199 protein-coding genes, 5 tRNA genes, 13 pseudogenes and 1 riboswitch (2 of these 218 running past the window's edge) are annotated in these 227,136 nt (G+C 71.5%); of the genes and pseudogenes, 111 read left to right on the top strand and 106 right to left on the bottom strand.

The features are described 5' to 3' along the window. The 4 genes in view from LRS07_RS15460 to LRS07_RS15445 are tightly spaced (at most 21 nt apart) and all read right to left on the bottom strand, a layout consistent with a single transcriptional unit that may run on beyond the window. Positions 1-8, bottom strand: the beginning of a protein-coding gene (locus tag LRS07_RS15460) for a UDP-2,3-diacylglucosamine diphosphatase (protein ID WP_260498879.1). Its footprint begins 814 nt before the window's first position; 8 of the gene's 822 nt are visible here — the first part of the coding sequence; it begins with the start codon at positions 6-8; its stop codon lies beyond the left edge, outside the window. Between the two features lie 21 nt (positions 9-29). Continuing rightward, positions 30-530: a peptidylprolyl isomerase gene (locus tag LRS07_RS15455; RefSeq protein ID WP_260498878.1), complete on the bottom strand. Its 501-nt coding sequence runs from the start codon at positions 528-530 to the stop codon at positions 30-32. Between the two features lies 1 nt (position 531). After that, positions 532-1,113 (bottom strand): peptidylprolyl isomerase, encoded by a 582-nt coding sequence (locus LRS07_RS15450; RefSeq protein WP_260498877.1) that lies wholly within the window; start codon positions 1,111-1,113, stop codon positions 532-534. Next, on the bottom strand, positions 1,110-1,700 hold the full coding sequence (locus LRS07_RS15445; RefSeq protein ID WP_260498876.1) for a tetratricopeptide repeat protein: 591 nt from the start codon (positions 1,698-1,700) through the stop codon (positions 1,110-1,112). Before LRS07_RS15445 ends, LRS07_RS15450 begins: the two co-directional genes overlap by 4 nt. Positions 1,701-1,905: 205 nt before the next feature. On the opposite strand from LRS07_RS15445, the gene cysS reads away from it, so the two are divergent. From cysS to LRS07_RS15390, 11 genes are all read left to right on the top strand, one after another. Further along, positions 1,906-3,297 carry a cysteine--tRNA ligase gene (cysS, locus tag LRS07_RS15440; RefSeq protein ID WP_260498875.1) on the top strand — a complete coding sequence of 464 codons (1,392 nt, stop codon included), beginning with the start codon at positions 1,906-1,908 and terminating at the stop codon, positions 3,295-3,297. A 5-nt stretch (positions 3,298-3,302) separates the two neighbouring features. After that, positions 3,303-3,971 (top strand): DNA-3-methyladenine glycosylase family protein, encoded by a 669-nt coding sequence (locus tag LRS07_RS15435; RefSeq protein WP_260498874.1) that lies wholly within the window; start codon positions 3,303-3,305, stop codon positions 3,969-3,971. A 133-nt stretch (positions 3,972-4,104) separates the two neighbouring features. Further along, the gene (locus tag LRS07_RS15430) at positions 4,105-5,076 is read left to right on the top strand and encodes an acetyl-CoA carboxylase carboxyltransferase subunit alpha (protein WP_260498873.1); all 972 of its coding nucleotides are present in this window, start codon (positions 4,105-4,107) and stop codon (positions 5,074-5,076) included. Between the two features lie 7 nt (positions 5,077-5,083). Continuing rightward, the gene (tilS, locus tag LRS07_RS15425) at positions 5,084-6,028 is read left to right on the top strand and encodes a tRNA lysidine(34) synthetase TilS (protein WP_260498872.1); all 945 of its coding nucleotides are present in this window, start codon (positions 5,084-5,086) and stop codon (positions 6,026-6,028) included. Between the two features lie 47 nt (positions 6,029-6,075). Next, complete coding sequence (locus LRS07_RS15420; protein WP_260498871.1) at positions 6,076-7,341, top strand: aspartate kinase; 1,266 nt, start codon at positions 6,076-6,078, stop codon at positions 7,339-7,341. A 40-nt stretch (positions 7,342-7,381) separates the two neighbouring features. Then, positions 7,382-7,474, top strand: a tRNA-Ser gene (locus LRS07_RS15415). 100 nt (positions 7,475-7,574) lie between these two features. Beyond that, positions 7,575-8,228 carry a YbhB/YbcL family Raf kinase inhibitor-like protein gene (locus LRS07_RS15410; protein ID WP_260498870.1) on the top strand — a complete coding sequence of 218 codons (654 nt, stop codon included), beginning with the start codon at positions 7,575-7,577 and terminating at the stop codon, positions 8,226-8,228. A gap of 196 nt (positions 8,229-8,424) precedes the next feature. Then, positions 8,425-10,812 (top strand): choice-of-anchor Q domain-containing protein, encoded by a 2,388-nt coding sequence (locus LRS07_RS15405; protein WP_260498869.1) that lies wholly within the window; start codon positions 8,425-8,427, stop codon positions 10,810-10,812. A gap of 91 nt (positions 10,813-10,903) precedes the next feature. Further along, positions 10,904-12,421 carry an MFS transporter gene (locus LRS07_RS15400; RefSeq protein ID WP_260498868.1) on the top strand — a complete coding sequence of 506 codons (1,518 nt, stop codon included), beginning with the start codon at positions 10,904-10,906 and terminating at the stop codon, positions 12,419-12,421. 65 nt (positions 12,422-12,486) lie between these two features. Then, on the top strand, positions 12,487-12,987 hold the full coding sequence (locus LRS07_RS15395; protein ID WP_260498867.1) for a hypothetical protein: 501 nt from the start codon (positions 12,487-12,489) through the stop codon (positions 12,985-12,987). A gap of 18 nt (positions 12,988-13,005) precedes the next feature. Next, complete coding sequence (locus LRS07_RS15390) at positions 13,006-13,359, top strand: ArsC family reductase (RefSeq protein WP_260498866.1); 354 nt, start codon at positions 13,006-13,008, stop codon at positions 13,357-13,359. Between the two features lie 12 nt (positions 13,360-13,371). Here LRS07_RS15390 and LRS07_RS15385 read toward each other — a convergent pair whose 3' ends face one another. Both LRS07_RS15385 and acnA read right to left on the bottom strand, forming a co-directional pair. Beyond that, positions 13,372-14,502: a DNA alkylation repair protein gene (locus tag LRS07_RS15385; protein WP_260498865.1), complete on the bottom strand. Its 1,131-nt coding sequence runs from the start codon at positions 14,500-14,502 to the stop codon at positions 13,372-13,374. A gap of 111 nt (positions 14,503-14,613) precedes the next feature. Next, the gene (acnA, locus tag LRS07_RS15380; RefSeq protein WP_260498864.1) at positions 14,614-17,373 is read right to left on the bottom strand and encodes an aconitate hydratase AcnA; all 2,760 of its coding nucleotides are present in this window, start codon (positions 17,371-17,373) and stop codon (positions 14,614-14,616) included. Between the two features lie 242 nt (positions 17,374-17,615). Between acnA and LRS07_RS15375 the strand changes: the two genes are divergently transcribed. Further along, positions 17,616-18,356: a DUF6781 family protein gene (locus LRS07_RS15375; protein WP_260498863.1), complete on the top strand. Its 741-nt coding sequence runs from the start codon at positions 17,616-17,618 to the stop codon at positions 18,354-18,356. A 1,346-nt stretch (positions 18,357-19,702) separates the two neighbouring features. On the opposite strand, the pseudogene LRS07_RS15370 reads toward LRS07_RS15375, so the two are convergent. After that, positions 19,703-21,295: pseudogene (locus LRS07_RS15370) on the bottom strand (glycoside hydrolase family 19 protein); the annotation flags it as partial. Between the two features lie 142 nt (positions 21,296-21,437). On the opposite strand from LRS07_RS15370, the gene sbcB reads away from it, so the two are divergent. Then, the gene (sbcB, locus tag LRS07_RS15365; protein ID WP_260498862.1) at positions 21,438-22,889 is read left to right on the top strand and encodes an exodeoxyribonuclease I; all 1,452 of its coding nucleotides are present in this window, start codon (positions 21,438-21,440) and stop codon (positions 22,887-22,889) included. 9 nt (positions 22,890-22,898) lie between these two features. Here the strand turns inward: sbcB and LRS07_RS15360 are convergent, their stop codons facing one another. From LRS07_RS15360 to LRS07_RS15340, 5 genes are all read right to left on the bottom strand, one after another. Next, positions 22,899-24,074 carry an MFS transporter gene (locus LRS07_RS15360; RefSeq protein ID WP_260498861.1) on the bottom strand — a complete coding sequence of 392 codons (1,176 nt, stop codon included), beginning with the start codon at positions 24,072-24,074 and terminating at the stop codon, positions 22,899-22,901. Positions 24,075-24,186: 112 nt separating this feature from the next. Beyond that, positions 24,187-26,778 carry a bifunctional aconitate hydratase 2/2-methylisocitrate dehydratase gene (gene acnB, locus LRS07_RS15355; protein ID WP_260498860.1) on the bottom strand — a complete coding sequence of 864 codons (2,592 nt, stop codon included), beginning with the start codon at positions 26,776-26,778 and terminating at the stop codon, positions 24,187-24,189. Positions 26,779-26,960: 182 nt separating this feature from the next. Then, positions 26,961-27,512, bottom strand: a complete 552-nt coding sequence (locus LRS07_RS15350) for a hypothetical protein (RefSeq protein WP_260498859.1) — start codon at positions 27,510-27,512, stop codon at positions 26,961-26,963. 103 nt (positions 27,513-27,615) lie between these two features. Continuing rightward, a complete protein-coding gene (locus LRS07_RS15345; RefSeq protein ID WP_260498858.1) occupies positions 27,616-28,632 on the bottom strand; it encodes an HpcH/HpaI aldolase/citrate lyase family protein in 1,017 nt (338 codons plus the stop codon). Next, complete coding sequence (locus tag LRS07_RS15340; RefSeq protein WP_260498857.1) at positions 28,633-29,619, bottom strand: malate dehydrogenase; 987 nt, start codon at positions 29,617-29,619, stop codon at positions 28,633-28,635. Positions 29,620-29,828: 209 nt separating this feature from the next. Here LRS07_RS15340 and LRS07_RS15335 point away from each other — a divergent pair, with 209 nt between their 5' ends. The 29 genes from LRS07_RS15335 to LRS07_RS15195 all read left to right on the top strand — a co-directional run bounded on the left by LRS07_RS15335 (position 29,829) and on the right by LRS07_RS15195 (position 56,308). Continuing rightward, positions 29,829-30,599: a GntR family transcriptional regulator gene (locus LRS07_RS15335; RefSeq protein WP_260498856.1), complete on the top strand. Its 771-nt coding sequence runs from the start codon at positions 29,829-29,831 to the stop codon at positions 30,597-30,599. 103 nt (positions 30,600-30,702) lie between these two features. Continuing rightward, complete coding sequence (sdhC, locus tag LRS07_RS15330; protein WP_260498855.1) at positions 30,703-31,143, top strand: succinate dehydrogenase, cytochrome b556 subunit; 441 nt, start codon at positions 30,703-30,705, stop codon at positions 31,141-31,143. Positions 31,144-31,154: 11 nt separating this feature from the next. Then, complete coding sequence (gene sdhD / locus LRS07_RS15325; RefSeq protein WP_260498854.1) at positions 31,155-31,523, top strand: succinate dehydrogenase, hydrophobic membrane anchor protein; 369 nt, start codon at positions 31,155-31,157, stop codon at positions 31,521-31,523. 5 nt (positions 31,524-31,528) lie between these two features. Beyond that, a complete protein-coding gene (sdhA, locus tag LRS07_RS15320; protein ID WP_260498853.1) occupies positions 31,529-33,319 on the top strand; it encodes a succinate dehydrogenase flavoprotein subunit in 1,791 nt (596 codons plus the stop codon). Positions 33,320-33,336: 17 nt separating this feature from the next. Then, the gene (locus LRS07_RS15315; protein ID WP_260498852.1) at positions 33,337-34,041 is read left to right on the top strand and encodes a succinate dehydrogenase iron-sulfur subunit; all 705 of its coding nucleotides are present in this window, start codon (positions 33,337-33,339) and stop codon (positions 34,039-34,041) included. Between the two features lie 47 nt (positions 34,042-34,088). After that, positions 34,089-34,364 (top strand): FAD assembly factor SdhE, encoded by a 276-nt coding sequence (locus LRS07_RS15310; protein ID WP_260498851.1) that lies wholly within the window; start codon positions 34,089-34,091, stop codon positions 34,362-34,364. Positions 34,365-34,391: 27 nt separating this feature from the next. Then, entirely contained in the window at positions 34,392-35,702 is a 1,311-nt protein-coding gene (locus LRS07_RS15305; protein ID WP_260498850.1) for a citrate synthase, read from the top strand. A 183-nt stretch (positions 35,703-35,885) separates the two neighbouring features. Next, on the top strand, positions 35,886-36,809 hold the full coding sequence (locus LRS07_RS15300) for a LysR family transcriptional regulator (RefSeq protein WP_260498849.1): 924 nt from the start codon (positions 35,886-35,888) through the stop codon (positions 36,807-36,809). A gap of 10 nt (positions 36,810-36,819) precedes the next feature. Next, entirely contained in the window at positions 36,820-38,244 is a 1,425-nt protein-coding gene (gene leuC / locus LRS07_RS15295; protein WP_260498848.1) for a 3-isopropylmalate dehydratase large subunit, read from the top strand. Positions 38,245-38,273: 29 nt separating this feature from the next. Continuing rightward, positions 38,274-38,402 carry an entericidin A/B family lipoprotein gene (locus LRS07_RS15290; RefSeq protein ID WP_260498847.1) on the top strand — a complete coding sequence of 43 codons (129 nt, stop codon included), beginning with the start codon at positions 38,274-38,276 and terminating at the stop codon, positions 38,400-38,402. 34 nt (positions 38,403-38,436) lie between these two features. Continuing rightward, positions 38,437-39,087 carry a 3-isopropylmalate dehydratase small subunit gene (gene leuD, locus LRS07_RS15285; RefSeq protein ID WP_260498846.1) on the top strand — a complete coding sequence of 217 codons (651 nt, stop codon included), beginning with the start codon at positions 38,437-38,439 and terminating at the stop codon, positions 39,085-39,087. 25 nt (positions 39,088-39,112) lie between these two features. Continuing rightward, on the top strand, positions 39,113-40,204 hold the full coding sequence (gene leuB / locus LRS07_RS15280) for a 3-isopropylmalate dehydrogenase (protein ID WP_260498845.1): 1,092 nt from the start codon (positions 39,113-39,115) through the stop codon (positions 40,202-40,204). An 88-nt stretch (positions 40,205-40,292) separates the two neighbouring features. Continuing rightward, positions 40,293-41,420, top strand: coding sequence for an aspartate-semialdehyde dehydrogenase (gene asd / locus LRS07_RS15275; RefSeq protein ID WP_260502131.1), 1,128 nt, complete (start codon positions 40,293-40,295; stop codon positions 41,418-41,420). A 255-nt stretch (positions 41,421-41,675) separates the two neighbouring features. After that, positions 41,676-43,268 carry a type IV pilus assembly protein FimV gene (locus tag LRS07_RS15270; protein ID WP_260498844.1) on the top strand — a complete coding sequence of 531 codons (1,593 nt, stop codon included), beginning with the start codon at positions 41,676-41,678 and terminating at the stop codon, positions 43,266-43,268. Beyond that, a complete protein-coding gene (locus LRS07_RS15265; protein ID WP_260498843.1) occupies positions 43,153-44,316 on the top strand; it encodes a FimV/HubP family polar landmark protein in 1,164 nt (387 codons plus the stop codon). The genes LRS07_RS15270 and LRS07_RS15265 overlap by 116 nt, the downstream gene beginning before the upstream one ends. 73 nt (positions 44,317-44,389) lie before the next feature. Next, positions 44,390-45,160, top strand: coding sequence for a tRNA pseudouridine(38-40) synthase TruA (truA, locus tag LRS07_RS15260; RefSeq protein ID WP_260498842.1), 771 nt, complete (start codon positions 44,390-44,392; stop codon positions 45,158-45,160). Positions 45,161-45,179: 19 nt separating this feature from the next. Beyond that, the gene (locus LRS07_RS15255) at positions 45,180-45,830 is read left to right on the top strand and encodes a phosphoribosylanthranilate isomerase (RefSeq protein ID WP_260498841.1); all 651 of its coding nucleotides are present in this window, start codon (positions 45,180-45,182) and stop codon (positions 45,828-45,830) included. An 85-nt stretch (positions 45,831-45,915) separates the two neighbouring features. After that, positions 45,916-47,187 carry a tryptophan synthase subunit beta gene (gene trpB, locus LRS07_RS15250; protein WP_260498840.1) on the top strand — a complete coding sequence of 424 codons (1,272 nt, stop codon included), beginning with the start codon at positions 45,916-45,918 and terminating at the stop codon, positions 47,185-47,187. After that, positions 47,184-48,032, top strand: a complete 849-nt coding sequence (gene trpA, locus LRS07_RS15245; RefSeq protein ID WP_260498839.1) for a tryptophan synthase subunit alpha — start codon at positions 47,184-47,186, stop codon at positions 48,030-48,032. The genes trpB and trpA overlap by 4 nt, the downstream gene beginning before the upstream one ends. Continuing rightward, positions 48,029-48,901: an acetyl-CoA carboxylase, carboxyltransferase subunit beta gene (gene accD, locus LRS07_RS15240; RefSeq protein ID WP_260498838.1), complete on the top strand. Its 873-nt coding sequence runs from the start codon at positions 48,029-48,031 to the stop codon at positions 48,899-48,901. Before trpA ends, accD begins: the two co-directional genes overlap by 4 nt. Beyond that, entirely contained in the window at positions 48,898-50,217 is a 1,320-nt protein-coding gene (gene folC / locus LRS07_RS15235; protein WP_260498837.1) for a bifunctional tetrahydrofolate synthase/dihydrofolate synthase, read from the top strand. The genes accD and folC overlap by 4 nt, the downstream gene beginning before the upstream one ends. Positions 50,218-50,295: 78 nt before the next feature. Further along, entirely contained in the window at positions 50,296-51,069 is a 774-nt protein-coding gene (locus LRS07_RS15230) for an SPOR domain-containing protein (protein WP_260498836.1), read from the top strand. 18 nt (positions 51,070-51,087) lie between these two features. After that, positions 51,088-51,597 carry a CvpA family protein gene (locus LRS07_RS15225; RefSeq protein ID WP_260498835.1) on the top strand — a complete coding sequence of 170 codons (510 nt, stop codon included), beginning with the start codon at positions 51,088-51,090 and terminating at the stop codon, positions 51,595-51,597. 12 nt (positions 51,598-51,609) lie between these two features. Then, the gene (gene purF, locus LRS07_RS15220; protein WP_260498834.1) at positions 51,610-53,133 is read left to right on the top strand and encodes an amidophosphoribosyltransferase; all 1,524 of its coding nucleotides are present in this window, start codon (positions 51,610-51,612) and stop codon (positions 53,131-53,133) included. Positions 53,134-53,202: 69 nt separating this feature from the next. Beyond that, positions 53,203-54,618 (top strand): glutamate--tRNA ligase, encoded by a 1,416-nt coding sequence (gene gltX / locus LRS07_RS15215; protein ID WP_260498833.1) that lies wholly within the window; start codon positions 53,203-53,205, stop codon positions 54,616-54,618. An 80-nt stretch (positions 54,619-54,698) separates the two neighbouring features. Continuing rightward, positions 54,699-54,774, top strand: a tRNA-Ala gene (locus LRS07_RS15210). Positions 54,775-54,849: 75 nt separating this feature from the next. Then, positions 54,850-54,925, top strand: a tRNA-Glu gene (locus tag LRS07_RS15205). Between the two features lie 48 nt (positions 54,926-54,973). Continuing rightward, positions 54,974-55,050, top strand: a tRNA-Asp gene (locus LRS07_RS15200). Positions 55,051-55,411: 361 nt separating this feature from the next. Next, positions 55,412-56,308 (top strand): LysR family transcriptional regulator, encoded by an 897-nt coding sequence (locus LRS07_RS15195; protein WP_260498832.1) that lies wholly within the window; start codon positions 55,412-55,414, stop codon positions 56,306-56,308. Positions 56,309-56,331: 23 nt separating this feature from the next. Here LRS07_RS15195 and LRS07_RS15190 read toward each other — a convergent pair whose 3' ends face one another. The 4 genes from LRS07_RS15190 to LRS07_RS15175 form a co-directional block, all read right to left on the bottom strand. After that, a complete protein-coding gene (locus tag LRS07_RS15190) occupies positions 56,332-57,306 on the bottom strand; it encodes a quinone oxidoreductase family protein (RefSeq protein WP_409450550.1) in 975 nt (324 codons plus the stop codon). Positions 57,307-57,446: 140 nt separating this feature from the next. Next, on the bottom strand, positions 57,447-58,277 hold the full coding sequence (locus LRS07_RS15185; RefSeq protein ID WP_260498831.1) for a tripartite tricarboxylate transporter substrate binding protein: 831 nt from the start codon (positions 58,275-58,277) through the stop codon (positions 57,447-57,449). 200 nt (positions 58,278-58,477) lie between these two features. Further along, on the bottom strand, positions 58,478-59,434 hold the full coding sequence (locus LRS07_RS15180; RefSeq protein ID WP_260498830.1) for a dihydrodipicolinate synthase family protein: 957 nt from the start codon (positions 59,432-59,434) through the stop codon (positions 58,478-58,480). Positions 59,435-59,558: 124 nt separating this feature from the next. Next, positions 59,559-60,515, bottom strand: coding sequence for a LysR family transcriptional regulator (locus LRS07_RS15175; protein WP_260498829.1), 957 nt, complete (start codon positions 60,513-60,515; stop codon positions 59,559-59,561). Between the two features lie 133 nt (positions 60,516-60,648). Here LRS07_RS15175 and LRS07_RS15170 point away from each other — a divergent pair. From LRS07_RS15170 to LRS07_RS15160, 3 genes and pseudogenes are all read left to right on the top strand, one after another. After that, positions 60,649-62,768 (top strand): annotated as a pseudogene (locus LRS07_RS15170) (3-hydroxyacyl-CoA dehydrogenase NAD-binding domain-containing protein). Between the two features lie 45 nt (positions 62,769-62,813). Beyond that, entirely contained in the window at positions 62,814-64,004 is a 1,191-nt protein-coding gene (locus LRS07_RS15165; RefSeq protein WP_260498828.1) for an acetyl-CoA C-acyltransferase, read from the top strand. Positions 64,005-64,020: 16 nt separating this feature from the next. Next, a pseudogene (locus tag LRS07_RS15160) lies at positions 64,021-64,858 on the top strand (oxepin-CoA hydrolase, alternative type). 33 nt (positions 64,859-64,891) lie between these two features. On the opposite strand, the gene LRS07_RS15155 reads toward LRS07_RS15160, so the two are convergent. The 24 genes from LRS07_RS15155 to LRS07_RS15040 form a co-directional block, all read right to left on the bottom strand. Beyond that, positions 64,892-65,242, bottom strand: coding sequence for a hypothetical protein (locus tag LRS07_RS15155; protein ID WP_260498827.1), 351 nt, complete (start codon positions 65,240-65,242; stop codon positions 64,892-64,894). A 109-nt stretch (positions 65,243-65,351) separates the two neighbouring features. Further along, positions 65,352-65,939, bottom strand: coding sequence for an acyloxyacyl hydrolase (locus tag LRS07_RS15150; RefSeq protein ID WP_260498826.1), 588 nt, complete (start codon positions 65,937-65,939; stop codon positions 65,352-65,354). 76 nt (positions 65,940-66,015) lie between these two features. After that, the gene (locus LRS07_RS15145; RefSeq protein ID WP_409450549.1) at positions 66,016-68,535 is read right to left on the bottom strand and encodes a GspE/PulE family protein; all 2,520 of its coding nucleotides are present in this window, start codon (positions 68,533-68,535) and stop codon (positions 66,016-66,018) included. Positions 68,536-68,660: 125 nt separating this feature from the next. Beyond that, positions 68,661-69,293 (bottom strand): cell envelope integrity protein TolA, encoded by a 633-nt coding sequence (gene tolA, locus LRS07_RS15140; protein WP_260498825.1) that lies wholly within the window; start codon positions 69,291-69,293, stop codon positions 68,661-68,663. A gap of 293 nt (positions 69,294-69,586) precedes the next feature. Further along, the gene (locus LRS07_RS15135; RefSeq protein WP_260498824.1) at positions 69,587-70,015 is read right to left on the bottom strand and encodes an ExbD/TolR family protein; all 429 of its coding nucleotides are present in this window, start codon (positions 70,013-70,015) and stop codon (positions 69,587-69,589) included. A 12-nt stretch (positions 70,016-70,027) separates the two neighbouring features. After that, complete coding sequence (gene tolQ, locus LRS07_RS15130; RefSeq protein ID WP_260498823.1) at positions 70,028-70,729, bottom strand: protein TolQ; 702 nt, start codon at positions 70,727-70,729, stop codon at positions 70,028-70,030. Beyond that, a complete protein-coding gene (gene ybgC / locus LRS07_RS15125) occupies positions 70,726-71,142 on the bottom strand; it encodes a tol-pal system-associated acyl-CoA thioesterase (protein ID WP_409450649.1) in 417 nt (138 codons plus the stop codon). Before ybgC ends, tolQ begins: the two co-directional genes overlap by 4 nt. A gap of 140 nt (positions 71,143-71,282) precedes the next feature. Then, entirely contained in the window at positions 71,283-71,681 is a 399-nt protein-coding gene (locus LRS07_RS15120) for a TssQ family T6SS-associated lipoprotein (RefSeq protein WP_260498821.1), read from the bottom strand. A gap of 5 nt (positions 71,682-71,686) precedes the next feature. Beyond that, entirely contained in the window at positions 71,687-73,183 is a 1,497-nt protein-coding gene (locus tag LRS07_RS15115) for a serine/threonine-protein kinase (protein WP_260498820.1), read from the bottom strand. A gap of 106 nt (positions 73,184-73,289) precedes the next feature. Further along, the gene (nusB, locus tag LRS07_RS15110; protein WP_260498819.1) at positions 73,290-73,802 is read right to left on the bottom strand and encodes a transcription antitermination factor NusB; all 513 of its coding nucleotides are present in this window, start codon (positions 73,800-73,802) and stop codon (positions 73,290-73,292) included. Further along, complete coding sequence (gene ribH, locus LRS07_RS15105; RefSeq protein WP_260498818.1) at positions 73,802-74,290, bottom strand: 6,7-dimethyl-8-ribityllumazine synthase; 489 nt, start codon at positions 74,288-74,290, stop codon at positions 73,802-73,804. Before ribH ends, nusB begins: the two co-directional genes overlap by 1 nt. Then, positions 74,277-75,404: a bifunctional 3,4-dihydroxy-2-butanone-4-phosphate synthase/GTP cyclohydrolase II gene (ribBA, locus tag LRS07_RS15100; RefSeq protein ID WP_260498817.1), complete on the bottom strand. Its 1,128-nt coding sequence runs from the start codon at positions 75,402-75,404 to the stop codon at positions 74,277-74,279. Before ribBA ends, ribH begins: the two co-directional genes overlap by 14 nt. 61 nt (positions 75,405-75,465) lie before the next feature. Beyond that, positions 75,466-76,095 carry a riboflavin synthase gene (locus tag LRS07_RS15095; RefSeq protein ID WP_260498816.1) on the bottom strand — a complete coding sequence of 210 codons (630 nt, stop codon included), beginning with the start codon at positions 76,093-76,095 and terminating at the stop codon, positions 75,466-75,468. Between the two features lie 25 nt (positions 76,096-76,120). Then, entirely contained in the window at positions 76,121-77,236 is a 1,116-nt protein-coding gene (gene ribD / locus LRS07_RS15090) for a bifunctional diaminohydroxyphosphoribosylaminopyrimidine deaminase/5-amino-6-(5-phosphoribosylamino)uracil reductase RibD (protein WP_260498815.1), read from the bottom strand. 31 nt (positions 77,237-77,267) lie between these two features. Further along, entirely contained in the window at positions 77,268-78,449 is a 1,182-nt protein-coding gene (locus tag LRS07_RS15085) for a type IV pilus modification PilV family protein (protein WP_260498814.1), read from the bottom strand. Continuing rightward, on the bottom strand, positions 78,446-78,865 hold the full coding sequence (locus LRS07_RS15080) for a hypothetical protein (RefSeq protein ID WP_260498813.1): 420 nt from the start codon (positions 78,863-78,865) through the stop codon (positions 78,446-78,448). Before LRS07_RS15080 ends, LRS07_RS15085 begins: the two co-directional genes overlap by 4 nt. Before the next feature lie 65 nt (positions 78,866-78,930). Next, positions 78,931-79,779, bottom strand: a complete 849-nt coding sequence (locus tag LRS07_RS15075) for a pilus assembly PilX family protein (protein ID WP_260498812.1) — start codon at positions 79,777-79,779, stop codon at positions 78,931-78,933. Beyond that, positions 79,776-80,462 (bottom strand): PilW family protein, encoded by a 687-nt coding sequence (locus LRS07_RS15070; RefSeq protein ID WP_260498811.1) that lies wholly within the window; start codon positions 80,460-80,462, stop codon positions 79,776-79,778. The genes LRS07_RS15075 and LRS07_RS15070 overlap by 4 nt, the downstream gene beginning before the upstream one ends. Then, the gene (locus LRS07_RS15065) at positions 80,456-80,977 is read right to left on the bottom strand and encodes a GspH/FimT family pseudopilin (protein WP_260498810.1); all 522 of its coding nucleotides are present in this window, start codon (positions 80,975-80,977) and stop codon (positions 80,456-80,458) included. The genes LRS07_RS15070 and LRS07_RS15065 overlap by 7 nt, the downstream gene beginning before the upstream one ends. After that, positions 80,977-81,456: a type IV pilin protein gene (locus LRS07_RS15060; RefSeq protein WP_260498809.1), complete on the bottom strand. Its 480-nt coding sequence runs from the start codon at positions 81,454-81,456 to the stop codon at positions 80,977-80,979. Before LRS07_RS15060 ends, LRS07_RS15065 begins: the two co-directional genes overlap by 1 nt. Before the next feature lie 100 nt (positions 81,457-81,556). Then, positions 81,557-82,126 carry a pilus assembly FimT family protein gene (locus LRS07_RS15055; RefSeq protein ID WP_260498808.1) on the bottom strand — a complete coding sequence of 190 codons (570 nt, stop codon included), beginning with the start codon at positions 82,124-82,126 and terminating at the stop codon, positions 81,557-81,559. A gap of 134 nt (positions 82,127-82,260) precedes the next feature. After that, a complete protein-coding gene (gene nrdR, locus LRS07_RS15050; protein WP_260498807.1) occupies positions 82,261-82,704 on the bottom strand; it encodes a transcriptional regulator NrdR in 444 nt (147 codons plus the stop codon). 33 nt (positions 82,705-82,737) lie between these two features. Beyond that, positions 82,738-83,988, bottom strand: a complete 1,251-nt coding sequence (gene glyA, locus LRS07_RS15045; protein ID WP_260498806.1) for a serine hydroxymethyltransferase — start codon at positions 83,986-83,988, stop codon at positions 82,738-82,740. A 75-nt stretch (positions 83,989-84,063) separates the two neighbouring features. Further along, positions 84,064-84,202, bottom strand: a riboswitch (ZMP/ZTP riboswitch). A 40-nt stretch (positions 84,203-84,242) separates the two neighbouring features. After that, positions 84,243-85,115 (bottom strand): lytic transglycosylase domain-containing protein, encoded by an 873-nt coding sequence (locus LRS07_RS15040; RefSeq protein ID WP_260498805.1) that lies wholly within the window; start codon positions 85,113-85,115, stop codon positions 84,243-84,245. A gap of 253 nt (positions 85,116-85,368) precedes the next feature. Between LRS07_RS15040 and LRS07_RS15035 the strand changes: the two genes are divergently transcribed. Next, a complete protein-coding gene (locus LRS07_RS15035; protein ID WP_260498804.1) occupies positions 85,369-86,925 on the top strand; it encodes a UbiD family decarboxylase domain-containing protein in 1,557 nt (518 codons plus the stop codon). Positions 86,926-87,167: 242 nt separating this feature from the next. Here the strand turns inward: LRS07_RS15035 and LRS07_RS15030 are convergent, their stop codons facing one another. Next, a complete protein-coding gene (locus LRS07_RS15030) occupies positions 87,168-87,986 on the bottom strand; it encodes a YdcF family protein (protein ID WP_260498803.1) in 819 nt (272 codons plus the stop codon). A gap of 110 nt (positions 87,987-88,096) precedes the next feature. Between LRS07_RS15030 and msrA the strand changes: the two are divergent. From msrA to LRS07_RS15015, 3 genes and pseudogenes are all read left to right on the top strand, one after another. Continuing rightward, positions 88,097-88,655 (top strand): annotated as a pseudogene (gene msrA / locus LRS07_RS15025) (peptide-methionine (S)-S-oxide reductase MsrA). Between the two features lie 99 nt (positions 88,656-88,754). Then, complete coding sequence (locus LRS07_RS15020) at positions 88,755-89,144, top strand: hypothetical protein (RefSeq protein WP_260498802.1); 390 nt, start codon at positions 88,755-88,757, stop codon at positions 89,142-89,144. 153 nt (positions 89,145-89,297) lie between these two features. Further along, on the top strand, positions 89,298-91,367 hold the full coding sequence (locus LRS07_RS15015) for a TonB-dependent receptor (RefSeq protein ID WP_260498801.1): 2,070 nt from the start codon (positions 89,298-89,300) through the stop codon (positions 91,365-91,367). 48 nt (positions 91,368-91,415) lie between these two features. On the opposite strand, the gene pdxH is transcribed toward LRS07_RS15015, so the two are convergent. Continuing rightward, entirely contained in the window at positions 91,416-92,060 is a 645-nt protein-coding gene (gene pdxH, locus LRS07_RS15010) for a pyridoxamine 5'-phosphate oxidase (protein WP_260498800.1), read from the bottom strand. A 496-nt stretch (positions 92,061-92,556) separates the two neighbouring features. Between pdxH and LRS07_RS15005 the strand changes: the two genes are divergently transcribed. From LRS07_RS15005 to LRS07_RS14990, 4 genes and pseudogenes are all read left to right on the top strand, one after another. Continuing rightward, entirely contained in the window at positions 92,557-92,874 is a 318-nt protein-coding gene (locus LRS07_RS15005) for an NTP transferase domain-containing protein (RefSeq protein ID WP_260498799.1), read from the top strand. A 94-nt stretch (positions 92,875-92,968) separates the two neighbouring features. Beyond that, positions 92,969-94,803 (top strand): annotated as a pseudogene (gene edd, locus LRS07_RS15000) (phosphogluconate dehydratase). A 16-nt stretch (positions 94,804-94,819) separates the two neighbouring features. After that, positions 94,820-95,446 (top strand): bifunctional 4-hydroxy-2-oxoglutarate aldolase/2-dehydro-3-deoxy-phosphogluconate aldolase, encoded by a 627-nt coding sequence (gene eda, locus LRS07_RS14995; protein WP_260498798.1) that lies wholly within the window; start codon positions 94,820-94,822, stop codon positions 95,444-95,446. Positions 95,447-95,457: 11 nt separating this feature from the next. Next, the gene (locus LRS07_RS14990) at positions 95,458-97,044 is read left to right on the top strand and encodes a cryptochrome/photolyase family protein (RefSeq protein WP_260498797.1); all 1,587 of its coding nucleotides are present in this window, start codon (positions 95,458-95,460) and stop codon (positions 97,042-97,044) included. A gap of 3 nt (positions 97,045-97,047) precedes the next feature. Here LRS07_RS14990 and gloA read toward each other — a convergent pair whose 3' ends face one another. Next, positions 97,048-97,458 (bottom strand): lactoylglutathione lyase, encoded by a 411-nt coding sequence (gene gloA / locus LRS07_RS14985; RefSeq protein ID WP_260498796.1) that lies wholly within the window; start codon positions 97,456-97,458, stop codon positions 97,048-97,050. A gap of 30 nt (positions 97,459-97,488) precedes the next feature. Beyond that, positions 97,489-98,031, bottom strand: coding sequence for a PaaI family thioesterase (locus tag LRS07_RS14980; RefSeq protein ID WP_260498795.1), 543 nt, complete (start codon positions 98,029-98,031; stop codon positions 97,489-97,491). A 53-nt stretch (positions 98,032-98,084) separates the two neighbouring features. Between LRS07_RS14980 and LRS07_RS14975 the strand changes: the two genes are divergently transcribed. Next, the gene (locus LRS07_RS14975) at positions 98,085-98,585 is read left to right on the top strand and encodes a MarR family winged helix-turn-helix transcriptional regulator (RefSeq protein WP_260498794.1); all 501 of its coding nucleotides are present in this window, start codon (positions 98,085-98,087) and stop codon (positions 98,583-98,585) included. Between the two features lie 45 nt (positions 98,586-98,630). Continuing rightward, a pseudogene (locus tag LRS07_RS14970) lies at positions 98,631-99,871 on the top strand (MFS transporter). Positions 99,872-99,893: 22 nt separating this feature from the next. Here the strand turns inward: LRS07_RS14970 and LRS07_RS14965 are convergent. Next, entirely contained in the window at positions 99,894-100,880 is a 987-nt protein-coding gene (locus LRS07_RS14965) for a Gfo/Idh/MocA family protein (protein ID WP_260498793.1), read from the bottom strand. 131 nt (positions 100,881-101,011) lie between these two features. On the opposite strand from LRS07_RS14965, the gene LRS07_RS14960 reads away from it, so the two are divergent. Next, positions 101,012-101,482 (top strand): ester cyclase, encoded by a 471-nt coding sequence (locus LRS07_RS14960; RefSeq protein ID WP_260498792.1) that lies wholly within the window; start codon positions 101,012-101,014, stop codon positions 101,480-101,482. A 35-nt stretch (positions 101,483-101,517) separates the two neighbouring features. Here the strand turns inward: LRS07_RS14960 and LRS07_RS14955 are convergent, their stop codons facing one another. Beyond that, positions 101,518-102,501, bottom strand: a complete 984-nt coding sequence (locus tag LRS07_RS14955) for a tripartite tricarboxylate transporter substrate binding protein (protein WP_260498791.1) — start codon at positions 102,499-102,501, stop codon at positions 101,518-101,520. 374 nt (positions 102,502-102,875) lie between these two features. Between LRS07_RS14955 and LRS07_RS14950 the strand changes: the two genes are divergently transcribed. Beyond that, positions 102,876-103,442, top strand: a complete 567-nt coding sequence (locus tag LRS07_RS14950) for a TMEM165/GDT1 family protein (protein WP_260502128.1) — start codon at positions 102,876-102,878, stop codon at positions 103,440-103,442. Here the strand turns inward: LRS07_RS14950 and LRS07_RS14945 are convergent. From LRS07_RS14945 to LRS07_RS14930, 4 genes are read right to left on the bottom strand one after another with little or no spacing between them, the layout of a single operon-like run. Next, positions 103,439-103,864 (bottom strand): ExbD/TolR family protein, encoded by a 426-nt coding sequence (locus LRS07_RS14945; protein ID WP_260498790.1) that lies wholly within the window; start codon positions 103,862-103,864, stop codon positions 103,439-103,441. The two genes, LRS07_RS14950 and LRS07_RS14945, sit on opposite strands and share 4 nt — an antisense overlap. An 11-nt stretch (positions 103,865-103,875) precedes the next feature. After that, on the bottom strand, positions 103,876-104,304 hold the full coding sequence (locus LRS07_RS14940) for an ExbD/TolR family protein (protein WP_260498789.1): 429 nt from the start codon (positions 104,302-104,304) through the stop codon (positions 103,876-103,878). A 17-nt stretch (positions 104,305-104,321) separates the two neighbouring features. Continuing rightward, positions 104,322-105,083: a MotA/TolQ/ExbB proton channel family protein gene (locus LRS07_RS14935; RefSeq protein WP_260498788.1), complete on the bottom strand. Its 762-nt coding sequence runs from the start codon at positions 105,081-105,083 to the stop codon at positions 104,322-104,324. 19 nt (positions 105,084-105,102) lie between these two features. Then, entirely contained in the window at positions 105,103-105,522 is a 420-nt protein-coding gene (locus tag LRS07_RS14930) for an energy transducer TonB (RefSeq protein WP_260498787.1), read from the bottom strand. Between the two features lie 488 nt (positions 105,523-106,010). On the opposite strand from LRS07_RS14930, the gene LRS07_RS14925 reads away from it, so the two are divergent. The 5 genes from LRS07_RS14925 (at position 106,011) to LRS07_RS14905 (ending at position 110,785) form a co-directional block, all read left to right on the top strand. Further along, complete coding sequence (locus tag LRS07_RS14925) at positions 106,011-106,997, top strand: 2-dehydropantoate 2-reductase (protein ID WP_260498786.1); 987 nt, start codon at positions 106,011-106,013, stop codon at positions 106,995-106,997. Positions 106,998-107,008: 11 nt separating this feature from the next. After that, entirely contained in the window at positions 107,009-107,950 is a 942-nt protein-coding gene (locus LRS07_RS22460) for a helix-turn-helix domain-containing protein (protein ID WP_260498785.1), read from the top strand. An 85-nt stretch (positions 107,951-108,035) separates the two neighbouring features. Beyond that, entirely contained in the window at positions 108,036-109,010 is a 975-nt protein-coding gene (locus LRS07_RS14915; RefSeq protein ID WP_260498784.1) for a PDR/VanB family oxidoreductase, read from the top strand. A gap of 34 nt (positions 109,011-109,044) precedes the next feature. Further along, positions 109,045-109,120 (top strand) — tRNA-Ala (locus tag LRS07_RS14910). A 102-nt stretch (positions 109,121-109,222) separates the two neighbouring features. Further along, complete coding sequence (locus LRS07_RS14905; protein WP_260498783.1) at positions 109,223-110,785, top strand: site-specific integrase; 1,563 nt, start codon at positions 109,223-109,225, stop codon at positions 110,783-110,785. 352 nt (positions 110,786-111,137) lie between these two features. On the opposite strand, the gene LRS07_RS14900 is transcribed toward LRS07_RS14905, so the two are convergent. Then, complete coding sequence (locus LRS07_RS14900; protein ID WP_260498782.1) at positions 111,138-111,713, bottom strand: TetR/AcrR family transcriptional regulator; 576 nt, start codon at positions 111,711-111,713, stop codon at positions 111,138-111,140. A 99-nt stretch (positions 111,714-111,812) separates the two neighbouring features. On the opposite strand from LRS07_RS14900, the gene LRS07_RS14895 reads away from it, so the two are divergent. Then, positions 111,813-113,222, top strand: coding sequence for an amidase (locus tag LRS07_RS14895; protein WP_260498781.1), 1,410 nt, complete (start codon positions 111,813-111,815; stop codon positions 113,220-113,222). Between the two features lie 465 nt (positions 113,223-113,687). Here LRS07_RS14895 and leuD (LRS07_RS14890) read toward each other — a convergent pair. From leuD (LRS07_RS14890) to LRS07_RS14875, 4 genes and pseudogenes are all read right to left on the bottom strand, one after another. Beyond that, a pseudogene (gene leuD / locus LRS07_RS14890) lies at positions 113,688-114,333 on the bottom strand (3-isopropylmalate dehydratase small subunit). Continuing rightward, the gene (gene leuC / locus LRS07_RS14885) at positions 114,330-115,745 is read right to left on the bottom strand and encodes a 3-isopropylmalate dehydratase large subunit (protein WP_260498780.1); all 1,416 of its coding nucleotides are present in this window, start codon (positions 115,743-115,745) and stop codon (positions 114,330-114,332) included. Before leuC (LRS07_RS14885) ends, leuD (LRS07_RS14890) begins: the two are co-directional and overlap by 4 nt. Further along, on the bottom strand, positions 115,742-116,659 hold the full coding sequence (locus tag LRS07_RS14880) for an alpha/beta fold hydrolase (protein ID WP_260502127.1): 918 nt from the start codon (positions 116,657-116,659) through the stop codon (positions 115,742-115,744). Before LRS07_RS14880 ends, leuC (LRS07_RS14885) begins: the two co-directional genes overlap by 4 nt. Positions 116,660-116,661: 2 nt before the next feature. Beyond that, positions 116,662-117,624 (bottom strand): tripartite tricarboxylate transporter substrate binding protein, encoded by a 963-nt coding sequence (locus LRS07_RS14875; protein ID WP_260502126.1) that lies wholly within the window; start codon positions 117,622-117,624, stop codon positions 116,662-116,664. Between the two features lie 101 nt (positions 117,625-117,725). Here LRS07_RS14875 and LRS07_RS14870 point away from each other — a divergent pair. Next, positions 117,726-118,640: pseudogene (locus LRS07_RS14870) on the top strand (LysR family transcriptional regulator). 302 nt (positions 118,641-118,942) lie between these two features. Here the strand turns inward: LRS07_RS14870 and LRS07_RS14865 are convergent. Next, complete coding sequence (locus tag LRS07_RS14865; RefSeq protein ID WP_260498779.1) at positions 118,943-119,869, bottom strand: LysR family transcriptional regulator; 927 nt, start codon at positions 119,867-119,869, stop codon at positions 118,943-118,945. Positions 119,870-119,995: 126 nt separating this feature from the next. Here LRS07_RS14865 and LRS07_RS14860 point away from each other — a divergent pair, with 126 nt between their 5' ends. From LRS07_RS14860 to LRS07_RS14845, 4 genes are all read left to right on the top strand, one after another. After that, positions 119,996-120,760, top strand: coding sequence for an SDR family NAD(P)-dependent oxidoreductase (locus tag LRS07_RS14860; protein WP_260498778.1), 765 nt, complete (start codon positions 119,996-119,998; stop codon positions 120,758-120,760). A gap of 28 nt (positions 120,761-120,788) precedes the next feature. Next, positions 120,789-121,769, top strand: coding sequence for a zinc-binding dehydrogenase (locus LRS07_RS14855; RefSeq protein ID WP_260498777.1), 981 nt, complete (start codon positions 120,789-120,791; stop codon positions 121,767-121,769). Between the two features lie 31 nt (positions 121,770-121,800). Next, complete coding sequence (locus LRS07_RS14850) at positions 121,801-122,160, top strand: nuclear transport factor 2 family protein (protein ID WP_260498776.1); 360 nt, start codon at positions 121,801-121,803, stop codon at positions 122,158-122,160. Positions 122,161-122,530: 370 nt separating this feature from the next. Next, positions 122,531-123,799 carry a hypothetical protein gene (locus LRS07_RS14845; protein ID WP_260498775.1) on the top strand — a complete coding sequence of 423 codons (1,269 nt, stop codon included), beginning with the start codon at positions 122,531-122,533 and terminating at the stop codon, positions 123,797-123,799. Here LRS07_RS14845 and LRS07_RS14840 read toward each other — a convergent pair. The 5 genes from LRS07_RS14840 to LRS07_RS14820 all read right to left on the bottom strand — a co-directional run bounded on the left by LRS07_RS14840 (position 123,753) and on the right by LRS07_RS14820 (position 129,295). Next, complete coding sequence (locus tag LRS07_RS14840; RefSeq protein WP_260498774.1) at positions 123,753-124,349, bottom strand: hypothetical protein; 597 nt, start codon at positions 124,347-124,349, stop codon at positions 123,753-123,755. The genes LRS07_RS14845 and LRS07_RS14840 overlap by 47 nt on opposite strands. A 101-nt stretch (positions 124,350-124,450) precedes the next feature. Further along, positions 124,451-124,981, bottom strand: a complete 531-nt coding sequence (locus LRS07_RS14835; protein WP_260498773.1) for a hypothetical protein — start codon at positions 124,979-124,981, stop codon at positions 124,451-124,453. 926 nt (positions 124,982-125,907) lie between these two features. Continuing rightward, positions 125,908-126,399, bottom strand: coding sequence for a hypothetical protein (locus LRS07_RS14830; protein ID WP_260498772.1), 492 nt, complete (start codon positions 126,397-126,399; stop codon positions 125,908-125,910). 532 nt (positions 126,400-126,931) lie between these two features. Beyond that, positions 126,932-128,587: a recombinase family protein gene (locus LRS07_RS14825; protein WP_260498771.1), complete on the bottom strand. Its 1,656-nt coding sequence runs from the start codon at positions 128,585-128,587 to the stop codon at positions 126,932-126,934. 231 nt (positions 128,588-128,818) lie between these two features. Continuing rightward, positions 128,819-129,295 (bottom strand): hypothetical protein, encoded by a 477-nt coding sequence (locus LRS07_RS14820; RefSeq protein WP_260498770.1) that lies wholly within the window; start codon positions 129,293-129,295, stop codon positions 128,819-128,821. A 623-nt stretch (positions 129,296-129,918) separates the two neighbouring features. Here LRS07_RS14820 and LRS07_RS14815 point away from each other — a divergent pair. Continuing rightward, positions 129,919-130,125 (top strand): hypothetical protein, encoded by a 207-nt coding sequence (locus LRS07_RS14815; protein ID WP_260498769.1) that lies wholly within the window; start codon positions 129,919-129,921, stop codon positions 130,123-130,125. On the opposite strand, the gene LRS07_RS14810 is transcribed toward LRS07_RS14815, so the two are convergent. The 4 genes from LRS07_RS14810 to LRS07_RS14795 are packed head-to-tail and all read right to left on the bottom strand — an operon-like array spanning position 130,122 to position 137,820. Further along, a complete protein-coding gene (locus tag LRS07_RS14810; RefSeq protein WP_260498768.1) occupies positions 130,122-130,847 on the bottom strand; it encodes an Hpt domain-containing protein in 726 nt (241 codons plus the stop codon). The genes LRS07_RS14815 and LRS07_RS14810 overlap by 4 nt on opposite strands. Beyond that, entirely contained in the window at positions 130,819-134,889 is a 4,071-nt protein-coding gene (locus tag LRS07_RS14805; RefSeq protein WP_260502125.1) for a PAS domain S-box protein, read from the bottom strand. Before LRS07_RS14805 ends, LRS07_RS14810 begins: the two co-directional genes overlap by 29 nt. 46 nt (positions 134,890-134,935) lie before the next feature. Then, on the bottom strand, positions 134,936-135,937 hold the full coding sequence (locus tag LRS07_RS14800; protein ID WP_260498767.1) for a diguanylate cyclase domain-containing protein: 1,002 nt from the start codon (positions 135,935-135,937) through the stop codon (positions 134,936-134,938). Next, positions 135,934-137,820: a response regulator gene (locus LRS07_RS14795; protein ID WP_260498766.1), complete on the bottom strand. Its 1,887-nt coding sequence runs from the start codon at positions 137,818-137,820 to the stop codon at positions 135,934-135,936. Before LRS07_RS14795 ends, LRS07_RS14800 begins: the two co-directional genes overlap by 4 nt. Positions 137,821-138,184: 364 nt before the next feature. On the opposite strand from LRS07_RS14795, the gene LRS07_RS14790 reads away from it, so the two are divergent. After that, positions 138,185-140,350, top strand: a complete 2,166-nt coding sequence (locus tag LRS07_RS14790; RefSeq protein WP_260498765.1) for a PAS domain-containing hybrid sensor histidine kinase/response regulator — start codon at positions 138,185-138,187, stop codon at positions 140,348-140,350. A gap of 723 nt (positions 140,351-141,073) precedes the next feature. On the opposite strand, the gene LRS07_RS14785 is transcribed toward LRS07_RS14790, so the two are convergent. From LRS07_RS14785 to LRS07_RS14775, 3 genes are read right to left on the bottom strand one after another with little or no spacing between them, the layout of a single operon-like run. Beyond that, on the bottom strand, positions 141,074-141,508 hold the full coding sequence (locus LRS07_RS14785) for a DUF6691 family protein (RefSeq protein ID WP_260498764.1): 435 nt from the start codon (positions 141,506-141,508) through the stop codon (positions 141,074-141,076). A gap of 9 nt (positions 141,509-141,517) precedes the next feature. Further along, complete coding sequence (locus LRS07_RS14780; protein ID WP_260498763.1) at positions 141,518-141,952, bottom strand: YeeE/YedE family protein; 435 nt, start codon at positions 141,950-141,952, stop codon at positions 141,518-141,520. After that, positions 141,949-142,275 carry an ArsR/SmtB family transcription factor gene (locus tag LRS07_RS14775; RefSeq protein ID WP_260498762.1) on the bottom strand — a complete coding sequence of 109 codons (327 nt, stop codon included), beginning with the start codon at positions 142,273-142,275 and terminating at the stop codon, positions 141,949-141,951. Before LRS07_RS14775 ends, LRS07_RS14780 begins: the two co-directional genes overlap by 4 nt. A 78-nt stretch (positions 142,276-142,353) precedes the next feature. On the opposite strand from LRS07_RS14775, the pseudogene LRS07_RS14770 reads away from it, so the two are divergent. Beyond that, positions 142,354-143,224, top strand: a pseudogene (locus LRS07_RS14770) (MBL fold metallo-hydrolase). Between the two features lie 524 nt (positions 143,225-143,748). Here the strand turns inward: LRS07_RS14770 and LRS07_RS14765 are convergent. The 3 genes from LRS07_RS14765 to LRS07_RS14755 all read right to left on the bottom strand — a co-directional run bounded on the left by LRS07_RS14765 (position 143,749) and on the right by LRS07_RS14755 (position 147,221). After that, positions 143,749-145,236, bottom strand: coding sequence for a putative bifunctional diguanylate cyclase/phosphodiesterase (locus LRS07_RS14765; protein ID WP_260498761.1), 1,488 nt, complete (start codon positions 145,234-145,236; stop codon positions 143,749-143,751). A 285-nt stretch (positions 145,237-145,521) separates the two neighbouring features. Beyond that, the gene (locus LRS07_RS14760; protein WP_260498760.1) at positions 145,522-145,989 is read right to left on the bottom strand and encodes a GGDEF domain-containing protein; all 468 of its coding nucleotides are present in this window, start codon (positions 145,987-145,989) and stop codon (positions 145,522-145,524) included. A gap of 845 nt (positions 145,990-146,834) precedes the next feature. Beyond that, a complete protein-coding gene (locus LRS07_RS14755; RefSeq protein WP_260498759.1) occupies positions 146,835-147,221 on the bottom strand; it encodes a PAS domain-containing protein in 387 nt (128 codons plus the stop codon). Between the two features lie 228 nt (positions 147,222-147,449). Between LRS07_RS14755 and LRS07_RS14750 the strand changes: the two genes are divergently transcribed. The 4 genes from LRS07_RS14750 to ilvD are packed head-to-tail and all read left to right on the top strand — an operon-like array spanning position 147,450 to position 152,147. Then, on the top strand, positions 147,450-148,340 hold the full coding sequence (locus tag LRS07_RS14750) for a TauD/TfdA dioxygenase family protein (RefSeq protein WP_260498758.1): 891 nt from the start codon (positions 147,450-147,452) through the stop codon (positions 148,338-148,340). Positions 148,341-148,344: 4 nt separating this feature from the next. Further along, a complete protein-coding gene (maiA, locus tag LRS07_RS14745) occupies positions 148,345-148,974 on the top strand; it encodes a maleylacetoacetate isomerase (protein ID WP_260498757.1) in 630 nt (209 codons plus the stop codon). Between the two features lie 33 nt (positions 148,975-149,007). Continuing rightward, complete coding sequence (locus LRS07_RS14740) at positions 149,008-150,441, top strand: FAD-dependent oxidoreductase (RefSeq protein ID WP_260498756.1); 1,434 nt, start codon at positions 149,008-149,010, stop codon at positions 150,439-150,441. Beyond that, complete coding sequence (gene ilvD, locus LRS07_RS14735) at positions 150,438-152,147, top strand: dihydroxy-acid dehydratase (protein ID WP_260498755.1); 1,710 nt, start codon at positions 150,438-150,440, stop codon at positions 152,145-152,147. Before LRS07_RS14740 ends, ilvD begins: the two co-directional genes overlap by 4 nt. Positions 152,148-152,154: 7 nt before the next feature. Here the strand turns inward: ilvD and LRS07_RS14730 are convergent, their stop codons facing one another. The 12 genes from LRS07_RS14730 to LRS07_RS14670 all read right to left on the bottom strand — a co-directional run bounded on the left by LRS07_RS14730 (position 152,155) and on the right by LRS07_RS14670 (position 165,492). Then, entirely contained in the window at positions 152,155-152,805 is a 651-nt protein-coding gene (locus LRS07_RS14730; RefSeq protein ID WP_260498754.1) for a response regulator transcription factor, read from the bottom strand. Between the two features lie 5 nt (positions 152,806-152,810). Then, positions 152,811-153,875 (bottom strand): hybrid sensor histidine kinase/response regulator, encoded by a 1,065-nt coding sequence (locus LRS07_RS14725; protein WP_260498753.1) that lies wholly within the window; start codon positions 153,873-153,875, stop codon positions 152,811-152,813. Positions 153,876-153,877: 2 nt separating this feature from the next. After that, positions 153,878-156,349 (bottom strand): PAS domain-containing sensor histidine kinase, encoded by a 2,472-nt coding sequence (locus LRS07_RS14715; RefSeq protein ID WP_312028305.1) that lies wholly within the window; start codon positions 156,347-156,349, stop codon positions 153,878-153,880. Between the two features lie 127 nt (positions 156,350-156,476). Next, complete coding sequence (locus tag LRS07_RS14710) at positions 156,477-157,538, bottom strand: protein-glutamate methylesterase/protein-glutamine glutaminase (RefSeq protein WP_260502123.1); 1,062 nt, start codon at positions 157,536-157,538, stop codon at positions 156,477-156,479. A gap of 8 nt (positions 157,539-157,546) precedes the next feature. Next, on the bottom strand, positions 157,547-158,347 hold the full coding sequence (locus LRS07_RS14705) for a CheR family methyltransferase (protein ID WP_260498752.1): 801 nt from the start codon (positions 158,345-158,347) through the stop codon (positions 157,547-157,549). A 19-nt stretch (positions 158,348-158,366) separates the two neighbouring features. Next, entirely contained in the window at positions 158,367-158,900 is a 534-nt protein-coding gene (locus LRS07_RS14700; RefSeq protein WP_260498751.1) for a chemotaxis protein CheW, read from the bottom strand. A 12-nt stretch (positions 158,901-158,912) separates the two neighbouring features. Next, a complete protein-coding gene (locus tag LRS07_RS14695) occupies positions 158,913-160,571 on the bottom strand; it encodes a methyl-accepting chemotaxis protein (protein ID WP_260498750.1) in 1,659 nt (552 codons plus the stop codon). Between the two features lie 17 nt (positions 160,572-160,588). Further along, positions 160,589-162,640: a chemotaxis protein CheA gene (locus tag LRS07_RS14690; RefSeq protein WP_260498749.1), complete on the bottom strand. Its 2,052-nt coding sequence runs from the start codon at positions 162,638-162,640 to the stop codon at positions 160,589-160,591. A gap of 1 nt (position 162,641) precedes the next feature. Further along, positions 162,642-162,953, bottom strand: a complete 312-nt coding sequence (locus LRS07_RS14685) for an STAS domain-containing protein (protein WP_260498748.1) — start codon at positions 162,951-162,953, stop codon at positions 162,642-162,644. Beyond that, the gene (locus tag LRS07_RS14680) at positions 162,950-163,318 is read right to left on the bottom strand and encodes a response regulator (protein ID WP_260498747.1); all 369 of its coding nucleotides are present in this window, start codon (positions 163,316-163,318) and stop codon (positions 162,950-162,952) included. The genes LRS07_RS14685 and LRS07_RS14680 overlap by 4 nt, the downstream gene beginning before the upstream one ends. A 17-nt stretch (positions 163,319-163,335) precedes the next feature. Then, entirely contained in the window at positions 163,336-164,469 is a 1,134-nt protein-coding gene (locus LRS07_RS14675; protein ID WP_260498746.1) for a methyl-accepting chemotaxis protein, read from the bottom strand. A 114-nt stretch (positions 164,470-164,583) separates the two neighbouring features. Beyond that, positions 164,584-165,492 carry a LysR family transcriptional regulator gene (locus LRS07_RS14670; RefSeq protein ID WP_260498745.1) on the bottom strand — a complete coding sequence of 303 codons (909 nt, stop codon included), beginning with the start codon at positions 165,490-165,492 and terminating at the stop codon, positions 164,584-164,586. A gap of 94 nt (positions 165,493-165,586) precedes the next feature. Between LRS07_RS14670 and LRS07_RS14665 the strand changes: the two genes are divergently transcribed. The 4 genes and pseudogenes from LRS07_RS14665 (at position 165,587) to LRS07_RS14650 (ending at position 170,006) form a co-directional block, all read left to right on the top strand. Then, a complete protein-coding gene (locus LRS07_RS14665) occupies positions 165,587-166,573 on the top strand; it encodes a tripartite tricarboxylate transporter substrate binding protein (RefSeq protein WP_260498744.1) in 987 nt (328 codons plus the stop codon). Continuing rightward, positions 166,570-168,234, top strand: a complete 1,665-nt coding sequence (locus LRS07_RS14660) for an FAD-dependent oxidoreductase (RefSeq protein WP_260498743.1) — start codon at positions 166,570-166,572, stop codon at positions 168,232-168,234. The genes LRS07_RS14665 and LRS07_RS14660 overlap by 4 nt, the downstream gene beginning before the upstream one ends. Before the next feature lie 45 nt (positions 168,235-168,279). Beyond that, a pseudogene (locus tag LRS07_RS14655) lies at positions 168,280-169,797 on the top strand (tannase/feruloyl esterase family alpha/beta hydrolase); the annotation flags it as partial. A gap of 11 nt (positions 169,798-169,808) precedes the next feature. Then, positions 169,809-170,006, top strand: a complete 198-nt coding sequence (locus LRS07_RS14650) for a tannase/feruloyl esterase family alpha/beta hydrolase (RefSeq protein ID WP_260498742.1) — start codon at positions 169,809-169,811, stop codon at positions 170,004-170,006. 49 nt (positions 170,007-170,055) lie between these two features. On the opposite strand, the gene LRS07_RS14645 is transcribed toward LRS07_RS14650, so the two are convergent. The 3 genes from LRS07_RS14645 to LRS07_RS14635 are packed head-to-tail and all read right to left on the bottom strand — an operon-like array spanning position 170,056 to position 174,023. Next, positions 170,056-171,030 (bottom strand): Bug family tripartite tricarboxylate transporter substrate binding protein, encoded by a 975-nt coding sequence (locus LRS07_RS14645; protein ID WP_260498741.1) that lies wholly within the window; start codon positions 171,028-171,030, stop codon positions 170,056-170,058. 24 nt (positions 171,031-171,054) lie between these two features. Beyond that, on the bottom strand, positions 171,055-173,166 hold the full coding sequence (locus LRS07_RS14640) for an acetate--CoA ligase family protein (RefSeq protein ID WP_260498740.1): 2,112 nt from the start codon (positions 173,164-173,166) through the stop codon (positions 171,055-171,057). A gap of 11 nt (positions 173,167-173,177) precedes the next feature. Further along, the gene (locus tag LRS07_RS14635) at positions 173,178-174,023 is read right to left on the bottom strand and encodes a p-hydroxycinnamoyl CoA hydratase/lyase (RefSeq protein WP_409450548.1); all 846 of its coding nucleotides are present in this window, start codon (positions 174,021-174,023) and stop codon (positions 173,178-173,180) included. A 105-nt stretch (positions 174,024-174,128) separates the two neighbouring features. Between LRS07_RS14635 and LRS07_RS14630 the strand changes: the two genes are divergently transcribed. From LRS07_RS14630 to LRS07_RS14615, 4 genes are all read left to right on the top strand, one after another. After that, entirely contained in the window at positions 174,129-174,995 is an 867-nt protein-coding gene (locus LRS07_RS14630; RefSeq protein WP_260498739.1) for an alpha/beta fold hydrolase, read from the top strand. Between the two features lie 47 nt (positions 174,996-175,042). Further along, entirely contained in the window at positions 175,043-175,513 is a 471-nt protein-coding gene (locus LRS07_RS14625; protein WP_260498738.1) for a MarR family winged helix-turn-helix transcriptional regulator, read from the top strand. Between the two features lie 106 nt (positions 175,514-175,619). After that, positions 175,620-176,396 carry a class II aldolase/adducin family protein gene (locus tag LRS07_RS14620; protein ID WP_260498737.1) on the top strand — a complete coding sequence of 259 codons (777 nt, stop codon included), beginning with the start codon at positions 175,620-175,622 and terminating at the stop codon, positions 176,394-176,396. Between the two features lie 30 nt (positions 176,397-176,426). After that, positions 176,427-177,401, top strand: coding sequence for a Bug family tripartite tricarboxylate transporter substrate binding protein (locus LRS07_RS14615; RefSeq protein ID WP_260498736.1), 975 nt, complete (start codon positions 176,427-176,429; stop codon positions 177,399-177,401). A gap of 15 nt (positions 177,402-177,416) precedes the next feature. On the opposite strand, the gene LRS07_RS14610 is transcribed toward LRS07_RS14615, so the two are convergent. From LRS07_RS14610 to LRS07_RS14595, 5 genes and pseudogenes are all read right to left on the bottom strand, one after another. Beyond that, the gene (locus LRS07_RS14610) at positions 177,417-178,388 is read right to left on the bottom strand and encodes a tripartite tricarboxylate transporter substrate binding protein (RefSeq protein WP_260498735.1); all 972 of its coding nucleotides are present in this window, start codon (positions 178,386-178,388) and stop codon (positions 177,417-177,419) included. Between the two features lie 24 nt (positions 178,389-178,412). Beyond that, complete coding sequence (locus LRS07_RS14605; protein WP_260498734.1) at positions 178,413-179,573, bottom strand: NAD(P)-dependent alcohol dehydrogenase; 1,161 nt, start codon at positions 179,571-179,573, stop codon at positions 178,413-178,415. 42 nt (positions 179,574-179,615) lie between these two features. Then, entirely contained in the window at positions 179,616-179,942 is a 327-nt protein-coding gene (locus LRS07_RS22455) for an aromatic-ring hydroxylase C-terminal domain-containing protein (protein ID WP_509909123.1), read from the bottom strand. Between the two features lie 61 nt (positions 179,943-180,003). Continuing rightward, positions 180,004-181,197 (bottom strand): annotated as a pseudogene (locus tag LRS07_RS14600) (FAD-dependent monooxygenase); the annotation flags it as partial. Between the two features lie 81 nt (positions 181,198-181,278). Beyond that, positions 181,279-182,292 (bottom strand): Bug family tripartite tricarboxylate transporter substrate binding protein, encoded by a 1,014-nt coding sequence (locus LRS07_RS14595; protein WP_260498732.1) that lies wholly within the window; start codon positions 182,290-182,292, stop codon positions 181,279-181,281. Positions 182,293-182,403: 111 nt separating this feature from the next. On the opposite strand from LRS07_RS14595, the gene LRS07_RS14590 reads away from it, so the two are divergent. The 3 genes from LRS07_RS14590 to LRS07_RS14580 all read left to right on the top strand — a co-directional run bounded on the left by LRS07_RS14590 (position 182,404) and on the right by LRS07_RS14580 (position 186,266). Then, complete coding sequence (locus LRS07_RS14590) at positions 182,404-183,189, top strand: helix-turn-helix transcriptional regulator (RefSeq protein WP_260498731.1); 786 nt, start codon at positions 182,404-182,406, stop codon at positions 183,187-183,189. Positions 183,190-183,394: 205 nt separating this feature from the next. Next, entirely contained in the window at positions 183,395-185,068 is a 1,674-nt protein-coding gene (locus tag LRS07_RS14585; protein WP_260498730.1) for a tannase/feruloyl esterase family alpha/beta hydrolase, read from the top strand. Between the two features lie 88 nt (positions 185,069-185,156). After that, positions 185,157-186,266: an S-(hydroxymethyl)glutathione dehydrogenase/class III alcohol dehydrogenase gene (locus tag LRS07_RS14580; protein WP_260498729.1), complete on the top strand. Its 1,110-nt coding sequence runs from the start codon at positions 185,157-185,159 to the stop codon at positions 186,264-186,266. A 108-nt stretch (positions 186,267-186,374) separates the two neighbouring features. On the opposite strand, the gene LRS07_RS14575 is transcribed toward LRS07_RS14580, so the two are convergent. Beyond that, positions 186,375-187,373, bottom strand: a complete 999-nt coding sequence (locus tag LRS07_RS14575; protein WP_260498728.1) for a Bug family tripartite tricarboxylate transporter substrate binding protein — start codon at positions 187,371-187,373, stop codon at positions 186,375-186,377. After that, positions 187,370-188,431 carry an NAD(P)-dependent oxidoreductase gene (locus LRS07_RS14570; RefSeq protein ID WP_260498727.1) on the bottom strand — a complete coding sequence of 354 codons (1,062 nt, stop codon included), beginning with the start codon at positions 188,429-188,431 and terminating at the stop codon, positions 187,370-187,372. Before LRS07_RS14570 ends, LRS07_RS14575 begins: the two co-directional genes overlap by 4 nt. A 118-nt stretch (positions 188,432-188,549) precedes the next feature. Between LRS07_RS14570 and LRS07_RS14565 the strand changes: the two genes are divergently transcribed. The 14 genes and pseudogenes from LRS07_RS14565 (at position 188,550) to LRS07_RS14500 (ending at position 201,316) form a co-directional block, all read left to right on the top strand. Continuing rightward, the gene (locus tag LRS07_RS14565; RefSeq protein ID WP_260498726.1) at positions 188,550-189,803 is read left to right on the top strand and encodes a LysR family transcriptional regulator; all 1,254 of its coding nucleotides are present in this window, start codon (positions 188,550-188,552) and stop codon (positions 189,801-189,803) included. Positions 189,804-189,891: 88 nt separating this feature from the next. After that, a complete protein-coding gene (locus LRS07_RS14560) occupies positions 189,892-190,641 on the top strand; it encodes an alpha/beta fold hydrolase (RefSeq protein WP_260502121.1) in 750 nt (249 codons plus the stop codon). Beyond that, a complete protein-coding gene (locus LRS07_RS14555) occupies positions 190,638-191,099 on the top strand; it encodes a nuclear transport factor 2 family protein (protein WP_260498725.1) in 462 nt (153 codons plus the stop codon). The genes LRS07_RS14560 and LRS07_RS14555 overlap by 4 nt, the downstream gene beginning before the upstream one ends. Positions 191,100-191,103: 4 nt before the next feature. Beyond that, positions 191,104-191,980 (top strand): annotated as a pseudogene (locus LRS07_RS14550) (gallate dioxygenase). After that, a complete protein-coding gene (locus tag LRS07_RS14545) occupies positions 191,977-192,336 on the top strand; it encodes a protocatechuate 3,4-dioxygenase (protein ID WP_260498724.1) in 360 nt (119 codons plus the stop codon). The pseudogene LRS07_RS14550 and the gene LRS07_RS14545 overlap by 4 nt, the downstream one beginning before the upstream one ends. 16 nt (positions 192,337-192,352) lie before the next feature. Next, the gene (locus LRS07_RS14540) at positions 192,353-193,726 is read left to right on the top strand and encodes a LysR family transcriptional regulator (RefSeq protein ID WP_260498723.1); all 1,374 of its coding nucleotides are present in this window, start codon (positions 192,353-192,355) and stop codon (positions 193,724-193,726) included. 67 nt (positions 193,727-193,793) lie between these two features. Next, entirely contained in the window at positions 193,794-194,999 is a 1,206-nt protein-coding gene (locus LRS07_RS14535; protein ID WP_260498722.1) for an ABC transporter substrate-binding protein, read from the top strand. Positions 195,000-195,007: 8 nt separating this feature from the next. Then, positions 195,008-195,754, top strand: coding sequence for a branched-chain amino acid ABC transporter permease (locus tag LRS07_RS14530; protein WP_260498721.1), 747 nt, complete (start codon positions 195,008-195,010; stop codon positions 195,752-195,754). Further along, positions 195,673-195,873 carry an ABC transporter permease gene (locus tag LRS07_RS14525; RefSeq protein ID WP_260498720.1) on the top strand — a complete coding sequence of 67 codons (201 nt, stop codon included), beginning with the start codon at positions 195,673-195,675 and terminating at the stop codon, positions 195,871-195,873. Before LRS07_RS14530 ends, LRS07_RS14525 begins: the two co-directional genes overlap by 82 nt. After that, on the top strand, positions 195,873-196,895 hold the full coding sequence (locus tag LRS07_RS14520) for a branched-chain amino acid ABC transporter permease (RefSeq protein WP_260498719.1): 1,023 nt from the start codon (positions 195,873-195,875) through the stop codon (positions 196,893-196,895). The genes LRS07_RS14525 and LRS07_RS14520 overlap by 1 nt, the downstream gene beginning before the upstream one ends. Beyond that, entirely contained in the window at positions 196,892-197,647 is a 756-nt protein-coding gene (locus LRS07_RS14515) for an ABC transporter ATP-binding protein (RefSeq protein WP_260498718.1), read from the top strand. The genes LRS07_RS14520 and LRS07_RS14515 overlap by 4 nt, the downstream gene beginning before the upstream one ends. Beyond that, a complete protein-coding gene (locus LRS07_RS14510) occupies positions 197,644-198,372 on the top strand; it encodes an ABC transporter ATP-binding protein (protein ID WP_260498717.1) in 729 nt (242 codons plus the stop codon). The genes LRS07_RS14515 and LRS07_RS14510 overlap by 4 nt, the downstream gene beginning before the upstream one ends. 43 nt (positions 198,373-198,415) lie before the next feature. Beyond that, a complete protein-coding gene (locus LRS07_RS14505) occupies positions 198,416-200,107 on the top strand; it encodes a GMC family oxidoreductase (protein ID WP_260498716.1) in 1,692 nt (563 codons plus the stop codon). Positions 200,108-200,131: 24 nt separating this feature from the next. Further along, positions 200,132-201,316: an ABC transporter substrate-binding protein gene (locus LRS07_RS14500; protein ID WP_260498715.1), complete on the top strand. Its 1,185-nt coding sequence runs from the start codon at positions 200,132-200,134 to the stop codon at positions 201,314-201,316. 82 nt (positions 201,317-201,398) lie between these two features. Here LRS07_RS14500 and LRS07_RS14495 read toward each other — a convergent pair whose 3' ends face one another. Both LRS07_RS14495 and LRS07_RS14490 read right to left on the bottom strand, forming a co-directional pair. Continuing rightward, the gene (locus tag LRS07_RS14495; RefSeq protein WP_260498714.1) at positions 201,399-202,352 is read right to left on the bottom strand and encodes an amidohydrolase family protein; all 954 of its coding nucleotides are present in this window, start codon (positions 202,350-202,352) and stop codon (positions 201,399-201,401) included. After that, positions 202,349-202,879 (bottom strand): MarR family winged helix-turn-helix transcriptional regulator, encoded by a 531-nt coding sequence (locus LRS07_RS14490; protein WP_260498713.1) that lies wholly within the window; start codon positions 202,877-202,879, stop codon positions 202,349-202,351. Before LRS07_RS14490 ends, LRS07_RS14495 begins: the two co-directional genes overlap by 4 nt. A gap of 262 nt (positions 202,880-203,141) precedes the next feature. Here LRS07_RS14490 and LRS07_RS14485 point away from each other — a divergent pair. The 8 genes and pseudogenes from LRS07_RS14485 to LRS07_RS14450 all read left to right on the top strand — a co-directional run. After that, positions 203,142-204,080 (top strand): annotated as a pseudogene (locus LRS07_RS14485) (ABC transporter substrate-binding protein); the annotation flags it as partial. 229 nt (positions 204,081-204,309) lie between these two features. After that, on the top strand, positions 204,310-205,350 hold the full coding sequence (locus LRS07_RS14480; RefSeq protein WP_260498712.1) for a branched-chain amino acid ABC transporter permease: 1,041 nt from the start codon (positions 204,310-204,312) through the stop codon (positions 205,348-205,350). A 79-nt stretch (positions 205,351-205,429) separates the two neighbouring features. Continuing rightward, positions 205,430-207,199 carry a branched-chain amino acid ABC transporter ATP-binding protein/permease gene (locus LRS07_RS14475; protein WP_260498711.1) on the top strand — a complete coding sequence of 590 codons (1,770 nt, stop codon included), beginning with the start codon at positions 205,430-205,432 and terminating at the stop codon, positions 207,197-207,199. 76 nt (positions 207,200-207,275) lie between these two features. After that, on the top strand, positions 207,276-208,061 hold the full coding sequence (locus LRS07_RS14470) for an ABC transporter ATP-binding protein (protein WP_260498710.1): 786 nt from the start codon (positions 207,276-207,278) through the stop codon (positions 208,059-208,061). Then, positions 208,061-208,846 carry a crotonase/enoyl-CoA hydratase family protein gene (locus tag LRS07_RS14465; protein WP_260498709.1) on the top strand — a complete coding sequence of 262 codons (786 nt, stop codon included), beginning with the start codon at positions 208,061-208,063 and terminating at the stop codon, positions 208,844-208,846. Before LRS07_RS14470 ends, LRS07_RS14465 begins: the two co-directional genes overlap by 1 nt. 7 nt (positions 208,847-208,853) lie before the next feature. Further along, a complete protein-coding gene (locus LRS07_RS14460) occupies positions 208,854-210,701 on the top strand; it encodes a feruloyl-CoA synthase (protein ID WP_260498708.1) in 1,848 nt (615 codons plus the stop codon). Between the two features lie 10 nt (positions 210,702-210,711). Then, positions 210,712-212,475, top strand: coding sequence for an acyl-CoA dehydrogenase family protein (locus LRS07_RS14455; RefSeq protein ID WP_260498707.1), 1,764 nt, complete (start codon positions 210,712-210,714; stop codon positions 212,473-212,475). 20 nt (positions 212,476-212,495) lie between these two features. After that, on the top strand, positions 212,496-213,509 hold the full coding sequence (locus LRS07_RS14450) for a Bug family tripartite tricarboxylate transporter substrate binding protein (RefSeq protein WP_260498706.1): 1,014 nt from the start codon (positions 212,496-212,498) through the stop codon (positions 213,507-213,509). Positions 213,510-213,518: 9 nt separating this feature from the next. On the opposite strand, the gene LRS07_RS14445 is transcribed toward LRS07_RS14450, so the two are convergent. The 7 genes from LRS07_RS14445 to LRS07_RS14415 form a co-directional block, all read right to left on the bottom strand. Continuing rightward, positions 213,519-214,385 (bottom strand): TauD/TfdA dioxygenase family protein, encoded by an 867-nt coding sequence (locus tag LRS07_RS14445; RefSeq protein ID WP_260498705.1) that lies wholly within the window; start codon positions 214,383-214,385, stop codon positions 213,519-213,521. A 90-nt stretch (positions 214,386-214,475) separates the two neighbouring features. Beyond that, the gene (locus tag LRS07_RS14440; RefSeq protein ID WP_260498704.1) at positions 214,476-215,612 is read right to left on the bottom strand and encodes a porin; all 1,137 of its coding nucleotides are present in this window, start codon (positions 215,610-215,612) and stop codon (positions 214,476-214,478) included. A gap of 321 nt (positions 215,613-215,933) precedes the next feature. Further along, entirely contained in the window at positions 215,934-217,385 is a 1,452-nt protein-coding gene (locus LRS07_RS14435; RefSeq protein ID WP_260498703.1) for an MFS transporter, read from the bottom strand. Positions 217,386-217,412: 27 nt separating this feature from the next. Next, positions 217,413-218,477 carry a 2Fe-2S iron-sulfur cluster-binding protein gene (locus tag LRS07_RS14430; protein WP_260498702.1) on the bottom strand — a complete coding sequence of 355 codons (1,065 nt, stop codon included), beginning with the start codon at positions 218,475-218,477 and terminating at the stop codon, positions 217,413-217,415. Continuing rightward, positions 218,474-218,950 (bottom strand): aromatic-ring-hydroxylating dioxygenase subunit beta, encoded by a 477-nt coding sequence (locus tag LRS07_RS14425; protein ID WP_260498701.1) that lies wholly within the window; start codon positions 218,948-218,950, stop codon positions 218,474-218,476. The genes LRS07_RS14430 and LRS07_RS14425 overlap by 4 nt, the downstream gene beginning before the upstream one ends. An 11-nt stretch (positions 218,951-218,961) precedes the next feature. Further along, positions 218,962-220,215 carry an aromatic ring-hydroxylating dioxygenase subunit alpha gene (locus tag LRS07_RS14420; protein WP_260498700.1) on the bottom strand — a complete coding sequence of 418 codons (1,254 nt, stop codon included), beginning with the start codon at positions 220,213-220,215 and terminating at the stop codon, positions 218,962-218,964. Positions 220,216-220,263: 48 nt separating this feature from the next. Continuing rightward, positions 220,264-221,241 carry a Bug family tripartite tricarboxylate transporter substrate binding protein gene (locus tag LRS07_RS14415; RefSeq protein ID WP_260498699.1) on the bottom strand — a complete coding sequence of 326 codons (978 nt, stop codon included), beginning with the start codon at positions 221,239-221,241 and terminating at the stop codon, positions 220,264-220,266. Between the two features lie 171 nt (positions 221,242-221,412). Here LRS07_RS14415 and LRS07_RS14410 point away from each other — a divergent pair, with 171 nt between their 5' ends. Together LRS07_RS14410 and LRS07_RS14405 are read left to right on the top strand one after the other, a co-directional pair. Further along, positions 221,413-222,171, top strand: a complete 759-nt coding sequence (locus tag LRS07_RS14410) for an IclR family transcriptional regulator domain-containing protein (RefSeq protein ID WP_260498698.1) — start codon at positions 221,413-221,415, stop codon at positions 222,169-222,171. A 10-nt stretch (positions 222,172-222,181) separates the two neighbouring features. After that, positions 222,182-223,138 (top strand): PdxA family dehydrogenase, encoded by a 957-nt coding sequence (locus tag LRS07_RS14405; protein ID WP_260498697.1) that lies wholly within the window; start codon positions 222,182-222,184, stop codon positions 223,136-223,138. Between the two features lie 31 nt (positions 223,139-223,169). On the opposite strand, the gene LRS07_RS14400 is transcribed toward LRS07_RS14405, so the two are convergent. From LRS07_RS14400 to LRS07_RS14385, 4 genes are read right to left on the bottom strand one after another with little or no spacing between them, the layout of a single operon-like run. Continuing rightward, entirely contained in the window at positions 223,170-224,084 is a 915-nt protein-coding gene (locus LRS07_RS14400) for a hydroxymethylglutaryl-CoA lyase (protein WP_260498696.1), read from the bottom strand. A gap of 20 nt (positions 224,085-224,104) precedes the next feature. Beyond that, positions 224,105-225,301, bottom strand: a complete 1,197-nt coding sequence (locus tag LRS07_RS14395; RefSeq protein ID WP_260498695.1) for a CaiB/BaiF CoA transferase family protein — start codon at positions 225,299-225,301, stop codon at positions 224,105-224,107. Between the two features lie 17 nt (positions 225,302-225,318). After that, positions 225,319-225,957: an isochorismatase family protein gene (locus tag LRS07_RS14390; RefSeq protein WP_260498694.1), complete on the bottom strand. Its 639-nt coding sequence runs from the start codon at positions 225,955-225,957 to the stop codon at positions 225,319-225,321. Then, complete coding sequence (locus tag LRS07_RS14385) at positions 225,947-226,624, bottom strand: GntR family transcriptional regulator (RefSeq protein ID WP_260498693.1); 678 nt, start codon at positions 226,622-226,624, stop codon at positions 225,947-225,949. Before LRS07_RS14385 ends, LRS07_RS14390 begins: the two co-directional genes overlap by 11 nt. 95 nt (positions 226,625-226,719) lie before the next feature. On the opposite strand from LRS07_RS14385, the gene LRS07_RS14380 reads away from it, so the two are divergent. After that, positions 226,720-227,136, top strand: the 5' portion of a protein-coding gene (locus tag LRS07_RS14380; RefSeq protein WP_260498692.1) for a LysR family transcriptional regulator. The gene runs 510 nt beyond the window's last position; only the first 417 of its 927 coding nucleotides appear in the window; the start codon lies at positions 226,720-226,722; its stop codon lies beyond the right edge, outside the window.

The raw sequence follows: 227,136 nt of genomic DNA, 5'->3' as shown, positions 1-227,136 counted from the left end.
TCGAACACCGGAACGTGGTCAGTCGGCAATCAGACCTCGGTGGCCTTTTCGATCACCACGTCGTCCAGCGGCACGTCGTCGTGGAAGCCACGGCGGCCGGTGCGCACCTTCTCGATGGCGTCGACCACCGCCTGGCCCTCGACCACCTCGCCGAACACCGCGTAGCCCCAGCCCTGGCTGGACTCGGAAGTGAAATCGAGGAAGCCGTTGTCCTTGGCGTTGATGAAGAACTGCGCGGTGGCCGAATGCGGGTCGGACGTGCGGGCCATGGCCAGCGTGTACTTCTTGTTCTTCAGGCCGTTGTTGGCCTCGTTGGCGATCGGCGCTTCGGTGGGCTTCTGCTTCATGCCGGGCTCGAAGCCGCCGCCCTGGATCATGAAGCCGGGGATGACGCGGTGGAACACCGTGCCGTCGTAGTGGCCCCGCTGCACGTAGCCGAGGAAGTTGGCCACGGTGGCAGGCGCCTTGGCATCGTCCAGCGCGATGCGGATCACGCCATGGTTGGTCGTCATCTCGACGGTCTTGGTCATCTCATTTCTCCACGGTGGCTTGACGAAGGACCACCGGCTGCAGCGGCACGTTCTGGTGCATGCCGCGGTTGCCGGTGGCGACCTTGCGGATGCGGTCGATCACGTCCAGCCCCTCGACCACCCGTCCGAACACGGCATAACCATGCCCGTCCGGACGCGGCGCGTCGAGGTTGGGGTTGTCGACCACGTTGATGAAGAACTGCGCGGTCGCGGAGTTCGGGTCGGAGGTGCGGGCCATCGCGACGGTGCCGCGCAGGTTCTTCAGCCCGTTGCCCGCCTCCAGCGGGATGGGGTCGCGCGTCGGCTTCTGACGCATCTCGGCGTCGAAGCCGCCGCCCTGGATCATGAAGCCGTCGATCACGCGGTGGAACACGGTGCCGTCGTAGTGGCCGGCCTGCACGTACTGCAGGAAGTTGGCGCTGCTCTTCGGCGCCTTGGCGGGATCAAGCTGCAGGACGATGTCGCCCTGGCTGGTGGCCAGCTTCACCTTCTGCGCGGCGGCAGGAAGCGCCGTGGTGCAGATCAGGGCGGCCAGCGCCAGCCCGGGGACGACGTTCAGGCAGCGGCGCAAGGTGAGGGTCATGGGCGTGATGGACAGCAATGGAGGGACCGACGATCGCCGCTCTTCAGCGTGACGCGCCGGCGGAGACGGTGGGGGGAGAGCAGCAGTTCGCGCGCCAGCCGCAGCTTCTGTTGCAACCCCTGGGGGGCCATGCCCTGCGGTGGCAGCGCACGCTGGTAGGACTGCTGAGCCATCCGGACGTACAGGTCGCCCAGGTTCTCGTGCGCCACGGTGTAGGCCGGGTCGTTGCGCAGCGCCGACTCCAGCGCCTGGCGCGCCATCTCCAACCGGCCCTGTCCGGCGTAGAGCACCGCCAGGTTGTTGTACGGCTCGGCGAGCTGGGGGTGGTCACGCAGCAGGGTGGTCAGCGCCTCGATGGCGTCGTCGCGGCGACCGCTGTCGGCCAGGATCACCGCGCGGAAGAAGCGCAGGTCGGCGTCGTCGGGCTTCGCCGTCAGCGCGCGCTCGACGCGCTGCAGCGCGGTGCCCAGGTCGCCGCTGCGGTGCAGGCGCTGGATGGCCAGCAGTTCCTCGGTGACCGCCGCCTGGCCCCAGCCCGCCGCCAGGCACAGGCCAGCGATGACGAGCAGGCGGGCAACGAAGGACATCATGATGGGCAGGTGCTGGCGAGGGCGGCGTGCGGTGCACTGGCTACGAGGCCCCCCGCTATACTGAATTCGATTGTAGCGACGGCCCCTGTGACGGCCGGCCGCACGGTGGCGACGGCACCGCCCGGTCGTTGTCCTCTCCGCCCTTGACCGCACCCAGCCCGGCGCCAACCGCAGCGCCTGCGCCAGCACCGCCCTCCGGCCGATGACCCTGCGCATCCACAACACGCTGACCCGCGCGGTCGAGCCCTTCGAGCCCATCGAGCCCGGCCATGTGCGCATGTACGTCTGCGGCATGACCATCTACGACCTGTGCCACATCGGCCATGCCCGCATGATGATGGCCTTCGACGTGGTGCAGCGCTGGCTGCGTGCGGCGGGGTACCGCGTGACCTACGTGCGCAACATCACCGACATCGACGACAAGATCATCCGGCGTGCGCTGGAACGGGGCATCCCCATCCGCCAGCTGACCGCCGAGATGACCGAGGCCATGCACGAGGACGTGGCGGCGCTGGGCATCGAGCCGCCGACGCACGAGCCGCGCGCCACCGAGCACGTGCCGCGCATGCTGGAAATGATCGGCGCGCTGGAGGGCAAGGGCCTGGCCTATCGCGCACCGAACGGCGATGTGAACTTCGCGGTGCGGCGCTTCCCCGGCTACGGCAAGCTGTCGGGCAAATCGCTGGACGAGCTGCGCGCCGGCGAGCGGGTGGCGGTCAACGAAGGCAAGGAAGACCCGCTGGACTTCGTGCTGTGGAAGGCCGCCAAGCCGAGCGAGCCGGCCGACGCGCAGTGGCCTAGCCCGTTCGGCGCCGGCCGCCCCGGCTGGCACATCGAGTGCTCGGCGATGAGCTGCGCGCTGCTCGGCGAGCACTTCGACATCCACGGCGGCGGCATGGACCTGCAGTTCCCGCACCACGAGAACGAGATCGCGCAGAGCGAGGGCGCCAGCGGCCGGCCCTTCGTCAACGTGTGGATGCACAACGGCTTCGTCAACGTCGACAACGAGAAGATGTCCAAGTCGTTGGGCAACTTCTTCACCATCCGCGACGTGCTCAAGCGCTACGACGGCGAGACCCTGCGCTTCTTCATGCTGCGCACCCACTACCGCAGCCCCTTCAACTTCAGCGACGCCCACCTGGACGACGCCCGCAATGCCCTGCGCCGGCTCTACACCGCGCTCGACAAGGTGCCGGCCGACGCGGCCGAGGTGGACTGGTCGCTGCCGCAGGCCGCGGCCTTCCGCGCGGCGATGAACGAGGACTTCAACACCCCGGGCGCCGTGGCCGCCTTGTTCGACCTCGCCGGCGAGGTCAACCGCGGCGGCTCGTCGCGGGTGGCCGGCCAGCTGAAGGCGCTCGGCAAGGTGCTGGGCCTGCTGCAGCAGCCGCCGCTGGACTATCTGCAAGGCGGCAAGAGCGAGCTGCAGGCGGCGGTCATCGAGGACATGGTCTCAGCGCGCGCCGAGGCGAAGAAGGCCAGAAACTTCGCCGAGGCGGACCGCATCCGCGCCGAGCTTGCCAGTTACGGCATCGAGCTCAAGGACTCGGCCCAGGGCACCACCTGGGTCGCGGTCGGCGGTTCCAAAGGCTGACGCCGGTGGTCCGGGGCAGCGCCAGGGCGGTGGCGACCGTCGTCACGCCAGACTACTGGGACGAGGCCTGTCGTCACCTGTCGCGTCGCGACCGGGTGATGAAGAAGCTGATCCCCCAGTTCGGCGAGGCTCGCCTGCAAAGCCGCGGCGATGCCTTCACCACGCTGGCGCGCTCCATCGTCGGCCAGCAGATCTCGGTCAAGGCGGCGCAGTCGGTGTGGGAGCGTTTCGTCGCCGCGGTCGGCGCCGGGTCCAGCACCCGGGTGCAGCCGCAGGCGGTGCTGGCGCTGGACGGCACCGCGCTGCGCGCGGCCGGGCTGTCGGCGCGCAAGGCCGAGTACCTGCTCGACCTGGCGCAGCACTTCGAAGGCGGCCAGGTGCACGTGCGCCAGTGGCAGCAGATGGACGACGAGGCCATCATCGAGGAACTGGTCGCCATCCGCGGCATCGGCCGCTGGACCGCCGAGATGTTCCTCATCTTCCACCTCATGCGGCCCGACGTGCTGCCGCTGGACGACGTCGGCCTGCTCAAGGGCATCTCGACCAACTACTTCAGCGGCGAGCCGGTGTCCCGCGCCGAGGCCCGCGAGTTGGGCGACGGCTGGTCGCCGTACCGCTCGGTGGCCACTTGGTACATTTGGCGCAGCCTCGATCCGCTGCCGGTCGCCTACTGACCTGACCAGAAGACACATGAGACACGGGTGTTCAACGCTCCCCCTGCGGGCCGAGCGCCGGGCCGCTCCCAAGCCGGCCCGCCATCCCCTCGGGGGATCGGCCGGCGTACTCGACGGACGAGGGGCAGACATCATGAGCAAAAGACACTTCCTCGAGTTCGAGCAGCCCATCGCGGAGCTGGAATCGAAGATCGAAGAGCTGCGCTACGTTCAGAGCGAGTCCGCGGTCGACATCTCCGAAGAGATCGACCGGCTGGACAAGAAGAGCCAGCAGCTCACCAAGGACATCTACGCCAAGCTGACACCCTGGCAGGTGACGCTGATCGCCCGCCACCCGCAGCGGCCCTACACGCTGGACTACGTGAACGAGGTGTTCACCGATTTCCAGGAACTGCACGGCGACCGCCACTTCGCCGACGACCTGTCCATCGTCGGCGGCCTGGCCCGCTTCAACGGCCAGGCCTGCATGGTGGTCGGCCACCAGAAGGGCCGCGACACCAAGGAGCGCGGGCTGCGCAACTTCGGCATGTCGCGGCCGGAGGGCTACCGCAAGGCGCTGCGGCTGATGAAGCTGGCCGAGAAGTTCGGCCTGCCGGTGTTCACCTTCGTCGACACGCCGGGCGCCTACCCCGGCATCGGCGCCGAGGAACGCGGCCAGTCGGAGGCCATCGGCCGCAACATCTTCGAGATGGCGCAGCTCGAGGTGCCCATCATCACCACCATCATCGGCGAGGGCGGCTCCGGTGGCGCGCTGGCCATCAGCGTGGCCGACCAGGTGCTGATGCTGCAGTACTCGGTGTACTCGGTGATCTCGCCCGAGGGCTGCGCCTCCATCCTGTGGAAGACCGCCGACCGCGCCGCCGACGCGGCCGAGGCGCTGGGCATCACCGCCCACCGCCTCAAGGCGCTGGGGCTGATCGACAAGATCGTCGCCGAGCCGGTGGGCGGCGCCCATCGCGACACCAAGCTGATGGCCTCGCAGCTCAAGCGCGCGCTCAACGACTCGCTGCGGCTGCTGCTCGACCTGAAGCCGAAGGAGCTGCTGCAGCGCCGCTACGAGCGGCTGCAGTCGTACGGCCGCTTCGGCGACACCAAGGACCACTGAGGCACCGATGAAGACCGTCGCGGTCGCCCACAGCGGCGGCCGCGATTCGACCGCGCTGCTGCACGCCGTGTGTGCGCAGGCGCGGGCGCTGCGCCTGCGGGTGGCGGCGCTGCACGTGCACCACGGCTTGCAGCCGGACGCCGACCGGTGGGTGCGCCATGTGCAGCGCCAGTGCGCCCGCTGGGCCGCGGCCGGGGCGCCGCTCGAGTGCCATGTCACCCGGCTGGCCGGCGCGCCGGCGCCGGGCGACAGCGTCGAGGCCTGGGCCCGGCGCGAGCGCTATGCCGCGCTGGCCCGCATGGCGCGGGAGGCGCATGCCGGCCTGCTCCTACTCGGCCACCACCGCACCGACCAGGCCGAGACCGTGCTGCTGCAGGCGTTGCGCGGCGGCGGCCTCACCGCGGCCGCGGCGATGCGCGGGCAATGGCGCCAGGACGGGCTGACCTGGGCCCGGCCCTGGCTGGACCATCCGCGTTCGGCCATCGAGGCGTACGTGCGCCGGCACCGCCTGCGCTACGTCGACGACCCCAGCAACCAGGGCGACGCATACGGCCGCAGTCGGCTGCGGCAGCGGGTCTGGCCGGCGCTGGTGCAGGCCTTCCCCGAGGCCGAGGCCCAGCTCCACGCCAGCGCCCGCCATGCCGCGCTGCAGGCCCAGGCGCTGCGGGACTGGACCGCCGCCAGCCTGCTCGACCTGCTGGACGGGCGGCCCGACGGCGAGGCGCTGCCCATCGAGCGCCTGCAGCGCTTCAGCCCGGCGCAGCAGGCGCTGCTGCTGCGCGACTGGCTGGCGCCGCGGCTGCCGCTGGGCGTGCCCTTCTCGCTGCTGCAGCGGTTGCCGGCCGAACTGGCGAAGGCGCGTTCGGGGGCGACCTGGCCGGTGCCGCAGGGCCGGCTGGTGCGTCAGGGCGGCTGGTTGCGCTGGACCGCGGGAGGGCAGGGCGCGAACTAGAATCGCGGGTTTGCGAGCCGCGAGGCCGCCTCATCCTTTCCACGTCCATGGCCCTGATCGTTCACAAGTACGGCGGCACCTCGATGGGGTCCACCGAGCGCATCCGCAACGTCGCCAAGCGGGTCGCCAAATGGGTGCGCGCCGGCCACCAGCTGGTGGTGGTGCCGTCGGCCATGAGCGGCGAGACCAACCGCCTGCTCGGCCTGGCCAAGGAAGTGCAGCCGCAGAAGGTGGACGAGGCCGTCATGCGCGAGCTGGACATGATCGCCTGCACCGGCGAGCAGGTCTCCGTGGGCCTGCTGTCGCTGGCGCTGCAGGCCGAGGGCCTGCAGGCAGTGAGCTACAACGGCTGGCAGGTGCCGATCAAGACCGACTCGGCCTACACCAAGGCGCGCATCGAGAGCATCGACGACAGCCGCGTGCGCGCCGACCTGGCCGCCGGCAAGGTGGTCGTCATCACCGGCTTCCAGGGGGTCGACGGGCAGGGCCACATCACCACGCTGGGCCGCGGCGGCTCCGACACCTCCGCGGTGGCGGTGGCGGCGGCGATGAAGGCCGACGAGTGCCTCATCTACACCGACGTCGACGGCGTCTACACCACCGACCCGCGCATCGTGCCGGAGGCGCGCCGGCTGCAGACCATCAGCTTCGAGGAGATGCTGGAGATGGCCAGCCTCGGCTCCAAGGTGCTGCAGATCCGCTCGGTCGAGTTCGCCGGCAAGTACCGGGTGCCGCTGCGCGTGCTGTCCAGCTTCACGCCCTGGGACATCGACCTGGCCGAGGAGGCCAAGTCCGGCACCCTGATCACCTTCGAGGAAGACGAAAAGATGGAACAAGCCGTTGTCTCGGGCATCGCCTTCAACCGCGACGAAGCCAAGATCACCGTGATGGGCGTGCCCGACAAGCCGGGCATCGCCTACCAGATCCTGGGTGCGGTGGCCGCGGCCAACATCGACGTGGACGTCATCATCCAGAACGTGTCGCACGACGGGAAGACCGACTTCTCCTTCACCGTGCACCGCAACGACTACCAGCGCGCGATGGACCTGCTGAAGACGCAGGTGGCCGGCGCCACCGGCGCGCGCGAGATCACCGGCGACACCAAGATCTGCAAGGTGTCCATCGTCGGCATCGGCATGCGCAGCCACGCCGGCGTGGCGAGCACCATGTTCCGCACCTTGAGCGAGGAGGGGATCAATATCCAGATGATCACCACCAGCGAGATCAAGACCAGCGTCGTCATCGACGAGAAGTACATGGAGCTGGCCGTGCGGGCGCTGCACAAGGCGTTCGACCTGGAGCAGGCCGCCTGATGTGAATGCCGCGCGGCTGGTTAGAATGCCGGCCTGCGCTGGAGTCGTGACCGAGTGGCCGAAGGTGCTCCCCTGCTAAGGGAGTATGTGGGCAAAACCTGCATCGAGGGTTCGAATCCCTCCGACTCCGCCAACACCCGAGCCCCGTCGATCGATTGATCGGCGGGGCTTTCTGCTTTCTGTGCCATCGCCCGGAGCCGCCGCGTCGGTACACCGCTTGCCGTGATGGACGCATGCTCGAGAAGCTGCCCGACGCCCTCGGCCATGCGCTGCGCGACCGCCGCGCCGGCCTCGACGAACTGGCCTTCTGGCGCCTGCCGCTGAGGCAGGGCCAGGGCGCCCTGCAGGTCAGCAGCCTGGCCTTCGTCGACCATGGGCCGATCCCTGCGCTCTACACCGCCGACGGCGAGGGCCGCTCCCCGCCCCTGGCCTGGACCGGCGTGCCGCCGGCGGCCACGTCGGTGCTGCTGCTGGTGGAGGACGCCGACTCGCCGACGCCCCATCCGCTGGTGCACGCCATCGCCGCTGACCTGCCCACCGGCGACGGGTCGCTGCCGGAATCTGCCCTGAACCGTCACGCCGGCCCTGACCCATCGGGGCGTCTTGGTCGCAACTCGTATCTCCGCGCGGGCTGGCTGCCACCCGACCCGCCGCCGGGCCACGGCGTGCACCGCTACGCCTTCCAGGTCTTCGCGCTGGCCGGCCCGACGGCCTGGTCCGCCACGCCGGGCCGCGACGAGGTGCTGCGGGTGCTGGCCGAGCAGGCCATCGCCAGCGGCTGCCTGATCGGCACCTACGAACGGCACGACACCTCGGTGCGCGACGGCGCGGCCGAGACGGCCGCGGTGCCGCTGGCCGGCGGTCCGCAGGGCGGCGCCGTGGCCTGACGTGCACGGCGGCGCCCGGGCCTGGGCCGCACGGCGGCGCCGTGGCCCGACCTGCACGGCCGCCCCCGCCTGCCTTCCGTTACGCCCCGGGTAACCCAGGGTGTCGTGACACGTTTGAAACCTGCCGCGTTAAAGGTCCCGCGGAAGCGGCCACGACACTGCGCGCCCCTATCGGCCCCGCAGACCGCGTCGCGAGATGACCCGCAGTACCTTCCATCCGCTTGTCCCTGTCCAGGCGCTTTTCGCCTCTTCCCCCGTCCTCCTCGGCGCCCCCCTGCGCCGTCCCCTCGCGCCCCTGGCGCTCGCACTGGCCGCGGCCGCCGGCCTGATCGGCTGCGGGGGTGGCGGTGACGACGGCACCGCGGTCGGCACGTCGGCCGCGGCGGTCTCGTCCAGCGACGAAGCGTCCGGCACGCCGGAGCAGCAGACCACCCGCACGGTGCTCGCCGCGGTCACCACCAGCCCGCTGGCCGCCGAAGGCGGCAGCTTCTCCTTCGGCGGCGTGCAGACGGTGCGCTACGGTCTGGACAACCGCTGGGTGGTGAAGACGCTCTACAACGGCGGCCAGTGCACCAACGCCTTCTTCGGCAACGACCCGGCCTACGGCTACGCCAAGCGCTGCGAACTGGTGCCGGTCGGCGCCGAGAACCTGCTGGCCAACGAATGGCAGGGCTTCAGCACCAACGGCGCGCAGAGCGTGCGCTTCGGCACCGAGGGCCGCTGGGTGACGAAGACGGTCAACGGCAGCGGCGAATGCACCTACGCCTTCTTCGGCAGCGACCCGGCCGCCGGCCTGGCCAAGCGCTGCGAGCTGGTGCCGGGCAGCACCGATGCCACCTTCCTGGCCAACGAGTACCAGTCCTTCAGCGTCAGCGGCACGCAGACCGTGCGCTATGGCGCCGACACGCGCTGGCTCAGCCGCGCCGTCACCGGCAGTGGCCAGTGCAGCAACGCGTTCTTCGGCGGCGACCCGGCCTACGGCGTGACCAAGCGCTGCGAGCTGGTGGCCGGCAGCACGCCGGCCCCCACGCCGGCCCCCACACCGTCGCCCGTGGCCGCGACGCCGCAGGTCTGCACGCCGCCCATCGGCCTGGCGAGCACCGCCGGCGCCGCGGTGGTCGGCAACGGCAGCCCGGCCAGCTGCACCGAGGACGCGCTGCGCAACGCCGTGGCCAACAACGCCGCGGTCACCTTCAACTGCGGCGCGGCGCCCGCCACCATCCGCCTGACCCGCACGCTGGACATCCCGACCAACCGCAACTCGGTGATCGACGGCGGTGGCCTGGTCACGCTGGACGGCGGCAACAGCGTGCGGCTGCTGCGGCTGTGGCAGAGCAACTACCGCACGAACAACCTCGGCCTGACGCTGCAGCGCATCACCCTGGCCAACGGCAAGGCGCCGGGCACCGGCTACGTGGCGCCCAACCCGGGCAACCCGCAGTGCGCCTACGGCTTCGCCGGCGGCGCCGGCGCGGCCATCGAGGTGCGCGACGCGCGGCTGCACGTCATCGACGTGGTGTTCCGCGACAACGCGGCGGCCTCGCCCGGCCCCGACGTCGGCGGCGGCGGCATCTACGCGCTGGGCTCGCTGGACGTCACCGTGGTCGGCTCCCGCTTCGTCGGCAACTCGGGTTCGAACTCGGGCGCCATCGGCCTGCTGCAGAGCAACGGCCGCATCGTCAACAGCGTGTTCGACGGCAACAGCGCCACCGGCACCGGGCAGAACTACGCCAGCGGCGCGGTGGCCAGCTGCCCCGGCGTGGGCCATGCCGGGCAGGGCGGGGCGGGCGGCAACGCGGGTGCCATCGGCATCGACGGCAGCGACGACACCGACCAGGTGGTCTGCGGCTCGCGCTTCATCAACAACCGGGCCAACGAGCTGGCCGGCGCGCTGGGCCGCACGGCCAACTTCAGCGCCCGCCGCACCACGCTCGACCGCAGCCTGTTCGAAGGCAACCAGGCCCGACAGGGCGGCGCGCTGTTCATCCTGAACTCGCAGCCGCTGGACATCACCGCCTCGACCTTCGCCAACAACAGCGCGAGGACCTATGGCGCGGCGCAGCTGGACCGCAGCCGGTTGAACATCGTCAACAGCACCTTCGCTGGCAACACCGCCACCACCGGGCTCGGTGGCGCGCTGGGGCTGAACGGCAACACCGGCGACAGCGTCGTCCGCAACGTCACCTTCGCCTTCAACCGGTCCACCGGCGGCGCGGGCTACTTCAGCGGCGCGGTGGCCGGCAACTTCGACGGCGGCGTGCACAACACGCTGTTCGTCCACAACACCACGCTGGACCCGTGGAACCCGATGCAGTGCTTCTTCACGCCGGGCAACGGCAGCGGCAACCAGCAGTGGCCGCGCAACCGCTCGACCGGCGGCGCGGCGGACACCCCCTGCGTCAACGGCATCCACTTCACCGACCCGCTGCTGCTGACCGCGCTGCAGGACAACGGCGGGCCGACGCCGACCCTGGCGCCGGCGGCCAACAGCCCGGCGCGCGGCGCCGGCAGCAACTGCCCCGCCACCGACCAGCGCGGCCGGGCGCGCAACACCGGCTCCTGCACGGCGGGCGCGGTGGAGTGACGGACGGGCCGGGCCGCGCCACCCGGCGTGGGCTCGCCGCCTGCTGGAAAGGGCCGGTCTCGTACCGGCCCTTTTTCGTTCCCCGAGCCCCATGCCGCTGCTGTCGCCCCCGCTGGCCACCGTCACCCCCGATCGCCTGGCGCGCGGCCAGCAGGACCTGGTGCGCGACCTGGCCTGGGCCAGCGTCGCCGGGGCCTTCTCCGGCGGGGTGATCCTGGTGGCCTTCGCGCTGTCGCTCGGCGCGGGGCCGCTGGCGGTCGGCCTGCTCGCCGCCATCCCGGTGCTGGCGCAGGCGGCCCAGCTGCCCGCCACGCTGCTGATCGAGCGGGTGCGGCGACGCCAGCGCATCGCGGTGCTGGCCCTCACCGCCGCGCGCGGGCTCATCCTGGCCACCGCGCTGCTGCCGCTGCTGGCTTCGCCGGCGCAGGCGCTGCGCTGGCTGCTGGCGCTGCAGGTGGCCATCGCCCTGCTGCACGCGGTGGGCGCCTGTGCGGTGAACGCCTGGCTGCACCAGCTGATCCCCGGGACGGCGCTCGGCGGGTTCTTCGCCCGGCGCCTGCTGTGGGGCACCGTGCTGTCCTGCGTCGGCACGCTGGCCGCGGGAGCGCTGGTCGACGGCCTCGGGTCCGACCTCGGCCTGCACCCGTACAGCCTGTGCTTCCTGCTGGCCGGCCTCAGCGGCTTCGTCAGCTCCTTCTACCTGGCCCGCGCGCCGGAGCCGTGCATGGCCGACGCCGGGCCGCTGGGGTCGCTGCGCCGGCGGCTGGCGGCGCCGTTCCGGGAGCGCAACTTCCGCCGGCTGCTGGTCTTCCTCGGGGCCTGGAACCTGGCGTCCAACCTCACAGCTCCCTTCCTCACCGTCTTCCTGCTGCAGCAGCTGCGCCTGCCGCTCAGCACGGTGACCGGGCTGTGGGTGCTCAGCCAGGGCGCCAACGCGTTGACGCTGTACCTGTGGGGCCGGCTGTCCGACCGGCTGACCAACAAGGCCGTGCTGTCGGTGGCGCTGCCGGGGTACTTCGCCTGCCTGCTGGCGCTGGTGTTCGTCGACGTCTTCGCCGGTGCGGCGACCCGGCTGGCGGTGCTGGCCGGCCTGCACCTGGTGATGGGCGTGGCCACCGGCGGCATCGCCCTGGCCACCGGCAACCTCGGCCTGAAGCTGGCGCCGCAGGGCGAGGGCACCGCCTTCCTGGCCGCGATCGGCCTGGTGTCGGCCGCCGCCGGCGGTCTGGCGCCGATCGCCGCCGGCGCCATGGCCGAGGCGCTGCAGGCCAGCGAGCTGTCGGCGGTGGTCCGCTGGGCCTCGCCCGGGGCCCAGGGCGAGTGGGCGGTGGTCAGCTTCGCCCACTGGGAGTTCCTGTTCGCTCTGTCCGTCCTGCTGGGGCTGTACGTGATGCACGCGCTGTCGCGGGTGACCGAGGGGCGCGAGGTCAGCGAGCGGGTGGTCATGCAGGAGTTCGCGCTGGAGGCCGTCCGCACCGTGGGCAGCCTGTCGTCGGTGGCCGGCTCGCTGGGCAGCCTGTTCCCGTTCGAGCGGCTCACCGAGCGCCGCCGACGGCTGCGCGAGCGCGCCGTGGTGCCAGAGCCCGGATGGCAGGGTCGGGCATCCTGAGCCGGTGGCGCACGCCGGTCCGCCCGTTGCCACGATCGGGGTCTCGAATGGCGAGGAGCCCAGCCATGACGTCGTGCCGATCGCGTTCCCTTCCCGTGCTGCTGGCCGCGGCGGCGGTGCTCGCCGGCTGCGCCGGCTACCCCGACCGCAGCATCCAGCCCGGCATCAGCGCCGAGCAGGTGATCGCCCGGATGGGCCCGCCGGCCGCGCGCCACCCCGCGCCCGACGGCGGCACCCGGCTGGAGTATTCGCACCCGCCCTTCGGCAAGCAGTCGTTCATGGTCGACCTCGACGCGCAGGGCCGTGTCACCCGGGTCGAGCAGGTGCTGGACGAGCGGCAGTTCATGCGCATCGAGCCCGGCATGACGGTGCAGCAGGTGCAGGCCCTGATCGGGCGGCCGTCGGAGCGCCGCCGCGGCGGCTGGCAGCCGGACGAGGTCTGGTCCTGGCGCCACGTGTCGCCCTTCTGCACCTGGTTCCAGGCGTCGGTGGACACGCAGGGCACCGTCACCAGCACCGGCATGGGCCCCGACCCGATGTGCGGCCGGCGTCGCAGCATGTTCTAGCGGGCTATGCTCGCCGGCATGGCCGACGTCACCCTCTACGGCATCCCGAACTGCGACACCGTCAAGCGGGCCCGCGCCTGGCTGGACGAGCACCGCATCACCCACCGCTTCCACGACTTCAAGAAGGCCGGCGTGCCGGCGGACGGCCTCGACGCCTGGCTGGCGCAACTGGGCTGGGAGCGGCTGCTCAACCGCCAGGGCACCACCTGGCGCAAGCTCGACGACGCGGCCAAGGTCGCCGCCGGCGATGCGGCCGGCGCCCGCGCGCTGATGCTGGCGCAGCCCAGCGTCATCAAGCGGCCGGTGGTGGCCTGGGGCGACGGCAGGCTGACGGTGGGCTTCGACCCCGCGGACTGGTCGGCGCGACGCTGACCGGAGCGGCGCCTACAGCGCCAGCTCGAACGCTGCCTCGGCCTCGACCCGGCCGTTGACCAGCAGCTCGATGCGGTGCCGCCCGGCGTGGTAGCGACGGGTGGTGATCGGCTTGAACGAATGCGGCCGCGACAGCGTGACCGACTGCCCCGGCGCCAGGGTGCAGCGCCAGCCCTTGAACACCTTGGCCGAAGTGCCGCCACGGGCCTTGACGTGGTGCACCGCGTAGTCGATGACCAGCGCCTGGTCGCCGCGTCGGCGGGTCGACTGCAGCCGCACCTCCAGGCGCAGCGAGCCGCCCACCACCACCCGGTCGGCGGACAGCGTGAGCCGTGCCTCGCCGCGCAGCGGCGTGCCCAGGCCCCAGGCCTGCAGCACCTGAGGGTGCCCCTGCTTGACCAGCGTCCGGCAGGCATGGCGCAGCAGCGCCTGGCGCGGCGCGGGCGCCCCGGGCAGGTGGTCGTGCAGCCACTGCACCACCAACGCCGGGTGGTCCTTGGCGATGTCGTTCAGGTGGTTGGCGACGCTGCGCCGGACGTAGGCGCTCTCGTCGTCCTGCAGCGCACGCAACAGCGGCAGCGTCGGCGAGGGGTCGACGATCAGCGCCTTCAGCTGCAGCCCCCAGGGCAGGCGGGGCCGGCTGCCTTCGCTCACCAGCCGCCGCACATGGGCGCTCGGGTCGGTGGTCCAGCGCTGCAGGGTGGCGAAGGTGGTGTCGGGGTGGCGCTGGATGAACGGCCGGATGGCCCATTCGGCCGAGAACCGCTGCGTCATCGCGTGCAGCGTCTGCAGCGCCAGCGGCACGTCGGCATGGCCATGGCGGGCGACGTACTCGCTCATCGGCCACACCGCCCAGCCGCCCAGGCCGGCGTCGCCCGTCCGCAGGGTGGAGAGGTCGTCGCCCTCGCCGGCAGGCCCGAGCGCGGCGGTCAGCGCCCCGGCGGCGGTCGCGAAGTCGTTGGGCAGCGCGGCTTCCAGCGCGTCGCACACGTGCAGCGCCCGGGCCTTGAGTTCCAGCGCTTCCAGGCCCGCCAGCGCCCCCGCCTCGAACCGCGGCCGGTCGAAGGCCCGAGACACCCGGGCCAGGTGCGTGGCCATGGCCCGCACCAGGCCGGGGTTGATGAGGTTCTTGAACGGCTCCACGCGCCGATGATGGCGCAGCGGAGGGTCGTTTCCGTCAACGAGCGGCTGCGGCAGAGGCCCCGCGGGCCGGCCGGCCCGCGGCCCCGAAGGCCCAGGCCCTGCCTGGAGTCCTCAGGCGGCCAGCAGCTGCCTGAGGACAAAGGGCAGGATGCCGCCGTGCTGGTAGTAGTCGACCTCGATCGGCGTGTCGATGCGCACCGTCAGCGGCAACTCGGTGGTGCTGCCGTCGGCACGGTGCACCACCAGCCGGGCCTCGCCCTGCGGCCGGATGTCGCCGTCGATGACGATGTCGATCGACTCGTCGCCCCACAGCTTCAGCGTGTTCCAGCTGTCGGTGCCGCGGAACTGCAGCGGCAGCACGCCCATGCCGACCAGGTTGGAACGGTGGATGCGCTCGAAGCTGCGCGCCACCACCGCCTTGATGCCCAGCAGCTGCGTGCCCTTGGCCGCCCAGTCGCGGGACGAGCCGGTGCCGTACTCCTCGCCGGCGAAGACCACCGTCGGCACGCCGGCCTTCATGTAGGCCATGGCGGCGTCGTAGATGAAGACCTGCTCGCCCTTCCTCGGAGCTGCGGTTGCGCCTCCGGTCGGACCGTCGCCCGCGCCCTCGTGCTGGTAGATCGTCAGCCCGCCCTCGACCCGGCTGCCGTCCTCGCGCGGCAGGATCATGAGGTTCTTGATGCGCACGTTGGCGAAGGTGCCGCGCACCATCACCTCGTGGTTGCCGCGGCGCGAGCCGTAGCTGTTGAAGTCGGCCTTCATCACGCCGTGCGACTTCAGGTACTGCCCGGCGGGCGAGGCCTCCTTGATCGAGCCCGCCGGCGAGATGTGGTCGGTGGTGATCGAGTCGCCAAACAGCGCCATGATGCGCGCGCCCTTGACGCCCTTCTCCTGCGCCTGGGGCTGCATGGTGAAGCCGTCGAAGAAGGGCGGGCGGGCGATGTAGGTGCTGGTCGGCCAGTCGTAGACCTGGCCGGCCACGCCCTTGATGCGCGACCACAGCTCGCCCGGGTCCTTCGTCACCCGGTCGTAGTTGCTGCGGTAGCCCTCGGGGTCGAGGGCGTACTTCAGCAGGTCGTGCACCTCCTGGCTGGTCGGCCAGATGTCCTTGAGGAACACCGGCTGTCCGTTCTTGCCAGTGCCCAGGGGCTCGGTCATCAGGTCGCGGCGCACGCTGCCCGCGATCGCGTAGGCCACCACCAGCGGCGGGCTGGCCAGGAAGTTGGCCTTGATGTTGGGGTGGATGCGCGCCTCGAAGTTGCGGTTGCCCGACAGCACCGCCGCGCACACCAGTTCGTGCTGGGCGATGGTCTCGTTGAACTCGGGCACCAGGTCGCCGGCGTTGCCGATGCAGGTGGTGCAGCCGTAGGCCGCCACCGCGAAGCCCAGCTGCTCCAGGTAGGGCAGCAGGCCGGTCTTGGTGTAGTAGTCGGTGACCACGCGCGAGCCCGGCGCCAGCGAGGTCTTGATGTGCGGCGAGACGGTGAGCCCTGCCTCCACCGCCTTCTTCGCGAGCAGGCCGGCGGCCAGCAGCACGCTCGGGTTCGAGGTGTTGGTGCAGGAGGTGATGGCCGCGATGAGCACGTCGCCGTGGTGCAGCTGGACGCCGTTGGCCGCCGGGTACTCGTCCTTCAGCTTGGCGGGCGGCTGGCCGAAGCCGTTGCTGTCCACCGGCAGGCTGAACAGCTTGTCGAAGCTGGCGCTGAGCTGGTCGAGCGGGATGCGGTCCTGCGGGCGCTTGGGACCGGCCACCGACGGCACCACCGTGGACAGGTCCAGCGTCACCACCTGGCTGTAGTCGATGTCGCCCGACTTCGGCACGCCGAACAGGCCCTGTGCCTTGAAGTAGGCCTCGAAGGCCTCGATCTCCGCGTCGGTGCGGCCGGTGCCGCGGAAGTAGGCGATGGTCTTCTCGTCGACCGGGAAGAAGCCCATGGTGGCGCCGTACTCCGGCGCCATGTTGCCGATGGTGGCGCGGTCGGGCACGCCGATGGAGGCGGTGCCCTCGCCGAAGAACTCGACGAACTTGCCGACCACCTTCTCCTTGCGCAGGATCTCGGTGACGGTGAGCACCAGGTCGGTGGCGGTGACGCCTTCGCGCAGGGCGCCGGTGAGCTCGAAGCCCACCACGTCCGGCGTCAGGAAGTAGACCGGCTGGCCCAGCATGCCGGCCTCGGCCTCGATGCCGCCGACGCCCCAGCCGACGACGCCGATGCCGTTGATCATCGTCGTGTGGCTGTCCGTGCCGACCAGGGTGTCGGGGTAGTGGACCCCGTCGGCCGTCTTGTGCACGCCGCGCGCCAGGTACTCGAGGTTGACCTGGTGCACGATGCCGAAGCCCGGCGGCACCACGCGGAAGGTGTCGAAGGCCTGCATGCCCCACTTCATGAACTGGTAGCGCTCCAGGTTGCGCGAGAACTCCAGCTTCATGTTCAGGTCCAGGGAATCCTTGCCCCGGTAGTGGTCGATCATCACCGAGTGGTCGACCACCAGATCCACCGGCACCAGCGGCTCGATGGTCTTCGGGTTGCGCTGCATGTCCGCCGCCACGTTGCGCATGGCGGCCAGGTCGGCCAGCAGCGGCACGCCGGTGAAGTCCTGCAGCACCACGCGGGCGACGATGAAGGGGATCTCCTCGGTGCGCGGCGACTTCGGCTGCCAGTTGGCCAGCGCCTTGACGTGCTCGGCGGTCACCTTCTTGCCGTCGCAGTTGCGCAGCACCGATTCGAGCACCAGCCGCAGCGACACCGGCAGCCGCCGGACCCCGGGCAGCGACTGCGCCAGCGCCGGCAGCGAGTAGAACTGCCCCCCGGCGCCCGAGGCGGTGGTGAAGCGCTGCAGGGTGTCGGCGAAGGCGTGGGGTGCGGGCATGGCGGGCTCCAAGGGGGCGGTCGCGAAGGCGGGCGCGGGGGCGGCGGCCCCGGCACAACACCGCACGGTAGCAAATACCGTGTCCGGCGCCGATGACGAAGACCGCGCGCCCACGTCGGCCGCGCCAGGGTGGGTGCCGTTCCCCGGCGCGGCGGGCCGCGGTATGGTGCTGGCGTCGTTCCTTCGGCGCCCGTGTCCTCCGTCCTGCGGTCGACCGGCTGCCACCCACCAGGAGATCCGCCATGGCCAAGTCCCTGATCGACCAGCAAGCGCTGGTCGACCTGTTTTCCACCGCCAGCGCGCAGCAGACCGAACAGCTGCGCAAGGCCGTCACCCAGGCCACGCTCACCGCGCTGCAGAGCCGGGAGATGACGCTGAAGAACGTGCGCAACGTGCTGCAGTCGGTGGCCAAGGCGGCCGGTGCCGGCGTGGCGCAGAGCGGCATGGGCCAGACCGATGCCACCCAGCTGCTGGACACCGCCGTGTCCGGCATGGACCAGGCGCTGCTGCAGGCGGTGGAAGCGCACCGGGTCGCGATGCAGCGGTTGATCCAGCAGGGCGCGGACGTGCAGGGCAAGCCGCTGAAGAAGGCCCTCGACGAGCTGGAGCGCATGGAGGACGGCTTCCTCGAAGCCATCGAGAAGGCGGGCCAGTCCGCCAGCGACCAGGTGGCGGCGCAATGGGGTGCCGTGCTGGAGCGGCTGCAGGCCGGCGGCAGCCAGTCGGGCCAGCAGGCCAGCCAGATCGTCGAGCAGGTGACCAGCCAGCTGCGCGGCATGCAGGACGCCTTCCGCGAGACGCGGGCGGCCAGCGTCAAGGCCACGCAGGCGCTGATGGACAGCTACGCCACGCTGGTCAGCGGCGTGCTGATGGGCATGAGCGACGCACTCGACCAGCGCGGCGGCGCCGCGGCGGCCGAGCCGGTGCCGGTGTCGCCGATGCCGGTGCCGCCGGCACGCAAGCGGCCGACCGCGGGGGGCTGACTGGTGCCGTCGGCGCCCGGGGGACCGGGCGCCACCCCCGCGCGGGTGCCTCCTAGAACCCCCCGCAGGTCCGTCACCGGCAGCGGCAGCGCGGCCGGGTCGTCGCGGCCCGTGACCCGGGCCAGCGTGCGGCCGATGACGCCGATGTCGTTGTCGAAGCTGCCGTGGCTGACGGGCTGCTCCACCGGCCGGCCGTCGGCCTGCGCCACGGTGATGCGCCCGCCGGGCAGCACCGTGGTGCGGCTGGCCAGCTCGGCCGCCGCGGCGCTCTGGCGCCAGCCGGCCAGCACCTCGCCGGTGTTGGAGCTGCCGTCCCAGCCGCGGTCGGCTGCGTCGCCCACCCGGGCCATGCCGAGGATGGGTGTGCGCAGGTCGGGCTCCAGGGCATTGGCCACCAGGTACAGCAGCGACTTGCGGTAGATGCCGGCCACGCTGTCGTCGCGCTCGGCCTCGTCGGACAGCACGTCCAGGTGCAGCCGCTGCATCAGGTCGGCGTCCTGGCCGTAGTGGGCCTGGGCGAAGGCCACTGAGCACGCCGGCGCGTACAGGTGCACCGAGCGCAGCGCGGCGCGCAGCCCGTGGTCCTCGCCCGCGGCCTGACGGTGGTTGAGCTGCGCCAGCAGGTGGCCGAGGGCGATCGAGCCGGCGGAGTGGCCGGCCAGGTGCAGCTCGAAGCGGTCGCCCCAGGCCGCCGCCAGCGACTGCAGCGCGTCGACCAGCAGCGTGCCGCCGCGCCGGGCCTCGAAGGCCAGCTGCGCGTTCTCCTTCATCTCGCTCCACAGCGGCCGGGCGAACACCCGGCCGATCGACTTCTCGACCAGCAGGTCGGTCTGCTCGCTGATCCAGCCGCCGGCGCGGGCGTCCTCGCGCCGGAAGCGGTCGGCCAGCAGGTCGCCGATGGATTCGAGCAGCCCCGTCTTCCAGACCAGGAACAGCGGGTAGCAGCCGTTGCCGAGGAAGTAGCGGCCCATGGCGCGGGCGCGCTGCACGGCGGCGGCCTCGCTGTTCAGGCCGCCGTGGGCGTAGATGAGCAGCCGCTTGGGCGCGTCGGCCGGCTGCTCGCGGAACCAGCGGTCGGGCAGCACGCCCACCTGGTGCTGCAGCTTGCGCGGCGCCTCGTCCTCGGTCAGGTAGCGGGCCACCCGGCCGTCGTTGCCCAGCACCACGCTGTGGCGGTAGGCCCGGGCCTCGTCCCACCAGGCGGAGGTGTCCACCGTCGCCTGGCTGCGGCCGCCGCGCAGCACGCCCTCGGCCAGCCTGCCGGCCACCACCCCCGGCACGCCCAGCGCCACCACCCAGGCGTCCATCGCATTGGCCAGCCAGTCGGCGTAGGTGATGACGCCGAAGCCGCCGGCGCCCCAGCCGGTGCCCCAGGAGTTCTGGATGACGAAGCCGTCGCCGTTGTAGCCCACCAGCGCGAAGGCATGGCCGTTGGTCTGCGACGGCCGGCCGTCGAAGGGGATGACCGGCAGGTCGGCATGGCCCTTGGGCGGCTTGCTCTGGTGCTGGGACAGGCGGTCCCAGCCGTCGTGGGTGAAGGCGGAGGCGAACACCGCGCGGTGCTGGGCGATGGCGGCCTGCAGGTCGGTGATGGAGCCCAGCTCCACCCGGTAGTACACGCCCAGGCTGAGCTGTGCCGCGCGGCGGGCGTAGCCGTAGCGCGGCGGGCTGGTGCGCTCGGGCTCGTAGGGCCAGTCGTCGGCCAGGCACACGCCGTGGTGGAACCAGCCCTTGATGGCACCGCGGCAACTGGAGCCTTCGTAGTTCTCGCCCTCGTACTCGTCGTAGCGACGCGCCAGGGTGTAGAGCATGCGCGGGCTGACCGAGGGCAGGGCGCCCGGGTGCCCGCCCTTGACCCAGCGCAGGTAGTTGACGACGCAGGCCAGGCCGAAGCCGGTGCACGCGCCCTCCTGCCCCTGGTCGAGGATCAGGCCGGCGCCGGTGTAGGCCGGCAGGAAGCGCTTGACCTCCTCGTCGGACGGGCAGACGTCGGGCAGCGACAGCGCCGGCGGCAGGTAGCTGCGGTCGCGCAGGTCGACGCTGTCCTTGCGCACCTTGGAACTGGTGCGCGACGGCGCGGCGGCGATGGCCCGGCTGCGGCCGGCGCGGCCGTTCCCCGCCACGGCCACCGGCCACAGCGTCTCGGCGCGTTCGAAGACGTCGGAGAAGCGATCCAGCCCGTGGCTGCCGCCGTTGACCAGCTTGCGCGCCGCGGCGAGGTCACCTTCGGCCACCGCCGCGCGCAGCTTGGTCGAGCGGTGCGCCAGGAACAGGCACAGCACCACCGCGGCCACCTCCGGCGCATTGGCCAGGTCCGGCTGTCCGACCAGGTCCACGCCCAGTTCGTCGCCGTAGCGCTGGTAGTTGACCTTCCACGTCAATTGCACGAAGCCGCGGCCGCGGTAGCGCTCGCCGTCGCCGGGGGTGGAATGGCCGTACTTGGGCCGGTCGTCGTAGGCGCTGAAGGGCGGCCGGCCGGGCGGGGTGTTGAAGCGCGAGGGCAGCTCGGCGATGGGCACGAAGCCCTCGGTCTCGGCGCGGATGGTGCCCAGCGCGGCGAGCACGCCGGCGCGGTCGGTCAGCCCGGTGGCGCTGAGCGCGGCCTCGACGTAGGGCAGGTAGCGGGCGATGTTGGCCGGCTTGGTCGCCGGGAACAGCCGCCCCACCGACGCCAGGTTGAGCTTGAGCGCCAGGTCCACCGGCGGGCGCAGGCCCAGCAGCAGCTGGCAGCGCGGCCCGACGATGCCGTCGGCCAGCAGCCCGACGCCCGACTGCCACAGCCGCACCGCGGCGACGAAGTCCTCGCCGATCGGCGTGCCGTCGGCCTGCAGCGAGGGGAAGCCCTCGCCGTCGGTGCCCAGCACCTCGCGCAGGCGCTGCCGCAGCGCCTCCACTTCGTCGCCCGCATCCCCGCGGACCAGCAACAGCTTCTGCGTCATGGCGCACTCCCTTTTGCGGTCGAAAAGGGGTGCATCTTTGGCCGTGCGCTGAGTCCCGCCCATCGTTCGACATAGGGGGTGGGTTTGCGCCAGGGTTCGTCGGCGAGGCGCGGTGCGGAGGCCTTGCAGTATGGTGACGCGCATGAACGCCAACAGCGCCTGCGGCCCGGACTTCAGCTTCTTCTGGCACGACTACGAAACCTTCGGCGCGAACCCCCGCTGCGATGCGCCGGCGCAGTTCGCCGGGCTGCGCACCGATGCCGAACTGAACGAGGTCGGCGAGCCGGTGATGCTGTACTGCCGGCCGCCGCTGGACCGCCTGCCCGACCCGGAGAGCTGCCTGCTGACCGGCATCCTGCCGCAGCACTGCGCCGAACACGGCCTGCCCGAGCACGCCTTCGCCGCCGCCATCGAGCGCGAGCTGGCCCGGCCGTCCACCGTCGGCGTGGGCTACAACACGCTGCGCTTCGACGACGAGGTGACGCGCCACCTGTTCTGGCGCAACCTGATCGACCCCTACGGCCGGGAATGGCAGCAGGACTGCGGGCGCTGGGACCTGCTCGACGTCGTGCGTTGCACGTACGCGTTGCGGCCCGACGGCATCGAATGGCCGAAGCACGACGACGGCCGGCCGTCGTTCAAGCTGGAACACCTGAGCGCCGCCAACGGCTTGGCGCACGAGGCCGCGCACGACGCGCTGTCCGACGTGCGCGCCACCATCGCGCTGGCGCGCAGGATCCGGTCGCTGCAGCCGCGGCTGTGGGACTTCTGCCTGCGCCTGCGCAAGCGCGCCGCGGTGCTCGACGAGATCGGCGTCGACCGGCCCTTCCTGCACATCAGCGGCATGTACGGCACCGAACGCGGCGGGCTGGCGCTGGTGTGGCCGCTGGCACCGCACCCGACCAACCGCAACGAACTCATCGTCTGGGACCTGGCCCAGGACCCGGCCGAACTCGAGGGGCTGGACGCGCAGTCCATCCGGGAACGGCTGTTCGTCAAGGCGCAGGACCTGCCCGAGGGCGTGACGCGGCTGCCGATCAAGACCATCCACCTCAACAAGTCGCCGGTGGTGATCTCCAACCTGCGCACGCTGTCGCCGCCGATGGCCGAGCGCTGGGGGCTGGACCTGACCGCAGGGCTGCGCCGTGCGCAGACGGCGCGGGCGCTGTCGCCCCGGTTGGCCGACCGCTGGCGCGACGTGTTCAGCCGCCCGGCGCGCGACGGTGCGACCGACGTCGACGAGGACCTGTACGGCGGCCTGGTCGGTGACGCCGACCGCCAGCGGCTGGCGCGGTTGCGGGCGTTGTCGCCCCAGCGGCTGGCCGAGGCGCGGCTCGGCTTCGACGATCCGCGGCTGGAGGAACTGGTCTTCCGCTACCGGGCCCGCAATTTTCCCGAGACGCTGGACGACACCGGCACCGAACGCTGGCAGCGGCACCGCGCCGCCCGGCTGCTGGAAGGCGCCGGCGGGGCGGTCACGCTGCAGGCCTTCTTCGAGCGCATCGATGCGCTGAGCGAGGACGCCGACGATCGTGGCCAGGCCATCCTCGGCGCGTTGTACGACTGGGCCGAGCAGATCGCGCCGGAGGTCTGAGCCGGGGCCTCACCGGGCGGCGGCACGCACCGGCGGCAGCAGGAACAGCGCGCCGAGCGCCAACAGGCCCAGCCCGGCCGACAGCGCCAGCGCGCCCAGGCCCCAGTGCTGCAGGGCGATGCCGAACAGCCAGGGCGCCAGCGCCTGCGCCAGGCGGCCCGGCACCACCAGCAGCCCCTGCCGCTGGCCGTAACCCTGGGCGCCGAAGAACACCAGCGGCAGCGTGCCCTTGGCGATGGTCAGCATGCCGGCGCCGGCGCCGTGCAGCACGCCGAAGAACGGCGCGGCCGTCGGCCCCATCGCCGCCAGCAGCGCGGCGCCCAGCGGGTGCGCCGCCGCCGCCAGGCGCGCCGACAGCAGCGGGTGCAGCCGGCGCAGCAGGCTGAAGTCCAGCAGCCGGGCGGCCACCTGGGCGGGCCCGATGAGCGCGCCCACCAGCACCGCCTGGGCCGGCGTCGAGCCGGCCGCCTGCAGCAGCTGCGGCAGGTGGGTGGCCATCGCGGTGGTGGTGAACCAGGCGGCCGCGAAGACGAACGACAGCACGATCGTCGGCCACAGCGAAGGCGGCGGCGTCGTCGGCACCGCCGGCGGCACCTCGGGCACCGCGGTCGGCGCGGCCGGCGCGGCGACGCGGGGCAGCGAGGCGTTCAGCGGCAGCGCCAGCAGCAGGTGGATGGCGGCCCAGGCCAGGCAGGCGCCGCGCCAGCCGACCGCGCCCTCCAGCCCGGCCGTCAGCGGCCAGCTCAGCGTGCTGGCGAAGCCGGCGATCAGGGTGATGCCGGTGATGCCGTTGCGCGCCTCGTGCCCGTACAGCCGCACCAGCGTGGCGAAGGCGGCTTCGTACAGGCCGGCGCCCATGGGCAGGCCGAGCAGCAGCCAGGCGGCGAACAGGCTCACCGGGCCCTGGGCCGCGGCCAGCGCCGCCAGGCCGACCACGAAGCACAGGTTGGTCGCCATCAGCACCGGCCGGCCGCCCCAGCGGTCGATGGCGGCGCCGGCCCTGGGGCCGAGCAGGGCGGAGACCGCCAGCGCCGCGCTGAAGGCGGCGAACACCGTGGGCTGCGAGACGCCGAGGTCGCGCGCCATCGGCGCCGCCAGCATCGCCGGCAGGTAGTAGCAGGAGGCCCAGGCCAGCAGCTGGGCGGTGCCCAGCGTGGCGACGGTCCTGCCGTAGCCCGCCGTCATCCCGGTCGTCCCCGGGCGGCGGCGGCCGGGCGTGGTGCGAGGGTCATGCGGAGGTCGTGCAGACGCAAACGGCCCGCCGAAGCGGGCCGTCCGGGTCAACGCCGTGGCAGGGTCAGACCGTCACCGCCTTGGCCGTGTCCGCGTACTCCTCGATCTGGTCGAAGTTCATGTAGCGGTACACGCTGGCGGCGTCCTTGTTGATGATGCCCATGGCCTGGTGGTACTCGGCCACAGTCGGGATCTTGCCCAGCTTGGAGGCGATGGCGGCCAGCTCGGCCGAGGCGAGGAACACGTTGGTGTTCTTGCCCAGGCGGTTCGGGAAGTTGCGGGTGGAGGTGCTGACCACCGTCGCGCCTTCGCGCACCTGCGCCTGGTTGCCCATGCACAGGCTGCAGCCGGGCATCTCGGTGCGCGCGCCGGCGGCGCCGAAGTTGGCGTAGTGGCCTTCCTTGATGAGCTCGCTCTCGTCCATCTTGGTCGGCGGCGCGACCCACAGCTTGACCGGGATGTCGCGCTCACCGCCGAGCAGCTTGGCCGCCGCGCGGAAGTGGCCGATGTTGGTCATGCAGGAGCCGATGAAGGCCTCGTCGATCTTGGTGCCGGCCACGTCGGACAGGAACTTGGCGTCGTCCGGGTCGTTGGGGCAGCAGAGGATGGGCTCCTTGATGTCCGCCAGGTCGATCTCGATGACGGCGGCGTACTCGGCGTCCTGGTCGGCCTCCAGCAGCTGCGGGTCGGCCAGCCAGGCCTCCACCTTCTGGATGCGGCGCTCCAGCGTGCGCTTGTCCTGGTAGCCGTCGGCGATCATGTTCTTCATCAGCACGATGTTCGAGGTCAGGTACTCGATCACCGGCGCCTTGTTGAGCTTGATCGTGCAGCCGGCGGCCGAGCGCTCCGCGCTGGCGTCGGACAGCTCGAAGGCCTGTTCCACCTTCAGGTCGGGCAGGCCCTCGATCTCCAGGATGCGGCCGGAGAAGATGTTCTTCTTGCCGGCCTTGGCGACCGTCAGCAGCCCGGCCTTGATGGCGTACAGCGGGATGGCGTGCACCAGGTCGCGCAGCGTGACGCCGGGCTGCATCTGGCCCTTGAAGCGCACCAGCACCGACTCGGGCATGTCCAGCGGCATGACGCCGGTGGCCGCGCCGAAGGCCACCAGGCCGGAGCCGGCCGGGAAGCTGATGCCGATGGGGAAGCGGGTGTGGCTGTCGCCGCCGGTGCCCACGGTGTCGGGCAGCAGCAGGCGGTTGAGCCAGCTGTGGATCACGCCGTCGCCCGGGCGCAGCGAGACGCCGCCGCGGTTGCTGATGAAGGCCGGCAGCTCGCGGTGGGTCTTCACGTCCACCGGCTTCGGGTAGGCCGCGGTGTGGCAGAAGCTCTGCATCACCAGGTCGGCCGAGAAGCCCAGGCAGGCCAGGTCCTTCAGCTCGTCGCGGGTCATCGGGCCGGTGGTGTCCTGGCTGCCGACGGTGGTCATCTTCGGCTCGCAGTAGGTGCCGGGGCGCACGCCCTGGCCTTCCGGCAGGCCGACCGCGCGGCCGACCATCTTCTGCGCCAGGGTGAAGCCCTTGCCGCTGTCCTTCGGCGCCACCGGCAGTCGGAAGGCGGTGGAGGCGGGCAGGCCGAGGAACTCGCGCGCCTTGGCGGTGAGCGAGCGGCCGATGATGAGGTTGATGCGGCCGCCGGCGCGCACCTCGTCGAACAGCACGTCGCTCTTCAGCTTGAACTCGGCCACGGTCTGGCCGTTCTTCACGACCTTGCCGTCGTAGGGCAGCACGTCGATGACGTCGCCCATCTCCAGCTTGGAGACGTCGACCTCGATCGGCAGCGAGCCCGAGTCCTCCTGCGTGTTGAAGAAGATCGGGGCGATCTTGCCGCCCAGCGTGACGCCGCCGAAGCGCTTGTTCGGCACGTAGGGGATGTCCTGGCCGGTGGCCCAGATCACGCTGTTGGTGGCCGACTTGCGGCTGGAGCCGGTGCCGACCACGTCGCCGACGTAGGCCACCAGGTGGCCCTTCTTCTTCAGGTCCTCGATGAACTGCATCGGGCCGCGCTTGCCGTCCTCCTCGGGCTTGAACGCCGCGTCGGGACGGGTGTTCTTCAGCATCGCCAGGTAGTGCAGCGGGATGTCGGGCCGGCTCCAGGCGTCGGGCGCCGGCGACAGGTCGTCGGTGTTGGTCTCGCCGGGCACCTTGAAGACGGTGACGGTAATCTTCTTGTCGACCTCGGGCCGCGAGGTGAACCATTCGGCGTCGGCCCAGCTCCGGATCACGTCCTTGGCGACGGCGTTGCCGGCCTTGGCCTTCTCCGCCACGTCGTGGAAGAAGTCGAACATCAGCAGCGTCTTCTTCAGGCCGGCGGCGGCCACGGGCGCCACCTCGGCGTCGTCCAGCAGGTCGATCAGCGGCTTGACGTTGTAGCCGCCGACCATGGTGCCGAGCAGTTCGGTGGCCTTGGCCTTCGACACCAGGCCGACGGCGATGTCGCCATGCGCCACCGCGGCCAGGAAGCTGGCCTTGACCTTGGCCGCGTCGTCCACGCCCGGGGGCACGCGGTGGGTCAGCAGGTCGAGCAGGAACTGCTCCTCGCCGGCCGGCGGGTTCTTCAGCAGTTCGATGACCTCGGCGGTCTGCTGCGCGCTCAGCGGCAGCGGCGGGATGCCGAGCGCGGCGCGTTCGGCGGCATGTTGGCGATAGGCTTGCAGCATGGGAACTCCGAGGTCGGGACGGTCGGGAAGGGGAGGCGCAGATTCTAAGTCTTATATAAGACTTAGGCGATACCGGCGGTCACGCTGACACGCAAAAAGTCGGCCATGGGCCCCAAACGGGCACAAAAAAGCCGCCCGGCGGGCGGCTCGCGGCGGGGGGACCCCCGCGGGGCGCCACGGGCCTACTTCTGCGGCGCGTCGGGCGCCACCAGCAGCGCGGTGGTGGCGCCGGGGTTGGCGCGCGCGGCCTCGATCGCCTCGCGCTGCTTGGGGTGGATGCAGTCGTCGACCAGCCGCTGGCCGGCCTTGACGTTCATCAGCATGGACTTGTTGCCGATCTGGATCAGCAGCGTCTGGCCGTGCACGTCCTCCAGCCGCATGGCGCCGGTGGTGGAGAGCACCGGCTTCATCGTGTAGGTGGCCTTCTCCCAGCGCAGGACCATGTAGCCGGGGAACTTCTCGCTTTCGTCGATGCGGATGTTCTGCTTGAACTCGCAGTCGCTGACGCCGGTGTAGACCAGCTTGGCGGCTTCCAGCTGCTCGGCGGTGGCGGGGGCCGGGTCGGGCAGCGCCACCGGCTTGGCGGCGGCCTTGGCGACCGGCTTGGACGGCTGGGCCTTGGCGGCGGCCGGCTTCGGCGCGGCGGGCTTGGCCGGTTCGGCGGCGCCGGCGGCACCGGCGGTCAGGGCGAGGGCCAGCCAGAGGGCGGTGTGCAGGGGCGTGTGGACGGTCATGACTTCTCCGTGAGGACGCCGCATTGTCCGGTCGCCTGCCGCCGCGACGTGTGAGGGAAGACCAACAGCGGGCGCGGGGCTGGCAACCAAATGCAAGGCCGGGTTAGGCCGCCTGGACGAACCACGCGCGGCGAACCTCGGCCGGCAGCTGCGCCCCGCCGGCCAGCGAGGTGCGCTCCGCCCGCTCCAGCACCTGCCAGAAGTAGCGGTAGCTGGCACGGTCGTGCAGCTGTTCGCGGCCATGGTGGTGGTGGCGGATCGGCGCGAAGCCCACCGCCTGGGCGGCCTGCAGGATCTCGACCGCCTGGTCGACCTCGGCGGCGCTGGGCGCGAAGGCCTCGACGATGGTCCGCACCTGGTCGGGGTGGATGCTCCACATGCGCAGGAAGCCGAGCTGGGCCGCGGCCCGGTGGGCGGCGACCTCCAGCGCCTTGCGGTCGCGGAACTCGGTCACCACGCCATGCGACGGCACCTTGCGTGCCGCGTGGCAGGCGGCGGCGATCTCCAGCTTGGCGCGCAGCACCAGCGGGTGCTCGAACTGGCCCTGCGCGGTCATCGCCGCCTGGCCGATGGCCCCGCGGTGCGACGAGACGAAGTCCATCAGGCCGAAGGACAACGACTCGATGCGCGGGTGCGCGGCCAGCGCCGGCGCCTGCTGCACCGCCAGGGCGGATTCGACCAGCGCGTGCAGGGGGATGCGCCGGGCCAGGCCGTGGCGATCGCACAGCCCGTCGAGGGCGGCGGCCGCGGCCTGCAGGTCGTCCAGGCGGTCGACCTTGGGCAGCATCAGGTAGGCCAGCCGGCCGCCGGCCCGCTGCAGCAGCCGGTCGGCCACCGCCTCGAACCGCGGGTGGCCCCACGGCAGCAGCCGGGCGCCGACACGGCCGAAACGGTTGCCCGGCGACGTCGCCAGCTCGGCGATGAGGTCGGCGTGCTCCAGTTCGCCGCCGACGGGTGCGCCGTCCTCCAGGTCCAGCGTGACGTCGAACACCGGCCCCAGCTCGGCCTGCAGCGCCAGGCTCTTGCGCATGCGCGGCTCGACACCGGCGTAGTGGTCGCACACCGGCAGCGCCGGCCAGGCCGGGCCGTCGTCGAACAGCGCGTCGCGCGGGTGCAGCACTCAGAGGAGGTGGTTCACACCGTCTTGTTCAGCCTTCAGCTCGGCCAGCGTCTTGTCGATGCACTCCTGGCTGAAGGCGTCGATCGGCAGGCCTTCGACGATCTTGTACTTGCCGCCCTCGGTGGTGACGGGGAAGCCGAACATCACGTCCTTCGGGATGCCGTACTCGCCGTTGGACGGCACGCCCATGGTCACCCACTCGCCCTGGCTGCCCAGCGCCCAGTCGCGCATGTGGTCGATGGCGGCGTTGGCGGCGGAGGCGGCCGACGACAGGCCACGCGCCTCGATGATGGCCGCGCCGCGCTTGCCGACGGTGGGCAGGAACACGTCCTTGTTCCACACCTGGTCGTTGATCATGTCCTTCACCGGCTGCCCGTCGATGGTGGCGAAGCGGTAGTCGGCGTACATGGTCGGCGAGTGGTTGCCCCAGACGCACAGCTTCTTGATCGACGCCACCGGCTTGCCGGTCTTGGCGGCGATCTGGCTCAGCGCCCGGTTGTGGTCCAGGCGCAGCATGGCGGTGAAGTTCTCGCGCGGCAGGTCGGGCGCCGACTTCATCGCGATGTAGGCGTTGGTGTTGGCGGGGTTGCCCACCACCAGCACCTTGACGCCGCGCGAGGCGACGGCGTTGAGCGCCTTGCCCTGGCCGATGAAGATCTGGCCGTTGATCGACAGCAGCTCGGCGCGCTCCATGCCGGCCTTGCGCGGCATGCTGCCCACCAGCAGGGCGTAGTCGGTGTCCTTGAACGCCGTCATCGGGTCGCTGTGCGCTTCCATGCCGTGCAGCAGGGGGAAGGCGCAGTCCTCCAGCTCCATCATCACGCCCTTGAGCGCCTTCTGCGGGCCTTCGGCCGGCACTTCCAGCAGCTGCAGGATGACGGGCTGGTCCTTGCCCAGCATCTCGCCGGAGGCGATGCGAAACAGCAGGGCATAACCGATCTGGCCGGCGGCACCGGTGACGGCGACGCGGACGGGCTTCTTGCTCATGGAGGACTCCAGCGGTCTTGGGAAGTGGGGGCGGGGCGCGCCGCGGGACGGCAGCGGTGCGGGCCGGGCCGACGAGTGTAGGCGAGGGCAGGTCCGGCGGACCGTCGGGCAGTCTATCGGGCGCCCTCCCGCGGCGTCAAACGCTCCTTTGTCTTATATAAGACATCAGTCGGTGGACGTGGCGGTGTCCAATGTGGTGCAATCGCGGCATGCCGTCACCGACGTCCGCCTCCGTTCGCCGCGACGACGACGCCGGTCCGGGGCCCGCCTTCAGCCCGCTCTACCAGCAGATCAAGGGGTTGCTCACCCGCAGCCTGCAGGCGGGGGAGTGGCGCCCCGGCGAGGCCATCCCCAGCGAGATGGAGCTGGCCGCGCGCTACCGCGTCAGCCAGGGCACGGTGCGCAAGGCCATCGACGAGCTGGCGGCCGAGAACCTGCTGGTGCGCCGACAGGGCAAGGGCACCTTCGTCGCCACCCATGCCGAAGAGACGATCCAGTTCCGCTTCCTGCGGCTGATGCCGCACGAGCCCGGCGTCGGCAATCCCACCGAGCGCCGCGTGCTCGATTGCCGGCGGCTGCGCGCGCCGGCCGACGTGGCCCGGGTGCTGCAGCTCAAGGCGGGCGACGCGGCGGTGCAGGTCAAGCGGCTGCTGCTGGTGACGGGCAAGCCGGTGGTGCTGGACGACATCTGGCTGCCCGGCGCCGCCTTCAAGGGGCTGAGCGCCGAGCGGCTGGCCGAATACCGCGGGCCCCTGTACGGCCTCTTCGAGAGCGAGTTCGGCGTGCGCATGATCCGCGCCGAGGAGAAGCTGCGTGCGGTCAACGCCGACGAGGGCACCGCCGCGCTGCTGCAGGTGGCCCCCGGCAGCGCGCTGCTCAGCGTCGAGCGGCTGTCCTTCACCTACGACGACCGGCCGGTGGAGTGGCGTCGCGGCCTGTACGACACCAGCCGGCACCATTACCGCAATGAACTGAGTTGAGCCCCGGGGCGTACACGGCCGGCAGAGCCCCAATGCTCCGTGATCACCCTGAGCCTTGCCCTAAAATCCCCAGGTTTGCCGATACACAACAGGACAGAAGCCAATGGCTGACACGATCGCCCCGACGGTCAAGGACCGGCGCGTCTACACCAACATCCACATCTCGCAGATCGTGCACTACCGGCTTCCGCCGGCCGGCTGGGTGTCCATCCTGCACCGCATCAGCGGCGCCGTCCTGTTCCTGCTGCTGCCGCTGGTGATCTGGCTGTTCGACACCAGCGTCAGCACCGAGGTGTCGTACGAGCGCTTCCGCGCCGTCTTCGTCACCGGCATCGGCATCCTGCCGGGCTGGCTGCTCAAGCTGATGGTGCTGGGCCTGATCTGGGGCTACCTGATGCACTTCGTCGCCGGCGTGCGCCACCTGTGGATGGACGTGACCCACGGCCTGTCGAAGGAAAAGGGGCGCGTCACGGCCATCGCCACGCTGCTGGTGGCGCACATCGTGACACTGCTGCTGGCGGCCAAGCTCTTCGGCCTCTACTGATCGGCGAGACCATGTCCTCTTCCAACACCTTCGGTTCCAAGCGCCTCGTCGTCGGCGCCCACTACGGCATGCGCGACTGGCTCAGCCAGCGCGTCACCGCGGTCGTCATGGCCCTGTTCACGGTGGCCCTGCTGGTGCAGGTGCTGCTGCCCGGCGAACTCGGCTACGACAAGTGGGCCGGCATCTTCTCCACCCAGTGGATGAAGGTGCTGACCTTCATCACCATCGTCGCGCTGGCCTGGCACGCCTGGGTCGGCGTGCGGGACATCTGGATGGACTACGTCAAGCCCGTCGGCCTGCGCCTGGCCCTGCAGGTGTTCACCATCGCCTGGCTGGTCGGCTGTGCCGGCTGGGCGGTGCAGGTTCTCTGGAGACTGTGAAGACCATGGTTGCATCGATTTCCAAGCGCAAGTTCGACGTCGTCATCGTCGGGGCCGGCGGCTCCGGCATGCGCGCCTCGCTGCAGCTGGCACGCGCCGGCCTGAACGTGGCGGTGCTGTCCAAGGTGTTCCCCACCCGCTCGCACACCGTGGCGGCGCAGGGCGGCATCGGCGCCTCGCTGGGCAACATGAGCGAGGACAACTGGCACTACCACTTCTTCGACACCGTCAAGGGCTCGGACTGGCTGGGCGACCAGGACGCCATCGAGTTCATGTGCCGCGAGGCGCCGAAGGTGGTCTACGAGCTCGAGCACTTCGGCATGCCGTTCGACCGCAACCCGGACGGCACCATCTACCAGCGCCCCTTCGGCGGCCACACCGCCAACTACGGCGAGAAGCCGGTGCAGCGCGCCTGCGCGGCGGCCGACCGCACCGGCCACGCCATGCTGCACACGCTGTACCAGCAGAACGTGAAGGCGCGCACCCAGTTCTTCGTCGAGTGGATGGCGCTGGACCTGATCCGCGACGCCGAGGGCGACGTGGTCGGCGTCACCGCGCTGGAGATGGAGACCGGTGAGATCCACATCCTGGAGGCCAAGACCACGCTGCTGGCCACCGGCGGGGCCGGGCGCATCTACGCGGCCAGCACCAACGCGTTCATCAACACCGGCGACGGCCTGGGCATGGCGGCGCGTGCCAGCATCCCGCTGCAGGACATGGAGTTCTGGCAGTTCCACCCCACCGGCGTGGCCGGCGCGGGCGTGCTGCTCACCGAGGGCTGCCGCGGCGAGGGCGCCATCCTGCGCAACAGCAACGGTGAGCGCTTCATGGAGCGCTACGCCCCGACGCTGAAGGACCTGGCGCCGCGCGACTTCGTCTCGCGCTGCATGGACCAGGAGATCAAGGAAGGGCGCGGCTGCGGTCCGAACAAGGACTACGTGGTGCTCGACATGACCCACCTGGGCGCCGAGACCATCATGAAGCGGCTGCCCTCGGTCTACGAGATCGGCCACAACTTCGCCAACGTCGACATCACCAAGGAGCCGATCCCGGTGGTGCCGACCATCCACTACCAGATGGGCGGCATCCCGACCAACATCCACGGCCAGGTGGTGACGCCGACGGCGGCAGGCCCCAACACGGTGGTCAACGGCCTGTACGCGGTGGGCGAGTGCGCCTGCGTCAGCGTCCACGGCGCCAACCGGCTGGGCACCAACTCGCTGCTCGACCTGCTGGTGTTCGGCCGTGCGGCCGGCAACCACATCGTCGACTACAACCTGAAGAACAAGACCCACAAGTCGCTGCCCGCGGACGCGGCGGACCGCTCGCTGGCGCGCGTGGCGCGGCTGGACGCGGCCAGCGGCGGCGAGTACGCGCAGGACGTGGCCAACGACATCCGCAAGAGCATGCAGGCCCATGCCGGCGTGTTCCGCACCCAGGCGATGATGGACGAAGGCGTGCGCCAGATCGCCGCCCTGCGCGAGCGCACCAAGGCGATCGGCCTGGCCGACAAGTCCAAGGTGTTCAACACAGCCCGCATCGAGGCGCTGGAGGTGGAGAACCTGATCGAAGCGGCACAGGCCACGATCGTCTCCGCCGCCGCCCGGCGCGAGAGCCGCGGCGCCCACACCGTCAACGACTACGCCGACTCGCCGCAGTACCCCAACGGCCGCAACGACGCCGAGTGGATGAAGCACACGCTGTGGTTCAGCGAGGGCAACCGGCTCGACTACAAGCCGGTGAACCTGAAGCCGCTGACCGTCGAGTCGATCCCGCCCAAGGTGCGGTCGTTCTAAATCCGAGAGAACCGAACATGACCACCCGCACGTTCCAGATCTACCGCTACGACCCGGACAAGGACAACAAGCCCTACATGCAGACGGTGCAGATCGAGCTCGACGGCTCGGAGCGCATGCTGCTGGACGCGCTGATGAAGCTGAAGGCGCAGGACCCGACGCTGTCGTTCCGGCGCTCCTGCCGCGAGGGCGTCTGCGGTTCGGACGCGATGAACATCAACGGCAAGAACGGCCTGGCCTGCCTGACCAACATGCGCAGCCTGCCGGGCACCGTGGTGCTCAAGCCGCTGCCCGGCCTGCCGGTGGTGCGCGACCTCATCGTTGACATGACGCACTTCTTCGCGCAGTACCACTCGATCAAGCCGTACCTGGTCAACGACACGCCGCCGCCCGACAAGGAGCGCCTGCAGAGCCCCGAGCAGCGCGACGAGCTGAACGGCCTGTACGAGTGCATCCTGTGCGCCAGCTGTTCCACCGCCTGCCCCAGCTTCTGGTGGAACCCGGACAAGTTCGTCGGCCCGGCCGGGCTGCTGCAGGCCTACCGCTTCATCGCCGACAGCCGCGACCAGGCCACCGGCGAGCGGCTGGACAACCTGGAAGACCCGTACCGGCTGTTCCGCTGCCACACCATCATGAACTGCGTGGACGTCTGCCCCAAGGGTCTGAGCCCGGCCACCGCCATCGGCAAGATCAAGGAGCTGATGGTCCGCCGGGCCGTCTGACCCGCCGACCGGCCGCTGTCCACCCACCCGCCTAGCAAGGTTCTTGCATGCTCGATGAACGCCGTCTCAGCCGCCTGCGCTGGCGCTGCCGCCGCGGGCTGCTGGAGAACGACCTGTTCATCGAGCGCTTCTTCGACCGCCATGCCGCCAGCATGGACGAGGCGGAGGCCGATGCGCTGGAGTCGCTGATGGCGCTGTCCGACAACGACCTGCTCGACCTGCTGCTGCGCCGCCGGGAGCCCGACGGCGAACTCGACCAGCCTGCCGTGCGGGGCCTGCTCGGCAAGCTCCGGCAGCCGGCGCCCGCCCACGGTGGCGCCTGAAAGTTTCGATTGACAAAGGAAATCGCGATGACCCCGTCTGACGTGAAAGCCACCCTCTCGTTCTCGGACGGCAGCCCCAGCATGGAGCTGCCGATCTACAAGGGCACGATCGGTCCGGACGTCATCGACATCCGCAAGCTGTACGCGCAGACCGGCAAGTTCACCTACGACCCGGGTTTCCTGTCGACGGCGTCGTGCAACTCGACCATCACCTACATCGACGGCGACAAGGGCGAGCTGCTGTACCGCGGCTACCCGATCGAGCAGCTGGCGGAGAACTGCGATTTCCTCGAGACCTGCTACCTGCTGCTGAAGGGCGAACTGCCCAACGTGCAGCAGAAGAAGGAGTTCGTGCACCTGGTGACCAACCACACCATGGTCAACGAGCAGATGCAGTTCTTCCTGCGCGGCTTCCGCCGCGACGCCCACCCGATGGCGGTGATGACCGGGCTGGTGGGCGGGCTGTCGGCCTTCTACCACGACAGCACCGACATCAACAACGCGCAGCACCGCGAGATCGCCGCCATCCGGCTGATCGCCAAGATGCCGACGCTGGTGGCGATGGCCTACAAGTACGGCATCGGCCAGCCCTTCATCTACCCGAAGAACTCGCTGAGCTACACCGCCAACTTCACCCGGATGATGTTCGGCAACCCCTGCGAGGAGTTCGAGCCGAACGACGTGGTGGTGCGGGCGCTGGACCGCATCTTCATCCTGCACGCCGACCACGAGCAGAACGCCTCCACCTCCACGGTGCGGCTGTGCGGCTCGTCGGGCACCAACCCGTTCGCCGCCATCGCGGCCGGCGTGGCCTGCCTGTGGGGCCCGGCGCACGGCGGCGCCAACGAGGCGGCGCTGAACATGCTGGAGGACATCCAGCGCCAGGGCGGCGTCGACAAGATCGGCGAGTTCATCAAGCAGGTCAAGGACAAGAACTCCGGCATCAAGCTCATGGGCTTCGGCCACCGGGTCTACAAGAACTACGACCCGCGCGCCAAGCTGATGCGCGAGACCTGCCACGAGGTGCTGACCGCACTCGGCCTGGAGAACGACCCGCTGTTCAAGCTGGCCATGGCGCTGGAGAAGATCGCGCTGGAGGACGAGTACTTCGTCGCCCGCAAGCTGTACCCGAACGTCGACTTCTACTCGGGCATCGTGCAGCGCGCCATCGGCATCCCGGTCAGCCTGTTCACCGCCATCTTCGCGCTGGCCCGCACGGTGGGCTGGATCGCCCAGCTCAACGAGATGATTGCCGACCCCGAGTACAAGATCGGCCGGCCGCGCCAGCTGTACGTCGGTGCCGTCAAGCGCGAGGTCAAGCCGATCACGCAGCGCTGAGCGGCGACGGCTCCATCCGCCCCGTCACCGAGCAGCCCCGCCCCGGCGGGGCTTTTTCATGGGCGACCGCGACGCGCAGGAGCAGGGCGGTGTGACCCAGCTTTCGCGCTCCGCGAAGCATCGATTGGATAATCGCCAATTCCCGCTGCGGCGGCGAACCTTAAGCTGCGATCCCTGCCCCCGGTGCGCTTCGACCTCGTGACCCTCAACCTCGTGCTCGCCATCGCCGAGACCCGCAGCATCACGCGCGGGGCGGAGCGTGAGCACCTCGCCCTGGCGGCCGCCAGCAAGCGGCTGTCGGACCTCGAGGCCCGGCTGGGCGTGCCGCTGTTCGAGCGCCGCGCCCGCGGGGTCGAGCCCACCGAGGCCGGCCGCGCCATGGTGCGCCACATCCGCTCGCTCAACGCCTCGCTGCACGCGCTGGAAAGCGAGGTGGTCGAGTTCGCCGGCGGCGTGAAGGGCCACCTGCGCATCGTCGCCAACCTGTCGGCGATCGCCGAATGCCTGCCGCCGGACCTGGCGGCCTTCTCCCGCGCCCACCCGCTGATCCGCATCAGCCTGGAGGACCAGAGCAGCGGCGAGGTGCAGGCCGCGGTGGCCGAAGGTCGGGCGGACGTCGGCATCTTCGTGCCGCCGCTGCTGGACAACCGGTTGAGCGTGCACCGCTGGCGCGAAGGCCGCCTGTGCGTGATCGTGCCGCAGGGCCATGCGCTGGCCGCCCGTGCCGCGCTGGTGCTGGACGACCTGCTCGACGACGACATGGTCGGCCTGCACAGCGGCGCCGCCGTGCAGGAACAGCTGCAGCAGCTGGCCGCCGCCCGCGGCCGCACGCTGAGGGCCCGGCTGCAGGTGCGCGGCTTCGACGCCATCGCCCAACTCGTCGAGGCCGGCCTGGGCATCGCGGTGCTGCCCACCGCGGTGGCCGAGCGGCTGGCCCGGCTCTTCGCCATCGCCGCCGTGCCGCTGGACGAACCCTGGGCGAGGCGCGACTACCTGATCGGCGTGCGCACGCAGGAGGTGCTGCCGACCGTGGTGCGCCGCTTCGTCGACGTCCTGCTGGCCTCGAGCGGCCACGCCGAGGCCGACCCCGTTACCCTCCCGCACTGAGGACCCTGCCATGACCGGACGCACCCTCTACGACAAGCTCTGGGACGAGCACGTCGTCCACACGGAGGCCGACGGCACCACCGTGCTGTACATCGACCGCCACCTGGTGCACGAGGTGACCAGCCCGCAGGCCTTCGAGGGCCTGCGGCTGGCCGGCCGCGCGCCCTGGCGCGTCAGCTCCATCGTCGCCACCGCCGACCACAACACGCCCACCGACCACTGGGAGCGTGGGCTGGACGGCATCGCCGACCCGATCTCGCGCCAGCAGATCGTCACCCTGGACAAGAACATCCGGGCCGTCGGCTCGGCCGCCTACTTCCCGTTCATGGACGGCCGGCAGGGCATCGTGCACGTCATCGGGCCGGAGCAGGGCGCCACCCTGCCCGGCATGACGGTGGTCTGCGGCGACTCGCACACCTCCACCCACGGCGCCTTCGGCGCGCTGGCGCACGGCATCGGCACCAGCGAGGTGGAGCATGTGCTGGCCACGCAGACGCTGCTGGCCAAGAAGGCCAAGAACATGCTGGTCAAGGTCGAGGGCCAGGTCGCCCCCGGCATCACCGCCAAGGACATCGTGCTGGCCATCATCGGCCGCATCGGCACCGCCGGCGGCACCGGCTACACCATCGAGTTCGGCGGCAGCGCCATCCGGGCGTTGAGCATGGAAGGCCGCATGACGGTGTGCAACATGGCCATCGAGGCCGGAGCCCGCGCCGGCCTGGTCGCGGTGGACGACACGACCCTGAACTACGTCCAGGGCCGGCCGTTCGCGCCCCAGGGGGCGGAGTGGCAGCAGGCGGTGGGCTACTGGCGCACGCTGCACTCCGACGCCGACGCGGTGTTCGACGCGGTGGTCGAGCTGGACGCGACGCAGATCCGGCCGCAGGTGACCTGGGGCACCTCGCCGGAGATGGTGCTCGCCATCGACGACCGTGTGCCCGACCCCGAGAAGGAAAAGGACGGCAACCGCCGCAGCGCCATGGAAAGGGCGCTGCAGTACATGGGCCTGGCGCCCAACACGCCGCTGGCCGACATCCACCTCGACCGGGTGTTCATCGGCTCCTGCACCAACAGCCGCATCGAGGACCTGCGCGAGGCCGCCGCGGTGGTCCGGCGCCTGGGCCGGCGGGTGGCGGGCAACGTCAAGCAGGCGCTGGTGGTGCCGGGCTCCGGCCTGGTCAAGGCGCAGGCCGAGCGCGAAGGGCTGGACCGGGTGTTCACCGACGCCGGCTTCGAGTGGCGGCAGCCCGGCTGCTCGATGTGCCTGGCGATGAACGCCGACCGCCTGCAGCCCGGGGAGCGCTGCGCCTCGACCAGCAACCGCAACTTCGAAGGCCGCCAGGGCGCCGGTGGGCGCACGCACCTGGTCAGTCCGGCGATGGCGGCCGCCGCGGCCATCGAAGGGCATTTCGTCGACATCCGCCGCATCGCCTGATCCGTCACGTCACCCCGAGGAGGAGCCCCATGAAGACGCTGCTGTGCCTGGTCACCCTTGCCGCGCTGCTGGCCGGCTGCAACACCGTGAGCGGCATGGGCCGCGACATCCAGAAGGCCGGCGAAACCATCGAGGGCGCCGCCAGCAAGAAGCGCTGAGCCGCCCCAGCACTCGACACCCGAAGGACACCCGATGCAGAAGTTCACCGTGCACCAGGGGCTGGTCGCGCCCATGGACCGCGAGAACGTCGACACCGACGCCATCATCCCCAAGCAGTTCCTGAAGTCGATCGCGCGGTCGGGCTTCGGCCCCAACCTGTTCGACGAGTGGCGCTACCTCGACCCGGGCGAGCCCGGCCAGGACCCGGCGTCGCGCCGGCCGAACCCCGACTTCGTGCTCAACCAGCCGCGCTACCAGGGGGCGTCCATCCTGCTGGCGCGTCGGAACTTCGGCTGCGGTTCCAGCCGCGAGCACGCGCCCTGGGCCATCGAGCAGTACGGCTTCCGGGCGTTGATCGCCCCCAGCTTCGCCGACATCTTCTTCAACAACTGCTTCAAGAACGGCCTGCTGCCCATCGTGCTGCCGGAAAGCGTGGTCGCTCGGCTGTTCGACGAGGTGGCCGCCTTCGTCGGCTACCGGCTGACCGTCGACCTGCCGCGGCAGGTCATCGTCAAGCCGGATGGCGAGGAGATCCCGTTCGACGTGCAGCCCTTCCGCAAGCACTGCCTGGTCGAAGGCCTGGACGACATCGGCCTGACGCTGCGCCACGCCGACAAGATCCGCAGCTTCGAAGCGCAACGCCTGGCCGCCAAGCCGTGGCTGGACCACCGGCTCGCCGGCTGACCCCGTTCAACCCACCCCCCCTGCCATGAAGATCGCCATCCTGCCCGGTGACGGCATCGGTCCCGAGATCGTCGCCGAGGCCGTCAAGGTCCTGGAGGTGCTGGACCTGCCCTTCGAGATGGAGTCGGCCCCGGTCGGCGGCGCGGCCTACGAGGCGCACGGCCACCCGCTGCCCGAGTCGACGCTGAAGCTGGCCCAGGCGGCCGACGCGGTGCTGTTCGGTGCGGTCGGCGACTGGAAGTATGACAAGCTGGACCGGCCGCTGCGTCCGGAGCAGGCCATCCTGGGCCTGCGCAAGCACCTGGGCCTGTTCGCCAACTTCCGCCCGGCCATCTGCTACGAGCAGTTGACGCACGCCTCCAGCCTGAAGCCCGAACTGGTGGCCGGACTGGACATCCTCATCATCCGCGAGCTGACCGGCGACATCTACTTCGGCCAGCCGCGCGGCCGGCGCACCGCCGTCGACGGCCACTTCCCCGGCGCGGAAGAGGCCTTCGACACCATGCGCTACAGCCGCCCGGAGATCGAGCGCATCGCGCACGTCGCCTTCCAGGCCGCGCGCCGGCGCGGCAAGCGGGTGACCAGCGTCGACAAGGCCAACGTGCTGGAGACCTTCCAGTTCTGGAAGGACGTGGTCACCGAGGTGCACGCCGACTACCCGGACGTGCAGCTGGACCACCTGTACGTCGACAACGCCGCCATGCAGCTGGTCAAGGCGCCGAAGTCCTTCGACGTCATCGTCACCGGCAACATGTTCGGCGACATCCTGTCCGACGAGGCGGCCATGCTCACCGGCTCCATCGGCATGCTGCCGTCGGCGTCGCTGAACGCCAAGAACCAGGGCCTGTACGAGCCCAGCCACGGCAGTGCGCCCGACATCGCGGGCAAGGGAGTGGCCAACCCGCTGGCTACAATCCTGTCCGCTGCCATGATGCTTCGTTACTCACTCCAACAGCCTGAGGCGGCCGACCGGATCGAGTCGGCGGTCCAGTCGGTGCTGGCCGCCGGCCTGCGCACGGCCGACATCTGGAGCGACGGCACGACGAAGGTCGGCACCCGGGACATGGGCCAGGCCGTGGTGGCCGCGCTCACCGGCAAAACGATCACCAAGGGCTGACAAGCTCCGGATCGCTTCGCCCTGTCCTGGACCCCGGCGAACCGAGCCGGAGGCGACAGGGGTCCAGGGCACTGGAAAGGCGATGGAAATGGCACTCGTAGGATTGGTCGGCTGGCGCGGCATGGTCGGCTCCGTGCTCATGGAGCGCATGCAGGCCGAGGGCGACTTCGCGCTCATCGAGCCGGTCTTCTTCAGCACCAGCAACGCCGGCGGCGCGGCCCCGGCCCAGGCGAAGAACGAGACCAAGCTGCAGGACGCGCACGACATCGAGGCGCTCAAGCGCTGCGACATCGTGCTCACCGCCCAGGGCGGCGACTACACCAGCGAGGTGTTCCCCAAGCTGCGCGCCGCCGGCTGGAAGGGCCACTGGATCGACGCCGCCTCCACGCTTCGCATGAAGGACGACGCCGTCATCGTGCTCGACCCGGTGAACCTGCCGGTGATCCAGGACGCCCTGGCCAAGGGCGGGCGCAACTGGATCGGCGGCAACTGCACGGTCAGCTGCATGCTGATGGGCGTGGGCGCGCTCTACAAGGCCGGCCTGGTCGAGTGGATGAGCACGCAGACCTACCAGGCGGCCTCCGGGGGCGGCGCGCAGCACATGCGCGAACTGCTGACCCAGTACGGCACGCTCAACGCCGAGGTCCGTTCGCTGCTCGACGACCCGAAGAGCGCCATCCTGGAGATCGACCGCCGCATCGTCGAGAAGCAGCGCGCGCTGACCCCCGCGGAGACGGCCAACTTCGGTGTGCCGCTGGGCGGCTCGCTCATCCCCTGGATCGACAAGGACCTGGGCAACGGGATGAGCAAGGAAGAGTGGAAGGGCATGGCCGAGACCAACAAGATCCTCGGCCAGGGCGAGGGCTTCGGCAGCCCGGCGGTGCCGGTGGACGGCTTCTGCGTGCGCATCGGCGCCATGCGCTGCCACAGCCAGGCCCTGACCTTCAAGCTGAAGAAGGACGTGCCGCTGGCGGACCTCGAATCGATGATCGCGGCCGACAACGCCTGGGTGAAGGTGGTGCCCAACACCCGCGAGGCGACCGTCCGCGACCTGACCCCGGTGGCGGTCACCGGCACGCTGACGATCCCCGTCGGCCGGCTGCGCAAGATGGCGATGGGGCCGGAGTACCTCGGCGCCTTCACCATCGGCGATCAGTTGCTGTGGGGCGCGGCGGAGCCGCTGCGCAGGATGTTAAGAATCGTGTTGGAAGCCTGAAGCGGGCGGGCTGGGCGCCGATAACGCGGGGAGGTGACGGTGCTCGTTGCCTCCCCGCAACGCTTCCGGCTGCCCGGCGAACCCCTGGGGATGCCGGGTGGCGAACATCAGAGATCGGATGAGCTTGGCAGCCTATATCCTTGCGGCTAATGTGAATTCCGCCACAGTGGGCCGTCCGTGGAGCGGCCCGCAGACCAACGAAGCCGGCCGCGATCCCCTCTGGGCGACGGCCGCCGAAGACCTCTGGGAGTCGCCTTGAACACCAACTCCAAACCGGCTGGCCGGTTCGCCCTGTCCGCCGTCGCGGCCGCCGCCCTGTGGCTCGGTGCTTCCGGCGCCTGGGCCCTGGGGCTCGGCCGGCTGGCGGTGCAGTCGTCGCTGGGCGAGACGCTCAAGGCCGAGATCGACGTCACCAGCATCACCGCGGAAGAAGCGGGCAGCCTGCGCGTTCGCGTGGCCCCGCCGGACGCCTACCGCGCCGCCGGCGTGGACTACAACGCCGTGCTCGGCAGCACCCAGGTCAGCCTGGTGCGGCGGCCCGACGGCCGCCAGGTGCTGCGCCTGTCCAGCGACCGGGCGGTGCAGGAGCCCTTCGTCGACGTCATCCTCGAGGCCACCTGGTCCTCCGGCCGGCTGGTGCGCGAGTACACGCTGCTGTTCGACCCGCCCAGCGCGGCGCGCGCACCCGTGCCGGCCCCGCTGCCGCCCGTGGCCGGGCCGGCGCCCCAGGCCGCGCCGGCGCCGCTGCCGGCACCCGCCCCTGCTCCTGTTCCTGCGCCTGCACCGCGCGTGGCCGCCGCCCCCAGCGCGCCGCCCGCCCCGGTGGCTGAGCGTCGCCCCTCGCCGCCGCCTGCGTCCGCGCCGGCGCCCGCTGCGGCGCCGGCCCCTGCACCGACGGCGGCCGCACCCGCCGTGCGCCCGCCCGAAGCCGGGGCCGACGAATACCGGGTGCGCCAGGGCGACACCCTGTTCCGCATCGCCGGCCGGCTGCAGCGACCGGGCGTGTCGCTGGACCAGATGCTGGTCTCGCTCTACCGCAGCAACCCGCAGGCATTCGCCGGCAACAACATGAACCGGCTGCGCGCCGGCGTCGTGCTGTCGGTGCCCGGCAGCGAGGCGGCGGAGGCGGTGTCGCCTGCCGAAGCCCGCAGCCTCATCCAGGCCCAGAGCGCCGACTTCAACGCCTACCGCCAGCGCCTGGCGGGCCTGGCCGGCAGCGCGCCGGCGGCCGAGCCGGGCCGCCAGGCCGGTGGCCGCGTCGAGGCGCAGGTCGAGGACCGCAAGCAGCCCGCCCAGACCCCGCCCGACAAGCTGACGCTGTCGCAGGGCGCGCTCAAGGGAGGCGCCGCCGGCATCGGAGGCCCAGGTCTCCAAGGAGACCGAACGCAAGGCCGCCGAGACCCGGGTCGCCGAACTGTCGCGCAACGTCGAGGAACTGCGCCGCCTGTCGGGCGAGACCGGCCGGGCGAGTGCACCCGCCGGCGCGCCGCCGGCGCCTGCGGCCACGGCGACCTCGCCGGCGCCGGCACCTGCGGTGGTGGCGCAGGCGCCGACCCCCGCCCCGACGCCGACCCCCGCGCCCGCCGCCGCATCGGCCGCGCCGCCTGCGTCCGCGCCGGTGGTGGCCGCCGCACCGCCCGCCGCGTCGGCCGCGCCGGCCGCTCAAGTCCCCGCGTCGGCGCCTGCCGTCGCCGCGGCATCGGCGCCCGCGCGTCCGGCACCTCAGCCCGTGGTGGAGGAGGAGAGCCTGCTCGACAACCCGCTGCTGCTGCCCGCGGCCGTGGCGGCGGTGGCGCTGCTCGGCGGCCTGGCGCTGTACCGCCGCCGCAAGAGCGCCGGCGCCGGTAGCGAGACCTCCTTCCTGGAAAGCCGCCTGCAGCCGGACTCTTTCTTCGGCGCCAGCGGCGGCCAGCGGGTCGACACCCGCGACGCCTCGGGCGCGTCGTCGTCGATGAGCTACTCGCTGAGCCAGCTCGACGCCATCGGCGACGTCGATCCGGTGGCCGAGGCCGACGTCTACCTCGCCTATGGCCGCGACCTGCAGGCCGAGGAGATCCTCAAGGAGGCGATGCGCAGCAACCCCGACCGGCTGGCCATCCGCTCCAAGCTGCTCGAGGTCTACGCCAAGCGCCGCGACACCAAGGGCTTCGAGCTGCTGGCCACCCAGTTCTACGCGCTGACCCACGGCAGCGGCGAGGACTGGGACAAGGCGCAGGAGATGGGCCGCCAGATCGATCCCGAGAACCCGCTGTACCAGCCGGGTGGTCACCCGTCGGGTACCGCGAGCGCCGAGGAGCCGCCGGTGGAGGTGCTCTCCGCCAGCACGCTGCCACAGTCGGTGCTGCCCGCGGCCTCGCTGCTGCAGCCGTCGCGGCATGACGAGGCGCCCGACGACCGCGACCCCGGCCCGTCGGTGACCGACGTGGACCTCAGCCTGGACCTCGACATGGACGGGGCGGCCGACTCGGTGGCGCCGCCCGCGTCGGCCCCGTCGAGTCGCTTCGACCTCGACGCCGGGCTCGACTTCGAGGTGCCCCCGGCACCCGCGCCCTTCGAGGCGCCGGCGGCGGCGCCCGCAGCCGCGTCGGCGCCCGCGCCGATGGACTTCGACCTCGACTCGCTGTCGCTCGACCTCGACGAGCCGGCGGAGGGGTCCACCGTCCAGGTGCAGACCGACGCGCCCTCGGTAGCCGACCTCGACCTGCCGCTCGACGACGGTGCCGCCGCGCCCGCGGGCGAGGACGGCGACCCGCTGCAGCGCAAACTGGAGCTGGCCGAGGAGTTCCGCCAGATCGGCGACGTCGAAGGTGCCCGCGACCTGCTGCAGGAAGTGGTCGCCAAGGCCGACGGCAGCCTGAAGGCCCGTGCCGAGGCGCTGCTCCACGACCTTGCCTGAACAGGCGCCGACCGTCGGCACGTCATCGGTTGCGCCCGACACGGCCCGAGAGGGCGGTGTCGGGCGCATCGCCTTGGGCGTCGGCTACCGCGGCGAGCGCTACCACGGCTGGCAGAGCCAGCCCGACGGCCGCACGGTGCAGGACCGCCTGGAGGCGGCGCTGGCCGCCTTCGCCGACGCACCGGTGACCACGGTCTGTGCCGGCCGCACCGACGCCGGTGTGCACGGCCTGAACCAGGTGGTGCACTTCGACGCGCCGGTGGCCCGCGATCCCTTCTCCTGGGTGCGCGGCACCAACCGCTACCTGCCGCCGGACATCGCGGTGCAGTGGTGCCGGACGGTGGACCGCCGCTTTCACGCCCGCAACAGCGCACGCGGCCGGCGCTACCGCTTCCTGGTGCTGGAGTCGCCGGTGCGGCCGGCGCTCGAGGCCGGCGCCTGCGGCTGGGTCTTCCGGCCGCTGGACGGCGAGGCGATGCGGCAGGCGGCCGCGCTGCTCATCGGCGAACACGACTTCACCAGCTTCCGAGCCGCCGCCTGCCAGGCCTCGACGCCGGTCAAGCACCTGCGGGCCATCGACATCCAGCGCCGCGGCGCCTACTGGCGCTTCGACTTCGACGCCAGCGCCTTCCTGCACCACATGGTGCGCAACATCCTCGGCTGCCTGGTCGCGGTGGGCAGCGGCCACCGGCCGCCGGGCTGGATGGGCGAGGTGCTGGCCGCCCGCGACCGCGCCGCCGCCGCGCCCACCTTCGGCCCCGACGGGCTGTACTTCGTCGGCCCGTACTACGATGCCGTCCACGGCCTGCCGGAACACGTGCCGGCGCTGGACTGGCTGCCTTGACGACCCGACCCCCACCTCCATGATCCCGGCCCGCACCCGCATCAAGATCTGCGGCCTGACCCGCGAGCAGGACGTGGCCGCCGCCGCCGAGGCCGGCGCCGACGCGGTCGGCTTCGTGCTCTACGCGAAAAGCCCGCGGGCGGTGACGCTCGAACGCGCCGCGGCCCTGGCCCGCGGCCTGCCGCCCTACGTCACGCCGGTGTGCCTGCTCGTCAACGCCACGGAGGAAGCGGCGAGGGCGGTGGGCGAGGCGCTGCCGCAAGCGGTCCTGCAGTTCCATGGCGACGAGACGCCCGAGCAGTGCCGCGCCGCCGGCCGGCCCTACCTGCGGGCGGTGCGCATGGCCGAAGGGGTCGATTTGTTAGACTTCGCGGCCCGCTTCACCGATGCCCAGGGCCTGTTGCTCGACGCCTTCGTCGACGGCTACGGCGGTGGCGGAAAGGTCTTCGATTGGTCGCTCATCCCGCCCCACGTGCCCCTTCCGGTCGTTTTGTCTGGTGGGTTGAGTCCTGCAAACGTGACCGATGGGGTGCTGCGCCTGCGCCCGTCGGCGGTTGACGTCAGTTCCGGCGTCGAAGCCGGCAAGGGCGTCAAGGACGCCGGGCTGATCCGCCGCTTCTGCGAGGCGGTGCGCGAGGCCGACGCCCGCATCAACGACGCCGGCGCCTGAGGCCGGCGGGCCCGGCGTCCTGGGCCGCCTCCCCATCACGACCTTCGCCTTGCGCCACGGTGCAAGGCGTTCACCGGACACCTCCATGCTGAACTACCAGCAACCCGACGCCCGCGGCCATTTCGGCCCCTACGGCGGCAGCTTCGTCGCCGAGACCCTAGTCCATGCGCTCGACGAACTGAAGGCCGCCTACGAGCACTGCCGCACCGACGCCGCCTTCCAGGCCGAGTTCCGCCACGAGCTGGCGCACTTCGTCGGCCGACCCAGCCCGGTCTACCACGCGGCGCGCCTGAGCCGCGAGATCGGCGGCGCGCAGATCCACCTCAAGCGCGAGGACCTGAACCACACCGGCGCGCACAAGGTGAACAACACCATCGGCCAGGCGCTGCTGGCCCGACGCATGGGCAAGCCGCGCGTCATCGCCGAGACCGGCGCCGGCCAGCACGGCGTGGCCACCGCCACCATCTGCGCCCGCTACGGCATGGAGTGCGTGGTCTACATGGGCAGCGAGGACGTCAAGCGTCAGAGCCCCAACGTCTACCGCATGCACCTGCTGGGCGCGACCGTGGTGCCGGTGGACTCGGGCAGCCGCACGCTCAAGGACGCGCTCAACGAGGCCCTGCGCGACTGGGTGACCAACGTCGAGAACACCTTCTACATCATCGGCACGGTGGCCGGCCCGGCGCCTTACCCGGCGATGGTGCGCGACTTCCAGAGCGTCATCGGCGAGGAGTGCCTGACGCAGATGCCTGCGCAGATCGGCCGCCAGCCCGATGCGGTGATCGCCTGCGTCGGCGGCGGCAGCAACGCCATGGGCATCTTCTACCCGTACATCGGGCACGAGACGGTGCGCCTGATCGGCGTGGAGGCGGCCGGCGAGGGGCTGGACAGCGGCAAGCACGCCGCCTCGCTGTCGGCCGGCTCGCCCGGCGTGCTGCACGGCAACCGCACCTACCTGCTGCAGGACGACAACGGCCAGATCACCGAGACCCACTCGATCTCCGCCGGCCTGGACTACCCCGGCGTCGGGCCCGAGCACGCCTACCTGAAGGACATCGGCCGCGCCGAGTACGTCGGCATCACCGACGCCGAGGCGCTGTCGGCCTTCCACCGGCTGTGCCGCACCGAGGGCATCATCCCGGCGCTCGAGTCCAGCCATGCGGTGGCCTACGCCATGAAGCTGGCGGCCACGATGAAGGCCGACCAGCACCTGCTGGTCAACCTGTCCGGGCGGGGCGACAAGGACATCGGCACCGTCGCCGACCTCTCCGGCGCCGAGTTCTTCTGCCGGCCGTCGTGCCGGGGGCAGGGGGTCAAGGGCGGCCCGACCATCGCGCTGCCGGGAGGCGCACGATGAGCCGCATCGCCACGCGTTTCGCCGCCCTCAAGGCCGAAGGCCGCACGGCGCTCATCCCCTACATCACCGCCGGCGACCCGCACGCCGACTCGACCACCGACATCATGCTGGCGCTGGCACGCGCCGGCGCCGATGTGATCGAACTCGGCGTTCCCTTCTCCGACCCCATGGCCGACGGCCCGGTCATCCAGAAGGCCAGCGAGCGCGCGCTGGCGCGCGGCATCGGCCTGCCGCAGGTGCTGGCCGCCGTGCGCGCCTTCCGCGAGCGGGACGCGCAGACGCCCGTGGTGCTGATGGGCTACGCCAACCCGGTCGAGCGCTACGACCAGCGCCGGGGCGAAGGCCGCTTCATCGCCGACGCCAAGGCGGCGGGCGTCGACGGCGTGCTGGTCGTCGACTACCCGCCGGAGGAATGCGAGGCGTTCGCCGCCGCGGCCCGGGCGGCCGACCTCGACCCGATCTTCCTGCTCGCGCCGACCTCGACCGAGCAGCGCATGAAGGACGTCGGCCGCATCGCCAGCGGTTACGTCTACTACGTCTCTCTCAAGGGCGTGACCGGTGCCGGGCACCTCGACACCGCGGCGGTGGCGTCCGCGGTGCCGCGCATCCGGGCGCACGTCGGCGTGCCGGTCGGCGTGGGGTTCGGCATCCGCGACGCCGCGACCGCCTGCGCCGTCGCCCGGTCGGCCGACGCGGTGGTCATCGGCTCGGCCCTGGTGCAGAAGCTGGAAAGCCAGACGCGCGACAATGTCGCGTCCGCCGCCGGCCGTTTCCTCGCCGAGATCCGCGCCGCGCTGGACGCGCAGACCGCCTCGATTCGATCGACAGGAGCAACCCCCGCATGAGCTGGCTCGAGAAACTGCTGCCGCCCAAGATCCAGCCCACCGACCCGGCCGAGCGCCGGTCGGTGCCGGAAGGCCTGTGGGTCAAGTGCCCGGCGTGCGAGACGGTGCTCTACCGCAACGACCTGGAGCAGAACCTCAACGTCTGCCCCAAGTGCTCGCACCACCACCGCATCGGCGCGCGGGCGCGGCTCAACGCCTTCCTCGACGCCGAGGGCCGCTACGAGATCGGCCAGGAGGTGCTGCCGGTCGACGCGCTGAAGTTCAAGGACAGCAAGCGCTACCCCGACCGGCTGAAGGACGCCCTGGAATCCACCGGCGAGACCGACGCGCTGGTGGTGCTCGGCGGCGCGGTGATGAGCATCCCGCTGGTGGCCGCCTGCTTCGAGTTCGACTTCATGGGCGGCTCGATGGGCTCGGTGGTCGGCGAGCGCTTCGTGCGCGGCGTCGAGACCGCGGTCGAGCAGAAGGTGCCCTTCATCTCCTTCACCGCCACCGGCGGCGCCCGCATGCAGGAGGGCCTGCTCAGCCTGCTGCAGATGGCCAAGTGCAACGCCGCGCTGACGCGGCTGGCCAAGGCGAAGCTGCCCTACATCAGCGTGTTGACCGACCCGACGATGGGCGGCGTGTCGGCCAGCTTCGCCTTCGTCGGCGACGTGGTCATCGCCGAGCCCAAGGCGCTGATCGGCTTCGCCGGCCCGCGGGTGATCGAGAACACCGTGCGCGAGAAGCTGCCGGAGGGCTTCCAGCGCGCCGAGTTCCTCATGCAGAAGGGCGCGCTCGACATGATCGTCGACCGGCGCGAGCTGCGGCGCACCGTCGCGCTGCAGCTGGCCATGCTGCAGCGGCAAAGCGCCGACGCGGTCGCTTGAGCACGCTGCCCTCCACGCTGGACGACTGGCTCGCCCACTGCGAGCGGCTGCACCCCAAGACCATCGACATGACGCTGGACCGGGTGGTCGCCGTGCGCGACCGCCTGGGATTGCGCTTCGACGTGCCGGTGATCAGCGTCGGCGGCACCAACGGCAAAGGCTCCACCTGCGCGCTGATCGAGTCGATCGGCCTGCAGGCCGGCTACCGCGTGGGGCTGTACAGCAAGCCGCACCTGGTCCGCTTCGAGGAGCGCTGCCGCCTCAACGGCGCGATGGTCGCCACCGACGACCTGCTGCCGCACTTCGCGGCGGTGGAGGCGGCGCGCGGCGACACCACGCTCACCTGGTTCGAGTTCACGACGCTGGCCATCATGCGCTGCCTGTCGCAGGCCGAACTCGACCTGGTGGTGCTCGAGGTCGGCATGGGCGGCCGGCTGGACGCGGTGAACGCGGTGGACGCCGACTGCGCAGTGGTCACCGGCATCGCGCTCGACCACACCGAGTACCTCGGCCCCGACCGCGAGGCCATCGGCCGCGAGAAGGCCGGCATCTTCCGCACCGGCCGGCCGGCGGTGGTCGGTGACCCGCAGCCGCCGCAGTCGCTGCTCGACCATGCGCGCGAGATCGGCGCCGACCTGCGGCTGCAGGGCCGGGACTTCCGCTTCTTCGGCGACCGCCAGCAGTGGAGCTGGATCGGCCGTGGGCGCCGCTACAACAGCCTGGCCTACCCGGCGCTGCGGGGCGCCAACCAGCTGCTCAACGCCAGCGCCGCGCTGGCCGCCTTCGAGGCGCTGCAGGACCGCCTGCCGCTGACCGCCCAGGGCGTGCGCAACGGCCTGGCCTTCGTCGACCTGCCCGGACGCTTCCAGATCGTGCCCGGCCAGCCGACGCTCGTGCTCGACGTGGCGCACAACCCCCAGGCCGTGGCGGCGCTGGCGCTCAACCTCGACCAGATGGGCTTCTTCCCGCGCACCCATGCGGTGTTCGGCGCCATGCAGGACAAGGACCTGGCCGGGGTGCTGCAGCCGTTGCTGCCGCTGGTCGACGCCTGGTACACCTGCGACCTGCCGACGCCGCGGGCCGCCACCGCGGACGACCTGGCCCGGCACCTGGCCGACGCCGCCGGTCGTCCGGTGTCCGCGCAGCCCTTCTCGGACCCCCGCGCGGCCCTGGAGAGCGCCCTGGTCGCGGCCGACCCGGCTGATAGAATTTTGGTCTTCGGTTCCTTCTACACGGTGGGCGGCGTGCTGCGCGACGGTCTGCCGGTCCGGCCCGGTCCGCACCTCGCAGCGCCCGGTGCCGGTCCCGCGGCCTGAGGCACGGCCCCCCACTGCCTCAACCCGCCCTCCACGGCCGCACCAGGCCGTCCATTTCCTCCCCTGCGGCCACGCACCATGGGTCTTTTGTCCCGCTTCACACGCCAGGGCGATCGCGCCGCGACGACCGATGCCGCCCCGCCGGCCAGTGCCGACGCGGTGCAGCAGGCGAGGGTGAAGGCCCGCCGGCGGTTGATCGGCGCGGTGGTGCTGCTGGCCATCGGCGTCATCGGCTTCCCGCTGCTGTTCGAGACCCAGCCGCGGCCCATCCCGGTGGACGTCGTGATGGAGCTGCCGCGGCGCGAGGGCGCGGCCCCGTTGCCGCTGCCGGCGGCCCGTCCGCCCGCCGCCGCACCGGCCCGCCAGCCGGACGAGATCGTCGAGAAGGCCGCGGACCAGGGGCGGGAGCTGCCAGCGCCGACTACGCCCCGTGCGGCGACCCCGGAGACCGCGCCGAAGGCCGCTGCCGAGCCGCCGCGACCCAGACCCGATGCGGCCAAGACGCCGGAGAAGCGGCTGGCCGACGACGCCGCGCGCGCCCGGGCACTGCTCGAAGGCCAGTCGTCGGACAAGGCCACGACAGTGGCCGCCGCTGCCAACGAATCGAAGCCCGCCGAGAAGGCCGAGCGCTTCATCGTGCAGGTGGGCGCGTTCGCCGACGCCGGCGCGGTGCGCGAGGCGCGGGCCAAGGTCGAGAAGCTGGGCCTGAAGACCTACACCCAGGCGGTGGAGACCGAAGGCGGGCAGCGCGTGCGGGTGCGGGTGGGGCCGTTCGGCTCCCGCGACGAGGCCGACAAGGCCGCCGCCCGCTTGAAGACGGCCGGCCTGCCGGCGGCCATCCTCGCGCTTTGACCGCCGCACCGCCTCCGCATGCCCGCGCTCGGCTGGATCGACTGGGCCCTGCTGTCGGTGCTGCTGCTGTCGGTGCTGGTCGGTCTGTGGCGCGGGCTGGTCTTCGAGCTGCTGTCGCTGGTGGGCTGGCTGGTGGCGTGGTTCGGCGCGCAGTGGCTGCAGTCGGACGTGGCGGCGTGGCTGCCCTTCGGCACGCCGGGCGGCGCGATCAACCGGACGGCCGCCTTCGTCGTCGCCTTCGTCGGCCTGCTCGTCGCCTGGTCGCTGCTGTCCCGGCTGGTGCGGCTGTTGGTCGCCGCCTCGCCGCTGAGCGCGGTCGATCGCACGCTGGGGGCGGGGTTCGGACTGCTGCGCGGGCTGGTGGTGCTGCTGGTGCTGGCCACGGCCATCACCTTGACGCCGGCCCGTGCGTCCCCAAGTTGGCAGGCATCGCACGGCGCGATGTGGCTCAATCGGGTGCTCGACGACCTGGCGCCGGTGCTGCCGGCCTGGGCTCGACAACGGCCGGCGCATGCGGCCCAGCAATGAGGTGAAGACGCCATGTGCGGCATCGTCGGTGTGATTTCCAAGTCGCCGGTCAACCAGCTCATCTACGACGCGCTGCTGCTGCTGCAGCACCGCGGGCAGGATGCGGCGGGCATGGTCACCATGCAGGGCAGCAAGTGCTTCATGCACAAGGCCCGCGGCATGGTGCGAGACGTCTTCCGCACCCGCAACATGCGGGCGCTGCCGGGCAACGTCGGCCTGGGGCAGGTGCGCTACCCCACCGCGGGCAACGCCTACAGCGAGGAAGAGGCGCAGCCGTTCTACGTCAACGCGCCCTTCGGCATCGTGCTGGTCCACAACGGCAACCTGACCAACGCCCATGCGCTGAAGGCCGAGCTGTTCGACATCGACCGCCGCCACATCAACACCGAAAGCGACACCGAGGTGCTGCTCAACGTGCTGGCGCACGAGTTGGAGAAGGCCGGCAGCCATCAGGCGCTGACGCCCGAGGCCGTGTTCACCGCCGTGCGCAGCGTGCACCGGCGCATCCGCGGTTCCTACGCGGTGATCGCGCTGATCGCCGGCCACGGCCTGCTGGCCTTCCGCGATCCCTACGGCATCCGGCCGCTGGTGATGGGGGAGGCGGTGACCGACGAGGGCCGCGAGGTGATGCTGGCCAGCGAAAGCGTCGCGCTCGAAGGCACCGGCCACACCGTGCTGCGCGACGTCGCCCCCGGCGAGGCGGTGTTCATCGACGAGCAGGGCCGGCTGCACGCCCAGCAGTGCGCCGAGGCGCCCACGCTGCAGCCCTGCATGTTCGAGTTCGTCTACCTGGCCCGGCCGGATTCGGTGATGGACGGGGTGTCGGTCTACCAGGCGCGGCTGAACATGGGCGAGACGCTGGCACAGCGGGTGATCTCGACCATGCCGCCGTCGGAGATCGACGTCGTCATCCCGATCCCGGAGTCGAGCCGGCCGTCGGCCATGCAGCTGGCGCAGAAGATCGGCAAGCCGTACCGCGAGGGCTTCGTCAAGAACCGCTACGTCGGCCGCACCTTCATCATGCCGGGGCAGGCGGTGCGCAAGAAGAGCGTGCGGCAGAAGCTCAACGCCATCGTGCAGGAGTTCAAGGGCCGCAACGTGCTGCTGGTCGACGACTCCATCGTGCGCGGCACCACCAGCAAGGAGATCGTGCAGATGGCCCGCGAGGCCGGCGCGCGCAAGGTCTACCTGGCCTCGGCCGCGCCGCCGGTGCGCTTTCCCAACGTCTACGGCATCGACATGCCGACCAAGGACGAACTGATCGCCCATGGCCGCAGCATCGAGGAGATCCGGCAGTTCGTCGGCGCCGATGCGCTGATCTACCAGGACGTCGAGGCGATGAAGCGGGTGGTCCGGCAGATCAACCCGCGGCTGCAGGGCTTCGAAGCCTCCTGCTTCGACGGCTGCTACGTCACCGGCGACGTCAGCGCCGAGGACTTCAAGGCCATCGAGGCGCAGCGTCTGTCGCAGCCCGACGAGGAGGAGGGCGTCGGCCGCACCCGGCTCGCCCTGCAGAGCGCGGCCGAACAGGCCTGAGCATTCCCGTGCGGCGCGGCATCGCGCCGCGCGCTTTTCACGAGGCCGCACCAGGCCGCACGAGGCACCATGACCACCGTCCGCACCCGGTTCGCGCCCAGCCCGACCGGCTTCATCCACCTGGGCAACATCCGCTCGGCGCTCTACCCCTGGGCCTACGCCCGGGCGAAGCAGGGCGTCTTCATCCTGCGCATCGAGGACACCGACGAGGAGCGGTCCACCCAGGCGGCGGTGGACGTCATCCTGGACGGCATGCGCTGGCTGGGCCTCGACCCCGACGAGGGGCCCTACTACCAGATGCAGCGCATGGACCGCTACCGCGCCGTGCTGCGGGAGATGCTGGACCGCGGACTGGCCTACTGGTGCTACATGACCCCCGCCGAGCTCGACGCGCTGCGCGAGCGGCAGATGGCGGCCAAGCAGAAGCCTCGTTATGACGGCACCTGGCGGCCAGAGCCCGGCAAGACGCTGCCGCCGGTGCCGGAGGGCGTGCGGCCGGTGCTGCGCTTCAAGAGCCCGCAGACCGGCACCGTGGGCTGGGACGACAAGGTCAAGGGCCGCATCGAGTTCAGCAACGAGGAACTCGACGACCTGGTCATCGCCCGCGCCGCGCCCGAGGGCTCGGCCGACGGCATCGGCACGCCCACCTACAACTTCTGCGTGGTCGTCGACGACATCGACATGGCGATCAGCCATGTCATCCGCGGCGACGACCACGTCAACAACACGCCGCGGCAGATCCACATCTTTCGCGCCCTCGGTCAGGAGCCGCCGGTCTACGCGCACCTGCCGACCGTGCTCAACGAGCACGGCGAGAAGATGAGCAAGCGCAACGGCGCCAAGCCGGTGACGCAGTACCGCGACGAGGGGTTCCTGCCCGAGGCGATGGTGAACTACCTCGCACGGCTGGGCTGGAGCCACGGTGACGCCGAGATCTTCAGCCGCGAGCAGTTCCTGCAGTGGTTCGACCTCGACCACCTGGGCAAGAGCGCTGCGCAGTTCGACGAGGCCAAGCTGCGCTGGGTCAACGCCCAGCACCTGAAGGCGGCCGACGACGGACGGCTGGCGCTGCTGGTCGGCGAGCAACTGCGTGGCCGCGGCTTGCCGGTGCCGGACGACGCGCGCCTGCAGGCCATGTGCGCGCTGTTCAAGGACCGCTGCGCCACCACCGTCGAGCTGGCGGACTGGCTGGTGATGTACGTGCAGACGCCCACCGCGGCGCGGTCATCGGACGAGCAGGCCAAGGTCGAGGCGGCGCGCCCGGCGCTTCAGGACCTGACGGCGCGGTTGCGCACCGCCGAGTGGACCCGCGAAGCGATCCAGCAGTGCCTGAAGGACAGCGTCGCCGCCACCGGGCTGAAGCTGCCGCAGCTGGCGATTCCGGTGCGGCTGCTGGTGTGCGGCCGGTCGCAAACGCCGTCCATCGACGCCGTACTGTCGCTGTTCGACCGCGAAACGGTCCTCGCTCGGTTGCAGGAGGCGTGATCGCGTTGTATAGTCATGGACTCGCTTGAACGGCGGCGCCCGAGTCGAAGAACAAGGTTCCAAGACCAAGTTTCGAAGACGGGGGTATAGCTCAGCTGGGAGAGCGCTTGCATGGCATGCAAGAGGTCAGCGGTTCGATCCCGCTTACCTCCACCAATACCACGTGGCACGACCAACAAGGTGCGACCAAGCGGTACAGGCCGGCGGCGCCGTTCAGGAATTAAGGATGAAGTCCCCTTCGTCTAGAGGCCTAGGACACGACCCTTTCACGGTTGTAACAGGGGTTCGAATCCCCTAGGGGACGCCAAGTTGGCTGCACTGGCGGACGAACAGTCCGGTGACGCAGCCACTGCGTGGAGTGGTAGTTCAGTTGGTTAGAATACCGGCCTGTCACGCCGGGGGTCGCGGGTTCGAGTCCCGTCCACTCCGCCATCGATTTCTCGCAGGTCGTTGATCTGCGAGGCAAGAAGCCACCTCAGGGTGGCTTTTTTGTGCCCGGTCCAGGGCCGACCCGGCTGAACCTGGCGTGGGCCGCGGCGCCTCTGCGTCGAGGGCGTCGGCCGCAGGCCTCTTGGCAGGACCGGCCACCATGTCTTCTGCAGCCGCCCATACCGTGGCCGGCCCGTGATGAACGTCCGTGCGCAGGCGCGTGGGCATGGCCAGCCATGTCGCCAAAATGCCGACGGCGTGCATCGGGAGCGGCGGCAGCCGTCACGGCCGGACGTGCACGGGCCCAGCGGTCGCGGCGGGCGGGTGCCGCGAAGGGCGCGCAGGTCCATGAGAGCATGAGCACATGAACTTGAAGGTCGTCCAACTGCTGGCGCGCACCGCGGCCCTGGGCAGCATCAGCGCAGCGGCGGCCGAGATGGGCATGTCGTCGTCGCTGGCCAGCCGCCACCTGGCCGCGCTGGAACGCGAGCTGGGCGCGAGGCTGCTGCAGCGGACCACGCGCAGCCTGAAGGTCACGCCGGCGGGCGAGCAGGTGGTGCGGTGGGCCCAAGCCGCCATGGCCGACTACAGCGCCATGCGCGACGCGCTGGGCATGGCGCAGGGCCGGCCGGCCGGTCTGGTGCGCGTGGCCTGCACCGAGTACCTGGCGCACACGGTGGTGGCCGACGTGCTGGCGGACTTCGCGCTGCGCTACCCGCTGATCGAGATCTCGCTGCTCACCACCGACCGCGCGGTGCAGCTGAGCGAAGGCCAGGTGGACCTCGCCCTCCACGTCGGCGCACCGCCGGACAGCAACGTGGCCGTGCGCCGCCTGCGCGAAGTGCGCACCGTGCTCTGCGCCAGCCCTGCCTACCTGGCGGAGCGGGGCACGCCCACGCGGCCGGAGGACCTGGTGCACCACCGCTGCCTGGCCCACAGCACCTACGAGCCCGTCAACTGGTTCTTCCGCCGCAGCGGCGAGCTGCTCGTGCATGCCCTGCGCCCGCACGTCACCACCAACAGCACCTCCACGCTGCACCAACTGGCATTGCGCGGGGTGGGCATCGCCCGCCTGAGCGGCCGCCTGTGCGCCGCCGACCTGAGCAGCGGCGCGCTGCGGAGCCTGCTGCCGGACTGCGCGCAGACGCTGGCCAACGGCGAGCTGCCCTCGGTGTGGATGATCTTCCCGGACCGCCACCTGCTGCAGCGCGTGCGTCTGGTGGCCGATGCCATCACGCAGCGCACGAACGCCGTACCTTGACCGGGCGACCGGCGGCCGGCGTCCTACACCCGCAACACGGTGGCGCCGGTGGTCTGCCGCGCTTCCATGGCGGCATGGGCCTTGGCCGCCTCCGCCAGCGCGAAGACCTGGCTGGGGCCCACCTTGACCGCCCCGCTGGCCACGACGGCAAACAACTCGGCCACGGCGGCTTCCAGCTCCGGCCGCTGCGCGGTGTAGTGGGCCAGGGTCAGGCGGGTGAAGAATAGGGAACCGCGCTTGAGCAGCGCCATCGTGTCCAGCGCCGGCAGCGGGCCTGAAGTCGCGCCGAAGGCCACCATCAGCCCCCGTGGGCGCAGGCAGTCCAGCGACTGCATGAGCGTGTCGCGGCCGATGGAGTCGTACACCACGGCCACGCCGGCGCCGGCGGTGGCGGCGCGCACCTGGGCCACCACGTCGTCGCGGCCCTGCACCAGCGCCAGGTCGCAGCCGTGGGCGCGCGCCACCTCGGCCTTGGCGGCCGAGCCCACCGTGCCGATCACCAGGGCGCCCAGGGCCTTCGCCCACTGGCAGGCGATCTGCCCCACGCCGCCGGCGGCGGCATGCACCAGCACCGCATCGCCCGGCTGCACCGCGTAGGCGCGGCGCAGCAGCAGCTGCGCCGTCAGGCCGCGCGTCATCATCGACGCCGCCTGCTCGAAGCCGACGCCGTCCGGCAGACGCACCAGCGGCTCGGCGCTCACCACCCGCTCGTCGGCATAGGCGCCGGTGACCTTGTCAACGTAGGCCACGCGGTCGCCCACCGCCACGTGCCGAACGCCTTCGCCCACTGCCTGCACCACGCCTGCGGCTTCCATGCCCAGGCCGCTGGGCAGCGGCAAGGGCATGCTGCCCCGGCGTTGGTAGATGTCGATGAAATTGCAGCCCACCGCCACCTGGCGCAGGCGTACCTGGCCCGGGCCGGGCTCACCGGGGTCCGTCGCCAGCCACTGCATGACGTCGGGGCCGCCGGTGGCGGTGATGCGGATCGCGTGCGCCACGTGCTTGGCTCCAGCGGTTCGACGTTGACGAGACCCAGGGTCCACCCCGCCCTGGCCTCGGCAGGGCGATGCGACGGGCCGGCCTAGAGCCCGCCGGTCGCCGTCCGACGGCGGCCGGATGCGGACGGGACGGGCGGGCGCTACTCGGCTTCGAGCTTGATGGTCGCGGCCACCTTGCGGAACGCGACCATCTCGGCCTTGTAGAAGCGCTCGGTCTCGGCGAGCGACAAGGGTTTCGCCGGCGTGGTGCCGGTCTCTTCGCAGAACTTCAGGAACTCCGTCGAAGCCACCAGGGCGGCCACCGCATCGTTGACTCGCTGCGCCTCGGCCATGGGCGCCTGCGCGGGCATGAAGAGCGCGGGCCACATGCTGTAGTCGAAGCCCTTGGTGATGCCGGTTTCGTTGAAGGTGGGCACCTGGGGCAACTGCGGCACGCGCGCATTGCCGGTGATCCCCAGCGCCTTGAGCCTGCCGCTCTTGATGAGCTCGAAGGCGTTGGCCGCCAGCGGGTAGAAGGCCAGATCCACCTGGCCACCCATCAGGTCCTGCACCAGCGGCGCGAGCCCCTTGTAGGCGACGTGCGTGAGCTTCAGGCCGGTCTGCTGGGCCAGATCCTCCGTGACGAGATGGAAGATGGAGCCGCGCCCGATGGAGCCGTAGAACAAGCCCTTGTGGCCGCTGCGGGCGTGGGCCACCAGTTCCTTGGCGTCCTTCACCGGCAGGTCGGCCCGGGCGAGCAACACCAGCGGGTTCTGCGAGAGCAGGCCCACCATGCGCAGGCTTTCGCCCTGGTACTTGGCGGCCTTCAGGCTGAGCGGCGTGAGCACGGCATCGGTGATCGTGCCCATGATCATCAGCTTGCCGTCCGGCGCCGCTGCCAGCACCTTCTGCACCGCGATCGAACCGCCGGCACCGGCCACGTTGTCGACCAGCACGGTGCTGCCCAGCGACTTCTGCAGCTGGGGCTGCACCTTGCGCGCGGTGATGTCGGCCGGCCCCCGGGCGGGTAGGGCACGTAGATCCAGGTCGTCGTCTCGCCATGGGCCGGCGCGATGGCCAGGAAGGCCGTCGACGCCAGCACGGCAAGCCAGCGGCGGCGTGTGGTGATGCGGTTCATCTCTTCGTCTCCTTCTGTTGTTCTGCGAGCGAGGTCCGTGGGCCGCCGCGCCCCTCAGTGCCCCGGCGGCAACAGGCCGGCGGCGTGCAGCGCGCGCGCGAGACGCGCCAAGTCCTGGGCGTCCGGTTTCAGCAACGGGCCGCGCACATGGGCACGGTCGGCGCGACCCAGCATCACCAGCGCCTCCTTCATCCGGTTGTGCATGTCCAGGAACGGCTCGCTGTAGAAGGCATCGGCCAGCGGGTGGATGCGGTCGTTGACGGCGCGCGCAGCGGCCAGGTCGCCGCGCCGCATGGCTTCGAACAGCGCCACGTGCAACTCGGGGATCACGCTGCCGGCACCCGACAGAATGCCGTCGGCCCCGATCGCCAGCGCCCCCAGCAGCCACGAGCTGTGCGAGGTGAGCACCTTCAGCGGCCGCGGCAACGCCCGCAGGGCGCGCCACTGCGCCTCGGCGGCCACCGGGTGGTTGGTGAAGTCCTTGACCGCACGCAGCGTGGGCACCTCTTCGGCCAGCCGCAGCAGCGTCGGCAGGGGCGTGCCCAGGCCCCCGGCCATCGGAAACTGGAAGAGGACCAGCGGCAGGCTGCTGGCCGCGGCGATCTCGCGGTAGAAGGCCAGCGTCATCTCGGGCCGCGCGGCGGCTCCGCCCGTGAAGGGGTTCGGTGCGAAGACCAGCAATGCGGCGGCGCCGCTGCGTTCGGCGGCCCGCGCAAGGGCCGCCGCTTCGCGGGTGCTGTCCGAATAGACGCCCGCCACCACCGGCGTGCGGTCGCCCACCGTGTCCAGCGCGATGTCCAGCACGCGCTGGCGTTCGTCCGGGGTGCACGACGAGACCTCGGTGGAGTGGCCATTGACCGCGATCGCGGTCACGCCGCGGGTGCCAGTCACATCCGCCAGGTGGCGCCTGAAGGCGGGCTCGTCGACCTCGTGCGCCGCGTCGAACGGCAGCAGCACCGCGGGGATGACGCCCTGGGGCTCGAAGCGGGCGCGTGGCGACCCTGTGGACATGCACGATTCCTTGTGGCCGGATGGATCGGCCCGCAGTGTAGGAATCGGGGTTGGGTCGCGGAACGTCGCGCCGTTGCTTTGATTTGTTCGTAATCCGACGCAATCGACGTCGGCGGGCAGCGCGTCACCGCGCCGGACCAAGGTCGCCGGGCGGGTCGTTCGAGGGACCGTGGTCGTGCTCGCCGCCGACCGCTTCGCTGCGTGCGCAGGCCAGCATCGCCTCGATGAAGGTGGCCATGGCCCGGGTGTGGTGGCGGTTGGGCATGTACAGCAGGTGCAGCCGCGAACCGAAGATGGACAGGCGCCACTCGTCCAGCGAGGTGACGATGACGCCTCGTCGGACGTCCTCCTGCACCAGGTAGTCGGGCAGCAGGCCGACGCCCAACCCGGCCTGCACGGCCTGGTGCAGGAAGAGGAAGTTCTCCGAGATCAGCGTCGGCTCCAGCAGCACCTCGTGCCGCTCGTCGCGGAGGTAGGCGGCCAGCCGCAGGTGGCGCCCGATCACCGAGGAGGTGATCACCGGCGAGGTGCGCAGGTCGTCCAGCGTTCGCGGCAGGCCGTGCGCCGCGGCGTAGTCGATGGAGGCGCAGGCCACGTAGCGCAGGTGGCCCAGTTCGCGGGCCACCAGGTTCTGCGGCGGCTCGGACAGCACCCGCACCGCCACGTCCACCTCGTCGCGCATCAGGTCCTCGACGCGGTTCTCGAACATCACGTCGAGCACGATGCCGGGGTACCGGCGCTTGAAGTCGAGCAGCCAGGGCGCCATCACCACCTGGCCATAACCGCTGGGCACCGACAACCGCACCCGCCCCTGCAGTTGCTGACCCAGCGTGGTCACCGACTCGCGCGCGGCGTGCAGTTCGTTCTGCACCGTGCGGCCGTGCTCGTACAGCTTCAGGCCGATCTCCGTCGGCTCCACCCGCCGTGTCGTGCGCCGCACCAACTGCTGGCCGACCGACCGCTCCAGCTGCGCGAGGTGGTAGCTGACGTTGGCCCGGCTCATCTTCAGCCGTCGGGCGGCTTCGCTCAGGTTGCCGGCGTCGAGGATCTGCACGAGCAGGATGAGGCCGTTCACGTCCATGGCATGCGTCGAAATCGTTTGACGGTCTGTCAATCCTTTCCGCCATTGTCAAACGGAACAGCGCAGCCCAACATGCGACCCCTTTGCTGCGGCCCACCGGCCGTGGCCGCTGCGTCGATCTCCGGAGCTGCCCATGGGTGCCATCCCGCCGACCCCGTCCCCCGTGTCGACCGAACTGCGCGGCCGTGTCCTGCTGGTCACGGTCGACAACCCGCCGGTCAATGCCCTGGGCATCGAGGTGCGCCGGGGCCTGATGGCGGCGATGGAGGCGGCCGACGACGCGCCGGCCGTCGGCGCGGTGCTGATCGTCGGCGCCGGTCGCAATTTCATCGCCGGCGCCGACATCCGCGAGTTCGGCCGGCCGCCGCAGCCGCCGCTGCTGACCGAGGTCTGCAGCCGCATCGAGGCCTGCCGCAAGCCGGTGGTCGCGGCGGTGCACGGCGCGGCGCTGGGCGGCGGGCTGGAGGTGGCGCTGGGCGCGCACTACCGGCTCGTCACCGGCTCGGCCAAGCTCGGCCTGCCGGAGGTGCAGCTCGGCCTGCTGCCCGGCGCCGGCGGCACGCAGCGGGCGCCGCGGCTGATCGGCGCCCAGGCGGCGCTGGAGCTGATGCTGAGCGGCCGCCACATCGGTGCGCAGGAGGCGCTGGCGCTGGGCCTGGTCGACCGCCTGGCCCGCAGCGACGACACGCTGGCCGAAGGGCTGGCCTATGCACAGGAGCTGCTGGCGGCGGGCGCCGGCCCGCGCCGCAGCCGGGACGGCCAGGCGCTGGCCGACCGCGACAAGGCGCTGGCCGCGGTCGACGCCGCGCGGGCGGAGGTGGCGAAGAAGTCGGCGCACCTCTTCTCCCCGGCCAAGATCGTCGAGGCGACGCGTGCCGCCCTCGACCTGCCGTTCGACGAGGCGCTGAAGCTGGAGCGCCGCTTCTTCATGGAGGCGCTGGAGAGCCCGCAGCGTGCCGGCCTGATCCACGCCTTCTTCGCCGAGCGCGAGACGGCCAAGGTGCCGGAGGCCGCCGCCGCGCAACCGCGGCCGTTCAAGCGCATCGGCATCGTCGGCGGCGGCACCATGGGCGCGGGCATCGCGGTGTCGGCGCTGGACGCCGGCCTGCCGGTGGTGATGGTCGAGCGCGACGAGGCCGCCATCGCCCGCGGCCGCGCCAACGTCGAGAAGGTCTACGACGGGCTGGTCGCCAAGGGCCGGATGACGGCCGAGGCCAAGGCGGCGACGCTGGCGCGCTTCGCCGGCCACACCGACTACGCCGCGCTGGCCGAGGTCGACCTGGTGATCGAGGCGGTGTTCGAGGACCTCGAGGTCAAGCAGTCGGTGTTCAAGGAACTGGACCGGGTGTGCCGGGCGGGCGCGGTGCTGGCCACCAACACCTCGTACCTGGACATCGACGCCATCGCCGCCGCCACGTCGCGGCCCGAGGACGTCATCGGCCTGCACTTCTTCTCGCCGGCCAACATCATGAAGCTGCTGGAGATCGTGGTGCCGGCCAAGGTCGCGCCCGACGTGGTGGCCACCGCCTTCGAGCTGGCCAAGCGGCTGAAGAAGGTCCCCGTGCGCGCCGGCGTCTGCGACGGCTTCATCGGCAACCGCATCCTGGCGGTCTACCGCCGGGCCGCCGACTACCTGGTGGAGGACGGCGCCTCCCCTACCAGGTCGACGCTGCGGTGCGCGGTTTCGGCTACCCGATGGGGCCGTTCCAGGTGTCCGACCTGGCCGGCGGCGACATCGGCTGGGCCACACGCAAGCGCAAGGCCGCCACCCGCGATCCCGCCGAGCGCTACGTGCACATCGCCGACCGGCTGTGCGAGCGCGGCTGGTTCGGCCAGAAGACCGGCCGCGGCTGGTACCTCTACCCGCAGGGCGCCCGCACCGGCCAGCCCGATCCCGAGGTGCTGGCCATCGTCGACGAGGCGCGCGCCAAGGCCGGCGTCACCCCGCGCACGTTCACCGACGAGGAGATCCTGCGCCGCTACCTGGCGGCCATGGTCAACGAGGGCGCCAACGTCGTGCACGAGGGCATCGCCCTGCGCCCGCTGGACGTCGACGTCACCTTCCTGCACGGCTACGGCTTCCCGCGCTTCCGCGGCGGGCCGATGAAGTGGGCCGACATGACCGGTCTTCCGAAGGTGCTCGCCGACATCCGTGCCTTCGCGGCGGACGATCCGCAGTTCTGGCGGCCGTCGCCGCTGCTGGAGCGGCTGGTGGCCGAGGGCCGCAGCTTCGACAGCCTCAACCAACGCTGAACCGGCGACGCCGTTCCCACCCCCCATTCCAACGAGGAGACCCTCATGCGCGAAGCCGTCATCGTGTCCACCGCCCGCACGCCGCTCACCAAGTCGCACCGCGGCGAGTTCAACATCACGCCCGGGCCCACGCTGGCCGCCTTCGCGGTGAAGGCCGCGGTCGAGCGCTCGGGCGTCGACCCCGCGCTGTTCGAGGACCTGATCCTCGGCTGCGGCTATCCCGACGGCAACACCGGCCGCAACATCGGCCGCCAGACCGTCATCCGCGCCGGCCTGCCGCTGGAGATCGCCGGCGCCACCGTCAGCCGCTTCTGCGCGTCGGGCCTCGGCGCCGTCGCCATGGCCGCCGGCCGCATCGTGGCCGAGGGCGCACCGGCCGTCATCGCAGGTGGGGTGGAGAACATCTCCACCATCCGCGGCCGCAGCGCCACCGACACCGGCGACAGCAGCATCGACCCGTGGATCCTGGAGCACAAGCCGGCGCTCTACATGGCCATGATCGAGACGGCCGACATCGTCGCCGCGCGCTACGGCATCTCGCGCGAGGCGCAGGACGCCTTCTCCGCCGAGAGCCAGCGCCGCACCGAGGTCGCCCAGAAGGAAGGCCGCTACGCCGACGAGATCGTGCCCTGCGCCACCACCATGGCGGTGACCGACAAGGAGACCAAGGCGGTGAGCCACCGCGAGGTCACCGCCACCGCGGACAACTGCAACCGGCCCGGCACCACCGTGCAGGCGCTGGCCAAGCTGGAGCCGGTGCGCGGTGCCGGCCAGTTCGTCACCGCGGGCAATGCGTCGCAGCTGTCCGACGGCGCGTCGGCCTGCGTGCTGATGGAGGCCAAGGAGGCCGAGCGCCTGGGCCTGCAGCCGCTGGGCGCCTTCCGCGGCCATGCGGTGGCCGGCTGCGAACCCGACGAGATGGGCATCGGCCCGGTCTTCGCGGTGCCCAAGCTGCTAAAGCGCCATGGGCTGACGGTGGACGACATCGACCTGTGGGAGCTGAACGAGGCGTTCGCCTCGCAGGCGCTGTACTGCCAGCAACGCCTGGGCATCCCGCACGAGCGCCTGAACGTCAACGGCGGCGCCATCTCCATCGGCCATCCCTTCGGCATGACCGGCGCCCGGCTCGTCGGCCATGTGCTGCTGGAAGGCCGCCGCCGCAAGGCGAAGTACGCCGTGGTCAGCATGTGCATCGCGGGCGGCATGGGCGCGGCCGGCCTGTTCGAGATCTTCTGAGCCCCGGGGGACCGGCATGACGCAGACCCTTGCGGTGGCGACCAACGCCGACGGCGAACCGGTGCTGCTGCAGCAGCGACACGGCGCGGTGCTGGTGCTGGTCAACAACGACCCGAAGACGCGCAACGCGCTGTCGCCGGCCTTCCAGTCCGCCGCCATGGCGGCGCTGGACGAGGCGGAGGCCGACCCGTCGGTCGGCGCCGTCGTGCTCACCGGTGCCGGCGGATTTTTTCTGCGCCGGCGGCAACCTGAACCGGTTGGCCACCCAGCGGGAGATGCCGCCCGAGGCGCGGCGTGAACGGATCGAGGTCCTGCACGGCTTCGTGCGCCGCCTGCGCGGCGTGGGCAAGCCGGTGATCGCGGCGGTGGAGGGCGGCGCCGCCGGAGCCGGCTTCTCGATCGCGCTGGCCTGCGACCTGATGGTGGCCTCGCGCGAGGCCTTCTTCGCGCTGAGCTACGTCAAGGTCGGCCTGTCGCCGGACGGCGGCATCACCACCTTCCTGGCCGAGCACTGCTCGCGCCAGCTGCTGGCCGAGCTGTGCCTGACCGGGGACCGCCTCACCGCCGAACGGCTGGCCGCCCTGGGCGCGGTGAACCGGCTGGTCGAGCCCGGCCGCGCCGAGGCCGAGGCCATCGCCTGGGGCCACCAGCTGGCGCAGGGCCCGGCACGGGCGATGGCGCGCATCAAGGCGCTGTGCCGCACGGCGCACGGTGCGCCGCTGGACGAGCAACTGGACCGGGAAGCCCGCTGGATGGTGGAAAGCCAGGGCGATGCCGAGGCGGCCGAGGGCATCCGCGCCTTCTTCGACAAGCGCCGCCCCGACTTCGCGGCGCTGCGCGGCGGCCCGGGCTGACGCCCCCGATGCGGCGCGGCGGCGCGACGCCCGTCAGGCGGTGCGGCCGCCCTGGCGGCGCGAGGCCCGAAGCAGGCTGGCCAACGCCCCGCCGCTCATCAGCAGCCCGAGGCTGGTGCCCACCATGCCGCCGATCTTCACGTCCTGCAGTTCGGCCACCCGGCGCGCCTGCGTCTTGACCACGCGGTCCGCCGCCTCGGCCTCGCGGCAGGCGCTGCCCTGCGCGTCGGCACGGCAGGCGGCGTCCATGCGGCCGGCGACGAGCTGGTGGCCGCTGGCCAGGCCGTGCGCCGCCTCCTGCCCCTGGTCGGCGTGAAGCCACAGGCCGATGCTGGCGACGGCCAACAGCAGGCCGGTGGCGAGCAGCGGAACCCGTGGGGTCATGGGAAAGGCTTTCAGGGCGGGTGCGCGGGCGCGGGGGTGGACAGTCTACGGGCTGCAGGGGGTGCCGTCGGTCAGGGCATCCCACGACCGTGGGACGTGTCGCAGCGCGTCAGGGCAGGCGCATGGCCCAGCGCAGCTGCACGAAGTCGGCGCCCGGGTTGGGCTCGCGCACGCCGCCATTGGAGAAGTGCGACAGCCGCAGCGACAGCTCGTGGCGGCCGCTGCTGCCGATGCGGCGGCCGACGGCCAGGTGGTCGCCGAAGTTCCAGCGCGTGGCGAAGCGGTCGGTGTCGGTGCGGTAGTTCGGCCCGATGTAGTTGAGGCCGATGCCGCCTTCGACGAACCAGGGCGAGCGGCCCTGGTCCGGCTGCCAGCGCACCAGCGGCGTGACGCCGATGCGGTCGACCGACGACGGCCCGTCGGCGGCGCGCTCGTCGATCCACCAGCGTCCGACGGACACCTCCCAGCGCGCGCTCACCTCGCCGGAGCCCAGGGACCAGCGGCGGGCGACGTCGCGGCCGAAGCCGGCGGTCAGGCTGTGCGCGTCGGTCTGCTGGCCGACCTCGGCGAAGACGATCCAGCGCGGCTCGCTGGCGGCAGGGGGCGGGGCGGCGGGGGACTGGGCGGCGGCGGTGCCGGCCAGGGCCGCCAGGCCCCAGCCCACCAGCCGCCGACAAACGGTTACGGCGTTGCTCATGCGGTCCATGGGCAACGTCGATGCCCACGGAACGTGCCCCGTCGCCGACGCCGGCGCGAGCGCCGGGCGGGTGTGATCAGGCGTTGCTGGTGGCCCGCACCTCGTCGATGGTGGTCAGGCCGGACAGCACCTTCTCGATGCCGTCCTGGCGCAGGCTGCGCATGCCCTCGGCCATGCCCTGGCGCAGCAGGGCCTCGACGCCTTCGCGCTGGTGGATCATGCGGCGCAGCGGCCGGCTCACCACCATCAGCTCGTGCAGGCCGACGCGGCCCCGTTCGCCGGTCCCTTCGCAGTCCGGGCAGCCGGGCGAATGGAAGTGCTGCAGCCGTCCGTTCTGGCCGAAGCGGCCCAGCCATTCCGTGCGCAGGGCGTCCTCGGTGGGCCGCACCGAGGCATCGGGAAAGACGTGCAGGTAGTCCGCCATCAGCTCCTCGACCTGCGTGTCGCTGGCCGGCTCGGCCACCCGGCACTTGGCGCACAGCCGCCGCACCAGCCGCTGTGCCAGCACGGCCAGCAGCGAGTCGCCGAAGTTGAACGGGTCCAGCCCCATGTCCAGCAGCCGGGTCACCGTTTCAGGCGCGCTGTTGGTGTGCAGGGTGGACATCACCAGGTGGCCGGTCAGCGACGCTTCCACCGCGGTCTGCGCGGTCTCCTCGTCGCGGATCTCGCCGACCATGATCACGTCCGGGTCGGCGCGCAGGAAGGCGCGCAGCGCCTTGGCGAAGGTCCAGTCGATCTTCGGGTTGACCTGCACCTGGCGCAGGCCGGCCTGGGTGATCTCCACCGGGTCCTCGGCCGTCCAGATCTTGCGTTCGGGCTTGTTGATGTGGCCGAGCGCGGAGTGCAGCGTGGTCGTCTTGCCGGAACCGGTGGGGCCGACGCACAGCACCATGCCGTAGGGCCGCTCGATCGACTCGGTCAGGCGCTGCAGGTTGCGCTCCGACAGGCCCAGGCTCTTCAGCGGCAGCGGACGGGCCGAGGCCAGCAGCCGCATCACCACGTCCTCCAGCCCGTTGGCGGTGGGGATGGTGGCCACGCGCAGCTCCAGCTTGTGCTGCGGCGAGAACTTGGCAAAGTTGATCTTGCCGTCCTGCGGCTTGCGGCGCTCGGAGATGTCGAGGTCGCACATGATCTTCAGCCGCGCCACCATGGCCGCCCGGTAGGTGTGCGGCAGCTCCAGGTAGGGCTTGAGCACGCCGTCGCGGCGGAAGCGCACCTTGACCTTCTCGCGCCCCGGCTGGGTCTCGATGTGGATGTCGGAGGCCCGCTGCGAATGGGCGTCGATGATCATCGTGTTGATCAGCCGCACCAGCTGGTTGTCCGACTGCTCGATCAGCGGCTCGTCGTCCTCGCGCTCCTCGCGCTCGTTCTGCTGGCGCTCGAGGGATTCGAGCAGCTTGCCCGCGTCCTGCAGGTCGAATTCGATGCCGTCGTCGGCATGGAAGCTGGGCCGGCTGCCGCTGCCGGTCATGCCGAAGCGCTCGTACAGCGTGTCGATGGCGCGGCCCAGGGCGGTGCCGTCGGCCAGCGCGGGCACCACCTTGCCCTGCGCCGCGAACTCCAGCTCCTCGATCACGTCGCGGCGCGACGGATCCTCCAGCGCCACCATCAACCGGCCCGACCGCCACAGCAGCGGCAGCGTGTTCAGCCGGGTCGCCACCGCATAGGGCAGCCGCCGCACGGCCTCCACCTCGGCGGGGAAGCTGGCCACGTCGACGAACGGGTAGCCCATCTTGCGCGCCAGTGCGTTCTGCAGGTCGGCGCGCGAGACGCGGCCCGATCGCACCAGCAGCTCGCCCAGGGGCACGCTGCGGTCCTCGCGCTGGCGTTCCAGCGCCTCGCCCAGCTGGTCGTCGGTGATCAGGCCGAGCGCGATCAGCGCCTCGCCGATGCGCACCATCGGCATCTTGGCCTGCTGGTCCAGCGCGCTCATCAGCTGGTCCGGCTCGACGATCTGGCGGTTGATCAGGATGTCGCCCAGCTTGCGCTGGCGCAGCCGGTGCTGCTCGTCGGCCACCGCCTCGACCTGCGCGGCCGTCACGGCGTTCTGCTCGATCAGCACCTCGCCGATGCGCGGCCCGAGTTCCACCGCCACGTAGGCCTGCTTGGGCAGGAACAGCCGCTGCACCGCGCCCTCCGCATCGGCCGGCGGAAAGAGGAAGAGGCCGGCCGCCGTCTCGACATGGCCGACGGTGCGCCCGGTGGCGCTGCCGCCGTCGGGCAGCTGCAGCCGCCAGTCCGATTCATGCCGGTGCTCCAGCATGGCCGCATGCGGGTCGGCGCTGGGCACGGGCACCGGCTGCAGCGGGGTGGTCAGCAGCAGGCGGCGGAACTGCGAGAAGCGCAGCACCAGGCTGCTGCGCGCGCCCGGCACCTGCACCACGGCCTGCAGCGCCTCGGGCTGCAGCTCCAGCAGCTTGCCGCGGATGAGCTTGCCGTTCAGGCCCTCGATCTCGCACGGCTCGGGCAGCCACTGCAGCGGCGACGCCGGGTAGGCGGCGAAGGGAGGGGTCGGCCAGCGGAAGGGGCCGGACAGCGGCGGCTGGCCGTTGGCAAACGGGGTCAGGGGGGCAGGGAAAGGTCGCTCATCGTCCACGTCGGCGCCATGCGGCCACCGGGGGCCGATGCGCGAGGGTAGGGCGGGTGACGCGGACGCGATGGGCCGAACAGCGGCGGCGCCACCGGGCTGTTCACGCCCGTGCGGCCGCGAGGCCGGGGGACCTACTCCCGCGGCCGGAAGCCGATGACCATCGGGCTGGGCACCCGGCCGTCGGTGTCGCGCGGCAGGGTGGCGGTGCGGTCGATGGCGCGCAGCACCGCCTCGTCCCATTCCTTGACGCCGCTGCTCTTGCTGATGCGGCGGCCGACGATGGTGCCGTCGGGCGCGGCGCGCACCTCGACCTCGGCCACCGGGTTGCCGCCGACCTCGTCGCCGAAGACGATGTTGGGTTTGATGCGCGCGACGACCCGGCCGGCGTAGCTGGCCGAGGGCCCGCTGTCGCGCAACGCGGTGCCGGTGGCGCCGGGTGACCCGGTGGCCCCCGCCACGCCGCCGAGCTGCGACTGCATGCGCTTCAGCTGGTCCTGCCGCGCCTGTTCGGCCAGCGCGGCCAGGCGCTCGTCGTCCTTGCGGCGCTGCGCGTCCCTGGCCTGCTGCTCGGCCTTCTCGGCCTTGTCCGCTTTTTCCTTGGCCAGGCGTTCGGCCTCCTTCTTCTTCTCGGCGGCGGCCTTCTTCTCCGCCTCGCGCTCGCGCTTCTCGGCCAGCTGCCGCTGCTGCTCGCGTTCCCGCTCGCGCTCGCGTTCGGCCTCGCGCTTCTTCTTCTCGAGGGCGATGTCGGCGTCGCGGTCGACCACCGGCGCCGGCGGCGGCGGTGCGGGGGTCGGCGCCGCTGGCGGTGGGGGGCGCGGGGGGCGGCGGCTCCGCGGCGGGTGGCGCCGCCACCTGCGGCACGGCCGACCACAGCTCGGCGCTGACCGCCGACGGTGTCTCCGACCGCCAGTGGAGGTGCACCGTCAGCGCCAGCAGCAGCAGCACGTGCACGCCGATGGCCAGCAGGGCCCCGGTGCCCAGCCGGTGCGGCTTGCGCGGCCGCAGCCCCTCGCCGGGCGCCTGCGCCGGCCCGGCGTGCGGCCCGCGGGTCGGTGTCTCAGCCACCCTGCTTCACCGACAAGCCCACCCGCTGCACGCCCTGTCGCTGCAGGCTGTCCATCACCTTGACCACCTGGTCGTACTTGACGTTGCGGTCGGCGGAGATGACCACGGGCACCTGGGCGTCGCCGCCCTGGGCGCTGCGCACACGGGCGGGCAGCTCGCCCAGCGTGAGGCCGCTCGCGTCGCCGCCGTCGACCTTGAGCTGGAGCTTCTCGTCGCTGCCGATCACCACCTCGACCACCTTCGGCGCCCGCTGCGCCGCGCGGCCGACGCTGGGCAGGTCGACCACGCCGGTGGTGATCAGCGGCGCGCTGACCATGAAGATGATCAGCAGCACCAGCATCACGTCGATGAAGGGCACCATGTTGATCTCGGACAGCCCGCGGCGACGGCGGCTGCCGGAACGGGCGCTGACGGAGGCCATGGCGCTCGGCCCTCAGCGCGGCGCCGGCGCCGGCGCCGGGGCGGCACCGGCGGCGGCGTTGCGCTGCAGGATGTTGGAGAACTCCTCGATGAAGGTCTCCAGCTGGATGGCGATGCGGTCGATGTCGCGCGCGAAGCGGTTGTAGGCGATGACCGCGGGGATGGCGGCGAACAGGCCGATGGCGGTGGCCACCAGCGCCTCGGCGATGCCCGGCGCCACCGTGGCCAGCGTCACCTGCTGCAGGTTCGACAGGCCGACGAAGGCGTGCATGATCCCCCACACGGTGCCGAAGAGGCCGATGTACGGGCTGACCGAGGCCACCGAGCCGAGGAAGGACAGGTGCGACTCGATGGCGTCGAGCTCGCGCTGGAAGCTGGCGCGCATGGCGCGCCGCGCGCCGTCGAGCTGGGCGCCGGCGTCGAGCCGGCGCTCGCGCAGCTTGAGGAACTCGCGCATGCCGCTGGCGAAGATGCGCTCCAGCGGCGCGCCGTCTGCCCGCGCCGCGGCCTGCTGCTGCAGGTCCGCGAGGTTCTTGCCGGACCAGAACTCGCGCTCGAACTCGTCGTTGTCGCGCCGCACCCGGGCGAGGCCCAGCAGCTTGCCGAAGATGACGGTCCAGCTGGCCAGCGAGGTGAGCAGCAGCCCGGCCATCACCACCTGCACCACGGCGCTGGCGTGCAGCACCAGCGTGACGATCGAAAGGTCCTGGTTCATTCCTGGGTGTGGTTGTCGAGAGGGGCCAGCGCCGCCGTCAGCGGTGCCGGCAGGCGCTGCGGCCGGAAGTCCGCCGCCGACACGCAGCCGATGCGGATGTCGCCCTCGGCCAGCAGTTCGTCCCCGCGCCAGGCCTGCTGCACCACGCGCAGCGAGGCCCTGTGCAGAGCATGCAACGCCACCGTGAGTTCCAGCCGGTCGTCCAGCCGCGCCGGCCGGTGGTAGCGCACCGTGGTCTCGGTGACGACGAAGATGAGGCCGGTCTCGTCGCGCAGCCGCTGCTGGCCGAAGCCGAGTGAGCGCAGCCATTCGGTGCGGGCGCGCTCGAAGAACTTCAGGTAGTTGGCGTAGAAGACGACGCCTCCGGCGTCGGTGTCTTCCCAGTAGACCCGCACCGGCTCCCGGTGCACCACCGGGCGGTCGGATCGATCGGCGGCGGGCAGGGCCAAGGCGGGCGAGAAGCGCAGCGGTCGGAAGGAAAGCGCCCGACGCGGTCGGTCGGGCGGGAGCCGCGATTATGCGGGGCGGGCCGGGACGGCCCGGCGCGGCGGGGTCAGCGCCCGGCCACCCGGCGCCACACCGGTCCCCACAGCGGGTGCCCGGCCTCGGAGCGGGCAAGGTCGAAGGCCGGGTCCGCGGCGCGGGCGGCACGAAAGGCCTGCTCGCAATCGTCCAGCTGCCGGCGGCTGCACAGCACGAAGGCGAGCAGCTTGTGCGCCTGCGCCCGGTCGCGCGGGGCGGCCAGGCCGAGCGCCAGCGACTCGCGCAGGGACTTCTCGGCCTGCGCGTACTCGCCGTCGTCGTAGGCGCGCCAGCCGGTCCACAGCGCCTGCTCGGCGGGCCGGGCGACCAGGTCGGTGAGCCCGGTGGGCGGCGGCGGTGCCGCGCACCCTGCCAGCAGGACCAGCAGGGTCCACGCCGACGTCGGTGCTCGAAGGCGACGAGGCGGCATGGCGGTCAGGGGCTGCCGAAGCGATGGCGGACCACCGTGGGCTGCTCGGACGACACGGTGACGCGCACCTGGTGCGGCGGGAAGTCGGCGTTGCGCAACACGATGGTGTGGGCACCCTCGGAGAGCATGAGCCGCGACAGCGGCGGGGTGACGCCGGCGGGCGCACCGTCGATCTCCACCTCGGCCCACGGCGTCACCGCGAGGTGCAGCTGGCCCTGCACCGCGGCCGCGGCCGGCGTGGCGGCGGCGGGCCGGACGGCCTCCGGCGCCCGGGCCGGCTCGGTGCGGCGGGGGCGGCGTTCGGCACGGGGCGGCGGGCCGGCCTGGGCGACGCGGGTGGCGGTCGCCGGCGCCTCGTCGGCCGTCTGCGGGGTTGCCGCCGGCGACGGCCCTGCGGTCAGCGCGGCGGGCTGCGTGGCCTCGACGGGGACGGCCACCGCCGCGGCAGGCGCCGCGGCCGCCACCGGCGCCGGATGCACGGGCAGCGGCCGGGCCTTGGGCCAGAGCAGCACCGCGCCCAGCACCGCCAGCGACAGCAGGGCCGGCCACCAGCGACGCGGCCCGAGGCCGTCGCGACGGCGTGGCGATGTCTGGGCCTGCCACAGGCGCAGCGCCTGTGCGAGCAGCGAGGCCGAGCCCAGGCGCTGCGCCGGGTCGTGCGCCACGGCACGGGCCGCGATGGCCGCCAGACGCCGCTGGGCGGCGTCGGGCGGCTGTTCCTGCGCGGCCTGACGGGCGGCGAGCAGCTCCTGCAGCACCACGCCGAGGGCATAGACGTCGCTGCGGCCGTCGGCCGGCCGGCCGTCGCGCACCTCGGGCGCCATGTAGGCCGGCGAGCCGCCGACCCAGTGGCCCGGCGCGTCGCCGCCGGCGCCACCGGGGCCGCCCGACCGGGTGACGCGGGCGATGCCGAAGTCGAGCAGCTTGGGGCTGTCGCCGGCGAGGAAGATGTTGGCCGGCTTGACGTCGCAATGCACCACGCCCTGCGCGTGCGCCACCGACAGCGCCTCCGCCAGGCGCCGCACCACGTGCGCCGCCTGGCTGGCCGTCGGCCGCCAGCCGGCGGCCAGCGCCTGCCGCAGGTCGCGGCCCTTCAGCCGCTCCATCACCAGGTACAGGCCCTGGTCGCTGCTGCCGGCGTCGTAGACCGTGACGATGTGGCGATGGGTCAGCCGCGCGGCCGCCCGCGCTTCCTGCAGGAAGAGGGCTTCGGCGGCCGGCGCGTCCTCGGCGGTGAGCTGCAGGTTCAGCACCTTGAGCGCGATCTCGCGCGACAGCAGCGGGTCCCAGGCGGCGTAGACGCAGCCGAGTCCGCCTTCGCCCAGGCGGTGCTTCAACTCGTAGCGGCCGATGCGGCCGATGGTCGGCAGCTCGGCCAGCGGGCGGTCGTCGTCCGGGGCCGAGTCGTCCAGCAGCAGGCTGTCCAGGGCGTCGGCCGGTGGCGGCTCGGCCACCGTCGAGGCGAAGACCGTGGGCGCGTGGCTGGCGGAGAAGAGGCTCACCCGATGAGCTTAGGTCGCGGACCAGCCCGTCGTCGGTTCGAAAACGCGGGCTTTTGCCGCGCACTCCACGACGATGCCCGCCACGAGGCGGCTGGCCGGGCCCGGGTCAGCGCCGGGGACCGGCGGCCCGGGCCGCCTGCACCTCGGCCGGTCGCAGCTCGGCCGCGGCCTTGTCGAGCACGCCGTTGACGTACTTGTGGCCGTCGGTGCCGCCGTAGCCCTTGGCCAGTTCCACCGCCTCGTTGATGGCCACCTTGTAGGGCACGTCCAGGCAGTGCTTGAGCTCGTAGCTGCCGATCATCAGCACCGCGTGCTCGACCGGCGACAGCTCGGTGGTCTTGCGGTCGACGTGGCGGGCGAGCACGCCGTCCAGGTCCGCCGCCTCGCCGATGCAGCCGTGCAGCAGGGCGTCGAAGTGCACACGGTCGGCCTTGTCGAAGCCCTCCTGCTCGCGCAGGTGGGCCTCGATGTCGGGCGCCTCGGCGCGGCCGACCAGCCATTCGTACAGGCCCAGCAGCGCCAGCTCGCGCGAGCGGCGGCGAGCGGACTTGGGCGGCGCGCGGCGCGGGCCGGGGCCCGGCGGCTTCTTGGCGGCGGGGCCGGGGGTCGCGGGGGTCATCACGGTGTCAAAGGTCCGGTGGGGGCGGCCAGCGAGGCCAGCAGCCGCGCCATCTCGACCGCGACGCGGGCGGCGTCGCGGCCCTTGTCCTCGGCACGGGCCCAGGCCTGGGCCTCGTTCTCGACGGTGAGGATGGCGTTGGCGATGGGCAGGTGGTGGTCGAGGCCGACGCGGGTCACGCCGGCGCCGCTTTCGTTGGCCACCAGTTCGAAGTGGTAGGTCTCGCCGCGCACGATGCAGCCGAGCGCGACCAGCGCGTCGACGCCGCCGCGGCGTGCCAGCGCGGACAGCGCCAGCGGCACCTCCAGCGCACCGGCGACCTCGACGTGCACGATGGCATCGTCCGCCACGCCGAGCGAGCGCAGCTCGTCGCGGCAGGCGCGCCAGAGCGTGCCGGTCAGCTCGGCGTTGAAGCGTGCCTGCACCACGGCCACGCGCAGGCCACGGCCGTCGAGCGCGCCGGCCTGGCCGCGGTCAGCGCCCTGCATGGGCGACCTCCCGCGCGGCGGCGTCGGAGGACAGCACGAAGCTCGTCACCTCCAGTTCGTAGCCGGTCATGCTCGGCATCCGGCGCGGCGCGCCGAGCAGCCGCATGCGGGTGACGCCCAGCTCGCGCAGGATCTGCGCGCCCACGCCGTACAGCCGCAGGTCCATGGTCTTGGCCGGCGGCGCCGGCTGGCTGCCGGGCAGCAGGCGGTGCAGCAGCGCGCCCTGGTCCTCGGCGCAGTTGAGCAGCACGGCCACGCCGGCGGGGGCGGCCTGCAGCGTCGCCAGCGCCTGCGGCAGCGGCCACGAATGGCCGCAGTCGCCGCTGTCCAGCAGGTCGAGCACCGACAGCGGCTCGTGCACCCGCACGACGATCTCCTCGCCCGGTTTCCACTGGCCCTTGACCAGCGCCAGGTGCAGGCCGCCGAAACGGTCGCGGAAGACATGGCCTTCGAAGCGGCCCTGGGCGGTGGACAGCGGCCGCTTGCCGATGCGCTCGACGAGGCTCTCGTTCTGGCTGCGGAAGTGGATGAGGTCGGCGATGGTGCCGATCTTCAGGCCATGTTCGCGGGCGAACACCTCCAGGTCGGGCAGCCGCGCCATCGTGCCGTCGTCCTTGAGGATCTCGCAGATGACGGCGCTGGGGCTGCAGCCCGCCATGCCGGCAAGGTCGCAGCCGGCTTCGGTGTGGCCGGCGCGCATGAGCACGCCGCCGTCCTGCGCCTGCAGCGGGAAGATGTGGCCGGGCTGCACCAGGTCCGAGGGCTGAGCGTGCCGCGCCACCGCGGCCTGCACGGTGCGCGCCCGGTCGGCGGCGGAGATGCCGGTGGTCACGCCCTCGGCGGCCTCGATGGAGACGGTGAAGGCGGTGCCGTGCTTGGTGCCGTTGCGCACCGCCATCGGCGGCAGCTGCAGGCGTTCGCAGCGTTCGCGGGTCAGCGTCAGGCAGATCAGCCCGCGGCCGTAGCGCGCCATGAAGTTGATCGCCTCCGGCGTCACATGGTCGGCGGCGAGCACGAGGTCGCCCTCGTTCTCGCGGTCCTCCTCGTCGACGAGGACGACCATGCGGCCGGCCGCCAGCTCGGCGACCAGCTCGGGAACAGGGGAGATGGGCATCGGCGGATTGTAGGCGGGGGCCTACGGCGCAGGCCCTTGTGGGGCCGGTGCGGCACGGTGGTCAGCGGGCCGCCGGCGCGGTCTCCAGCATGCGGGCGACGTAGCGCGCGATGAGGTCGATCTCGAGGTTCACCCGGCGGCCCGGCGCGAGGTCGCCGAGCGCGGTGTTCTCCACCGTGTGCGGGATCAGGTTGATGCTGAACTCGCAGCCGGTGGCGTCGTCGGCGACGCGGTTGACCGTGAGGCTGACCCCGTTGACGGTGATCGACCCCTTGTAGGCCAGGAAACGCGCCAGCGCGCGGTCGCAGCGGATGCGCAGTTCCCACGACTCGCCCACCGGGGCGAAGTGCGTCACCTCGCCCAGCCCGTCGACATGGCCGCTGACGATGTGGCCGCCGAGGCGGTCGTGCGCACGCAGCGCCTTTTCCAGGTTGATGCGGCCGGGCCGGTCGAGGCCGGCGGTCAGGCGCAGGCTCTCGGCCGAGATGTCGAGCGTGAAGCGGCCGGCCGCGGCGTCGAAGGCGGTCACCGTCATGCAGGCGCCGTTGAGCGCGATGCTGTCGCCGAGGCCGCAGTCGTCGAGGTAGCCCGGCGGGGTCTCGATGGTCAGGCGCAGGCCGTGGTCGGCGCCGGTGCCGAGCGGCTGGACGTCGGCGATGCGGCCGACGGCGGTGATGATGCCGGTGAACATGGCGCCGATTGTGCCGGCCGGCCCTTCAACGTGGCTGGCGGCGGGCGCGCAGGCGCAGGTCGGCGCCGACGGGCACCGCCTCGGTCCAGGTCCAGCGCGCGGCCGCGTCCAGGCCCGGCAGCGCGGGCAGGTCGGCCAGCGGCCGGCCGGGGCCGATGCACAGCGGCGCCAGGTAGAGCAGCAGTTCGTCGACGACGTCGGCGGCGAGCAAGGCGCCGTTCAGCGTCGGGCCCGCCTCGACGTGCAGTTCGTTGACGCCGCGGCCCGCCAGCAGGGTGAGCAGCGCATCGAAGGTCCGGTCGGGCTCGGGCAGCAACAGCACCTCCGCACCGGCCTCGCGCAGCGCGTCGGCCCGCGCGCCGGCGGTGGGGTCGGCCACCAGCAGCACCGCCCCGGGCGGCGCCAGCAGCCGCGCCGAGGGCGGGGTGCGCAGGCCACGGTCCAGCACCACGCGCAGCGGCTGCAGCGCGGCCGGCCAGTCGCGCACGTCCAGCCGCGGGTCGTCGGCCAGCACGGTGCCGACGCCGGTCAGCACCGCCTGCGCCCGGCGGCGCCACCCCTGCCCGTCGCGCCGGGCGTCCGCCCCGGTGATCCACCGGCTGCGGCCGTCGGCCAGGGCGGTGCGGCCGTCGAGCGAGGCCGCCACCTTCAGCCGCACCCACGGCCGGCCATGCCGCATGCGGTGGAAGAAGCCGACGTTGAGTGCCTCGGCCTCGTTGGCCATCAGGCCGTGGTCGACCGCGAGGCCGGCCTCGCGCAGCCGCTGCAGCCCACCGCCGGCGACCCGCGGGTTGGGGTCGATGGCCGCCGCCACCACCCGCGCCACGCCCGCCGCGATCAATGCATCGCAGCAGGGGGGCGTGCGGCCGAAGTGGCTGCAGGGCTCCAGGCTGACGTAAGCGGTGGCGCCGCGCGGGTCCCAGCCGGCCTCGCGCGCGGCGCGCAGGGCCATGACCTCGGCATGGGCCTGCCCGGCACGCTGGGTGTGGCCCACCGCGCGCTGGCCCTGCGCGCCGACCAGCACGCAGCCGACGCGGGGGTTGGGGTCGGACAGGGCGATCGACGCCTCGGCCGCCGCCAGCGCCTCGGCCATCGCGGCGCGGTCCTCGGGACTGAAGCGGGAGGTGTCGGCGGGAGGCATGCCGCGATTGTCGGCCGACGGCCGACGAGGCTCAGCCGCCGCTGACCGGCGCGTGCTGCACGGTGTTGCTGTTGACGAAGTCGCCGGCGGCCGGGTTGGGCGCCACGTCCGTGGGGCAGGCGTTGACGGCCCGGATGACGAGGAAGTTCTGGTTCACCAGGCTGGCCGCCACGTCGGCGTAGCTCGCCGGGTGCTCGTCGTTGCCGATGCTGGTGTTGCCGTCGTAGTCAGCCGAGTAGCGGCAGACCTTGTGGCTGTTGTCGGCCCCGGGGGTGGTGGTCCAGCCGGCGGTCTCGGTGGGCAGCACGTCGACGCGGCCGGACCACCGGCCGCTGTCGCCGGCGCCGTAGACCAGGCAGTAGTAGGCCACGCTGGTGGCCAGGGTCGGCCCGATCGGCGCGTCGTCGTAGCAGCCGGGGCTGCTGCCGAGGGTGGCAGTGAGGATCACCGCCAGGTCGAGCGCCGGGCTGGTGGGGTTCTCCGCCTCGGCGGCGGTGACGGCGGCGGTGCCGGTGGCGAAGCGCACGTGGCCGCTGACCAGGTAGCCGTTCTGCGGCGTGCAGGAGGTCAGGCCGCCGGCGGTCAGGCCGACCGTCAGCGTGCCGGGCGCCACCGCGCACACCGAGACGCGGCCGGTGCCGTTCTGGAACACCCAGGCGATGCCGTCGGCCCCCGGCGGCACGAAACCGCTGCGGCCACCCCCCAGTTCCACCGCCTGCAGCGGGATGCTGGGATGACGGCCGTGGGGGCGGTGCCAGGCCGACGGCACCGGCGGCGCGGCCAGCCAGCCCGACAGCGCCGGGTCGATGCCCGCAATCACGCTGGACAGCACCACGGAGCTGGTTTCGTTGGCGGGGCTCAGCCGGTCCTGCCAGCTGACGGTGACGGTGATCTCCAGCCGCTCCGGGTCGGGCGCGGTGCGGGCCTGCACTGCCTTGGCGATGGTGTAGGTCGCGTTGCCGACGGTGACCGGTGCCGGCGCGGGCTCCGCTTCGAGCTGGGCGTAACGCGCGAGGTCCGGAAAGGCGCGCAGGCCCTCGAGGTACTGCTCGCCCAGGCGCAGCGCCTCGGTGCGCTGCTTGGCGATGTCGGCGTTGGACCGCAGCGTCGACTGCACGCCGACCAAGGCCAGCATGCCGAAGCCGGCGACGACGAAGGCCACCATCGCCTCGACGAGGGACACGCCACGCTGACGTCTCGCATGCGGCTTCATGATGCCCTCCAGCTGCCCGGCACCCGCACCCAGCTGCCCGTGAGCAGGTTCAGCCGCGACAGGCTGTCGGGCTCGTAGACCAGCGACAGGCCGCCGCCGGTGAGGGCCACGGCGCCGAAGGCCGCCGCGCCGCGCAGCTGGCTGTTGGCGGCGCTGGCGCCGGTGCGCAGCTCCTGGCCGAAGACGAAGCCGTGCAGCCGCACCTCGTCGCCCACGGTCAGGCGGCCGTTGACGATGAGCACCACCGGGTCGGCCGGCGAGCCGAGGGTGAGGTTGGTCAGTGGCAGGTCGCCGCTGACCAGCAGCTGGCGGTGGCCGCCGTCGTACTCGTGCTGCAGCTTGGCGGCGCAGTCGGCCGCATCCAGACAGGCCAGCCGCCGCACCCCGGGCAGCCGGCCATAGGGGGCGGGCGGCATGCCGAAGAAGGCGGCGAAGAACTGGTCGTCGTTCAGCGACGCGAGGCTGGCGCTGCCGGCGACCTTCAGCGACGCGGCCGGGGTGCCGGCGGCGGCCAGCAGTTGGGCCGCACCGTCGTTGACGATGGCCGAGCCGGCCAGCAGCGCCGGGCCGGCGCCGTCGCCGCGCTGCCGCGGGCCAGGGTGGCGGCAGCGCCGCCCAGGTCGACGACGCCCTTGGCCGTCAGCAGCGCCGTCGGCGCGGTGGCCAGTGCGGGCACCAGGGCGGCGCGAACGTCCAGCTCGGCATAGGCCCGGCCCTCGGGGCTGTTCCTGCGGCAGCGCCAGCCGGCGCCCTCCTGCAGCACGCGGTTGCAGCCCTCGGCCTTGACGGTGAGGACCCGGGGGTAGCGTTCGGTGATCAGTTGGCCCGGAATGCGCGCCGACGACACGGTGACCACGAAAAGCGGGCGGTCGAGTTGGCCGGCGTCGGTCAACGTGGACAACGGTGGCCGGCCGGTGGGCATGCAGTGGCAGTCCCACCCGGCGCCGCCGTCACGGGCGATGCACACCGGCCGCATGAAGCTGTCCTCGGCACCCTCGCTCGGCGGCTGGCCGAACAGGCCGGAGGCGGCGCTCGCCGCGCCCGCCGCCCTGAACACGAACGGCGCATGGCCGCTGGCGGTCGTCGGCCGGCACTGGGCGTCCACCCGCCCGGCGTTGAGCTGGGTCAGCGCCCATTCGAGCCCGGCCTCGGCCGCTTCGAAGGCCTGGGTGCTGCGGTAGTGGTTGGCCGAGATGCGCTGCTCCAGCAGCAGGCTGCGGTTCGCGTAGGCCGCGGCGAGCATGGCGATGAACAGCAGCACCATGACGACCGCCAGGGCACCGATGCCGCGGGCGCTGCGCCGCTGCCCCAAGAGAAGGGCGGGCCTCATGCCGGGCAACTCCCCAGCACGGCGTCGTTGCGCAGCCGCACCTGGCTGGTGAAGCCGCGGGTGACGCGGGGGTCGTGGCGGGCCTGGGCGGCGAGGTCCAGGTGAAGGGTGCGGATCAGCTGCCGCGGGCAGTCGGCGCCGGTGCAGGCGGTGGCGCAGGTGTCGGCCAGCGACACCGTCGAATCGGTCGCCCACAGCGTGAACCGGGTGACGCGGACGGTGTGCGGGTCGGTCAGCGGCTGCCAGGCGTCGCCCACCTTCACGCGGATCACCTGGTCCTGCAGCTTGTAGCCGGTGGCTTCGTTGTCGAGCACGACGCCGTAGTCGCGCACGGCCGACACATCGTCGTCGGCGACCGCCAGGTTGACCTGCTCGGTCGGTTCGGTCTCGGTGCCGACCTCGAGTCGGGTGGCGAACGCGTTGCGCCCCGCGCCGAGGTAGTTCACCTGCTTGGCGGCCTCCTGCGAGAACCCGGCGTTGCGCAGGTCGCGGGTGATGACCTGCGCCGCGGCGCGCAGCTCCTGGTCCACCCGCGTTTCCAGCAGCAGCTGGCGGTTCTCGTTGAGCTGGCCGGCCATCATCACCGACGCCGACGCGAGGATGAACAGCGCCACCGCGATGCCGATCATCAGCTCGACCAGCGACAGGCCGCGTTGGCCGCGGGCGGGCATCTTGTTCAGCATGTCGGCAGGCTCCCCAGGGGCGCGCCGTTGGCGCACGCGGACACCGAACCCGACGGCGCCATGGTGACCACCAGGCTGCCCGCCCGGCCGTGGGTCAGCGTCACGCTGACCGCGGCCACCGGCGCGCCTCGGTCGGGCACCAGTTGTAGCACCGGCGCGGTGGTGGACAGGTGGATGGCCCATGCGGGTTCCAGCGTGGTGAACTTGATGGGTTTCATGCCGACGTCGCACAAATGGGTGCGGCAATCGCAGCCGTCCGCCGCCTTCATGGGGTAGACGACGTAGCAGGCATCGGCCGGCGAGAAGGCGACGCCGATCTGCTGCTGGCGCTGCAGTGCCTCGGACCGAGCCAGCTGCAGGTTGGAGGCGAGCTCCGCCCCGGCGGCGGCCAGGCGCTGCCGCGCCAGCAGGTCGGTGAAGGAGGGAACGGCCAGCGCCAGCAGCACCGCGACCACGACCACCACCACCATCATCTCGACGACGGTGAAGCCGGATGACGACAAGCGGCGGCGCATCAGCGGTTCCAGCAGCGGGGGGCGGGGTACTCGACGCCCGCGGCGGTGATGGCCTTGTGCTCGGTGGCCATGCCGTGGCACACGCCGTCGACGCACAGGTTCTCGTCGAACTTGAGCAGCAGCGTCTTGCAGTCGGCGTCCGCCGTCTGGCCTCCGGTCGCGGTGGCCCGCAACTGGTAGGTGCGACCGTTGGCCGAGGGAATGTCGATGACGTAGTGGCCGCTCGGCGACGTGCTGGCCAGCCGCAGGTCGGCCAGGCTGGTGGTGAAGCTGGGGTGGTTGGAGCGCCAGCGCTCCTGCGCCTGCTGGACGGCCGTCAGCGCCGCCACGCCGTCGGCGCGCCGGCTGCGCACCACCGCGTCGCGGTAGGAGGGCAGGGCGACGAGCCCCAGCACGCCGAGCACGACGATGACGAGCATCAGTTCGATCAGCGTGAAACCGCGCCGACGGGCAGCGGCGCGGTCGGTTGGCAACGGCATGATGCGAAACGTATCGTGCGGTGCTTCACGGTTCACGGCGCCGTGCCGCTTGTCCCGGGCAAATGGCCGCCAGTCCGGGCCACCCCCCTGTTCAAGGGGGTCAGCAGGCCGGAAGGCCCTGGACCGCGCCGCCTTCGGCGCAGCTGCGCAGGCGGCCGGTGATGGCGACGACGTGGCGGATCGCCGGGCCGCCCTGGCGGGCCACCTCCACCGTCAGCGTCGGCGAGAAGGTCAGCCTGCCCGGCCGCACCTCGGTCGACCGGCCGGTGCCGATCTTGGCCACCGACACGCCGAGCTGCGCCGGCAGGTACACCGCCTTGAGCAGGTGCGCCTCGCCGCTGCACAGCGCCGGGCCGTCGGCCTCGCAGCGGCAGGCGTCCGCCGGGCCGCTGTGGATCATGTAGCAGCTGCCCCGGCCATTGCGGTCCAGCGTCAGGCGCAGCGGCTGGGCGCGGCTGTTGACCTCCATGCGCAGCCACTGGATGTCGCCGGCCAGCTCCGCCGCCACGCCCTGCTGCAGCTGCCGGTCCTTCATGCCGCGGGTGCTGGCGACGGCCACGCAGGACAGCACGGCGACGATGGCGAGCACGATGCCCATCTCGACCATCGTCACCCCGCGGCTGAGGCGCGACGAACGGCGGGCGGTGCGGGCGGCGATGGTGGTGGTCATGGCGGCTCCTCGGGTGACGGTCATCGGGTGGGATGGACCTCACTGTAGGAACCGGCCGCCGGCCGCGCGTCCCCCGAAGGGCGGCCGGCGGCACCCGCAGGGGGGGGGGGGGCGGCGCCTCCCCCGGCGGAGGGTCAGATGTCGCGGATGAGCTGGCGGAACTCGTCCACGTCCTCGAAGCTGCGGTAGACCGAGGCGAAGCGGACGTAGGCCACCTTGTCGATGCGCTTGAGTTCCCGCATCACGTGTTCGCCCAGGCGCGAGGAGGCCACTTCGCGGGCGCCGCTGGTCAGCAGCTTGTCCTCGATGCGCTCCAGCGCGGCGTCCACCTGTTCCATGCTGACCGGCCGCTTGCGCAGCGCCAGCAGCATGGACGCCCGCAGCTTCGCGCGGTCGAAGTCGGTGCGCGAGCCGTCCTTCTTCACCACCGACGGCAGCGCGATCTCCGGCCGCTCGTAGGTGGTGACCCGCTTGTCGCATTTCAGGCAGCGGCGGCGCCGGCGCACCACGTCGCCCTCGTCCGATTCCCGGGTCTCGACGACCTGGGTCTCGGTGTGGCTGCAGAAGGGGCAGCGCATGCCGGCGTCAGCCCCGTCCGCGGTGCGCGTCGTTCAACGGTAGACCGGGAAGTCGCGCGTCAGCGCGGCCACCTTGGCGCGCACCTCGGCGAGCACGGCCTCGTCGTGAGGCTTGTCCAGCACGTCCGCGATGAGGTGGCCGGTGGCCCGCGCCTGCGCTTCCTTGAAGCCCCGGGTCGTCATCGCCGGCGACCCCAGGCGGATGCCGCTGGTGACCATCGGCTTCTGCGGGTCGTTCGGGATCGCGTTCTTGTTGCAGGTCATGTGAGCGAGGCCGAGCAGTGTCTCGGCTTCCTTGCCCGTCAGGCCCTTGGCGCGCAGATCGACCAGCATCACGTGGCTCTCGGTGCGGCCGGAGACGATGCGCAGGCCGCGCTCGACCAGCGTCTCGGCCAGCGCGGCGGCGTTCTTCACCACCTGCTGCTGGTAGGCCTTGAACTCGGGCTGCAGCGCCTCCTGGAAGGCCACCGCCTTGCCGGCGATGACGTGCATCAGCGGGCCGCCCTGGATGCCGGGGAAGATGGCGCTGTTGATCTTCTTCGCGACCGCCTCGTCGTTGCTCAGCACCACACCGCCGCGCGGGCCGCGCAGGCTCTTGTGGGTGGTCGAGGTGACGACGTCGGCATGCGGCACCGGGTTGGGGTAGACGCCGGCGGCGATCAGGCCGGCGTAGTGCGCCATGTCGACCATGAAGTAGGCGCCGACGGCCTTGGCCACGCGGGCGAAACGCTCGAAGTCGATGCGCAGGCTGTAGGCCGAGGCACCGGCGATGATGAGCTTGGGCTTCTTCTCGTGGGCCAGCCGCTCCATCGCGTCGTAGTCGATGGCCTCCTCGGCGTTCAGGCCGTAGCTCACCACGTTGAACCACTTGCCGCTCATGTTCAGCGGCATGCCGTGGGTCAGGTGCCCGCCTTCGGCCAGGCTCATGCCCATGATGGTGTCGCCCGGCTGCAGCAGGCCGAAGAACACCGCCTGGTTGGCCTGCGAGCCGGAGTTGGCCTGCACGTTGGCATGGGCTGCGCCGAAGAGCTGCTTCAGGCGGGCGATGGCCAGTTCCTCGACCACGTCGACGTGCTCGCAGCCGCCGTAGTAGCGCTTGCCGGGGTAGCCCTCGGCGTACTTGTTGGTGAGTTGCGAGCCCTGCGCCTGCATCACCGCGGGCGAGGTGTAGTTCTCGCTGGCGATGAGCTCGATGTGCGCTTCCTGGCGGCGGTTCTCGGCCTGGACGGCGGCCCAGACCTCGGGGTCGACGGCGGCAAGCGTGGAATGGGTACGGTCGAACATTCGGCAGTCCTCTTCAGAACGAAGGGCCATCGCGCCACACCGGGCGGCCGTCACGCGGACGGCAGCGGGCGGGTTGAGGGCTGCCCAGGCGAACGGCTGATGCGGCCGGCACGCAACGGGGATCGGTGCGGCGGCCTTCGCGCTCCCCGGTGGTGATCCACCTCGGGTACCGTGCCTTTCGGGCCGGTCCCTATCGCCAGTCGCGCGGCGCGCAGTGTAGCAATCGCACGTCGGCCCCTCCGGGCGGCGCAGGATCAGCGGTCGAGCAGGGCGACGCGCTCGTCGGCCGCCGGGACGGCCGGGGTGCCGTCTCGCGGCGCGGGCGGGTCGGCCTTGACGAAGGTCGGCAGCGGCGCCGTCACCGGCACCGACTTGCCGGCCGCCACCCGCTGCAGGTATCCCTGCTCGGCCAGCACCTTGCCGCCGTAGCCGCCGTCGTCGGGCAGGCCGGCCGCGCCGACGTAATGGCGCAGCCCGCCCTCCAGGCTGCCGGCGCGGGCAATGCAGTCCTTCAGCACCTGGACGCCGACGCGCAGGTTCGTCACCGGGTCGAAGGCGGCGTGCTTGCCGCCGAAGGGCTGGTACTTGTCGTCGTGCACGCGGGTCATCACCTGCATCAGGCCCTGCGCGCCCACCGGGCTCTGGGCGAAGGGATTGAAGCGCGACTCGATGGCCATCACGGCCAGGATCAGGGTGGGCTCCAGGTTCGCCTTCTGGCCCACGCGCCAGGCCTCCTGCACCAGACGGCTCAGCGGCTCCGGGGCCACCTGGTAGCGGCGCGACAGCCACTGGGCGACGGCGGCCTGCTGGCGGCTGAGCGCCCGCGGGTCGGCGGCCGTGGCGCGGGTGACCGCGCTGTTCTCGGCCAGCGCGAACAGCAGGTCGCCGTTGCGCTCGGCCTTCGCCTCCTGCCGGGCCTGCAGCCAGCCATAGGCCATTTCTTCGGCCGAATGCCGCAGGTCGTCGCGGCCGGCGGTGAAGGCGAGCAGGGCGACGACCGTCAGGCCGACCACGGCCAGCGTGTTGTGGCCCACCTCGAGCAGACCATGGCCGACGTCGCGCACGAACACGCCGATGCCGGTCCCCACCGCAACGACCCAAAGGCTCAGGAGGCGCAGCGCTGTCATCGTTCTTCCTTTCTCTGTCGCCGCCCGGCGTCTCTCCCTGGCGGGAGGCGACGAAGGACGACGTCGATAATCGGCCGCTCTCCTTGGAGCACACCGGCGAAACCCACGGTGCACAAGGCGGCGACGGGCAGCGGTCCGTGACGACCTGCTCGGCGCCACGGGTTAACCCGTATGTAGACGGGTTGGGACGATTCTAGGAAGGGCCGTCATAACCGGTCAACAATAAGGAAATGCGAAGTGACTACTTTCAGATATGAAGTACCGCGACCTGCGTGACTTCGTCCGCCAGCTGGAGGGGCTTGGAGAACTGAGGCGCGTCGTCGAGCCGGTGTCGCCGCACCTGGAGATGACGGCCCTGTGCGACCGGGTCCTCAGAGGCGGAGGCCCGGCACTCTGGTTCGAGCCGGCGCCCGGCCGTCGCATGCCGGTGCTGGGCAACCTGTTCGGCACGCCGCGGCGGGTGGCGCTCGGCATGGGCGCCGACGACACCACCGAGTTGAGGGAGGTCGGTCGGCTGCTCGCCAGCCTGAAGGAGCCCGAACCGCCGCGTGGCCTGAAGGACGCCGGGCGTCTCGCGCAGCTCGCGAAGGCGCTCTGGGACATGAAGCCCCAGCGACTGCGCCGCGCCCCCTGCCAGGACATGGTGCTGCAGGGCGACGAGGTGGACCTGGGCCAGCTGCCGGTGCAGTGGTGCTGGCCCGGCGATGCCGGCCCGCTGATCACCTGGGGTCTGGTGATCACCCGCGGCCCGCAGGGCGGGCCGTCGCCCCGGCTGCGGCAGAACCTCGGCATCTACCGCCAGCAGGTCATCGGGCCGCGCGAGGTCATCATGCGCTGGCTCGCCCACCGCGGGGGCGCGCTCGACTTCCGCGACTTCGCCATCGCGCATCCCGGCCGGCCGTTTCCCATCGCCGTCGCGCTCGGGGCCGACCCCGCCACCATCCTCGGCGCGGTGACGCCCGTGCCGGACACGCTGTCGGAGTACCAGTTCGCCGGCCTGCTGCGTGGCAGCCGCACCGAGGTGGTCGACACCGCCGTGGGCGAAGGCGAGCTGAAGCTGCAGGTGCCGGCCAGCGCCGAGATCGTGCTCGAGGGCCACATCCCGCCGGCGGCCCCCGGTTTCGAAGGCATCAGCCCGGCCGGCGTGCCCTTGAAGGAGCGCAACGGCTACCTGCATGCCCTGGAGGGCCCGTTCGGCGACCACACCGGCTACTACAACGAGCAGGACTGGTTCCCCGTCTTCCGCCTCGACCGCCTGACCCGGCGCGAGGACGCGGTCTACCACTCCACCTACACCGGCAAGCCGCCCGACGAACCCGCGGTGCTGGGCATGGCGCTGAACGAGGTGTTCGTGCCCATCCTGCAGAAGCAGTTTCCCGAGATCGTCGACTTCTACCTGCCGCCCGAGGGCTGCAGCTACCGGCTGGCCGTCATCTCCATCCGCAAGGCCTACCCCGGCCATGCCAAGCGGCTGATGTTCGGGCTGTGGAGCTTCCTGCGCCAGTTCATGTACACCAAGTTCATCGTGGTGACCGACGACGACGTCGACATCCGCGACTGGAAGGACGTGGTCTGGGCCATCACCACCCGCATGGACCCGGTGCGCGACACCACGCTGGTCGAGCACACCCCGATCGACTACCTCGACTTCGCCTCGCCGACCAGCGGCCTGGGCGGCAAGCTGGGCTGGGACGCGACGAACAAGTGGCCGGGCGAGACCACGCGGGAATGGGGGCGCCCGATCACCATGGACGCGGCGGTGACCGCCAGGATGGAGGACCTGGCAAGTCGGCTGCTGGCGGGCCGATGAGCGGCGCACGATCGTGCGTCCGGGCGCAATAGCCTCAACGCGCTTGCAGGGGTCGGTGGTGCAGGCGTAAGGTCCGTTCACCCGATCCAGATCGGGTCCATCGAGTGACGCAGTCCCTGCGCACCAAGGGGCCCCGAGGCCAAGTTCCCCTCGGATCCCCGCCAACCGCTTCGGCGGTCCGCCCCTCCGATCGAAAGACCGGAGGGGTTTGTCGTTTCAGGGACCGTGTCGCGGCGTCGTGCTCAAGCGCCGGCCAGCCGGCCGAGTGCTTCCCGCCAGACCGCGCGGCTCAGTTCCAACCCCTCGCCGCTGGGCAGCCAGCGCAGCACCGGATGGCGGATGCGAGGGGCCAGGGCGATCGGCGCCGGCACGACGGCCAGGGCGACCCCGGCGTGCGCGGCGGCCTGCTCGAAGGCGCGCACCGCACGCGGCAGGTGCCAGCCGTGGCTGACCAGCAGCACCCGGCGGATGCCGTCGCCGGGCAGCTGGCGCAGCATGGCCTGTGCGTTCTCGCGGGTGTCGCGCGACGCCGACTCCACCCAGCGCAGCGGGCGGCCGAACTCCTCGGCCGCGATGGCGGCGGCCACCTCGGCCTCCGGCCGGTCGGCGCCGCCGTCGCCCCAGCCCACCCCGCCGCTGAAGGCCACCGGCAGGCCGGTGCGCCGGGCCAGCCACAGGCCGTAGCGCAGGCGTTCCAGCGAGTTGTCGGTCAGGCTCGACCCGGCGTACTCGGGCGCGAAGTCCTCGCGGCCGCCACCGAGGACGACGATGGCGGTGGGCCGTTCCCGCGCCTCGCGGCGGACGGCGTCGACCTGCGGGCCGGAGAGGGCGGGCGGGGGCGACAGCAGCACCTCGCGCAAGGCCTCGGCCACCGCCGTGCTGGTGCTCAGCCACAGGCCGATCACCCCGATCCACAGCAGCGCCCAGCCCGCCGTCCGTCGCCGCCACAGCAGGCCGCCGGCGGCCAGCAGCAACAGCAGCAACGGCACCGGCGGCAACAGCAGCGAGGTGAGCAGCGGCTTCCAGTGCTGCAGGCCGAGCTGGACGAAGAGCGAGTTCAAGCGGCAGCCATCCGCGGTGTGAGGTCGGCCCGCATTGTGGCGAGGCCCGGCCGCGACGCGCCGGACAATGCGCTGCCGCCGGGCTGCCGCCCGCCACCGAAAGGACCGAGATGACCACCGCCGCGCCCACCTCCCCCGCCGTCGAGGAAGCCACCCTGGCCGGCGGCTGCTTCTGGTGCCTGGAGGCGGTGTACGAGCAGGTCGAGGGGGTGCTGTCGGTCGAGTCCGGCTACAGCAACGGCCAGGCGGCCGCCCCCACCTACGAGCAGGTCTGCACCGGCCGCACCGGCCACGCCGAGGTGGTGCGGCTTCGCTTCGACCCGGCGCGCATCGGCTACCGCGACATCCTCGAGATCTTCTTCACCATCCACGACCCGACCACGCTGAACCGCCAGGGCAACGACGTCGGCACGCAGTACCGCTCCGGCATCTACGTCCACGACGCGCAGCAGGAGCAGGTGGCGCGCGAGGTCATCGGCATGGCGCAGGAGGCGACGGGCGGCCGGGTGGTGACCGAGCTGCGCGGTGGCCAATTACCACCGCGCGGAAGACGAGCACCAGCACTACTTCGCCCGCCATCCGAACCAGGGCTACTGCGCCTTCGTGGTGGCGCCCAAGGTGGAGAAGTTCAGGCGCACCTTCGCCGAGCGCGTCCGCCGCGGCGCCTGATCCGCGCGGCGGACATCGCCGCGTCGCCGCCGTCGGCTAGCATCGGCCCCCGCCGCCGTCCCGCGCCCCGTCGGGCCCACGGGACGCCGGCCCACCGCCGTGCCGCACCTGCCCACCCGATTCGCCGTCCGACGTCATCGCCCGCTCGCCATCTGGCTGGCCGCGGTGTGCCTGCTGCTGGCGCAGGCGCTGGCGCTGCTGCACGGCGGAGGGCACCGGGCGGACCGGCCCGTGCCATCGGGACGCCTGCCGTCGCTGCAGGCGATGGCCGATTCGCCGTGGGTCCAGCTGGCCACCGCTGGCCACGACGAAGGCGGCCTGTGGTGCCAGGTCCTCGACCAGCTGGCCCATGCCGGGCCGGTGGTCCTGCCACCGCTGCTGCCGGCGCCGCCGCAGGTGGCGGCGGAGGAGGCGAGGCCGGTCGAGGCCCGGCTGGCGACCGCCCCCCCGGCCGCCTACGAAGCGCGCGCCCCACCGCGGCAGGGCTGACGACGCCGCACGCCGCGCCGGGGAGCCCCGCGCCGGCGTGCCCGTTCGGCATCCGCGGCCGTGGGCCCGGGTGCCGGTCTCGGCCGCCCGGTCCCCGCAGGGGACGGTGGCCGCCGTGCGCCGCGACCCTTCGCGGCCTGCCTTCGCCCTTTCATGTCGACGAACACCACCTTCCTGCCGCGGCGCCATGCCGTGGCCCTCGCCACCTCCGCCCTGCTGATCGGGCCTGCCCCTTCCGTCCTCGCCCAGACGGCGCCCGCACGCACCGACGAGGTCACCATCACCGGCAACCCGCTGCGCGACCGCTCGCCGGTGCAGCCGTCGTCCGTGCTCGCCGGCGACGAACTGCTGCGCCAGCGCGCGCCCACCCTGGGCGACCTGCTCGACGGCCTGCCCGGCGTGGCCGGCAGCGGCTTCGGTCCGCAGAGCAGCCGGCCCGTCATCCGCGGCCTCGACGGCGACCGGGTGCGGGTGCTGCAGAACGGCGGCGCCCAGCTCGACGCGTCCAGCCTGAGCTTCGACCACGCCGTCGCCGTCGACCCGCTGGCGGTGGAGCGGGTCGAGGTGCTGCGCGGGCCGGCCACGCTGCTGTACGGCGGCAGCGCGGTCGGCGGCGTGGTCAACACCATCGACAACCGCATCCCGCGGCAGCCGCTGCAGGGTGTGCTTGGCCGCGCCGAGGTGCGTGCCGGCGGCGCCGCACGCGAACGTGCCGCCGCGGCGGTGATCGAGGGCGGTGCCGCCGGACTCAACTGGCACCTCGACCTGCACGGCCGCCGCACCGGCGACCTGCGCGTGCCGTCCTTCACCCCGGTGCAGCCCGACGGCACGGTGGAGCCGCCGCGGCGCCGCGTGCTGAACTCCGCCGGCGAGGCCGAGGGCGCGGCGCTCGGCGTCTCCTGGGCCGACGCCCGGGGCCATGTCGGCGTGTCGCACGAGACGCTGCGCAACGACTACGGCGTGACCGTCGAGCCGGACATCACCATCGGCCTGAAGCGCGAGCGGACCGCCTTCTCGGCCGAGCGGCGGCAGCTGTCCGGCCCCTTCACCGAGTTGCGGCTGGAGGCCTCGCGCACCCGCTACCGCCACGCCGAGTTCGAGGGCGACGGCAGCATCGGCACCCGCTTCTCCAACCGCGGCCACGACGTTCGGCTGGAGGCCCGGCACCGGCCGTTCGGGCCCTTCGAGGGCGTGGTCGGCGTGCAGACCGAGGACAGCCGCTTCGCCGCGCTGGGCGACGAGGCCTTCGTGCCGAGCACCCGCACCCGGTCGAGCGCACTGTTCCTGCTCGAGCGCTGGTCGCTGGGCCCCAGCCGCTGGACCGTCGGCGCCCGCCAGGAACGGGTGGAGGTGTCGTCCGCCGGCGACGAGGACGGCAGCGGCCAGTTCGGCGCGCCGCAGGCCCGCCGGTTCTCGCCGGGCAGCGCCTCGCTCGGGCTGGAGCTGCCGCTGGCGTCCGGGCAGCCGGCCGGCGGCGACGGGCTGTCGCTGGTCGGCTCGCTGGCCAGCAGCCGCCGGGCACCGACCTACTACGAGCTGTTCGCCAACGGGCTGCACGTGGCCACCGGCGCCTATGAGGTGGGCGATGCCGCCCTCGCCACCGAGCGCAGCCGCCATGCCGAGGTCGGCCTGCAGTGGCAGCGCGGCCACGACCGCCTGCGCGCCCAGGTCTACCAGACCCGCTTCGCCAACTACATCGCGCTCAACCAGACCGGGCTGGTCACCCTGGTCGACGACGACGGCAACCCGCAGGACGTGCCGCAGTACAGCTTCCAGGCCGTGCCGGCCACGTTGAAGGGCCTCGAAGCGCAGGCCCGCACCCGGCTGCTCGACCGCGGCTGGACGCTGGACCTGAACGCCGTCGGCGACCTGGTGCGCGGCGAACGCCGCGACACCGGCGAACCGCTGCCGCGGCTGGCGCCGTGGCGGGTCACGCTCGGCCTGGAGGCGGCCCAGGGGCCGTGGAAGGCGGGTGCCTCGCTGCGCCACGCCGGACGACAGGACCGGGTGCCCGCCACCGACGTCGCGACCGCGGCGTGGACCAAGCTGGACCTGTGGCTGACCCGGCGCATCGACCTCGGCGGGGCGGACGCGCTCTGGTTCGTGCGGCTGGACAACCTGACCAACGAACTGGCCTACAACTCGAGCGCGCTGCGCAGCGCGCGGCTGCTGGCGCCGATGCCGGGGCGGTCGCTGATGACGGGTTTGCGCGTCAGGTTCTGAGGCCCAGCCAGCGCCCGGCCCGACCCAAGCGGCTGGGGGCCTCCCTGGCTAGGGCGCCAGGCGCTGCAGCCGCCAGCCGCCTTCGGGCAACGGGCGGTACTCCAGCCGGTCGTGCAGCCGGGAGGGACGGCCCTGCCAGAACTCCCAGCGGTCCGGCCGCAGCCGGTAGCCGCCCCAGTGCGGCGGCCGCGGCGGCTGCAGCAGGAACTGCGCGCCGTAGCGGGCGGCATTGGCCACCAGCACGGCGCGCGACTCGATCGGCCGGCTCTGCGGCGAGGCCCAGGCGCCGATGCGCGAGTCCAGCGGGCGGCTGGCGTAGTAGGCGTCGGACTCGGCCTCGCTGGTCTTCTCCACCCGGCCCTCGATGCGCACCACCCGCTCCAGCTCGACCCAGTGGAACTGCAGGGCGGCGAAGGGGTGGGCCGCCAGGTCGCGGCCCTTGCGGCTGTCGTAGTTGGTGTACCAGGCCAGGCCGCGGGCATCGACGCCCTTGACCAGCACGATGCGGCTGGAGGGCCGGCCGTCCTCGCCCACCGTGGCCAGCGTCATGGCGTTGGGCTCCGGCAGCTCGGCCTGCAGCGCCTCGGTCAGCCAGCGCTCGAACTGCCGCAGCGGGTCCGGGTCCGCGGCCTGCTCGTCGAGCGCGGCGCGTTCGTAGCTCTTGCGCAGGGCGGCGAGGCGGTCGTGGTCCATGCCCGCCAGTATCGGCCAGCGCCGCGACGCCTCGCGCCAGAGGGTCGGCCCTATGGGGTGCCGGCCTTAGGTAGAGGTCCGGGTGTCCTGTCCCGGCACCGCCTCCCATCCTTGCGGCCAGATCAAGGAGAAGACGTTGGTTCTTGCATTCCCGTGGCCCTCGATGGCCGACCGGGGGCCGCGGCCGTGACGCCGCCTGCCGCCCTCGTGCTGCTCGCGCTGCCGGGCGCCCGGCGTGCCGGCGGGCTGGTGCAGGCGCTGCAGCAGCCGCTGGACGGCCAGCACAGCGTGCTGGCCGCGGCACTGCGCCAGGCGCTGGCCACCGAGCTGCCGTTGAAGGTGGTGACCACCCCGGCGCTGTCCGAACCGGCGCGTCGCCTGGCCGCCGCGCGAGACGTGCTGCTGCTCGCCGACGAGGCGGAGTCACCGGCACCCCCCCACGCTGGGACAGGCCATCGCCCGCGGCGTCGGCGCCTGCCCGGATGCCGCCGGCTGGGTGCTGTGGCAGGCCGACATGCCGCTGGTCCGGGCCTCGACGCTGCTGGCGGTCGCGCGGGCGCTCAGCCACCATCCCGTCGCCTTCGCGCAGTACCGCGGCCGCCGCGCGCGGCCGGTCGGCTTCTCGGCGGAGCTGTACTCCGACCTCGCCCGTCTGCAGGGCCGGGACGGCGCACAGCGGCTGGAGGCACGCTACCCCGCCCACGGCGTGGAGGTCGACGATCCCGGCGTGCTGCTGCAGGTGAGCACCGCGGACGACCTCGCCCTGGCCCAGCGCCTGCGGCACGAGGCCGCGCTGGCCGCCGCCGTCCGCTGACGGTCCGGCGTTCGATGCCTGCCGTCCGGGCGGACGCCGCGGGCCCTGGGCACGGCGCTTGATGGACCGGTCCCCTGTCCATAATGGTCCCGGCATGAACCCCGTCCTCCAGCGTGTCACCGACCGCATCCGCGAGCGCAGCCGCCGGCTGCGCGAACCGTACCTGCAGCGCCTGCAGGACCGACTCGACCGCCCCCCCCGCGACCGACCGCTTCGGATGCGCCAACGTGGCCCACGCCTTCGCCGCGCTGCCCGCGGGCGACAAGTTCAAGGTGGTGGTCGAGCGTGCGCCCAACATCGGCATCGTCACCGCCTACAACGACATGCTGTCGGCGCACCAGCCGTACGAGGGCTTCCCCGCCATCCTGAAGGACGAGGCGCGCAAGCTGGGCTCGACCGCGCAGGTCGCCGGCGGCGTGCCGGCGATGTGCGACGGCGTGACCCAGGGCCTGCCCGGCATGGAGCTCAGCCTGTTCTCGCGTGACACCATCGCCATGGGCACCGCGGTGGCCCTGAGCCACGACGTCTTCGACGCCGCGCTGCTGCTGGGCATCTGCGACAAGATCGTGCCCGGCCTGCTCATCGGCGCGCTGCACTTCGGCCACCTGCCGTGCGTGTTCGTGCCGGGCGGGCCGATGAGCAGCGGCCTGTCGAACGCCGAGAAGGCCAAGGTGCGCGAGCAGGCCGCCGCCGGCCAGGTCGGCCGCGCCGAGCTGCTGGAGGCCGAGCAGAAGGCCTACCACGGCCCCGGCACCTGCACCTTCTACGGCACCGCCAACAGCAACCAGATGCTGATGGAGGCGATGGGCCTGCACGTGCCGGGCGCCGCCTTCATCCACCCGCACGACGGCCTGCGCGAGGCGCTGACCCGCGAGGCGGTGCGCACCGTGCTGTCCATCACCCACCGGCAGGGCCAGCGCTTCACCCCCCATCGGCCGGCTGGTCGACGAACGCGCCATCGTCAACGCCATGGCGGCGTTGCTGGCCACCGGCGGCTCGACCAACCACCTCATCCACTGGGTGGCGGTGGCGCGCTCGGCCGGCATCGTCATCGACTGGAACGACTTCTCGGAGCTGTCGTCGGTGGTGCCGCTGCTGGCGCGCGTCTACCCCAACGGCAGCGCCGACGTGAACGCCTTCCAGGCCGCCGGCGGCCCCGGCTTCGTGCTGCGCGAGCTGCTCGACGCCGGCTGCCTGCACGAGGACGTGGCCACCGTGCACGCCGAGGGCATCCGCGCCTACACCCGGCTGCCGCAGCGCGACGGCGAGGGCGGCGTGACCTGGCATGCGCTGCCCAAGGCGCCGGGCGACGACACCGTGCTGCGCGAAGCGACGCAGCCCTTCAGCCCCACCGGCGGGCTGAAGCTGCTGCAGGGCAACCTGGGCCGCGCGGTGATCAAGACCTCGGCGGTGCCGCAGGACCGCCATGTGATCGAAGCGCCGGCGCGGGTGTTCGACGGCCAGGACGACCTGATCCGGGCCTTCCAGGCCGGCGAGCTGAACGGCGACGTGGTGGCCGTCGTGCGCTTCCAGGGGCCGAAGGCCAACGGCATGCCGGAACTGCACAAGCTGACGCCGCCGCTGGGCGTGCTCCAGGGCAAGGGCTTCCGCGTGGCGCTGGTCACCGACGGCCGCATGAGCGGTGCCTCCGGCAAGGTGCCGGCGGCCATCCACGTCTCGCCCGAGGCGCTGGCCGGCGGTCCGCTGGCCCGGGTGCGCGACGGCGACATCGTGCGGCTGGACGCCACGGCCGGCACGCTGGAGGCGCTGGTCGACGCCGCCGAATGGGCGGCCCGCGAGCCGGCGGTCATCGACCCGCGCCGTGCCGACGACAACGCCCACGGCCTCGGCCGCGAGCTCTTCGCCGGCATGCGCCGGCTGGTCAATTCGGCGGAGGAGGGCGCCTGCACCTGGCTGCCCGACGCCTGAACCACATCTTCACGTCATGCTCAACACCCTGTCGCTGGCCGAGCACGGCCCCGTCATCCCCGTCATCGTCATCGACCGGCTGGAGCAGGCGGTGCCGATGGCCCACGCGCTGGTCGCCGGCGGCGTCCGGGTGCTGGAGGTGACGCTGCGCACGCCCGCCGGCCTGCCCGGCCTCGAAGCGATCGCCCGCGAGGTGCCGGAGGCCATCGTCGGCGCCGGCACGGTGCGCAGCGTGGCCGACGTGAAGGCGTCGCAGGCGGCCGGCGCCCGTTTCGCCGTCAGCCCGGGCTACACCCGCGAGGTGGGCGCCGCCTGCCGCGAGGCCGGCCTGCCGCTGCTGCCGGGCGTGGCCACCGCCAGCGAGGTGATGGCCGCGCAGGCCGACGGACTGTCGTTCCTCAAGTTCTTCCCGGCGCAGGCGGCCGGCGGCATCCCGCTGCTCAAGGCCTGGGCCGGGCCCTTCACCGACGTGGTGTTCTGCCCCACCGGCGGCATCACGATGGCCAACGCACGCGACTACCTCGCGCTGCCGAACGTCAAGGTGGTGGGCGGTTCCTGGCTGACCCCGGCCGACGCCATGGCCAAGGGCGACTGGGCGCGCATCACCGCCTTGGCGCAGGAGGCCTCCGGCCTGCGCCGCTGACGCCCCGTTCCATGGCGGGCGAGGGGTTCTGGCGCCGCATCGCGGGCCACCGGCCTGACCCACGCAGGCCGCCCAAGCGCTGGGTCTGGCTGCCCTACGACCAGCAGCAGCCGTCTCATCCGCTGCTCGACCCGACGGTCCACGGCCCGCGCGAAGAGACCGCGGTGGTCTTCGTCGAGACCGCCGCCAAGCCGGCGCGCCGGCCCTACCACGCCCACAAGCTGGTGCTGCTGCTCGCCTCCCAGCGCCACCAGGCGCTGGCGCTGGCCCAGGCCGGCCACCCGGTGGTGGTGCACTTCAGCGAGCACTGGTACGACCGCGCGCTGACCGAGGTGCGCGAGCGCTGGCGCTTCGACCGGCTCGACGCCAGCAGCCCGGCCGAGGCCGAGGTGCGGCTGCCGGTGGCGTCGTTGCCCTGGGTGCACCTGCAGCCCAATCCCTTCTTCATCACCGACCGGGCCTTCTGGCGGCGGGTCTTCCCGAAGCCCGGCCCGCGGCTGATGGAGACCTTCTACCGCGCCGCCCGCCGCCACACCGGCCTGCTGATGGACGGCGGCAAGCCGGTGGGCGGCGTGTGGAACCTGGACCATGAGAACCGCAAGCCCTGGCGCGGCGAGCCGCCGGTGCCGCCGCGTCCGCGGTTCGAGCCCGATGCCATCACGCGCGAGGTGATGGACCTGGTGCGCACGCGCTACCGGGGCAGCTTCGGCGCGGTGGACGGCTTCGAGTGGCCGGTGACCGCGGCCGAGGCCCAGCGTGCGGCCGACCACTTCGTCGACCACCTGCTGCCGCACTTCGGCCCCTTCGAGGACGCGCTGCACGCCGACGAACCGGCGCTCTTCCATTCGCTGCTGTCGGCGTCGATCCACCTCGGCCACCTCGACCCGCGCACGCTGTGCCAGCGCGCGGAGGCGGCCTACCACGAGGGCCGGGCGCCGCTGTCCAGCGTCGAGGGCTTCGTGCGGCAGCTGCTCGGCTGGCGCGAGTTCATGCGCCAGGTCTACGAGGAGCACCGGGACCTCTACGCCGACACCAACGCGCTGCAGGCCACGCTGCCGCTGCCCGACTGGTACTGGGGCCGGCCGTCCGGGATGAACTGCCTGGACACCACGGTGCGGCAGGTGATCGAGCGCGGCCACAGCCACCACATCACCCGGCTGATGGTGCTGTCCAACATCGCCAACCTTCTGGGCGTGGACCCGCACGGGCTGAACGAGTGGTTCTGGTTCGCCTACGTCGACGCCTACGACTGGGTGGTGACCCCCAACGTCGTCGGCATGGCCACCTTCGCCGACGGCGGGCTGTTCGTGACCAAGCCCTACGTGGCCTCGGGCAAGTACATCGCCCGCATGGGGCCGAGCCTCTGCAACGGCTGCCGCTTCGACCCGAAGCAGGCGGCCGGCGAGCGCGCCTGCCCGCTCAACCCGCTGTACTGGGACTTCATCGACCGCCATGCCGAGCGGCTGGCGACCGTGCGCCGCATGCAACTGCCGCTGAAGGCGCTGCGCGCGCTGGCGCCCGAGGTGCTCGACTCACACCGGCGCGAGGCGGCGACCTGGAAGGCGATCGCGGCGAAGGCCCGGTACCGCAGCGCCTGAACCTCAGCGCAAGCCCTTGCCGGCCTCGCCCTCGGCGCGTTGGATGAGTTCGATCTTGTAGCCGTCCGGGTCCGTCACGAAGGCGATGACGGTGCTGCCGCCCTTGACCGGGCCCGGCTCGCGGGTGACGTTGCCGCCGGCGGCGCGGATGCGGTCGCAGGCGGCGTAGGCGTCCGGCACGCCGATGGCGATGTGGCCGTAGGCAGTGCCCATCTCGTAGCGGGTCACGCCGTGGTTGTAGGTCAGTTCCAGCTCGGCGTGCTCCGGGTTCGAGCCGTAGCCGAGGAAGGCCAGCGAGTACTTGTACTCGGGGTTCTCGCTGGTGCGCAGCAGCGTCATGCCGAGGACGTTGGTGTAGAAGTCGACCGACCGTTGCAGGTCGCCGACGCGAAGCATGGTGTGCAGGAGTCGCATGGTGAGGGGCCCGTGATGGACCCCCCATTCTCAACGCGGGTCCATGACCAGGCAGGTGGTGGAGGCATGGGCGAACAGGGTGCCGTCCGGCCCCACCAGCCGGGCCTGCGCGGTGCCCACGCGGCCGCCGAGGTGGATCACCTCCCCCTGGGCCTGCACCCGGGGTACCCGCTCGGTCACCGCCTTGACGTAGTTCACCTTCAGCTCCAGCGTGGTGTAGGTCTTGCCGGCCGGCAGCGCGCTGTGGATGGCACAGCCGACCGACGAGTCGAGCAGCGTCGCGATCCAGCCGCCGTGCACCGTGCCCAGCGGGTTGTAGTGGTCGAAGGCCGGCCGGCCCTGGAACACCGCCCGGCCGTGGGCCACCTCGAGCAGGATGAAGTCGAGCGTGCGGGCGATCGGCGCCGGCGGCAGCTCGCCGTCGAGCATGGCCTGCAGCACCTGCAGGCCGCTGCGACCGACCAGCTGCTCCGGCCGGGCCACGCCCGGGGTGGCGAAGCGGGGTCGCACCTCGGCCTCGCGCGCCAGCCAGCGGGCGAGGACGTCGTCGGTCGGGGCGGCGGGATCGGACATGGTGGTCGAGCCGAAATGGTTGCAGTTGCAAGCATTGTAGCTACAATGCTCGAATGCCCGTCAAGCCCGCTACAGCCCCCGCGAGCCAGCACACGCCGCAGAACGCGGAGCCGGTCGCCGCGCCGCGCGGCTGCACCAACCTCCGGCTGCGCCAGCTCACCCGCGCGGTCAGCCGCCACTACGACGCGCACATCGCCGCCGTCGGGTTGAAGACCACGCAGTACTCGCTGCTGTCGCACGTGGTGCTGCTGGGCCCGGTCAAGCCGTCGACCATCGCCGCGCAGATGCGGCTGGACGCCTCGACGCTGAGCCGCAACCTGCAGCCGCTGGTGGCGCAGGGCTACGTCACCGTGGGCGAGGGCGAGGACGGCCGCAGCCGCCTGGTCGAGGCCACCGAGCTCGGCCGCGCCAAGCGGGCGGAGGCCCAGCGCGCCTGGAAGCAGGCGCAGCTGTCCCTCAACGCCCGCCTCGGTGTCGAGCGGGTGGTCGCGCTGCACGCGCTGCTCGACGACTGTCTGCAGGGCCTCGACGCCGAAGACGAGGACGGCGCCTGAGCGGCTGCCCCGTTCCATTCCCGTTCACATCACAGGAGTGCCGTCATGAGCCCCGACCTTGCCCCAGGGCGTCGACCGCCGGCGGTGGCCTGGGTCCTGCTGGCGGCGGCCGGCGCCTTCGCGCTCACCATGGGCGTGCGCCAGTCGTTCGGGCTCTTCCTGCACGACCTCAACACCGCCACCGGCCTGGGCCTGTCGAGCATCAGCCTGGCGTTCGCCTTCGGCCAGCTCTGGTGGGGGTGACGCAGCCGGTGGCCGGTGCGATGGCCGACCGCATCGGCGCCGGCCGGGTGCTGGTCACCGGCGTGCTCCTGGTGGCCCTCGGCACGGCGCTGGTGCCCTTCATGACCACCACCGCCGGGCTGGTGCTGGCCATCGGGGTGCTCAGCGCGGGCGGGGCCGGCATCGCCGGCCCGGCGGTGCTGATGGCCGCCAGCGCCCGCCTCATCCCCCCGGAACGCCGCGGCATGGCCAGCGGCATCGTCAACGCCGGTGGCTCCTTCGGCCAGTTCGTCTTCGTGCCGATCGCGCAGGGCCTGAGCGTCGTCGGCGGCTGGGCGATGGCGCTGCAGGGCATGGCCCTGCTGGTCCTGCTGGCCCTGCCGGCGGCCTGGGTGCTGCGCGGCGCGCCGGCACGGGCGGCCGCCACGGCGGCCCCGAGCGCCGCGCCCGCGCCCAGCCGCCGGCCGGTGCGCGAGGCGCTGCGCCACCCCGGCTACCGGCTGCTGATGGCGGGCTTCTTCGTCTGCGGCTTCCACGTCGCCTTCATCGCCACGCACCTGCCGGGCGTGGTGGCGGCCTGCGGGCTGCCGCCGTCGGTGGGCGCCTGGTCGCTGGCGATGATCGGGCTGTTCAACATCGTCGGCAGCCTGGCCATGGGCTGGGCGGTGGGGCGGTGGCGCATGCGCAGCCTGCTGTCGCTGGTCTACGCCTCGCGGGCGCTGGCGGTGCTGGTCTTCCTGCTGGCGCCGAAGTCGGCCACGGTCGTGCTGGTGTTCTCCGCGGTGATGGGGCTGACCTTCCTGTCCACCGTGCCGCCGACGGTCGGCCTGGTGGGCAAGTTCTTCGGCGCCGCCAACCTCGGCACCCTGTTCGGCCTCGTCATGTTCACCCACCAGGTGGGCGGCTTCCTCGGCGCCTGGCTGGGCGGCCGGCTGTACGAGCGCCAGGGCAGCTACGACGTGATGTGGTGGATCGACATCGCGCTGGCCGTCGCCGCGGCGCTGCTGCACCTGCCGATCCGCGAGCAGCCGCCGCGGCCGGCGGCGGTGCCGGTGCCGGCCTGAGCGGCACCGGGCCCGGCGCGTTCTAGCGGCCCGCGCGCGCGGCGACCGCCTCCGCCCGCCCGCTGGTCACCGAGGCCAGGGCGGCGTCCACCACTGCCACGCCGTTGAGCAGCTCCTCGCGTGGCAGCACGAAGCGGCGCCCGGTGGCCACCGCCTGTGCGAAGGCCTCCAGTTCGGCGCGCTCCTTGTCCACCGGGGCCAGTTCGAGGCGCCGGGGCGGTCCCTGCAGGGCGCAGGCGGTGAGCTCGGTGTCGCCGCGCATCTCCAGCCAGCCGGCGCTGCCGAAGGCGTGCACCCGCATCCATTCGGCGGTCGCGTGCAGGGTGGACAGGCTGGCGGTGACACCGCCTTCGAAGCGCAGCAGCAGCGAGGTGGTGTCGTCGAGGTCGACCGTGAGCACGCGCCGGTCGCTGAAGGCGAACACGGAGGTGGCGCAGCCGGCCAGGCCGATCACGGCGTCCAGCGCATGCACACCGCGCGGCGTCATCGCGCCGAGCGGGCACTCGGCGCGGTCCGAGCGCCAGGCGCCGGGCTTGAGCTGCAGGCCGGACGGGCCGGAGTGCGCGGCCTCCAGGTGCAGCAGCCGGCCGATCTCCCCCGCGGCGATGCGCCGCGCCATCTCCTGCCATGCCGGCGACCAGCGGCGGTTGAAGCCCACGCCGAGCGTGACGCCGGCGCGCTCGCAGGCGTCGGTCGCGCGCTCGGCGTCCTCGTGCCGCAGCGCCAGCGGCTTCTCCACGAACACGTGCTTGCCGGCGGCCGCGGCGCGCGCGATCTGGTCGGCGTGCTGCGAATGCGGCGTCGCCAGCACCAGCGCGTCGATGCCCGGGTCGGTCAGCGCGTCCTGCAGCGCGGGCAGCAGCCGCAGGCCGAAGCGCCGGGCGAAGTCGGCATGCGCCTCGGGCCGGCCGGTGATGCCGGCAACGAAGCGCAGGGCGGGGCTGCCCTGCACCGATTCCACCAGCCGGGTGCCCCAGCGGCCCAGGCCCTCAATGGCGACGTTCAACATGGAAGCAGATCCTCCTGACAACGGACAGCCTGACGGGATAGCGAGATCGGCCGATCAATCCTGGTCCCTGCGTATGGGCGCACGGGCCGTCGTCCGAATAATCCGCCGGTCTGAGCACGGAGCACCGACCCATGGGACCGACCGAACAACGCAACCTCGAGATGGCGCGCGAGCACTTCGCCGCCGAAAGCGCGCACGACACCGAGCGCACGCTGAAGACGCTGGCCGACGACGTGATGTACTACGTCGTGGCCGCGGGCGAGAAGGTCTACGGCAAGGAGGCGGTGTCCAAGTACTACGACGTCTGGTGGACCGCCTTCCCCGACGTGCACATCGAGTCCGTGCGCATGGTCGCGCTGGGCGAGTACGTGATCGCCGAGAACGTGGTGACCGCCACCCACCTCGGCCCCTGGCTGGGCCTGGAGCCCACGGGCCGCAAGACCGTGCAGCACCTGTGCGCGGTGTGCCGTTTCAACGACCAGGGGCTGATGTCCGAGGAGACGGTGTACTACGACCAGCTGGAGCGCCTGCGCCAGCTGGGCCATGAACTGCGGCTCGACGGCAGGACGTTGAAGCTGCCCGTGGCCAAGCCGGTGGCCTGACCCCCGGGCACGCCGGGCTGCACCGCGGCCCGGCCTCATTCGGCCCGGATGCCGGCCGTTTTCACCAGCGCGGCCATGGTGGCCAGCTCCTCGCGCACGTGCTGGTCGAACGCCTCGGGCGACAAGGCCATCGGCTCCGCGCCCAGGCGTGACCAGCGCTCGCGCACCTCGGGCAGCTGCAGCGCCTTCAGGCTTTCCTGGTTGATCCGCGCCACCACCTCGCGTGGGGTCCGTGCCGGCGCGAACATGCCGACCCAGAAGTTGTAGTCCGAGTTGGCGTAACCGGCCTCCACCGTGGTGGGCAGCTCCGGCATCGCCTGCGCCCGCCGCGAGCCGCTGACCGCCAGCGCCGCCAACCGGCCGTCGCGCAGCATGGCCATGGCCGGCGCGATGGGGCAGAAGTAGAAGTCCACTCGGCCGGCCATCACGTCGGCCAGCGCCTCCGGCCCGCCCTTGTAGGGCACGTGCACCGCCTCGAACCCGGCCGCCAGCCGGAAGCGCTCGGCGCTGACATGCGCCGCGCTGCCCTGGCCGCCGGAGGCGTAGGTGAGGCCACCGGGCTTGGCCCTGGCGGCGCCGACCAGGTCGGCCGGCGTGCGCCAGCCGCGCGCCGGCGACACCACCAGCAGGTTGGGCAGGTTGGCCAGCGGTGTGATGCCGGCGAAGTCCGCCTGCACGTTGTACGGCAGGTTGCCGTGGGTGGCCGGCGTCACCGTGTGGGACGAGGAGGTGACGAGCAGCGTGTGGCCGTCGGGCTCGGTCCTGGCCACCATCGCGGCGGCCAGCGTGCCGCCGCCGCCCGGCCGGTTCTCCACCACCACCGGTTGCCCGAAGGCGGCGGCCAGCCGCTCGCCGAGCGTGCGCGCCAGCGTGTCGGTGGCGCTGCCGGGCGTGAAGGCCACCACCACCCGCACCGGCTTGGCGGGCCACGTCTGCGCACGGGCGAAGGACCCGGCGGGCACGGCCGCCAGGGCGGCCAGGCGTGCACAGGCGCGCCTGCGATCGAGTCGATGGTTCATGTGCGACCTCTCTCCACCGGCTGTCGCCAGCATTGCCGATTCGGGCTTATATCGCCCGCTGCGAAGCGCCTTCGAGCGGTGGAACCCGGATCGATCGAGCAATCCACCTGACCGCCGCGAGGGCCGCGGCGCCGGGCACGGCGGTCACCCTAGAATGCGATGTCCTTGAGGGAGTAGCCGGCCCGGCGTCGACGACGACGGGCGCCCGCGTCAACACACTTGCCACCGCCCGGTGGCATGGCGCGGGCAGCCGGCGGGCCGATCGACCCCCGATCGACCTGCCGGTGCAGCGAGACTTTTGGCCAGCCGCGACCCCATGCCGGGCGGACGCGGCCGGTCATCCGTTTCGCGCCCGGCCTCGTGAGTCCCGTTTGATCGAATCCCTGCTGCTGTCCACCGGCCTGGTGGCCCTGGCCGAGATCGGCGACAAGACGCAGCTGCTGACGCTGCTGCTGGTCACGCGCTTCCGCCGCCCCGGCACGGTGGTGGCCGGCATCCTGGTCGCGACCCTGCTCAACCACGCGCTGGCCGGCGCGCTGGGCCACTGGTTCATGCAGGTGGTGGGCGAGGCGCGGCTGAAGTGGCTGCTGGCCGCCGGCTTCGTCGCCATGGGCCTGTGGATGCTGGTGCCGGACAAGCTCGACGAGAACGAGGTGCCGAAGCCGCGTGGCCGCTGGGGCGTTTTCGGCACCACCGCGCTGGCCTTCTTCGCCGCCGAGATGGGCGACAAGACGCAGATCGCCACCGTGGCGCTGGCGGCCCGCTTCCCCGAACTGGGCGCGGTGGTGGTCGGTACGACGGCCGGCATGCTGCTGGCGAACGTGCCGGTGGCGGTATGGGGTCCGCGGCTGATGCAGCGGATTCCGCTGCACTGGGTGCGGCGGTTGGCGGCGGCGCTGTTCGTCGGCCTCGGCGCCATGGTGGCGCTGTCGGCCCTCTAGGGTGCCAGCGTCGGGTCGTCGACGATCGCCACCTTCTGCAGCCCGCGCTGCTGCGCCGCCGCCAGCAGCGCGGCCACGTGGCGGTAGGGCACGCGGCGGTCGGGCTTGATCGTCAGCGTCGGCGGGTCGGCCTGCGCGGCCAGCGCGTCGAGCCGCGCGGTCCACGCCGACCGGTCGGCCAGCCGCTCGCCGTTCCAGTCCACGCTGCCGTCGGCCTCGATCACCAGCCGCTGCGGCGCCGGTTCCGTCGGCGGCGGGCTGCTGCTCGGCCGCGGGGTGTCCACCCGCAGCGCGTGGGTCTGGATCGGGATGGTGACGATGAGCATGATCAGCAGCACCAGCATCACGTCGATGAGCGGCGTGGTGTTCATCTCGACGATCGGTTCGTCGTCGCCGTCCGGGCTGCCGAGGGACATGGCCATGCGGTCCTCCGTCAGGGCGCCGAGGGCAGGGTGATGAAGCCCACCTTGGCGATGCCGGCCTGGCGGCAGGCGGCGACCACGCGGGCGATGTGCTCGTAGGGCGTGTCGGCGTCGCCGCGCAGTTGGACCTGCGGCGCGGGCGCCTGGCGCGCGGCGGCCTGCAGCCGCTGCAGCAGGGCGGCCGCGTCGGGCAGCCGCTGCAGGCCCCACCAGACCGCGCCGTCGCGGTCGACCGCGATGACGATGTCGTCGGGCTTGGCCTGCGTCGGCTGCTGACGTTCGTCGGGCAGCCGCACCGGCACCGTCTGCGTCACCACCGGGATGGTGATGAGGAAGATGATCAGCAGCACCAGCATCACGTCGACCAGCGGTGTGGTGTTGATGGTGGACAGCGGCGCGTCCTCGTCGTCGCCGTCGGCCGGGCCGATGCTCATCGCCATGGTGCGGCCCCGATCGGTCAGGCCACCACGCGGGCGTCGCCGGCGAGCAGCACCGCGTGCAGGTCGGCGGCGAAGGCGCGCACCCGCTCCATCGCCGCCTTGTTGCGGCGGATCAGCCAGTTGTAGCCCATCACCGCCGGCACGGCGACGGCCAGGCCGATGGCGGTCATGATCAGCGCCTCGCCGACCGGGCCGGCCACCTTGTCGATGCTGGCCTGGCCGGCGATTCCGATCGCGGTCAGCGCGTGGTAGATGCCCCAGACCGTGCCGAACAGGCCGACGAAGGGCGCTGTCGACCCCACCGTGGCCAGCAGCGCCAGGCCGTCCTGAAGCCGGCTGGCGGTGCGGTCCACCGCCCGCTGCACGGACATCGAGATCCACGTGTGGCGGTCGATGCGCTCGACCAGCGTGCCCTCGTGGTGGGCCTCGGCCTGCAGCCCGGCCTGGGCGATGGTGCGGAAGGCGCTGTCGGCGGGCAGGGCCTCCACGCCGGCCTTCACGCTGCCGGCCTTCCAGAAGCGCTCCTCGGCCAGCGCGGCCTGCGCCAGCAGGCGCCGCTGCATCAGCAGCTTGTCGACGATCACCACCCAGCTGGCCACCGACATCAGCACCAGCAGCACCAGCGTGCCGCGGGCCACGACGTCGCCCTGCGCCCACAGCGCGGCCAGGCCATAGGGGTTCTCGGCCGCGCCGCCCTGCGCCTGGGCGAGGCCGGCGAGGGTGGCCAGCAGGGCGATGGCGGCGCTGCGGCGAAGGGCTTGAAGGGACGGTCGGGTCATGGGGCTCGCTTCGTTCGGTTCAATCGGTCAGGCGCCAGTGGTAGGTCACCGTGCCCGCGCTGCGCTCGGCCCGCCCGTCGACGGTGCCGGCGCGGCCGCGGCAGGTCAGCGTGGCGTCGAGGGTCGCGCGGTCCAGCAGCTTGTGCTCGCGCGTCGGCCCGCTGGACTTCTGGACGCGGGCTTCGACCACCCGGCCGTCGACGTCCAGCGTGTAGGCGATGGTGACCGAGCCCTCGACCTCGGCGCGTTTGGCGGCCTCGGGGTAGGGCACGACGCAGGCGCCGAAGTTGAGCTGCGGCGGCGTGCGGGCCGGTGGCGCGGGCGGCGCCGGCGGGGCGGGCGGTGCCGCCGGCGCCGGCGGTGCGGCGGGTGCGGGAGGCGGTGCCGGCGCAGGCGCTGGCACCGGCACGGCGGGCGTCGGCTCGGGCACCGCGGGCACCGGCGTGGGCGCCGGCGCCGGTGCAGGCCGTGGCGCAGGCGCCGGCGCCGGCCGCGGTGCGGGCACCGGGCGCGGCGGCGGTGGCGGCGGGGGAGGGGGCGGTGGCGGAGGCGGTGGCGGGGGGCGGGGGCGGCGCCTCCGTCACGATGGTCGCCTCCACCGGCGGCCGGGGCAGTTCGGCCGGCTTGCGGTCGAGCCCGCGCAGCAGCGCCCAGCCCAGCACCGCATGAAGCACCACCACCACCGCGCCGACCATCGGACGCTTGCCAGCCGGGAACGATCGAGGTGAGGGCACGGACGGGGGCGAGGGCGATGGGCGGGACAGGGGCGGCCGTTGGCACCGGCGGCCGCGGCGGTCGCCAGGAACCGCCGGCCTTCAGGGGCCGGCGACTATAGCGTCGGCGCCGTGACGCCGGCGGCGGCGCCGGGTCGTGGCCGACCGCCCGGCAAGGGACAATGCCGGTTCTGACGGCGACGGAGGACCGACGGTGAGGGTGTGCATCTACGGGGCGGGCGCCATCGGTGGCGTCATCGGCGCCAACCTGGCGGCCCAGGGCCATGCGGTGTCGGCGGTGGCCCGTGGCGACACGCTGGCCGCGCTGCAGCGCCACGGCTGGCGGGTGCAGCGGCCGGACGGCACGCTGCTCCAGGCACCGGTGCAGGCGGTGGCGGACAGCCGGTCGCTCGGGCCGCAGGACCTGGTGGTGGTGGCGGTCAAGGGGCCGGCCATGCCGGCGGTGGCCGCGGGCATGGCGCCCCTGCTCGACGACCGCACCCTCGTGCTGCCGGCGATCAACGGCGTGCCCTGGTGGTTCTGCGCTGGACAACAGGCCGGCCAGGCCAGCGGCCTGGCGCTGCGCAGCGTCGACCCCGACGGCGCCACCGCCCGCGCCATCCCGCTGGCGCAGGTGCTGGGCTGCGTGGTGCACCTGGCGGCGGCCGTCGCGACGCCCGGCGAGGTCCACTGGCGCAGCGGCCGCGGCCTCATCGTCGGCGAGCCGGCCGGCGGCCCGAGCCCGCGGCTGCAGGCCCTGGCCGACGTGCTCACCGCCGCCGGGTTCGACGTCACCTGCTCGGCCGATGTGCGGCGGGACATCTGGTACAAGCTGTGGGGCAACCTGACGATGAACCCGATGTCGGCGCTGACCGGCGCCACGGTCGACCGGCTGCTCGACGACCCGCTCACCCGCGCCTTCTGCAGCGCGGCGATGGCCGAGACGGCCGCCATCGGCGAGCGCATCGGCTGCGCGGTGGCGCAGACGCCGGAGGAACGGCATGCCGTCACCCGCCGGCTCGGCGCCTTCAAGACCTCCATGCTGCAGGACGTCGAAGCCGGCCGGCCGCTTGAGCTGGACGCCATCGTCGGCGCCGTGCGCGAGATCGGCGCCCACCTCGGCCTGGCCAGCCCGCACGTCGACGCGCTGTTCGGCATGACGCGGGTGTTCGGGCAGGTGCGCGGCCTGTACCCCGCCTGACCCCACGAACGATGGCCGCGTCGCCGCACGACCTGCCGGACGTGTCCGACGTGCCGGAATGCGACGAGGCGCAGCTGCGCCTGGCGCGGGTGCAATTCGGCACCAGCCCGCCGCCCGGCACCGTGGCCGAGGAACTGCAGCCCTGGTCGGGCGACCGCGGCTTCGTCATGGCCTTCGCGCGTGGTCTGTCGGTGCTGCACGCCTTCCGTGAGCAGCGCCGCCCGCTCACCATCGCGCAGGTCAGCCACCGCACCCACCTGCACCGCGCGGCGGTGCGGCGGCTGCTGCACACGCTGCAGGTGCTGGGCTACGTGCAGCAGGACGGCGTGCAGTACCGCCTGGCGCCGCGCGTGCTGACCTTCGCCCACGGCTACCTGTCGTCGACCCAGCTCACGCACATCGCGCGGCCGCTGGTCGCGCGGCTGAGCCAGGCGCTGCAGGGCTTCTGCATGCTGGTGCTGCCGGACGGCGACGTGTCGACGGTGGCCTGCACCTCCAACTTCCCCGTGTCGCGCACGCCCGACGAGCAGCCGCCCAACCTGGGCCACCGCGAGCCGCTGCACGCCAGTGCCGCGGGGCTGGTCTTCCTGGCCGGCCAGGACGACGCGGCGGTGGCGGGCTACTGCGCCCGCGAAGCGCTGCGGCCACCGCTCCCAGCGGACGTGGGGCCTGCCCGACGACCTGGTGCAGCGCGTGCGGCAGGTGCGCGAGCAGGGCCATGCCGTCGTCGACCGCCTGCTGCCGCTGGAGCTGCGGCTGGTGGCCGTGCCGGTGCCGGGCGACGACGGCCGGCCGGTGGCCGCGCTGGTGACCGGCACCGAAGCCGAGCGCCATGGCGCGGCCGGGATCGCGGCCGAACGGCTGCCGCTGCTGCGCAGCACCGCCCGCGAGCTGGCCGGCCAGCTGCTGGCCGCGGCCATGCCCCCGCGTTGATACCATTGCCGCCCTTCTGAAAGCCCCAGGCCGAGCGATCGCCCGCCCTGCCCCCCAAGGGGCAAGGAAACCTGGGGCCGCCCGGCGTTTCCTTGAGGTGGCGTGATGACCAACGAGACAACTTCCCTGCTGACCGTGCGCGTGGCGCGCAAGACCGTCGAGGCCGAGGGCATTGCCGGCTTCGAGCTGGTCGCCGCCGACGGCAGCGAACTGCCGGCCTTCGACGCCGGCGCGCACATCGACGTGCACGCCCCCGGCGGCCTGCTGCGCCAGTATTCGCTGTGCAACCCGCCCGGCGAGCGCCACCGCTACCTCATCGGCGTGCTGCGCGACCCGGCCAGCCGCGGCGGCTCGGTGGCCATGCACGACGGGCTGAAGGAAGGCGACACGCTGCAGATCAGCGCGCCGAAGAACCACTTCCCGCTGGTCGAGGACGCCCCGCGCAGCCTGCTGTTCGCCGGCGGCATCGGCGTCACCCCCATCCTGGCGATGGCCGAGCGGCTGCATGCGCTGGGCCGCGACTTCACCTTCCACTACGCCTGCCGCTCGCCGGCGCGCACCGCCTTCACCGAGCGCATCCGCGCCAGCGGCTTCGCCGACAAGGTGCTGTTCCACCACGACGACGGCGCGGCCGAGCAGAAGCTGGACCTGCCGTCGGCGCTGAAGTCGCCCGCGGCCGGCACGCACCTCTACGTCTGCGGCCCGAAGGGCTTCCTGGAGGCGGTGCGAGCCCAGGCCGCCGATGCCGGCTGGCCCGAGGCCAACGTGCACTACGAGTACTTCGCCGGCGTCGAGGCCCACTCCGCCGCCGACCGGCACTTCGACGTGGTGATCAAGAGCAGCGGCGCGGTCATCCGCGTCGAGGCCGCGCAGACCGTGGTGCAGGCACTGGAGGCCAACGGCGTCTTCGTGCCGGTGTCGTGCGAGCAGGGCGTGTGCGGCACCTGCCTCACCCGCGTGCTCGAGGGCGAGGTCGAGCACAAGGACCTGTACCTCACCCCCGAGGAACAGGCCGCCAACGACCAGTTCCTGCCCTGCTGCTCGCGTGCCAAGTCGGAGCGTCTGGTGCTCGATCTGTGAGCGCTTCGCGCAGTGCTACACTGCGCGGCTTTTCGGGGACGTAGCTCAGCTGGGAGAGCGTCGCGTTCGCAATGCGAAGGTCGGGAGTTCGATCCTCCTCGTCTCCACCAAAACAGCGCTAAGTGCTTGATTCCCCAGGGAACTCAAGCCTTGGCCGGCCCGGTCGATAGCAAGTGGTGCACACAACTGATGCACAAACTGCTTTTCGGCCCATGCCCAGCACCCACCACATCACCCGTCGCGGCGCGGTCTACTACTTCCGCGCCCGCGTGCCGAAGGAGCTGATCAGCGCCTACGGACGCAAGATGGTGTCGGTCAGCCTGAAGACGGGCGACGAGCGCGAGGCGCATCGACGCGCCGTCGAGCACAAAGAACAACTCGAGCGCGAGTTCACGGCGCTGGCCAGGCAGACCCGTCGCCTGGTTGACGGCTACAGCGGTGCGATCTTTCACCTGAGCGACGCCGACATCGAGGCCTTGTGCCTGCGGTTCCGGTCCTCGATGCTGGCTGACGACGAGTTGCAGCGCATCCGCGGCCTCGACGCCAGCGCGCGGCAGCTCGATCTGGACATCCTGAGCGACTGGATGCCGTTGCTGCGCGACAACTACGCGCGCGGCTTCCTCGGCGACGTGTACCGCAGCCTGGACGCGTTTCTAACGTCCATCGACCTGCGGGTGCCTCGCGGCTCTGCGTATGAGCGCTTGGCCAGGCGCTTCCAGCAGGCCGAGATCGAGGTGTACGACGCGATCCTGCGCCGCCGCAGGGGCGAGTCCGTCGACATCCCGCTGCTACCGCTCGACGCGCTGACCTACGACGACGTGTTCCGGCTGTGGAAAGGGTGGAAGCCCAACCGACCGCTGAAGACGGTGCGTGCCTTCGAGCAGGCGTTCGAGGAACTTAAGGCCCGAACCACCGCCACCACCCCGGCGATGCTGACCAAGCAGGATGCCGTGAGCTTTCGCAACCGGTTCATCGACAGTGGCAAGGCGTCGCGTCGCACGGTGGCCAAGTGCATCGGGTTCCTGCGCGCCGCTTTCGAATGTGCCCGCAAGGACGGCAAGATCAGCGTCAACCCGTTCGATGGGGTGGAGGTGGCGCTTGACGAGGTCGAACTGAAGAGCCGCACCAGGCTGCCGTTCACCGTTGCGGAGCTGAACACCATCTTCACGGGACCGGTCTACCAGCCGGGCTTCGTGCCGCGCAAGTCGCTCGGCGCGTCTCAGTACTGGCTGCCGTTGCTGTCGCTGTTCCAGGGGGCACGGCTTGAGGAATTGGCGCAGCTCCACGCGGAAGACGTCCGCAAGGATGAGGAGCACGGGCACTACCTCGTCATCCACGCTGAGGGGCAGCGGCAGGTCAAGAACAGCAGCTCCGTGCGGCAGGTGCCGCTTCACGAGGAGTTGGTCAGGCTGGGCTTCCTTGACTACGTCGCAAGCGTGAAGGCAGGGCGGCTGTTCCCCATGCTGAAGCGAGACGCCTACAACAAGCTGGGCACGACGTTTTCGACCTGGTTCGGGCGCTATCTCCACCAGCTTGGAATTACCGATCCGTCACGGGTCTTTCACTCGTTTCGGCATAGCTTCGTCGCTGTGTGCAAGCAGAAGGCTGCCTCTGGTATCCCGCCTGAGGTGCGTGAGGCAATCATTGGGCACACGCCCACGAACGAGATCGTGGAGGCTTACGGGGACATCTTCTATCCGCTTGAGCCACAGGTCGCGGCTATGCGCAACCTTCAGATCAAAGGGCTTGATCTAACGCACCTGCATCCGAAGTAGGTGGACGACCGGTATGCAGCGGTTCCGGCCGGTCAAGCACCAAGGGTGAACTCACGCTGTCTGCCATCTAGCAGCCGTTGGACCTCGCAACCGCGGGACGCTCGAATGTGAGCAGTACGAGGTGGAGGGGCCGTAGGCGGTGCTCGAGGCAGTCTGGCGCTCCGCGGCCGACTGCTTACCACTGGGACCGAACTGACGCTGCCGACCCACAGCGGTAGCTCGATTGCGATTTGGCCGCCACATGCCAGTCGTTCGGAAAGTTCAATCTGGGGGAGTCCCGTTAGCCCACCAGGCAAGCGAAGCGACGGGCGCCGGCGCGAACGAGAGCGTGAACTTCTGGTTCCCCGGCTGCCTATGCTGGCAGCAGTCCGGCGCTTCGATAGCCGTCCATCAGCGCATCAAAGAGCGCAATGTCGGAGCGGCCTCTCGCCATGAGCTGGGCGCCAGCGACGGCGGCGTAGATTGCCTTGGCTCTCTGCTCGCTGACATCCCGAGCAAGTCCAGTTGCGACGAGCGTCTTGGTCAACCAAGCGACGTTGACATCGGCGAACCGTTGCACCTCCGTCTTGACCGCTTCAGGCAGGTCGTCGTACTCCGCAGACATGAAGCTTGCCAAGCACATGCGGTTTGCATCCTGGAGTGACTTGCGAAAGATCTCCGGATACCGGCGCAGCGCCTCATCGGGACTTGGCGACTCGGCAGCCATCGCTTCGAGTCTCGCTGCGGTGTTCTCCCAGTAGCGCTTGGCAACAGCAGCCGCCAAGTCACCTTTGGTGTCGAAGTGGTAGTACAGGCTGGCGTGCTTGACGCCGACCTCTTCCGCCAGCTCACGGAAGTTCAAGCCCGCATAGCCACGAGACTGCGCCGCCTTCTTGGCGGCCTCCAGGATGGCTTCGCGAGCGTTGTTCGGGTCTGGCTTCCGGCCCACCTCAAATACCTCTTCGACAAGCGGGTGTTGACAAGTCCAAATTCTAGCCTTTATCATTCATCTACCAAGTGGTTGGTATATAAATCTGAAAGGACTTCCATGAACTCCGACATCACCTTCCTCGACGCCACCAAGCTGGCAGAACTCATCCGTACGCGCGAACTGTCCTCCGTGGAAGTCGTGCAGGCGCACCTCGACCGAATCGAGGTGGTCGACCCCAAGGTCAATGCCATCGTGACCCTCGCGGATGGCGCACTGCAGGCGGCCCTGGCCGCGGACGTGGCACTCAAGGAAGGCAAGGAAGTCGGCCCGCTGCATGGCGTGCCCTTCACCGCGAAGGACTCCATCGACACCGCCAATGTGCTGACGCAGCGCGGCTCTCCCATCTTCAAGGGTCGCAAGCCCGATGCCGACGCCGAGAGCGTGGCCCGCCTGAAGGAGGCCGGCGGCATCCTGTTGGCCAAGACGAACCTTCCTGAGTTCTCATACTGGATCGAGAGTGACAACCTGCTCAGCGGCCGCTCGAACAATCCGTGGGACCTGACCCGCACGCCTGGCGGCTCCAGCGGCGGCGAATCGGCCGCCATCGCTGCCGGCATGTCCCCCATCGGTCTCGGTACCGACCTGGCCATCTCCGTGCGCGGCCCGGCGGCTCAGACGGGCATCGTCTCGCTGAAGGCAACCCATGGTCGCGTCCCGATGACCGGTATCTGGCCGCGCGCGCCGCGCCGCTTCTGGCACGTCGGCCCGATGGCGCGCAGCATCCGCGACCTGGCGCTGGCGTTCTCGCAGCTTGCCGGGCCGGACGGCAAGGACGCGTTTTCGACGAGCGCCGCCGCCTTCGACGCGGGTATCGGTCGCCAGCCGCACCGCCAGCTGCGCGTGGGATACATGACCGGCCCCGGCTTCGGCCCCGTCGACGCAGAAGTCAAGGCGACGGTCGTGGCCGCGGCCAATGCGCTCAAGGGTCTGGGCCTGCATGTGGAAGCCGTTGGCATCCCGGCGCTCGAGAAGGACTTCGCACTCGACGTCTTCAACCGCCTGCACGTCATGGAAATGAAGCCCGCGTTCGCCGAGGCGACGGCCGGCCGCAGCGCGGACGAGCTCTACAAGATGGCCAAGACGATGCTGGGATTGCCCGATACGTCGATGAGCGACTACATCGACGCTGAGCAGGCTGCCGAACGCATCCGCGACGGCTACGCCGAGTACTTCAAGAACTTCGACGTGCTACTCACGCATGTCCTGCCGATACCGGCACACAAGCACGGCGTCGCCGAGTTCGTCATCGACGGCCAGAAGGTCGATGCCACCTACCTGCAAGGCGCCACCGTTCCCCTGAACGTGACCGGCCTGCCCGGCATCTCGATGCGCTTCGGAACGAGCAAGGAAGGGATGCCCATCAACGTTCAGCTCGTGGGCAGTTGGCTCGCGGAGTCGACCATCCTGCATGTGGCCTCGCTGCTGGAGAGCGTGAGCACGGTGCGCGACCTGCATCCGACGCTTTGACTCTGCGCATGACGCCTAGGAGGACACACCCTGGGCGCTTGTCCCAGGCACTGCCTGCGCCCGTGGCTGGTCTGCGACCACGGGCCGCCAACGAACAGACTTCGGCAATGAACTCATCCGCCTCGGCGCGGCCGAGCTTGGCAACTTGAAACGTACCCGATAGCGGCCACTGGCGACGGACAGGTTGTGGCCGACAGTCGTCCTTCCGGTGCATCGCATACAACCCGCTTAGGGCGTCGCCGGGCGCGGCATTGGGATCGGTCCCTCCTGCTGGAGGTAGACAAGGCCGCGCACGTGCTGACGCCTTCGGCCACGGTGCGGCGCATCGTCAACATGACGGCATTCACCGTCGCCGAGGCGGCAGCGTGGACTTGATACCCGCCAAGCTGCGAAGCGGCCGGCACCCGTGAGGGCTGCCGGCCGCTCGACCCGGTGCGGCGGTCCTGCGGACCGTCGCCACATGCCTCAGGTGTTGCCAAGCCGCGCCCGCGCGGTGGCGGCCACGTCCTTCAGCCACGGCGAGCGGGCCCAGTGCTTGCGGGCGAATGCGGCGATCTGGTCCTGGTAGGTCAGCGACAGGCCAATGCTGTCCAACCCCTCCAGGAACATTCGCCGGTGGCGGGGCAGCAGCTCGAAGCTCACCTGCACGCTGCGGCTGCGCAGGGTCTGCGCCGAGATGTCGATCGCCACGCCGTTGCCGGATAGATCGTCCGCGTCGTCCATCAGGCGGGCGACCTGCTCGGGCGGCAGCGTCACCAGCAGCAGCCGGTTGTTCATCGCGTTCGAGTGGAAGATCTCCGCATAGCTCGACGCGACGATGGCGCGGATGCCAAACTGCTGCAGCCCCCCACACCGCGTGCTCGCGGCTCGAGCCGCAGCCGAAGTTGGAGCCGCCGACCAGGATCGACGCGTCGGCATAGGCCGGTCGGTTGAGCACGAAATCGGGCCGCGGCTGGCCCTGGGCATCGAAGCGCAGGTCGTACAGCAAGCCATCCTTGAGGCCGGACTTGTCGATGCCGCGCAGGAACTGCTTGGGCATGATCTGGTCGGTGTCGAGGTTCTCGATGCGAAGCGCCGCGGCGCGGCCCTCGATGACAACGGGTGCGGTCATGGCAGCGTCTCCAGGGTGCGGGCATCGGTGATGCGGCCGGTCACGGCGGCGGCGGCGGCCATCGCCGGGCTCATCAGGTGGGTGATCGCCCCTCGACCCTGGCGGCCCTCGAAGTTGCGGTTGGTGGTCGAGGCGCAGCGGACGCCCTCGGCGAGCACGTCGTCGTTCATCGCGAGGCACATCGAGCAGCCGGGTTGGCGCCATTCGAAGCCAGCGTCGAGGAAGACGCGGTCGAGTCCCTCTGCCTCGGCCGCCGCCTTCACCGCCCCCGAGCCAGGCACGACCATGGCGCGCACGCCGTCCGCGACGTGGCGGCCACGGACGATCGTGGCGGCGGCGCGCAGGTCCTCGATCCGACCGTTAGTGCAGGAGCCGATGAACACGTGCTGGACCGGCGTTCCTTCGATCGCCGTCCCTTCCTGCAGCCGCGTGTACTGAAGCGCGCGCTGTGCGCTGGTGCGCACCGGTCCCTCTGGCAGATCCTGAAGCCGGGGCATGTGACCGTCGATCGCCGTCACCTGGTCGGGGCTGGTGCCCCAAGTGACGTGCGGAACGACCTCGCTCGCATCGAAACGGTGTTCGACGTCGAATGCGGCGTCGGCGTCGGAGTGCAGGTCCCGCCAGGACGCGAGCGCGGCCTCGCGGTGCTTGGTCCCGATGTCGGGCGCATGCGCCAGCACGTAGTCGACGGCCTTCTGGTCCGGCGCGATCAACGCGCCGCGCGAGCCTGCTTCGACGGTCATGTTGCAGAGCGTAAAGCGAGCCTCGATCGACAGAGCGTCGATCGCCGTGCCGCAGAACTCGACGACGTAGCCGCGTGCCCCCTGGGCACCGATGCGGCCGATGATGGCGAGCACGAGGTCCTTGGACGTCACGCCGACCGGCAGCACTCCGTCCACCCGGATGCGCATGTCCTTCGCCGGGCGGTAGGCCAGCGTCTGCGTGGCGAGCACGTGTTCGACCTCGGTGGTGCCGATGCCGAAGCCGAGCGCGCCGAGGGCGCCGTAGGTCGTCGTGTGGCTGTCGCCGCAGATGACCACCATGCCGGGCCGGATCATCCCGTGCTCGGGCGCGACGACGTGCTCGATGCCCTGCAGGGCGTCGTTGGTGTCGAACAGCGGGATGCCGAAGTGGTCGCAGTTCTTCTTCAGGTTCGTCGCCTGCAGGGCCGACGGAGGATCCGCGATGACCCGGAACTTGGTCGGGTGGGTGGGGATGATGTGGCTCACGACCGCCACGTTCTGGCCCGGCATCGGCACGCTGCGGTGCTGCTCGTACAGCCCCGCAAACGCCTGCGGGCTGGTGTACTCGTTCATCAGGTGCAGGTCGCAGAACAGCAGCAGGTTCTGCTCGTCCAGCCGCGCCACGGTGTGCGAGTCGACCAGCTTCTGGTAGAGGGTGCGGGCGGTCATCGACGTACCTCGTCAAGGGCTTGGGTGAGGAACGGCAGCGCCTCGGCGAGCAGGGCGTCGGGCGCTTCCTCGGCGATGTAGTGGCCACAGGCCAGCGGTCCGCCGCGGACGTCGACAGCGACACGTCGCCATTCGGCCAGCGGATCGAAGCAGCGGTGCACGACCCCGTCGCGTCCCCACAGGGCGAGCAGCGGGACGGCCAGCGTCACACCCCGCTCGCAGTCGGCACGGTCGTGTTCCAGGTCGATGCCGGCGGCGGCCCGGTAGTCCTCGCAGATGCCGTGGGCGGTGCCCGGCAGCGCCGCGGCGCGCTGGTAGGCCGCCAGCGCGCGCGGATCGAACGGCGCCAGGCCCGCGCTGCGACGGCCCATCACGTCGCGCACATAGGCGGCCGGGTCGGCCTCGATCAGGCGCTCGGGCAGCGGCGCGGGCTGGATCAGGAAGAACCAGTGCCAGTAGGCGCGGGCGAAGGTCTGGCGGGTCTGTTCGTACATCGCCAGCGTCGGCGCGATGTCCAATAGCACCAGACGGCGCACCGCGTCGGGGTGGTCCACCGCGAGCCGGTGCGCGACACGCGCGCCACGGTCGTGGGCCAGCACGTCGAATTGCGGGTGGCCGAGCGAGTCCATCAACCGCAGCAGGTCGCGCGCCATCGTGCGCTTGCTGTAGTTGGCGTGGTCCGCTTCGCCGGTCGGCTTCGAGGAATCGCCATAACCGCGCAGGTCTGCCAGCACCAAGGTGAAGTGGTCGGCCAGCGCGGGCGCCACCTTGTGCCAGATGGCGTGGGTCTGCGGATGGCCGTGCAACAGCAGCAGCGGGGCGCCTCGGCCGCCGACCCGGGCGTGGAGGCGAACGCCGTCGCCCACATCAATGTCGTGCGTCGCGAAGCCGGGGAAGAGATCGGTCGGGTCCACGTCTATTCCGCGGTGATGCCGCGTTCCTTGACGAGCATCGCCCACTTGGGCATCTCGGCCTGAAGGCGCGTTGCGGCTTCGGTGGGCGTCGAGGGCGTCGCCTCGAAGCCTTCTTTCGCCATGCGCTCCTTCACGCTGGTCGACTGCAGCACGCTGGTGAGCGAGGCGTTGAGCTTGTCGAGCACCGGCTTCGGCGTGCCGGCCGGCGCGAAGACCATGAACCAGGTCTCGAAGGCATAGCCAGGCACCCCGGCTTCGGCGATCGTGGGAACGTTGGGCATCAACGGCGAGCGCTTCGAGCCCGTCACGGCCAGGGCGCGCAGCTTGTCGGCCTGCACATGCCCCTGTGCCGCGGACAGCACGGGGAAGGACATGTCCACCTGCCCCGCGATGGTGTCGGTCAAGGCCGGGCCGCCGCCACGGTAGGGAATGTGGACGATGGCCAGACCAGCCATGGCCTTGAACAGCTCGGCCGACATGTGGAAGGTGCTGCCGCCGCCGGCCGAGCCGTAGGTGAGCTTGCCGGGCTTGGCCTTCGCCAGCCCGATCAGCTCCTTCAGGTTCTTGGCCGGCAGGTTGTTGTTCACCACGAGCACGTGCTGCGACGAGGCGACCATGCCGATCGGCGCCAGGTCCTTCAGGGTGTCGTAGGGCATCTTCGCCGTAAGCGACGGATTGATGGCGAGCGAGACCGTCTGCAGGCCGACGGTGTAGCCGTCGGCAGGGGACTTCGCGACCGCGTCCACGCCCAGGTTGCCGCCGGCACCCGCCTTGTTCTCGATGAACACGGACCTGCCCAGCGCCTTCCCCCATTCGTCCGCGATCAAGCGCGCCACGATGTCGGCGCTTCCGCCGGGCGCGTACGGCACCACCAGCTTGACCGGGCGCTCCGGGTAGGTCTGGGCGAAGCCACCGGTCGAGCCGGCGGCGAGGGCCAGGGCGAGCACGAGGTGCCGACGTTGCATGGTTGTCTCCTTCATGGACCGCTGTTCTCTGCGCATCCTATGCGTGACGACAACCAACATAATGTCGATCCCGGCAGTTCTTTCGGTCGTCTGAGTTATCAATGAACGGCTTCTCGGACCTCGACTTCTTCACCGTGCTGGTCAAGCACGGCAGCCTGGCTGCCACCGCGCAACAACTCGGGCTGACGCCGCCGGCGGTGAGCAAGCGGCTGGCTGCGATCGAGCGACGGCTGGGCGTGCGGCTGATGCAGCGAACGACTCGCCGCATGAGCCTGACACCTGAAGGCGAGACCTACCTGGTCGATGGCACGCGGGTGCTCGAAGCGCTGGAAGCGCTCGAGCGAACCGTGATGGGAAGCCGGGCGGTCCCTAAAGGACTGCTGAGGGTCTGCGCCACGCTGGGCTTCGGTCGCCGGCACATCGCGCCGGCGCTGTCGACGTTCGCACGTCGCTACCCCGACGTGGAACTGCAGCTTCACCTTACCGATCGGCCGGTGAACCTGGTGGAGCAGGGGTTCGACCTGCAGATCCGCTTCGGCGAGCTTCCCGACGCCCGTCTGACGGCCCGGCTGCTCGCCCGCAACCAGCGCGTGCTGTGTGCCGCTCCGGCCTACCTGAAGCGTGCCGGCGAGCCGTCGTCTCCTCGCGACCTCGCGCGGCACGCCTGCCTGTTCATCCGCGAGAGCGACGAGACGTTCGGCAGCTGGCACCTTCAGCTGGGCGGCAAGACCGAGACGGTCAAGGTCCGCGGGCCGCTTGCGTCTAACGACGGGGAATGCGTGCTGGGCTGGGCGCTCGACGGACACGGCATCCTCATGCGCTCGATCTGGGAGGCAGCACCGATGCTGCGGTCCGGCAAGCTATGACCTGTGCTGGCCGAGTGGAGTCTGCCGCCGGCGGATATCTATGCGGTGTTCCCGCCGCGCAGCCACCTGTCGGCCAAGACTCGGGCGCTGGTCGACTTTCTGCTGTCGACCTTCGAGCCTCACCGATCAAGGGACGCAGGGGGCTGGTGAGTGGTGGGCGCACAAGGGCCACTCTCGCTTCCGGTTGTCGCTGGAAGCGGTACTTTGATCGCATCGTGTCTGACGAAGCGTCAAGACATCACCGGTCCGGTCATCAGAGTCAGTCTTGCCCTTTTGCAGCGGGAGCGGTCGGTGAGATGAGCATTGCCGATCTTCCGCTTCCGACCCATGGCAGACCCTCGCCCAGCGGACTTGAACGATGGCATCGTAGAACGGCAGACGTTTGGCAGCGTTGGAAGCCTCTGACCATCTCGTATCAATCTTCCCCGCTCCACCGGTGCGCGAACCGGGCTTCATCTGTCGGCCAGCAGGGACTCCGCGATGCGCTTCTCCTTGAACTGCCCGATCACATGGTCGATGAACGCCCGGGTCTTTGCCGGCAGCAGCTTTTTTCCGGGGAAGTACATGGAAATCGGGCCATCGTCCCAGTACCAGGTCGGCAGCACGCGCTGAAGGGTTCGGGCCTTCAGCAGCGGTGCCGCATGCGGCATGGACAGCAAGGTCACGCCGAGCCCCATCGCCACGGCGCGCGACACCGCCTCTGGATCGTTGAAGGCGAGCCGAGGTGCGGTATTGAAACGCACCTCGCGTCCTGAACGGTTGCGAAGCTGCCGAGTCCTCACACGCCCCAGCTGCACGGACCGCATGCCGATCCAGTCCCAGTCCTCCAGGTCGAGTGGGTCCTTCGGAATCGGTCGGCCCTGCAGATAAGCCGGGGATGCCACGGCGACGATGTGGATGCGGGCCAGTTCCCGCGCGACCAAGCCCGCGGACAGCTCAAAGCCACCACCGATCGCAACGTCGAAACCCTCCGCGATCAGGTCCACGCGTCGGTTCTCCAGGTGCCCGTCCAACAGAACCTTGGGGTAGCGCCGAATGAAGCCCGGCAGCAACGGCATCACGTAATCCGCCCCGAAGCCAGGAGGCATCGTGACGCGCAGGGTCCCCGTGGGTTCGCTCGTTCCTGCATGAACCGAAGCGATCGCCGACTGGATGCTGTCCACCCCCCCTGCAATGCCTTCGAGGAAGCGCTCGCCCGCCTCCGTCAAGGTCAGCTTGCGGGTGCTGCGCTGGAACAGCCGCACGCCGAGATTGGACTCCAGCCGCGCCACGTTGCGGCTGACACCTGCAGGCGTCAAGCCCAGCCGTCGAGCGGCGGCGGAAAAGCTCTGCGCTTCGGCACTGCGGATGAAGGATTCGAGGTTCGCGAGGGTCTCCATCAAACACAGCGTACCGTATCTTCAAGCAAAGCTTGAAGGTTATTCAAGCACGGGACGGCTACCAATCGCGGGAGGCTGCGCACACAGTTCAGCCATCGCAACCAGCCTCACCGCAAAGGAAACACCGTGCTCACCATCAACGACACACATCCCCTGGCCGGCAAGGTGGCACTGGTCACCGGCGGCTCGCGTGGCATCGGCGCCGCCATCGTTCGCCGGCTCGCGCAGGACGGGGCAGACGTGGTGTTCAGCTACTCGAATTCGGCCGCGAGAGCGCAGGCCGTGAGCGCTGAAGTGGAGTCCTTGGGGCGCCGGGTGCTCGCGGTCCGCGCCGACCAGGCCAACGCCGCCGAGGTCCGGCAGCTCGTGCAGACGGCCCACCAGGCCATGGGACGCCTGGACATCCTGGTGAACTCGGCAGGCGTCTTCGTCACCGGCCTTGTCGATGATCCCGCGGTGGATCTCGCAGCGTTGGAACGTCAGATCGACATCAACATCAAGGGGGTCGTGGCGGCGGTCCGGGCCGCGGCTCCCGTGCTCAGCGAGGGCGGACGCATCGTCTCCATCGGCACCACCGGAGCCACGCACATTGCCTTCCCTGGCGTGGCGGACTATGTGGCGTCCAAGGCCGCCGTGGCCGCCTACACCCGGGGCTGGTCACGCGATCTCGGGCCTCGTGGCATCACGGTCAATGTCATTCAGCCGGGCGCCATCAACACGGAAATGAATCCGCAGGACAGCGCCTTCGCCGACCAATTGCGTGCCATGACCTCACTTGGGCGCTATGGCCAGCCCGAGGAGATCGCCGGCGCCGTGGCCTTCCTGGCAGGGCCGGACGCCCGCTACATCACCGGTGCAACGCTCAACGTCGACGGAGGGCAGATTGCCTGATCGCGGCGGCATGCTGGAGAGAACAACCATGAACCATTCCGTCCTGGTCCGTGCGCATGGTGACGCCTCCGTGATGCGCTACGAGACGACCGCGCTCCCGCGGCCAGGGCCACACGAGGTGCTGGTACGCCAGGAGGCGGTCGGCGTGAACTTCGTGGACACGATGGTGCGCACCGGCGCCTTTCCCGCTCCCCTGCCCACGGTGCTGGGCTTCGAGGCCGCGGGCGTCGTGGCCGCGGCAGGTCCGGAAACGGCGTTTCAGGCCGGGGAGCGCGTCGGCTACTTCTTTGCGCCGAACGCCTATGCAGACTTCAACGTGGTCGACGCATCGGCTCTCGTGCGGCTGCCCGACGACATCACGACGCGGCAAGCCGCGGCATTCCTTGCCAAGGGGCTGACCGCGTGGATGGGATTGCGCGCGCTCCATCCGCTGAAGGCCGGGGACAGCATCCTGGTACAGGGTGCTTCGGGCAGCGTGGGCTCGGTATTGGTCCGCTGGGCCCGCCACCTGGGAGCGACAGTGATCGGGGTTGCGGGTTCAGCGCAGAAACTACCTGGGGTCGCCCGGGCATCATCCCTCGCCCTGGTCGCGTCGGATCCATATCTCGTGGATAAGGTGCGGGCACTGAAGCCGCACGGCGTGGACGCCGTGTACGACTTCGTGGGGGAGGCGTCATTTCCATCGTCGCTTGCCGCGGTCCGCGATGGCGGGAGCATCCTGACGATCGGCGCCGCATCGGGCGCGCCCCGTCCGGACCGGCAGGAACTGGTCCGCCGCGCCATCAGTATCCGAGGCGGGGGAGCCCCGCAGTACGTGACCCCTGCGAACCAGGCCGCCGCGAGCGGCGAGTTGTTCGCCGCGGTGCGCGCGGGAATCTTCGATGACGTCGACATCGTCCGGCATCCGCTGGAGGGTGCGAGCGCGGTGCACGCGGCGATCGATGCGCGCCGCCTGACCGGACTGCCAGTGCTTGTGCCACGGCATGTCGGCGACCACACGGGAGCTTGAAACCATGGCAGAACAGCCTACCCAGGCAACGGTGGACTACGACCGCCTGTTGCGAGCCAACCTCGAGCGTGTGTTCAACGAGCGCGACGATGGCAAACGCGACGCTGCCATTGGCGAGATCTTCACCGAGGACGCGATCATGTACGAGCCGGGCGGGCCGGTCGCGGGACGTGAGGCGATTTCGCGCGTGGCGGCCCAGTTGCTCAGGCAGTTCGGACCGCAGTTCCGCTTCGTACCGGAGGGGCCCGGCGTGGGTCACCACGGCATCGGAACACTGCGCTGGTCAGCGGGCGCGATCGGAGGGCCGGTGGTCGTCAGGGGCTTCGACACGGCCGAAGTGGTCAACGGCCGCATCGCCCGGCTGTGGGTACTGATCGAGAGAGAAGGCTGAAACTTGCCATCCGCACCAACAGATTGCGATCGGTCTCCTTGCCTGTTCACGATGGTTGGGTGTGAACGGGCTGCGTCGCGGCAGCCAGATTGAAGCGATGGATGGCGCCGCGAGGTCTGAAGCCCATCCCTGAACCGGCCCGAGTGGGCGTCGTCAGACTTGAGCGTGAGTACGGTGTTTCGTGGAGCGACTGCTCCTGGCCGAGTGCCGTCGCACTCGTGCGCGAGGCTGAGTGACCGCCTCCAGTCTAAAGCGGCCGCTCGTTCGGGCGAGCGGATGGCCCCTCACGCCCGGTATCTACACAAGGTCCCCAACTTCGTAGACCTTGATGGCCCAATCTCCTGCCTCCCCCGTAAACGCCCAGCGACTGATGGACGACGGTATCTCGACCGTCAGCAAGGCTGCTGTCCTGGCGGCGCTTGCGCGCGCCGGTACCCCTTCCACCTTGCCGCTCGTGGCCGCGCAGCAGAGGTGTCCAACGCTTTCTGCGCTCCGACGAGACGCCATCGAACAGGACGCATCCCTCCTGGAACTGTCGGGTGCTACGTTGGCGCCGCTCGTTCCTGAGGGCCTTGCCCACTGGCCGGTCTGGTACATCCGGCTCGCAGTTTCCGGGGCTCACGACGTGTCGTCGCTGGTCTGGCGCGAGTCGCTGAGCCCCTACCTCGACCGAGATGAGCACAATCCCTGGTACATCGGCCAGTGGCTTGCCATCGCCGGCTGGGGAAACGCCGACCCCTGGGACCCGGACAGCCGGCATCTCGTCATCGACGACAGAGACGTCAACCGGTCCATCAACACCGGCCTCATGTGCGGCGGTGTCATCGTGCTCTACGAGTGCCAGGAGCACATCACCATCACCGGCTATCCCATCGACGAGCTGCTCGTCGGCTCCTTACAGGCTGGCGATGGGGCGTCCTGCCGCCATCCCCTGTTCGACCTGCCGTTGACCGAGGTCCAGGCGATGACCCGGGCGCTCGAGGACGGCGAAATGCCTGCCGCCTCGCCCAGCCGCCTGCGCCTGAAAGTCTTGTCGGACCCTTGCGGTGCTCGGTCGTCGTGGCGGCTGCCACCCGAGACGCTCCTGCAGCGGCCGTCGGTGAGCGTTACTGTCCACGACGACGGCCGCCTCGGCTCGCTGTTGACGGTCGGCGACTGGTGGGCGACTCAGGTGCCGCGCGACATCGAGACCGTCCTGTGGCTCGACGCACCGCAGGACATGTGCACCGAGGCAGCCGCCAGCGGGATAGGGGTCGACGTCACCGTACCGCCCCCAAGCCTCGATGAGCCGACGTGCATCGTGCTGACCGCGACCTGCGGCATGCACCTGTACGCGGCGCTGCTCAATGCAGAAGACGAGCAGACCCGAGCGGCGGTAGACGCACTGCCGGCAGGAAGCACCTGCCGGCTGGTGCTGGTCAACACGCTCAACGGCCGGCCCGTGTGGGCCGAGTTCCAATGGCCGGAACTCGACCTGGCACACGTCTCGACCCGGTGCCGCGTCGAAGCGGCGCTCCCCAGTTGCCCGGCGGAGGTGCGCCGCCGGGCCGAGGCATGGGCCGAACGCACTGGACGGCGGGTGGAGCTCAACGTCAGCTGGGCGACCGCGGCCCCGGGCGACAGTCCTGCGGGCGCCTGAGCGGCACGAAGGCGTAGACCAGGTCGGACAGCACCGGCGTGCCGTCCGACCGCTCCATGACGTTGCCGTTGTCGAAGCGGTCGAGCAACCAGCCGTTGGCCGCCACGTCCCCTGCCAGGCGCCGCAGTACCGGCGCGAGCGTCCACGGAGCGCCGGCCGCAATGCGCCGCAGACAGCGCGCGTCGACCGCCGGGTCCAGTGCTGCCGGGTCATGGGACTGGCGTGTCGACTCCCCCGAAGCAATGAAGTCCAGCGTCTGCGACGTCTGGGCGGGACGCAGTCGCTCCAGAAGGAAGCCTCGGTACAGATGGTCCTCGCACTGCGCAACAACGCCCAGGTCCTCGTGGACGAAGGGCAGGGCAGTACAGGGTCGCCCACCGCTGGCTTGGCGAGAGAGGAGGGCGGAGTTGGCCGGGTCGCTCGTCAGCTTTAACACGCGGTCCTCGTCGATGTGGAACACGACGGCCGCGTTGCCGTGCCCGAGTTCTAGCTTCGCGCTGACCATAGACGCCAGGCGTTGAACGTGGTTGATGAGTGTGAGATTTCGCATGGGGATGCTCCTGCGGCCGAAGGAGATCGGCGCCGCAAAAATGTGGGGTTCCGAAGACACGGGCGGTCCTGCTGTGGGCCGCCCGGGTCGCGAAGGCGCGTTTAAGCCGAGGCGCTCAGCACCTGCAGGTGCTCGTCGCTGAAGGCGGCGCTGTACAGGAAATTCGGCACCGGCTCGTCCTGGCCTGGAAGCGGCGACGCCGACAGCGACAGGTACAGCGGTGGCGAGCAGGCGATGGCTGTGAACAGCGCCGGATTGCGCCTCAGCGGCATCGTCAACGCCGCCTGGATGCGGGACCGCATCAGAGGGGTGCGGGCGCAATTCAGGCAGACCGACTGGTCGCCGCTGCGAAGCTCCAGCCGCGCCCCGTGGCGCCGCCAGGACGCCAGCATCCGCCGTGTCGTGGTGTCGCTCAGGTCCAATGCCACGTTGACCCGGCTCTGGCCGCACAGCAGGTCGACGAAGCCGATGCCTATCGGGTGGCTGTACAACCCGAGGGTATAGGCCGTCTGCATCAGGTCCAGAAACCCCGGGGACGGCAGCTTCACGACCACGGGCATGAGCCCCTTCTTGTCAGGCGTGCCGAACTCTCCGTCGGCCACGACCAGCCGAACCTTCATGGCGGTATCCATCGTTCTTTCCTCTCTCCATGACAGCCGGCCGTCTCGGCACCATGCCGAAACTGAAAATGCCGGAGTCAACGATCGAGGGTCGATGTGGTCGCATGCTGGTGGGTCGGGAGTTTCAGGGCAGTACGAGTCGGAATATCGACATGATGGCAATCTCTCCAGTGTTTGACAATTGAATTCAACTAAATGGCGCCATAAATCCGACGAGCGGTTTGCCAACATGTTTTCTCGAAGGCCCGAGAAAAGATGTTGGTAAACGGCAAGGAAGAAGAGTCGTGACAATCTGGCAGCGGGCCTCATGCTCACGCCGTGGGCCACAAGCACCACAGGGGTTTCGTCATGTTCTGGGACCAGAACGAGACAAAACCACCGTGGCGAGACAAGGGCCGGCGCGCAGCGCTGGCCCTTCTGTTTGTGGCATCAACCCAGGTAGCCGACGAAGTACACCTCCGCGACGTCGTCCTCGTCGGTCTCCCAGTCGATGTCGTCGCTCAGTTCCAGCGCGCTGCCCGTGGCAGCATCCCACATCAACCACTCCACCGACGATACCTGCCTGATAGGCAATAGCCAATGGAATGCGTGCAGCGCGGCATTGCCCACCAGCGCGCTCGGAGTTGATTGCGGTACCAGGACACCCCATAAGCCGAGGGCTCGCCAGTCGTCGCCGTAGATGCGGCTGGGGTCTTGCTGCAGCGAGGTACAAATGGATGTACACCAGCCGATGCGTCGACGGTTCGTATTCGACGGGCTGGAAGCGGTTGACGGTGGGAGAAGGGCGGATAATGTCCGGATGCATGGTGGGTCCAGTGGCTGGCGACATTGCCACTCGGTATAGCGGACCGCATTTATCTGCACCTCCGCCGGACGATCTTGTCGTGCGCCGCTGCGCGCAGCCGACGCCTCTGCTTCGCTCAGCGCGGCTGGCCTTTTCAGTCCTCGTCTGAGTGCGCGTCGCGCAGTTCGTTGTGCATGCGCTCAATAAAAACGGTCAGCGGCCCCACCTGTGCAGCGCAATGCTCGATGGTTTTCATGGCGGCCGCCCATCCGTCGTACGCAGCTTCTCTATATGTCCTGGGTACTGCGCCAGAGGCCGGCTTCAGTTCACCGTTGTAAAGCGCGGCGTCGTCGAAGCTTCGAGCGGCGACATCACAGTCCGGCAGCTGGCCGAGAAGCCAGCGCAGCGCCGGCAACCCGGGGGCCGCGCTTGACAGGGTCACTTCGACCTCAATGGGGCCGTGAGGCCAGTGCTCCCCGGGGTCCCTGGAGAACGATAGCTGCCATCGCAGCAGCCACCGCTTCAGCACTGCGAAAACCAAGTCAGCGTCAACCGGGAACTGCGCCCTGAAGCGATAGACCGCCACCTTCTGTGCAGGCAGCTCGGATGCGGATTCGATGGAAGAGGTGTTGGTCTTGTTGTTCATGGTGTTCGTGATTAGCGAGCAGGCCAAGGGGCCTGGCAAGATGTGTTGGCTCAACCCACCGAGGGTGAGAAGCGGGGTGCCGTCCTGGACGGCACGTCATCGCGCTTGACGCGATGCCTTCTGTCACCGCAACAGACACTTCCCTGTGGTACTCCGGCAGGCGGTTGTTCGGCTCTGCTCGGTGCGTGCGGCGACGCTAGTTTGTTAAAGAACCAGGCAACCGTGATATGCACGGCGCGGCAAGTCCAGACGGACCTGTGGTGTTGAGAATTTCCGGGGGTACCGCGGCTCAGAACGAGCCGGGGGGTAGGCGAGGGGCGTTGCGTGGACGCCAGTCCTTCTTTCAGCGTGCGGGCTTTGCCGCCGCCAACCTCTGTGGGCGTGTGCGCCCGATGACGTTGCCATCATGACCTGCCGAAGCGGCCGTTGCAACCCGCAGCGATGTGAAGTATTCGGCAGCTGATTCAGGCCGATGCCGAAGGCTACTCGCGAGGATCCGCAAAAGCGGAGCCCGAAGGCTCCGCTGAACTGCTCAGGTCACTTGCGTGACCGTGACCTCCCAAGGCGGCGGTCGTCTCGCCCCGGTCTTGGTGTGGATGCGCATCGTCACCGCGGTACTGTCCAGCACATCACTGTCGGACAACTCGGCCACGAAGGCCCCGGGTACGAATCGAATCTCGAACATCGCCTCGAACTTCCTCGGCCGGTCCACGAACCGGAAGGACTCAATGAGCCGCTTGAGCGTGGCTCGAACCTCGTGCGCTGGTGCGGCGCCATTGAGCAGCTGGGACACGACCGTGGTCGGCTCCACCGCCAGCTGCCGCTCGATGGCCGCCTTGCTCACCTTGCCGGCCGCCCTGGTTAGCGCCGCCAGGCGGGCGGTGACCCGGTCCAGCTCGGTTTTGTCCTCTTCCAGCTGCTGAGCCAGGAACTCCAGCCCGATGCCGGGCCGACGCGCCAGCTGCAGCAGCCGCTCGCATGACGACTCCAGCTCCAGCCGGCGGGCCCGCAGCCGTTCCTCCTCCTCGCCCGGTCCCTTCTCCAGCCGGGCACGCAGGCGAGCCGAGAACTCGTCGCGCACCGGACCGGTGAAAAGGAGCGTCAGGGCCTGCTCCAGCGTCTTCTGCGCCGCCACCACCGAGGTGTAGCCGATGAAGGACTCGCGCTCGCCCACCCGCACCGCCTGCTCGCACTGCGGGCAGTGCAGCGTCCAGCTGGCTGATGTGCCCTTGAGGGACAGGTAGCAGCCACAGTCGCCGCACTGCACGAAGTTGGCGAACAGGTGTTTGGTGCCACCCCGGGTGCGCTGCTGCCTCGGTGGGTTGCAGGCCTGCCAGAGCGCATCGTCTACCAACCGGAACTGCGGGCGGTCGTACGCCTTGGTCTCCGGCATCTTGCGCTGGCGCGCCAGCTTGGCCCGGGTGGCACCCGAGCCCAGGTAGACGAAGGTCCCCCGGTAGATGGGGTTCTGCAGCATCCGGTGCACGGTGGCCGGGCGCCAGTAGCCCGGCCGCTTGGCGCCGGAGGTCCGGGGGCAGGCGATGCCCTGGTCGTTCAGACGCCGCGCGATGGCCGCGACCGACAGGCCGGACTTGCGCCAGCCGAACATCGTGCGGATGACCTCAGCCTGCGCCTCGTTGACGACCCAGCGGGCACCCTTGAGGTTCTGTTCGTCCTTGTCCTTGCGCCGGATGTCCAACGCATAGCCGTAGGGCGGCGGCCCAATCATCAGGCCCCGGTCGAGGCAGCCCTGCATCGTGCGCGAGGTCCGCTTGGCGACACTGCGCAGTTCCTCGGCCGCCATGGCCAGCCGCATCGTCCACAGGGTCTGCCAGCCCTCGCGACGGGTGTCGATGCCGTCGCCGGTGACGATGACCACACCTGTGCGCTCGGCCATGCGCATCAGCTTGGCGCCATCGAGCATGTCCCGGCTGAACCGCGACACCTCGTCGGCGAAGACGATGTCCAGCAGCCCGGCCTCCCAGGCGTCCAGCATGCGCTGGTAGCCCATGCGCTTCGTCAGGCCCTCGGCGCGGCCCGTCACCGCCTCGTCCGAGAAGACCCAGTCGTCCGCGACAGTCAGGCCTTCGCGCGCCGCGAGCGAGCGGCAGCGCGAGACTTGGTCGTCGATGGAGGTGGGTTTCTGGATGTCGAGCGAGTAGCGGCCGTAGATGCAGGGGTGCCCCATTCGGTGGCTCCTTCTTCTTGTTGTGGTGAGGGGATGAGGACCGTCGCGGCGGGCGCCGCAACGGCCACGAGCAGGTCGATGAGCTCCAAGAGCTCAGGTCTCAGGTGGTGTTTCATGTGTCCTCGGGCATGCTGATCGCAGAAGAGCGATCGCCGCCGGATGAAGATGCGTCCCATCGGAGAGAAGGGAGCCCCGCCGCCGAAGCGGCGGGGCGAATGCATCAGGGGCCTGTCAGTGAACCGGGGACGGTTCGCTGTAGGAGCGGCTGGAAATCAGCGGGCTGATGACACAGCGCTCGATGTCGCCCGGCGCCAGTTCCCACTGGGCCAGCTGTGCTTCTTCGTCGAGCTGCTTGAAGACGCTTTGCAGCGCCGCTTCGAGGTCCGCGACGGACGCCGGGCGTGCCGTGCAGGACTCCTGGGCGAGCCGCTCGATGTCGTCGTCCAGCGCGAGCATCAGCAGCCGCGTGTGCTCGTTGGAGCGCACGATGAGCGGCAGTCGACCCTTGCGGGCGCCGTCCAGCAGCCATTCCCGCACGTCCGCCTCGCCGAGGTCGAAGAGCAGGGCGGTAATGTCCCGCCCGCCGCCGACCATGACGATGCCGAACCGGCTGTCGGGTAGGCTCAGCATGGCGCACCGAGTGGCGACCGCCCCCGTGGTCGACGCCATCTGCAGGACGCCGGCTTGCGCGGGGATGACCGGCAGCATCACGTCCGACTGGATGTGCTCGACGCTGCCGCCGCGAAGGCGGTGGAAGCGCGACGGTTGAAGCTTGACCTCGATATCGCACGCGGTGCGAAGGGTTGTATTCATGGTGTCTTTCGAATGGATGGCCTACGCTGCAATAACGCAGCACGACGTGTAGGCACCTCGAATCGGCGCCTGAAGATCGCGTGCTTTGAGTCCTTGTCCTAGAGGAGATGCCAAGGCGTTCTTCGTGACGCAGGGAGCCGGTCCGCGGAATGGTCCTGCTCTCAAGCAGTCAGCGCGGCGTTTATCGGAGCTCTTAACCGAGCCGCCCTTGGTCGGTTGTCCGGTCAAGGCATCGGCATACTGCTTTCGGTCGGGTCACGCGCTATGGAGCCGCCCTTGTCAGCGCAGATTCCGACGTCGAGCCATTCCCCGGTAGAGTGCTTCCGGCGTCACCGCCAGTTCGGCGGCCAGTTCTACCCGGCGCTCGCGCGACGGATGTGTTCGCGGGTCCGCGAAGTCCACAGACCGCGAAGGTTTGTGCTTAGCATGTCGGACTGACGGACTTCGCCTCCCGCACAGCGATAGAGCATGCGCTCCTTGCCCTTACCGCGGGCTGGCAGCTCCACAGCTTCGACGCGATGTCCCCGGACGTCGCGTTCCTTGCTGGCGCGGCGCAGTTGCCCCTGTACACCTTGCGCTGGGGCCAGGTCGCAGCCGACGCCGGCTTCAGGCGCGATGGGCTTTACCTCGTGCGGCCCGACGGGCACGTGGCGCTGGCGACGACACAACTCCGGCTCGACCCGCTGGAGGGCATGCTCACGTTCACCGAGCCGGCCGCTGGCTAAGCCCCCGCTGGCCGATGCGCGCCCGGGTCAAGCAAGGCCGCCGCCTCTGCAAAGCGCAGCGTTGCGATCAGCTCGTCCAGTTCGGCGTAGGCGCTGGGGCCAAGCTGCGCGCGCAGGCCAGGCCGAAGACGATCGAACTGGGACGTCGCCGACAGGTCACAGGCATGCAGACTGTGCAGCAGGGCCGCGAATTCGTCCGCGGCGGGCCATGCGCCTTGCGGGGTCGCACGCAAGGCGGCTTCATGTTCGGCCGCCCAGACTTGCAGCGCCGGTTGCGCATCGACTTGAAGCTTCTGCACACCTTCCATCAGACTCAGCAGGGCCGTTCGGGCCGCGATCTCGTCGCCCTGGCGGCTGGCGGCTTCCAGTCCTCCGGCCAACGCCCCGACCCGGCGGGCACCCAACGTGGTCGCAGCACCGCGCAGGCGGTGCGCGCGGGATGCCCACGACGCCAGATCGGGCCGCCCCGACGCCGCTGCCGGCTCCAGCCACGCGAGCTCCTCCGGCAGCATGCGCGCAAGGAGCCGGCAGAACAGCGCCGAGTCGTTCCCCAGTTGGTCCGCAGCGTTGGCCGTGTCGATGCCAGGAACCGTCGGCCACGCCCTGGCCGGCGCCGGGGAGGCGGCCGCCTGCGTCCGGTCCGATGGGCAGGTGCGCACGTGGGCGGCCACGGCGCGGATGAGCGTCTCGGGTTCAAAGGGCTTGCCGATGACGTCGTCCACACCAGCGGCCAGTGCCTGCTCGCGCTCGCTCGCCAGCGCCCCCCGCGGTCAATGCCAGCACCGGAAGTTGCGCCAGCGTGGGGTCCAAGCGCATCTGCCGCGTGGCGGCGCATCCGTCCAGTATGGGCATCTGCACATCCATCAGCACCAGATCCACCGTTGATGTTCCGCGCAGGAGTGCCAGGGCCTGAGCACCATCGGACGCCGTGGACACGATGGCGCCCGCCGCCTCCACGATGCGCTGCGCCACCTCGCGGTTGATGTCGCTGTCGTCCACCACCAGGATGTGCAGACCGTCCAGCCGGGTCGGCCCGGCCGTTCGCGGCACGGTGCCTGGAGCAACTTCAGCGAGGGGCAGCTCCACCCAGAACCGGCTGCCCTTGCCGGCGGTGCTGTGGACGCCGACTGCGCCACCCATCAGCTGGGAGAGCCGTCGAACGATGGACAGCCCCAGGCCGGTGCCGCCGAAGCGGCGGGTGGTGGAGGCGTCGGCCTGGAAGAACGGCGCGAACAGGCGGTCCTGCACCTCAGCGTCGATGCCGATGCCGGTGTCCTCCACCTCAAACCGGATGAAGCCCGCGGTTGCGTTGCCCGTTCGCCGTGCCTGCAATCGAACGGTCCCCCGTGGGGTGAACTTGACCGCGTTACCCAGCAGGTTGGTGAGGATCTGGCGCAGCCGGGTCTCGTCGCCTTCCACCCAGACGGGCACGACGTCGAGGGGCTCGATCTCGAGCTGCAGCCCCTTTCCATGCGCCTGGACCGCCATCAGATCGCCCAGCTCCTGCAGCGTTCGCGACAACTCGAACGGCCGGCGCTCCAGCACCAGTTCTCCGGCCTCGATCTTGGACAGGTCGAGCACGTCGTTGACCACCGACAGCAGCGCCGCGCTGGCCAGCCGCACCTTGGCCAAGAACGCCGCCTGCTGTTCGTCCAGGTCGGTCTGGGCCAACAAGTAGGTCAGGCCGATCACCGCGTTCAGCGGCGTTCGGATCTCGTGGCTCATGTTGGCCAGGAACTGGCCCTTGGCGAGGCTTGCCTGCTCCGCCCGCCAGGTGGCCTCGCGCAGCGACTCTTCAACCCGCCGCTGCGCGGACACGTCGTGCGCCACACCGAGGTAGCCGAGCAGTTGCCCGTCGTCACCGTGCATCGCCGTGACCACGAGTGACACCGCGATGCGCGTGCCGTCGTGTGCCACGTACGTCCAGATCCGGGGAATGCCGAGGGTCGAGGGCTCCGTAAAGACGTGGCGTTCCTCGACGGGTCGCCCCAGCAAGAGGCTCAGCTCCGCCGCCCGGGCGGCGACCTCGGACCCGTCGTGGATCAGCATCGGCGTCGTGCGGCCCACCACCTCGACGCTCTCGCGGCCGAGCATCCGTTCGGCGCCGCGGTTGAACACGGTGATCAACAGGTCTGGATCGGTCGCGATGATGGACACCGTCGAGGCCGAGTCGAGCACCATCTGCAGCAGCGAGCCGGTGGACCTCAGATCCAGTTCGGCCTGCTTGCGCTCCGTGATGTCGAGGTTCACGCCCACCATGCGCAGCGGTCGGCCGTTCTCGTCGCGCCGAAGCCGGGCCGCTGCCTTGATGTGGCGCAAGGTGCCGTCCGGCCAGCGGATGCGGAACTCCGGGTCGTAGTCGGCTTCGCCGCGCAGCGACGCCTGCAGCGCACCCTCGCAGCGCACCTGATCGTTCGGGTGCACCGCGTCCAGCCACACGGCGTAGGGCAGGACCCCCGGCATCCGCGCTCGCCGGTACAGCCTGTGCATGCCCTCGTCCCAGACCAGCGTATTGGCACCGATGTCCCATTCCCACACACCGAGCCCGGCAGCCTGTGCGGCGATCGAGAAGCGCTCCTGGGCGGCCTGAAGCTCCGCTTCGATGTGCTTTCGCACGGTGATGTCCTGCAAGGTGCCGACCAGTTGCACCACGTGGCCGGCTTCGTCGCGCAGCGCGGTTCCGACCGCCCGCACCCAGATGTCCGCGCCGGTCGCGGTCCGGAACGGCAGTTCGAGGTCCCAGTCGGTGCCGTCTTCGATGCACGCCTCTACGGCGGCTTGAATGGTGGGCCGCGCGGCAGGCGCGTAGAAGGAGATCGCGTCGCCCAATTCGGGAACATACGATCTGTCGACGCCGTGGATGCGGTACGTCTGGGCCGACCACACGATACGGCCCTCATCGAGGCGGTATTCCCACCCGCCCACCCCGGACACTTCGCCGATACGTTCGAGAAACGCCTCGTTCGCACGCAGTCGTTCTTCGGCCTGCAACTGAGGCGTCACGTCCTGAACCACCTCGTAGAAGCCGCGAACCTCGTCATCGACCAGGTCTGGCAGGTAGTGCGTCACGGTGTGCCGAGGCCCGGCGGCACTGTCGGCTTCCACCCGCCTGTCGAACACCTGGGACCGCCCGGCCAGCACCGCGTCGATCCGCGCACGCACCGCCTCGAAAGGCCGATCGCCGATCACCTGCTGCAGGGGCTGCCCCGCGAGGTCTTCGACTGCACCTCCGAACCACTGCCGGTACGCCGCATTGGCAAAGCGGTTGTTCAGCGACCGGTCCCAGTATCCGACCAGCACGGGCATGGCGTCGAGGATGTTTTGCAGATGCCGACGCGCCGCCTCCAGCAGCATGGTGCGCTCCTGCACCTGGCCCTCCAGCGACGCGTTCAACTGGCGGACCTCGCGTTCGGCACGCCGGGCGGCGCCGACGTCGCGCAGCGTGAAAGCCACACCGGCCACAGCCCGTCGATGGTCGAAGATCGGCGATGCCGTCATCGACAACTCGATCGTCTGCCCGTCCCTGTGGTGGAGCACGCAGTCGATGGGTCCGACCGTCAGCCCGTGCGATGCCGCCTCCAGCGCGGACTCATCGTCTGACGCGCGCTCCGGGGGCGGCAACACCACCCGGAACGACCGGCCGACGACCTCGACCGGCGTCGGGCCGAACAGTCGCTGGGCCGCCGCGTTCCAGTCGGTGATGCGGCCGTCCAGACCGACACCAACGATGGCATCGCTGCTGCCGGCGACGATCGCGGCATGGCGGGCACGTTCCTGTTCCACAAGGCGGGCCCGCAAGCGGTTCCGGCCGTACAGGTTGACCAACATGCCCAGCATCAGGGACAGCGCGCCGCCGGCCAGCGCGACCGACGCCGGCGACGTGGCGTTGAGCCGCGCCGCGAAGCGCGGGGTCGTGTAAAGGGTGGCTTCCCATTGGCGACCGTAGACATCCAGCCGCAAACGGGTCTGCCACTGCAGCGTGTTCGATGTCGCCGCAGCGCCCGGTGTGGTGTAGAACGGCGCGGCCGCCGGGCCGGATGCCGTCACCGCGACGTCGCGAAGAGCCAGCCTGAACTCCGAGTCGGCGGGCTCGACGCCGGACAGCACGTCGTCGATGATCAGCGGCGCATAGGTCCAGCCCCAAGCGGCCTGTTCACGCTGTGCCGCGGTCGATGGGGTGCTGCCGCCACGATACACCGGCAACATCAGCAGGAAGGCCCGCGACACGGCGCGGCTGGCCTGCACGATGGTGATCGGTGCCGTCAACGTGGCCTCGCCGGTGCGCATCGCGGCTGCCGCCGCGTCGCGGCGGTGGCGCTCTGAGGCCACGTCCAATCCGATCGCTTCACGGTTGGTCGCGAGGGGCGCCACCCTCCGGATGACCCACCGCTCGGCGTCGTGTGGCGACAACTGCCTAATGGCGAAAGTTGCCCCGTCTTCCTGTCGTGCTCGTGCCACGAAGTCCGGCTCGCTGGCGACAGGGACCCTTACGATCCAGCCAAAACCTCGGGCGCCCGGAAATTCTCGGGCCAAGTCGCGGGTGCGGTTATAGGCTTCGAACTCGGCGATGCCGACGCCGTTGTGCAGACCACCCGCCACCAACATCCCGCGCAGACCTCGCAGTCCAAACTCGTAGATGTGCATGCGATCGTTGAGCCGGCGTGCGACGTCCTGGCCCAACACTTCCAGCGCCTGACGAGCGCGTGCGTCGGTGTGCTGCACCTGCCAACTGGTCGCGACGATGGTGAGCACGAGGCCGAGCACCAGCGCCAAGGCGGCCGCCCGTGAGGGCCGCCATCCGATGACGGGGTCAGGCGACCGGGCCATCCCAAGGTGCCAGCGTGGTCGCCGCGGCTGGCACGGCCGCGTCGATCCAGCAGGCTCGTGCACGCCCCGCCACTTTCGCGGCATAGAGCGCTGCATCGGCCGCCTGCAGCAAGGCGGAGGCGTCGGTGCACTTCGACAGGCCGCCAGGCCGCCCCGGCGCGCTCACGCTTCCCGCCACGTCCGTGCAGGTCGCCAGACCGGCGCTGACCGTGACCGTGGAGGACACCGGCGAGTCTGCGTGGGCGATGGCAAGCGCTTCGACCGCCTGCACCAGCCGTCGCGCCACAGCTTGCGCGCCGCCAGGTTCGGTGCCCGGCAGCAGGACCACGAATTCCTCCCCGCCATAACGCGCAGCCAGGTCGGCCGGCCGCAGCACGACGGACGCCAGTGCCTGTCCCACCCGCTGCAGGCACACATCTCCCGCCGGGTGGCCATGCCGGTCGTTGTAGCGCTTGAAATGGTCCACGTCGACGAGCACCAGCGCCATTGGCGTGCAGCTGCGGCGTGCGCGGTCCCACTCCAGCGACAGCAGCTCGTCAAAACGGCGGCGGTTGGCCAGGCCCGTCAGTCCGTCGGTGACCGAGAGCTCGAGCAGCTGATCGGCCATCTGCTTCATGCGCAGTTGCGTTCGCACCCGTGCCAGCAGCAGTTGTGGATGCACCGGCTTGGCGATGAAATCCGCTGCGCCCATGTCCAGGCCTGCGATCTCGAACGCAGGTTCGGCATGGCTGGTGACAAAGATGATGGGCACCCGCGCCAGCAGCGGGTCGGCCTTGAATCGGCGACAGGTTTCGCCACCCCCGATGCCGGGCATTTCCGCATCTAGGAGCACCAGGTCGGGCACGTGGGATCGCGCGAGCGCCAGCGCCGCTTCGCCATCGGTGGCGAAGCGCAATGCGCCCGCCCCGACCAAGGCCTTCGCCATGACGGCGATGGCCGCCGGATCGTCGTCCACCAGCAGCAGCTGAGGCCGGGCATCGGTCATGGGCGCGGTCCTCCTTCGAGTGGCAGAACGATGGTGAAACGGCTGCCAACCCCCGGCTCGCTGCTCACCGCCAGACGGCCGCTCATCGCCTCCACCAGCATCCGTGTGATGCTGAGGCCGAGCCCCACGCCCGGGGTGCTGTCGTCCCGGCCGAGGCGGTTGAACGGCTCGAACAGGTCGCGCAGTTGAGCGGGCGTCATGCCGCTGCCGTTGTCCTCCACCGTCAGGCACAGGTCCTCATTCTCTGCCGTGATGTGAACGCGCACCTCGCCACCGCGGGGGCTGTACTTGACTGCGTTGCTGATCAGGTTGACCAGACATTGGCGCAGGCGTCCAGGATCGGCATGTGCCTGCTTGGCAGCGGTTCCGCCGCTGCTCAGTAGCAAGACGCCTCGATCCTTCGCCAACGCAGCGACCGCCGCGATCGCTTCACTGGCCACTTCGCACGGATCTGTCGGGCGGCACGCCACGGTCAGCTTGCCGCTTTCCAGTCGACGCATGTCCAGCACATCGCGTAGCAGACTGCGCAGTTGGTCGCCGCAGCGCCGCATGAGTTCGAGCCGCTCGACCTGGACCGCCGGCAGCGGGTGCGCCGGGTCTCGCGCCGCGACCTCCAACAAGCCGAGCAGACCGTTCAGCGGATTGCCGAGCTCATGCGCCACATAGGCGATCATGCTGTTCTTGGCCTGCAACACCGCCTCGGCCTGGAGTCGAGCCCGGGTCTCGGCCTCCAGACGCTCTCGGTCGCCGACATCTCGCAGCACCAGCGTGAAGAGCCGCTCGTGTCCACTGCCGACATCGAAGGCGGAGGCCTCCGCCGCGATCCTGCCGCCATCGCGTCTCGCGAAGCTCAACCGGGTGGTTTTGCGCAGGGGCACCGTCGTCGCGTCGAGCCCTTGCGCTCCCACGCTGCCCAGTGGAAGGCCGATCTGCTGGTTTGGTACGACGCCGAACAGGCGACCGGCGGCGGCGTTCATCAGCAGGATGCGCCAGGAAGCGTCGAGGGTGATGATGGCGTCCGACGCGGATTCCAGGATCTCCGCCAGGCGGGAGTCGGCCAGCCGTCGTCCAGTTGCCACGGCGGCACGCAGCTCAGCGTCCGTTCGTCGCTTGAGCTCGAGCAGGTTGCGGACCCGCGCTTTGAGCACCGCGGCGGAGTAGGGCTTGGCGATGAAGTCCGCGGCACCCATCTCCAGCGCCCGCGTCTCGTTGTCGGCCTCGTTGTACCGGGTGACGAACACCACGGGAACGTACTTGAGCGTGAGGTCCTCCTTGAGCGCTCGGCACACGGCGAAGCCGTCCATCTCCGGCATGTGGAGGTCCAGCATGATGAGATCGGGCACCAGCTGCCGCGCTTGTGCCAAGGCGTCCTCGCCGCTGCGCGCGAAGTGGAGGTCGCCCAGCCCCGCCAGCGCATAACGCAGCGAGGCAATGGCGGCTACTTCGTCGTCGACCACCAGCACTCTGGGGGTCTGCCTCGGCGGTGCCGAAAGGGCCTGTCGGTCGGCACGGGCTCGCAGCTGGGCCCGAACCCGCGCGAGCACCTGCTCTGACACCAGCGGCTTGTGCACGAAGTCAGCAGCGCCACCGTCCAGCGCGGCGATCTCAACTTCCGACACGCCAAGGGACGTGGCGAAGATCACCGGCACCGTGGCGGTGACATCGTGGTCTCGCAAGTGCTTCAAGACCTCGAAGCCACTCATGCCGGGCATGTCGGCGTCAAGCAGGACCAAGTCGGGCGGCTGATCGAATGCCATCCGGATCGCTTGGTGCCCCGAGGTGGCGAACTGCTTGTTTGAGAAGTCGGCCAGGATCTGGCTCATGGCCCGGATTGCCCTGGGGTCATCATCAACCAGCAGCAACCTGGCATCTTCCAGCCGCATATCGTCCCTTTGAACCGACAACCTACCGAGCGGGATACCGCACGCATCTTGCCGAGACTGCCCTAAGGGGTCGGCCGAGGCAAGACCAGAAGCGTCGACCTTTGGGCTTCCAGACGCCGGCCGACCTGCCATTCATTCGCTCACCCGATCGCCTCGGCGACGAGTCGGCAGTGCCCTGGGCCGGGTGATGATTAGTTTATAGATAAATATAATATTGTACAGTAGATAAACTGCCAACGATTCCCTATTTCGGGGGAAGACGCGTCGACCAGTCGGAGGCAGAGCCGCGTCCGGCATGCGGCTTGCCGCTGCGGCGCCATGTTCCTGCCATGCAAGCTCGCGTCCGTGATGTCCTGTGATTGAGATGGGGTCCCCTTTCTGCGGCGAGCCCAGCAGCACCAGTGAGGCGCTCACCCTTCGGGAGCTGTGCGAGAACGCCACGGCAGCGTTGTTTGTGATGGACGGGCGCCAGCATTGCGTCTACATGAACGAAGCCGCCGAGCGCCTGACCGGTTTCACCCTTGACGACGTCCAAGGCGCGCCGCTGCACGACTTCGTGCACCGGCTCCACCCGGACGGCCGTCACTACCCCATCGAGGATTGCCCGATCGATCGGGCGGCGCCGTCGAACATGCGCGAGCAGGGCCGCGAGGTGTTCGTTCATAAGGACGGCTCCTTCTACCCCGTCACTTTCACCGCCAGCCCGATCCGCCGCGGCGGCACCGTTGTCGGGACGGTGATCGAGGTGCGTGACGCGACCGATGACGAACGGCAGGAGGCAGAGCGCCGCGCGCTGCGCGAGCTCGGTTCATTGATCCTGGAAGAGCTGGACACGGAGAAGATCGTCAGTGGCGTCACCGACGCGGCGACGCGGCTCACCGGGGCGCAGTTTGGGGCGTTCTTCTACAACGTCACCGATGCGAAGGGAGAGAGCTACATGCTCTACACCCTGTCTGGTGTGCCGCGTGAGCACTTCGCCGACTTTCCGCTGCCACGGGCGACCCCGCTGTTCGGCCCGACCTTTCGGGGCGAGGGCACCATCCGCCTGGATGACGTGCTGTTGGACGCCCGATACGGATTGGTAGGACCTCATTTCGGCATGCCGAAGGGGCACCTCCCCGTCCGGAGCTACCTGGCCGTACCGGTCAAGCACAGCGACGGTACGGTGGTGGGAGGCCTGTTCTTCGGACATTCGGAGACCGGCAGGTTCGAGGCGGCGCACCAAACCATCATCGAGACCCTGGCCGCCCAGGCGGCCATCGGTCTGAGCAAAGCCCGCCTCTTCCAGGAGGCCCAGCAGGCGCGTCTCGCCGCGGAGCGCGAAGCCCAGGCGAAAGCCAAGCTGTACGAGGAGGCTGAGAAGGTGAACCGGTTGAAGGACGAGTTCCTGGCTACCGTTTCGCACGAGCTCAGGACGCCACTCACGGCGATCCTGGGTTGGACCAAGCTGCTGGCTTCCGGGCGCTTGTCCGCCGAGATGGTTGACAGGGCCATCACCACGATTGATCGCAACGCACGCGCTCAGGCGCAGATTGTCGAGGACATCCTCGACATCTCCAGAATCGTGAGCGGCAAGCTGCGACTGAACGTCCAGTTGTTCACGCCCGCAGCGTCGGTCGAGGCGGCTGTCGAGGCCGTCCGCCCCGCAGCCATGGCAAAGGACATCCGGTTGTCTCTGCTCATCGACCCGCAGGCCGGACCGGTTTCAGGTGATCCCGAGCGCATGCAGCAGATTGTCTGGAACCTGGTCGCCAACGCGGTGAAGTTCACCCCCAAGGGCGGGCGGGTGCAGGTGGCGGTCGAGCGGGTCAATTCGCACATCGAAATTTCAGTGCGTGACAACGGGGCCGGCATCGAGCCGCAGTTCCTGCCGCGTGTCTTCGAGCGGTTCATGCAGGTCGACGCCTCAAGTACGCGCAGTCACGGCGGGCTGGGGCTGGGATTGGCGATCGTGCGGCAACTGGTGGAGATGCATGGCGGCTCCGTCGAGGCGCACAGCGACGGTCTGGGCAAAGGGGCGTTGTTCACCGTGTCGTTGCCGCTTGCCGCGGTGAACTCGGATCCCAGGGTACAGGCCACGGACAGGGCTCACCCTCGGACCAGCGTCTCAGCCCTGACCAGCGACCTGGGACGGGTCAGCCTGGCCGGCGCGGTGATCCTGCTGGTTGAGGACGACGACGATGGGCGCGAGATGCTGGCGGCCGTCCTCTGCGGCGCGGGCGCATCCGTCGAGGTTGCGGCCAGCGCGGAGGAGGGGTTGACGATCGCCGACGCCATTCGCCCCAGCATCGTCATCAGCGACATCGGCATGCCGGGACAGGACGGCTATGCATTCATCGAAGCCCTGCGTGCACGAGAGCGTGATCAGAACAGGCCGGCTGTCCCGGCCATCGCGCTGACCGCTTTCGCCCGGGTTGAAGACCGGATGAAGGCGCTGACAAAGGGATTCCAGATGCACGTTCCCAAGCCGGTGGAGCCGGCGGAACTACTGGCCGTCGTGGAAAGCCTGAAGGGCTGGCGCCCTTCTTGAGTCCCGATGCGCCGCCGGTCGGCTTGAGGACTGCCTGGGCGGACCGACCACTCCTCGGCCGGAACTAGCTCGCGATGTCCGCATTCGTCGCACCGCGGCGGGCATGGCGCAGGGAAGGGGAACAAGGTGATCTGACCGCAGGCAAGGCACCGCCAGGCCCTGCAGGTGACGTCATCCGGTGGAGAAGGCATGAGTCATGGTTCGTCGTTCAGCTAACTCCCGACAGTCAGGAGTTCTCGACAGCCGGCGTAATCCGGACAGCGCGGACCCTGGGGAAATCCCGCTGAGGATGGACGGACAATCGGCGGCAACGGCCGCAGCACGGTCCCGACTCCGCCGAGGGGGACTGGACGATCACCGGTGTAGCCCGCATCCCGGATCGCCTCGGCACACCCGTCCGGGCTGGCCGATGTCGTTGTACGCGTCTCGCCGCGAGCTCCAATTGGACGCTCTCCATGCGCGTCGCCACCCTAGAAGGCCTTCGTGATGGTGCTCACACAGTGAACCGCAGCTCATGTCGTAGACGTGGAACGCGCTCCTGACTCTCCCCAGGCACGATGATGAAATATTCAAAGAGTCCGTGAGGACGGCGGTCGTGGATCCTCATGTACGAGGCGCTGCTCGTCCTGCTTCAGCGACGTTAGATAGGGGCGTCTTCCACGGGCGAGGCCCACCAGTGTTCGTTGCGTCAACGGCCACCCAGGTGTGTGCAAGGCTCATGGATCATTCCTTCCCCGGAGCGAGCCTCGCAGTCCGCTCCATCAGTTCGAAGAGGCCCATACCCATTAGCATTGCAGCGACGAAGACCGCAGCCCTGGGTTCCCCCATCCCAAGGGCAGCAAGTGCGGGTCCGGGGCAGAACCCCGCAACGCCCCACCCGACTCCGAACAAGAGACTGCCACCGATCAGTCGGCGGTCCATGCGGTACGTCGTCGGAAGCTTCAGATCGAGACCGAGGAGAGACTTCGTCTTCTTCCTGACGGCGGTGAACGCCACCAGACCCACGGCAATCGCGCCGACCATCACCAAGGCGAGCGAAGGGTCCCAGTGACCGGCAAGGTCGAGAAAGCCGAGGATCTTGGCAGGGTCGGCCATTCCCGAAAGGATGAGCCCGAGTCCGAAGACGAGGCCTGCGAGCAATGATGTGATGACGGCCATGACAGTTCCCTAACCGCCCCACGCGTGGCGGATCACGAAGACCGTGGCGAACCCGGCAGCCATGAATGTGACCGTGGCAGCAAGCGACCGCGCCGACAGTCGAGACAAGCCGCACACACCGTGACCGCTTGTGCACCCCGAGCCGTACCGAGTTCCCACGCCGACCAGCAGGCCCGCGAGCACAAGAGCGCCCCAGCTGGCGTCGATGCGAGGGCTGGGCAACAAGGCGAAGCGTGCATAGAGCAACGGTGAAGCCATCAGCCCGAACACGAAGGCTAACCGCCAAGCGATGTCACCCTTGGCTGGCCTGAGCAGCCCCCCAAGGATGCCGCTGATGCCGGCAATGCGACCGTTCAGCAGCACGAGCATCGCGGCCGCCATCCCGATGAGTAAGCCACCGGCCAGCGAGGCGTATGGCGTGAACGCGTTCCAGTCGATGGTCACCCTTCCTCCTTCGGACAGTAGACGCGGTAGAGCACATCAAGCACCTGCATGACGTTGGGGTCGGCCACGTTGTAGTAGACGTACTTTCCTTCGCGACGCGTGTTCACCACGCCCTCGGTGCGCAGGACGCCAAGTTGCTGCGAAAGCGTGGGCTGATGGATCCCGAGCGCTTCTTCAAGCTCACTGACGCACATCTCGCCTTGAGAGAGCTGGCACAGCAACAGCAGGCGATCCTCGTTTGCAAGAACCTTCAGCGCTCCCACGGCTTGTCCTGCGGCTCGGCGCAAGAGGGCGGGATCGATGACCGTGCGGGTGGCTGCCATGGGCGACTCCTCCAACTTGACAAAAGTATACTGAAAAATATAATGTTAGTCAATGAACTGAAAAGCAAGGAGTTCCTCATGTCCGCCAGGACCACCGTCCAGCCCTTCTTCGACGAAAAGACCGGGACGGTGTCGTACGTCGTTGTCGACAAAGCCACCAAGTGCGCCGCCATCGTCGACCCTGTTCTGGACTTCGACTTCAAGTCGGGCCGCACGACCACCGTCCAGGCAGACAAGATCCGGAAGTACATCGAGGGCCACGCCCTAACGGTCCAGTGGATCTTGGAAACGCATGCCCATGCCGACCACCTGTCCGCGGCGCGATACCTGCAGCAAGAAGTGGGCGGACGCATCGCCATCGGCGAGCGAATCACCGAGGTGCAGGCGACATTCAAAAAGCTCTACAACCTGGAGCGCAACTTCCTACCCGACGGCGCCCAGTTCGACCACCTCTTCAAGGACGAAGAGGTCTTCGCGATCGGAGAGGTGGAAGCGCGAGCCTTGCTTGTTCCCGGGCACACCCCAGCCGACATGGCTTATGTGGTGGATGGAGCTGTCTTCGTGGGGGGACACGTTGTTCATGCCGGACGTGGGTAGCGCCCGCGCCGACTTCCCTGGTGGGAATGCACATACCCTGTACCGTTCGGTGCGACGCATCCTGGCACTGCCCCCTCATACGAAGCTGTATGTTTGCCACGACTACCCGCCAAGAGGGCGAGCGGCGGCCTGGGAGACGACCGTGGGGGAACAGCGCGCCAGGAACATCCATGTGCATGACGGCGTGAGCGAGGATGAATTCGTGGCGATGCGCAACGCCCGCGACGCCAAGCTCGAGGTGCCTGCGCTCATCCTGCCGTCGATCCAGGTGAACATCCGTGCAGGGCAGTTGCCTCCCGCCGAGGACGACGGGGTGAGCTACCTCAAGATCCCGCTGAACCAATTGGGCTAATTGCAAGTTGAACAACACGGGCAGGAGGCCTGCAAGCCGGCGAAGCGGCGGATGGCTTCGTGCAGGAAGTCCGCCGCGTTGGCTTGCCTTTCGTCGGGGTACGCGCGCGTGAAGGAGATGCGGCTGTGGTCGTCCACGGCTAATCGCGGAGGCCGGTCGTGACCTGCACGTGCACGAGAACGTGCTGCCAAGTGGGTACGCGAACAGGCGGCCTCCTTGGCTAAGTAATCGCTGTGAAGTTCCGCTTCGTGGCGATGCACTGGGAAGCCTAGCCGGTCAACGTGATGCGCGAGGCGCTCGCGTCTCGCGGAGCGGCTCTTATGCTTGCCTGAGGAGGCGGCACAGCCAGCGCCTCGTAGAAGGGCAGAGATTTTGAAGCAGCTGCATAGGGCGGTGGTGCACAATACTGATGCACAACATGCGGTTGACTAGCTTCTTCCTCTAGGTAGAAGCGAGAGACGAAGAGATCCTCCTCGTCTCCACCACCGACAAGAAAAAAGCCAGGCCGTTCGGCCTGGCTTTTTTCATGGCGCGGTCGCCGCGGGTCGATGCGCCAGCAGCCAGTCCCGCGCCTGCTCCGGCGGCATGGGGCGGGCGTAGAGGTAGCCCTGGCCCTTGCCGCAGCCGGTGGCGGCCAGCAGGGCGGCCTGGCCGGGGGTCTCGATGCCTTCGGCGACCGTGTGCATGCCCAGGCTGCCGGCCACCATGACGGTGGCTTCGATGAGCACCCGGTGGTGCAGGCTGGACTCCGCCTGCATGACGAACGAGCGGTCGATCTTGACCACGTCCACCGGCAGCTGCTGCAGGCTCGACAGCGACGAGTAGCCGGTGCCGAAATCGTCCAGCGCCAGCTTCACGCCCAGGCCCTTCAGCGCCTTCAGCGAGGCCTGCACCGAGGCGTCCTGCGCGGCCAGGCTTTCGGTCACCTCCAGCTGCAGGCAGGCGGCCGGCAGGCCGCTGGCGTCCAGCGCCCGCTGCACCTGTCCGGCGATGGTCGCGGCCTGCGCCTCGCCGCTGAGCTGCGCCCGCGACAGGTTCACCGACAGCACCTGCAGGGCCTCGCCTCCGGGCTGCGCGCGCCAGCCGGCGAAGGCCTGGCAGGCGCTGCGCAGCACGAACTCGCCCAGCGCGCCGATCAGGCCGGCCTCCTCGGCGACCTGGATGAATTCCACCGGCGAGACCTCGCCGCGCTCCGGGTGGCGCCAGCGCGCCAGCGCCTCGACCCCGGTGGCGGCGCCGCTGTGCAGCGCCACGATGGGCTGGTAGGCCACGTGCAGGCCGCCGTGCTCCAGCGCCCGGCGCAGGTCGGCTTCGGTGGCCGCGCGCTGGCGGGCGCGCTGGCTCAACGCCGGGTCGAACGGCTGCAGCCGTCCGCCGCCGGTGCGCTTGGCCTCGCGCATGGCCAGGCCCGCGTCCTCGACCAGCGTGTCGGGGTCGGCCTGCGCCGCCGCGGGCACCAGGCCGGCGCTCACCGTCACATGGCAGAACTGGCCGTCCACCAGGTAGGGCCGGCAGAGGCTGTCGACCAGGTTCACCGCGGCGCGCAGCGCGTCCTCACCGCGGCCGGGCGCCTCGACCAGCGCGACGAACTCGTCGCCGCCGAAGCGCGCGGCCGGCACCTGCGCCGCTTCCCACGACTCGGGCACCAGCGCCCCGCTGAGCCGGTGCGCCACCTGGCGCAGCAGCTCGTCGCCGGCGGCGGTGCCGAGCCGGGTGTTGAGCATGGTGAAGCGGTCGACGTTGATCACCAGCACCGCCAGGCTGTGGGTGCCGCCGCGCAGGCGGCCGACGGCCTCGGCCACCAGCTCGCGGCCGGCCACGCGGTTGGGCAGGCCGGTCAGCGCATCGGTGCGGCTGGCGGTGCGCAGCCGGGCGTTCAGGCGCTGCGCCTCGCGCTGTTCGGCGAGGGTGATGTCGCTCACGCTGGCCATCAGCGTGGACGCGTCCAGCCGCAGCAGCCGCAGGCCCAGCACCTGCAGCCCGCCGCGCACCGCCGGCCCGCGCACCGCCACCCGCAGCCCGTCGGCCAGTTCGTCGCCGGGGGTGCGCTGGTCGCGTGCGCGTTGGCGCAGGTCGGGCGCGTGCGCGGCCAGCAGGTCGAACAGGTTGCCCAGGTCGCCCCCCTGCGGCCAGCGGCATCAGCAGCTGCGCCGCCATCGGGTTGATGAGGGTGACCTGGCCGTCGTTGTCGGTCTGCACCAGGCCCACCGGCGTCTGGTAGAGGAATTGCAGCAGGGCCTCGTAGGCGGTCGGCGGCGCCAGCAGCGAGCCCGGCGGGGCGCTCATGTCCATGTCGATCACCTCAGCGTGGCGGCCGGTTCCGGTTGCCAGCCCACGGCGCGGTTGCGGCCACGGCACTTGGCGGTGTAGAGCGCGGCGTCGGCGCGCGCCAGCAGGCCGTGCACGCCGTCCACGTCGTCCGCCATCGTGGCGACGCCGGCGCTCACCGTGCAGGTGATGCGGTGCTCGCCCACGTGCACCGCCTGGCCGGCGAGCACCCGGCACAGGCGCTGCGCCATCTCCAGCGCGCCGTTGGCGTCGACGCCGGGCAGCAGCAGTGCGAATTCCTCGCCGCCGAGGCGGGCGATGATGTCCAGTGCGCGCGAGGAGGCGGTCAGCCCGGCCGCCAGGTGGCGCAGCACGCCGTCGCCGCCGGCGTGGCCGTGGCGGTCGTTGATGCGCTTGAAGTGGTCGACGTCGATCATCACCAGCGACAGCGGCCGCGGTGCGCGGGCCCAGCGGGCCAGTTCTGCGCTGCGCGGCATCGAAGAAGGCGCGACGGTTCGCCAGCCCGGTGAGGTGGTCGCGCACCACCGAGTCGAGCAGCTCGCGCGTCAGCTCGCTGCGCTCGCCGATGTCGCGCAGCACCAGGCTGAAGCCGCGCGGACGGTCGGGGTCGCCCTCGGCGTCGGGCGGCAGCGGCACCAGCAGGCAGCTGCCCCAGAACCGCGAGCCGTCGGCGCGCACCAGCCAGCCCTCGTCCAGGCTCCAGCCGCAGGCCAGCGCGTCGTCGAGCCGGTCCTGGGCCAGCCGCGCCGGCAGGCTGTCGGGTTCGTGCAGGCAGGCGTAGGACTGCCCGACCAGCGCGTCGTCGTGGCCGGTGAGCCGGCCGATGCCGGCGTTCCACGCCCGCACCCGGCCGTCCGGGTCGAGCTTCAGCAGCGCGTGTTCGGTCAGGCTGCCGGCGATGGCCTGCGTCCAGGCCTGGCTGTCGCGCAGCTCGCGCTCGCGCAGCACGCTCTGGGTGACGTCGGACAGCACCGCCATCAGCCGCGAATCGTCGAGCTTGAGCACCGTCAGCGACAGCACCCGGCCGTCGCGCCGCTCGGGCGGGCCCATGTGCACCGGCAGCTGCAGGTCCTGGCAGACCAGGCCGTGCCGCCGCGGGAAGGCCTGCACCCGGTGGCGCAGGTCGGGCGCCACCGCCGCGAAGGCGTCGTACAGGTTCTGCAGCGCGCCGTCGGACACCAGCGGCATCAGCAGCTGGCAGCACAGCGGGTTGACGAGCAGGATCTCGCCGTCGATGCGCGCCTGGGCCAGGCCGATCGGCGCGCTGTAGAGGAACTGGACGAGGGCCTCGTACTCCTGCACGTCCACCTGCGGCCGGGGCTCAGCCATGGCGGCCGACCAGCACCCAGCGCAGCGCCGCGCCGGGGCGCGCCAGCAGCCGCAGCTTCACCTTCACCGGCCGCATGCGCAGCGTCAGCACGTAGTCCAGCGTCTCGTCCAGCGGCTGGCCCTCGGCCTGGGCGTCCTCGAAACGCTGCGACACCATGAAGTTGTTCATGCACGGCGCCACGACGGTGAAGAGCGCATGCCCCACCACGCGCGAGATCGACAGCCCGGCGGCCTCGGATTCGAAGCGGTTGTAGCGCCGCACCACGCCGTCGTCGTCGAAGCCGATGGCGCCGAAGGGCAGGTCGTCGAGCGCGGGGTCGGACAGCGCGGCCAGTTGCAGTTCCAGGGCCGGGGCGGTGAAGGCGGTGGGCAGGGTCATGGCAGGTGGGCAGGTGCGCGGGATGTGGAGGTTGCGTCGTTGTCCGGAGCTCTATCGGCCAACTTCTGGTGTGCTGAACCCGGGAATGTCGGAAACCGCTTGCCGGCGCCGTCGCCGTGACATATCGCCAGGCCCGGCCATAAGCAAAACGCCGGTGCGGCGGCCACAAGGTCAGTGGCGCCGGCGGCGGCCGTCGCGCATGCTTCGCACCGTCGAAAAGGAAGCCCGATGCCCCTGCACGTCCAGCCCGTCACCCCGTCCTTCGTCTGCGAGTTCACCGGCGTGGACCTGCGCACCGACGCCTCGCCGCAGCTGGCGCAGGCCGTGATGGAGGCGATGGACCGCTTCGGCGTCTCCTTCTTCCGCGGCCAGTCGATCGGCGACGAGCAGCAGATCGCCTTCAGCCGCCTGTTCGGCAACCTGGAGCAGTCGCCGCACTTCGGCCGCAAGACCGGCGAGACGGTGCGCATGAAGTTCCCCGAGCTGTTCGACGTGTCGAACCTCGACGAGCAGGACCGCATCCTGCAGGACAGCGACGCCCGCCGCCTGTACCGCGCGGCCAACCTGATGTGGCACACCGACAGCTCCTTCCAGCCCGGCGGTGCCGGCTACTCGCTGCTGTCGGCGCGGGTGGTGCCCAGCTTCGGCTCGGACACCGAGTTCGCCGACATGCGCGCCGCCTACGACGACCTGCCCGAGTTGATGAAGCGCCGGCTGCAGGGCCTGGTGGTCGAGCACTCGACCTTCCATTCGCGCAGCCTCATCGGCTACCGGTTCACCGAGGACGAACTGAAGCGCCGCAGGCCCACGCTGCAGCACCTGGTGCAGGTGCACCCGCGCTCGGGCCGCCGGTCGCTGTACCTGGCGTCGCACGCCTCGCACGTCGTCGGCATGCCGCTGGACGAAGGCCGCGCGCTGCTGAAGGAACTGACCGAGCACGCCACCCAGCCCAAGTACGTGCACGCCCATGCCTGGCAGGCCGGCGACCTGCTGATCTGGGACAACCGCTGCACCATGCACCGCGCCACCCCCTACGACGACATGAAGGAGCGCCGCGACCTGCGCCGCACGACGGTGATCGGCGACCTGCCGCTCGTCGAGACGGCGGCCGCGGCCTGACCGCTTGGCGAACCAACCGACCGGCGCGCTGCGCCTCCACGCCGACCCGCGGTCTTCCTCCTCGCTGCGGGTGCTCTGCTACCTGCGCCACAAGGCGCTGGCGGTGACGCTGGTGCCGGTGCGCCTGGGCGAGGGCGAGCACCGCAGCGCGCACTTCCTGGCGTTGAACCCGGCCGCCGCCGTGCCCGTGCTGGAACTGCCCGACGGCCAGGCGCTGACCCAGTCGCTGGCCATCCTGGAGTACCTGGAGGCCCTGCACCCGCAGCCGCCGCTGCTGCCCGCCGAGTCGCTGGCCGCAGCGCGCGTGCGGTCGCTGTGCGCGCTGGTGGCGGCGGACCTGCACCCGGTCACGAACATGCGCGTGCGCCGGGCGGTGGCCCAGGCCGCCGGCGACGACGCGGCGACCGCCTGGGTGCGCGACTTCACCCTGCAGGGGCTGGCCGCGGTGGAGGCCGCGGCGGCCCGCCACGGCGGCGCCTTCAGCGTCGGCGACGCACCCACCCTGGCCGACTTCTTCGTCGCGCCCGCCCTGTTCAACGCCCGCCGCTTCGGCGTCGGGCTCGACCCTTTTCCGGCGCTGCAGCGCGTGCAGGCCGCCTGCCTGGCGCTGCCGGCCTTCGAGCCGCTGCGCTGACGACCCCCACACCATCCACTCCAGAGGCTGTCCATGAAAATCATCGAGCGCACCGACGAGCGCATCCTCACCGCCAACGTCTTCGAGCGCGACGGCGCCCGCACGGCGCGCCCCGACCTGGGCCGCTGGACCGAGCCGGCGCGCGACATCCCCGTCTACCACCGCTGCGACGTGCTGGTGGTGGGCGGCGGGCCGGCCGGCACGGCCGCCGCCGCCGCGGCCGCCAAGGCCGGCGCCGACGTGGCGCTGCTGGAGCGCTACAACCACCTGGGCGGCCTGTCCACCGGCGGGCTGGTGATCTGGATCGACCGCATGTCCGACTGGGAGGGCAAGCTGGTCATCCGCGGCTTCGCCGAGGAGCTGTTCGACCGCCTGCCCAAGGACGCGGTGGCCGGCCCCCCGCGCGAGCAGTGGGGCAGCCGCGACCCCGCGCAGGCCGCGCACTGGTCGATGCGCACCGCCGCCTGGCATGGCACCGTGTGCTGGTCGCCCACCATCGACCCCGAGCGGCTGAAGCTGCTCAGCCAGGACATCGTGCTGGAGCGCAAGGTCAAGCTGATCTACCACTCCTGGGCCAGCCAGCCGATCGTCGAAGACGGCGCGGTGCGCGGCATCGCCTTCGAGAGCAAGGAAGGCCGCATGGCCATCCGCGCCCAGGTGGTGGTCGACTGCACCGGCGACGGCGACATCTTCGCCCGCGCCGGGGCGGCGTTCGACAACGACATCGAGGAGGGCGATGCGCACCACTGCATGAACACCTCGTGGCTGTTCGCCGGCATCGACATGAAGCGCTGGATCGCCTTCCGCCAGGGCCAGCCGGAGCAGTTCTCCCAGTTCATGGCGCAGGGCCGCGAGGAATGCGGGCTGTTCGAGAAGCCCTACGTCAGCTGGCGCGACGACATCGCCGTCTTCATGGGGCCGCGGCAGTCGGGTTATTCGGCGCTGGACGTCGACGACCTGACCGAGGTCGAGGTCCGCTCGCACAACGCCATGCGCGCGCACCTGGACTTCTTCCGCAAGCACGCGCCCGGCTTCGAGAACGCCTACATGATGCTGAGCGCGCCGCAGCTGGGCGTGCGCCACGCCCGCCGGCTGAAGGGCGTGGACAGCGTGCTGCGCAGCCGCTGGCCCGAGGGCACCGCGCTGCCCACCGAGGTGGCCGTCACGCCGGCGGTGAGCCCGAAGTTCCCCAACATCTCCATCCCCTACGGCGCGCTGGTGCCTGAAGCGCTCGACGGCCTGCTGGCCGCCGGCCGCCACGTGAGCTGCGACCGCAACTCGCACGGCTTCATGCGCGAAATCCCGCAGTGCTGGCTGACCGGCCAGGCCGCGGGGGCCGCCGCCGCGCTGGCGGTGTCGCAGGGCGTGGAGCCGCGCGCGGTGGACATCGCGTCGCTGCAGAAGGCCTTGCTGGGGCAGGGCGCCTACCTGCGCCCGGCCACCGTGGCCGAGGAGCAGGCGGCATGAGCGGCCAAGGCAACCAGCCCAAGCGCAAGCTCAGGAGCAACTTCCCCCGCGGCTCCTACCTCTGGGCCGGCCGCAACGCCCACTGGCAGGCGCTCGGCATCCCGGAGGAGGACTGCGAGAAGCCGAAGATCGCCGTCGTCAACTCCAGCTCCGACCTGGCCGCCTGCTTCAGCCACCTCGACCGCATCGTGCCCGTCGTCAAGCAGGCGATCCGCGACGCGGGCGGCGTGCCCTTCGAGATCCGCACCACCGCGCCCAGCGACTTCATCACCGGCGCCGGCGCCCGCGGCGCCTACATGCTGTCGGTGCGCGACCTCATCACCAACGACATCGAGGCGCCGGTCGAAGGCGCGCTGCTCGACGGCATGGTCTGCCTCACGTCCTGCGACAAGACCATCCCCGGCCAGCTGATGGCCGCGGCGCGGCTCAACATCCCGACGATCATGGTGCCGTGCGGCTACCAGGCCAGCGGCGAGTACAAGGGCCAGCACGTCGACGTGGAGGACGTTTTCCTCGGCTCCATGCACGTGCTGACCGGCAAGCTCGACCGCGAGGACCTGATCGGCATGAGCCGCCAGGCCATCCGCTCGCCCGGCGTGTGCACCGGCCTGGGCACCGCCAACAGCCTGCACATCGCCTGCGAGGCGCTGGGCATGGCGCTGCCCGGCAGCGCCCCGGTGCGGGCGATGAGCGAGAAGATGCTGGCCCACGCCGCCGAGGCCGGCCGCCGCATCGTGCAGATGGTGTGGGACGACCTGAAGCCGCGCGACATCCTCACCCCCGGCGCCTTCCGCAATGCGGTGACCGCGGTGCTGTCGGTGGGCGGCTCGCTGAACTCGGTCAAGCACCTGCAGGCGGTGGCCACCGAAGGCGAGGTGGGTGCCGACGTCTACCGCCTGTTCGAGACCCTGTCGCCGCAGGTGCCGGTGCTGGCCAGCCTGCGGCCGGTGGGCGATCGCTTCATGGAGGAATTCGAGGATGCCGGTGCCGCGCAGGCGCTGCTGAAGCAGCTGCTGCCGATGCTGGACGCGCAGGCGCTGACCGTCACCGGCCGGACGCTGGCACAGAACCTCGAAGGCTTCGAGGTGGGCGACGCCGAGGTCATCCGCCCGCTCGACAAACCGATCACCAGGCAACCGGCGGTGATGGTGCTGCGCGGCAGCCTGGCGCCGGAGACCGGCCTCATCAAGACGGGCCTGGGCGAACGCAAGGACCGCCGCTTCGAAGGCCGCGCGATCTGCTTCGACGAACGCGACCCGGCGCTGCAGGCCATCAAGGACGGCACGGTCCAGCCCGGCCACGTGGTGGTGATGCGCGGCGCCGGCCCCTGCGGCGGCCCCGCCATGGGCGGCGGCGCCTCGCTCGTCGTCTTCGCGCTGGACGGCGCGGGGCTCGGCGATTCGGTGGCCATGCTCACCGACGGCCACCTCTCCGGCCTGGTCTGCAAGGGCCTGGTCGTCGCCGAGGTGTCGCCCGAAGCCGCCCGGGGCGGCCCGCTGGCGCTGGTCCGCGACGGCGACACGATCACCATCGACCTCGACACGCGGGAGGTGAACCTGGAGGTGCCCTCCGACGAGCTGGACCGGCGCCGCGCCGCCTGGACCGCGCCCAAGCCCCAGTTCGACCGCGGCTGGCTGCAGATCTACCGCGAGCGGGTGAGCCCGCTGCCGCAGGGGGCGGTGCTGGTGAGGACCGACAGGCGTTGAGGGGACCTCACGCCGGCGACGCCGGGTTCACCAGGCCATGCCGCACCGCATACAGCGTCAGGCTGGCCACGTCGCCGATCCCCAGCCGCTCCATGATGCGGGCGCGGTGCACGTCGACGGTCTTCGAGCTCAGGCCCAGCCGGAAGCCGATCTCCTTGCTGCCGTGACCGCTGGCGATCAGCTTCAGGATCTCCAGCTGGCGGGCGGTGAGCCGTTCCTCCGGGGACGGCTGCGGCGTCTCGGCGAGCCGGCGCGATGCCGTCGCGCCGAGGTAGGTGAGGCCGCGCATCACCGACAGCACCGCATGCTCGAGCTCCAGGGCCGAGCTCTCCTTCATGATGTAGCCCGACGCGCCCAGCTGGATGGCGCGCCGGATGAAGTCCGGCGAGTCGTGCATGGACACCACCAGCACCCTCGGCCCCGCGGGCTGGCCGCGCAGCGCCTCCAGCACCGCCAGCCCGTCCATGTCCGGCATGGAGATGTCGGTGACCACCAGGTCGGGCCGCAGCCGCCGCACCTTCTCCAGCAGCTCCACGCCGCTGCGCGCCTCGTCGACGACCTGCACGCTGTCGATGGTCTGCAGCAGCAGCTTGAGGCCGGAGCGGACCAGTTCATGGTCGTCGGCCAGCACGGTGCGCACGGGCTTGGCGTGCTCCATGGCGTTCATCCGATGCGCAGGCACAGCACGGTGCCGCGGCCGGGCCGGCTGCACACCTTGAGTCGACCTCCGGCCAGCTCCGCGCGCTCCTGCATGCCGCGCAGGCCGATGTTGTGCTCGTTGACCGGCCCGTGCAGCACGGCATGCACGTCGAACCCCCGGCCGTCGTCGGCCACCGTGAGCCGCAGCGGCCGGCCGGGTGCCAGGCGCAGGCGGATCGTCACGCGGCGGGCCTGCGCATGCCGGATGACGTTGAGCAGCGCCTGCTGCAGCACCCGCAGGGCGACGGCGCGCGAGGGGTGCTCGGGCGTCGGGTCCTCGCCCTGCACCTGCAGGTCGGCGCGGATGCCCGGCGGCCCCAGCTTGCGCTCCAGCATGGCCCGCACCGCCGGCACGAAGCCCAGCAAGCCCAGCTGCGCCGGCCGCAGGTCGAAGGACAGCGTCTTCACCTGCTGCAGCGCCTGGTCCGCCATGGCGAGCGCGCTGTCGCGGTGGGCGGCGCCTTGCGCCGCGTCCGGCGTGCGGCCCGCGGCATGCAGGTGGATCATGATGCCGGTCAGCAGCTGGCCCAGCCCGTCGTGCAGTTCGCGCGCGATGGACGCGCGCTCGCGCTCCTGCGCATCGACCATGCGGGCCGACAGCGCGCGGTAGCGCGTGTAGGTCTCGGCCAGCTGCTCGGTGGTGCGGCGCTGCTCGCGGTGGTGGGCCCGCACGGCGAGCACGCGATGGATCACCGTGGGCAGCAGCGCCAGCTTGTCCTTGGGCACGTAGTCGTGAGCGCCGTTGCGCAGCAGCTGCACCACGGTGGCCTCGGCGATGGCGCGCGTCACCACGATCACCGGCGGCGCGCGGCCGGGACAGCGCTGCAGCAGCGCCAGGGCGCGCTCGGCCGAGAAGCCCGGCATGCTGTAGTCGCACAGCACCACGTCGGGCGGGCCGGCCAGCGCGTGCATCAGCCCGCGTTCGTCGGCCACGCGTTCCAGCGTGGCGTCCAGCTCGGCCCGCGCGAGCGCCAGGCGGACGAGTTCGACGTCGTCTTCTTCGTCATCGATGCAAACGATGTTCAGCATGTTCATTCCTGCGGGTCGAGCGGCAGCGCCTCGGGCGGCGGCGCGGATTCCTGGCACAGCGGCAGACGCACCTGGAACACCGCGCCGCCGCCTTCTCGGTTGTGTCCTTCCACCGCGCCGCCATGCAGCTGCGCGATGCGCGCCACCGTGGCCAGGCCGACGCCGGTGCCACGGAAGTCGCGCTCGCTGTGCAGCCGCTGGAACGGCCGGAACAGGCGGTGTGCGTGGTCCGGGTGGAAACCCACGCCGCGGTCCGCCACCTCCAGCAGCACATGGTCGACATGCCGCGAGGCCGACAGCTCCACCACGGCGGGACCGACGGGCGAGAACTTGACCGCGTTGTCGACCAGGTTCTCCAGCATCACCTGCGCCAGCCCGCGGTCGGCCATCAGGACAAAGGCCTGGGGCGCCTGCAGTTCGACGACGCGCCCCGGGTGCCGCTCGCGCACCGCGTCCGCCACCTGGCGGGCGAGTTCGCCCAGGTCGAAGCGCTGCAGGCGCAGGGCCGAACGCGACAGGCGCGACAGCGCCAGCAGGTCCGAGATCAGCTCGTCCATGCGCTCGGCGTTGCGCCGCACCCGCTGCAGGTAGCCGCGCGCCACCTCGTCCACCTCGCCGGCCTGGCCCCCGAGCACCGCCTCGATGAAGCCGTGGATCACCTGCACCGGCCCGCGCAGGTCGTGCGACACGGTGTACGAAAAGGACTCCAGTTCCTGGTTCAGGTGCTGCAACCGTTGCTGCTGCCGTTCGAGCTCGGTGATGTCGGTGCTGACGCCGACCCAGAACTCCACCGCACCGTCGGGACCGCGCACCGACGTGCCGGCCGCCAGGAAGCTGCGGTAGCCGCCCTGCCAGCTGCGGATGCGGTAGCGGGTGCGGTAGGGCACGCCCTCGTCCACGGTGCGCTGCACCGCCGCCAGCGTCGGCGCCCGGTCGTCCGGGTGCAGCGCGTCCAGCCACCGCTCGCCCATCCAGCCACCGGCACGCGGGCCGACCAGCGCCTCCCAGGCATGGTTGAAGTAGGTGGTGCGGCCTTCGGCGTCCGCCTGCCACACGATCTGAGGCGACAGGTCGGCCATGGTGCGGTAGAGCTTCTCACGCTGCGCGAGCGCGGCGCTGCGTTCGGCCACGGTGGCCTCCAGTTGCGCGTTCAGCTGCCGCAGGGCTTCGGTGGCGGCGAGCTCCGCGGTGCGGTCCACCGGGCAGACCATCCGATGGTCGGGCCCGTCGAAGCCGGCATCGCTGGCGTGGATCTCCACCATGATCCTCTCGCCGGTCGCGGTGACGTGGCGCCAGCGCGGCCGGACGGCGAGGTCGCCCCGGTCCCAGCTGGCCCGGTGGCGCTGCGCGTCTTCCCGATCCTCTGGCGCCACCAGGTGCAGCACGGGCAGCGACAGGAAGGCCTCCCGGCTGTAGCCGTACATCGCCAGCGCCGCCTGGTTCACGTTGACCATGCGGCGGCTGGCGCGGTCGTAGGTGAACAGCGGCAGCGGGTGCTGGTCGAACAGCAGGCGGTATTTCCGCTCGCTGTCGTGCAGCCGGTCCAGCGCCTCGTGGCGCGCCTGCACGTCCCGCAGCACGAGCAACCACTGCACGCCGCCCATCTCGTGGGACAGCGGCGTCAGGTCCGCCTCCATCCAGCGGCGCCCGTGCCGCAGCTCGACGGCACACTCGATGTGTAACGGCTGGTGATGCCTGCAGGCCTCCTGCACCTGAGGCGTCACGTCGCGAAGCAGTCCGTGGAGCGGATCGAACAGCTGTGCCTGCGCCTCGTGGAGCGAGGGCGCCTGCAGCGCGTCGAACGCCGCGTTGCCCCAGACGCGGGTCCAGTGGCCCTGGTGCGACACGCTGGCCAGCAGCACCGCATCGCCGCTGGGGAAGACGGCGCCCGACAGCGCCTGCGCCAGCGATGCCGTGGCGAAGGCCTCGGTCACGTCCTGCACGGTGCCCACCAGGGCGGCGGCCCGGCCCGCCGCGTCCCGGGCCGCCACCCGACCGCGCACGTGCAGCGCCCGTTCGGCGCCGTCCACCGGCCGCACGATGCGGCAGACGACGTCGGCGTCCGAGTCGCCGGCGGCCAGGCGTGCGGCCTGGTGCCGCACCCGTTCCTGGTCCGCCGGGTGGACGAGGGCCAGCATCGTCTCGAAGGGCATCCGGCTCCCCTCGGGCAGCCCGAACATCGTCATGGCCTGGCTGGGCCACTCCACCGCGCCCGTCGTGAGGTCGTGGCGCCAGAAGCCGACGGCACCGGCCCGCTGCACGTCGTCCAGCCCCTGCAGGCTGCGGCGCAGGGCCTGGTTGAACCGTCGCTGTCGGCGCGCCGAAAGGGCCACCAGAACGGCCGCCGCGCTGGCCAATGCGCCGGCGGCGATGACCGCACCACCGTGCCACGGCACCTGCGCCGCGTGGGCCTGGAACGCCGCGCCGAGCACGGCGGCCAGCCATGCGGTCGACAGCAGGAGGACCGCACGCATCACCTTGCGCGGCAGGGAAGACGTCAAAGGGGGAGCTCGAGCTGTGCGGCGCGGAGTCCGCTGCGGAGACAGCGCAGCAAGCGCTGCGCCTAAGGACATGCGGCAGGTGGGGTCGTCGGTCACGGGATCAAGGTCCGCCCCAACGCACGATCTCCGCGGCCAGCGACTCCAGCGGCAGCGAGCGCTCCACCGCGCCGCGGCGCACGGCCTCCTTGGGCATGCCGTACACCACGCAGCTGGCTTCGTCCTGCGCCAGCGTGCGCGCGCCCGCCTGCCGCATTTCCAGCAGGCCGGCGGCGCCATCGTCGCCCATGCCGGTCATCACGATGCCCAGGGCGTTGCCGCCGGCGGCGCGGGCCATCGATCGGAAGAGCACGTCCACCGACGGCCGGTGCCGGTTGACGGGCGGGCCGGCGATCACGTCCACCATGTACTGCGCGCCGCTGCGCTTGAGCACCGTGTGCTTGCCGCCGGGCGCGATGAGCGCGCGACCCGGCAGCACGCGGTCGTGGTGCCGGGCCTCCTTCACCTCGATCTCGCACAGGCCGTCCAGCCGCGCCGCGAACGCGGCGGTGAAGTGCTCCGGCATGTGCTGAACGATCACCAGACCGGGGCTCACCCGGGGCAGGCGGGTGAGCACGGCTTCGAGCGCCTGCGTGCCCCCGGTGGAGGTGCCGACGGCCACCACACGCTCGGTGGTCTGGCCCATGGCGCGGGCGCCCGTGGGTGGCAGCACCGCGTCGGCGTTCAGCTTGGCGGCCGGCACCGCGGCCGCCACCCGGCATGGCCGGGCGCGCGCCGCGGCGCGCACGGTGGCGGCGAGCTCGCCGCCGCTGTCGAGCAGGAACTGCTTCAGGCCGAGCCTCGGCTTGGCCACCACCGCCACCGCGCCGGCGGCCATGGCCTCCACGGTCGTGCGGGCGCCCTTTTCGGTGAGGGTGGAGCAGACGACCACCGGCGTGGGCCGCTCGGCCATCAGCTTGCGCAGGAAGGTGATGCCGTCCATGCGCGGCATCTCCACGTCTAGCACGATGACGTCCGGCCACTGCTGCTTCATGCGGTCCATCGCCAGCAGCGGGTCGGCCACGGCGCCGATCACCTCGACGCCGGGGCTCTCCTGCAGCAGGCCGGTGAGCACCTGCCGCACCACGGCCGAGTCGTCCACCACGAGCACGCGCACGGTCCGGATGGCGTCGTTCATGGCTTGCGGTAGATGGACGGCGCCAGCGCCGCGACCGCACCGCTCACGTCGCCGAGGCTCTCGGCATGGCCGATGCAGAAATGGCCGCCCGGCCTGAGCAGCGACAGCACGCGCGCCACCACCTGGCGCTTGGTGTCGCCGTTGAAATAGATCATCACGTTGCGCAGGAAGACCAGATCGAAGCTGCCCAGCTGCGGCAGCGTGGTGTTGAGGTTGACCTGCGCGAACCGCACCCGCCGGCGCAGCGCCTTGTCCACCAGCAGGGTGCCTTGCTGCGTGCCCGTGCCCTTCAGGCAGAAGCGCTTGAGGTAGGCGGGCGGAATGTGGCGCGCACGCTCCATCGGGTAGTGCCCGCTGCGTGCCTTGTGCAGCACGCGCTGGCTGATGTCGGTGCCCACCACCTCCCATGGCGCGTCGCCCATGCGGTCGGCCAGCACCATCGCGATGCTGTAGGCCTCCTCGCCGCTGGAGCTGGCCGCGCTCCACACCCGCATGGACTGCCCGCGTGCGGCCGCCTCGTTGGCCAGCCGGTGCAGCAGCTCGAAGTGGCGCGGCTCGCGGAAGAAGTAGGTCTCGTTGGTGGTGAGCAGGTCGATGGCGGTCTGCACCTCCTCGGCGTTCCGGCCCTCGCGCAAGATCTCGAAGTAGGCGCCGTAGCTGGTGCATCCGTGCGCCGCCAGCCGCTTCGACAGGCGCCCGCTCACCAGCGACTTCTTCGCCTCCGACATCGTGATGCCGGCACGGTCGAAGATGAAGCGCTGGAAGCGCTGGAACTCGGCGTCCGTGATCGGTGTCATGCGTCGCCGGCGCCGGTGTTCACGCCGCCGCCTCTTCCTGTTCGGCGGCCGGTTCGCCGAGCGCCCCCAGTTCGTCCATGGCCAGCACCCGGTCCACGTCGAGCAGGATCACGAAGCGCCCCTTCACCTTGCCCATGCCGAAGATGAAGTCGGTGCGGATGCGCGCGCCGAAGGCCGGCGGCGGCTCGATGTCGGCCGGCGCGATCTCGATCACCTCGTTGACCGCGTCCACCACCACGCCGATGACCTGGCGCTCGTCGCCGGCCTGCACCTCCACGATGACGATGCAGGTGCGCTTGGTCACCGGCGACGGCGGGCGGCCGAAGCGCGCCTGCGGGTCCATCACCGGCACCACGGCGCCGCGCAGGTTGATCACGCCGCGCACGCTGTCCGGCATCATCGGCACGGCCGTGAGCTGGGCGTATTCGATGATCTCCTTGATGCACAGGATGCCGATGGCGAAGGCCTCGCCGGCCAGCATGAAGGTGAGGTACTGGGCCGGTTCCTGCGCCGGTCGCGCGCCGTTCGGCACCCCTTTCGTCACTGCGTTCATCGCGCGCTCCCGTTAGAACCTGGCGAACTGCGATTCGTCGACCACGTCGGTCTGCGCCACCTGCGCCGCTGCCCTGCGCTGCGACGAACGCGTTGCGCCCTGGATCAGGCGGCGGGCGGCGACGGCGTGGGCCGTGCGCTGCGGCGCGGCGGCGCCGTCGCCCAGCTTGAAGAAGGCCATGGTCTGCTGCAGCTGCTCGGCCTGGCTGCTCATCTCCTCGGCGGTGGCGGCCAGCTCCTCGGAGCTGGAGGCGTTCTGCTGCGTGGTCTGGCTGAGCTGGCTCACCGCGCCGTTGATCTGGCCCACGCCCGAGCTCTGCTCCTGCGAGGCGGCGCTGATCTCCTGCACCAGGTCGGAGGTCTTGCGGATGTTGGGCACGATGGCGTCCAGCAGGGTGCCGGCACGCTCGGCCAGTTGCACGCTGTCGCTGGCGACGGTGCCGATCTCCTGAGCGGCCACCTGGCTGCGCTCGGCCAGCTTGCGCACCTCGGCCGCCACCACCGCGAAGCCCTTGCCGTGTTCGCCCGCCCGCGCCGCCTCGATGGCGGCGTTCAGCGCCAGCAGGTTGGTCTGGTAGGCGATGTCGTCGATGATGCCGATCTTCTGGGCGATCTGCTTCATCGCGCTGGCCGTGGCCTTCACGGCCTCGCCGCCCTCCGTGGCCTCGGCCGCGGCCTGGCTGGCCATGCCATCGGTGACGCGGGCGTTCTCGGTGTTCTGCGCGATGGAGGCGGTCATCTGCTCGATGGAGGCGCTGGTCTGCTCGACGCCGGCGGCCTGCTCGCTGGAGGCCTGCGACAGCGACTGCGCCGTGGCGCTCACCTCCTCGGACGCGCCGGCCAGCGCCTCGGCGCCGGCGTTGACGTCGGCCACGACGCTGCGCAGGCGAGCGATCATGTTCTGCATCGCGGCCAGCATCTGGCCGATCTCGTCCTTGGAGGCGTTGTCGATCTGCACCGTCATGTCGCCTTCGGCCAGCCGGTTGGCCGCGTTCAGCGCCTGGTTCACCGGGCGGGTGATGGAGCGGGTGACCAGCAACGCGCAGACGACGGCGATCAGCAGCGCGCCCGCGATCACGGCCGTCATCGTCGTGCGCGCCTGGTGATGCGCCGCGGCCGCCTCCTTGGCCGACGCGTCGTTCAGCTTGCTCTCGAGGTCGACCAGCTCCTGGAGGACGTTGCTCCACTCGAGGACCTTCGGTCCGCTGTCCTTGACCAGCACTTCCGCCGCTTCGTCGTTCTTGTTCTGCAGGGCCAGCGGGATCACCCGGTCCTGACTCGATTGCGCGGGGCCCTTCATGGCCTTCAGCCTGTCCCACAGCGTGCGCTCGGCGTCGGTGGTCCCGGGCAGCTCCCTGAACATCCGGTCGAGGTCCGCCTCCAGCGCGTCGTAGCGCTTGCGAGCGCCCGTGAGCAGATCCTGTTGCTGGCGAATGCCGGCGTCGTCCGTCACGAGCACCATGTTGCGCAGGCGCACGCCCGACTCCTTCACCTCGGACATCATCTTGGCCGCCGTGATGAGTTCGGGGTTGTTCACCTCGGTGATGGTCGTCAGCGCCGAGTTGAGGGCGCCGAGCTTGTCGAGCGCCACCGCGTACATGCCGCACAGCAGCGCGATGAGCAGGAGGAACGCCAGGCCGAGCCGGACGCCGATCTTGAGATTCGAAAACATGGGTCTTCCTTGAAGATTCAATGGGAGGCGAGCGCCGGGACGGCGCTGCCGTCGGCGGGGCCGTTCATCAGGTTGAAGAGGGCGGGCACGTCGAGGATGAGTGCGACTTCGCCGTTGCCCAGGATGGTCGAGCCGCTGATGCCGCGCACCTGGCCGAACATTCGCGACAGCGGCTTGATCACCGTCTGCGCCTCGCCGAGCAGGGCGTCCACCATCAGGCCGGCCTTGGCCTGCCCGTGGCGCACCACCACCAGGTTGTCGCGGCTGCCCCGCGCGCCCTGCACGTCGAACAGCTCGCGCAGCCGGATGACGGGCAGCACCTCGCCGCGCAGGTCGGTGTAGCCCCGCGCGTCGTCGCAGGCGAAGGCCACGCACTCCTCCACCATGTCCAGCGGCAGCACGAAGACGGACTGGCCGATGCGCACCTGGAAGCCGTCGATGATGGCCAGCGTGAGCGGCAGCCGCACCGTGACCGTCGTGCCCCGGCCCGGCGTGCTCGCGATGTCCACGCTGCCGCGCAGCGCGGCGATGTTGCGCTTGACCACGTCCATGCCGACGCCGCGGCCCGAGAGGTTGGTCACCTTCTCGGCGGTGGAGAAACCCGGCTCGAAGACGAGCGCGAAGGTGTCGGCGTCGGACAGGTGCTTGCCGGGTTCGACCAGGCCGCGCGCCACGGCCTTGGCGAGGATGCGCTCGCGGTCGAGCCCGCCGCCGTCGTCCCCGACCTCGATGACGATGCTGCCGGAGTCATGGAAGGCGTTGAGCCGCACCGTGCCCTGCGCCGGCTTGCCCTGCGCCGCGCGAACGTCGGCCGGCTCGATGCCGTGGTCCATCGCGTTGCGCACCAGGTGCGTCAGCGGATCGGCGATGCGCTCGACCACGGTCTTGTCCAGCTCGGTGTCCTCGCCGCTCACTTCGAGCGCGATGTCCTTGGCGAGCTCGATCGCGACGTCGTGCACGACGCGCTTGAAGCGGTTGAAGGTCGATCCGATCTTCACCATGCGCAGCTGCAGCGAGGCGTCGCGGACCTGCTCCACCAGCGTGGCCACCGTGGAGTGGCTTTCCTGCAGCTCCACGATGCGCGTGCTGCGCGCCACCAGCTGGGCACCGGCCGCCGCGATCACCAGCTCGCCCACCAGGTTGATCAGGCGGTCCAGCTTGTCGGCGTCCACGCGGATGGAGTGCGTGTCGGCGCCACGGCCGTCCTTCGGCGCCCTGGGCCTGGAGGGCGCGGCGTCCGCCACCGGCGTGGCGCGGGCCGGCCCGCCCGGGGTGCCGGCCAGGCCCGACGCTGCCGCTGGCAGCGCCGGCGAGGCCGGCGGCCGCGGCACGATCCGCAGCTGGCAGTCGTCGCGCACGAACTCGAACACGTTCTCGATCGCCGCCCGGTCGGCCTGCGTCTGCAGCCCGATCTCGAAGCCGAGGTAGCAGCACTCCGGGTCCATCGCGTCGGCGCCCGGCATCGCGTCGGCCAGCGTGGCGATGTTCACCACCCGGCCGAGCGTGTCCAGGTAGCGGATGAACGCCATCGGGTCCATGCCGTTGCGCAGCACGCCGGGGCCGAAGCGCAGCGACAGGTGCCAATGACCGCCGTTCGCGTCGGCGCCGTCGGCCGGGCGATCGCCCGGCGCTGCGTCGCCGTCGTCGGGCGGCGTGGTCTCCGCCGCACCCAGGTGCTGCCGCAACTGCGCCAGCAGCGGTGCGCCCAGCGCGGCCACGGCCGGGTCGGCGTCGGTGCGGCGCAGGTCCACGTCCGCCACCAGCGCGGCGACGTGGTCGCCGCAGGCGAGCAGCAGCGAGACCAGCGCGGCGTCCAGCACCAGGGTGCCGGCGCGCACCTCGTCGAGCGCGCTTTCCACCACGTGGGTGAAGGTCACGATGCGGTCCAGGCCGAACAGCCCGGCCGATCCCTTGATGGTGTGGGCGGCGCGAAAGATGGCGTTGACCAGCTCGGGCCTGGCACCGGCGTCCGCCTGGCACACGGCCAGCAGCGCGCTCTCCATCTCCGCCAGCAGCTCGCGGCTTTCGACGATGTAGGTCTGCAGTGCGTCTTGAAGGCTCGTCGGCATGTCAACCTCCGGCCGGCGCGGGGACGGCGATTGCATCGCCGAAGTGCGGCAGCAGGTCCAGCAGCCGCAGGGCGTCCATCACGGCGGTGCTGGGGTTCACCAGGTGCAGGGCGCGCTGCCGCTCGACGGCCGTGCGCCGGGCCAGCAGCAGCAGCTGCACGCCGGCGGTGTCGATCTCGGCGACGCCGCGGAGGTCCAGCGCCACCGCGGGCGCCTGGTCCAGCGCGGCCATCAGCTGCGGCTTCAGTTCGGCCGCGCGGTAGATCGTCATCTCGCCGTCCACGCGCAGGTGGACCGTCTCCGGCGGGCTCATGGCGCGACCACCTTCTGCACCACGGCGAGCAGCTGCTCGGGGCGGAAGGGCTTGACCATCCACGCCTTCAGGCCGGCCTCCTGGCCGGCGCGCTTCTTGGCCTCGTCGGTCTCGGTGGTGAGCATCACGATCGGCGTGAAGCGGTACGCCGGCAGCTGCTTGACGGCCTTCACGAACGACAGGCCGTCCATGTGGGGCATGTTGAGGTCGCTCACGATGAGGTGCACCTTGTCGCCCTTGAGCTTGGCGAGCGCGTCCCGGCCGTCGCAGCCCTCCAGCACGTGGTAGCCCGCGCCGCGCAGGGCGATGCCCACGACCTGCCGCAGCGAGGCCGAGTCGTCGACGATGAAGATGGTCTTGGCCATGGCGTGGCTCCTGGTTCCTAGAAGAAGGTGACGTCGGCGGCGGTCGACGGCGCGGCTTCGGCGCCGCCGCGGTGGACGGTCCGTTCCTCGGCGGTGGCGTAGCTGTGCTCCAGCGCCACCAGCAGCGGCGCGGGGTCCGCGGGCTGCAGCGCGCCGGTGTCCCGCCAGCGGCGGCGGCTGTCGTCCCAGGCGGTCGGCAGCCGTTCGATGTTGGCCTTCACGTGGCCCATGATCTGGTTCACGCGGTCCTGGAACTGCAGCTGCACCAGCGCCTGCGACACCTCTTCGCGGATCTCCACGCCGCGCCGCCGCAGCAGGTCCGCCGAGGCCACGACGCCATCGGTGGCGTCGCGCAGGCTGCCCATCACGTCGCCGATGCGCTGCTCGCATTGCTGCACCGTGTGGCCGTCCTCGCGCGACGCAGCCTCGGCCGACGCATGCGTCTGCGCGATGGCTTCGTTGACCTGGGCCACCCGCTCGGCGATGCGCTTGCCGGTGTCGCCCGACATGGCGGCCAGCTTGCGCACCTCTTGCGCCAGCACGCCGAACCCGCGGCCGAGGTCGCCGGCATGGGCGGCCTCGACGGCCGCGTTGATGGCGAGCAGGTTGGTCTGCCAGGCGATGTGCGCGACGTCGCTGGCCATCTCCTGCAGGTCGCCGATGAAGCCGGTGAGCTGCTGGACCTGGGCCATCATCGCCGCCTTCGATTGCAGCGTGGCGTGCATCGCGTCCACCACCGCGGCCAGCTCGCGCTGGCTGTCGGCGAAGAGCACGGACAGGCGTTCGCCGCCTTGCTCGCCGCGGGCGTCCAACGCCTGCTCGAGCCGGACGACGATGGCGCCGAAGCGCTCGGCGAGCGCGGCGACCGCCTGCTCCATCTGCGTGCGGGAGCTTTCCAGCTGGCCGGCCCACACCGGCGTCAGCTGTTGCGCAAAGCGCAGGCTGCCGTCCAGGTACGCCGTCAGGCCTTCACGCTGCCGCCGCTGGGCGGTGAGGAGCGCACGCGTGCTGACCGCGCCGGCGATCACCACCATGGCGGCCAGCAGGACGCTGGCCAGGTGCGCGGGACCCATGCACAGCAGGGCCGCGCCGGCCACCCCGCCCAGCAGGGCGGGCGCGGCCAGCAGACGGCGTGAAAGGGAAGTGTTCATGCCTGCCCATTTCGGCAGGCGCTTCCACCAGGCGCATCAGGCGATCGCCACCACCGGCTTAAGAAAATGCCCTAACGGGCGGGCTCGCCTTTCAGTCCTTGGACGGGGACGGCGTCACGGTCGTGCCTCGCCCATCACCTCCTGCACCAGCGCCGCGAACTGCTCGCAGGCGGGCGACAGCAGCCGGCCGCGCTTCCTCACCAGCGCGATGCCGCGGTGCACGGTGGGGTGGGTCAGCGGCCGCACCACCAGCTGCGCATCCGCCGGCGCCACCAGCGCCGCCGGCAGGACGGAGAGGCCCAGCCCGCAGGACACCATCCACAGCGCCGTGGCCAGGAAGGCCACGTCGTTGACGACCTGCAGTTCGAGGCCGGTCCGGGCGGCCGTGCGCTCGATGAGGCCGCGCACGCCGTAGCCGGCGCGGATCAGGATCAGCGGCTGCTCGCGCAGCTGCGTCCAGCGGACGGTGCGCTGCGCGGCGAAGGGGTGCCCGGCCGGGCAGACCACGCAGAGGCGGTCGAGCACCAGCGGCTGCAGCGTCAGCCCGACGCCGCCGCGCTCCGGCGTGCCGATGCCCAGCTCGGCCTGTTCGCTGACCAGGCGGTCGACGAACTGCTCGGGCGCGCAGTCGTCCACCACCACGCGGATGCCGGGATGGGCCTGCACGAAGCGCCGCATCAGCGGCGGCAGCAGGGCCAGGCCGACGCCGGGCGTGACCGCCAGCCGCACGCTGCCGCGCCGGTGCTCCTGCCACTCTCGCACGTCGCGACCCAGCAGCGACACGTCGGCCAGGATGCGCTCGGCCGTGGGCAGCGCGTCCAGCGCCGCGGCGGTCGGCCGCAGCCGCCCGGCGGCACGGTCGAACAGCGGGGCTTCCAGCGCCGATTCGAGCTGCTTCAGCAACACGCTGACGGCGCCCGGCGTCACCGCCAGCTGCTCGGCCGCGGCGCTGAGCGTGTGAAGCCGGCAGACGGCGACGAAGGCGCGCAGTTGCTTGAGGCTCACGTGGCGGTCGAGGTTCACTTGAAGGCGCCTCAAAGATCGTTTGGAAGATTTCGATTTTCATGAATCTTCCGCCGACGCCCAATGCAGCGTTCAGAACACTGAGGAGACAGGCATGCGAAGCGGCATGACGCGGCGGGCGGCGCTGGTGGCCGCGGGCCTCGCGGCGACGGCGCGGCCGGGCGTGGCGCAGGAGGGCGCGCGCTACCCCAGCCGGCCGGTGAGGCTGGTCGTTCCCTTCCCGCCGGGCGGCTCCACCGACGCGGTGGTGCGCATGCTGGCGCCGCCGCTGGCCGACGGCCTGGGGCAGCCGGTGCTGGTGGAGAACCGGCCGGGGGCCGGTGGCGGCCTCGGCCTGGCCGCCGTGGCGCAGGCGCCGGCCGACGGCCACACGCTGGGCATCGGCGCGGCGGGCGGCCTGGCCGCCAACAAGAGCCTGTACCCCAAGCTGCCCTACGACCCGGTGCGCGACTTCGCGCCGCTGTCGCTGATCGCGCACATCCCGTTCGTGCTGGTGGCCCACCCCGGGGCGCCGGCGTCCACGCTGGCCGACCTGCTGGCGCAGGCGCGGCGGGCGCCGAAGGAGGTCGCCGTCGCCCACGGCGGCAACGGCACCGCCATGCACCTGTCGATCCAGCTGCTGGGGCAGCTCGGTGCGGTCGGGCTTTCGGAGATCGCCTACAAGGGCACCGGCCCGGCCACGCTGGACGTGATGGGGGGGCAGGTGCCCTACGCCATGCTGGACCTGCCGTCGGCGCTGCAGGCCATCCGCAGCGGCAAGCTGCGGCCGCTGGCCGTCACCGGCCGGCGCCGGCTGTCGGACCTGCCCGACGTGCCGACGGCGGAGGAGGCCGGCGTCAAGGGCTACGAGTCGACCGGCTGGTTCGGCCTGGTGGCCCCGGCGCGCACGCCGCCTGCCGTGCTGGAGAGGGTGCAGTCGCAACTGCAGGCGGTGCTGGCCGACCCCAAGGTGCAGGCCAGCGCCCGCGCGGTCGGCGTCGAGCTGGAAGGCAGCACGCCGGCGGAGTTCGGCCGCTTCATCGGCAGCGAGATCGACAAGTGGGGCCAGGTCATCAAGGTCTCGGGAACGCGACTGGAATGAGCACCAACGCCCATCAGCACCACGAGGCCGACGTCGCGATCGTCGGCGCCGGCCCGGTCGGCCTGACGCTGGCCATCGACCTGAGCCGGCGCGGCCACCGCGTGCTGCTGCTCGAATCGCGCGCGTTCGGCGAGCCGCCGAGCGTCAAGTGCAACCACGTCTCGGCGCGCACGATGGAGCAGTTCCGGCGCCTCGGCCTGGCGGAGCGCATCCGGTCCACCGGGCTGCCGGAGGACTTCCCCAACGACGTGGCCTTCCGCACCGCCTTCACCGGGCAGGAGTTCGGCCGCATCCCCATTCCCTGCCGGCGCGACCGCTTCACCGACCGGTCCGGCCCCGATGGCTGGTGGCCGACGCCGGAGCCGCCGCACCGCATCAACCAGATCTTCCTGGAGCCGCTGCTGCTGGAGCACGCCGCGTCGCGGCCCGGCGTGACGCTGCTCAGCCGCGTGCAAGCCGACGGGGTGGAGGCCGACGACGACGGCGTCACCGTGCAGGCCGAGGACCTGGACGGCGGCGGCCGGGTGACGGTGCGCGCCAGGGTGCTGGTCGGCTGCGACGGCGGCCGCTCGGGGGTGCGCAAGGCCATCGGCGCCACGCTGTCCGGCACGCCGGTCGTGCAGCGGGTGCAGTCCACGCTGATCCGCGCGCCGCAACTGCTGTCGCGGCTGCAGGGCCCGCCGTCCTGGGGCAGCTACTCGCTCAACCCGCGCCGCTGCGGCACGGTGTTCGCCATCGACGGCATCGAGCGCTGGCTGATCCACAACCACCTGGCGCCCGGTGAGGACGAGACCAGCGTCGACCGCGACGCATCGATCCGCACCATCCTCGGCGTCGAGGACGACTTCCCCTACGAGGTGCTCAGCCAGGAGGACTGGGTGGGCCGGCGCCTGGTGGCCGACCGCTTCCGCCAGGGGCGGGTGTTCATCGCCGGCGACGCCGCGCACCTGTGGATTCCCTATGCGGGCTACGGCATGAACGCGGGCATCGCCGACGCGATGAACCTGTCCTGGCACCTGTCGGCCTGGCTGCGCGGCTGGGCCGACGCCGCGGTGCTGGACGCCTACGAGCGCGAGCGGCAGCCCATCACCGAGCAGGTGGCGCAGTTCGCCATGGACCATGCGCTGCAGATGATCAAGGCCAAGGCCGCGGTGCCCGCCGGCATCGAGGACGACGGCGCCGACGCCGACGCGCTGCGCGAGCGCTACGGCCAGGAGATGGTGGCGTTGAACGTGCTGCAGTTCTGCTGCGCCGGCCTCAACTTCGGCTACTTCTACGACCGCTCGCCGCTCATCGCCTACGACGGCGAGGCCGCGCCGGCCTATTCGATGGGCGGCTTCGAGCCGTCCACCGCGCCGGGGTGCCGGGCGCCGCACTTCCACCTCGCCGACGGGCGTTCGCTGTACGACGCCTTCGGCGACGACTACACCCTGCTGTGCTTCGGTGCCGCCGACGCCGCGGCGCCGCTGCAGGCCGCCGCGCGCGCCGCCGGCCTGCCGCTGGTGCGGCTCGACATCGACCGCACCCGGGCGCCGGTGCCCGACGTCTACCGCCACGCGCTGGTGCTGTGCCGCGCGGACCAGCACATCGCCTGGCGCGGCGATGCCCTCACCGAGGCCGAAGCGGCCGCCCTGGTGGCGCGCTGTTGCGGCCGACCTTGACGCGCTGACGCGCGTCCGATTCCAAAGCCCATCAGAGGAGACAACATGAAGACACAGCACCGCCTGCTGCTGCTGGCGCTGGCCGGCCCGATGGTCACCGCCTGCGGCGGTGGCGACGACGGCGTCCCCGTCGCGCTGCCGCAGCTGTCGGCGGCCAGCGGCGCCTCCCGCACCGCCTGCACCGAGCTGGCCTCCGCCTTCACCTTCCCCGGCACCCGCATCACCGGCGCGTCGGCGGTGGCGGCCGGCGCGCTGCAGGTCGCCGGCAAGGCGGTGGCCGACCACTGCCTGGTCACCGGCGTGATGAACGAGCGCACCGGCGCCAACGGCAACTACCGCATCGGCTTCGAGATGCGGCTGCCCACGGCCTGGAACGGCCGCTTCTTCCACCAGGCCAACGGCGGGGCGGACGGCGCCGTCGTCACCGCGGTCGGGCCGCAGAGCGGCGGCGGCGGCCTGAGCCACGCGCTGCACATGGGCTTCGCGGTGCTGAGCTCCGACGCCGGGCACAACGGCGCGCAGAACAACACCGGCGCCACCCACTTCGGCTTCGACCCGCAGGCGCGGCTGGACTACGGCTACCAGGCGGTCGGCACGCTGACGCCGATGGCGCGGGCGCTGGTGCAGCGGGCCTACGGCAAGGCGCCCGACCGCATGTACCTGGGCGGCTGCTCGAACGGCGGGCGCCATGCCATGGTGGCGGCGGCGCGTTATGGCGCGCAGTACGACGGCCTGCTGGCCGGCAACCCCGGCTTCAACCTGCCGCGGTCGGCGGTGGGCGGCATGTGGGACGTGCAGCAGTTCGCCAGCATCGCCACCCCCGGCAGCACCAGCGCCGCCACCGGCGGCCTGCTGGACCTGAGCACCGGCTTCACGGCGGCCGAGCGCAACCTCGTCGCCGCCCGCATCCTCGAGCGCTGCGACGCGCTCGACGGCGCCACCGACGGCATGGTGCTCAACGTCGCCGCCTGCCAGCAGAACTTCAGCCTGGCCAACGTGCCCGACTGCGGCAGCGGCGGCCGCACCGGCAGCTGCCTGACGCCGCTGCAGAAGGGCGCCATCGGCCGGGTCTACTCGGGCGCGCGCAACAGCGCGGGCACCGCGCTGTACACCGGCTTCCCGTGGGACCCGGGCGTGGCCGGCGCCAACTGGGCGACGTGGAAGTACGTGCTGAAGATGACGCTGAGCGCGCCGTCGGTGGCGCAGCTGTTCACCACGCCGCCGCAGGTGCCGTCCAACCCGCTGGACTATGCGCTGGGCTTCAGCATGGACAGCGACGCGCCGAAGGTGGCCGCCACCAACGCGACCTTCACCGAATCGCCGGTGAGCTTCGCCACGCCGCCCGCCAGCGACCTGGCCACGCTGCGCGACCGCGGCGCCAAGCTGCTCATCTACCACGGCACCGCCGACCCGACCTTCTCGTCGGACGACACCGCCCGCTGGTACGAGGAGCTGCGGCGCGCCAACGGCGGCGACGCCAGCCAGTTCGCGCGCTACTTCGAGGTGCCCGGCATGAACCACTGCTCCGGCGGCCCGGCCACCGACCAGTTCGACATGATCACCGCGCTGGTCGAGTGGGTGGAGCAGGGCCGCGCCCCGGCCCAGGTGGTGGCGAACGTGCGGGGGCGGGCAACGCCGGCGGCGTCAACACCGAGCTGCCCGCCGGCTGGTCCGCCACCCGCAGCCGGCCGCTGTGCCCCTACCCGCAGACCGCGCAGCGGCGCGAAGGGGCGACGGACCTGGAGTCGGCGGCCAGCTTCGTCTGCCGCTGACCCCGGCGACCGGTGCCCGCTCGGGCACCGGTCGGAGGTCGGTCGAAGGTCAGTCGAACTTCAGGCCGACCTTCTTGATCAGCGCCGACCACTTGGCCATGTCGCTGCGCATCAGCTCCTGCAGTTCGGCCGGGGTGCTGGGCGCGGCGTCGGCGCCCTGGGCGGCGATGCGGGCGCGCACGGCGGGGTCGCGCAGCACGGCGTTGAGGTCGTTGTTAAGCCGGCGGATGACCGCCGGCGGCGTGCCGGCCGGCGCCACCATGCCGAACCAGCCCAGCGACTCGTAGCCCGCCAGGCCCTGCTCGTGCAGGGTCGGCACGTCGGGCAGCGATTCGCTGCGGGTGCGCGTGGTCACGCCCAGCGCCTTCAGCCGGCCGGCCTTGATCAGCTGCAGCGCCGCCGGCGGGTCGCTGATGGCCAGCGGCACCTGGCCTGCGGCGGCATCGGCCGTCGCCGGCCCGGTGCCCTTGTAGGGCACCAGCACGGCGTCGATGCCGGCCATGTTGCGGAAGAGCTCGGCCGACAGCTGCATCAGCGTGCCGTTGCCGCCGTGGCCGATGGTCAGCTCCGACGGGCTGCGCTTGCCCAGCGCGATGACATCGTTCACCGTCGACGCCTTGAACTGCGGCGAGGCCACCAGAAGGAACGGGCTGGTCGCGACGCGGCCCACCGGGGCCAGGTCCTTCAGCGGGTCGTACGTCATGCGCTGCCCGATGACGCTGTTCAGGCCCAGGGCGCCGGTCGCACCGATGCCGACGACGTAGCCGTCGGGCGGGGCCTTGGCCACCGTGTCCATGGCGATGTTGCCGCCGGCGCCAGGCTTGTTCTCGATGATCACCGGCTGCCCCAGCCGTTCGGCCAGCCCCGGTTCGATCATGCGGATCACCGCGTCCACGCTGCCGCCGGGCGGGAAGGGCAGCACGATGCGCACCGGTTTGGCGGGGTAGTTCTCCTGGGCGAGGGCGGGCGTCAGCGCGAGCGCGCAGCACAGGCCGATGGCCGTTCGGCGGAACATGGGTGTCATCGGGGTCTCCTTCGGATTTTTGCTTCAGTCCAGCACCAGCAGGGCGTCCAGTGCCACGCCACCGTCGCCGTAGGCGACGAAGGGGTTGAGGTCGATCTCGCGCAGGCGCGGCTGGGCCTGCATCAGGTCGGCCAGGCGCCGGGCGGCGTGCGCCACCGCGCCGGTGTCGACGGCCGGACGGCCGCGCAGTCCGCTCAGCAGCCGCGCGCCCTTGAGCCGCCGCAGCGCGTCGGCGATCTGCGCCTCGTCGAGGTCGGGCGCGAGCAGCAGCACGTCCTGCAGGGCCTCGATCCAGATGCCGCCCAGGCCGACCATCAGCACCGGGCCCCACTGCGGGTCGCGCCGCGCACCGAGCACCAGCTCGAGGCCCGGTGGCGCCATCGCCTCGACCAGCACGCCCTCCAGCACCAGGCCGGGGGCGCCGCGGGCCACGTCGGCCTGCAGCCGGTCCCAGGCGGCCCGCAGCCGGGCCGCGTCGGTCACGCCGGCCACCACGCCGCCGACATCGCTCTTGTGCAGCAGCGCATCGGCCTGGGCCTTCAGCACCACCGGCCAGCCGATGGCCTCGGCCGCCTGCAGCGCGTCGTCGACGCTGACCGCCAGCCGGCCCTGGGGCACCGCGATGCCGAGGCTGCGCAGCACCTGCTTGCCCTTGTGCTCGGCCAGCGGGCCGGGCGTGGCGGGCAGCGGCAGTTCGCCGACGTCCGCCGGCACGGCACGCCGCCCGGCCTCGCGCAGCAGCGCCGCGCGCCGGTGCACCTGCGCCATGGCGCGCAGCGCCCGGTCGGGCGAGCGGAAGAAGGGCACGGCGCTGCCCAGCATCGCCTGCCGGAAGGTGTCGTCGAGCGGATCGTCGTCGCCCATGATGACGAAGGCCACCGGCTTGTCGGTGGCGCCGAACACCGGCAGCAGCACCTCGCCCTTCCGCTGCTGGTCGCGGCCCAGGCCGCCCATCAGCGCCATCGTCAGGCTGCCGACGTTCGGGTCGTCCAGCATCGCCGCCGCGACCTGGCCGAACACCGCCGGGTTCTGCATGCCGGCGGTGGTCATGTCCAGCGGGTTGTCGGGGTGGACAAAAGGCGGCAGCACGCCGGCCAGCCGGTCGGCCGAGGCCGGCGCCAGCGTGCCCAGCGGCAGGGCCAGCGATTCCGCCAGGTCCAGGCTGAGGCCGCGCAGCGCACCCGAGTTGGACACCACGCCCGCATCGCCGCGCGGCGGCTGCGGGTAGCGCGCCAGCAAGGCGACGGTGTCGAACAGCTCGTCGAGCGTGTCGACCAGCACCACGCCTTCGCGCGCCACCAGCGCGCGCATGACCGCATGGTCACCGGCCAGTGCTCCGGTGTGCGAGGCCGCCGCCGCCTGCGCGCGTTCACCGCGGCCGGGGTGCAGCAGCACGATGGGCTTGCCGGCGGCGCGTGCCCTCGCGGCCACCGCGAGGAAGGCCTGCGGCCGGCGCAGCGTCTCGACGAAGACGGCCAGCGCATCGACCTCCGGCGCGTCGACCAGCGGCGGCAGCAGGTCCTCGATGCCGACCACCGCCTCGTTGCCGGTGGAGACCGCGAAGCTCACACGCAGGCCCTTGCCGAGCATGGCCTGGCGCACGTTGCCCATCATGGCGCCGCTCTGCGCCACCACCGCCACCCGCGGTCCCTGCAACGCGGGGCCGGGCAGGAAGGGGCCGAAGGTCAGGGCCGCGCCGTCGACGGCGTTGATCAGGCCCATGCAGTTGGGGCCAAGCAGCGCGATGCCGTTCGCGCGGGCCACCTCGGCGATGGCCTGCTGCAGCGCGGAGCCCTCGTCGCCCAGCTCGGCGAAGCCGGAAGCGAACACCACCGCCGCGCCGATGCCGCGCCGCGCGCAGGCCTCGATCGACGCCTGCACCGCGGCCTGCGGCACGTTGAGGACCGCGGCGTCGATGCCCGCGGGCAGGTCGTCGATGCTCGGCTGGCAGGGCCGGCCGTCCAGCTCGGTGCGGCTGCGGCTGACCAGGTGCAGGTCGCCGCCGTAGCCGAAGGCGCGCAGGTTGGCCAGCAGCCGCGCGGACACGGACTGCGGCTCAGGCGACGCGCCGACCACCGCGACGGACCGGGGGCGCAGCAGTCGATCGATGGCGCCGGCGGGCAGGGCGTCGTGCATGCGGCGGCCGGTCAGCGTTCTTCGCGCCGGTACGCGCCGAGGCCCGGGCGGTAGGTCTTCTCGTCGAGGAACTGCTTCATGCCCTGGGCGCGTCCGCGCTCGGGGTCGGCGAAGGTCGACTGGTCGGCCTTGGCCATCAGGTAGTCGCCGGCCTGCTCCCAGGGCATCTCCGCGGCCTGGCGGTAGGCCTGCTTGGCGGTGCGCAGCACCGTCGGGTTCTTGTCCATCAGCACCTTGGCCAGTTGGACGACACGCTCGCGAAGCCGGGCGCGTGGCACCGCCTCGTTCACCAGGCCGATCTCCGCCGCGCGCTTGCCGTCGAAGGGCTCGCCCGTCATCACCAGGTACATGGCGTCGCGCTCGCGCACCAGCTGCGCCACCGCGCGGCTGACGATGCCGGCCGGGATGATCCCCCAGTTGATCTCGGACAGGCCGAAGGTGGCTTCTTCGGCGGCGATGGCGAGGTCGCACGACACCAGCGGCGTGAAGGCGCCGCCGAAGCACCACCCGTTGACCATGGCGATGGTGGGCTTGGCGTAGAAGCGCAGCTGACGCCACTGCCACTGCGCGTTGGCGCGGAACAGCTTCAGCTGCGCGTCGCGGTCGCCGTCGGTGGCACGGAAGTAGTCGCGCAGGTCCATCCCGGCGGAGAAGGCCTCGCCGGCGCCGGTGAGCACCAGCACCTTGCAGGCGGGGTCGGTCTCGAGCTGGTTGAGCACCTCGCACATGCGATAGACCACCGGCGGGCTGATCGCGTTGCGCTTGGACGGGCGATTGAGGGTCACCCAGGCGATGCCGTCCTGCAGATCGACCAGGACGGGGTCCTCGCTGGGAGAGGCGGTGTTGACGTCGGACACGGGTTTCCTTTGCTGTCTTGGACTTGTGGGGTCCAGTATTAGTAAATAGACTTTATATAGCGACCCTTGAGAAGGACACAGGGACAACCATGACACTGCCCTCCGTTGAAGCCTCCACGTGGCGAACGCCGGCGCTGGCCCGGCTCGACGCCGCGGCGCGGCGCTGGCAGGACAACGACCACGGCATCGTGTGGCGCTCCTGGGGACAGGGCCGGCCGCTGCTGCTGCTGCACGGCAGCGCCGGCAGCTGGACGCACTGGCTGCGCAACATCCCCCCATCTGGCGACGACGCATGCGGTCTACGTGCCCGACCTGCCGGGCTGCGGCGACTCGGCGGCGATGGCCGAGCCCTGCACCATGGGCCGCATGGCCGATGCCTTGCACGCCAGCCTGTTGGGCAGCGGCCGGTGCACCGGGCCCTTTGCGCTGGTCGGTTTCTCGCTCGGCTCCTTCGTCGCCGAAGCGATGGCGCTGCGCCATCCGGCGGCGGTCGACGCGCTGGTGCTGGTGCGGGGGTCCTTCGACGGCGTGCTGCCGCCGATGCCGTCGGGCCTGGTGCGGTGGCGGCATCTGGTCGACGACCCTCAGGCGCTGCGCGAGGCGCACCGCCACAACCTGGCCACGTTGATGTTCCACGACCCGGCACGCATCGACGAGGCCGCGCTGGAGCTGCACGCCGTCAACCAGTCGCGGGCCCGCCTCGACGTCTTCTCGCTGATGGACACGCGCGAGGCGCAGGCCCTGCAACGCCTCGCGCTCACGCCCGGGTGCGTCTGCGGCGAGCACGACGTGCTGGGGTCCTGCGACCCCGCCGCCCAGGAGGAGGCCCTTCGCCGGCTGCGTCCCGAGGCAGGTCTGCACGTCGTGGCCGACGCCGGGCACTGGGCGCCCTACGAGCAGGCCGAGCGGTTCAACCGGCTGCTCGACGGGCTGTTGCGGTCGTCCGGTGGTGCCGAGCGTGCCGCCGCATGAGGGCGCCGCCGCTGGGCGGTGCGATACGCTCCCGTCCCGGAGACCCCATGGCCAGATCCAGCGCATCGCCACGCCGCAAGGCGCGCACGACCTACCTGCTGTCGCAGGCCCATGTCGTGGTGCGCGCCCACGTCGACAACGGCCTGCGCGAACTCGGCGCCACCAGCCTGCAGTACACCGTGCTCGCGACGGTGGCCAAGCACCCCGGCTCGTCGTCGGCCGCCCTGTCGCGTCGCTTCTACCGCACGCAGCAGGCCATGGGGCAGCTGCTGTCGGCGCTGGAGGAACGCGGCTGGATCGAGCGGTCGGAAGACGCCGCGAACCGCCGCATCCTGCGCGTCGGCCTGACGGAGAAGGGCGCGGCGCTGGTGGCCGCCGGCGACGCGCTGATGGACCGGCTGGAACGACGGCTGTTCAGCGCCGTCGGTCCCGCCGACATGGAGGTGTTCCGGTCGGTGCTGGCCGCCCTCGTGCTGCAGGGGGCGGTCGAAGAGGAAGGGCTGCTCGCCACGGGCTAGGCGCGACCCGCGCGTTGCAGGCCACTTCAACGCGGCTTCGATTTTTTTCACTTCCTCTGGCCACGCAATCGCGGTGGAATCCGCCGCTCCGACCCACGGCCACCCCATGACGACTGCGTCACCCCTTGCGCCGACCGACGAACGCCAGGTGCGCGTCGACCTCGCGGCCTGCTACCGCCTGCACTCGCACTTCGGCTGGACGGATTTGGTCTACACCCACATCTCGGCCCGCGTGCCGGGTGTGCACGACCACTTCCTGCTCAACCCCTTCGGCCTGCGCTTCGACGAGGTGACGGCGTCGAACCTGCTGAAGATCGACGTCGACGGGCACCTGGTCGAGCCGTCGGACCATCCGGTGCACCGGGCCGGCTTCGTCATCCACAGCGCGGTGCACATGGCGCGGCCCGATGCGGTCTGCGTCATCCACGCCCACACCCGGGCCGGCATGGCGGTGTCGGCCATGCAGTGCGGACTGCTGCCGCTGACCCAGCACGCCATGCTGTTCCATGACCGCGTGGCCTACCACGACAGCGAGGGCCTGGCCAACGACGTCAGCGAGCGCGAGCGGCTGGCGCGCGACCTGGGCGACAAGCCGGTGATGATCCTGCGCAACCACGGCACGCTGGTGGTGGGCAAGACCATCGCCCAGGCCTTCAGCATGATGTGGCACCTGGAGCGCGCGATGCAGGCCCAGGTCGATGCGCTGGCCAGCGGCCAGCCGCTGACGATGCCGTCGCCGGCGCTCGCCGCGCGCATCGCCGACAACGGGTTCACCACGCCCGGCGTGCCGCGCGCCAACGGCACCTTCAGCCCGGTCGGCGTGGCCGAATGGCCGGCCATGCTGCGGCTGCTGGACGGGCTCGACCCGTCCTACCGCGACTAGAACACACCATAACCCCACAGGAGACATCCCATGCGCCGCTTCGTCCGCTTCCTGTCCGTGCTGTGGCTGCTGGCCTCGGCCATGGCCGCCACGGCGCAGGCGCCGTCCTACCCCACACGGCCGGTGCGCATCGTCATCCCGTACGCCGCGGGCGGCGGTGCCGACGCGCTGTCGCGGCAGATGTCGGTGGCGCTGGACCGGTCGCTCGGCCAGCGCTTCGTGGTCGAGTCGCGGCCCGGCGGCAACACGTCGATCGCGGCCGTCGCGGTGGCCAACGCGCCGGCCGACGGCCACACGCTGCTGATGACCGGCGGCACCACCATGGCGCTGCAGCCGCTGGTGCAGGAGAAGCTGGCCTACGACCCGATGGCCGACTTCGTGCCGGTGAGCCTGTTGACCACCTCGCCCTTCATGCTGGTGGTGTCCACCGAACTGGGCGTGAACTCGCTGGACGACCTGCTGAAGCTGGCCCGCTCGCAGCCGGGCAAGCTGGCCTACGCCTCCAACGGCATCGGCGGGCCGGTGCACCTGTTCATGGAGCTGCTGGCGCAGCGCGCCGGCGTGCAGCTGAACCACGTGCCCTACAAGGGGTTCGCGCCGGCACTGCCGGACCTGGCCGCCGGCCGCACGCCGCTGACGATGATCGACTCGGGCTCGATCGAGTCGCTGGTCAAGGCCGGCAAGGTGAAGGTGCTCGGCATCACCTCGCCGCAGCGCTCGCCGCAGTTCCCCGACGTGCCGACGGTGGCCGAGCAGGGCTTCCCCGGTTACAGCGCCGAGACCTGGTTCGCGCTGTACGCCCCGGCGAAGACGCCGCCGGCGGTGGTGGGCCAGCTCAGCGAGGCCCTGCGCGACTGGCTGGGCCGCACCGAGGCCCAGGACGCCCTGCGCGCCCTCGGCCAGAACGCGCGCTGGGCGGCGCCGGAGGCGGTGCGCCAGCGCATCCTGTCCGAGCAGCAGGCCTACGCGCCGCTGGTCAAGGCGGCCAACATCCGCGCGGAATGAGGCGGGCCGCGGCGCTCAGTCGAGCACGATGGCGTCGCGCTTGACGATCTCCGCATAACGCGGCGATTCCCGGGCCACCAGCGCGGCGGTGTCGGCGGGCGACAGGGGCAGCGGCTCGTAGCCGAACTCGGTCATCTTGCTGCGCACGGCGGGGTCGTTCAGCGCCTTCGCCAGGTCGGCGCTCAGCCGGTCTTCGACCGCCCGGTCGGTGCCCCTCGGCGCAAACAGGCCGACCCAGCCGCTGGCCTCGAACTGCGGCGGGCCGCCGGCCTCGGTCACGGTGGGCACGTCGGGATGGGTGTCCAGTCGGCGCGGGCCGGCCAGCGCCAGGTAGCGCAGCTTGCCGGCGCGCTGCAGCGGGCCGGTGCTGCCGGCCGAGCCGAAGGCCCAGGCCACGTCGCCGCTGGCCACCGCGCCGTACAGCTGTGCGTTGTCGCGGAACGGGATGTGGTTCATCCTCGTGCCGGTGGCCGCCTCCAACATGGCGCCGGACAGGTGGGCCACGCTGCCCACCTGCCAGGAGCCGTAGGTCACCTCGTTGGGTCGCGCCTTGGCCGCGGCGATGAGGTCCGCCAGTGTCCGGTGCGGCGAGTTGGCCGCCACCGCGATGAAGAAGAAGCTGCGGTGGATGGGGGTCACCGGGTCGAAGTCGCTCACCTGGTAGGGCAGCTTTTTGTACAGGTGCGGCACGGCGGTGAAGTTCAGGCCGTCGGCGTGCAGCAGGGTGTGGCCGTCGGCCGGCACCTTCTTCACCTCGGCCACGGCGATGAAGCCGCCGCCGCCGGGCCGGTTGTCGATCGTGACCGGCTGGCCCCACGCCTTGGACAGCCGCTCGCCCACCAGCCGCAGCATGGCGTCGGGGCCGGAGCCGGGCGAGAAGGCCGAGACGATGCGCACCGGCCGGCCCGGGAAGGCGCCCGGCTGGGCCTGGGCGGCCGCGCCCAGCGGCAAGGTGCCCAGCGCCATGAGGGCGAGTCGTCGGTCCATGGAGGTCTCCTGTGGGGATGTGCGTCAGGCCGCCGGCATGCGCACCACCGGCTTGATGACCCGGCCCTGGGCCAGGTCGTCCGCGGCGTCGTTGATGCGCGCCAGGTCGTAGAAGCCGAGCAGCCGTTCGAAGGGGAAGCGCCCCGCCCGGTGCCAGGCGATGAGCTGCGGGATGAACACCTGCGGCACGCTGTCGCCCTGGTGGATGCCGACCACGCCGCGGCCGCCGACCATGAGGTGCAGCGCGTTGACCGGCACGTCGGCGCCCTTGGCCGAGCTGATGAGGCCGAGCACGCCGCGCGGCGCCAGGCGCTGCACCGCACCGCGCAGGGTGTCGAGGCGGCCGCTGGTGTCCAGCGCGAAGTCGGCGCCACCCCCATCGGCGCCGCCGAGCGCCGCCTCGATCTGCGCGTCGGCCTCGGGGTCGCGGGCGTCGACGACATGGGTGGCGCCCAGCTCGCGGGCCAGCGCCAGGCGCTGCGGCTGCACGTCGACCGCCAGCACGGTGGCCGCGCCGGCGATGGCGCCGGCCATGGTGGCCGCCAGCCCCACCGCGCCGGTGCCGTAGATCGCCAGCCGGCTGCCCGGCCGCACCTTCAGGCTGTTGAGCACGCCGCCGGCGCCGGTCTGCAGGCCGCAGCCCATCGGGCCCAGCGTCTCCAGCGCGACGCCGGCGTCCACCGCCTCGGTCACCCGCACCAGGTTGCGCTCGTTCACCACCGCCCGGGTGGCGAACGACGACTGGCCGAAGAAGTGGCTGCGCACCGGCCGCGGCTCGGCCGCGGCGGGGGCCTCGTGCAGGGCGGTGCTGCCGTCGGGCCGGCCGCCGCCGAAGTTGAGCGAGCGGGTGTGCGCGCAGTAGGCCGGCTCGCCGCGCAGGCAGGCGCTGCAGCGGCCGCAGGACGAGAAGCTGATCACCACCGCGTCGCCGGGGCGGACCCGCGTCACCCGCTCGCCGATGGCCTCGACGATGCCGGCGCCTTCATGCCCCAGCACCGCGGGCTTGGGCATCAGGGCGGGCGAGTCGCGCACGGCGAGGTCGGTCTGGCAGATGCCGCAGGCGACGATGCGCACCAGCACCTCGTCGTCGCGCGGGCCGTCCAGCGTCAGGCGGGCGAGGGTGAACGGCGCGCCGGGGAGGGTGGTGAGGGCGGCGGTGACGGAACAGGTGCAGCGCGGTGTCATGCAGCGGTCGCGACAGTGGGACGTGCGGCGGTCGCCGCGGCGTCATTCAACGGGCAGGGCGCCGCGCAGGCGATCGAACAGCGCGGCCGGCGGCACGTCGTCGCCGCGCCAGGCGATGTGCTGGTCCGGCCGGCACAGCAGCCAGCGGTGCCGGTACTCCGGCGGCAAGGCCTGGGCCTGCACGTCGAGCAGCTTGACCGGCACGCCCGCCTCGGCCGCTCGCTGCAGCAGCGGCCCGGGGTCGGCGCCGCCGCGCGTCATCAGCAGCGTGTAGTCGGCGCCGAAGGCGTCGTACAGCGAGCGGCCGTCGGCCAGCCAGAAGTGCGGCGCCCGGCAGCCCGGCACCGTGGACGACGTGAAGGCGCCCATGCTGTACGGCGGCGGCGCCCTCGCCGTCGTAGGCGATGACCGGCGAGCCCTCGTAGAAGTAGCCGAAGTTCAGGCCGGCGCAGCAGAACTGCTGCACGTTCAGCTCGTAGGCGCTGCGGCCGAACTCGGCGCGCAACGCATCGCCGGCCGGCCCCTCGGCCTCGATGTCGGCCGGCACCCCGCCGCGCATCTTGATCAGCGCGTGCGCCTGCTCCATCGCGAAGTGCGACACCTGCTCGGTGATGGGCTGGCGCTCGCGCTCGTAGGCGTCGAGCATGGCCGGCCCGGCCCAGCCGGCCAGCGTGGCGGCGAGCCGCCAGGCCAGGTTCAGCCCGTCGGCGATGCCGGCGTTCATGCCGTAGCCGGCGTAGGGCACCCACAGGTGCGCCGCATCGCCGGCGATGAAGGCGCGGCGGTCGCGGAAGCGCGTGGCCACCAGGCGGCGCGACACCCAGTCCTCCTTGCTGACCACCTCGTAGGCGAAGTCGTCGCCGACGCCGAGGATCTGGCGGATCGACAGGTCGCGGTCGACGCTTTCCGGGTCGTCCTCGCCCGGCTGCAGGTGGTTGTGCACCAGCCAGGTCTCGATGCCGTCGATGGCGTACAGCGTGCCGCTGCGCCGCGGGTTCATCGCGTAGTAGCCCCAGGCCGGCTGGCGCACCAGGCCGAGCAGGCTCGGCGCGCGGATGCAGGTCGACTGCACGTGCTGGATCACCGGCGTGCCTTCGAGCTGCGCGCCGATGGCCTTGCGCACCAGCGAGCGGCCGCCTTCGCAGCCGACCAGGTAGCGGGCGTGGAAGGTGTGCTCGGTGCCGGTGTCCAGGTCGGTGGCGGTGGCGTGCACGCCGTCGTCGTCCTGGGTGAAGCCGGTGAACTCCACCCGATTGAGCAGCGTCACGTTGGGCAGCGCCGCCGCGTGCGCCAGCAGGATGGGCTCCAGGAAGATCTGGTTGATGCGGTGCGGCGGCTCCGGTGTGGGCCAGTTCCCGTCGGGGCCGTCGGTCTCGATGAAGCGCTTGGACCGGGCGGGGATCGGGATGCGCGCCATCTCGATGCCGGTCACCGTGGTGCGGAAGGCGGCGTCGTGCGGGTAGTCCGGCGGCAGGCCGGCGTCGCGCACCTGCTGCACGATGCCCAGCCGGCGGAACTGCTCCATCGTGCGCGCGGCGACGTGGTTGCACTTCGGGCTCGGGGGCTCCAGGTACTCGCGTCGTTCGAGCAGGATGGTGCGCACGCCGCGGGCGTTCAGGTCCATCGCCATCGTCAGGCCCACCGGGCCGGCGCCGACGATGAGCACGTCGGTGGTGGTGGAGGGGGTGGTCGCTGCCATCGCCGGTCAGTCCGCCTTGTAGCCGGTGGCCGCCACGGCCTTGCCCCAGACCGCGGTGTCGGACTGGATCAGCCGCGCGAAGGCCTCGCGCGAGGTGCCGGTGGGCGCGAAGCCGGCGGCCTCGATGCGCTGGCGGGTGTCGGGCGACTGCAGCACCTTGAGCAGGTCGGCGTTCAGCCTGTCGACCAGTTCCATCGGCGTGCGCGCCGGCACGACGATGCCGAACCATGAGGTGATCTCCAGGTCGATGCCCTGCTCCTTGAGCGTGGGCACCTCCGGCATGGCCGGGTTGCGCGCCGGACCGGTGACGGCCAGCGCCGACAGCCGGCCGGCCTTGACGTTGGGCGCGGCCACGCCGACGCTGGCCAGCACCGCGTGCACGTCGCCGTTGACGAGCCCGGTGATGACGTCGCCGGTGTTCTTGTAGTGGATGACCTCGGGCTTGACCTTGACCGCGTCGCCCAGGATGAAGGCGCCGAAGTGCCCCGGGGTGCCGGCGCCGAAGGTGCCCATGAAGATGCCCTTGGGCTGCTTCTGCGACCAGGCGGCGAACTCCTTGACGTCGCGCACCGGCACCTTCTCGGTGTTGCTCATCAGCACGAAGTCGGAGGTCACCACCTGGCTCACCGGGACGAAGTCCTTCAGCGGGTCGTAGGGCAGCTTGCGGTAGGTGGCCGGCGCGATGACCAGGTTGCCGGTCAGGCCCAGCAGCAGGGTGTGGCCGTCGGGCGCGGCGCGGGCCGCCTCGCTGGCCGCGATCAGGCCGCCGGCGCCGGGCTTGTTGTCGACCACCACGCCCTGGCCGCCCCAGTGTTCCGACAGCTTCTGCGCCAGCAGCCGCGCCAGGATGTCCGGGCCGGCCCCGGCAGGGAAGCCGACGATGAGCCGCACCGGCCGCTGGGGGTAACCTGCGGTGGCGGACGGTTGCGCCGCCGCGGGCGCGAGCAGGGCAACGGCCAGGGGCAGCGCCACGAGGGTTGGCAGCAGGGCGGGCAGCAGGCCGCGGCGCGCGAGCGTCATCGTTGTCTCCATCATTGTTCTTGCGAAGGACCGCAACGGGCAGGGTAGACCGGCCGGGCGCCGGCCGCAGTCGTCCCAGAAGACGACGCCCTGACCTCAGCCTCGACGACCATGAGAACCTGGATCCCCGATGCCCAAGGCCCGGTCGGCGCCGCCGCGCTGGCCGAGTTGGTGGCGCAGCTGGCCGAGCCGGGATTCGGCGCCACCGTGCTGCACTTCGTGCGGCGCATCGTGCCGGCCACCTCGCTGTCGGTGTACCGCACCGCGGTCGGCGCCACGCCGGTGCGCTTCCTCGGCCTGAGCAGCCGCGACCCCGACACCACCGCCGACTGCTGGCGCGCCTACGTCTCCGGCCCGCACCGCCACGACCGGACGCTGGGCCAGGGCGACACCGACGTGCCCGGCGGCGTGGCGCTGGTGTCGCACATCACCGCGGCCGAGGTGCCCGCAGAGCACCGGTCGAAGGTCTACGACCCGCACGGCATGGTCGAGCGCGTGTCGGTGCTGCGGCGCGACGACGACGACTCGGTCTTCGCGGTCAACTTCTACCGTCACCGCGACACCGGCCCCTTCACCGACCGCGAGATCGGCGACTTCGGCGCGGTGGCGCCGGTGCTGCTGGCGCTGATGCGGAAACACGTGCAGCTGACGCGCGGCGCCGACGGCGAGGCCTCGCCCCACCGGCGCCGGCTGCAGGCCCTGGCGCCCGGCATGACGGCGCGCGAACTCGACGTCTGCGAGCGGTTGCTGCAGGGCATGACGCAGGAGGGCACCGCGGTCGACCTCGGGCTCAGCCTGTCGACGGTGAAGACCTACCGCAACCGTGCCTTCGGTCGGCTGGGCATCCACTTCCGCAGCCAGCTCTTCGCCCGGCTGCTGGAGGGCGGCGGGCACTGACGGTGCGGCGCCCGGGTCGGCGTGGTGTCGGCGCCCCCTTCGGATCCAACGGCACGTGAACGTCAGCGTCGAACCCATCCCTCACCTATGGTAGACGGCGGGCTGAGCTCGCCGCGCTAGGGGTAAAACAGGATCCCGTGAAGGGTGTCGTCGGTACGCTGAATGCTGCCGCGTCCGGCCATCCCAACCACGAGGAGACCCCCTGATGGACCGTTCCACCCACTTCCTGGCGGTGCCGCTGTGCGTGCTCGCCGCCGCCGCCCTGACCGCCTGCGGCGGCGGCGGCGACGACCCGGCCCCGACGCTGAGCGCGCAGGACGCCTGCACCGCGCTGCGCGGCCTGGCGCTGCCCGCGTCGGCCATCGGCCTGCCGACCTCCGGTGCGGTGGTGCAGACGGCGACGCTGGTCGCCGCCGACGCCAGCGGCAACACGCTGGGCGAGTACTGCGCCGTCAAGGGTCTGATCCTGCCGGTGTCGGCGGCGGCGCCGAACACGGAGTTCCAGGTCAACCTGCCCACCGCCTGGAACGACAAGGCGGTGCAGCTGGGCGGCGGCGGGCTCAACGGCTCGCTGGTCACCGGCCTGGGCGCCGCCGGCATCCAGCCCTCGACCGTGCAGCCGCCGCTGCGCCAGGGCTACGTCACGCTGGGCAGCGACGGCGGGCACAAGGGCTCGGGCGGCTTCGACGCCACCTTCGGCCTCAACGACGAGGCGCTGCTGAACTACGGCAAGGAGTCGATCAAGAAGACCCACGACGTGGCGGTGGAGATCGTCAAGCGGCGCTACGGCCGCGCCCCGGCGCGCTTCTACTTCGTCGGCAACTCGCAGGGCGGGCACGAGGCGCTGGACGCCGCGGCGCGCTACCCGGCCGACTACGACGGCGTGGTGGCCAACTACCCGGCCTACAACGTGACGCTGCTGCACCTGGGCTCGCTCAACGTCGGCAAGGCGGTGTACGGCAACGGCGGCGCCGGCTGGCTCAACGCGGCCAAGACCAAGCTCATCGTCGATGCGGCCTACGCGGCCTGCGACACGGTGGCGATGGACGGCGCGGTGGACGGCATCATCAGCAACGTGGCGGCCTGCAACGCGGCGTTCAACATGACCACCGTGCGCAGCACGCTGCGCTGCCCGGGCGGCACCGACACCGGCAACACCTGCCTGTCGGACGCGCAGCTGGCGGCGGTGGAGCAGATCGTCACGCCGTACCGGCCCGGCTTCCCCATCGCCGGCATGGACGAGTTCCCGCGCTGGCCGCTGCTGGAAGGCGCGCAGTTCGTCGGCGGCTCGACCTTCGGCACCCGGGCCGTGCCCAGCAACCCGCCGACCGGCGCCGACGCGCTGCTCTACAACGCCGGCTCGGGCACGACCAAGTACATCATCAGCCGCAACCCGGCGCTGGACCCGCTGACCTTCGACCCCAACGCCACGCCGGCGCTGCGCGCCCGCACGCAGGAGGTGGGCACCATCATGGACGTGACCGACGTGCCGCTGACCGCCTTCCGCAACAAGGGCGGCAAGATCCTGATGACCCACGGCACGGCGGACGACTTCATCACGCCGCACAACTCCATCGCCTACTACAACCGGCAGGTGGCGGCGCAGGGGCAGGCGGGGCTGGACAGCTTCCTGCGCTTCTACGTCGTCCCCGGCCTCGGCCACGGCTTCGGTCCCTTCAACGCCAAGTACGACGGCCTGAAGGTGCTGGAGGACTGGGTGGAGCGCGGCCAGGCGCCCGGCACGCTGACCGCGATCGACGGCAACACCGGCGCCAACGCCGGCCGCACCCGGCCGATGTGCGTCTTCCCGGCCTGGCCGAAGTACCGTGGCAGCGGCGACGTCAACAGCGCGGCCAGCTACGACTGCGTGACGTCCTGAGCGGGCGCCGGGGCCGCTTCGGCCCCGGCAGCGGCGGCCGGTGCATTGCAGAATGCGGCGCAACCCCTGACCCTTCGAGGAACCGCCCATGAAATCCCGTGCCGCCGTTGCCTTCGCCGCCGGCAAGCCGCTTGAGATCGTCGAGATCGACGTCGCGCCGCCCCGCAAGGGCGAGGTGCTGGTCAAGATCACCCACACCGGCGTCTGCCACACCGACGCCTTCACGCTGTCCGGCGACGACCCGGAGGGGCTGTTCCCGGTGGTGCTGGGCCACGAGGGCGCCGGCATCGTCGTCGAGGTGGGCGAGGGTGTGACCAGCGTGGTCCCCGGCGACCACGTCATCCCGCTCTACACCGCCGAGTGCGGCCAGTGCCTGTTCTGCAAGAGCGGCAAGACCAACCTGTGCGTGGCGGTGCGCGCCACGCAGGGCAAGGGCGTGATGCCCGACGGCACCAGCCGCTTCTCGTACAACGGCCAGCCGCTGTACCACTACATGGGTTGCTCCACCTTCAGCGAGTACACCGTGGTGGCCGAGGTGTCGCTGGCCAAGATCAACCCCGAGGCCAACCCCGAGCACGTCTGCCTGCTCGGCTGCGGCGTCACCACCGGCCTCGGCGCGGTGAAGAACACGGCCAAGGTGCAGCCCGGCGACAGCGTGGCGGTGTTCGGCCTCGGCGGCATCGGCCTGGCGGTGGTGCAGGGCGCGAAGCAGGCGCAGGCCGGCCGCATCATCGCCGTCGACACCAACCCGTCGAAGTTCCCGCTCGCCAAGGAGATGGGCGCCACCGACTGCGTCAACCCGAAGGACCACGACAAGCCGATCCAGCAGGTCATCGTCGAGATGACGGGCTGGGGCGTCGACCACTCCTTCGAGTGCATCGGCAACGTCAACGTCATGCGCGCGGCGCTCGAGTGCGCGCACCGCGGCTGGGGCCAATCGGTGATCATCGGCGTGGCCGGCGCGGGACAGGAGATCTCCACCCGGCCGTTCCAGCTCGTCACCGGCCGGCGCTGGCTGGGCACCGCCTTCGGCGGCGTCAAGGGCCGCAGCGAACTGCCCGGCATGGTGGAGGACGCGATGGAGGGCCGCATCCGCCTGGCGCCCTTCGTCACCCACACCATGCCGCTGTCGGACATCAACGAGGCGTTCGACCTGATGCACGAGGGCAAGTCGATCCGCTCGGTCGTCCACTACTGAAGAACCGAGGCCCCCACGCTCACGCTGTTCGCGGCCCCCCGAGGGGCCGTTCCGTTCAGTGGCTTCGGGCGGCCCCGTGCGCCACTGAAGGCGCCGGCCGCCTCCGGCTCAGGAGTCGAGCGCGATCTTGCGTTCGCGGACGATGGCGCCGAAGCGGCGGCTGTCGTCGGCGGTGATGCGCGCCAGGTCGGCCGGCGTGCCGGGCGTGGGCTCGGCGCCCATCGACTGGATGCGGTCGCGCACGTTCTTCATCCCGAGCGCGCGCACCACCTCGCGGTTGACCCGCTGCACCGCGTCGGCCGGCGTGCCGGCCGGCGCGAACAGGCCGTAGGTGCTGCCGGCGTCGAAGCCCTTGAGGCCCGATTCGTTCAGCGTCGGCACGTCGGGGAACTGCGACGAGCGCTGCAGGTTGGCCACCGCCAGCAGCTTGAGCTTGCCGGCGCGCACCTGCTCCAGGCCGGTGCCCGAATCGAAGATGAAGTCGATCTGGCCGGCCAGCAGGTCCTGGATGGCGGGCCCGGCGCCGCGGTACGGCACGTGCACCGCGAAGACGCCGGCCTGGCTCTTGAACATCTCGCCGGCCAGGTGCAGCGAGCTGCCGTTGCCGGCCGAGCCGTAGCTCAGCTTGCCGGGGTTGGCCTTGAGGTGGCGGATGAACTCCTGCACGTTGTTCGCCGGCACGGCCGGGCGCACCAGCAGGAACAGCGTGGCCCGGCCCAGCGGCGCCACCGGCACCAGGTCCTTGACCGGGTCGAACGGCATCTTCTTGTACAGGTGCGGGCCGATGGCCACCATGCTGCCCGCGGTCAGCAGCATGGTGTGGCCGTCGGGGGCCGAGGTGGCCACCACCTCGCCGCCCAGCAGCCCGCCCGCGCCGCCGCGGTTGTCGACCACCACGCTCTGGCCCAGGCCTTCCTGCACCGGCTGGCTGATGGCGCGGGCCAGCAGGTCGGTGGCGCCGCCGGTGGCGTTGTTGACGACGATGCGCACCGGCTTGGACGGGAAGCCCTGGGCCGACGCGGTCGACGGCAGCAGGGCGGCCAGCGGCGAGGCGGCGGCGGCCAGCAGGCGTCGACGGGGCAGGGGACGGAAGCGGTCTCCGGTCATGGTCTTGTTCTCGGGTGGTGAGGGGGATGGAGGGAAAGGCGTCGGGCCGCCAGGCGGTCGCGCCAGGCGGGCAGCGCCTCGGGGTTGCGCAGGAAGCGCGGCGGCTCGCCGCGCAGCAGTGCGATCACGTTGTCCTGCAGCGCCAGCTCCAGCGAATCGTCGCCCTCGCGGGTGTGGCCGACGTGGTGCGGCGTGAGGATGACATTGTCGAGCGCGCGCAGCGGCGAGTCCGCCGGCAGCGGCTCGACGGCGAACACGTCCAGTGCCGCGCCGGCGATGGCCCGCCGGCGCAGCACCTCGGCCAGCGCCGCCTCGTCGACGTTGACGCCGCGCGACAGGTTGATGAAGTAGGCGTCGCGCTTCATCAGCGCCAGCCGCCGGGCGTCGATCAGCGGCCCGCTGCCGGCCTGGGCACCGGCCAGCACGCAGACGATGTCGGCCTCGGCCATCAGCGCGTCCAGGCTGGCGGCGCGCTGCACGCCGGGCGGCAGGCCGATGTCGCCGTCGCGGCGGCTGTGCACCTGCACCCGGGCCTGCCAGGGCGCCAGCAGTTCGGCCGCCACCTGCGCGATGCGGCCCCAGCCGACCAGGCCGATGGTCTTGCCCTTGAGCAGGCGCGCGCGCACCGGGTTCGGCCGCGGCCGCTGCAGGCGCAGGTTGTCGCGGGTGCTGTCCAGGTCGTACATCAGGTGCAGCATCAGCAGCAGCGCCGATTCGGCGATGCCGCGCACGTTCTCCTCGGTGGGCGCATGGGCGATCAGCACCCCGGCGGCGGTGGCGGCCGCGACGTCCAGGCCCTCGGTGCCCGAGACCACCGACACGATGCCGGCCAGCTGCGGCGCCTGCGCCAGCACGCCGGCGTCGACCCGCATGCCGCCGAAGCCCGCGATGACGCGGGGGCCGGCGAGCGCGGCGGGGTCGGCCAGCAGCGCCTGGTGCGACGCGAAGCGCCGGAAGCTGCGGCCGTCGGCGCGCAGGCGATCGCTCAGCCGGTCGAACACGGGCGCGAGGTGGGGGAAGCAGTCGCAGACCGCGACGTCGAAGTGGGCAGGGTTCATCGAGGTTGGATGTTGAGGCAAGCCGCCGGCCGAAGCTCTGATCAATGGCCCTTAAGCTATGCGCGCCGGCTATAGCATTCGGCAGACCCTCGGGTTCACGATGATTGACACGACTTTGTTGCCCCACTCGACCCCCGTCTGGCGGGAGGTGCCGGCGGTGCTCGACCGGCTGCGCGCCCTGCGCTGCCTGGTGGCCATCGTGCGGCTGGGCAGCGCGCTGCGGGCGGCCGAGGCGGTGCACCTGTCGCAGCCCGCGGTCACGCGCGCCATCCTCGAACTGGAGGCGGCCTGCCAGCTGCGGCTGTTCGACCGCGGCGCCCGCGGCATGGCGCCCACCGAAGCCGGCCGCCAGCTGGGCGAGCGCGCCGAGGCGTTGCTGGCGCAGCTGCGCCGCGGGGCGGAAGAGGCGCAGCGGCTGGCGGCGCTGAAGGCCGCGCGGCTGCCGCTGCCCGAGCGCTTTGCCGCCGGCGTGGCGCCGGCCGGGCTGCGCGCCTTCGTCGCGGTGGCCGCGGGCGGCAGCGAGACGCGGGCCGCGCAGTCGCTGCGCCTGAGCCAGCCCGCGGTGCACCGCGCCCTGGCCGAGCTGGAGCGCCTGGTGGGCGTGCCGCTGTTTCAGAAGTCCACCCGCGGCAGCCGGCCCACCCACGCCGGCGAGGCGCTGCTGCGCCGGGTGCAGCTGGCGCTGGCCGAGGCACGGGCGCTGGAGACCGACCTCGCCGCCTGGCGCGGCGCCATCCGCGGCGAGGTGGTGGTCGGCATGCTGCCGCTGTCGGTGTCGCTGCTGCTGCCGAAGGCGGTGGAGGCGGTGGTCCGGCGCCATCCCGGGCTGACCGTGCGCCTCGTCGACGGCACCTACGAAAGCCTGATGGCCCAGCTGCGGCGCGCCGACATCGACCTGCTGGTCGGTGCGCTGCGGCCGGCCGCCGGCGCCGACGAGGTGCTGCAGGAGGTGCTGTTCGAGGACGAGCTGGCCGTGGTGGCGCCGCCCGGCCACCCGCTGCTGGCGCGCGCACGGCTGCGCCTGCGCGACCTGCCGGGCCAGGCCTGGGTGCTGCCGCTGCCAGGCTCGCCGGCCAGCGCGGCGCTGCAGCGGGTGCTGCAGGCCGCCGGCCTGCCGGACCCGGCGAACGCCATCCACGCCGGCAGCCCGGTCATGGTCCGCTCGCTGGTGCTGCAGACCGGCCGACTCGCGCTGGCCTCGCGCGGCGAGGCCCTGCAGCCCGACGCCGCGCCGCTGGCGCCGCTGCCGCTGGCCCTGCCCGGCACCGCCCGGCGCATCGGCCTGGTGTGGCGCGCCAACGGCCGTCCTTCGGCCGACCTGCAGCTGCTGCTGCAGGCGCTGCGCGAGTCCGTGCCGGCCGCCGGGTCATAACCAGATCGGATACCGCAGCGCGGTCACGGCATTGGTGGACCGCGGTGGCGGGTGCCATCCTGCGGCCCTCGGAACGCCGCCATGCCCCATCCCGCCGACACCGCCACCCCCCACCCGCGCCGAGCGACCGGTCCTGCTGCTGCTGCCCGGACTGCTCTGCGACGAGCAGGTCTGGGCCCAGCAGCGCGAGGCGCTGGGCGCCGCGGTGGACTGCCGGGTGCCCGACTGGGGCCTGCGCGCCAGCCTGACCGACATGGCCGAGCAGGTGCTGTCGATGGCACCCGCCGGCGGCTTCTCGCTGGCCGGCCATTCGATGGGCGGCCGGGTGGCGCTGGAGGTGGTGCGCCTGGCGCCGCAGCGCGTGCAGCGCCTGATGCTGATGGACACCGGCGTCGACCCGCTGCCCGAGGGCGAGGCCGGCGTGCAGGAGCGCGACAAGCGCCTGGCGCTGCTGGCCATCGCCCGCGAGCACGGCATGCGTGCCATGGGCGCCGAATGGGCGCGCGGCATGGTGCACCCGTCGCGGCTCGACGGTCCGCTGTTTGCCGAGATCCTGGCCATGATCGAGCGTCGCAGCCCCCCGCAGTTCGAGGCGCAGATCAACGCCCTGCTGGCGCGTCCCGACGCCCGCGGCGTGCTGGCCGGCGTGCGCTGCCCGACCGTGCTGCTGTGCGGGCGTCAGGACGCCTGGAGCCCGCTGGCCCGCCACGAGGAGATGCAGCGCCTGCTGCCGGCGTCGCGGCTGGCCGTCATCGAGGACAGCGGCCACATGAGCACGATGGAGCAGCCGGCGGCGGTGACGCAGGCGCTGCGCGCCTGGATGGAGACGGCGACGTGAACGGCCACCTCGACCCCCTGCAGCGCCTGCTGGCCGAGGACGCCTGCCGCCGCCTGGTGCTCGACGCCGCCGCCGCGGTGGACGGTGGCCGGCCCGAGGCCTTCGCCGCGCTCTTCTGCGAGGACGGCGTGCTGCAGCGTCCCGGCGGCCAGCCGCTGGTGGGACGGGCCGCCATCGCCGCCGCGTACGCCAGCCGCGCCCCCGACCGCATGACCTGCCACATCGTGACCAACAGCCGCGTCGAGCTGCTGGGCGACGGCGAGGCCCGTGTCGCCAGCTCGGTGCTGCTGTGGACCGGCAGCCGGGCGGATGCCGAAGGCGCGCAGGGTCGACCGGCGACGGCCCAGGTGCTGGGCGAGTTCGACGACCGCCTGCGCCTGACCGCCGAGGGCTGGCGCTTCGCGCACCGCAGCGCGCGCTTCGTGCTGTACGCCCCCACCGCCGCCGCAGGAGGCTGACACCGTGGCCCGCATCATCGGCGGCATCGGCACCTCGCACGTGCCCACCATCGGCGTCACCTACGACAAAGGGCCGCACCGCGGAGCCCGCCTGGGCGCCGCTGTTCGAGGGTTACCGGCCGGTGGCCGACTGGCTGGCGCGCACGAAGCCGGACGTGCTGCTGTTCTTCTACAACGACCACGCCAACAGCTTCTTCTTCGACCTCTACCCCACCTTCGCCATCGGCGTCAGCCCCGAGTTCAAGCTGGCCGACGAAGGCGCCGGCCTGCGCCCGCTGCCCGACATCAAGGGCCACCCGGAACTGGCCATCCACGTCGCCGAGTCGCTGGTCAACGACGAGTTCGACATGGCGGTGTTCCAGGACCGGCCGCTGGACCATGGCTGCCATTCGCCGCTGCCGCTGCTGTGGCCGCATGCGCCGGACTGGCCGGGCGCGGTGCTGCCGATCGAGGTCAACGTGCTGCAGTACCCCATGCCCACCGCCCTGCGCTGCTGGAAGCTGGGCCAGGCGGTGCGCCGGGCGGTGCAGTCCTTCCCGGAGGATCTGAAGGTGGTGGTGGTGGGCACCGGCGGCCTGTCGCACCAGATCCACGGCGAGCGCACCGGCTTCAACAACACCGAGTGGGACATGGAGTTCCTGCGGCTGCTGCGCGACGACCCGCAGCAGCTGACCGCGCTGCGCCATGCCGACTTCGTTCGGCTCGGTGGTGCGGAAGGCGCGGAGGTGATCATGTGGCTGGCGATGCGCGGCGCGCTGCCCGACCGCCTGCGCGAGCTGCACCGCAACTACTACCTGGCCACCACCACCGCGATGACGGTGGTGCTGTACGAGGAGGCGGACCCGGCCGGCGCGGGCGAGCCGTTGGAGCCGCCGCAATGAACCCGCAGCTGGCCGGCATCGAGCAGGTCGAGGGCACCTACCCCTTCGACCTGCGCACCAGCGTCCGCGCGCTGCGCCTCAACCGCTTCTTCTGGCGGCTGGCGCTGCCCGAGGCCCGCCAGCAGCTGCTCGGCGACCCGCAGGCCGCCTTCGACGCCGCCGGCCTCACCGAGGAGGAGCGGGCGCTGGTCACCGCGCAGGACTGGCTGGGCCTGGTGCGCTACGGCGTCAACTTCTTCGTCCTGGAGAAGTACGCCCGCGTGGTGCGCAAGTCGAACCTCGAGGTCTACGCGCTGATGCGCGGCGAGAGCTTCGAGGACTTCATGAAGACCCGTCGCGTGCCCGAGGCGCGCTGACGACGAGGAGCGAGCGATGCTGGACGATGTCGTCACCGACCTCGACGCGGCCGCCTGCCGCTTCCCGGGGCTGCAGGCGCTGGTCGATGCCGGGACGCCGACGCCGGCACCGGCCAGCCGGCCGCGGCCGCGCAGCGCCGCCGCACCCGACAGCCCCGCGCTGTCGCCGCAGGGGCCGGAACTCAACATGCGCCGCCTGCGGGCGCTGGTGGCGGTGGCGCAGTGCCGCAGCGTCAACCGCGCCGCCGACCGGCTGCACCTGACGCAATCGGCCGTCACCCGCGCGGTGCGCGCGCTGGAGGCCGAATGGGGCGTGACGCTGTTCGAGCGCACGCCCAAGGCCATGGTGCCCACCGCCTTCGGCGAGCGCCTGGTCGAACGCGCCAGCCGCTCGCTGGGTTACCTGGAAGCCGCCGAGCGGCGCCTGGGCTCCGACGGCAGCAAGGGCCTGGTCGGCAAGGTGTCGCAGCGCCACCTGCAGGCGGTGAGCACCATCGCCGACTTCCAGACCGAGACCGCCGCGGCCCGCCAGCTCGGCATCTCGCAGCCGGCGGTCAACCTGGCGCTGCGCGACCTGGAGGCGCTGCTCGGCGTCCAGCTCTTCGTGCGCAACCCGAAGGGCATGGTGCCAACGCTGGAAGGCGAGGTCATCATCCGCGGCGCCAAGCTGGTGCTGAGCGAGATGGCCGCCGGCGTCGCCGACCTGGCGGCCCAGCTCGGCCAGGTGCGCGGCCGCTTGACGGTGGGTGCGCTGCCGCTGACCGGCGCCCACATCGCGCCGCGCGCGGTGATGCGGCTGGCCCGCCAGCACCCCGACCTGCGGTTGACCGTGCTGGAGGCGCCGTACGACGTGCTGCTCAAGGGCCTGCGCTGCGGCGACATCGACGTGCTGGTCGGCGCGCTGCACCCGCGCATGCCGTCCGACGTCGAACAGGAGCACCTGTTCGACGACCAGCTGTCCGTGGTCGCCCGCGCCGGCCACCCGCTGGCGGCGCGGCGCACCGTCGCCCTCGACGAACTGCAGGCCTGCGAATGGGTGCTGCCGTTCCGACGCGCCCGTGCCCGCAACATGGTCGAGGGCGCGATGCTGGCCGCCGGCCTGGCGGTGCCCGAAGGGGCGCTGGAGGCCAGCAGCGTGGCGCTGGTGCGTTCGCTGCTGCTGGAAAGCGACTGCCTGTCGGTGCTGTCGCACTTCCAGATCGAGCACGAGCGGCGCCAGGGCCTGCTGCAGGTGCTGCCGGTGGCGCTGCCCGCGGCCCGCCTGCCAATCGGCCTGATGACCCGCGCCGACGCCATGCAGACCGAAGGCCTGAAGGCGCTGCTGCAGGCGCTGCGCTCGTTGTGCGGCGAGCACGCGGCGCCACGGCCGCGACCGCCGGGCAGCGGCTGAGCCGAGCCCTTCTTCCCCCGACCGCGGCCGCCATGAAGCCGCGGCACCCCGACCCCAGGAGACCGACATGAAGAGCATCACCCGACGCGCCGTCCTGGCCGCCTGCGCCGCCGCGGCCGCCGCCACCCTGTCCACCGCGGCCGCCGCCGACACCGTCAAGGTCGGCATCGTCGGCACCTTCTCCGGTGCCTTCGCCCGCTTCGGCGAGCAGATGAAGTTCGGCATCGAGGCCTTCCAGGCGCACAACGGCGCCACCGTGGCCGGCCACAAGATCGAGGTCGTCTACCGCGACGTCGGTGGCGTCGACCCGGCGCGGGCGCGGCAGCTGGTGGAGGAGCTTATCCTGCGCGAGAAGGTGCAGGTCATCGGCGGCTTCGTGCTCACGCCCAACGCGCTGGCGGCGGCCGAGGTGCTCAACGAGGCCAAGGTGCCGGCCATCGTCTTCAACGCCGCCACCTCGGTCATCCCGCGGCGCTCGCCGTACTTCGTGCGCACCAGCTTCACGCTGGCGCAGAACACCGTGCCGCTGGCGCAGTGGGCGGCCAAGAACGGCGTCAAGCGCGCCATGACCATGGTCTTCGACTACGGCCCGGGCTACGACGGCGAGGAGGCCTTCGTGCGCACCTTCAAGGCCGAGGGCGGCGAGATCATGGAGTCGATCCGGGTGCCGATCGCCACCACCGACTTCTCGCCCTACTTCGAGCGGGTGCTGGCCCGCAAGCCCGAGGCGCTGTTCATGTTCAGCCCGGGCGGCCCGCCGGCCATCGGCATGATGAACACCTGGACCTCGCGGCTGAAGCCGGCCGGCATCCGGCTGCTGGCCACCAACGAGACGCAGGAGATCGACCTGCCGAAGATCGGCCCCGGCGCGCTGGACGTGATCTCCGCCTCGCACTACACCGAGACCATCGACAACCCGCTGAACCAGCAGCTGCGCAAGACGCTGGTGGAGAAGTACGGCCGCGACACCACACCGGACACCGAGCTGGTGTCGGCCTACGACGGCATGCGGCTGGTCTACGCCGCCGTGCAGAAGTTCGGCCCGAAGTTCACCGGCGACCAGGCGGTCGGCCTGTGGAAGGGCATGAAGTTCGACAGCCCGCGCGGCCCGGTGATGATCGACCCCGACACCCGCGACATCGTGCAGAACATCTACGTGCGGCGCGTGCAGCAGCAGGGCGGCCGGCTGGTCAACGTGAACATCGCCACCATCCCGATGGTCAAGGACCCGTGGAAGGAGTGGAACCCGGAGACCAAGCCCGGCGCCAAGTAGGTCGCGCCATGGGGTCGCTGCTCACCGTCGTGCTCGACGGACTGGCCTACGGGATGGTGATGTTCATCATTTCCGCCGGCCTGACCGTCACCATGGGCCTGATGCGCGTGGTCAACCTCGCGCACGGCGGCTTCGCCATGATGGGCGGCTACATGGCCGCCGTGCTGCTGGCCGCCGGCTGGCCCTTCCTGCTGGCGGTCGCCGCCGCGGTGGTGGCGGTGGCCGCGGTCGGCGGCGTGGCCGAGCGGCTGGTCTTCCGGCCGCTGTACCGCAAGGGCGAGCTGCCGCAGGTGCTGATGACCTTCGGCCTGGTGTTCGTCATCATCGCCGCGCTCACCGGCCTCTTCGGCACCGGCATCCAGAGCCTGCCGCTGCCGGCGGCGCTGGCCGGCGAGGTGGACATCGGCTTCCGCACCTATCCCCGCTACCGGCTGTTCGTCATCGCCGCCGGGCTGGCGCTGGGCGGCGGGCTGTGGTGGCTGATCGACCGCTCGCTGTTCGGCGCCCGGCTGCGCGCGGCGGTGGACAACCCGCGCATGGCCCGCGCGGTGGGCATGGACGTCAACCGGCTCTTCACCATCACCTTCATGGGCGCCTGCGGCTGGCGGCGCTGGGCGGGGTGCTCGGCGCCGAGCTGCTGCCGCTGGAGCCGTTCTACGCGCTCAAGCACCTGGTGCTGTTCCTGGTCGTCGTCGCCGTCGGCGGCCTCGGCAACTTCAAGGGCTCGTTCGTCGCCGCGGTGGCCATCGGCCTGATCGACACCGCCGGCAAGTACCTGGTGCCGCACGTGGCGCCCTACCTGGTCTTCGGACTGGTGCTGGGCGTGCTGCTGTGGCGGCCCCACGGCCTGATGCCCGCGCGGCACCTCGGGTGATGGGCAGCGCCCCGCCGCTTCGACCCGCCGCGCCGGCGCTGGCCGCCGTGCCCGGCCCGCGCCACGGCGCCACCGCCGCCGTCGGCCATGCGCTGCCCTGGGCGGCGGCGGTGGCGGCGTACTTCCTGGTGCCCGATTCGCTGGCGCTGGCGACCAACGTGCTGGTGATGGTGCTGCTCACGCTGTCGCTGGACCTGGTGCTGGGCTACGCCGGCATCGTCACGCTGGGCCATGCGGTGTTCTTCGGCGCCGGCGCCTATGCGGCCGGCATCTTCGCCATCCACGTCAGCCCCGACCCGGTCACCGGCCTGCTGGTGGCCACCGCCGTCACCGGCGCCTTCGGCCTGCTGTGCGGCCTGCTCATCCTGCACACCGAGGGCGTGACGCTGCTGATGCTGACGCTGGCCATCGCCTCGCTGGTCGCCGAGGTGGCCAACCAGGCCAAGTCCTGGACCGGCGGCGACGACGGCCTGCAGGGCATGACCATGGGCCTGGTGCTGGGGCTGTTCCGCTTCGACCTCTACAAGCGCACGGCCTACCTCTACAGCCTGGCGGTGCTGTTCGTCTGGTTCGTCATCGCCTGGCGGGTGGTGCATTCGCCGTTCGGCCGCTCGCTCGACGGCATCCGCCAGAGCCCCGCGCGCATGCGCGCCATCGGCACGCCGGTGTGGGGCCGGCTGGTGGTGGCCTACGGCCTGTCGGCCGCCATGGCCGGCAGCGCCGGCGCGCTGTCGGCGCAGACCACCCGCTTCGTCGGGCTGAACACGCTGAGCGTCATGGTCTCCGGCATGGCGGTGGTGATGCTGGTGCTGGGCGGCACGCGGCGGCTCTACGGCGCCTTCATCGGCGCCGCGCTGTACGTCGTGGTGCAGGACGTGGCGGCGCAGGTCAACCCCTTCTACTGGATGCTGGTCATCGGCCTGCTGCTGATGGTCAGCGTGCTGGCGCTGGAGGGCGGGCTGATGTCGCTGGTCGACGCCGTGCGCCGCCGGCTCGGCGGACGGCGGGAGGAAACGAAGTGACCGCCGAAGTGCTGCAGGTGCGCGGCCTCGGCAAGCGCTTCGGCGCCCTGGCCGTGACCCGTGACGTGGACCTGTCGCTGGCCACCGGCGAGCGGCTGGCGCTGATCGGCCCCAACGGCGCCGGCAAGACCACGCTGGTGAACCTGATCACCGGCGTGCTGGCGCCCGACCACGGCAGCGTGCGCCTGGACGGCGAGGACATCACCCGCGACCGGCCGGAGGTGCGGGTGCGCCGCGGCCTGGTGCGCACCCACCAGCTCAACACCCTGCTGCCGGAGACGCCGGCGCGCGAGAACCTGGCCATCGCCATCGCCGAGCGCGAGCGGCTGGCCTGGCGCATGCTGCGCTACGGCGCGGCGTGGCGGCGCTGCCTGGCCGAGGCCGACGCCATGCTGCAGCGGCTGGGCCTGCACGGCGTCGGCCAGCGCAGCGTGCGCGAGCTGGCCTATGGCCAGCAGCGGCTGCTGGAGATCGGCATCGCGCTGACGCTGCGGCCCCGGGTGCTGCTGCTCGACGAACCGGCCGCCGGCGTGCCCACCGCCGAGGTCGGCCTCATCCACCGGGTGCTGGACGAACTGCCGCCCGACATCGCCATCCTCATGATCGAGCACGACATGGACCTGGTGTTCCGCTTCGCCCGGCGCATCGTCGTGCTGGTGCAGGGCGGGGTGCTGTGCGCCGGCACGCCGGCGCAGATCGCCGCCGACGACCGGGTGCGGGCGGTGTACCTGGGGCAGGGGGTGCCGGCATGACGGCCCCGCTGCTGGAAGCCGAAGGCCTGGTCGCGGGCTACGGCGAGACCGTGGTGCTCGACGGCGTCGGCTTCTCGGTGAACGCGGGCGATTGCCTGGCCGTGCTCGGCCGCAACGGCGTGGGCAAGACCACGCTGCTGGCCACGCTCATGGGCCTGACCACCCGCCACGGCGGCCGCCTGCGGCTGGAGGGGGACGACATCACCCACCGCCCGGTGCACTGGCGCGCGCGGCACGGCCTGGGTTACGTGCCGCAGGAACGCGAGATCTTCCGCTCCCTCACCGTGCTGGAGAACCTGGCCGTGGCCGTGCAGCCCGGCGGCTGGTCGGTGGAGCGGGTGCTGGACCTCTTTCCCGGCCTGCGCCAGCGCACCGCCAACACCGGCAACCGGCTGTCCGGCGGCGAGCAGCAGATGCTGGCCGTGGCGCGGGCGCTGGTCGGCGGGCCGCGGGTGCTGCTGCTCGACGAGCCGATGGAGGGCCTGGCGCCCATCATCGTCGAGGGCCTGTTCGACGCGCTGCGCCAGGTGCGCGCCGACGGCGGCATGGCCATCGTGCTGGTGGAGCAGAAGGCCGAGCTGGCGCTGGCCTTCGCCGACGAGGTGATGGTGCTCGACCGCGGCCGCGTGGTGCACCGCGGGCCCAGCGCGCCGCTGCGCGGCGATGCCCAGGCCCAGGCGCGCCTGCTGGGCATCGGCGACGAGCGGCTGGCCACGGCCGGCTGAACCGACGCCACGACAGACGACACGACAGACCGCAGGACAAGACATGGAGCAGGACAACGCCACCCCCCTCGGCCGCTTCGACTACGTGATCGTCGGCGCCGGCGCCGCCGGCTGCGTGCTGGCCTACCGCCTGAGCGCCGACCCGTCGGTCAAGGTGCTGCTGCTGGAGGCCGGCAGCAGCAAGCCGCACTTCTGGGTCAAGATCCCGCTCGGCCTGTACAAGACCATCGGCAACGCCGCCACCGACTGGCGCTACAAGACCGAACCCGAGCCCGCGCTGAACGGCCGGCGCATCCCCATCCCGCGCGGCTTCGGCCTCGGCGGCTCGACGCTGATCAACGGCATGGTCTACATCCGCGGCCAGTCGCAGGACTACGACCGCTGGCGCGACCTGGGCAACCCCGGCTGGGGCTTCGCCGACCTGCTGCCGCTGTTCAAACGCCACGAGGACTTCCACGGCGGCGCCAGCGAGCACCACGGCGCCGGCGGCGAATGGCATGTGGGCGACATCGGCAGCCGCTGGGAGATCCTCGACCGCTTCATCGAGGCCGGGCAGACACTGGGCATCCCGCACGTCGACGACGTCAACATCGGCGCCTGCCACGGGCTGGGCTACTTCCACGTCAGCTCGCGGCGCGGGGTGCGGGTGTCGGCGCGCAGCGCCTTCCTCGACGCGGTGCGCCACCGGCCCAACCTCACCGTGCTGTCGGACGCGCATGCGCGGCGCATCGTGCTGCAGGGCCGGCGCGCGGTGGGCGTCGAGTTCTGGCGCGGCGGCCGGCTGGAGCGTGCCGACGCCGACGCCGAGGTGCTGGTCGCCGCCGGCGCCATCGCCTCGCCGCAGCTGCTGCAGGCCTCGGGCATCGGCGCCCCGCAGGTGCTGGCGGCGGCCGGCGTGCCGGTGCAGCACGCGCTGCCCGGCGTCGGCGAGAACCTGCAGGACCACCTCCAGACGCGCATGGTGGTCAAGGTGCACGGCGTGAAGACCATCAACCGCCGCGCCCGCACCGCGCTCGGCAAGCTGGGCATCGGGCTCGAGTACTTCCTGCTGCACCGCGGGCCGCTCGCCGCCGCCGCGACCAAGCTGTGCGGCTTCGTGCACAGCGCGCCGGAGCACGCCACGCCCAACGTGCAGTACCACGTCAACCCGATGAGCACCAAGGTGTTCGCCGGCGAGGTGCACCCCTTCGACGGCGTGACGGTCTCGATCTGCAACCTGCGGCCGACCAGCCGCGGCCATGTGCGCCTGAAGGGCGCCGACACCCGCGAGCACCCGGCGATCACCGGCAACTTCCTGTCCACCGAAGCCGACCAGAAGGTGGCGGTGGACGCGGTCAAGCTCACCCGCCGCCTGTGGCAGGCCGCGCCGCTGCAGCGCTACCGGCCCGAGGAGGTGGAGCCCGGTTCGGGCGTGGCCACCGACGACGACCTGCTGGCCCATGCGCGGGCCACCGCGTTGACGGTGTTCCACCCGGTGGGCACCTGCCGCATGGGACCTGACGCCGATGCGGTGGTCGACGCACGGCTGCGGGTGCACGGGCTGCACGGGCTGCGGGTGATCGACGCGTCCGTCATGCCGACGCTGATCTCCGGCAACACGTCGGCGGCCTCGGTGGTGATCGGCGAGAAGGGCGCCGAGCTCATCCTGGAGGACCGCCGCCGATCGCAGTCGCCTGCCGGCGGCATGACGGCCGACGCGTCGCCCGACCGCCAGACCGAATCCCTGACCGCCTGATCCCAACCCCCGAGGAGAACGACGATGACCCATCCCACCCGCCGCCAGACCCTGGCGCTGGCCGCCGCTGCGGCCGCCGCCACCGCGCTGTCGCCGTCCGCGCTGGCGCAGCAGGCCGCGCCCTTCAAGGTCGGCCTCATCCTGCCGTTGACCGGCCCCTTCACCGCCACCGGCCGGCAGATGGAAGCCGGTGCCCGGCTGTACCTGGCGCAGCACGGCGGCACCGTCGCCGGCCGGCGCGTCGAGCTCATCGTCAAGGACGACGGCGGCGTGGCCGACAACACCCGCCGCGTGGCGCAGGAACTGATCACCGGCGACAAGGTGGACGTGCTGGCCGGCTTCGGCCTGACGCCGCTGGCGCTGTCGGTGAGCCAGCTCATCACCCAGGCCAAGGTGCCGGCGGTGGTGATGTCGGCCGCCACCTCCAGCATCGTCAACGCCTCGCCCTACTTCGTGCGCACCAGCCTCACGCTGCCGCAGTCCGCCACCGCCATGGCCGAATGGGCGTCGAAGAACAAGATCAAGCGTGCGGTCACGCTGGTCAGCGACTACGGCCCGGGGCTGGACGCCGAGAAGTACTTCAAGAACCGCTTCCTGCTCAACGGCGGCGAGGTGCTGGCCGAACTGCGGGTGCCGGTGCGCAACCCGGACTTCTCGCCCTTCCTGCAGCGGGTCCGCGACGCCAACCCCGAGGCGCTGTTCGTCTTCGTGCCGGCGGGGCAGGGCGTGGCGGTGATGAAGCAGTTCGCCGAGCGCGGGCTGGACAAGACCGGCATCAAGCTCATCGGCGACGGCAGCTTCACCGACGACGACATCCTCAACGACATGGGCGACGTGGCGCTGGGCGCGGTGACCGCCTTCAACTACTCGGCGGCGCACGAGTCGGCGCTGAACAAGCGCTTCGTCAGCGAGTTCATCAAGGCCCACAAGGTCCGCCCCGCCTTCATGGGGGTCGGCGCCTACGACGGCATGCGTGTCATCACCAAGGCGCTGGAGGCGACGAAGGGCAAGGGCGGCGGCGACGCCTTGCTGGAGGGCATGAAGGGCCAGGTCTTCGAAAGCCCGCGCGGCATGATGACCATCGACGCGCAGACCCGCGACGTGGTGCAGGACATCTACATCCGCCGCGTCGAGCGCCGCAACGGCGAGCTCTGGAACATCGAGATCGACTCGAGCAAGCAGATGAAGGACCCCGGCAAGCAGGGGTGAGCGGGACGTCCGGCCCCACCTGCGTGGGGACGGTCGCCTGCGAACGCCGGACCCCTCTGCGGGTCCGGCCGGGGCGGCCCGGTCAGCAGCAGTCGCCCGCCGGCGGCGGCTGCAGCCGCTGGTAGCGGCCGAACACCGGGTCGCGGTCGAGTCCGAGCAGCTTGACCGCGTTGTGCTTGAGCACCAGCGGCCGCACCTCGTCCTTGATCGGCAGCTTGGCGAAGTCGGCCAGCCAGCGGTCGGGCGTGAGCACCGGCCAGTCCGAGCCGAACAGCATCTTGTGCTTGAGCAGCCCGTTGATGTACTGCACCAGGATGGGCGGGAAGTACTTCGGCGACCAGCCCGACAGGTCGATCCACACGTTGGGCTTGTGCGTGGCCACCGCGAGCGCGTTCTCCTGCCAGGGGAACGACGGGTGGGCGATGACGATGGGCATGTCGGGGAAGTCCACCGCCACGTCGTCCAGGTACATCGGGTCGGAGTACTTCAGCCGCACGCCGCCGCCGCCGCGCATGCCGGCGCCGGCACCGGTCTGGCCGCTGTGGAAGATGGCCGGCAGCCGGTGCTCGGAGATCACCTCGTAGAGGTCGAAGCAGGCCCGGTCGTTGGGGTAGAAGCCCTGGATCGACGGGTGGAACTTGAAGCCCTTGACGCCGTACTCGGTGATGAGGGTGCGCGCCTCGCGGGCGGCCATCTTGCCGCGCATCGGGTCGATGCTGGCGAAGGGCACCAGCACGTCCGGGTGCTGCGCCGCCTCTTCCGCCACCTCCTCGTTGGTGATGCGGATCTGGCCGTTGCCGCGCTCGGTGTCGACGGTGAAGATGACCGCGATCATCTTGCGCTCGCGGTAGTGCGCGGCCGTCTCGGCGATGGTCGGCTTCGGCATGCGCTGCTTGAAGTACGCGAACATCGCCTCGTCGTAGGCGGTGGCCACCGGGTCCTCCGGCAGGCGGGTGGAGCGGTTGGCGTGCACGTGCACGTCCACCGCGACGATGTCGTCGAGCAGCTTGTGCTCGTCAGCGATCGGTGCGTTCATCGGGTCTCCTGGGGTTCCTGGGCCACGCGTTCGAGCAGGTCGATCAGCTGGCGCCGCTCGACCTCGCTCAGGCCGCCGGCCAGCGCCTGTTCGTAGGCGGCCACCTTCACCTGGAACTGCTGCAGCTTGCGCCGGCCGGCCGGCGTCAGCGCCAGCGCGTAGCGGCGGCGGTCGCCCTCGACCGGCTCGCGGCGCACCAGGCCCAGCGCTTCCAGCGCGTCGACCACCTTGACCACGCTGGGGCCGCGGATCTTCAGCCGCAGGCCCAGCGTGGCCTGGTTGATCTGCTGCTCGGTGGCGATCAGCGACAGCGCGGTCATGCGCGCGGGCGACAGGTCGTCCTGGCCGAGCTGGCGGAAGAACATCTCGTAGCTGCGCACCTGGGCACGCTTGATGGCGTAGCCCAGCGAGTCGCTCACCAGGTCCAGCGTGGCGTCCGGCGTGGCAGGGCCGACGGCGCGCCGGCGCGCCGTCGCCGCACGGGTGGACGTGCGGGCGGGCGAGGCGGGTCGGCGGGCGGGCGGCATGCGGTGAGGAAGGAAGGCGCCGCGGGGCGCCGGCCGATTCTAGGCATCGTCGTGGCCCGTGAATCATTAGCCGGGAAAACGATTTGCCGCGCCTGTGGCGCGGCGAAGACATCGGCGAGGTTGCGCCGCGGGCTACGTGCTTTCCCTGCTGGCGGCGCCGCACCCGCGTCCTAGCATGCGAAGTCGTTAGCCAGGCTAACGACATGACACGCTAACAAACAACGTCAGGTCGCCCGCCGCGGGCCCTGCCTCGGAGACAGCCATGAAGCTCATCGCACCCCTGGCCGCCGCACTGCTGGCCGCCACCCTGGCGGCCCCGGCGCGGGCCGACATAAACATCGGCGTCAGCACCGCGCTGACCGGGCCGGCCGCCTCGCTCGGCGTGCCGGTGCGCAACGCGCTGTCGCTGTGGCCGACGGAGATCGGCGGCGAGAAGATCGTCGTCACCATCCTCGACGACGCCGCCGACGCCACCACCGCGACCAAGAACGCCCGCCGCTTCGTCGAGGAGAAGATGGACGCCATCATGGGCGCGGCCAACACGCCGGCCACGGTGGCCATCGCCCAGGTCGCCAACGAGGCGAAGATCCCGCAGCTGTCGCCGTCGCCGGCGGAGCTCGCCGAAGGCAAGGACGCCTGGACCTTCCGCAGCGTGATGCACGCCGCCTTCTTCACCGAAGGCCTGGTCGAGCACATGAAGAAGACCGGCATCAAGACCGTCGGCTTCCTCGGCTACACCGACGCCTACGGCGAGACCTACCTGCAGGCGCTGCAGAAGCAGGCCGCCGCGGCGGGCCTCAAGATCACCGGGGTCGAGCGCTTCACCCGGGCGGACACCAGCGTCGCCGGCCAGGCGCTGAAGGTGGTGTCCGGCAACCCGGACGCCATCCTCGTGGTGGCGGTGGGTGGCGGCGCGGCGCTGCCGCAGAAGGCGCTCGTCGAGCGCGGCTACAAGGGCAAGATCTACCACACGTCGGCGTCGATCTCGCCGGACTTCCTGCGCCTGGCAGGCAAGGATGCCAACGGCGCGCTGATCAGCTCCGGCCCCGAGCAGCTGCCCGACGAGATGCCCGCCGGCCACCCCGGCAAGGAAGTGGCCAAGCGCTTCCACCAGGAGTACGAGGCCAAGTTCGGCGCCGGCACGGTGACGCAGTTCGCCGCCAACGTCTACGACCTGGGCCTGGTGCTGCAGAAGGCCGCGCCGGTCGCGCTGAAGAAGGCCAAGCCGGGCACGCCGGAATTCCGCGCCGCGCTGCGCGACGCCATCGAGGCCAGCGGCGGGGGTGCCGACGACCAAGGGCATCCTGAAGTACTCGCCGACCGACCACTGGGGCCGCGCCGCCGAGGCGCGCACGATGCTGGTCGTCACCGACGGCCAGTGGAAGCTGGCGCGCTGACGCGCCGACGTCCCGACACGACGGCAGCACCGGATGGGCTCGTTCTCCATCGCCGCCATCCTGGTGCAGGACGGCGTCACCACCGGCGCGGTCTATGCGCTGCTCGGCATGGCGCTGGTGCTGCTGTTCGCGGTGACGCGGATCATCTTCTTCCCGCAGGGCGAGTTCGTCACCTTCGGCGCGCTGACGCTGGTCTGGCTGCAGGCCGGCAAGGTGCCCGGCACGGTGTGGCTGATGCTGGCCACCGCGGTGGCCGCCGGCGTGCTGGAGGCGGTGGCGGCCTGGCGCGACGGCCAGCCGCAGCGGCTGCCCCGGCTGGTGGCCACCCATGCGGTGGTGCCGGGGATCATCGCCGCGGCCACGGTGTGGGCGGCCGCGCATCCCATGCCGCTGGCGGTGCAATGCGGGCTGGCGCTGGCGGTGGTGGCGGCGCTCGGCCCGTCGCTGTACCGGGTGGTCTACCAGCCGCTGGCCGCCGCCAGCGTGCTCACGCTGATGATCGTCTCGGTCGGCGTTCACTTCTTCCTCGTCGGGCTGTCGCTGGTGTTCTTCGGCGTCGACGGCTACCGCACGCCGGCCTTCTGGGACGGCCGCCTGGAGCTCGGCCTGCTGTCGGTGCCGGGCCAGAGCCTGGCGGTGGTCGGCGTGACGCTGGTGCTCATCGTCGCGCTGGCGCTGTTCTTCGGCCGCACGCTGTGGGGCAAGGCGCTGCGCGCGGCGGCGTCCAACCACGTCGGCGCGCAGCTGCTCGCCATCTCGGTGCCGTTCTGCGGCCGGCTGTCGTTCACCATCGCCGCCTTCATCGGCGGGCTGTGCGGCATCCTCATCGGCCCCATCGTCACCATCTACTACGACTCGGGCCTGCTCATCGGCCTCAAGGGCTTCGTCGCCTCCATCGTCGGCGGCCTGGTCAGCTACCCGCTGACGCTGGCCGGCGCGCTGGGCATCGGCATCGTCGAGTCGTTCGTCTCTTTCTCGGCCAGCGCCTACAAGGAGACGGTGATCTTCCTGCTGGTGATCCCGGTGCTGCTGTTCCTGTCCCTGCGCCACGGCGGCGCCGACGAGGAGCATTGACATGACCCCCCCCTTGCTCGCATTCGCTCGCTGCCCCCCGAGGGGGCGCTCAGCGCCTTCGGGCGGCCGGGCGGCGCTGATGACGGCCTCCCGACTGCTCGCGCTGGCCTTCGCGCTGGCCATCGCCTCGCTGACGGTGGTGCCGGTGCCGGCGTTCTGGATCACCCAGGCCAACTACATCGGCGTCTACACGCTGGTGGTGCTGGGGCTGGTGCTGCTGCTCGGCGTCGGCGGGCTGACTTCGTTCGGCCAGGCGGCGTTCGTCGGCATCGGCGCCTACGTCACCGCGGTGCTGTGCGCCAAGGCCGGCTGGTCGCCCTGGTGGACGCTGCCCGCGGGGCTGGTGATCACCGGCGCCAGCGCCTGGCTGATCGGCGCGGTGACGCTTCGCATGTCGGGCCACTACCTGCCGCTGGCCACCATCGCCTGGAGCATCGCGCTGTACTACCTGTTCGGCAGCACCGACGCGCTGGGCAAGTACGACGGCATCGCCAACCTGCCGGCCATCCGCTTCTTCGGCATCGACCTGGCCGCCGGCCGGGCGATGGTGGTGCTGATCTGGCTGGCGGTGGGACTCGGCGCCTGGGGCCTGGTCAACCTGCTCGACTCGCGGCCCGGCCGTGCCATCCGCGCGCTGCGCACCGGCACCCACATGCCCGAGTCGATGGGCGTCGACACCGGCGCGCTGAAGGTGCGCATCTTCGTCATCGCCTCGCTGCTGGCCTCGGTGGCGGGCTGGCTGCTGGCGCACCTGCAGCGCGCGATCAGCCCGGGGCCGTTCGGCCTCAACACCAGCCTGGAGGTGGTGATCATGCTGGTCACCGGCGGCATGGCGCACGTCGGCGGCGCCATCCTCGGCACCGGCATCGTCGCGCTGCTGCGCGACCAGCTGCAGGTGTGGCTGCCGGCGCTGTTCGGCAACGCCGGCCACTACGAGGTGATCGTCTTCGGCGCGCTGCTGGTGCTGCTGCTGCGCTTCGCGCCCGAGGGGCTGTGGCCCTGGCTGGCGCGTCTGCTGCCCGCGCCGCGGCCGCGCCCGCTGCCCGCCGGCGAGCCGCTGCCGCGGCGGCCTCAGGTGGCGCGTGGCGAGCCGCTGCTGGAGGTGCGGGGCGTGCAGCGCCGCTTCGGCGGGCTGGTGGCGGTGGACACGCTGCACTTCGACGTCGCGGCCGGCGAGATCGTCGGCCTCATCGGCCCCAACGGCGCCGGCAAGTCGACCACCTTCAACCTGGTCACCGGTCTGCTGGCGCCCAGCGAGGGCGAGATCCGCTACCGCGGCCAGCGCATCGACGGACGGCGCTCGCGCGACATCGCCGCGCTCGGCATCGCGCGCACCTTCCAGCACGTCAAGCTGGTGCCCAACATGAGCGTGCTGGAGAACGTCGCGCTCGGGGCCTACCGGCGGTCTCGCACCTCGCTGCTCGCCGCCACGCTGCGGCTGGACCGCGCCAGCGAAGCCTCGCAGCTGCAGGAGGCGGCGCGTGCGCTGCGGCGCGTCGGCCTGGGCGACCTGCTGCACGCCGAGGCCGGCAGCCTGGCGCTGGGCCAGCAGCGGCTGGTGGAGATCGCCCGCGCGCTGTGCGCCGACCCGGCGCTGCTGCTGCTGGACGAGCCCGCTGCCGGCCTGCGCGCCTTCGAGAAGCAGGCCCTGGCCCGGCTGCTGGCCGAACTGCGCGACGAGGGCATGGGCATCCTGCTGGTGGAGCACGACATGGGCTTCGTCATGGAGCTGACCGACCACATCGTGGTGATGGTGTTCGGCAAGAAGATCGCCGAAGGCCGGCCCGAGGCCATCCAGCGCGACCCGGCGGTGCTCGAGGCCTACCTGGGCGGGGTGGACGACGAATGAGCGCTCCCGCACGGCCGCTCCGAAGGGAGCGATGCGTCCCTCCTGGACGGACAGAGCGTAGCGATAGGGTGCACCCATGAGCGCCACACCGATCCTCGAAGTGGTGGGTCTGAGCGCCGGCTACGGCAAGGTGCGCGCGCTGCACGAGGTCAGCCTGGTGGTGCCGCACGGCGCCATCGTCACCGTCATCGGGCCCAACGGCGCCGGCAAGTCGACGCTGCTCAACGGCCTGATGGGCCTGCTGCGCACCAGCGGCGAACTGCGGTTCGAGGGCCGCTCGATCCGCCAGCGCACGGTCGAGGACCGGGTGATGCAAGGCCTGTCGCTGGTCTCGGAGCGGCGCGAGCTGTTCGCCGACATGTCGGTGCACGACAACCTGCTGCTCGGCGGCTTCAGCCGCCACCGCCGCGGCGAGGGCGGTGCGGCCGAGCAGATGGACCATGTCTTCGGCCTCTTCCCGCGGCTGAAGGAGCGTGCCGGCCAGCTCGCCGGCACGCTGTCCGGCGGCGAGCGCCAGATGCTGGCCGTCGGCCGTGCGCTGATGGGACGGCCGCGCCTGCTCATGCTCGACGAGCCCAGCCTGGGCCTGGCGCCGCGCATCGTGCGCGAGGTGCTGCAGGTGGTGGCCCGGCTGCGCGACCATGGCGTGTCGACCCTGCTGGTGGAGCAGAACGCGCGCGCCGCGCTGCGGCTGGCCGACCACGCCTACGTGCTCGAAGGCGGGCGCATCGCCCTCGAAGGACCGGCCGCCGAGCTGGCCAGCAACCCGCGCATCGTCGAAAGTTACCTCGGCATCGCCGCCCCCCGTCAGGCGGCCGATGCCGTGCCCCTTCCCGCCACCGCACCCCAAGGAAGCCCCTGATGCCGTCGTCCCTGGAGACCCCGCTCGTCAACGTGTCGTACGACGGGCCCGTCGCCACCGTCACCCTCAACCGGCCGGCCAAGCGCAACGCGCTGAACCTGGCCGTCGTGGCGCAGCTGCGCCAGGCCTTCGAGACCCTGCCCGACACCGTCCGCGTCGCCATCCTCGACGGCGCCGGCGACCACTTCAGCGCCGGGCTCGACCTGTCGGAGCTGTCGGAGACCGAGACGCACGAGGGCATGCAGAGCAGCTTCGCCTGGTACGAGGCGTTCGCCAAGCTGCAGTTCGGCCGCGTGCCGGTGATCTGCGTGCTGCACGGCGCGGTGGTCGGCGGCGGGCTGGAGCTGGCGTCGGCGGCGCACGTGCGCGTGGCCGACGAGACCGCCTACTTCGGCCTGCCCGAAGGCCAGCGCGGCATCTTCCTCGGCGGCGGCGGCTCGGTGCGCGTGTCCAAGCTGATCGGCTTCTCGCGGGTGACGGAGATGATGCTCACCGGCCATGTCTACACCGCGCCGGAGGCCTTCGCCATCGGCCTGGTGCACCACGTCACCCCGGCCGGGCAGGCGATGGCCAAGGCGCGCGAGCTGGCCGCGCGCATCGCCAGCAACGCGCCGCTGTCCAACTTCGCCATCACCCACGCGCTGCCGCTCATCGCCGAGCAGCCGATGGCCCACGGCCTGATGACCGAGGCGCTGATGGCCGCCGTCACCCAGGGCGCACCGGAGGCCAAGGAGCGCGTCAACGCCTTCTTGCAGAAGCGCGCCGCCAAGGTCAAGCCGCAGTGAGGACCGCATGAGCACACCCTTTCGTGAGATCGCGCTGGGGCCGTACGAGGGCCGCGCCGAGCCGCGGCCCGACGGCAGCTGGCTGCTGCACACCAACCAGCCGCTCGGCCCCTACCCGCAGCGACTGACCGAGCGGCTGCTGCACTGGGCCGAGCGCCAGCCCGACCAGCCGCTGTTCGCCAAGCGGGACGCGCAGGGCGCCTGGCAGCACCTCACCTTCGCGCAGGCGCTGGAGGGCGCGCGGCGCATCGGCCAGTCGCTGCTCGACCGGGGGTTGAGCGCCGAGCGGCCGCTGATGATCCTGTCCGGCAACGACCTGGAACACGCCCAGCTGGCGCTGGCCGCGCTGCACGTCGGCGTGCCCTTCATGGCGGTGTCGCCGGCGTATTCGCTGCTGTCGCCCGACGCGGCACGGGTGGCGCATGCGGTGCAGCTGCTCACGCCCGGGCTGGTCTACGCCAGCGACGCGGCGGCCTTCCGCCGGGCCATCGACATCGCCGTGCCGAAGGACACCGAGCTCGCCTTCGGCCGCGGTTCGATCGAGGGCCGGCCCTGCACCTCGTTCGAGGCGCTGCGCGCCCGCGAGGCGACGCCGGCGGTGGACGCCGCGCACGCCGCCGTCGGGCCGGACAGCATCGCCAAGTTCCTCTTCACCTCGGGCTCGACCAAGCTGCCGAAGGCGGTGGTCAACACGCAGCGCATGCTGTGCTCGAACCAGGTGGCGAATGCGCAGTGCTACCCCTTCCTCACCGAGGAGAAGCCGGTGCTGGTCGATTGGCTGCCGTGGCACCACACCGCGGCGGGCAACAACAACTTCGGCCTGGTGGTGTTCCACGGCGGCACGCTCTACATCGACGAGGGCAAGCCCACGCCGGACGGCATCGCCGAGACGCTGCGCAACCTGCGCGAGGTCTCGCCGACGGTCTACTACACCGTGCCCAAGGGGCTGGAGTCGCTGGTGGCGGCGATGCGGCAGGACGTGCCGCTGCGCGAGCGCTTCTTCGCCCGCGTGCGGCTGATCTTCCCCGCCGGCGCCGCCCTGCCGCCGCCGCTGAAGGCCGAGCTGGAGTCGATGGCGGTGCAGACCGTCGGCGCCCGCATCCCGATGACCATGGGCCTGGGCATGACCGAGACGGCGCCCTTCGCCATCTCGGCGCACCTGCCCGACTGGCAGCCCGGCCTGATCGGCCTGCCGGCGCCGGGCACCACCGTCAAGCTGGTGCCCAGCGGCGACAAGCTGGAGGTGCGCTACCGCGGCCCCAACATCACGCCCGGCTACTGGCGCCAGCCAGAGCTGACGGCGGAGGCCTTCGACGACGAGGGCTTCTTCTGCAGCGGCGACGCGGCCCGCTTCATCGACGAGGCCCGGCCCGAGCAGGGCCTGCGCTTCGACGGCCGCATCGCCGAGGACTTCAAGCTCATCAGCGGCACCTGGGTCAACGTCGGCGCGCTGCGCAACCAGGTCATCGCCGCCGGCGCGCCCTACGTGCAGGACGTGGTGCTCACCGGCCACGACCGCGACGCGCTGGGCATGCTGGTGTTCCTGCTGCCGGCCGCCGCCGAGCTGTGCCGCGACCCCGCCGCCGCGGCGTCGCTGGCCGCGCTGTGCGACGACCCGGGGGTGGTCGGATGGGCGCAGCGGCTGCTGGACGAGCAGGCCGCGCGCGGCACCGGCAGTTCCAACCGCATCGTGCGCGCGCTGCTGCTGCGCGAGCCGGCCTCGGTGGGCCTGGGCGAGATGACGGACAAGGGCTCGATCAACCAGCGCGCGGTGCTGAAGGCCCGCGCGGCGCTGGTCGAGCAGCTCTACGCCGAGCCCGCCGAGGCGCCGGTGCTGGTGGCGAGGCCGGGCTGACGGCGGGCCCATGCTGCGCTACGAGCCGCCGCTGCGTGACCTGGCCTTCGGGCTGGGCGAGGTGCTGGACGCGCCGGCGGTGCTGCGCGGCCTGCCGGCCTTCGCCGAGGTCGACCTGCCGCTGCTGCTGCAGGTCGCCGAGGCCGCCGGCCGCTTCGCCGCCGAGCAGGTGCTGCCGCTGAACGCGCTGGCCGATGCGGTCGGCTGCCGCTGGACCGACGGCCGCGTGCAGGCGCCGCCCGGCTTCGCCGACGCCTGGGCGGCGTTCCGAGAGCAGGGCTGGCCCGGCCTGTGCGCGCCGGTGGAGGAGGGCGGCCAGGGCCTGCCGGCGCTGGCCGGCAGCGTGCTGGGCGAGCTGCTGTCGTCGGCTTCGCATGCCTTCGTCATGTTCGCCGGCTCGGGCGCGCTGGCGGCGCACTGCCTGCGCCGTTCGGCGTCGCCGGCGCTGCAGGCCGAATGGATGCCGCGGCTGGCCAGCGGCCAGGCGCTGGCCACCATGTGCATCTCCGAGCCGCAGGCCGGCTCGGACGTCGGCCTGGCCCGCACCCGTGCCGCGCCGAGCGGCGACGGCGACGGCTTCCGGCTGCACGGCACGAAGGTGTTCGCCAGCGGCGGCGAGCACGACCTGACCGAGGACATCCTCCACCTGGTGCTGGCCCGGCTGCCCGACGCGCCGGCGGGCTCGCGCGGGCTGTCGCTGTTCGCCTGCCCCCGGCGCCTGCCCGACGGCCGGCGCAACGCGGTGCACTGCGACGGCATCGAACACAAGATGGGCCTGCACGGCAGCCCGACCTGCACGCTGCGTTTCGACGGCGCGCAGGCGCAGCTCGTCGGGTCGCCTCACCAGGGCCTGCGGGCCATGTTCCCGATGATGAACGAGGCCCGGCTGATGTCGGGCCTGCAGGCGGTGGGCCTGTCCGAGACCGGCTGGCAGAACGCGCTGGCCTATGCGCACGAGCGCCGGCAGGGCCGGGCCCCCGGCGCCGGCACCGACGGCCCGCCCAGCCGGCTGGTCGACCACCCGGACGTGCAGCGCCTGCTGGCGACGCAGAAGGCCTGGACCGAGGGTGGCCGCCTGCTGTGCCACTGGACGGCGCTGCTGCTCGACGTGGCCCGCCACCACCCCGACGCCACCCGCGCGGCCGAGGCCGAGGCGCTGGTCGGGCTGCTCACGCCGCTGGTCAAGGGCGTGCTGAGCGAGAACGCGCAGCTGTCGCTGTCGGCCGCGCTGCAGGTGCACGGCGGCCACGGCTACGTGCGCGAGACCGGCATCGAGCAACTGGTGCGCGACGCGCGCATCGTCACCATCTACGAAGGCACCACCGGCATCCAGGCGCAGGACCTGGTGCTGCGCAAGCTGCTGGGCGACGGCGGCCATGCCTGGCGCCTGCTGCGCGCGGAGGTGACGCGCTGGCTCGACGGGCCCGGCCGGTCGCCCGCCCTGGCCGACGTCGCCATGCCGCTGCAGCGCCAGCGCGAGCGGGTCGATGCGGCCATCACCCGCCTGCAGGCGCTGCAGCGCGAGGCACCGGCCGCGCTGCTGGCCGCCTGCACGCCCGCGCTGCGCCTGGTCGGACTGCTCGTGCTGGCCCTGCTGTGGGCGCGGGCGGCGGAGAAGGCCGGCCCGCGTGCCGACGTCGGCGACCCCTGGCACCGCGCCAAGCGCGCCACGGCGCTGTTCTTCCTGCACCAGCTGCTGCCGGAGGCGGAAGCCCTGGCCGCCGTCATCCACCAACCCGACACCGGCCTGCAGGACACCCTGCTGGCCGCCTGAACCCTGATCTGGAGACCGCCATGCCCAACGACCGACCCACCGACGCCGCGCGCCGCCGCAGCCTGCAGCGCCTGACCGTGGCCGCCACCGCGCCGTGGGCGCTGCCCGCCGCACTCTCGTCCTGGGCGCTGCCCGCCCGTGCACAGGGCGGCTACCCGAGCAAGCCGGTGCGCATCGTCGTGCCGTTTCCGCCGGGCGGCGCCACCGACGCGCTGGTGCGCCTGCTGGCCGAGCGCCTCGGCCAGCGCTGGAACCAGACCGTGCTGGTGGAGAACAAGCCGGGCGCCAACACCACGCTGGGCACCGACGTGGTGGCCAAGTCGGCGCCGGACGGGCATGTGCTCGGCGTGGTCACCGGCTCGCACAACATCAACCCGCTGCTGACGCAGAAGCTGCCGTACGACACGCTGAAGGACCTCGTCGGCGTGATGGCCATCACCCGCAGCCAGATGGCGATCTACGCCCACCCCTCGCTGCCGGCCAGCACGCCGGCCGAGTTCATCGCGCTGGCGAAGAAGCAGAAGGTGGCCTACGGCTCGGCAACCACGCAGTCCTTCCTCGGCATGGAGCTGCTGTCCTCGATGGCCGGCGTGAAGATGGAGTACGTGCCGTACAAGGGCAGCGCGCAGGCGATGAACGACCTGATGGGCGGCCACCTGATGGTGATGATCGACCCGGTGCTGCAGAGCACGGTGGAGCACGTGAAGAACGGCCGCATGAAGCTGATCGGCACCCTCGGCGCGCGCCCCGGCGAGCTGACGCCGCAGACGCCGACCTTCGCCAGCGTGGTGCCCGGCTACGACTTCTCGGCCACCTTCGGCCTCATCACCCGCGCCGGCACGCCGCCGGAGGTGGTGCGCCGCATCCGCGACGAGTTCGCCGCGGTGATGGCCACGCCCGAGGTCACCGAGCGCATCCGCGCCTTCGGCCAGGAGGTGGTGGCCTCCACGCCGGAGGCCTACCAGGCCTACATCGTCGACGAGATGCGCAAGTGGGAGCCGGTGGTCAAGGCCACCGGCGCCAAGCTCGACTGACCGAGCGGCTCAGGCGGGCCGCGGCCCGCCGACCGTCACCCGCGTCAGGTAGCGGCGCATGCCGGCGTAGTCGGGCACCGCGCGGTGCTGGCTGCGCCGGTTGTCCCACACCAGCACCTGCCCGTTGCGCCAGCGCACGCGGCAGGTGAGGTCGAAGCGTTCCTGCTGCTGGTAGAGGAACTCCAGCAGCGGCCGGCTTTCCTCGGCGCTCATGTCCTCGAAGCGCTGCACGAACACCCGGTTGACGTAGAGGTGGCGCTGCCCGGTGCGCGGGTCGGTGCAGACCACCGGGTGCACCGTCTCGCGGTCGGCCATCTCGAGGTCGGCGAGGTCGGCCTTGGCGCTGGTGGCGGCGTACTTGCGCTGCTGCGCGTGGTAGGCCGAACCGAAGACGCGGGTGCCGCTGTGCACCGCCCGCAGCGGCTCGATCATTCGCTGGAAGGCGGGCGACAGGCTGTCCCAGGCCAGCGCCATGTTCGAGAAGCCGGTGTCGCCGCCATGGGGCGGCACGTCGATGGCGCGCATCACCACCGCCGCCGGCGGCCGGTCCATGAAGGTGCTGTCGGTGTGCCAGCTCTCGCCGACCACGCGGCCGGTGTCCGTCGCCTCGCGGCGCACGATCTGCACGAAGGGCTCGCCCTCCAGGCTGTGGATCTGCGGGATGCGGATCAGGTCGCCGAAGCGGCGGGCGAAGGCCAGGTGCTGGGCGTGGTCGATGGTCTGCTCGGCGAACCAGATCACGAGGTGCCGGTCGTAGGCGCGCAGCACCTCTTCCCAGACCTCCTCGCGCAGCGGCTGGCGCAGGTCCACCCCGCGGACCTCCGCGCCCAACGCGCCGGTCAGCGGCAGCACCTCGACGTGGCGGTAGTCGTTCAACGTCGTTCCCCAGAGAAAAAAGGGCTGCCCGAAAGCAGCCCTTAAGTGGTCATCCGCAAAGAGCGTTGACCAACCTGGAATGGTCGTCGGTCAGAACACGTGCTTGACGCCGGCTTCCACACCCGTGCTGCGGGTGAAGCCCGAGGTCTTGGCGGTGCCGACGTCGGCATGAACGCTGGTGCGCTTGCTCAGGAAGTACTCGTAGCCGAGGCCGAACTTGTTGGTGTTGGCGCCGGTGGTGTTGGCAAACGCGGCATAGGGCGAGCCGGCGTTCGGGTTGATGCCGACGGCCGCGTCGTAGCGGGCCACGACGGCCTTCAGGCGACCGCCGGCCAGCGGGGCGGTGGCGCCGATGATGAAGGTCTTGGCTTCGCGGCCGAGGGCGGTGTTGTTGGTGCCAACCGAGTACGACACCATCGGACGGATGCGGCCCAGGTCGTAGGCGGCGCTCACGATCCAGTACTCGTTCTCCACCGGGCCGTTGGCCTGGTCGAGCGTGTTGTAGCCGGCACCCAGCCACAGCGGACCACCGGCGTACTGCACCGCCACGCCCATGTTGCGGCCGGCCTGCGAGCCGGTCTGGGTGACCGGGGAGCCGCCTTCGCCAGCGGCGACCTGCACCTCGGCGGTGAAGCCCGACAGGTTGGGGCTGCGGTAGGTGGCCGCGTTGTAGGCGGTGGTGATGCCGTTGCCGCCGCGGGTGAAGCCCGCCGCGCCGGCGACGTTGTAGTCATAGCCCCAGGGGTCCGAGGCCAGCGACACGTAGAACGCCGGCACGTACTGGCGGCCGAGGCGCACTTCACCGAAGGAGCCGGCCAGGCCGACCCACGACTGCGCGTTCCAGAAGCCCTGCGCCACCTGGTTGGTGTTGTCGCGGCCCTGCACGCTGCCGTCGTCCGGACGGAAGCGGTGCTCGATCTGGAAGTTGGCACGCAGGCCGCCGCCGAGGTCCTCGGTGCCGCGGAAGCCGAGGCGCGATTCGGTCGACTGCTTGACCTGCACGGTGTCCCGCGCGCCCATGGCGAACTGGGGCAGGAAGGTCAGGTTGGAGGTGCCGTTGTTCACCTTCGACACGGCGACATCGATGATGCCGTAGATGGTGACCGACGACTGCGCGGCGGCCGAGCCGGCGGCGCACAGGGCGATCGCGGCGAGCGCGACGTGCTTCTTCTTCATCATGTTGAGGGTCTCCTTGCGGGACGCCGACGGCGTGTCCGCGATGTTCAAAGGGCTCGGATGCAATCCGCTCCAGGGCTGCACCGTGGAATGGATCCAGACCGGCACTGTAGGGAGCGGCCCCCGCGGAGCGATGAGTTTTCCTGTTAGGGCGGTGCGCAACGGTGATGCCGCCGTGCCGTCGCGTGGGGTCCCCGTCCTCGAAACACCTGTGAAGCGGGCGTTGACCGCCGGATTCGCCAGACGGCCGGCGGTGTTGCGCGTCGGTCCTAGGGACGACCCGTAGGGCGTGCGGCGTTGGCCTGTGGAGGCCTCCGCGGTGCCACCGCCTCGTCCCGGATCTGGATCCGTTGTCAGCCCGATGGTGCGCGCTCAGCGTGACCGGCCGGTCATCTCGGCGCCCGCGTCGGCCGGCAGGCGCAGGAACGCGAGCACCACCGCGGCCAGCACGCCGGCCACCAGCCAGAAGGCGACGGCGAACTCGGCCGACCCCAGCGCGGGGGTGCGGTGCAGCGCCTGCGCGGCCACCAGCGCCAGCGCGCCGAGGGCCACGCCCAGGGCGCCGGCCAGCTGCATCGAGATGGTCGACAGGGTGGACGCCGCCGGCCGCTGCTCGGTCGGCACATCGGCGAAGGACAGCGTGTTGACGCAGGTCATCAGCGCGGAGCGCGCGGCCCCGGCGAAGAACAGCCCGATGGCCAGCAGCGGCAGCGGCGTGTGCGGCGACATCACCGCGCAGGCCGCCAGCCCGACCACGCTGGCGCCGCCGGACAGCAGCATCAGCCGCCGGAAGCCCAGCCAGCGCAGCAGCCGGGTGGTCACCACCTTGATCAGCAGGTTGCCGAGGAAGTAGGGCATCAGCAGCGCCCCGGCCGCCGCGGCGCTGCGGCCGAAGGCGAGCTGGAACTGAAGCGCCAGCAGGAAGGGCGTGGCCTGCAGGCACATGGTGGCGAACGTGCCGCCGGAGAACGTCGACACCGCGAAGCTGCGGTGCGCCAGCGGCGCCAGGCTGAGCACCGGGTGGGCGGTGCGCCGCAGGTGCCGGCGGGTCAGCGCGATCACGCCCAGGCCGGCCAGCACCGCGACCAGCGCCGACACGCCCACCGCCGGGTGTTCGCGCACATGGCCGCCGGCCTCCAGCCCGCCGAGCAGCAGCACCAGGCCGAGCGCCGCGCCAGCCGCGCCAAGGCGGTCCAGCGGCGGCCGCCGCAAGCCGCCGTCGGGCGGCACCCAGCGCGCGATGAGCAGCAGCGCGGCCAGGCCCAGCGGCAGGTTGATCCAGAAGATCCAGCGCCAGGAGGCGTAGGTGGTGATGGCGCCGCCCAGCGGCGGCCCGATCACCGGCGCGAACAGCGCCGGCCAGGCCAGCAGCGCCGCCACCGCGATCAGGTCCTGCTTGCGCGCCGGCCCCAGCGCCAGGGTGCGCCCGAGCGGCAGCATCAGCCCGCCGCCCAGGCCCTGCACGGCGCGCGCCACCACCAGCGCGGCGGCGCTGTCGGCCAGGCCGCAGGCCAGGGAGGCCAGCGTGAACACCCCCACCGCGCACAGGAAGACCCGGCGCACGCCGTAGCGCTCGCCCAGCCAGGTGCTCATCGGCAGCACCACCGCGCCGGTGAGCAGGTAGACCGTGACGGCGGCGCTGAGCGTCAGCGGCGCGACGCCGAGGGCGTCGGCCATCGGCGGCAGCGAGGTGTTGAGGATGGAGCCGTCGAGCAGCAGCATGAACCAGATGCCGCCGACCAGCCACGGCACGCGGCCCGGCCGGCCGACGGCCGCGGGCCGGTCGTCGAGGCTGGCGGCTCCCCCGGCCGCGGATTCGGTCACTGCTCGGCCATCCATGTCGGATGGATGCTAGCCGGCCTGTTCGGTCGACGGCGCGAAGGCGTCGCAGTGGAAGTTGTCGGCGGCCAGGCCGTGTGCCAGGAAGCGCTCGCGCGCGGCGGCGACCATGTCGGGCGAGCCGCAGGCGTAGACCTCGTGGCCGGCGAGGTCGGGCAGTGTTGCGGTCACCACCTCCGGCAGGCGGCCGATCGCGCCGGTCCAGCCGTCCCCGGCCTCGGGCCGCGACAGCGACGGCGTGTAGCGCAGCCAGGGCGCGGCCTCGGCCCAGCGCCGGGCCAGCGCGTCGCGGTACAGCCCGGCCGGCCGACGGGCGCCGACGAACAGGTGCACCGGCCGCGTCGACCGCCGCTTGAGCAGGTCTTCGACGATCGACTGGATGGGCGCGAAGCCGGTGCCGCCGGCGACCAGCACGATGGGTCGCTCGCCGTCCTCGTGCGACGCCTCGCGCAGATGGAAGTCGCCCAGCGGCAGTCGAAGCCGCACGGTGTCGCCCGGCTTCAGGCCGCCGGCCTCGGGTGCGTTGAACGCGAGGTCGGAGAAGCGGCCGCCGTCCACGCGGCCGACGTGCAGCTCCACCGCGTCGCTGACCTGCGGCGGATTGGCCATCGAGAAGCAGCGCTCCTGGCCGTCGTCGAGCAGCACCTTCAGGTACTGGCCGGCCTTGAACTTCACCCGCTTGCCCGCCGGGAAGCGCAGCTTGAGCACCGCCACCTCCGGGCAGGGGTGCTCCACCTTCAGCAGCTTGGCGGGGATGGGCTCGGCGGCGGCGGGGTCCAGCCGCTGCACCGCGCCGCGCGGCGCGAGGAGCAGGTCCGAGCGCGGCTTGACCCGGCACAGCTTGACCTCCGGCAGCGGACCGTGCAGCACGTCGCCCTCGCCCTTGCCGTGGGCGCCTTGCAGCACGAAGGCGCCGTCGCGCACGGCGCCTTCGCAGGTGCCGCAGATGCCGGCGCGGCAGGACGCCGGCAGGCTCCAGCCCGCATGCTCGGCGGCGGTGAGGACGAACTCGGCCTCGCCGCAGTCGAAGCCCGGCCCGTCGGCCACCTGGACGCGGTGGCGCGTCCCCGTGCTCACAACGGGATCGCCAGCAGCGTGTCGAACACCGAGCTGTCGCAGACCACCACCCGTCGCGCGATCTTCAGGTCGTCCTCGCCGGTGATGCGGTACTCGTCGTGGTAGCAGCCGGTGACGAACAGCTCGCTCGGCCGGTTGCGGGTGATGCGGTAGACGGCGAACGGCGTCTGCGCGCGCACCCGGTCGCCCTCGGGCTGCACGGTGGCCGGCATCGACAGCACGTGGCGGTAGCGGTGGCGTTCGTAGATGTTGGCCTCGCGCAGGCCGGAGACGCGGTCCTTCAACATGCCCTGGTTGTCGCACCAGACGATGCCGGCGGCCAGGCCGCGCACGTGGTTCTCGTGCGAGGTGATGCTGTAGAAGCAGTCCTCGGTGAAGAAGCCGGGCCAGTCTTCGAGCCGGTCGTCGTCGATCGCCTGGGCATAACGCGCCTGCAGCAGCGAGACGGCGAGGTGCAGTTCAAGGGTCTTCACGGGATCGTTCCTCACAGGCCCATGTGGCGGCGGTACGCCTTCCAGAAGCCGCGCACCGACGCCTCGGTGGCGCGGGTGTCGCTGGACGACGTGGCGTCGCCGCCCATCTGCACCACCGCCCGCTCGTCCTCGGCGGTGGCGATGCCGCGCTGCACGAAGCCGCCGACGCAGCCGTCCTCCATCGACACCAGGCCCGCCGGGCCGACCAGGTTGAGCTGCTTCAGCCGCGCGGTGCGCTGCTCGGGCGTGTCCTCCCTGAAGCCGAAGTAGGTCCAGTGCAGCTCCGTCTCGTCGACGCCCTTGGGCAGCACCTGCCGCACGACGAAGCTGTTCCACACCTGGCCGAGCACGAAGCCCGGGAACACCGAGAGGATCTGCAGCGTGATGCCGTCGCCGATCTCGTCGGTGCCCTGCAGGAAGCTGGTGTCGTGCAGGGTGTAGTCCTGGTTCTCCGACCGGATGCCCTGGTCGCGGTACTCGCTGCCGTGCCGCTCGTCGGGGATCACCATCGAATAGCTGACGTGGTTGCCGCCGTCCTCGCTGACGATCAGCCCGCCCTTCTGCGTCAGCCGGTTGACGTCGAAGGTGGTGAGGAACAGGTGCAGCAGGCTGGCGTGGTAGCTGTCCTTGACGTTCTCGAAGTACAGCTTCCAGTTGTTGGGCAGCTTCTGCGTGAAGCGGCCCAGCACCTCGATCTCGCCCTTGCCGAGGATGCGGCGGATGCGGCCGAGCACCGCCTCGCCGATGTAGTCCTCGAGGTCGGGCACGTCGTCCGAGAAGCTGCCGAAGACCAGCCCGCAGGTGGTGGCCACGCGCAGCTTGCGCGGCGAGTGCGCCGGCTTGTCGAAGCCCGGCGGCATGCCGCCCTTGCCGGCCACGCCCTGCTCGAAGGCCACGCCCTTGAGCGTGCCCTGCAGGTCGTAGGACCAGGCGTGGTAGACGCAGGTGAACTGGTCGGTGCGGCCGGCGTTCTCCAGCGCGATCAGCGCGCCGCGGTGGGCGCAGCGGTTCTCGAAGGCGTAGAGCTCGCCGTCCTCCGCGCGCACCGCCACCACCGGCGTCTCGCCGACGAAGGTGCTGACGTAGTCGCCGGTCTGCGCCAGGTCGGCTTCGAGGCAGAGGTAGTTCCAGGTCTCGCCCTGGTAGAGGCGCTGCTGCTCCTGGCGGCGCAGCGCCTCGTCGGTGTAGACCCAGTAGGGGATGCGGGTCAGGCCCTCGTCCGGCCAGGTGCGGCCGGGCGCGGCCGGGGTGGCGACGTCGTTCATGGTGGCGTGCTGCGAAGAAGAAGAGGAGAGGCGAGGGCGCCGTGCCGGTCAGTCGACGCTGACGTTGGCGCGCTGCACGACCTCGCGCCAGCGGGCCGACTCGGCGGCGAGGAAGGTGGCCAGTTCCGCCGGCGTGCCGCCGACGCCTTCGCCGCCCAGGTCGGCGAAGCGCTTCTGCACCTCCTGCGTCTTCACCACCTCGGCCATCGCCTTGCTGATGGCGGCGGTGATCGCGGCCGGCGTGTTGGGGGGCGCCACCACCGCCACCCAGGTGCCGGTGCGGAAGTCGCGCACGCCGGCTTCCTCCATCGTCGGCACCTCGGGAATGCTGGGCAGGCGCTTGGCGGTGGCCACCGCCAGCACCTTCACCCGCCCGGCCTTGTACTGGCCGAGGGTGGAGGAGATGTTGTCGAACATCATGTCGACCTGCCCGCCGGCCAGGTCGGTCAGCGCCGGGGCGGTGCCCTTGTACGGCACGTGCACCAGCGAGGTGTTGGTGCGCTGCTGGAACAGCGCGCCGGTGAGGTGGGAGGTGGTGCCGTTGCCCTGTGTGGCGAAGGTCACCTTGCCCGGTTCCTTCTGCGCCATCGCGATGAGCTGCTGCACGTCCTGCGCCGGCAGGTTGCTGCGCACCGCCAGCACGTTCGGCATGGTGGCCAGCAGCGACACGGGCATGAACTTGGTGACGTCGTAGGTCAGCTTCTTGTAGAGGCTGGCGTTGACGGCCAGCGGTCCGGGCGGGCTGGCCAGCAGGGTGTAGCCGTCGGGCTCCGCGCGGAAGGCCAGCTCGGCGCCGACGTTGCCGCCGGCCCCGGGCCGGTTGTCGATCACCACCGGCTGGCCCCACATCGCGCTGAGCCTCTCCGAGACGATGCGCGGGATGGCGTCCGCCGTGCCGCCCGCCGGGAAGGGCACGATGATGCGCACCGGCTTGTTGGGGAAGGCGGCCTGCGCGAGCGCCGGGCCGGCGCCGGCCAGCAGGGCCCACGCCAGGGCGCAGGGCAGGGTGAAGCGGCGTCGTGGCATGGTGGTCTCCGTTCGGTGTTCGTCGGGTCGGTGCGCATTGCGCACTCGGTACGTTGCGGCGTCGATGCCCGCTTGGTGCTGGTAGTGTGGGGACCAGTGTGTGGGAGGGTCAATGCACAGCGCGCCCATGTTCGCAATGCGTACTTCGGCAAGGGGTGAGGGGGCGCCACGGTGAAGCTGGCGCGACGCGACTTCGTGGCCTCGCTGCAGACCGGCCTTGCCGTCATCGAGGCCTTCGACAGCGCCCATTCGCGGCTGACGCTGACCGAGGTGGCCGCGCGCACGGGGCTCACCCGTGCGGCGGCCCGGCGCTACCTGCTCACGCTGGCCCACCTCGGTTATGCCGACTACGACGGCAAGCACTTCTCGCTCGACCTGCGGGTGCTGCGGCTGGGCTACGGCCTGCTGTCGGCGGCGCCGCTGCCGCGCAAGTCGCAGCCGGTGCTCGACACCGTGTCGCTGAAGACGAACGAGACCGCCTCCATCGCGGTGCTCGACGAGACCGCCGTGGTGTTCCTCGCCCGCTCGCACAGCCGCCGGGTGTTCTCGCCGACCGTGGGCGTCGGCACCCGGCTGCCGGCGTTCTGCCTGTCCACCGGCCGCGTGCTGCTGGCGCAGAAGACCGACGTCGAGGTGCGCATGCTGCTGGGCCACACCGACCTCACGCCCTTCACCCCGCACACCCTCGTCGACGTCGACGCCATCGTCGCCGCGGTGCGCGACGCCCGCGAGCGCGGCTACGCGCTCAGCGACCAGGAGTACGAGCTCGGCCTGCGCTCGCTGGCCGTGCCGGTGCCCAACGCCAGCGGCCGCTCGGAGGTGGCGATGACGGTCAGCGTGCAGGCCGCGCAGATGGGCATGGACGAGATGGTCGAGCGGCTGCTGCCGCCGCTGCTCGAAGGCGCCCGCGACCTCTGCACCTTGCTGTGAAGGCCATCCCATGAACCGCATCGCCATCGCCACCGGCGACCCCAACGGCATCGGCCCCGAGCTCGTGCTCAAGGCGCTGGCCGCGCTGCCGCCGGCCCGCCGCAGCGACGGCACGCTGGCGGTCTTCGGCCCGGCCCACGTGCTGCACGACACGGCGGCGGCCATCGGACTGTCGTCGGTGCTGGACGGCCTGCCGGTGCACGACGCCGGCGGCCTGCCGCGCGCCGCCCACCGGCCGGGCCAGGTGTCTGCCGAGGCCGGCGCCAGTGCGGTGGCCTCGGCCAGTGCGGCCATCGCGGCGGTGCAGGCCGGGCACTTCGACGCCGTGGTGGCGGCGCCCCACCACGAGACCGCCATCCACCAGGCCGGCATCGCCTTCACCGGTTATGCCTCGCTGGTGGAGCGGGTGTGCGGCCTGCCGCCGGACTCGGTGTTCGTGCTGCTGGTGGGGGGCGGCCTGCGCATCGTGCACGCCACGCTGCACGAGAGCGTGGCGCAGGCGCTGGCCCGCCTGACGCCGGCGCTGGTCGAACGCGCCGCCCGGGCCGGGGCGATGGCCTGCACGCGGCTGGGGGTGCCGGCGCCCCGCATCGCGCTGTTCGGTCTCAACCCGCATGCGTCGGAGGGCGGCCTCTTCGGCGACGACGACGCGCGGGTCACCATGCCGGCCGCCGACCGCCTGCGCGCCGAGGGCCTGGCCGTCGACGGCCCCACCGGCGGCGACGTGCTGCTGGCCGCCAGGGCGCATGACCTGTACGTGGCGATGTTCCACGACCAGGGCCACATCCCGATCAAGCTGCTGGCGCCGCAGGCGGCCAGCGCGCTGTCGGTCGGCGGCGACGTGCTGGTGGCCAGCGTGGCGCACGGCAGCGCGATGGACATCGCCGGGCGCAACCTGGCGCGGCCCGATGCGCTGCTGCGCTCGCTGGCGTTGCTGGGCTGGACTTCGGTGGCCGGGCCGGCCTAGGCTCGCGCCGGCGCGCCTGCGAGAGTCGGCGTCAGGCGGGCTGGCGCTTCGCGCGTTGCCCGCGCAGCCAGGCGCTGGAACGACCGCCCAGCGGCCGCTGCAGCAGCGCCTGCGCATGGTCGACGGCGTCCAGCAGCGCGTCGAGGTCGATCCCGGTCTCGAAGCCGCAGCGGTGGGCCAGCAGCACCAGGTCTTCGGTGGCCAGGTTGCCGGCGGCGCCGGGTGCGAAGGGGCAGCCGCCGATGCCGCCGACGCTGGCGTCGAAACGGCGCACGCCGGCTTCCACGGCGGCCCAGGCATTGGCCACGGCCATGCCGCGCGTGTCGTGCAGGTGGATGGCCAGCCGCTCGGCCGCGACGGCCTGGCGCAGCGCGCCGAGGCGGTCGCGCACCATGGCCGGCGACGCCGCGCCGATGGTGTCGGCGATCACGATTTCCTGTGCGCCCGCCGCGGCCATGCGCCGGGCCAGCGCCACCACCCGGTCCAGCGGCGTCTCGCCCTCGAAGGGGCATTCGAAGGCCACCGCGACGTAGGCCCGCGCGCGCAGCCCGGCCGCCAGCGCGGCCTGCACCGTCTGCTCGCTGACCTCGGCCGCCTGCTCGAGGCCCATGTTGATGTTCTTGCGGTTCATCGTCTCGGTGGCGGACAGCACCACCGCGATCTCCCGGGCACCCGCCGCCCTTGCGCGCTGCAGCCCGGTCAAGTTGGGCACGAGCACCGAGGTGCGCAGCGCGGGCAGGCGCTGCTGCACGAGCGGCAGCAGGTCACCGGCATCGGCCATCTGCGGCACCGCCTTGGGCGAGACGAAGCTGGTGACCTCGACGCTGGCCACGCCCGCCGCCGCCAGGCGTTCGATCAGTTGCAGCTTGCCGTCGGTGCCGACGGGCACCGACTGGTTCTGCAGGCCGTCGCGTGGCGCGACGTCGGTGACGTGCAGTCGTTCCATGGTCCGGTCCCTTGCCAGGGTCAGCCGACCGCGCCGGCGCTGCGCAGCGCCGCGATGCGGTCGGCGGGGTAGCCCGCCAGGTCGGCCAGCACGCGGTCGGTGTGCTCGCCCAGCTGGGGCGGGGCGCGCCACTCGGTGGGCCGGGCGGCCGACAGCTTGACCGGGTTGCCCGGCATGCGCACGGTGTCACCGGTGTGCAGCGGCACCTCGACCACCATGTCGCGCGCGCGCACCTGGTCGTCGTTCAGCGCCTGGGCGAAGTTGTTGACCGGCCCGCAGGGAATGCGGGCCTCGCGCAGCTGCGCCAGCCATTCGGCGGTGGTGCGCCGGCGCATGCGCTGCGCAATGAGCGCGTCGATGCGCGCCTTGGCCGCGAAGCGCACCGGCTGCTGCTTCAGCGCCGGGTCGCGCAGCTCGGCGATGTCCATGCACTCGACGAAGCGCTCGAAGAACGCGTCGCCGATGCATGCGACGATGACATGGCCGTCGGCCGTCGGATAGCTGTTGTACGGCACGTGGACGAAGTGGCCGTTGCCGATGCCCTGCGGCACCTGGCCCGACAGGAAGTGCATCGTGGCCATGTAGTTGAGCAGCGAGACCTGCGCGTCCAGCATCGAGATGTCGACGTGCTGGCCGCGTCCGGTGCGCTCGCGTTCCACCAGGGCCGCCAGCACGCCGACGGCGCCGAAGAGCCCGCCGCCCAGGTCGCCGATCGGGATGCCGCTGCGCATCGGGCCGGTCTCGGGCGAGCCGGTGATCGACATCCCGCCGCCCATGGCCTGCACCACCTGGTCGAACGCCGGCCGGTCGACATCGGGGCCGGTCTCGCCGAAGCCGGTGACCGAGCAGGTGACGATGCGCGGGTTCACCGCCGCCAGGGCCTCGTGGTGGATGCCCAGCCGCCGCGGCACGCCGACGCTGAAGTTGTCGAACACCACGTCGGCCTGTCGCACCAGGTCGAGGAACACCTCGCGCCCCCGCGGCGACTTCAGGTCGATGCACACGCTCTGCTTGTTGCGGTTGAGCGTCAGGAAGTAGGCGCCCATGCCGCCGCGCGAGTGGTCGGGGTCGTGTTCCAGCAGCCGGCGGGTGCCTTCGCCGCCGACGGGTGGCTCGACCTTGATGGTGCGGGCGCCGAGGTCGGTCAGCAGCATGGTGCCGTAGGGCCCCGACAGCATGTGCGTGAGGTCGAGGACGGTGATGTGTTCGAGGGCCATGGCGATGTCGCGAAGGGTCAGGCGGGCAGCGCCGACTGCAGCTGTGACAGCGTCAGCACGTCGGCGTACTTGGCGTTCAGGTCGAAGAGGTTGGCCTCGTGCGGTGCCGGGTGCCGGTCGCCGCAGGCGTCGCCGACGACGACCGGGATGAAGCCGTGCTGCATCGCGTCGACCGCGCTGGCGCGCACGCAGCCGCTGGTGCTCATGCCGGCGATCAGCACGCAGTCGACACCCTGCGCGTGCAGCAGGCTCGCCAGCGACGTGCCGAAGAATGCGCTGGCGTACTGCTTGGTCAGCATCGGCTCGGCGGGCGTCGGCGCCAGCGCCGGCACGACGTCGCCCAGCGGATCGCCTTCGCAGAACACCCGCAGCGCCGGCACCTTGCGGAAGAAGACGCCGCCGTCAAGGCCGTCGGCCCGGTAGGTCACCCGCGTGTGGCAGACCAGCAGCGCCCGCCGGCGGGCCCAGGCCAGCAGGTCAGCCGCCCGCTCGGCCGCCTGCGGGCAGCCTGCGAACAGCGGCGACCTTGCCTCGAAGTAGGCCTGGGCGAAGTCGATCATCAGCAGTGCCTGCCGCCGGCCGAAGCCCAGGCTGGCGCCGAAGGCACCCTGCCCGTAGCTGGCGTGCAGCGAATGGTCGTCGGCCCTATCGGCCATGGTCTTCTCCTGCGAGCCACGCGTGCTTGGCGGCGTGGATGTGGCTGCTCATCACGCTGCGCGCCCAGGCCGGGTCGCGGCTGCGCAGCGCGTCGATCAATTCGCGGTGGTGGCCGAAGCTGCGCGCCAGCTCGGCCGCGGTGTAGCGGCGGAAGGTCTGCTGCACGATCGGCACCTCCATCGCCTTGGCCAGCGTCAGCACCAGCCGCTCGTTGCCGGCGGCCTGCGCGACGATCTGGTGGAACTCGCGGTTCAGCCGCCCCAGCGGGTGTGCGGTCGCCGCCCGCTCCCGGGGCGGTCCGCAGGCCTCGATGCCGTCCTGCAGGCGCGCCAGCGCATCGACCTGCGCGGCGGTGGCGCGGGCCGCGGCCAGGGCGGCGATCTCGCTTTCGATGAGCGCGCGCGTCTCGAAGATCTCGCGCACCTCCTGCTCGGACCAGCGGCGCACCGTGCTGCCGCTGTTCGGCTTGAACAGCACGAAGCCGTCGGCCACCAGCTGGCGCATCGCCTCGCGCACCGGCGTGCGCGAGCTGTCGAAGGAGGCCGCCAGCTGCTGCTCGGTGATGCGCGCGCCGGCGGGGTAGTGGCCGGCGATGATCTGCTCCTTGACCGCCGTGTAGATGCGGGCGGCGGCGGTCTCCGGCGCGGCGGTCGGCTCGGGCGTCATCGCTTGAATGTACACAATCGAGGGTCGTTTCACCACGGCTTCCCTGGGCGATGTCAGGATCTGCCGCTGGTTTTGTCGACAATTCTGGAGCGCTCATGGAATGGACCGAACGGCTGCGGATGCGCCAGCTCTACCTGCTGGTGGCGGTGCACGAGCACCGCAACATCAGCCGGACGGCCAGCCGGATGGGGCTGACCCAGCCCGGCCTGTCGAAGTGGCTGGCCGACCTGGAGAACGACCTGGGCGTCAAGCTGTTCCGCCGCGAGGCGCGGGGGCTGCAGCCCACCGCCCATTGCGACGCGCTGGTCCAGCATGCGCGGGCCATCATCGGCGAGCTGGACCGCACGCGCACCACCATCGCGCTGCTGTCCCAGGGCGCCACCGGCAACCTCGTCGTGGGCACCACGCCCAGCGTGTCCGCCGGCGTCGTGCCGCAGGCGGCCGCCCATGTGGCCCGGCAGTTCCCGGACGCGTTTCTGCGCTTGATGGAGGACCGGGTGGACGTGCTGCTG

It is taken from the genome of Aquabacterium sp. J223 (genome assembly GCF_024666615.1).
In the GTDB taxonomy this organism is placed as follows: Bacteria; Pseudomonadota; Gammaproteobacteria; order Burkholderiales; family Burkholderiaceae_C; genus J223.
Note: the sequence above shows the minus strand (reverse complement) of the source record. Positions and strands in the feature narration are given on the sequence as shown.

Bases quoted from the DNA above. Each gene is read 5' to 3' on its own strand.
- LRS07_RS15455 (WP_260498878.1), bottom strand. From the start codon at position 530: ATGACCAAGACCGTCGAGATGACGACCAACCATGGCGTGATCCGCATC.
- LRS07_RS15450 (WP_260498877.1), bottom strand. From the start codon at position 1,113: ATGACCCTCACCTTGCGCCGCTGCCTGAACGTCGTCCCCGGGCTGGCG.
- LRS07_RS15445 (WP_260498876.1), bottom strand. From the start codon at position 1,700: ATGTCCTTCGTTGCCCGCCTGCTCGTCATCGCTGGCCTGTGCCTGGCG.
- cysS (WP_260498875.1), top strand. From the start codon at position 1,906: ATGACCCTGCGCATCCACAACACGCTGACCCGCGCGGTCGAGCCCTTC.
- LRS07_RS15430 (WP_260498873.1), top strand. From the start codon at position 4,105: ATGAGCAAAAGACACTTCCTCGAGTTCGAGCAGCCCATCGCGGAGCTG.
- tilS (WP_260498872.1), top strand. From the start codon at position 5,084: ATGAAGACCGTCGCGGTCGCCCACAGCGGCGGCCGCGATTCGACCGCG.
- LRS07_RS15420 (WP_260498871.1), top strand. From the start codon at position 6,076: ATGGCCCTGATCGTTCACAAGTACGGCGGCACCTCGATGGGGTCCACC.
- LRS07_RS15410 (WP_260498870.1), top strand. From the start codon at position 7,575: ATGCTCGAGAAGCTGCCCGACGCCCTCGGCCATGCGCTGCGCGACCGC.
- LRS07_RS15405 (WP_260498869.1), top strand. From the start codon at position 8,425: ATGACCCGCAGTACCTTCCATCCGCTTGTCCCTGTCCAGGCGCTTTTC.
- LRS07_RS15400 (WP_260498868.1), top strand. From the start codon at position 10,904: ATGCCGCTGCTGTCGCCCCCGCTGGCCACCGTCACCCCCGATCGCCTG.
- LRS07_RS15395 (WP_260498867.1), top strand. From the start codon at position 12,487: ATGACGTCGTGCCGATCGCGTTCCCTTCCCGTGCTGCTGGCCGCGGCG.
- LRS07_RS15390 (WP_260498866.1), top strand. From the start codon at position 13,006: ATGGCCGACGTCACCCTCTACGGCATCCCGAACTGCGACACCGTCAAG.
- acnA (WP_260498864.1), bottom strand. From the start codon at position 17,373: ATGCCCGCACCCCACGCCTTCGCCGACACCCTGCAGCGCTTCACCACC.
- LRS07_RS15375 (WP_260498863.1), top strand. From the start codon at position 17,616: ATGGCCAAGTCCCTGATCGACCAGCAAGCGCTGGTCGACCTGTTTTCC.
- sbcB (WP_260498862.1), top strand. From the start codon at position 21,438: ATGAACGCCAACAGCGCCTGCGGCCCGGACTTCAGCTTCTTCTGGCAC.
- LRS07_RS15360 (WP_260498861.1), bottom strand. From the start codon at position 24,074: ATGACGGCGGGCTACGGCAGGACCGTCGCCACGCTGGGCACCGCCCAG.
- acnB (WP_260498860.1), bottom strand. From the start codon at position 26,778: ATGCTGCAAGCCTATCGCCAACATGCCGCCGAACGCGCCGCGCTCGGC.
- LRS07_RS15350 (WP_260498859.1), bottom strand. From the start codon at position 27,512: ATGACCGTCCACACGCCCCTGCACACCGCCCTCTGGCTGGCCCTCGCC.
- LRS07_RS15340 (WP_260498857.1), bottom strand. From the start codon at position 29,619: ATGAGCAAGAAGCCCGTCCGCGTCGCCGTCACCGGTGCCGCCGGCCAG.
- LRS07_RS15335 (WP_260498856.1), top strand. From the start codon at position 29,829: ATGCCGTCACCGACGTCCGCCTCCGTTCGCCGCGACGACGACGCCGGT.
- sdhC (WP_260498855.1), top strand. From the start codon at position 30,703: ATGGCTGACACGATCGCCCCGACGGTCAAGGACCGGCGCGTCTACACC.
- sdhD (WP_260498854.1), top strand. From the start codon at position 31,155: ATGTCCTCTTCCAACACCTTCGGTTCCAAGCGCCTCGTCGTCGGCGCC.
- sdhA (WP_260498853.1), top strand. From the start codon at position 31,529: ATGGTTGCATCGATTTCCAAGCGCAAGTTCGACGTCGTCATCGTCGGG.
- LRS07_RS15315 (WP_260498852.1), top strand. From the start codon at position 33,337: ATGACCACCCGCACGTTCCAGATCTACCGCTACGACCCGGACAAGGAC.
- LRS07_RS15310 (WP_260498851.1), top strand. From the start codon at position 34,089: ATGCTCGATGAACGCCGTCTCAGCCGCCTGCGCTGGCGCTGCCGCCGC.
- LRS07_RS15305 (WP_260498850.1), top strand. From the start codon at position 34,392: ATGACCCCGTCTGACGTGAAAGCCACCCTCTCGTTCTCGGACGGCAGC.
- leuC (WP_260498848.1), top strand. From the start codon at position 36,820: ATGACCGGACGCACCCTCTACGACAAGCTCTGGGACGAGCACGTCGTC.
- LRS07_RS15290 (WP_260498847.1), top strand. From the start codon at position 38,274: ATGAAGACGCTGCTGTGCCTGGTCACCCTTGCCGCGCTGCTGGCCGGC.
- leuD (WP_260498846.1), top strand. From the start codon at position 38,437: ATGCAGAAGTTCACCGTGCACCAGGGGCTGGTCGCGCCCATGGACCGC.
- leuB (WP_260498845.1), top strand. From the start codon at position 39,113: ATGAAGATCGCCATCCTGCCCGGTGACGGCATCGGTCCCGAGATCGTC.
- asd (WP_260502131.1), top strand. From the start codon at position 40,293: ATGGCACTCGTAGGATTGGTCGGCTGGCGCGGCATGGTCGGCTCCGTG.
- LRS07_RS15255 (WP_260498841.1), top strand. From the start codon at position 45,180: ATGATCCCGGCCCGCACCCGCATCAAGATCTGCGGCCTGACCCGCGAG.
- trpB (WP_260498840.1), top strand. From the start codon at position 45,916: ATGCTGAACTACCAGCAACCCGACGCCCGCGGCCATTTCGGCCCCTAC.
- trpA (WP_260498839.1), top strand. From the start codon at position 47,184: ATGAGCCGCATCGCCACGCGTTTCGCCGCCCTCAAGGCCGAAGGCCGC.
- accD (WP_260498838.1), top strand. From the start codon at position 48,029: ATGAGCTGGCTCGAGAAACTGCTGCCGCCCAAGATCCAGCCCACCGAC.
- LRS07_RS15230 (WP_260498836.1), top strand. From the start codon at position 50,296: ATGGGTCTTTTGTCCCGCTTCACACGCCAGGGCGATCGCGCCGCGACG.
- LRS07_RS15225 (WP_260498835.1), top strand. From the start codon at position 51,088: ATGCCCGCGCTCGGCTGGATCGACTGGGCCCTGCTGTCGGTGCTGCTG.
- purF (WP_260498834.1), top strand. From the start codon at position 51,610: ATGTGCGGCATCGTCGGTGTGATTTCCAAGTCGCCGGTCAACCAGCTC.
- gltX (WP_260498833.1), top strand. From the start codon at position 53,203: ATGACCACCGTCCGCACCCGGTTCGCGCCCAGCCCGACCGGCTTCATC.
- LRS07_RS15195 (WP_260498832.1), top strand. From the start codon at position 55,412: ATGAACTTGAAGGTCGTCCAACTGCTGGCGCGCACCGCGGCCCTGGGC.
- LRS07_RS15180 (WP_260498830.1), bottom strand. From the start codon at position 59,434: ATGTCCACAGGGTCGCCACGCGCCCGCTTCGAGCCCCAGGGCGTCATC.
- LRS07_RS15175 (WP_260498829.1), bottom strand. From the start codon at position 60,515: ATGGACGTGAACGGCCTCATCCTGCTCGTGCAGATCCTCGACGCCGGC.
- LRS07_RS15165 (WP_260498828.1), top strand. From the start codon at position 62,814: ATGCGCGAAGCCGTCATCGTGTCCACCGCCCGCACGCCGCTCACCAAG.
- LRS07_RS15155 (WP_260498827.1), bottom strand. From the start codon at position 65,242: ATGACCCCACGGGTTCCGCTGCTCGCCACCGGCCTGCTGTTGGCCGTC.
- LRS07_RS15150 (WP_260498826.1), bottom strand. From the start codon at position 65,939: ATGAGCAACGCCGTAACCGTTTGTCGGCGGCTGGTGGGCTGGGGCCTG.
- LRS07_RS15135 (WP_260498824.1), bottom strand. From the start codon at position 70,015: ATGGCCTCCGTCAGCGCCCGTTCCGGCAGCCGCCGTCGCCGCGGGCTG.
- tolQ (WP_260498823.1), bottom strand. From the start codon at position 70,729: ATGAACCAGGACCTTTCGATCGTCACGCTGGTGCTGCACGCCAGCGCC.
- LRS07_RS15120 (WP_260498821.1), bottom strand. From the start codon at position 71,681: ATGCCGCCTCGTCGCCTTCGAGCACCGACGTCGGCGTGGACCCTGCTG.
- nusB (WP_260498819.1), bottom strand. From the start codon at position 73,802: ATGACCCCCGCGACCCCCGGCCCCGCCGCCAAGAAGCCGCCGGGCCCC.
- ribH (WP_260498818.1), bottom strand. From the start codon at position 74,290: ATGCAGGGCGCTGACCGCGGCCAGGCCGGCGCGCTCGACGGCCGTGGC.
- ribBA (WP_260498817.1), bottom strand. From the start codon at position 75,404: ATGCCCATCTCCCCTGTTCCCGAGCTGGTCGCCGAGCTGGCGGCCGGC.
- LRS07_RS15095 (WP_260498816.1), bottom strand. From the start codon at position 76,095: ATGTTCACCGGCATCATCACCGCCGTCGGCCGCATCGCCGACGTCCAG.
- ribD (WP_260498815.1), bottom strand. From the start codon at position 77,236: ATGCCTCCCGCCGACACCTCCCGCTTCAGTCCCGAGGACCGCGCCGCG.
- LRS07_RS15085 (WP_260498814.1), bottom strand. From the start codon at position 78,449: ATGAAGCCGCATGCGAGACGTCAGCGTGGCGTGTCCCTCGTCGAGGCG.
- LRS07_RS15080 (WP_260498813.1), bottom strand. From the start codon at position 78,865: ATGCCGCCCGCCCCCTATGGCCGGCTGCCCGGGGTGCGGCGGCTGGCC.
- LRS07_RS15075 (WP_260498812.1), bottom strand. From the start codon at position 79,779: ATGAGGCCCGCCCTTCTCTTGGGGCAGCGGCGCAGCGCCCGCGGCATC.
- LRS07_RS15070 (WP_260498811.1), bottom strand. From the start codon at position 80,462: ATGCTGAACAAGATGCCCGCCCGCGGCCAACGCGGCCTGTCGCTGGTC.
- LRS07_RS15065 (WP_260498810.1), bottom strand. From the start codon at position 80,977: ATGCGCCGCCGCTTGTCGTCATCCGGCTTCACCGTCGTCGAGATGATG.
- LRS07_RS15060 (WP_260498809.1), bottom strand. From the start codon at position 81,456: ATGCCGTTGCCAACCGACCGCGCCGCTGCCCGTCGGCGCGGTTTCACG.
- LRS07_RS15055 (WP_260498808.1), bottom strand. From the start codon at position 82,126: ATGACCACCACCATCGCCGCCCGCACCGCCCGCCGTTCGTCGCGCCTC.
- nrdR (WP_260498807.1), bottom strand. From the start codon at position 82,704: ATGCGCTGCCCCTTCTGCAGCCACACCGAGACCCAGGTCGTCGAGACC.
- glyA (WP_260498806.1), bottom strand. From the start codon at position 83,988: ATGTTCGACCGTACCCATTCCACGCTTGCCGCCGTCGACCCCGAGGTC.
- LRS07_RS15040 (WP_260498805.1), bottom strand. From the start codon at position 85,115: ATGACAGCGCTGCGCCTCCTGAGCCTTTGGGTCGTTGCGGTGGGGACC.
- LRS07_RS15035 (WP_260498804.1), top strand. From the start codon at position 85,369: ATGAAGTACCGCGACCTGCGTGACTTCGTCCGCCAGCTGGAGGGGCTT.
- LRS07_RS15015 (WP_260498801.1), top strand. From the start codon at position 89,298: ATGTCGACGAACACCACCTTCCTGCCGCGGCGCCATGCCGTGGCCCTC.
- pdxH (WP_260498800.1), bottom strand. From the start codon at position 92,060: ATGGACCACGACCGCCTCGCCGCCCTGCGCAAGAGCTACGAACGCGCC.
- eda (WP_260498798.1), top strand. From the start codon at position 94,820: ATGCTCAACACCCTGTCGCTGGCCGAGCACGGCCCCGTCATCCCCGTC.
- LRS07_RS14990 (WP_260498797.1), top strand. From the start codon at position 95,458: ATGGCGGGCGAGGGGTTCTGGCGCCGCATCGCGGGCCACCGGCCTGAC.
- gloA (WP_260498796.1), bottom strand. From the start codon at position 97,458: ATGCGACTCCTGCACACCATGCTTCGCGTCGGCGACCTGCAACGGTCG.
- LRS07_RS14980 (WP_260498795.1), bottom strand. From the start codon at position 98,031: ATGTCCGATCCCGCCGCCCCGACCGACGACGTCCTCGCCCGCTGGCTG.
- LRS07_RS14975 (WP_260498794.1), top strand. From the start codon at position 98,085: ATGCCCGTCAAGCCCGCTACAGCCCCCGCGAGCCAGCACACGCCGCAG.
- LRS07_RS14965 (WP_260498793.1), bottom strand. From the start codon at position 100,880: ATGTTGAACGTCGCCATTGAGGGCCTGGGCCGCTGGGGCACCCGGCTG.
- LRS07_RS14960 (WP_260498792.1), top strand. From the start codon at position 101,012: ATGGGACCGACCGAACAACGCAACCTCGAGATGGCGCGCGAGCACTTC.
- LRS07_RS14955 (WP_260498791.1), bottom strand. From the start codon at position 102,501: ATGAACCATCGACTCGATCGCAGGCGCGCCTGTGCACGCCTGGCCGCC.
- LRS07_RS14945 (WP_260498790.1), bottom strand. From the start codon at position 103,864: ATGGCCATGTCCCTCGGCAGCCCGGACGGCGACGACGAACCGATCGTC.
- LRS07_RS14940 (WP_260498789.1), bottom strand. From the start codon at position 104,304: ATGGCGATGAGCATCGGCCCGGCCGACGGCGACGACGAGGACGCGCCG.
- LRS07_RS14935 (WP_260498788.1), bottom strand. From the start codon at position 105,083: ATGACCCGACCGTCCCTTCAAGCCCTTCGCCGCAGCGCCGCCATCGCC.
- LRS07_RS22460 (WP_260498785.1), top strand. From the start codon at position 107,009: ATGGCCGCGTCGCCGCACGACCTGCCGGACGTGTCCGACGTGCCGGAA.
- LRS07_RS14915 (WP_260498784.1), top strand. From the start codon at position 108,036: ATGACCAACGAGACAACTTCCCTGCTGACCGTGCGCGTGGCGCGCAAG.
- LRS07_RS14905 (WP_260498783.1), top strand. From the start codon at position 109,223: ATGCCCAGCACCCACCACATCACCCGTCGCGGCGCGGTCTACTACTTC.
- LRS07_RS14895 (WP_260498781.1), top strand. From the start codon at position 111,813: ATGAACTCCGACATCACCTTCCTCGACGCCACCAAGCTGGCAGAACTC.
- leuC (WP_260498780.1), bottom strand. From the start codon at position 115,745: ATGACCGCCCGCACCCTCTACCAGAAGCTGGTCGACTCGCACACCGTG.
- LRS07_RS14875 (WP_260502126.1), bottom strand. From the start codon at position 117,624: ATGCAACGTCGGCACCTCGTGCTCGCCCTGGCCCTCGCCGCCGGCTCG.
- LRS07_RS14865 (WP_260498779.1), bottom strand. From the start codon at position 119,869: ATGGAGACCCTCGCGAACCTCGAATCCTTCATCCGCAGTGCCGAAGCG.
- LRS07_RS14855 (WP_260498777.1), top strand. From the start codon at position 120,789: ATGAACCATTCCGTCCTGGTCCGTGCGCATGGTGACGCCTCCGTGATG.
- LRS07_RS14845 (WP_260498775.1), top strand. From the start codon at position 122,531: ATGGACGACGGTATCTCGACCGTCAGCAAGGCTGCTGTCCTGGCGGCG.
- LRS07_RS14840 (WP_260498774.1), bottom strand. From the start codon at position 124,349: ATGCGAAATCTCACACTCATCAACCACGTTCAACGCCTGGCGTCTATG.
- LRS07_RS14835 (WP_260498773.1), bottom strand. From the start codon at position 124,981: ATGGATACCGCCATGAAGGTTCGGCTGGTCGTGGCCGACGGAGAGTTC.
- LRS07_RS14830 (WP_260498772.1), bottom strand. From the start codon at position 126,399: ATGAACAACAAGACCAACACCTCTTCCATCGAATCCGCATCCGAGCTG.
- LRS07_RS14825 (WP_260498771.1), bottom strand. From the start codon at position 128,587: ATGGGGCACCCCTGCATCTACGGCCGCTACTCGCTCGACATCCAGAAA.
- LRS07_RS14820 (WP_260498770.1), bottom strand. From the start codon at position 129,295: ATGCTGCCGGTCATCCCCGCGCAAGCCGGCGTCCTGCAGATGGCGTCG.
- LRS07_RS14815 (WP_260498769.1), top strand. From the start codon at position 129,919: ATGTCCCCGGACGTCGCGTTCCTTGCTGGCGCGGCGCAGTTGCCCCTG.
- LRS07_RS14800 (WP_260498767.1), bottom strand. From the start codon at position 135,937: ATGACCGATGCCCGGCCTCAGCTGCTGCTGGTGGACGACGATCCGGCG.
- LRS07_RS14795 (WP_260498766.1), bottom strand. From the start codon at position 137,820: ATGCGGCTGGAAGATGCCAGGTTGCTGCTGGTTGATGATGACCCCAGG.
- LRS07_RS14790 (WP_260498765.1), top strand. From the start codon at position 138,185: ATGGGGTCCCCTTTCTGCGGCGAGCCCAGCAGCACCAGTGAGGCGCTC.
- LRS07_RS14785 (WP_260498764.1), bottom strand. From the start codon at position 141,508: ATGGCCGTCATCACATCATTGCTCGCAGGCCTCGTCTTCGGACTCGGG.
- LRS07_RS14775 (WP_260498762.1), bottom strand. From the start codon at position 142,275: ATGGCAGCCACCCGCACGGTCATCGATCCCGCCCTCTTGCGCCGAGCC.
- LRS07_RS14760 (WP_260498760.1), bottom strand. From the start codon at position 145,989: ATGCCGCGCAGCGCAGAACTGGCCCGCTGGGCCCGCGCACCGCGGCCG.
- LRS07_RS14755 (WP_260498759.1), bottom strand. From the start codon at position 147,221: ATGACCCTGCCCACCGCCTTCACCGCCCCGGCCCTGGAACTGCAACTG.
- LRS07_RS14750 (WP_260498758.1), top strand. From the start codon at position 147,450: ATGCCCCTGCACGTCCAGCCCGTCACCCCGTCCTTCGTCTGCGAGTTC.
- LRS07_RS14740 (WP_260498756.1), top strand. From the start codon at position 149,008: ATGAAAATCATCGAGCGCACCGACGAGCGCATCCTCACCGCCAACGTC.
- ilvD (WP_260498755.1), top strand. From the start codon at position 150,438: ATGAGCGGCCAAGGCAACCAGCCCAAGCGCAAGCTCAGGAGCAACTTC.
- LRS07_RS14730 (WP_260498754.1), bottom strand. From the start codon at position 152,805: ATGGAGCACGCCAAGCCCGTGCGCACCGTGCTGGCCGACGACCATGAA.
- LRS07_RS14725 (WP_260498753.1), bottom strand. From the start codon at position 153,875: ATGCTGAACATCGTTTGCATCGATGACGAAGAAGACGACGTCGAACTC.
- LRS07_RS14715 (WP_312028305.1), bottom strand. From the start codon at position 156,349: ATGCGTGCGGTCCTCCTGCTGTCGACCGCATGGCTGGCCGCCGTGCTC.
- LRS07_RS14705 (WP_260498752.1), bottom strand. From the start codon at position 158,347: ATGACACCGATCACGGACGCCGAGTTCCAGCGCTTCCAGCGCTTCATC.
- LRS07_RS14700 (WP_260498751.1), bottom strand. From the start codon at position 158,900: ATGAACGCAGTGACGAAAGGGGTGCCGAACGGCGCGCGACCGGCGCAG.
- LRS07_RS14695 (WP_260498750.1), bottom strand. From the start codon at position 160,571: ATGTTTTCGAATCTCAAGATCGGCGTCCGGCTCGGCCTGGCGTTCCTC.
- LRS07_RS14690 (WP_260498749.1), bottom strand. From the start codon at position 162,640: ATGCCGACGAGCCTTCAAGACGCACTGCAGACCTACATCGTCGAAAGC.
- LRS07_RS14685 (WP_260498748.1), bottom strand. From the start codon at position 162,953: ATGAGCCCGCCGGAGACGGTCCACCTGCGCGTGGACGGCGAGATGACG.
- LRS07_RS14680 (WP_260498747.1), bottom strand. From the start codon at position 163,318: ATGGCCAAGACCATCTTCATCGTCGACGACTCGGCCTCGCTGCGGCAG.
- LRS07_RS14675 (WP_260498746.1), bottom strand. From the start codon at position 164,469: ATGAACACTTCCCTTTCACGCCGTCTGCTGGCCGCGCCCGCCCTGCTG.
- LRS07_RS14665 (WP_260498744.1), top strand. From the start codon at position 165,587: ATGCGAAGCGGCATGACGCGGCGGGCGGCGCTGGTGGCCGCGGGCCTC.
- LRS07_RS14660 (WP_260498743.1), top strand. From the start codon at position 166,570: ATGAGCACCAACGCCCATCAGCACCACGAGGCCGACGTCGCGATCGTC.
- LRS07_RS14645 (WP_260498741.1), bottom strand. From the start codon at position 171,030: ATGACACCCATGTTCCGCCGAACGGCCATCGGCCTGTGCTGCGCGCTC.
- LRS07_RS14640 (WP_260498740.1), bottom strand. From the start codon at position 173,166: ATGCACGACGCCCTGCCCGCCGGCGCCATCGATCGACTGCTGCGCCCC.
- LRS07_RS14625 (WP_260498738.1), top strand. From the start codon at position 175,043: ATGGCCAGATCCAGCGCATCGCCACGCCGCAAGGCGCGCACGACCTAC.
- LRS07_RS14620 (WP_260498737.1), top strand. From the start codon at position 175,620: ATGACGACTGCGTCACCCCTTGCGCCGACCGACGAACGCCAGGTGCGC.
- LRS07_RS14615 (WP_260498736.1), top strand. From the start codon at position 176,427: ATGCGCCGCTTCGTCCGCTTCCTGTCCGTGCTGTGGCTGCTGGCCTCG.
- LRS07_RS14610 (WP_260498735.1), bottom strand. From the start codon at position 178,388: ATGGACCGACGACTCGCCCTCATGGCGCTGGGCACCTTGCCGCTGGGC.
- LRS07_RS14605 (WP_260498734.1), bottom strand. From the start codon at position 179,573: ATGACACCGCGCTGCACCTGTTCCGTCACCGCCGCCCTCACCACCCTC.
- LRS07_RS22455 (WP_509909123.1), bottom strand. From the start codon at position 179,942: ATGGGCGCCTTCACGTCGTCCACGGTGCCGGGCTGCCGGGCGCCGCAC.
- LRS07_RS14595 (WP_260498732.1), bottom strand. From the start codon at position 182,292: ATGACGCTCGCGCGCCGCGGCCTGCTGCCCGCCCTGCTGCCAACCCTC.
- LRS07_RS14590 (WP_260498731.1), top strand. From the start codon at position 182,404: ATGAGAACCTGGATCCCCGATGCCCAAGGCCCGGTCGGCGCCGCCGCG.
- LRS07_RS14585 (WP_260498730.1), top strand. From the start codon at position 183,395: ATGGACCGTTCCACCCACTTCCTGGCGGTGCCGCTGTGCGTGCTCGCC.
- LRS07_RS14580 (WP_260498729.1), top strand. From the start codon at position 185,157: ATGAAATCCCGTGCCGCCGTTGCCTTCGCCGCCGGCAAGCCGCTTGAG.
- LRS07_RS14575 (WP_260498728.1), bottom strand. From the start codon at position 187,373: ATGACCGGAGACCGCTTCCGTCCCCTGCCCCGTCGACGCCTGCTGGCC.
- LRS07_RS14570 (WP_260498727.1), bottom strand. From the start codon at position 188,431: ATGAACCCTGCCCACTTCGACGTCGCGGTCTGCGACTGCTTCCCCCAC.
- LRS07_RS14545 (WP_260498724.1), top strand. From the start codon at position 191,977: ATGAACCCGCAGCTGGCCGGCATCGAGCAGGTCGAGGGCACCTACCCC.
- LRS07_RS14540 (WP_260498723.1), top strand. From the start codon at position 192,353: ATGCTGGACGATGTCGTCACCGACCTCGACGCGGCCGCCTGCCGCTTC.
- LRS07_RS14535 (WP_260498722.1), top strand. From the start codon at position 193,794: ATGAAGAGCATCACCCGACGCGCCGTCCTGGCCGCCTGCGCCGCCGCG.
- LRS07_RS14530 (WP_260498721.1), top strand. From the start codon at position 195,008: ATGGGGTCGCTGCTCACCGTCGTGCTCGACGGACTGGCCTACGGGATG.
- LRS07_RS14520 (WP_260498719.1), top strand. From the start codon at position 195,873: ATGGGCAGCGCCCCGCCGCTTCGACCCGCCGCGCCGGCGCTGGCCGCC.
- LRS07_RS14510 (WP_260498717.1), top strand. From the start codon at position 197,644: ATGACGGCCCCGCTGCTGGAAGCCGAAGGCCTGGTCGCGGGCTACGGC.
- LRS07_RS14505 (WP_260498716.1), top strand. From the start codon at position 198,416: ATGGAGCAGGACAACGCCACCCCCCTCGGCCGCTTCGACTACGTGATC.
- LRS07_RS14500 (WP_260498715.1), top strand. From the start codon at position 200,132: ATGACCCATCCCACCCGCCGCCAGACCCTGGCGCTGGCCGCCGCTGCG.
- LRS07_RS14495 (WP_260498714.1), bottom strand. From the start codon at position 202,352: ATGAACGCACCGATCGCTGACGAGCACAAGCTGCTCGACGACATCGTC.
- LRS07_RS14490 (WP_260498713.1), bottom strand. From the start codon at position 202,879: ATGCCGCCCGCCCGCCGACCCGCCTCGCCCGCCCGCACGTCCACCCGT.
- LRS07_RS14480 (WP_260498712.1), top strand. From the start codon at position 204,310: ATGGGCTCGTTCTCCATCGCCGCCATCCTGGTGCAGGACGGCGTCACC.
- LRS07_RS14475 (WP_260498711.1), top strand. From the start codon at position 205,430: ATGACGGCCTCCCGACTGCTCGCGCTGGCCTTCGCGCTGGCCATCGCC.
- LRS07_RS14470 (WP_260498710.1), top strand. From the start codon at position 207,276: ATGAGCGCCACACCGATCCTCGAAGTGGTGGGTCTGAGCGCCGGCTAC.
- LRS07_RS14465 (WP_260498709.1), top strand. From the start codon at position 208,061: ATGCCGTCGTCCCTGGAGACCCCGCTCGTCAACGTGTCGTACGACGGG.
- LRS07_RS14460 (WP_260498708.1), top strand. From the start codon at position 208,854: ATGAGCACACCCTTTCGTGAGATCGCGCTGGGGCCGTACGAGGGCCGC.
- LRS07_RS14455 (WP_260498707.1), top strand. From the start codon at position 210,712: ATGCTGCGCTACGAGCCGCCGCTGCGTGACCTGGCCTTCGGGCTGGGC.
- LRS07_RS14450 (WP_260498706.1), top strand. From the start codon at position 212,496: ATGCCCAACGACCGACCCACCGACGCCGCGCGCCGCCGCAGCCTGCAG.
- LRS07_RS14420 (WP_260498700.1), bottom strand. From the start codon at position 220,215: ATGAACGACGTCGCCACCCCGGCCGCGCCCGGCCGCACCTGGCCGGAC.
- LRS07_RS14415 (WP_260498699.1), bottom strand. From the start codon at position 221,241: ATGCCACGACGCCGCTTCACCCTGCCCTGCGCCCTGGCGTGGGCCCTG.
- LRS07_RS14405 (WP_260498697.1), top strand. From the start codon at position 222,182: ATGAACCGCATCGCCATCGCCACCGGCGACCCCAACGGCATCGGCCCC.
- LRS07_RS14400 (WP_260498696.1), bottom strand. From the start codon at position 224,084: ATGGAACGACTGCACGTCACCGACGTCGCGCCACGCGACGGCCTGCAG.
- LRS07_RS14395 (WP_260498695.1), bottom strand. From the start codon at position 225,301: ATGGCCCTCGAACACATCACCGTCCTCGACCTCACGCACATGCTGTCG.
- LRS07_RS14390 (WP_260498694.1), bottom strand. From the start codon at position 225,957: ATGGCCGATAGGGCCGACGACCATTCGCTGCACGCCAGCTACGGGCAG.
- LRS07_RS14385 (WP_260498693.1), bottom strand. From the start codon at position 226,624: ATGACGCCCGAGCCGACCGCCGCGCCGGAGACCGCCGCCGCCCGCATC.